Below are 230686 nucleotides of genomic sequence, written 5' to 3'. Positions count from 1 at the left end.
GTGGACGCCGCGTACGCGCAGCACGGCGAAGGTGCCCACGGCTGCCTCGGCGCGCGGGTCAACGGCCGGCTGGCGCCGCTGAGCACCGTCCTGCGGGACGGCGACACGGTCCAGCTGCTGCTGGACCGGGACGCGGCCTCGGGACCCGCGCCCGAGTGGCTCGACCACGCCCGTACCCCCGCCGCGCGGATCGCGATCACCGGCTGGCTCGCGGCGCACCCCGGGACCGAGGGGCTGCCCGCCGCCGCGCCCCGTACGCCCCAGCCCGTCAGCTCCGACCGGCGGGGCGGCGCCAACGCCGTGGTGGACCTGCCGGGCGCGACCGTACGGCTGGCAGGCTGCTGCACCCCCGTACCGCCCGACGCGGTCACCGGCTTCTCGGTGCGCGGCGGCGTGGTCACCGTCCACCGGCGCGAGTGCCGCGCGGTGGAGCGGATGCGCGCCCTCGACCGGACCCCGGTCGCGGTGAGCTGGGGGGACGAGCCGGAGTGCCGGGTCACGCTCTACGCCGAGTCCTTCGGCCGGCCCAGGCTGCTCGCCGACCTCACCGAGGCCATCGCGACGGCCGGCGCCGCGATCGTCGCGGCCAACGTCGAACCGCCGAGCGAGCAGCGCGTACGCCACACCTACACGCTGGAACTCCCCGACGCCGCCGGTCTGCCCGGTCTGATGCGGGCGATGCGCGACGTACCGGGGGTGTACGACGTGAGCCGCGCCCAGCAACCGGCGACGGCCTGAACTACCACGACGGCCGGAACGACCGGGGACGGTCCTGAACGCCCGGCCCCGGGACCGGCCTCAGGACCGTCCCCCGGGGCCGGGCGCCGCGCACGTCAACATCGCGCATCTCGGCATCCGGCGGTCGGCCGCCCCCTGACCTGCCCCTTTCGGGTGTGCGCGGCGCGCGCCGTCGCCATGCGCCCGGCGGGCGCTGGTAGCGATGGCGCATGCTGCTCACCTCTCGCCGACTGCGCGCCGCCCTGCTGGCCGCTGCCTCGGCCACGCTCGTCGCCGCCACCCTGCCCGCGCCCGAACCGCTCGGCATCGGCGATCCGCTCTTCCCCTATCTGGGCAATCCCGGATACGACGTGCTGACGTACGACCTCGCCTTCACCTACAGCGGCGACAACACCAAGCCGCTGGACGCCGTCACCAAGATCGACGCACGGGCGACCGAGCCCCTGGACCGCGTCAACCTCGACTTCACCCACGGCACCGTCCGCTCGGTCGAGATCAACGGCGCCGAGGCACAGTTCGCCACGGCCGGCGAGGACCTGGTGCTCACGCCGCCGAAACCCGTCAAGGCCGGCGCGCGCCTGCGGATCACCGTCAACCACACCAGCGATCCCAACGGCCGGGGCGGCGGCTGGCTGCGCACCTCCGACGGACTGGCCATGGCCAATCAGGCGGACGCCGCCCACCGCGTCTTCCCCGGCAACGACCACCCCGCCGACAAGGCGTACTTCACCTTCCGCGTCACCGCCCCCGAACAGCTCACCGTGGTCGCCAACGGTCTTCCCGAAGGGAAGACCCGGCGCGGCCCGAACACCACCTGGACCTACCGTACCCAGCACCCCATGGCCACGGAGCTGGCACAGATCTCCATCGGCACCTCGGCCGTCGTGCACCGCGCCGGGCCGCGCGGACTGCCCGTACGGGACGTGGTGCCCGCGGCGGACCGCGAGAAGCTGGAGCCCTGGCTCAGGAAGACCCCCGAGCAGCTGACCTGGATGGAACGGCAGGTCGGGCCGTACCCCTTCGAGACGTACGGCGTGCTGATCGCCGGCGCCGACACCGGCTTCGAGCTGGAGACCCAGACGCTCTCGCTCTTCGAGCGCTCCCTGTTCACCCGCCCCGAGTACCCCGAGTGGTACGTCGACTCGGTCATGGTCCACGAGCTGGCCCACCAATGGTTCGGCAACAGCGTCTCGCCGCACCGGTGGTCCGACCTGTGGCTCAACGAGGGGCACGCCACCTGGTACGAGGCCCGCTACGCGGAGGAACAGACCCCGAAGGCGACGTCCGAACCGGCCCAGAAGTCCCTGGAGGAGCGGATGCGCGCCGCGTACACGCGGTCCGACGGCTGGCGCGCGGCCGGCGGCCCCCCGGCCGCCCCCGAGCCCCCGACGGCGGGGCAGCAGATCAGCCTGTTCCGGCCGGTGGTGTACGACGGCAGCGCCCTGATCCTCTACGCCCTGCGTCAGGAGATCGGCGCCGACGCCTTCCAGCACGTGGAGCGCGACTGGGTGAGCGGCCACCGGGACGGGACCGCGACCACGGCGGACTTCGTCGCCCTCGCCTCCCGGGTCGCCGGACGTGACCTCACCGGCTTCTTCACCCCGTGGCTGTACGGCAGGAAGACCCCGCCCATGCCCGGCCACCCGGACTGGCGCAGCGACGCACCCGCCGCCAAGCACGGGGCACGGGAACCACTGCCGAAACCGGAGTGACGGCGGGGCCGAACCGTGCCACCATCGACGAGTCGGCGACGCGGCCGGGAATCATTCCCGATCGTCACGCGTTGTGACGGGTGTAACGGACTTCTCTCTTTCGACGTAAGGATCCAATGACCTCCTCTTCATCCCCTTCCCAGGCCGCGCAGAACTCCGCGGACCCCCGCACGGACAGCCTTCGGGCCGATGCCCTGATGGAAGAGGACGTCGCCTGGAGCCACGAGATCGACGGAGAGCGGGACGGCGATCAGCTCGACCGCTCCGAGCGCGCCGCGCTGCGCCGGGTGGCCGGTCTCTCCACGGAGCTGGAGGACGTCACCGAGGTCGAGTACCGCCAGCTGCGCCTGGAGCGCGTGGTGCTGGTCGGCGTATGGACCTCGGGCACGGTAAGGGACGCGGAGAACTCGCTGGCGGAGCTGGCCGCGCTCGCCGAGACCGCCGGTGCCGTGGTGCTCGACGGTGTGGTGCAGCGTCGCGACAAGCCCGACCCGGCCACGTACATCGGCTCGGGCAAGGCCCAGGAGCTGGCTGAGCTGGTGCTGGAGAGCGGCGCCGACACCGTCGTCTGCGACGGTGAGCTGAGCCCCGGCCAGCTGATCCACCTCGAGGACGTCGTCAAGGTGAAGGTCGTCGACCGTACGGCGCTGATCCTGGACATCTTCGCCCAGCACGCCAAGTCCCGTGAGGGCAAGGCGCAGGTCGCCCTGGCCCAGATGCAGTACATGCTGCCGAGGCTGCGCGGCTGGGGCCAGTCGCTCTCCCGGCAGATGGGTGGCGGCGGCGGTGGAGGTATGGCCACCCGCGGTCCCGGTGAGACCAAGATCGAGACGGACCGTCGGCGGATCCGCGAGAAGATGGCGAAGATGCGCCGGGAGATCGCGGAGATGAAGACCGGCCGCGAGCTGAAGCGACAGGAGCGGCGGCGCAACAAGGTGCCGTCCGTCGCGATCGCCGGATACACCAACGCCGGCAAGTCGTCCCTGCTCAACCGCCTCACCGGCGCGGGCGTCCTGGTGGAGAACTCGCTGTTCGCCACCCTGGACCCGACCGTGCGCCGGGCCGAGACACCGAGCGGGCGCCTCTACACCCTGGCCGACACGGTCGGCTTCGTCCGGCACCTGCCGCACCACCTCGTCGAGGCGTTCCGTTCCACGATGGAGGAGGTCGGCGACTCCGACCTCATCGTGCATGTGGTGGACGGATCGCATCCCGCGCCGGAGGAGCAGCTGGCCGCCGTGCGCGAGGTCATCCGTGACGTGGGCGCCCTCGACGTACGCGAGATCGTGGTGATCAACAAGGCGGACGCCGCGGATCCGCTGGTGCTCCAGCGGCTGCTGCGCGCCGAGCGATACGCGATCGCGGTCTCGGCGCGTACGGGGCAGGGAATCGCCGAGCTGCTGGCGCTGATCGACGAGGAGCTGCCGCGCCCGGAGGTCGAGGTCGAGGTGCTCCTGCCGTACACGCACGGCGCCCTGGTCTCCCGGACGCACGCCGAGGGCGAGGTGCTCTCGGAGGAACACACCTCGGAGGGCACGGTGCTCAAGGCACGGGTCCACGAGGAACTGGCGGCGGCGCTGGCCCCGTACGTACCGGTGGCCGGCTGATCCGACCGACCGGGGCCGGGGCTCGTTCCCCGTTCGCACGGTCCGTAGGAGCGGTTCGCACGCGGGCCCGCCCCCTCATCACGAGGGGGCGGGCCCGCGATTTCACTGGTCGGCGAACTTCTTGCTGACGCCGTTGTAGACGCCCTTGGCCACATCGCCCAGTCGCGGTCCGGCCAGCCAGCCCGCCGTGACCGGGCCGATGGACGTGTTGGAGACCAGGGCGGGCTTGCCGTCCTGACCGGCCGCGACCCAGCCGCCGCCGGACGAACCGCCGGTCATGGTGCAGCCGATGCGGTACATCGTCGGGTCATCGGCGTTCAACGACAGCCGGCCCGGACTGTCCTGGCACTGGAAGAGCTTCTGCCCGTCGAACGGCGGGGCCGCCGGATAGCCGGTCGCCTTCACGTCCGGGATCTGCGCGGTGGCCGGAGCGTTGAAATCGACCGGCAGAGCCGAACCGACCGTCTCTTCGAGGGACTTGCCCGTGGCGCCCTTCTCCGGGGTGACGTGGATCACCGCGAAGTCGTACGGGGCTCCCTGACCGCCCGTCGAGGAGCCCTGGGAGATCCACTGCTCGGAGGTCTGCGCCCAGTCCGCCCACCACACACCGTGCGGGGCGATCTGCTCCTTGGACGCCTTCTCCAGATCCGCCGTGGACAGCGCCCGGTCGTTGTACGCGGGTACGAAGGCCAGGTTGCGGTACCAGCCCCCGCTCTTGCCGGCGTGGACGCAGTGACCGGCCGTCCACACCATGTTGGACTTCCCGGGGTGGGCCGGGTCCTCGACGACTGTCGCCGAGCAGACCATCGAGCCGTCGGGACCGTCGAAGAACAACTTGCCGGACTGGGCCGCGCTCTCCCCGTACGGCGCGCTCACCGGCTGTGCGCCGACCGGCTTCGGCTCCGGGTCGGTGACTCCCTCGTCACCCGAGATGTCCTGGTCGCCCACCGGGTTCTCCGGCGGCTTCTCCGCGTCCCGCATCCGGTCGGAGTCCCAGAGCCCCTCGATGATGGGGTTGACGTAATCCCTGGCCTCGCGCAGCCACTTGTCGCGGTCCCAGTTCTTCCACTCACCGCCCCGCCACTTGTCCATGTCGATCCCGTGCTCCTTGAGCCGGTCCTTGAGATCGTCGGGGATGGTGATCGCGCCGTTGGCCGCGTCGGTCGCCGACGCCGTCGGCTGCTTCGCGGCGTCGTCCTCGTCGGGACCGCAGCCCGTCGCCGTGAGCACGAGGGCCGCGGCTATCGAGACACCCGCGAGAACGGGGGAGGTTCTGCGCCGTGCGCTCCTTCCGCGGCGTGCGGCGAGTGTCGGGCGAATGGGTCGCATGGCGTAATCCCCCTGGGACTTCGGAACATTTCGGAACAACGAAACAGACGGCGCATGCCGGTCGCGGTGGCCGCGGCCGGCATGCGGCCCCCACTATGCCGGTGCCGATGGGGACGGTGCGCGGCAGGGCGGCGGTTCCGTACCCCGGGCATCTCCCGAGGGGTGGACAACTCCCGGCCTTCCGGACGCCTCGCACTTCCCGGACCTCGTACACCTTCCGGACGCCTCGTATCTTCCGGACGCCGGACGTCTTCCGGTGCCGCGCGCCCGGTGCCGCACGGCCGGGTGCCAAGGATCTGCCGACGGGCCGTGATCACCGGCCCGCCCGGTCGTTGGTAGGTGCGGGGACGGGGCGGCGTACCCGCGTCGAACATCGGACGGGCGGGCGCCGTACTGACGGGGGACCGCACTGTGACAACGGGAGGACCGACAGCCGTGACCGTGACCGAACCGCCTCCGGCAGCACCGACCGTTACGCACGAGGGCATTCTCCGGCGTCAGTCCCTGCGCGAATCGGCCGCCCGTACCTACGCGAGATCGCTCCCCATCGTCCCGGTGCGCGCCCGGGGGGTGACGATCGAGGGCGCCGACGGCCGCCGGTATCTGGACTGCCTCTCCGGCGCGGGGACGCTGGCGCTGGGGCACAACCACCCGGTGGTCCTGGAGGCGATCAGAAGGGTCCTCGACTCGGGCGCGCCGCTGCATGCCCTCGACCTCGCCACCCCGGTCAAGGACGCCTTCACCACCGAGCTGTTCGCCACGCTGCCGCCGCGGTTCGCCCGCCATGCCCGCGTGCGGTTCTGCGGACCCGCCGGCACCGACGCGGTCGAGGCCGCCCTGCGACTCGTCCGCACCGCCACCGGCCGCACCGGCCTCCTCTCCTTCACCGGGGCGCACCACGGGACGGCCGCCGGAGCGCTCGCCGACTCCGGCGGCGGAGAGGACGCGGGGGTGACCCGGCTGCCGTACCCGTACGACTACCGCTGTCCCTTCGGCACCGGCGGGGAACGCGGGGCCGAACTCGCCGCGCGCTGGACCGAGAGCCTGCTGGACGACCCCGGAAGCGGACTGCCCGCCCCCGCGGGGATGATCCTCGAACCGGTGCAGGGCGAGGGCGGGGTGATCCCCGCTCCCGACGCCTGGCTGCGCAGAATGCGCGAGATCACCGCGGACCGCTCCATCCCGCTCATCGCCGACGAGGTGGAGACAGGAGTGGGACGGACCGGTACCTTCTGGGCTGTGGAGCACAGCGGGATCACCCCTGATGTGATGGTGATGTCCAAGGCGATCGGCGGCTCGCTCCCGCTGGCCGTGATCGTCTACCACGAGGACCTGGACAGCCGGCGGCCCGGCGCCCACCCGGGCACCTTCCAGGGCAATCAGCTCGCGATGGCGGCGGGCGCGGCCACCCTCGCGTACGTACGGGAGAACCGGCTCGCCGACCGCGCCGCCGCGCTCGGCGCGCGCATGCTCGGCCGGCTCCGGGGCCTCGCCGCCGACCACCCCTGTGTCGGAGACGTGCGCGGACGTGGTCTCATGATCGGTGTGGAACTCGTCGCCCCGGCGGCAGGTGACCCTGCCCCGCCGGACCCCGCGCTCGCGGCAGCTGTCCAGCAGGAGTGCCTGAGCCGTGGCCTCATCGTCGAACTCGGCGGCCGTGAGACGGCCGTTGTGCGACTCCTTCCCCCTCTCACTCTCACCGACGAGCAGTCCGTCGCCGTCCTCGACCGGTTCGCCGACGCGCTGGCCGCCGCCGAGCGCACCGCGCTCCGCCGGAAAGACTCCGGCCCGTCCAACTGACCCCGGACACCTCACAAGGAAGCCCTCTTCGTGAACCCCACACCCTCACCCGATGTGCCCGAGTCCGACGGCCGCTCCACCGCCGAGGCGGCGACGGTGCCACGGCAACCGGCGGGTGGCTTCGACGAACAACCCCTTCCCGTCGCGGACTTGGACAGCGCCGCCCAGGCGCCCGACCAGCTCGACCACGCCGACCCGCAGAAGGCGGCCGACGCGGCGGCCGTCGAGAACCTGCTGCGCTGCTGGGTACGCGAGAACAACCTGCCCCGGCCGCAGGGCACGGTGCTGCGGATCCCCCTCGACATCAGCGGCACCGCTCTCCTCGTCCCCGTCCGCCACTGGTCGGCCACGGGCTGGCACCGCTTCGGCATGCCCTTCCTGGAGAACGCCCCCCAGGACGCCCCCGCGGCGGAAGCGGTCACCGTCGCGGCCCTCCTCGGCCGCGAGTCGGGCCGCTACCAGGGCGCCGACCTGGTGGGCCGCGTCGCCAACTCCCTGGTGCACACCGCCGACTTCATCGCCGACCGCCGGGACGATCCCGCCGCGCCCGAGGACACGGACCTTTTCCTCACGGCGGAGCAGTCCCTGCTCCTCGGCCACCCCCTGCACCCCACGCCCAAGAGCCGGGAGGGCCTCTCCGAGGCCGAAGTGCGCTGTTACTCACCCGAGTTGCGCGGCTCCTTCCCGCTCCACTGGATGGCCGTCGACCGGTCCGTACTCGCCACCGACTCGGCGTGGACCGAGCAAGGGCGGGTGCTGCCCGCCGAACAGCTCACGGCCCGGTTCCTCGGGGACGTACCCCTTCCCGAGAACACCGTCGCGCTTCCTCTCCACCCCTGGCAGGCACGCGATGTGACGCACCGTCCGGCCGTCCGCCGGCTTCTCGACGCCGGACTTCTCCACGACCTGGGTCCCCACGGGGCCTCCTGGCACCCGACCTCTTCCATCCGTACGGTGCACCGGCCCGGCGCCGCCGCCATGCTGAAGCTCTCGCTCGGCGTCCGCATCACCAACTCCCGCCGCGAGAACCTCCGCAAGGAACTGCACCGGGGCGTCGAGGTCCACCGGCTGCTGCGCAGCGGGCTCGCCAAGGAGTGGCAGGCCGCCCACCCCGGCTTCGACATCGTGCGCGACCCCGCCTGGCTGGCCGTCGACACTCCCGACGGGGAACCGGTGACCGGCCTCGACGTGATGCTGCGGCACAACCCCTTCTCCCGGGACGACGACGCGGTCTGCATCGCCGGGCTGACCGCGCCCCGTCCCGCTCCCGGCCGCGCCGGAATGTCCACGCGCCTGACCGAGGCCGTGTCCGCGCTCGCCGCCCGCACCGGCCGCTCCGTCGCAGCCGTGTCCGCCGAGTGGTTCCTGCGCTATCTCGACCACGTCGTACGTCCGGTGCTCTGGCTGGACGGCGCGGCGGGGATCGCCCTGGAGGCCCACCAGCAGAACACCCTGGTCATCCTGGACGCCGAAGGCTGGCCCGTCGGCGGCCGCTACCGCGACAACCAGGGCTACTACTTCCGTGAGTCCCACCGCCCTTCACTGGAGCGCCGGCTGCCCGGCATCGGCTCGGTCAGCGACACCTTCGTCCCGGACGACGTCACCGACGAGCGCTTCGCCTACTACCTCGGCATCAACAACGTCCTCGGACTGATCGGAGCGTTCGGCGCCCAGGGGCTCGCCGACGAACGCGTCCTCCTCGCCGCCTTCCGGCAGTTCCTCACCGGCGCCACCGGACTCGGATCGCCGCTGCCGGGCCAGCTCCTGGAGAGCCCCACCCTGCGCTGCAAGGCCAATCTGCTCACCCGGCTCCACGGCCTCGACGAACTCGTCGGCCCCGTCGACACCCAGTCCGTCTATGTCACCATCACCAACCCCCTTCACGACTGATCGCGCCCGCCCGACCGAACCGCCGAGAGGAGAGCGCACCGTGCCCCCCAGCGACGCGCGCACCGGTACCAGCACCAACACCGGCATCGGTTCCGGTCCTGGTCCTGGTCCCGGTCCCGGTTCCACACCGCCGTCCGGCGGCGCCGCTGAGGACACTCTCGACCTGCGGCTGTCCGAAGAACTCGTCGCGATGTTCGGAGGGAGTGACGCCGTGACCGCGACCCCGCCCGGCGCCGGTACCCCGCCCGGCGCCGGCATCCCGGCCGGTGACCTGCTCGACACCCCCGCCGGCTGGGGCCCGGTCACCACCCCGGCCGGCGTCTTCCAGCTCGTCCCCGTACGGATCGAGCGTGATCTGGAGCTGATCACCCGCTGGATGAACGATCCGGCCGTGGCCGCCTTCTGGGAGCTGGCGGGGACGGAAGACGTGACCGCCGCCCATCTGCGCCTCCAGCTCGACGGCGACGGGCGCAGCGTCCCGTTCCTCGGTGTCCTGGGCGGGACCCCGATGAGCTACTGGGAGCTGTACCGCGCTGACCTGGACCCTCTCGCCCGCCACTACCCGGCCCGCCCGCACGACACCGGCATCCATCTGCTCCTCGGAGGCGTCGCCGATCGAGGGCGTGGCGTGGGGACCACTCTGCTGCGAGCGGTCGCCGACCTCGTCCTCGACCACCGCCCCCGCTGCGGACGCGTGATCGCCGAACCGGATCTGCGCAACACCCCCTCCGTCTCGGCCTTCCTCAGCGCCGGCTTCCGCTACACCGCCGAAGTCGACCTTCCCGACAAACGAGCCGCGCTCATGGTGCGCGAACGCGCCTTCCGTGACCTGATGTGACCGGTCGCGCTCCCGCTCCCACCGCACTCGTCCGCACCGCACTCGTCCGCACCGCACTCGTCACCCGCACCGCTCGACCCCGTATCGATTCCCACCCGAGGAGTCCTCGTGTCAACGTCCCCTGCCACTCATGACTCCGCCGGTCCCACCGGCCCCATATCCGCCGATCCCGCGGTGGATCCGTCCGTTCTGTTCTCCCCACCCGAGCTGAACGCCCATGCCTGGAGCCGGGCAAGCGGTCCACTTCTCGCCAAAATGATTGGGGAGTTCGCGTACGAGGAATTGGTTGATCCCGCCCCCGATCCCGGGACCGCCGAGGACCACTACTCCCTGACGCTCGACGGCGGTGAGACGCTCACCTTCCGCGCCGCACGCGGCTCCTACGGCAGCTGGCGCGTCGACTCCGACTCCCTCGCGTGCGACGGCCGGGCCTTCACCGACCCCCTGCGCTTCCTGCTGCTCTCCCGCCGGCTGCTCGGCCTCGACGGCGCGACCCTGGGCCACCTCGTACGGGAACTGACCACCACCCTCGCCGCCGATGCCAAGCTCGCCCACACCGCGCTCACCGCCGCGAAGCTCGCGGACCTGGACTACGCGGAACTCGAAGGACACCAGACCGGTCACCCCTGGATCGTCCTCAACAAGGGCAGGGTGGGCTTCTCCGCCACCGACACGGACCGCTGGGCACCCGAGGCCCGCACCCCGGCCAGGATCCCGTGGATCGCCGCCAGCACCTCTCTCGCCGCCTACCGGGGCGTCCCCGCACTCGACGTCCCCGACCGGCTGTACGCCGTCGAACTCGACGATCATGTGCGCGAGCGTTTCGACTCCGTGCTGCGCGACCGGGGCCTGGACCCGGCCGGGTACCTCTACCTGCCGGTGCATCCCTGGCAGTGGGACGAGGTCCTGGTCCAGCTCTACGCACCCGCGATAGCCGAGGGAGCGATCGTCCCGCTCCCCACCGACGGCGATCTGCGACTGCCGCAGCAGTCCATCCGTACGTTCCTCAACATCGAGCGGCCCGACCGGCACACGGTCAAACTGCCGCTGTCGATCCTCAACACCCTCGTCTGGCGCGGACTGCCCACCGAACGCACCCTGGCGGCCCCCGCCGTCACCGCGTGGATGCACGGCATCCGCGACGCCGACCCCTTCCTGCGCGACGCGTGCCGGGTGATCCTGCTCGGCGAGGTCGCCTCCGTGACCGTGGAACACCCCCTCTACGACCGGCTTCCCGAAGTCCCGTACCAGTACAAGGAGCTGCTCGGCGCCATCTGGCGCGAGCCCCTCCACACCCGGCTCGCCCCGGGTGAGCGCGCCCGCACCCTCGCCTCCCTCATCCATACGGATCCGGCGGGCCGCGCGTTCACCGCCGAACTCGTCGAACGCTCCGGACTCGCCCCCGGCGAGTGGCTCCAGCGCCTCTTCGCCGCGCTCCTGCCGCCCCTGCTGCACTTCCTCTACCGCTACGGGACCGTCTTCTCCCCGCACGGTGAGAACGCCATCGTGGTCTTCGACGACCAGGACGTGCCGGTACGGCTGGCGATCAAGGACTTCGTCGACGACGTGAACATCAGTGCCAGGCCGCTGCCCGAGCACGACGACATGCCCGACGACGTGAAGGAGATCCTCCTTACAGAGGAGCCCGCCTTCCTCACCCAGTTCATCCATTCAGGGCTTTTCGTCGGCGTCTTCCGCTACCTGGCGCCGCTGTGCCAGGAGCAGCTGGGGGTCTCCGAGGACGACTTCTGGTCCCTCGTACGGGCGGAGATCCTCCACCACCAGGCCCGGTTCCCGGAGCTGAAGGAGCGCTTCGAGACATTCGACCTGCTCACGCCCCGTATCGAGCGGCTGTGCCTGAACCGGAACCGGCTGCATCTCGACGGCTACCGCGACCGCTCGGAGCGGCCGCACGCCGCCGTGCGGGGCACCGTTCCCAACCCGCTCGCCGTCCGGCTTTCGGGCGACTGACCACCGTTGTCAGCGGGGCCCCGTAGGGTGGTCGGGCTATGACGAAGCCATCACTCCCCGAGCTCCTCCACGCCGCCGTCAGCTCTGTCGGCGGCGTGGAACGGCCTGGCCAGGCCGCGATGGCCGAGGCCGTCGCCGAGGCCATCGACACCCCGTCCCATCTGCTCGTCCAGGCGGGCACCGGCACCGGTAAATCCCTGGGCTATCTGGTGCCCGCCCTGGCACACGGCGAGCGGGTCGTGGTGGCCACGGCGACCCTCGCCCTCCAGCGCCAGCTGGTGGAACGCGACCTTCCGCGCACGGTCGACGCGCTCCATCCACTGCTGCGCCGGCGGCCCGAGTTCGCCATGCTCAAGGGGCGCTCCAACTATCTCTGTCTGCACCGGTTGCACGAGGGCGTGCCGCAGGACGAGGACGACGGTCTCTTCGACCAGTTCGAGGCCGCCGCGCCCACCAGCAGGCTGGGCCAGGACCTGCTGCGGATGCGGGACTGGGCGGACGACACGGAGACGGGGGACCGCGACGATCTGACGCCGGGGGTCTCCGACCGTGCCTGGTCCCAGGTCTCCGTCTCGTCGCGGGAGTGCCTGGGGGCGACGAAGTGCGCCTACGGCGCCGAGTGCTTCGCCGAGCTGGCGCGCGAGCGCGCCAAGCTCGCCGAGGTCGTGGTCACCAACCACGCGCTCCTCGCGATCGACGCGATCGAGGGCGCTCCCGTGTTGCCGCAGCACGAGGTGCTGATCGTCGACGAGGCCCATGAGCTGGTCTCCCGGGTCACCGGCGTCGCCACCGGAGAGCTGACCCCGGGGCAGGTGCAGCGCGCCGTGCGCCGCTCGGCGAAGCTGGTGAACGAGAAGGCGGCGGACGCGCTCCAGACGGCGTCCGAGAGCTTCGAACGGGTTATGGAACTGGCCCTGCCGGGGCGGCTGGAGGAGATCCCCGAGGACCTCGGCTACGCGCTGATGGCGCTGCGTGACGCGGCCCGCACCGTCATCTCGGCGCTCGGCTCGACCCGGGACAAGTCCGTGCAGGACGAGGATGTCGTACGCAAGCAGGCGCTCGCCTCCGTCGAGTCCATCCACGGGGTGGCCGAGCGCATCGCCAACGGGTCCGAGTGGGACGTCGTCTGGTACGAGAGGCACGACCGGTTCGGCGCGTCGCTGCGGGTGGCGCCGCTGTCCGTGTCGGGGCTGCTCAGGGAGAAGCTGTTCACGGACCGTTCCGTGGTCCTGACCTCGGCCACGCTGAAGCTCGGCGGAGACTTCAACGGGGTGGGTGCCTCGCTCGGCCTGGCGCCGGAAGGCACCGAGGGCGATGACGTCCCTCAGTGGAAGGGTATCGATGTCGGCTCGCCCTTCGAGTACCGCAAGCAGGGGATCCTCTACGTCGCCCGCCATCTGGCCACGCCGGGCCGGGAGGGTTCGCGCGGCGACATGATGGACGAGCTGGCGGAGCTGGTGGAGGCTGCGGGCGGTCGTACGCTCGGTCTCTTCTCGTCCATGCGGGCCGCGCAGGCGGCCGCCGAGGAGCTGCGCGGGCGGCTGGACGCGCCGATCCTGCTCCAGGGCGAGGAGACGCTGGGCGAGCTGATCAAGGCGTTCGCCGCCGATCCGAAGACCTGCCTGTTCGGCACGCTCTCGCTGTGGCAGGGCGTCGATGTGCCGGGGCCGAGTTCGCAGCTGGTCGTGATGGACCGGATTCCCTTCCCGCGTCCCGACGATCCGCTGATGAGCGCGCGCCAGAAGGCGGTGGAGGAGGCGGGCGGCAATGGCTTCATGTCGGTGGCCGCGACCCATGCCGCGCTGCTGATGGCACAGGGCGCCGGACGGCTGGTACGGGCGAGCGGGGACCGGGGCGTCGTGGCCGTACTCGATCCGAGGCTGGCCAACGCCCGCTACGGGAGCTTCGTGCGGGCCTCGCTGCCCGACTTCTGGTACACCACGGACCGCAACACGGTACGGAGGTCGCTCGCCGCGATCGACGCCGCTGCCGTGGCCGACGGGCGGTAGCCCGGGAGCCGCGGGGGTGCCCGGAGAGCAGAGTTGCGGTACACGAGGGATCCGGCGTGTACCGCAACTGTGGGTCGAAGGGGTGTCGAAGAGAGGTCACACCCTCCGGAGGACCGCCACCACCTTGCCGAGGATGGTCGCGTCGTCACCGGGAATCGGCTGGTAGGCGGCGTTGTGCGGGAGCAGCCAGACATGGCCCTCCTCGCGCCGGAAGCGCTTGACGGTGGCTTCGCCGTCCAGCATGGCCGCGACGATGTCGCCGTTCTCCGCGACGGGCTGGCGGCGGACCGTCACCCAGTCGCCGTCACAGATCGCCGCTTCGATCATCGAGTCGCCGACGACCTTCAGTACGAACAGCTCTCCGTCGCCCACCAGTTGGCGGGGGAGGGGGAAGACATCCTCGACGGATTCCTCCGCGAGGATCGGCCCTCCGGCCGCGATCCGGCCGACGAGCGGCACGTACGAGGCGGCCGGCTTACCGGTCGTGTCCGTCTGCTGTGTGCTCGGCTGGTCCGACCCGCGCACTTCGTACGCCCTGGGCCGGTGCGGATCGCGGCGCAGGAAGCCCTTGCGCTCCAGGGCCATCAGCTGATGCGCCACCGATGAGGTGCTGGAGAGGCCCACGGCCTGGCCGATCTCCCGCATGGAGGGCGGGTAGCCCCGCCTCTGCACGGAGTCACGGATGACTTCGATGACCCTCCGCTGCCGGTCGGTGAGACCGGAGCTGTCCGCCCTGATTCCTGGAGGTCGGCCGGGCAGTGAGCGGGTGGGCTTGGAACCCTCCGGGTTCATGACTGCGTCATTCATGGCATGCACCGGCTCGAATCGGCTCTGGGAGCGGTCCTGGGCAGTGATGGTGGCACTGTCTGCGGTGGTGGTCACGTCGGCCCCTCTCGAAATGTTCTCCCTGGCTGGACAACGGTAGTAGCTTTCGAAAGGTTGCGCCAAACACACGTTCGAGTGAAAAATCGAAGAGTGCCTACTTTGAGTGGTCGGCCGGGTGTATAGGCGTGTCGTTCGGCACCTGCTGTGCCTCTGCCGTCACGGTACCGGTCGGGTGTGGCGCCGACGCGGCCCCGGACGCGTCCGCCAGTCTTCCACCGGGTGGCCCGGAAGCGGGGGCGCCGCGCCCTTCCCGTACTCTCGTGGCCGGTCCGCCGAGCCACGGCGAAACCCCGGCCCGCCCGCCCCGACGCGCGACACGCGCTGGGGCCTGGGGTGCAATAAAACCCCAGATCTAGTGGTTGGATTGTCATAGCCACCCAGAAGTTGTGGTGCCCCCGTCTTTTGGTGGGGACGGCATCACCTATGCTGGGGGTCGCTTCGAGGGGCTCGTTCCGGGCCCTGACGGGGCTATTCAGTCGCGCTGTGAAGGAGGGTTGGTAGCCATGCACTGTCCCTTCTGCAGGCACCCCGACAGCCGGGTCGTCGACAGTCGCACCACCGACGACGGGACGTCCATCCGGCGCCGCCGCCAGTGCCCCGACTGCTCCCGCCGTTTCACGACCGTCGAGACCGCTTCACTCATGGTGATCAAGCGCAGCGGCGTGACCGAACCCTTCAGCCGTACCAAGGTCATCTCCGGTGTGCGCAAGGCGTGCCAGGGGCGGCCGGTCACCGAGGACGCCCTCGCCAAGCTCGGCCAGCGGGTCGAGGAAGCCGTGCGCGCCACCGGGAGCGCCGAGCTGACCACCCACGACGTGGGACTGGCCATACTCGGCCCGTTGCAGGAACTCGACCTGGTCGCCTACCTGCGCTTCGCGTCCGTGTACCGGGCGTTCGACTCGCTCGAAGACTTCGAGGCCGCCGTCGCGGAACTGCGCGAGCGGCCCCCTTCAGAGGAATCCGGCGTCGACGGGGCCAGTGTGGTCCCCGTGCCCGCCACCCCCGCGGACTGACCGGCCGGCTCGATCCCGGCCGCTCCGCGGTGACGAAAAAGACCTGCCCCGGGTGTGCTCCGTGCGCGCCCCAGGCACCAGACAGCACCCTGTGTCATGGGAAGAACATGGCACTTCAGGGCGTTTTTGTACGTATATGGGAGGCGGCATGACAGAGACGGCGAGCGGCCCGGCGCGAGGTACCCGATCCAAGGGGGCCAAGGGCGGCAAGGGTCTGCGTATCGAGCGAATCCACACGACCCCCGGCGTGCATCCGTACGACGAGGTGGTCTGGGAGCGCCGTGACGTCGTCATGACCAATTGGCGCGACGGCTCGGTCAATTTCGAGCAGCGTGGCGTCGAGTTCCCCGACTTCTGGTCGCTGAACGCGGTCAACATCGTCACCAGCAAGTATTTCCGCGGGGCCGTCGGCACCCCGCAGCGGGAGACCGGGCTCAAGCAGCTCATCGACCGGATCGTGAAGACGTACCGCAAGGCCGGTGAGGAGCACCAGTACTTCACCTCGCCCGCCGACGCAGAGATCTTCGAGCACGAGCTGGCCTACGCCCTCCTGCACCAGGTCTTCAGCTTCAACTCGCCGGTCTGGTTCAACGTCGGCACGCCCCAGCCGCAGCAGGTGTCCGCCTGCTTCATCCTGTCGGTCGACGACTCCATGGACTCGATCCTCGACTGGTACAAGGAAGAGGGGATGATCTTCAAGGGAGGCTCGGGCGCCGGCCTGAACCTCTCCCGGATCCGTTCCTCCAAGGAACTCCTCTCCTCCGGTGGCAACGCCTCCGGCCCCGTCTCCTTCATGCGCGGTGCCGACGCCTCCGCCGGCACCATCAAGTCCGGCGGTGCCACCCGCCGCGCGGCCAAGATGGTCATCCTCGACGTCGACCACCCCGACATCGAGGACTTCATCGAGACCAAGGTGAAGGAGGAGGAGAAGATCCGCGCCCTGCGCGACGCGGGCTTCGACATGGACCTGGGCGGCGATGACATCACGTCCGTCCAGTACCAGAACGCCAACAACTCGGTCCGGGTCAACGACGAGTTCATGAAGGCCGTCGAGGCCGGCTCCAAGTTCGGGCTGCGCGCCCGGATGACCGGGGACGTCATCGAAGAGGTCGAGGCCAAGACCCTCTTCCGCAAGATGGCCGAGGCGGCGTGGGCCTGCGCCGACCCGGGCATCCAGTACGACGACACGATCAACCGCTGGCACACCTGCCCCGAGTCCGGCCGGATCAACGGCTCGAACCCGTGCAGCGAGTACATGCACCTGGACAACACCTCGTGCAACCTCGCCTCGCTGAACCTGATGAAGTTCCTCAAGGACGACGGCAAGGGCCACCAGTCCTTCGAGTCCGAGCGCTTCGCCAAGGTCGTCGAGCTGGTCATCACCGCGATGGACATCTCCATCTGCTTCGCGGACTTCCCGACGCAGAAGATCGGCGAGAACACCCGCGCCTTCCGCCAGCTCGGCATCGGCTACGCCAACCTCGGCGCCCTGCTGATGGCCACCGGCCACGCGTACGACTCCGACGGCGGCCGCAGCCTGGCCGGCGCCATCACCTCGCTGATGACGGGCACCTCCTACCGCCGCTCCGCCGAGCTGGCCGCGGTCGTCGGCCCGTACGAGGGCTACGCCCGTAACGCCGAGCCGCACAAGCGCGTCATGAAGCAGCACTCCGACGCCAACGGCACCGCGGCGCGCGTCGACGACCTCGACGGCCCCGTCTGGGCCGCCGCCACCGAGGCATGGCAGGACGTGCTGCGCCTCGGCGAGAAGAACGGCTTCCGCAACGCCCAGGCGTCGGTCATCGCGCCCACCGGCACCATCGGTCTCGCGATGTCCTGCGACACCACCGGTCTGGAGCCCGACCTCGCCCTGGTCAAGTTCAAGAAGCTGGTCGGCGGCGGCTCGATGCAGATCGTCAACGGCACCGTGCCGCAGGCGCTGCGCCGTCTCGGGTACCAGGCGGAGCAGATCGAGGCGATCGTCGCGCACATCGCCGAGAACGGTGTGGTGGTCGACGCGCCCGGTCTGAAGACCGAGCACTACGAGGTCTTCGACTGCGCCATGGGGGAGCGCTCCATCTCCGCCATGGGCCATGTCCGCATGATGGCGGCCATCCAGCCGTGGATCAGCGGCGCGCTGTCCAAGACGGTCAACCTCCCGGAGACCGCGACCGTCGAGGACGTCGAGGAGGTCTACTTCGAGGCGTGGAAGATGGGCGTCAAGGCGCTCGCGATCTACCGCGACAACTGCAAGGTCGGCCAGCCCCTCTCCGCGAAGAAGAAGGAAGAGGAGAAGGTCACCGAGAAGGCCGAGGAGACCATCCGCCAGGCGGTGGAGAAGGTCATCGAGTACCGCCCGGTCCGCAAGCGCCTGCCCAAGGGCCGCCCCGGTCTCACCACGTCCTTCACGGTCGGCGGTGCCGAGGGGTACATGACCGCCAACTCCTACCCCGACGACGGTCTCGGCGAGGTCTTCCTCAAGATGTCCAAGCAGGGTTCGACCCTCGCCGGGATGATGGACGCCTTCTCGATCGCCGTGTCGGTCGGCCTCCAGTACGGCGTTCCGCTGGAGACCTACGTCTCGAAGTTCACCAACATGCGCTTCGAGCCGGCCGGCATGACGGACGACCCGGACGTACGGATGGCGCAGTCGATCGTCGACTACATCTTCCGCCGTCTCGCGCTGGACTTCCTGCCCTTCGAGACCCGCTCGGCCCTCGGCATCCACTCGGCCGAGGAGCGCCAGCGCCACCTGGACACCGGTTCGTACGAGCCGTCCCTGGACGACGCCGGCCTCGACGTGGAGAGCCTGTCCCGTCCGGCTCCGCACATCAGCCCCGAGCCGGCCGCGCCGAAGCCCGCCGTCATCCCGGCGGCCAAGGAGGCGCACACCTCGGCCGAGCTGGTCGAGATGCAGCTGGGCATCAGCGCCGACGCGCCGCTCTGCTTCTCCTGCGGTACGAAGATGCAGCGGGCGGGATCCTGCTACATCTGCGAGGGCTGCGGTTCCACCAGCGGCTGCAGCTGATCCGGTCCGCCGCGGCCCGGTGCCGCGGCGGCCGGCAGGACCGAGGGGCGGTGGGCCGGACACGGCTCGCCGCCCCTCGGGGCGTGAACAAGGGGCGGAATGTCGAGCGTGCGGCGGATCGGTGCGGGTCAGATGCCCATCGGTTCGGGTCAGGAACCCATCAGGGTGCCGAACGACTGCGGGTCGGTGTCGAAACCGCGGACGGACGTACGGAACTCCCACGCGCCCGAGTCGGCACGGGTGAACTCGGCGACGGTGGCGGCGGTGGCCTCGGAGAGGCCGGTGAAGTCGTGCCGTGCCAGCTCCGTGTACTCCTCCATGACGCGGAGCACCGGATTGGCGATGTCGCCGAACGTCCGCCGCCCGTCGCGCTGCTGGATCGCCACCCCCACCACCACGCGGACGTAGTCGGAGCCCAGCCGGTCCAGCTCCAGCGTCATCTCCTCGTCGTCGCCGAAGCCCTGGCCGGTGCGGCTCTCGCGATCCAGCGTGATCGTGCCGTCGGGGGAGCGGCTGCCGAAGTGCACCAGATAGGCGGGCTCGACCGGTGCGTCGGACGTGAAGGTGGCCGCGACGATGTCGAGATCGTGCGGGGGCTCGCCTCTGGTGCTCGGGTCCCATTTGAGGACCACCTCGACCTTGGACACTCCCTTGTTGAGACTGCTCATCCGTTCCCCCTCTGTCCTGACCGGTCCCTGCCCAGCACCGGGCCGGCCGACGGAAACCCGGCCGCGATACGTACCATGGACACCAGGCTAGACCGGGGCAGTGACAACGCGCTTTGCAATGTGGCGAGTTGACGCCAGCGTGGCCAATACTCGCCAAGATTCGCCGGGTCCGTGTGCGGACATGGCCCACGGGGCATGCGTATCGCATCGGTATCGCCTGCCCGGCAGCGTGACCGGTGCCACGTCCCGCGCCGTACGATGGCGCCGTGCTGGTCAAGTGGACTCGCTGCACCGTGATCGACCGTCGAGGTTTCGAACGCGGGCAGCGGAAATGGGCGGGGTTGCTCGGTGAGCCGGGATTCCGGGGGCAGAGCGGGGGATGGAGCAGGGCCAAGCCCGGCGTGGTCCACGTGTTCGCGTTCTGGGAGAGCCGCGCCTTCTACGACTCGTTCATGGCGCGCTCGCACGACCGGCTGGCCGCCGCCCAGTCCGGAACGTTCAAGGACACCCAGGTCAAACTCTTCGACTACCGCTTCGATGTGAAGACGGGCTTCGAGCCGAGATTCACCGACGCCGACGTGGTCCGTGTCGCGCACTGCAAGGTGCACGAGGACCGGGTGGAGCACTTCGCCCTCATGCAGGAGAAGGTCTGGAACCCTGCGATGGCCGGATCGCCGGGCATGGTGCGCGGACTGTTCGGGGAGGCCCCCGGGAACGAATTCATCGTGCTCTCGATGTGGCAGTCGGCCGCCGAGCACGGAAAGTACCGGGTCGAACGCGTCGAGCGGCTCACCCTGCGCGCGCAGACCGCCTCCGACGTGGCGGCGCTGGCGGGGGACGTCATCGACCTGGAGGCGTCCTGGACGGTATGACCGGCGGCGCGATCGCGCCCGAACGGGCCCCCTGGGAGCCGGGCGGTCGCACGGCCCGGCGCGCGGCGCTCTAGGGTCGGGGCATGGCACGACCGCGACGCATCGTCCTTGTCCGGCACGGCGAGTCGGAGGGGAACGCGGACGACACCGTGTACGAACGCGAGCCCGACCACGCCCTGGGGCTCACCGAGACCGGCCGCGCCCAGGCCGAGGAGACCGGCGCGCGGCTGCGCGAGACGTTCGGCGACGAGCGGGTGGGCGTCTTCGTCTCCCCGTACCGCCGCACCCACCAGACCTTCCAGGCGTTCGGTCTCGACCCGGAACTGGTGCGCATAAGGGAGGAGCCCCGGCTGCGGGAGCAGGACTGGGGGAACTGGCAGGACCGGGAGGACGTACGCCTCCAGAAGGCGTACAGGGACGCCTACGGGCACTTCTTCTACCGCTTCGCGCAGGGCGAGTCCGGCGCCGACGTCTACGACCGGGTCAGCGCCTTCCTGGAGTCCCTCCACCGCAGCTTCGAGGCACCGGACGCGCCGCCGAACGTGCTCCTGGTGACCCACGGGCTGACCATGCGGCTGTTCTGCATGCGGTGGTTCCACTGGCCGGTGGCCGAATTCGAGTCGCTGACCAACCCCGGCAACGCGGAGACCAGGACCCTGCTGCTGGGCGAGGACGGCACCTACGCCCTGGACAGGCCCTTCGAGCGCTGGCGCGTCCCCGAGTCCTACGGCCCCACCGGATAGAATGACCGGGCGATGAACGCTGACTCCACCCGCGACCGGACGTCCGGCCCGCGCGCCGACCGCGCACTGGCCAGCCTGCGGGGCCTGGCCGTGGGAGACGCCCTGGGCTCCCAGTTCTTCGTGCCCCGCAACCACCCCCTGCTGAAACGCCGCGAGCTGCCTCCCGGCACCTGGCAGTGGACCGACGACACCGAGATGGGCGCGTCCGTCCTGGCGGTGCTCGCCGGACACGGCCGCATCGACCAGGACGCGCTCGCCCACTCCTTCGCACTCCACCACGACTTCGAACGCGGATACGGTCCCGCGGTCAACCGGATGCTGCGCCTCATCCGCGAAGGCGGCGACTGGCGCCAACTCGCCGCCGGCCTCTTCAACGGCCAGGGCTCCTGGGGCAACGGGGCCGCGATGCGGATCGCGCCGCTCGGTGCCTGGTACGCGGACGACCCCGAGCAGGCCACGCACCAGGCCGAGGTCTCCGCCTACACCACGCACCAGCACCGCGAGGCCGTGGTCGGCGCGATGGCGGTGGCCGCCGCCGCTGCCCTCGCTGCGGACCCGGCGGGACCGCCCTCGCCGGAGGCGCTCCTCGACGCCGTGGTCGCTCTGGTACCGCGCAGCGCGGTCGGAGCGGGGCTGCGCCGGGCCCGGGACATGCTGGACTACGGGGACCCGGGCACCGTAGCTGCGGTCCTCGGCTGCGGCCGCCGCACCAGCGCGCACGACACCGTGCCGTTCGCCCTCTGGTCGGCGGCGCGGGCCCTCGGCGACTACGAGCGCGGCTTCTGGACCACGGCCCAGGCGGGCGGCGACATCGACACGACGTGCGCCATCGCCGGCGGCGTGATCGCCTCGGCCCGGGCGGGCGCGCCACCGGACCACTGGCTGTCACGGACCGAGCCGCTGCCGCACTGGCTGCCGCTCGACTCCTCCATGGCACCGGGCGGCGGCCCCGGCTGACGGGGACAGCCCCTGCCGCGCGACCAGTTGGGCCGAGAACGCGGCGGGACGGCCCGTGCGAGGGCGGTCCGCCGGCCACTCTCCCGTCCCGCCCGCACCGGTTCGCGCGGAACGGTCGGTACCCGGTCTGTCGCGCGGCCCGGCGGCGGCGTAACCTGGCTACTGCCATGCCGTACGAACCACCCACGCACACCGTTGAGCGCTCGCTGCGCGCCACCACCGATGCCAAAATCATCGCGGGCGTCGACGAGGTCGGACGCGGCGCGTGGGCCGGGCCGGTCACCGTGTGCGCGGCCGTCACCGGCCTGCGCAGGCCCCCGGCCGGCCTCACCGACTCCAAACTGATCAGCCCCAAACGCCGTACGGAGCTGGCCGGTGAACTGGAGGCGTGGGTCACCTCGTACGCCCTCGGGCACGCCTCCCCGGAGGAGATCGACGCCCTCGGGATGACCGCCGCGCTCAGGCTCGCCGCCGTACGCGCCCTGGAGGCGCTGCCGGTACGGCCCGACGCGGTGATCCTCGACGGCAAGCACGACTATCTCGGAGGGCCCTGGAAGGTGCGTACGGTCATCAAGGGCGACCAGTCCTGCATCTCGGTCGCGGCGGCCTCGGTGCTCGCCAAGGTCCGCAGGGACGCCATGATGGCCGAACTCGGCGCCGGGTCCGAGGAGTACGCGCGCTTCGCCTTCGACGCCAACGCCGGCTATCCCTCGCCGGTGCACAAGGCGGCGCTGGCGCAGTGGGGTCCGACCGCACACCACCGGCTCTCCTGGTCCTATCTCGACGCGCTGCCACGATGGCGGCATCTCAAGAAGGTCCGGATCTCCGTGGAAGCCGCCGCCATGGAAAGCGGGGGCCAACTCGGCTTCGACTTCTGAACGTCCGGCATGCCGGGACATACGACCCGGCATGTTCGGTGCCCCTCCCGCCCACGCGCCTTTCCGGCAGTGGGCATGGGTACGAATGTGCCCGCCCCGCCGATGCTCGTCGCAGCGGCGTTCGACAGACATCCAGCCATGCCTCTCATCCCCCAGGAGCCTCAGATTCACGAGAGAGCACAGGGTCCCAGCGCCACGCCGGCCACCGGCCGCACCGCGCCGACCCCTCGTCCCGTACCCGGTCCGCGTCCCGTCCCAGGGCCGCGCTCCGCTACGACACCGCGGCCCGGACGTCCGGGCCCCGGTCCCGCGAGGCCCGCGCCGCCGGCGCAGCGCTCGCACAGCTCCGCCGGCGAGCCCAAGGCGCCCGGCACCGCTGCTCCCACCCCTCCTTCCGCACCGCGGATCCAGCTCGTCCCGGCCTCGGCCGACGGCGCGCTCGACGCCGCCGAGGAAGCGGTCGATCTGCTGCTCGACTCCGGCCGGGCACCGGGCGACATCCTGGTGCTCACCACCGGCGAACAGCACCCGTGGGCAGCCCACGAGCTGTCCTTCGGCGAAGCCGCGTACTGGGCACAGCACGACGCGGGGGAAGACGTGTTCTTCGCCGGCGCCGCCGCTGCCGACCGGGTACGGCCCCGGCCCGTCGTGGTCGTCGCGGTCAACGGCGGCGGTGACGACGCCGTCGTCCGGCTGCTTCCCCCGGCCCGTGAGCGGGCCACCGCGCTGCTCGTCGTGTGCGGTGACTCGGAGCGGATCAACGCCGTACTCGGCGCGGGCGTCTGAGCCGTACGGCATCCCGCGCGCTCCCGCCGAGGGGCGCGCGCCGTAAGGCCCGGTCGTGACCCGGCTGCCCGTTCAGGGGGCGGCCGGGCCGCCGAGCCCGCGGTCCGTGCGCGGCCTGTGCCGCTCCGGCCCGTGCCTCTCAGGCCCGTGCCGCGCGGTCAGCGGGCGGCCGTGCGGCGCAGTGCTTCCACGGCCCCACCGCCCCCGCCCAGGGGCGACGCGTCGGGATCGGCCGCCGTGTCCGAGAGCGCGGCGGGCGGGGAGTCGGAGTTCGGCCGCCGGCCGCCACGGCCCTCGCCCAGCACCTGCCAGCCACCGCGCGTCAGCGTGACGTACGCGCCGCACCGCAGGCCGTGCAGCGTGCAGGCGTCGCGCAGCCCCCACATCCAGGCCCCGTCCTCCTGCGTCCACCGCTCGTCGCCCTCCCGGCAGTAGAGCAGCACCGCGGTACGCACGGGGGTGCGCCGGCGCAGATCGTGCGGGAGGACCCGCCGCAGATGGGCCAGCAGCGCGTTGCGGAACTCCCAGCCGTCCACCGGCGCGGGACGCGGCACGAACGACGCGCTGGCGGCGAGCCGTTCCTCGTGGTCGAGCACGGCCACCACGGCCGTCCCCGGAGTGGGCCGGTGCCGGCTGTGCAGTCCGCTCACCACCTCACGCGGATCCCGCAGCAGGGGTATCCCCGCCGCCGCCCACTCGGCGGGTTCGAGCATCCTGGCGAGGCGGCTGACGGAAGCGGCCGGGGGGTTCACCGAACCGGCCGCGGACGAAGCGAATCCGAAGGTCATGTTCCTCCCTTCGCATACGCGCCCACACTGCGGGCAAGGTCGAGTGGGGACGCGCCGCGGCACAACCCTGGGGGACCGCGAACGGGCCGTGCGGGGGCAGTTCCAATTCTCACCGGCGCGGGGGCGCGCGGCAACGAGCAATTGGCGCCGTGGACCGGAATGCGCGGGTATGACGGTGATATCCCTGCCCCGATCCTTCGAGGTCGAAGCCTCGCGTCAGCTCTGAACGGCGAGGACCAGCGGGAACACCCCCGCCGCTCCGGCCCGGCGCAGCAACCGGGCGGCCACCGCGAGAGTCCAGCCGGTGTCCGAGAGATCGTCCACCAGCAGGACCGGGCCGCCCGCCGACGCCAAGGCGTCCGCCAGTTCGGAGGAGACGGCCAGGGTCTCGTGCAGCGCGCGCACCCGCTGGGCGCTGTTCGTACGGGACACCCGCGTCTGCGCCGCCCCCGGCGCGTACTCCACGGTGCCCAGCAGAGGCATCCGGCCCGCCTGCGCGATCCTGCTGCCGAGCGAGCCGACCAGCAGGGGCCTGCCGTGCGACGCCACGGTCACCACGCCGACCGGCCGGGGCAGCGCGTCCTGCGCGCCGGAGGCCCAACCGCCGGGCCCCCTGGCCCAGTCGGCGAGCACGCTCACCACCGCGCCCGCCACCTCGTCGGACACCGGGCCGTCCGCTGCCTGCGCCGCGAGCATCGGGCGGAGCCGGTTACCCCAGCCGATGTCGGACAGCCGCCCCAGCGCACGGCCCGGGAAGGACTGCTCGCCTACGGGGATACGGCCCTTGAGATCGACACCGACCGCCGCGAGGCCGGTCGGCCACATCTTGCGCGGCTCCACCTCCACACCCGGCCTGCCCAGCTCCCCGCGCGCGGCGTCCAGGGCGGCGCCGGTCACCTTGTCCTCGAACCGCGTCCCCGCGCAGTTGTCACACCGCCCGCAGGCCACGGCCTCCTCGTCGTCCAACTGCCGGCGCAGGAACTCCATCCGGCAGCCGGTGGTGGACGCGTAGTCCCGCATCGCCTGCTGTTCGCTCTGCCGCTGCCGCGACACCCAGGCGTACCGCTCGGTGTCGTACACCCACGGCTGCCCCGTGCCGGTCCAGCCGCCCTTCACGCGCCGCACCGCCCCGTCCACGTCGAGGACCTTCAGCATCGTCTCCAGACGCGTACGCCGCAGCTCCACCAGCGGTTCGAGCGCAGGCAGCGACAGCGGCCGGTCCGCCCGCCCCAGGACATCGAGAGTGCGGCGGACCAGCTCCTCCGGCGGGAAGGCGACCGAAGCGAAGTACTGCCAGATCGCCTCGTCCTCCTTGCCGGGCAGCAGCAGCACCTCCGCGTGCTCCACCCCTCGGCCCGCACGGCCCACCTGCTGGTAGTACGCGATCGGCGAGGAAGGAGAGCCGAGATGCACCACGAAACCGAGATCGGGCTTGTCGAACCCCATCCCCAGCGCGGAGGTGGCGACCAGGGCCTTGACCCGGTTGCCCAGCAGATCGTCCTCCGCCTGCTGACGCTCCGCGTTCTCCGTACGGCCCGTGTACGAGGCGACCGTGTGCCCGCACTGGCGCAGATAGGCGGTGACCTCCTCGGCCGCCGCGACCGTGAGGGTGTAGATGATCCCCGAGCCCGGCAGGTCGCCCAGATGGTCGGCCAGCCAGGCGAGCCGGTGCGCAGCGTCCGGCAGCCGCAGCACATGCAGGCTGAGACTCTCCCTGTCCAGCGGCCCGCGCAGCACCAGCGCGTCCGTCCCCGCGCCCGTGCCCAACTGCTCCGCCACATCAGCCGTCACCCGGGAGTTGGCCGTGGCCGTGGTGGCAAGGACCGGAACACCGGCGGGCAGCTCCGCGAGCATGGTGCGCAGCCGCCGGTAGTCGGGCCGGAAGTCATGGCCCCAGTCGGAGATGCAGTGCGCCTCGTCCACCACCAGCAGACCGGTGGCCGCGGCGAGCCGGGGCAGCACCTGGTCACGGAAGTCGGGATTGTTCAGTCGCTCCGGGCTGACCAGCAGAACATCGACCTCGCCGCCGGCCACCTCCGCCTGGATCGTGTCCCACTCCTCCGCGTTGGACGCATTGATCGTCCGCGCCCGGATCCCGGCCCGCGCGGCGGCCTCCACCTGATTGCGCATCAGCGCGAGCAGCGGGGAGACGATCACGGTCGGACCGGCGCCCGCCGCCCGCAACAGCGAGGTCGCCACGAAATACACCGCCGACTTCCCCCACCCCGTGCGCTGGACGACCAGGGCCCTGCGTTTGTCGGCGACGAGCGCCTCGATGGCCCGCCACTGGTCCTCACGCAGCCTGGCGGCGCCGGTGGCGTCACCCACGAGGCGGGCGAGGACGGAGTCGGCCGAGGCCCGGAGAGCTGCGCGGTCTGCGTTGGTCATGCGCCCATGCAACCCGATGGGTCCGACAAACCGCGAATGGGGCCGACACCCTGTGGATAAAGTTATCCACAGGGGTCGCGGGATTTCGCCCGACACGGGACCGTCGAGCCATGAACACGCACAAGCACCACGAATCGACCGGATCCGCCGACGAACAGCAGATCACCCTGCGCAGCCCCGCCGAACTCGCCGACGCGCTTCCCTACTTGCTCGGCTTCCACCCGAACGACTCCGTCGTCATGGTGGCCCTCCACGGCGACCGCGGCCGCTTCGGCGGGCGGCTCAGGCTCGGCATTCCGCGCTCGCCCCGGGAATGGGCGCCGGTGGCCGAGCAGCTCGCCGAGTGTCTGATCGAGGGCAGCGAACGGCGCGGCTCCCGGCCCCACGGCGTTGTCGCCTTCCTCTGCCAGGACCCGGCCCGGGGAGAGACGGGCCGGCAGGTGATGGAGCGGCTGCGCCCCTTCGCACAACGGCTGCGCACCGCCTGCGGAGGGCTCGACGTGCCCGTGCACGAGGTGCTCTGTATCTCCGACGGGCGTTTTTGGTCCTACTGCTGTCCCGATACGCGCTGCTGTCCTCCGGAAGGCACCGGACTGGCCCTGCCCGGTACGTCGGTGATGGCGGCCGCGGCCGCCTACGCCGGGGTGCGGGTGCGCGGGTCCCTGAGGGACATGGAGGCCCGTCTGGAGCCCTGGAGCACCCCGGCCACCGAGGAACAGGAGCGGGCGCTGGACAACGCGGGCGCGGCGCTCGTCCCCAGGATCCTGTCCGGAGGAAGCCGCGAACGGGTCGGCGAGGAGACGCTGAAACTGGCCCGGGGCCTCCTGAGGCGGCTGGAGCAAGCACCGGACAGTGGCAACGTCGCACAGGACACCGAGGACGACGGACTCATCACCCACGAGGAGGCGGCGGCCGTCATCCTCGGCCTCCAGGACCGGGAGACCCGGGACCGGGCGGCCGAGTGGATGGAAGGCGCCGAGGCGGCGTCCGCGCTCCGGCTCTGGCGCGCGCTGTCCCGGCGCTGCGTCGGCCCCTACGCCGAACACGCGACGGCCCCCCTGACCCTGGCCGGATGGGTCGCCTGGTCGACCGGCGACGAGCCCGCCGCCCGGGTCGCCCTCGGCCTGGCCCTGCGGCTCGACCCGAAGTACGTCTTCGCCCAACTGCTGCATCAGGCGTGCAACGAGGGACTGGACCCGGAGACGCTGCGCCGCTGTCTGCGGGCGGAGCGCGACGCACGCGCCGTGCCCGGCTCGTGCCGGCCCGCCGGGCCTTCGAGGCGAGAAGGCGCGGCCCGTCCGTCCTCGGGGTCGCGTCGGCCGAAGGCACCCAGGGTCCAGCCCCGTACGGGACCGCGAGCCGGTGCGCGGACGGCGCGCGACCGGGCGGGACGGCGCAGCGGCGAGCGCGGCAGCAGGAGCGGCCGGTGACGACGGCACACCGGACGGCGCGCGGCTGACGGGCATGAGGGGGGCCGCGGCGGGGCGGCCGGTGGCGCGCGGACCGGAGAGATCGGAGAGATGGCCAAGAAGTCCCCACCGAGGATGGCGGAAGGAGTGTTTATCGTCAGGCAGACGACTATGATCAACGCATGCCCCCCTACGACCCGTCGGCCTTTCCTGCGTTCGCTGTCACCGTCGATCTGGTCGTGCTCACCGTGCGCCGCCATGTGCTCTGCGCGCTGGTCGTGCGGCGCGGCGAGCCGCCCTTCCAGGGGCGGTGGGCGCTGCCCGGCGGCTTCGTGAGGGGTGATGAGGACCTCGCCGGCGCGGCGGCACGTGAACTCGTCGAGGAGACCGGCCTCTGCGCACACGATCCGCTGTCCCCCGCGCCCGGGAACGCGGCCCACCTCGAACAGCTCGCCACCTATGGAGATCCCGTACGGGACCCCCGGATGCGGGTGGTCAGCGTGGCCCATCTGGCACTGTCTCCCGACCTGCCGGCGCCCCGGGCCGGGGGAGACGCCAACAGTGCGCGCTGGGCCCCCGTGGAGGCCCTGCTCAAGGGGGAGGGGGAGTTCACCGGAGAGGACGAGCAGTCCGCCCGGCTCGCCTTCGATCACGCGCGGATCCTCGCGGACGGGGTGGAGCGGGCCCGCTCCAAGATCGAGTACTCCTCGCTGGCCACGGCGTTCTGCCCCTCCGAGTTCACCGTCGGCGAGCTGCGCAGGGTGTACGAGGCGGTGTGGGGCGTGGCGCTGGATCCCCGTAACTTCCACCGCAAGGTGACGGGCACCCCGGGCTTCCTGGTCCCGTCGGGCGGCACCACCACCCGGCAGGGCGGCCGCCCCGCCCAGCTGTTCCGGGCCGGCGGGGCGACCGTCCTCAACCCGCCCATGCTGCGCCCCGAGGTCTGAAGCGGGGCAGGGGAGGGGCCGGGCGAGAAGGAGGGCAGGCGGGAGGGGGAGGGAGGGGAGGGGGCGGGGCCCCCGATCGGACACCCGGGCGACGCCTTACCTCGCAAGTCGGATATATGGCGTTATCTTGCTGCGGTACCCGCTCCGCCGCCGAGCGGTCTCACCTCCCCGCGAGAGAAGCGATGCTCCAGGCCATCGGATTGACCAGCGCCCCCCGCCGCGACCTCCCCCCGGCCGTGGACGATCTGACCTTCGAGGCCCCGCCGGGCTGTGTCACCGCACTGCTCGGCGCCCCGGGCGCGGGGAAGACCACCGCGCTGCGGCTGATGCTCGAACTCGAACCGGGGCGTGGGGTCACCTGCTTCCGGGGCCGACCGCTCCACCGCATCGCCCACCCCGCACGCGAGATCGGGGTGCTCCTCGGCGATGTGCCCGGTCACCCCGCGCGCACCGTCCGGGGGCAGCTCCGGATGCTCTGCGCCGCCGCGGGCGTACCGGCCTCGCGCGCCGACGAACTCATCGAGGTCGTCGGCCTCGGCGCGCTGCGCGACGAGGGCCTCGGCTCCCTCTCGCTGGGCATGGACCGCAGGCTGGGCCTCGCCTCCGCTCTGCTGGGCGACCCGCACACCCTTGTGCTCGACGCTCCCTCTGCCGGTCTCTCACCCCGGGAGAACAGCTGGCTGTTCGGACTGCTGCGTGCCCACGCCGGGCACGGCGGCACCGTCCTCTACACCACCAGCGACTCCAAGGAGGCCGCCAGGACCGCCGACCGTGTCGTCACCATCGACCGGGGCCGGCTCGTCGCTGACCAGGACGCGGCGTCCTTCGCCCGCACCCGGCTGCGCCCCCGCGTCGCCGTCAGGACCCCGCACGCCGCCCGTCTCGCGGACGCGCTGAACCGGGAGGCACGCGCGGGCCGCCGTTCCGTCGAGGTGGTCACACGGGAGGACGCGGGCAGTCTGCTGACCGTGTACGGCAGCAGCTGCCCGGAGATCGGTGAGACCGCCTTCCGGCACGGCGTGCTGGTCCACCAGCTCGCTGACGAGATCGGCGACGCCGGACCCGCCGCGGCCGCCCCCGTCCCGGCCCCCGTCATCCCCGGCCTCGCCGTGACCGTCCCCGCCGCCGCGACCGCCCTCGCCACCGCCCCCGGCCCCGAAGTCGAGGAAGCCGCGCGTCACCCCGAAGCCGCTCCCGGCTCCGAAGTGGTTCGCGTGCCCGGGCCCGCGTCCGCCCCCGAGGCGGGGGCCGCCCGCGCCCCGCGCGGCGGCTCCGTCCCGCTGCCGCCGCCCCTGCCGTCGCGTCCCGTCCGCAGCCCGCTCCGGCCGGTGCGTTACGAGCTGCGCCGCATGTTCGGGGTGCGCAGCGCGCCGCTGATCGTGGCCGCCGTACTCGTCGCCTCCGTGGCCCTCGCCGTCCCCCTCGCCCGTACCGGCGCCACCCCGCTGCCCGGGCTGCTGGCGGCCTGGCCCGCGATCCTGCCGCTGCCGCCCGCGGCCCTCGGCGCCGGCCTGCTCGGCGCGCTCTCCTTCGGCGACGAGTACCGCTATCCGGCGCTCGCCGGCGCGCGCGGCACGGTCCCGCGCCGCCTCGGGCTGCTCCTCGCCAAGCTGGTCGTGACGGCGGGCGCCGCCCTGCTCCTCGCTTCCCTGTCGGTGCTGGCCGACGCCGGAGCGCTGCGCCTGGCGTACGGGGCGGCGGCCGCGCCCGTGCCGGACAACTGGATCGCGCTGAGCGCCGGTTGGGCCGGGCTGGCGGTCGGCTGCGCCTGGGCCGGGCTGCTGGGCGCCGGGGTCTTCCGGATCACGATCGCCGGAATGGCCGCCGTCGTCGCCGTACCGACCCTGGTCGGCCCCCTCGTACAGAAGGCGCTCGCCGGACCGTCCGTGCGTTCGTTCGTCGGACTCCCGGACAGGCTGCGCGAGCTGACCTGGCTGGAATGGCCCCGGCAGGCGGACCACTGGCTGATGGCCACGGTCGGGCTCGTCGCCCAGCCGGTGGCCGCGGCGCTCGCGTTGTCACTGTCGGTCCTGCTCTGCGCGTATCTGCTCACCGGCCTTCGCCGGAGGGCCCGTTGGTGACCACGGAACGACCGGACCGTGCCGCGGTGTCCGCAACTCCCCCGATAACGCCCGCTTCTTTCCGATAAGGCGTCAATCGAGGGGCGGGCGCCGATCACCCTTTCGTGTGCTTTTCACCAAAGACCTCAAGGGCGGTGGAATCAACGCCGACAAAGGATGCGTGAGTACCCTTGCGCACACCATGATGACCGCCGCCCGCTCCGTCGAGTCCGGCCTCGCCGACCCGGGTGGACTCGACCGTTACCCGTACGCGGAGGCGCCCAGCGCCGATCGCGTGCCCGCCCCCGTCTGGGACAGCGCCGATACCGATCTGGGCCGGGTGGGCCGCCGCACGACCGGCAGCCGCGGCCGCGGGCTGCACGGCCAACTCGTCCAGCAGCTCGGTCAGATGATCGTCTCCGGCGACCTGGGCGCCGACCGCCCGCTCGTTCCCGAGGAGATCGGCCAGCGCTTCGAGGTCTCCCGCACGGTGGTGCGGGAGTCGCTGCGCGTTCTCGAGGCCAAGGGGCTCGTGAGCGCCAGGCCCAATGTCGGTACCCGCGTCCGTCCGGTGAGCGACTGGAACCTGCTGGACCCCGACATCATCGAATGGCGCGCCTTCGGACCGCAGCGCGACGACCAGCGCCGTGAGCTGAGCGAGCTGCGCTGGACGATCGAGCCCCTCGCCGCGCGGCTGGCCTCCGGCCACGGCCGGACGGATGTCCAGCAGCGCCTTTCCGAGATGGTGGGGATCATGGGCCACGCGCTCGCCCAGGGTGACTCGATCACCTTCGCGCGCGCCGACGCCGAATATCACTCCCTGCTGATCCAGCTCGCGGGCAACCGGATGCTCGAACACCTCTCGGGCATCGTCTCGGCCGCCCTCCAGGTCTCGGGCGGCCCGATCACCGGATGCGACCGTCCGACCGAGATCTCGGTCGGTCATCACGCGCGGATCGTCGACGCGCTGGGTACCGGCGACGGCGCCGCAGCGGAGTCGGCCATGCGTCAGTTGCTGATGGTCCAGCCGGAGGTGGAGCGCGTCGTTCCGGCGCCGCGCGAGCACTGAGCACGTTTCCCGGGCCGGGGCGCACGGGGAGGTACGCGTCGTGTGTCGCCGGGCCCCGGGGTCCGGCGACGCGAGGGTGAGCCTTAAATCCCGCTTCTGGTCACTTGTCGCGATTGGGGTGTGACTCGGGCCACGTGGATTGGGCGTAACACTCCTGGAGACAGTGCGATGACCTAAGAGGTGACTGCCGAGGAAGGAATACGTACGCCACGCCGTGGCGCTGTATTCAGCTCCGAGGCGCAAGCCCGCGCCGTCGGCACATCCCCAGCCGACGGTCGTCGGCTCCGGCCCGATCGTGGGCGGGGCCGGAAGCCGTTTCCATCGTTCCGAGAGGTTGTTCGTGTCGGCCAGCACATCCCGTACGCTCCCGCCGGAGATCGCCGAGTCCGAGTCTGTGATGGCGCTCATCGAGCGGGGAAAGGCTGATGGGCAGATCGCCGGCGATGACGTGCGTCGCGCCTTCGAGGCCGACCAGATTCCGCCAACCCAGTGGAAGAACGTTCTGCGCAGCCTCAACCAGATCCTCGAGGAAGAGGGTGTGACGCTGATGGTCAGTGCCGCGGAGTCGCCGAAGCGCACCCGCAAGAGCGTCGCAGCGAAGAGCCCGGTCAAGCGCACCGCCACCAAGACCGTCGCGGCCAAGACGACCACGACGACCAGGACCGTCGCGGCCGCCGGCGCCGCCCCGGCGGCACAGAGCGCGGACGCGGGGGCCGACGAGTCCCTCGCCCCCGCCAAGAAGGCCGCCGCGAAGAAGACCGTCGCCAAGAAGGCCACGGTCAAGAAGACGGCCGCCAAGAAGACGACCGCGAAGAAGACCGCGGGCAAGAAGGACGCCGACGAGGTCGACGGCGAGGAGCCGACCGAGGAGATCCAGGCCGGCAAGGGCGAGGAGGAGGAGACCGAGGGCGAGAACAAGGGCTTCGTCCTCTCCGACGACGACGAGGACGACGCGCCCGCGCAGCAGGTCGCCGTCGCCGGTGCCACCGCCGACCCGGTCAAGGACTACCTCAAGCAGATCGGCAAGGTCCCGCTCCTCAACGCCGAGCAGGAGGTCGAACTCGCCAAGCGCATCGAGGCCGGTCTCTTCGCCGAGGACAAGCTCGCCAACTCCGACAAGCTGGCCCCCAAGCTCAAGCGCGAGCTGGAGATCATCGCCGAGGACGGCCGCCGCGCCAAGAACCACCTGCTGGAGGCCAACCTCCGACTGGTGGTCTCGCTGGCCAAGCGCTACACCGGCCGCGGCATGCTCTTCCTGGACCTGATCCAGGAGGGCAACCTCGGTCTGATCCGCGCGGTCGAGAAGTTCGACTACACCAAGGGCTACAAGTTCTCCACGTACGCCACCTGGTGGATCCGTCAGGCGATCACCCGCGCCATGGCCGACCAGGCCCGCACCATCCGTATCCCGGTGCACATGGTCGAGGTCATCAACAAGCTCGCGCGCGTGCAGCGCCAGATGCTCCAGGACCTGGGCCGCGAGCCCACCCCGGAGGAGCTGGCCAAGGAACTCGACATGACCCCCGAGAAGGTCATCGAGGTCCAGAAGTACGGCCGCGAGCCGATCTCGCTGCACACTCCGCTGGGCGAGGACGGCGACAGCGAGTTCGGAGACCTCATCGAGGACTCCGAGGCGGTCGTGCCCGCCGACGCGGTGAGCTTCACGCTCCTCCAGGAGCAGCTGCACTCGGTGCTCGACACCCTCTCCGAGCGTGAGGCGGGCGTGGTCTCCATGCGCTTCGGTCTCACCGACGGCCAGCCCAAGACGCTGGACGAGATCGGCAAGGTCTACGGCGTGACGCGTGAGCGCATCCGTCAGATCGAGTCCAAGACGATGTCGAAGCTGCGCCACCCGTCCCGTTCGCAGGTGCTGCGCGACTACCTCGACTAGGCGGTCGAGCCGCTCGGCTGACGCGCGCCCCCTCGCACCGGTCCGGCCGGTGCGAGGGGGCGCGCGCGAGCATTGACGAAGACCCGGATGCCTCCAGGCTCCGGGTCTTCGCGTTTGTGCGCCGCTGTGCGGGGCCGAACAGGTTGAATGACTCTGGGTAGGTCATTGTTCACCGGAGAGTCAGGATTCTGTATGCGTCGTTCCCTTGCCCGAGTGCTGTCCGGCGGGCTGGCCGTGATCGCGGCCGGCGCCGTGCTGCCGCTCGCGACGGCCGGTCCCGCTTCCGCCGACCGGGTGGTCATCGGCGGCCGGCCCGTGAAGTCGGCCGACAGCCCCTGGGTGGTCGCGCTGTCGAGCCGTGACCGGTTCGGCACGTCCCGGGCGGGCCAGTTCTGCGGGGGCGTGGTGGTGGCACCGAGAAAAGTGCTGACCGCGGCCCACTGCATGGGTGAGGACGCCCTCGGGGGACCCGCGAGCGAGGTGCGGGACCTGCGGGTCATCGTGGGCCGTGAGCGGCTGCGTGGCAGCGGCGGGCGGGAGGTGTCCGTACGGTCCGTACAGGTGGACCCGGGGTACGCGCCGAGCGGTGACGGTCCGGATCTGGCCGTACTCACCCTGGCGAACGCGCTGCCCGGGGGGTATGTGATCCAGCCGGCGGAGCCCGGCGACCCGGCCTCCGCGCCAGGTGCCGCGGCGGCGGTCTACGGCTGGGGCGACACGTCGGGCGACGGCCAGTACGCCATGGCGCTGCGCTCGGCGGCCGTGACGGTGCTGCCGGACCAGGACTGCTCCCGGGCCTACCCGGGGGGCTCCGGGGACCGCTACGAGGCCGCCACGATGCTCTGCGCGGGCGATCCGGCGGGCGGGCACGACGCGTGCCAGGGCGACAGCGGGGGGCCGCTGGTGGCCCAGGGGCGACTCATCGGCCTGGTCTCCTGGGGGAGCGGCTGCGGGCGCTCCGACAGCCCTGGGGTCTACACGCGGGTGACCACGGGGCTGCGCCTGGTCGCCGAGGCGTCCGGAGCGCGCGTGGGGAGCTGAGCCCCAGGCGGCATCGGCGCCTGCGGGCCGGATCCACAGTGACGAGAACGGGCGGCCACCCCGTGGTGCTGGGTTGGTCGCCCGTCGGCCGGTCGCGAGGACCGCCCCTTGGCTCGTCGTGGATGCGAGGTGTCTAGTGTTCCTCTTCACCGCCGCCGGCCGGTACGGCCGTCAGTCGGTCGGTCTCATCCTGTATTTCCGCGGCGATCTTCTTGAGTTCCGGCTCGAACTTGCGACCGTGGTGGGCGCAGAAGAGCAGTTCACCACCGCTGGACAGGAGGACGCGCAGATATGCCTGGGCGCCGCACCGGTCGCAGCGGTCAGCCGCGGTCAGCGGGCTCGCGGGGGTCAGAACAGTAGTCACGTCGCCTCTTCTCTAGCTCGACGAGCTGTCGTACCAGGGTCAACATCCAACCAGGCCGAAAACGTTCCCGCTCGCGGCTTTTCCTCGAAAGTTTCTTCCGTGGCGGCCGGGTGCCGACGGTTGGCGGCGAATGAGCCGTATTGCTTCGCTGGGCTTCGCTCTACGGGTTTCGCGTTTCTTGACGTCGCTTGCGTTGCTTGTCGGGGGTGCCCTCGCCCGGCTGGCTTGCCGGTTGTTGATGAGGACGTGCCCGGAGCCTAAATGGTTCATGCCTGGAAGGGAACGTGATGTGTGCTTCACTCCAACGAAGGATCGAACACCTATGCGACCTTGGACTAGCATGAGAAAAGGGCGAGGGTGGCGTGACAACGGCTCTACCAGGCATCTGTACCCTCTGACCGGTGACAGACGCCGGGCCTTTACCCCACGGGGCCACATCTCAAATTCAGCGAGGAGCGAACCGCGTGACCGCCGATACGTCCGTGCCGTCCACAGCGCTGCTGACAGCAGACCGTGACGGCTCCAACTACACCGCGCGGCACCTGCTCGTCCTTGAGGGGCTCGAAGCGGTCCGCAAGCGCCCCGGAATGTACATCGGCTCGACCGACAGCCGCGGTCTGATGCACTGCCTCTGGGAGATCATCGACAACTCCGTCGACGAGGCCCTGGGCGGCCACTGCGACCACATCGACGTGACCCTCCACGAGGACGGCTCGGTCGAGGTCAAGGACAACGGCCGGGGCATCCCCGTCGACGTCGAGCCCAAGACCGGCCTCTCGGGTGTCGAGGTCGTGATGACCAAGCTGCACGCCGGCGGAAAGTTCGGCGGCGGCTCGTACGCCGCTTCGGGCGGTCTGCACGGCGTGGGCGCCTCCGTCGTCAACGCGCTCTCCGCCCGGCTGGACGTCGAGGTGGACCGCAACAGCTCCACCCACGCGATCAGCTTCCGGCGCGGTGTCCCCGGAATGTTCACCGAGCAGGGCCCCGACAGCCCCTTCGACCCGGCGAACGGACTGCGCAAGGCCAAGCGGGTGCCGAAGACCCGCACCGGCACCCGGGTGCGCTACTGGGCCGACCGGCAGATCTTCCTCAAGGACGCCAGGCTCTCCCTGGAGACGCTCCACCAGCGCGCCCGCCAGACCGCCTTCCTGGTCCCCGGACTGACCATCGTCGTCCGGGACGAGCGGGCCGCCGCCGAGAACGAGGGCGGCCCGGCCCCGGAGACCTTCCGCTTCGACGGCGGCATCAGCGAGTTCTGCGAGTACCTGGCGCAGGACAAGGCGGTCTGCGACGTGCTGCGCCTCACCGGGCAGGGCACCTTCAAGGAGACCGTGCCGGTCCTCGACGACCGGGGCCACATGACTCCCACCGAGGTCACCCGCGAGCTGGGCGTCGATGTCGCCATGCGCTGGGGCACCGGGTACGACACGACGGTCAGGTCGTTCGTGAACATCATCGCCACCCCCAAGGGCGGCACGCATGTGAGCGGCTTCGAACGGTCCCTGACCAAGACGGTCAACGAGGTGCTGCGCTCGGCGAAGATGCTGCGCGTCGCCGAGGACGACGTCGTCAAGGACGACGCCCTGGAGGGCCTCACCGCCGTGGTCACGGTGCGGCTCGCCGAGCCGCAGTTCGAGGGCCAGACCAAGGAGGTCCTCGGCACCTCGGCGGCCAACCGGATCGTCGCCAATGTCATCGCCAAGGAACTCAAGGCGTTCCTGACATCGACGAAGCGCGACGCCAAGGCGCAGGCCCGCGCCGTGCTGGAGAAGGCCGTCGCCGCCGCCCGTACCCGGATCGCGGCCCGTCAGCACAAGGACGCCCAGCGCAGGAAGACGGCGCTGGAGTCCTCCTCGCTGCCCGCCAAGCTCGCCGACTGCCGCAGCGACGACGTGGAGCGCAGCGAGCTGTTCATCGTGGAGGGCGACTCCGCGCTCGGTACGGCCAAGCTCGCCCGCAACAGTGAGTTCCAGGCGCTGCTCCCGATCCGCGGCAAGATCCTCAACGTTCAGAAGGCATCCGTCTCGGACATGCTCAAGAACGCCGAGTGCGGCGCGATCATCCAGGTCATAGGGGCGGGCTCGGGCCGGACCTTCGACATCGACGCGGCCCGTTACGGCAAGATCGTGCTCCTGGTCGACGCCGATGTCGACGGTGCCCACATCCGCATCCTGCTGCTCACGCTCTTCCAGCGCTACATGCGGCCGATGGTGGAGGCGGGCCGGGTCTTCGCGGCCGTGCCGCCGCTGCACCGCATCGAGCTGGTCCAGCCCAAGAAGGGCCAGGACAAGTACGTGTACACGTACTCGGACAACGAGCTGCGCCGCACGCTGCTGGAGTACCAGCGCAAGAACATCCGCTTCAAGGACTCCATCCAGCGCTACAAGGGGCTCGGTGAGATGGACGCCGACCAGCTCGCGGAGACCACGATGGACCCGCGTTTCCGCACCCTGCGGCGCATCAACATCGGTGACCTGGAGTCGTCCGAGCAGATCTTCGACCTGCTGATGGGCAACGAGGTGGCGCCGCGCAAGGAGTTCATCACCAGCTCGGCGGCGACGCTCGACCGCTCGCGCATCGACGCCTGAGCACCCCCCGCGCGGCACCCCCAGCGCGGCACCTCTGTAGGAAGCGGCCTCCACCCACGGGTGGAGGCCGTTCTTCCACCCGCGTTCCACCCGCGCTCCGATGCCCCGGGCCGGGTCGTCTCCGTAACGTCGAAGTCGTTGTACTTCCCGTCCCCGGAGGCTCCCATGTCACTTGTCAACCTGTTGGCGATCGTCGCGGTCGTCGCCCTGGTCGTGGCCCGTCAGTTCAAGGCCCAGCAGATCAGGACCGGCGGGCGGAAGTGGCTGGTGGTGCCCGTCGTCCTGGCGGTCATGGCCCTGCGCGAGCCCCGGCTCCTCGACCCTGACCACGCGACGGTGGCGGCGCTGCTGATCGGCGTCGAACTGGTGGTGGGTGTGCTCATGGGCGTGGGCTGGGCCCTGACCAGCCGTATCCGGACCGGGCCGGACGGCACGGTGTGGTCCAAGGGCACCCGGGCGACCGCGGCGGTCTGGGGCGTGGGCATCGCGGCCCGGCTCGGGCTGATGGGCCTCGGCGTGCTGCTGGGCGTCCACCAGGGCACCGGGGCGCTGCTCCTCGCGCTCGCCGCCACCCTGCTGGTCCGCGGCGGTCTGCTGGCCCAGCGGGCCCGCGCGCTCCAGCCCTCGAACGGACCGGCCGCGTCGTACGGTGACCACATGGCCACCGCGCCGTGGAAGGACCGCGTGTGACGCCCCGGCCCTGGACCGCCTGGCCCGCACGGGAAGCCCTCGCCCGTGCGGGCCTGACCGATGCCAGAAGGCGGCTGGCCCGGCTGGTACGGCTGCTGGTGGGCGGCGCGCTGCTGTGGTCCACCTTCAGCCAGCGCCAGGTCTCCGGCTGGGGCGCGGTCGCGGCGATGGCCGGGATCCTCGCGGTCGGATTCTGTGCCTGGGGTTTCTACCGCGCCACCCTGGAGCACCGGCTGTGGCCCTCGGTGGGGCTGCTCGTCCTGCTGCTGAGCGCGGCCTTCGCGGCGGATCGGACCGGGTTCGGGGTCGCCGCCGTCGTGCTGTGGTGCGGCTGCGCCGTCACCTGCATCCAGCGGCTGCCGCTGGTCGCCGCGCTGCCCACCGCGCTCACCGCGTTCACCGGGTACACGATCCTGACCGGCGAAGGACTGTTCTCCACGCTGATCACCACGGGCGGGCTCTTCCTCGGCGGCTACGCCCTGCGGCTGGACGCCGAGGCGCGCGGTAACGCCCACCGGCTGCTGGTCCAGGAGCGCGCCGCCCGTGCGGCGGAGGCGGAGACGGCCGCCCTCGCCGAACGGGCCAGGATCGCCCGTGACATCCACGATGTGCTGGCGCACAGCCTCTCCGCGCAGCTCGTCCATCTGGAGGCGGCGCGGCTGCGGATCGAGCAGGAACCGCACGGACCCTTCCGCGACCAGATCCTGGAGCGCGTCGTCGCCGCGCGCTCCATGGCGCGCGAGGGGCTCGCCGAGACCCGTCAGGCGCTGTCGGCGCTGCGTGGCGAGATGGCGCCGCTGGGGGACTACCTCCGGGAGCTGGCCGCGACGGACGGCGCCGAGGTCGTGGTCGAGGGCGCCCCGAGGCCGCTGCGCGCGGAGGTGTCCCAGGCGGTGCGCAGGGTGGCGCAGGAGGCGCTCACCAACGTACGCAAACACGCCCCCGGCGCCCGGGTCTCGATCCTGTTCAGCTACGGCGCCGACGACGTGACCCTGGTCGTACGGGACTCCGGGGGCCGGCGGAAGGGCCCGGCCGGGCTGCCGGCGTCCGGCTCCGGGTACGGTCTGCTCGGGATGAGGGAGCGCGCCGAGCTGCTCGGCGGCACTCTGGAGACCGGTCCCGCCGGTCCCGTCGCTGCTGCCGATTCCGCCGACTCCGCCGGACCGCGTGGTTCCGGAGGGCCGTGCGCGCCCGGGGATACCGGCGCCCCGGCCCCTGACGAGAAGGGTTTCAGCGTGCGTCTGCGAGTGCCGGCATGACGGCCAGGGTGATCGTGGCCGACGACCAGTCCGTGGTGCGCGAGGGCATCGTGATGCTGCTCGGGCTGCTGCCGGACATCGAGGTGGTCGGCGCGGCCGGGGACGGCGAGGAAGCCGTCGCCCTGGTCGCCGAACTCGATCCCGATGTCGTCCTCATGGATCTGCGGATGCCGCGCTGCGACGGCGTGGAGGCCACCCGCCGGATCCGCCGCGACCACCCCGGTACACAGGTCGTGGTGCTCACCACGTACGCCGACGACGACTCGCTGTTCGCCGCGCTCCAGGCCGGAGCGCGCGGCTATCTCACCAAGGACGCGCGGGGCGAGGAGATCGTCCGGGCCGTCGAGGACGTCCTGGCCGGGCAGGCCGGTCTCGCCCCCTCCGTACAGCGCAGGCTGCTGGAGCGGGTCACCGCCCCGCCGCCCGCCGCGCCCGCGGCGGAGCTGCCCGACGGGCTCACCGCGCGGGAGGCCGAGGTGCTCGCCCTGGTCGCCGAGGGGCTGTCCAACAAGGAGATCGCCCAGCGGCTGCACATCGGGGCGGCCACCGTGAAGACCCACATCAACAACCTTTTCGCCAAGACCGGGGTGCGCGACCGGGCCCAGGCTGTCCGGTACGCCTATCAGCGCGGTCTGATCCAGCCTCCCGGGACACCCATCACCTGATGGGATGAAATCTGGGGCGAAAAGGAGCCAGTGGCGCGCCGCCTCCACCCATCCTTCTTGCTACGCGGCCGAAACGGTCCGCCGACAAGGAGAGTTGACCGGTGGAGAAGCAGGAAGGGCGGGCCGCCGAGGCGGTACGGCTCGACGACCCGTGGTACGACGCGCTGGCCTCGGACTGGGGCGATCCCGGCGGTACGGGCGGTTCGGACGGTACGGGCGGTACGGATGTGCCCCCGGCGGCTTCCGGCTCCGCTTCCCGGCCCGCCGGGGGCGCGGCGTGCGACATCTACCGGGAGGTGCAGCGCAGCGCCGCCTTCCAGGAGGTGCGCGGCCGTTACCGGAGGTTCGTCGTGCCCGCCTCGATCGCTTTCCTCGTCTGGTATTTGGCGTATGTCGTGGCGGCGACGACGGCGCCCGGGCTGATGGCCCGGCCGGTGGCGGGCGCGGTGAACGTGGCGATGGTGGCCGGTCTCGGCCAGTTCCTCTCGACCTTCCTGCTGACCTGGGCGTACGCGCGCCATGCCCGGCTGTACCGGGACCGCGCGGCGCTCGAACTGCGCTGGGTCGTGTTCGACCAGGAGCGCGTCCAGGAGCGTGTCCAGGAACAGGCCCACCAGCAGGCCCACCAGCAGGCCCATCAGCAGGCCGAGGGGGCCGCCCGATGAGCGGCGACCACCAGACGCTGGCGCTGGTCCTGTTCAGCGCGTTCGTCGCGGTCACGCTGGGCATCACCACCTGGGTGAGCCGTGGCCGGCGCGGTTCCGCCGAGGAGTTCTACGCGGGCGGCCGGCTGTTCTCCCCGATGGAGAACGGTTTCGCCATCGCCGGTGACTACATGTCCGCCGCCTCGTTCCTCGGGATCTCGGGCCTGATCGCCCTCTTCGGCTACGACGGGATGCTCTACTCGGTCGGCTTCCTCGTCGCCTGGCTGGTCGTGCTCCTCCTCGTCGCCGAACTCGTCCGCAACTGCGGCCGGTTCACCCTCGCCGACGTGGTCGCGGCCCGGATGCGCGAGCGGCCCGTCCGGATCGCCGCCGGGACCTCCTCGGTCACCGTCTCGGTGCTCTATCTGGTCGCGCAGATGGTCGGCGCGGGCAGCCTGGTCGCGCTGCTGCTCGGCTCCACGAGCGCGGCGGCGCGCACCTGGACCGTGATCGGCGTCGGCGCCCTCATGGTCGTCTATGTCTCGCTCGGCGGGATGCGCGCCACCACCTGGATCCAGATCGTCAAAGCCGTCCTGCTGATGGCCGGAGCGGTCACGCTGACCGTGCTCGTCCTGGTCCGCTTCCACGGCGACGTCAACGCCCTGCTCAACACCGCCGTCGCGCACAGCGGCCACGGCGAGGAGTTCCTCGCCCCCGGGCTGAAGTACGGCGGTGACTGGACCGCGCGCTTCGACTTCATCAGCCTCGGACTGGCCCTGGTCCTGGGCACGGCGGGGCTGCCGCACATCCTGTCGCGCTTCTACACCGTGCCGACCGCCCGTGCGGCCCGCCGCTCGGTCGTCTGGTCGATCGGGCTCATCGGCGGCTTCTACCTGATGACGATCGTGCTCGGGTTCGGCGCGGCGGCGCTGGTCGGCTCGGACGCGGTACGGGCGTCCAACCCGGCCGGGAACACCGCTGTGCCGCTGCTCGCCCTGGACCTCGGCGGCGGGGCCGGATCGACCGGCGGCACGGTGCTGTTCGCGGTGGTCGCCGCGATCGCCTTCGCCACCATCCTCGCCGTCGTCGCGGGCATCACGCTCGCCTCCTCCGCCTCCGTCGCCCACGATCTGTACGCCTCGCTGAGGCGGGCGCGCGGCGAGCCGCGCGGCGAGGTCGCCGTGGCGCGGACGGCGGCGGCCGGAATCGGCGCGGTGGCCATCGGGCTCAGCCTGCTGGCCCAGGAGCTGAACGTCGCCTTCCTGGTCGGCCTCGCCTTCGCGGTCGCCGCCTCCGCCAATCTCCCCGTCCTGCTCTACTCGCTGTTCTGGCGCGGCTTCACCACGCGCGGCGCGGTCTGGTCCGTGTACGGCGGGCTGGTCCCGGCGCTGTTGCTGGTGGTGGTCTCGCCCGTGGTCTCCGGGAGCCCCGAGGCGCTCTTTCCCGGGCTCGACTTCCATCTCTTCCCGCTCCAGAACCCAGGGCTGGTCTCCATTCCGCTCGGCTTCCTCGCGGGCTGGATCGGTACGGTCACCTCCCACGAGGAACCCGACGAGGCGAAGCACGCGCAGGCCGAGGTCAGGTCGCTGACCGGCGCGGGGGCGGTCTGAGCGGTCCGGCGGGCGCGGTCCGGCGGGCGCGCCCCGGCGGCTCAGCCGTTCGCCGGCCAGGTGTAGCGGTGTTCGGGACGCCCCGTTCCGCCGTACCGGAGCGTGAGCCGTATCCGTCCGGACCGCTCCAGCACCTTGAGATAGCGCTGCGCGGTCTGCCGGCTCATTCCGGCCCGCTCCGCGATCTCCTGCGCCGACAGCGGCCCGTCGGCGCTCCGCAGCGTCCGGCGGATCACCGCCGCCGTGGTGGGGGAGTGGCCTTTGGGGAGGGCAGGGGCGGTGGCGGCGGACAGCGCGCCGAACATCCGGTCCACCTCGGCCTGCTCCGCGTCGCCGCCGCGCTCGACCGTGCGCCGCAGCGTCGCGTACGCCTCCAGCTTGGCCCGCAGCCCGGCGAAGCCGAACGGTTTGACCAGGTACTGAAGGGCGCCCTGGCGCATCGCCGACTGGACGGTGGCGACGTCGCGCGCCGCCGTCACCATGATCACGTCGGTCTGGTGGCCGAGCTGCCGCAGCTCCCGCACCAGCGCGACGCCGTTCCTGTCGGGCAGGTAGTGGTCGAGGAGGATCAGGTCGACCGGGCACTGGGAGATCCGGGCGAGGGCCTCGGTGGCCGAGTGAGCCTGGGCCACGACGCGGAACCCCGCCACCTTCGCGACATAGGCGGTGTTGATCCGGGCCACCCGGAGGTCGTCGTCCACGATCAGTACGTCGATCACCGGGTCTCTCCCGCCGCGCTCGGCCCGTACGCGGGGAGGCGGGCCGGTTCGCCGGTGTCCGCGTCCGCTCGCGCGCCGGGTGCGGTGTCGTCCCCGTCCGGGGCCGGTTCGGTCAGTGCCTCCGGGAGTACGACGGTGAACTCGGCGCCCCCGAGCGGGGAGACGCCGGCCCGCGCGCTGCCGCCCTGCCGCTCGGCGAGCCGGCGCACCAGCGCGAGCCCGAGGCCGCGTCTGCCGTGGGCGGGCGGGTCCTTGGTCGACCAGCCCTCGGAGAAGACGAGTTCACGCCGGCCGGCCGGGATGCCGGGGCCGCTGTCCGAGACCACGAGGACGACCGTACGGTCCTCGGCGAGCAGCTCCACCTCGATGCGCGGGTCGTCGGAACCGGCCGCCGCGTCCAGGGCGTTGTCCACCAGATTGCCGACCACCGTCACCAGACCCTGCGGGTCGACCAGCCGGTCGGGCAGCAGCGTGTCGGGCGAGAGGCGCAGCCGGACGCCCCGCTCGGCGGCGACGGTGGCCTTCCCGACCAGCAGCGCGGCCGGCAGCGGGTCGTGGATCCGCTCGGTGACCTGTTCCGCGGTGGTCCGGTGCACGCCGACCACCTCGTTGACGAACTCCGCGGCCTCCTCGTGCATGTCCAGCTCCAGCAGCCCCAGCAGGGTGTGCATATGGTTCGCGTGCTCGTGGTCCTGGGCGCGCAGGGCGTCGATCAGGCCGCGTGTCGCGTCCAGCTCCCGGCCGAGCTGCTCCAGCTCCGTACGGTCCCGCAGCGTCACGACCGCGCCGCCGTCGTCGGTCGGCATCCGGTTGGCGACCAGGACACGGCTGCCCTGGACCGCGAGCAGATCCTCGCCCCGCACCCGTCCCGTCAGCACCTCCGTGGTGCGTCCCTCGCCGAGCGACTCCTCCAGCGGCCGGCCCGTGGCGTCGGGGCCGAGGCCCAGCAACCGCTGCGCCTCGTCGTTCATCAGCCGGATCCGGCCGGTGGAGTCCAGCGCGACCACCCCCTCGCGCAGGCTGTGCAGCATGGCCTCGCGTTCGGTCAGCAGCGCCGAGATGTCGGAGAACGCCAGGTCGTGGGTCTGGCGCTGGAGGCGCCGGGAGATCAGGTAGGCGGCGAGCGCCCCGGCGGCCAGTGCCCCGCCCGCGTACGCGAGGAGCCCGGGGATCGCGGCGAGGAGCCGGTTGTGGACGCTGTCGTACGCGATGCCGACCGAGACGGCGCCGACGATCCGCCCCGTACCGTCGCGCAGCGGCACCTTCCCGCGGGCGGAGCGGCCGAGCGTTCCGCTGTCGAGTTCCATGAGGTGGTCGCCCGCGAGCGCCCCGCTGGGGTCGGTGGAGACGACCCTGCCGATCTCCTTGAGGTCGGTGTGCGACCAGCGCACCCCGTCGCGGTCCATGACGACCACGTATTCGGCGCCGGTGGTCTTCCTGATCCGCTCCGCCTCGGCCTGTACGGGGCCGTCCGCGGTGGGCCGGGACGCCAGCAGGTCGGCGGCCGTCCGCGGCGACGCGGTGGTCTCCGCGATGACCAGGGCGCGGCGCATCGCCTGGTCGTCCAGCTCATGGCTGAAGGGCGCGAGAAAGAGCCCGGTGGCCAGCACGGTGACCCCGGCGGCGACGGCGAGCTGCATCAGCAGCACCTGGGAGAAGACCCGGCGCGGCCAGCCGAATCGCCGTCGTCCGGCCGTGGTGCTGGCCGTGGTGCTGGGTCCGGCGCTCATGCCTACGAACGGTAGAGGGCCGGGGACGCATTCCGAAATCTCCCCGGCGTCTCCCCGGCATCCTCCCGTCGTCTTCCCGGCGACGGACGCGCGTCGCGGCGGGAAGGCGACGGGGACCGGCCCGGACCCGGCCGGTTCGCTACGCTCTTTACGCTCGAATTGCGTCATGAAGCAAGTGGCTTGCAAAGCTTGCGATAGTCTTGCGTGTATGACGCGACGACTTGCTCAGGTGGCGAAGAAGGTTGGGGTCAGTGAGGCCACGGTCAGCCGGGTGCTCAACGGCAAGCCCGGTGTCTCGCAGGCCACCCGGCAGTCCGTGCTGACCGCGCTCGACGTCCTCGGCTACGAGCGCCCCACCCAGCTGCGCGGCGAGCGCGCCCGGCTCGTCGGCCTGGTCCTGCCGGAGTTGCAGAACCCCATCTTCCCCGCGTTCGCCGAGGTCATCGGGGGAGCGCTCGCCCAGCAGGGCCTCACCCCCGTCCTGTGCACCCAGACCAAGGGCGGCGTCTCCGAGGCGGATTACGTGGAACTGCTGCTTCAGCAGCAGGTGTCCGGAGTGGTCTTCGCGGGCGGTCTCTTCGCGCAGGCGGACGCCCCGCACGACCACTACCGGCTGCTCGCCGAGCGCCGGATCCCGGTCGTCCTGATCAACGCGCCGATCGAGAACCTCGACTTCCCCTGCATCTCCTGCGACGACGCCGTCGCGGTCGAGCAGGCGTGGCGCCATCTGGCCTCGCTCGGCCACGAGCGCATCGGGCTGGTGCTCGGCCCGGCCGACCACGTGCCGTCCCGGCGCAAGCTGGCCGCCGCGCGGGCGGCGGCGGTCGCGGCGGGGACGAGCCTGCACGACGAGCACATCGAGCGGACCATGTTCTCCCTGGAGGGCGGGCAGGCGGCGGCCACGCGGCTGCTCGACCGGGGCGTCACGGGCATCATCTGCGCCAGCGACCCGCTGGCCCTGGGGGCGGTACGGGCCGCGCGCCGGCGAGGTCTCGCGGTGCCCGGCGGGGTCTCGGTCGTCGGCTTCGACGACTCCGCGTTCATGAACTGCACCGAGCCTCCGCTGACGACGGTCCGTCAGCCCATCGAGGCGATGGGCCGGGCGGCCGTCGAGATGCTCACCGCGCAGATCCAGGGCAGTGCCGTGCCCCCCGGTGAGCTGCTGTTCGAACCGGAGCTGGTGGTACGGGGCTCCACGGGGCAGGCGCCGCGCGGCTGACCGCCGTACGCATCGGCGCGACCCCCGTCCACCGGCCCCGTCCACCGGCGCCTCGTCCACCGGCCCCGCATGCCCACGCGTGCGGGGCCGGTTTCGGTTTGACGGACGAGTTGCGCGTCCCTGAGTCGACACATGCGACCGACTGTCAAGTATTTGCGAAATTGGAGCGACATATTGCGGACACCTGTTGTTAGTGGTTGAGTGAGCGCCGCCACACAGCGAGCAGCTGTGGGGGTTTCCCGCGCTCCTGCCCAAGAGGGGTCCCACCGATGAGTAGCTCCGGGTTCCGCCGTACCCGCACCACTGCCATAGTCACCGCTCTCGCCCTGACCGGACTGGCCGCCTGCGGCTCGGACGGCGACAGCTCGGCCGGGGGCAGGACGCGCATCACCGTCAACTGCATGCCGCCCAAGAGCGCGAAGATCGACCGGCAGAGCTTCGAGGACGACATGAAGACGTTCGAGAAGGCGAACCCGGACATCGACGTCGTCGGCCGCGACGCCTTCCCCTGCCAGGACCCCAAGACCTTCGACGCGAAGCTCGCCGGCGGCCAGATGGAGGACGTCTTCTACACGTACTTCACCGACGCCAAACACGTCGTCGACATCAACCAGGCGGCCGACATCACGTCGTACGTGAAGGACATGAAGGGCTACGGCGACATCCAGCAGTCGCTGCGCGACGTCTACACCGTCGACGGCAAGGTCTACGGCGTCCCGCGCACCAACTACTCGATGGGCCTGCTCTACAACAAGAAGCTCTTCCAGCAGGCCGGCCTCGACCCCGACCGGCCCCCGGCCACCTGGGAAGAGGTCCGCGCCGCCGCCAAGAAGATCGCGGGCCTCGGCAGGGGCTACGTGGGCTACGCCGACTACAGCGCCCAGAACCAGGGCGGCTGGCACTTCACCGCCGAGATGTACTCCCAGGGCGGCGACATCGTCACGGAGGACGGCAAGAAGGCGAGCGTCGACAGCCCCGAGGGCAGGGCGGTCCTCCAGAACCTCGAGGACATGCGCTGGAGCGACGACTCCATGGGCAGCAAGCAGCTCCTCATCCTCAACGACGTCCAGCAGATGATGGGCGCCGGCAAGCTCGGCATGTACCTCTCCGCCCCGGACAACGTCCCGATCCTGGTCAAGGAGAAGGGCGGCAGCTACGAGGACCTCGGCCTCGCCCCGATGCCCGGCGGCAAGGGCACGCTCCTCGGCGGCGACGGCTACATGTTCAGCAAGAAGGCGTCCCCCGCCCAGATCAGGGCCGGTCTGAAGTGGCTGGAGTTCCAGACCAACACCCCGGGCTCCGGGCTCAACGACTGGAAGCGCGCCGCCGACCTGAAGGCCCCCGTCGGCCTCCCCGAGCCCCGGCTGTGGACCGGCGCCACCGACGCCGAGGACCAGAAGCTGAGGAAGCTCCACGCCAACGTCCCGGTGGAGAACTACCAGGCGTTCCTGGACGGAAGCGGGCAGCTCGCGGCGAAGCTGGAGCCGCCGAAGGCCCAGCAGATCTACTCCGTCCTCGACGGCGCCGTGTCTGCGGTCCTCACCAGGAAGGACGCCGACATCGACAAGCTCCTCAAGGATGCCGGGACGAAGATCGACGGAATCCTGGCGCGGGGCTGACACACCCATGACGACTGCCCAGGCTCCCCGGCGGCCCGCCGCCGCGCCGCCTCCCGCTCCCGGGCCCCGGCCGGCCGGGAGCGGGACCTCCGGTTCCGCGCGCCGCGCGCTCTCGCACCAGCTGCGCGCCTACGGCTTCCTGGCCGGCGGCCTGATCTGCTTCGCGCTGTTCTCCTGGTACCCGGCGATCCGCGCGGTGATCATCGCGTTCCAGAAGTACACCCCCGGATCGGCCCCGGAGTGGGTGGGCACGGCCAACTTCACCCAGGTCCTGCACGACCCGGAGTTCGGCGCGGCCTGGCGCAACACGCTCACCTTCACCGTGATCGCCCTGCTCATCGGCTTCGCCGTACCGTTCCTGATGGCGCTCGTCCTCAACGAACTGCGCCACGCGAAGTCCTTCTTCCGAGTGGTCGTCTACCTCCCGGTGATGATCCCGCCGGTCGTCAGCGCCCTGCTGTGGAAGTGGTTCTACGATCCGGGCGCCGGCCTCGCCAACGAGTCGCTGCGCTTCCTCCATCTCCCCACGTCGAACTGGACCAACGGCGCCGACACCGCGCTCCTCTCCCTGGTCATCGTCGCGACCTGGGCGAACATGGGCGGCACGGTCCTCATCTACCTCGCCGCGCTCCAGGGGATCCCGGGCGAGCTGTACGAGGCGGCCGAGCTGGACGGCGCCAACATCTGGCAGCGGGTGCGCCATGTGACCGTCCCGCAGACCCGCTTCATCATCCTGATGCTGATGCTGCTCCAGATCATCGCCACCATGCAGGTGTTCACCGAACCCTTCGTGATCACCGGCGGCGGTCCCGAGAACTCCACCGTCACCGTCCTCTACCTCATCTACAAATACGCCTTCCTCTACAACGACTTCGGCGGCGCGTGCGCTCTGAGCGTGATGCTGCTGATCGTGCTCAGCCTCTTCTCCGCCCTCTACCTGCGGCTCACCCGCACCGACGACTGAGAGGAGCCGAGCCACCATGACCCGATCCACCGCGACCCGATCCGTCACGACCCGGGGCGCCACGACCCGAGCCGAACGCGGCCAGGGCACACGTACCCTCGTCTCCCCGCTGGCCCTCGCCACCCCCCGGGGGAAGGCGCTCTACTGGACCGTCTTCGGCGGAGTCGTCCTCGCCTTCGCGCTGGCCTTCCTCTTCCCGGTGTACTGGATGGCCTCCGGCGCCATGAAGTCCCCCGACGAACTGGTGCGCACCCCGCCGACGTTGGTCCCCGGCAGCTGGCACATCGGCGCGTACACCGACGCCTGGGATCTGATGCGGCTCCCCACGCACCTGTGGAACACGGTGGTGCAGGCCGCGGGCGCCTGGATCCTCCAGCTCGTCTTCTGCACGGCGGCGGCCTACGCCCTGTCGAAGCTGAGGCCGGCGTTCGGCAAGGTTATCATGGGCGGCATCCTCGCCACGCTGATGGTCCCCGCCCAGGCACTGCTCGTCCCGAAGTACCTGACCATCGCCGATCTGCCGCTGATCCACACCAGCCTGCTCAACGACCCGCTGGGCATCTGGCTGCCCGCCGTCGCCAACGCCTTCAACCTCTATCTGCTCAAACGATTCTTCGACCGGATCCCGCGCGATGTGCTGGAGGCCGCCGAGATCGACGGGGCGGGCCGGCTCCGCACCCTCTGGTCCATCCTGCTGCCGATGTCCCGGCCGGTGCTCGGGGTCGTGTCGATCTTCGCGCTGGTCGCCGTCTGGCAGGACTTCCTCTGGCCGCTGATGGTCTTCTCGGACACCGACAAGCAGCCCATCAGCGTGGCGCTCGTCCAGCTCTCCCAGAACATCCCCCTCTCGGTGCTGATCGCCGCCATGGTGATCGCCAGTATCCCGATGGTGCTGATGTTCCTGGTGTTCCAGCGGCACATCATCGCCGGGATCAGCGCCGGCAGCACCAAGGGCTGACCAGTACCCCACACCCCCTCGAAAGGAACGCCGTATGGAAGGCAGCCCGCTGAAGCCCGACTCCCTCTGGTGGCGGGACGCCGCCATCTACCAGATCTACGTCCGCAGCTTCGCCGACGGGGACGGCGACGGCACCGGGGACCTCGCGGGCGTACGGGCCAAGCTGCCGTATCTCGTGGAACTGGGCGTCGACGCCCTCTGGTTCACCCCCTGGTACCTCTCGCCGCTCGCCGACGGCGGCTACGACGTGGCGGACTACCGCACCATCGACCCGGCCTTCGGCACGCTCGCCGAGGCCGAGAAACTCATCGCCGAGGCGCGTGAGCTGTCCATCCGTACGATCATCGATGTCGTACCGAACCATGTCTCCGACCGGCACGTCTGGTTCAGGGCCGCGCTGGAGGCCGGCCCCGGCAGCCCGGAGCGCGAACTGTTCCACTTCAGGACCGGACGCGGCGAGCACGGCGAGATCCCGCCCAACGACTGGGTCTCCGAGTTCGGGGGCACGCCCTGGACACGGCTGGCCGACGGCGAGTGGTACCTGCATCTCTTCGCCCCCGAACAGCCCGACCTCAACTGGGCCCACCCCGCCGTGCGCAGGGAACACGAGGACGTGCTGCGCTTCTGGTTCGAACGGGGGGTCGCTGGCGTACGGATCGACTCGGCCGCGCTGCTCGCCAAGGACCCGGCCCTGCCGGACTTCACGGCGGGCCGCGACCCGCATCCCTATGTCGACCTCGACGAACTGCACGAGATCTACCGCTCCTGGCGCGCCATCGCCGACGCGTACGACGCCGTCTTCGTCGGCGAGGTGTGGCTCCCCGACACCGAGCGCTTCGTACGGTATCTGCGCCCCGACGAACTGCACACCGCGTTCAACTTCAACTTCCTGGCGTGCCCCTGGGACGCCGGCCGGCTGCGGACCGCCATCGAGGAGACCCTCGCGGAACACGCGCCGGTCGGCGCGCCCGCCACCTGGGTGCTCTGCAACCACGACGTGACCCGTACGGTCACCCGGTACGGGCGCGAGGAGACCGGATTCGACTTCGCGGCGAAGGAGTTCGGCACCCCGACCGACCTCGGTCTCGGCACCCGCAGGGCGCGCGCCGCCGCACTCCTGTCGCTGGCCCTGCCCGGCGCGGTCTACCTCTACCAGGGCGAGGAGCTGGGCCTGCCGGAGGCCGACGTTCCGCTGGACCGCATCCAGGACCCGATGCACCGGCGCTCCGGCGGAAAGGACCCGGGGCGCGACGGCTGCCGGGTGCCGCTGCCGTGGACGGCGCGGGAGCCGTACGCGGGGTTCGGCTCACAGACGCAGACGCAGACGCAGCCCCAGGCGCAGCCGTGGCTGCCGCAGCCGGAGTCGTGGTCCTCGTACGCCGCCGACCTCCAGGCGGCCGATCCCGGTTCCATGCTCACGCTCTACCGCGAGGCCCTGCGACTGCGGCGCACCGGGCCGGGGTTCGGGGACGGGACGATGCGCTGGCTGGAGTCGGCTCCCGGAGTGCTGGCGTTCGCCCGCGACGGCGGGACGGCGGAGGGCGGCGGCTCCGTGAGCGCCCTGATCTGCGTGGTCAACCTCTCGGCGGAGCCCGCGCCGCTGCCCGCGCACACGGACGTGCTGCTCGCCAGCGGCCCACTGGCGGACGGGCGGCTCCCGCGGGACACGGCCGTCTGGCTGCGCGGCTGATTGCGCCGCGGGCCCCGGCCGCTCAGGGCGGATCCCTGGGCGGCCGGGGCCCGTTGTACTGCCCGCTGGGACGCATCCGCAGCGGCTTCTCCCCGTACTCCTCCAGGGCGTGCGCGATCCACCCCGCCGTGCGGGCCACGGCGAAGACCGTCTCGCCCGCCTCCGCCGGCATTCCGGCGGTCACGGACAGCACCGCGAGCGCCAGATCGACATTGGCGTGCAGCTTCACATGGCGGGCGGTGGTCGCCTCCACCTCACGCGCCGCCGTCAGCACGGGACCCGCGCCCGGCAGCCCGCTCAACGCGCCGAACAGCGCTTCGGCGCGCGGGTCCCGGCCCGGGTAGAGGCGGTGGCCGAGCCCCGGCACCGGGCGCCCCGCGCGCAGATGGTCCGCCACCACGGCCGCGGCGCTGCCCCGCTCCAGGACCTCGGTGAGCATCCGGTGGGCCAGCCCGCTGGCCGCGCCGTGCAGCGGGCCGTCCAGCGCGCCGAGGCCGGCGGAGACCACGGCGTACGGATGGGCGCGGGCGCTCGCCGCGACCCGTACGGCGAGGGTCGAGGCCGCCAGATCGTGGTCGATGAGCAGGGAGAGCGCCATGTCCAGGGCGCGTACGCCCGCTTCACCTGCGGGCTGTTCGGTCAGCCTCGGCCACAGCCGCCCGGCCAGCCGGGCGTCGCCGCCCCGGGGACGTCCCAGCGCGGGGAGCGCGTCGACCAGCGTGGGGATGAGCGTACGGGCCGTGGCCAGCACCGCGTCCGCGGAGAGGTCGAAGCGCAGCGGATCGGCGACCGCCGCCGCGATCGCGGCCACCCGCAGCCGGTCCGTCGAGCCGCTGTACGGGGGCAGCGCCGCGACCGCCTGCCGGGCGGCGGCGAGCGCCTCGGCGGGGGCGGTGAACCGGATCCCGGGCCGCAGGGTGCCCGTCCAGAGCCAGTCGGCGATCTCCTCGTAACGCAGCCGGCGCGCCAGTTCCGTGGCGTCGACTCCCCGGTAGTAGTACCGGTCGGTGTCGATCAGCGTGATGCCGGTCCTGATGCGCTGGAGGAGTCCCTCGCCGCCCGCCGAGGGCTCACGCCCGTTCCTGCGGACCAGCGCGTCGACCTCCGAGGCGTCGAAGGTGCTGCCGCGTCCGGCCGGATCACGGCGGCTGGCGAGCTGCCCCCGGCTGACATACGCGTACACCGTCTCCGGCTTCACCCCGAGCCGCTCCGCCACCTGCCGGGTGGTGAGCCGCTGTCCGTCGTCCATGTCCTCACCGTACATGTATTGATTCAATCAACGTTGACACTGATCGAGTCAAGCATGGACAGTCGAATCAAGTTCAAGGAGGAAAACATGCCGACCAACGGGACCACCGCACGCTCGTCCACCCCGCCCCCGTCCGCCCCGCACCCCCTCGACGTGCCGCGCGGTCTCGCGGGCGTCGTCGTCACGGACACCGCGCTCGGGGACGTCCGGGGCCGCGAAGGCTTCTACCACTACCGTCAGTACTCCGCCGTCGAGCTGGCGGACAGCCGCGGATTCGAGGACGTCTGGCACCTGATGTTCCACGGAGAGCTGCCGGACGCCGCCGGCCTCGCCGCGTTCACGGCGCGGACCGCGGCCCTGCGCCGGCTGCCCGGGGACGTCGCCGCCGCACTGCCCGCCATCGCCCGCGCCTGCGCGGGATCCGGCCCGCTCGCCGGACTGCGGACCGCGCTCTCCCTGATCGGCGCCTCGGCGGGACTGCGCCCGCTGTACGACATCGACGCCGACCAGCGCCGTACGGACGCGCTCGCCGCCTGCGCCGTCGTACCGACGCTGCTGACCGCGCTGTACCGGCTCGGCCGGGGGCTGGAGCCGGTCGAACCGCGCGACGACCTGCCGTACGCCGCCAACTACCTCTACATGCTCACCGGCGAGGAGCCGGACCCCGCGCGGGCGCGGGCCGTCGAGCGCTATCTCGTCTCCACCGTCGACCACGGCTTCAACGCCTCCACCTTCACGGCCCGGGTGATCGCCTCCACCGGCGCCGACCTCGCCGCCTGTCTCGTCGGCGCGGTCGGGGCGCTCTCCGGGCCGCTGCACGGCGGAGCGCCGAGCCGGGCCCTCGACACCCTCGACGCCATCGGGACCGTCGACCGCATCGACCCGTGGATCCGGGAACGCGTCCTGGCCGGCGACCGGATCATGGGGTTCGGGCACCCCGTCTACCGCACCGAGGACCCGCGCTCCCGCATGCTGCGCGGCATCGCCGAGGAGTTCGGCGGCCCGCTGGTCGACTTCGCCGTCCAGGTCGAGGCACGGGTCGAGGCGATCCTCGCCGAGCTGAAGCCCGGCCGCGAGCTGCACACCAACGTCGAGTTCTACGCCGGAGTGGTCATGGAGCTGTGCGGACTGCCCCGGGCGATGTTCACCCCGACCTTCGCCGCCGCCCGGGTGGTCGGCTGGAGCGCCAATATCCTGGAGCAGGCGGAGGACTCCAAGATCATCCGCCCGGCGGCCCGCTACGCGGGACCGCCCCCGCCCCAGCCGGTGCCCGCCCGCTGAGCGCGGGACCGATACGGACCGACGCGGCACGGAGGCGGCACTCTTGAGCAGGAAACGGATCCCGGTGGTTGTCCTGACGGGATTTCTGGGATCGGGCAAGACGACGCTGCTCAACCATCTGCTGCGCCGCCGCGCCGGCAACCGGATCGCCGTGGTCGTCAATGACTTCGGCGCCATCGAGATCGACGCCATGACGGTCGCCGGGCAGGTCGGATCGACGGTCTCGCTCGGCAACGGCTGTCTGTGCTGCGCGGTCGACGCGAGCGAACTCGACGGCTATCTGGAGCGGCTCACCCGGCCGTCGGCGCGGATCGACATCATCGTCATCGAGGCGAGCGGACTGGCCGAGCCCCAGGAACTCGTCAGGATGATCCTCAACGGGGACAATCCGTACACCGTGTACGGCGGGCTGATCCAGGTGGTCGACGCGGCCGAGTTCGGCGCCACCCGGGAGCGTCATCCCGAGACGGACCGGCATCTGGCCCTCGCCGACCTCGTGGTCCTCAACAAGACCGACCGGGTCGGGGAGCCCGAGCACCGGCGCGTCCTCGCCGCCGTCGAGGAGCTGAGCCCGGGGACCCCGGTGGTCTCCGCCTCGTTCGGACGGGTCGACCCGGAGTTCCTGTTCGACGCCGCCGTCCGGCCGGACGAGGACGGGAAGGCACGCCAGCTCTCCTTCGAGGACCTGTACGCCGATCTGTACGACGACGGTCATGGCGCCACCGGTGACCACGAGGGGCACGGGGGGCATGAGGACCACGAGGAGTACGGGGGCCATGAGGAGCATGGGGGCCACGGGAGGCATCTCCACGCGGCCTACGACACCGTCTCGTTCACCGCGCGCGCCCCGATGAACCCGCGCCGGCTCATGGCCTTCCTCGACTCCCGGCCCCCGGGCCTCTACCGCATCAAGGGATTTGTCGACTTCGGCGCCGCCGACCCGGACAACCGCTACGCGCTGCACGCCGTCGGCCGTTCGCTGCGCTTCCATCCGGAGCCCTGGCCGCGCGGCGAGGAGCGGCTCACCCGGCTGGTGCTGATCGGCTCGGGTCTCGACGGTTCTCAGCGGCCGGGCGATGTCCTGCTCAAGGAGCTGACGGCCTGCGAGGACACCGCGCCGGGGCCCGCCGATCCGGACGGCCGCGGCATGTGGGGCGTCCTGCGCTACGTACCCGACGACCTGCCCGAGGCGGACACCGAGGACGACCTGCCCACCGAGACCGACGGCCGGCCCGACGCAACGGCGTCCGGGCCCGGACCCGAAGGCCCGGACCCGGACGGGCGGTGACCGAGCCGGCCGCATCGGTCGAGGCGGCCGGCTCGCTTCCGCGGTGATTCCGCCGTGATTCCGCCGGTCAGAGCATCGGACCGGCCAGAACATCGACCTCCGGCGCGAACGGCGTACCCGAGCCGTCCCGCCGGGGGTCGGGCTCCGGCAGCTCCACCGGGGTGCCGTTCTTCTGCGCGGCGCGGGCCGGGCTCGCCCCCGCCCAGGCCAGGACCAGCATGTCCTCGCCCTTCAGGAACCGCTGACAGCGCACTCCGCCGGTCGCCCGGCCCTTGCGCGGATACTGGTCGAACGGGGTGAGCTTCGCCGTACGTACGGAGTCGTCCAGCGTGCCGTGCGAACCGGTGACCGTGAAGACCACCGCCTCCGCCGCCGGATCCACGGCGGTGAAGGAGATCACCGAGGCCCCCTCGGTCAGTTTGATGCCCGTCATGCCGCCGGCGGCACGGCCCTGCGGCCGCACCTGCGCGGCCTGGTAGCGCAGCAACTGGGCGTCGGAGGTGATGAAGACGAGGTCCTCCTCGCCCGTCCGCAACTCGACGCCGCCGACGATCCGGTCACCCTCCTTGAGGGAGATGACCTCCAACTCTTCCTTGTTCGTCGGGTAGTCCGGCACCACCCGTTTGACGACGCCCTGGAGCGTGCCCAGGGCGAGCCCCGGCGACGACTCGTCCAGCGTGGTCAGACAGATCAGCTCCTCGTCGCCCTCCAGCGCGAGGAACTCGGTGACCGCGGCCCCGCCCGAGAGGTTGGGCGCCGACGCTGTGCCCGGCAGCTGGGGCAGATCGATCACGGAGATCCGCAGCAGACGCCCCGTCGAGGTCACCGCGCCGACATCGCCGCGCGCCGTCGCCGGCACGGCGGACACGATCACATCGTGCTTGGTGCGCCTGCCGTCCCCGCCCTCCAGCGCCTCGCCGTTGGCCGTACGGGCCAGCAGACCGGTGGAGGAGAGGAGTACCCGGCACGGATCGTCCGCGACCTCCAGCGGCACCGCCGCCACCGCGGAGCCCGCGGACTCCAGCAGGACGGTGCGCCGGGGGGTGCTGAACTTCTTCGACACGGAGGCCAGTTCGGACGAGACCAGCTTGCGCAGCTCGGTGTCCGAATCCAGGATCCCGGTCAGCTCGTCGATCTCGCCGTTGAGCCGGTCGCGCTCGCTCTCCAGCTCGATCCGGTCGAACCGGGTGAGCCGGCGCAGCGGCGTGTCCAGGATGTACTGCGTCTGGATGTCGCTCAGCGAGAAGTGCTCGACGAGCCGCTCCTTGGCCTGCGCCGAGTTGTCGCTGGAGCGGATCAGCCGGATGACCTCGTCGATGTCGATGAGCGCGACGAGCAGCCCCTCGACGAGATGCAGCCGGTCGCGCCGCTTGGTCCTGCGGAACTCGCTGCGCCGGCGCACCACGTCGAAGCGGTGGTCGAGATAGACCTCCAGCAGCTCCTTGAGGCCCAGCGTGAGCGGCTGACCGTCCACCAGCGCCACATTGTTGATGCCGAAGGTCTCCTCCATCGGCGTCAGCTTGTAGAGCTGTTCGAGAACGGCCTCGGGCACGAAGCCGTTCTTGATCTCGATGACGAGCCGCAGACCGTGCGAGCGGTCCGTGAGGTCCTTGACGTCCGCGATGCCCTGGAGCTTCTTGGCGGAGACCAGGTCCTTGATCTTGGCGATCACCTTCTCGGGGCCGACCGAGAACGGCAGCTCCGTGACGACCAGGCCCTTGCGGCGCGCGGAGACGTCCTCCACGGTCGCCGTGGCCCGGATCTTGAAGGTGCCCCGGCCCTTCTCGTAGGCGTCCTTGATGCCGGTCAGCCCGACGATCCGGCCGCCGGTCGGCAGATCGGGCCCCGGCACGAAACGCATCAGCGTCTCCAGGTCGGCGGCCGGGTGCTTGATCAGATGGCGAGCGGCCGCCACGACCTCACCGAGGTTGTGCGGCGGCATGTTCGTCGCCATGCCGACGGCGATCCCGGAGGCGCCGTTGACGAGCAGGTTGGGATAGGCGGCGGGAAGCGTGACCGGTTCCCGCTCCTGGCCGTCGTAATTCGGCTGGAAATCGACGGTGTCTTCATCGATCGACTCGGTCATCAGTGACGTGGCGTCAGCCATCCGGCACTCGGTGTACCGCATCGCGGCCGGCGGGTCGTCATTGCCGAGCGAGCCGAAGTTGCCATGGCCGTCGACGAGCGGCAGTCGCATGGAGAACGGCTGTGCCATCCGGACCAGGGCGTCATAGATCGACGCGTCCCCGTGCGGGTGAAGTTTGCCCATCACCTCGCCGACGACGCGGGCGCACTTCACATAGCCCCGGTCGGGGCGCAGGCCCATCTCGTTCATCTGGTACACGATGCGGCGGTGTACCGGCTTCATACCGTCCCGGGCGTCGGGCAGGGCCCGGGAGTAGATCACCGAGTAGGCGTATTCGAGGAAGGAGCCCTGCATTTCATCGACCACGTCGATGTCGAGAATCTTCTCCTCGAAGTCCTCCGGCGGCGGGGTCTTCGTGCTGCGGCGGGCCATCGCGGCTGCGGCTCCTTCACAGGTTCTGTACGGCAACTTCTGGAACTGACGCGGACCATTGTGGACCGCGCCACTGACAACGCCGACGTCGACCCGTCGTTCGCCCGGGTGTCGGGGGTGTGCGACAGGGGAACTTCGCCAGGTGTCGGCACGCTTGCATACAGTGGCAGGACTTCCTCCATATCGCGATCGAAGGGACGTACATGCCCATGGGTCACACGGCCACAGCGCAGGCCGGTTCCGGCGGCCTGACAGCGACTGAGCACCGCCTGGCCAACGGCTTGCGCGTGGTGCTCTCCGAGGACCACCTGACCCCGGTCGCCGCGGTCTGCCTCTGGTACGACGTCGGCTCGCGCCACGAAGTCAAGGGGCGTACGGGCCTCGCCCACCTCTTCGAGCACCTGATGTTCCAGGGCTCGGCGCAGGTGGCGGGGAACGGTCACTTCGAGCTGGTGCAGGGAGCCGGCGGCTCCCTCAACGGCACCACCAGCTTCGAGCGCACCAACTATTTCGAGACCATGCCGACCCACCAGCTGGAGCTGGCGCTCTGGCTGGAAGCCGACCGGATGGGCTCGCTGCTCGCCGCGCTCGACGAAGAGTCCATGGAGAACCAGCGGGACGTCGTCAAGAACGAGCGCCGCCAGCGGTACGACAATGTGCCATACGGTACGGCCTTCGAACGGCTGACCGCACTCTCGTACCCCGAGGGCCACCCGTACCACCACACCCCGATCGGTTCCATGGCCGATCTGGACGCGGCGACGCTGGACGACGCCCGCGCGTTCTTCCGTACCAACTACGCGCCGAACAACGCGGTGCTGTCGGTCGTCGGCGACATCGACCCCGAGCGGACACTCGCCTGGATCGAGAAGTACTTCGGCTCGATCCCGTCCCACGACGGCAAGCGGCCGCCGCGCGACGGCTCGCTGCCCGACGTCATCGGCGAGCAGTTGCGGGAGGAGATCCACGAGGAGGTCCCGGCGCGCGCGCTGATGGCCGCCTACCGGCTGCCGCACGACGGCACCCGCGAGTGCGACGCCGCCGACCTGGCGCTCACCGTGCTCGGCGGCGGGGAGTCCTCGCGGCTCCACAACCGGCTGGTACGGCGCGACCGGACCGCGGTCGCCGCGGGCTTCGGACTGCTCCGGCTGGCGGGTGCCCCCTCGCTCGGCTGGCTGGACGTGAAGACGTCCGGCGGCGTCGAGGTCCCGCAGATCGAGGCCGCGGTCGACGAGGAGCTGGCCCGGCTCGCCGCCGAGGGCCCGACCGCCGAGGAGATGGAGCGCGCCCAGGCCCAGTTGGAGCGCGAGTGGCTGGACCGGCTCGGCACGGTCGCCGGCCGCGCCGACGAACTGTGCAGGTTCGCGGTCCTGTTCGGCGATCCGCAGCTGGCCCTGTCCGCCGTCGACCGGGTGCTGGACATCACGGCGGCCGAGGTCCGGGCCGTGGCCGCCGCGCGGCTGCGCCCCGACAACAGGGCGGTACTGGTGTACGAGCCGCTCACCGCCGAGGACACCGCCGAAGCGGCCGACCAGGACGAGACCGACGACCAGGAGGGGGCGGACCAGTGACCGACGCTGCCGTGACCATGGATTTCCATCCGCAGCCGACGGCCGGCGAGGCCAGGCCCTGGGCCTTCCCCGCCCCCGGGCGCGCCACGCTCGGCAACGGGCTGACGGTCCTGCGCTGCGACCGCCCCGGCCAGCAGGTGGTGGCCGTCGAGATCAACCTCGACGCCCCGCTGGACGCCGAGCCCGCCGGGCTCGACGGCGTCGCCACGATCATGGCGCGGGCGCTCTCCGAGGGCACCGACAAGCACAGCGCCGAGGAGTTCGCCGCCGAGCTGGAGCGCTGCGGCGCCACGCTCGACTCGTACGCCGACCACCCCGGGGTGCGGGTCTCCCTGGAGGTCCCCGTCTCCCGGCTGCCCAAGGCGCTCGGCCTGCTCGCCGAGGCACTGCGGGCCCCCGCCTTCTCGGACAGCGAGGTGGAGCGGCTCGTCCGCAACCGGCTGGACGAGATCCCGCACGAGAGCGCCAACCCGGGGCGCCGCGCCGCCAAGCAGCTCTCCAAGGAGCTGTTCCCGGCCTCCCTGCGCATGTCGCGGCCGCGCCAGGGCACCGAGGAGACGGTGGAGCGCATCGACGCGGCGGGCGTACGCGCCTTCTACGAGGCGCACGTACGCCCCGCCACGGCCACCGCGGTGATCGTCGGTGACCTCACCGGCGTCGATCTGGACGGGATCCTCGCCGAAACCCTCGGCGACTGGACCGGCGACACCGCCGCGCCCCGGCCCGCCCCGCCCATCACCGCGGACGACACCGGCCGGGTGGTCATCGTCGACCGCCCCGGCGCCGTCCAGACCCAGTTGCTGATCGGCCGCATCGGCGCCGACCGGCACGACCGCGTCTGGGCCGCCCAGGTGCTGGGCACCTACTGCCTGGGCGGCACGCTCACCTCCCGGCTCGACCGGGTGCTGCGCGAGGAGAAGGGCTACACCTACGGTGTACGGGCCTACGGCCAGGTGATCCGCTCCTCGGCGCCCGACGCGCCGGGCGGGGCGACCGGCGCCGCGATGCTCGCCATCAGCGGTTCCGTCGACACCGCTTCGACGGGTCCCGCGCTGGAGGACCTCTGGAAGGTGCTGCGCACGCTCGCGGCCGAGGGGCTCACCGACGCCGAGCGCGATGTCGCCGTGCAGAACCTGGTGGGGGTGGCCCCGCTCAAGTACGAGACGGCCGCCTCCGTCGCCGCCACGCTCGCCGACCAGGTCGAGCAGTTCCTCCCGGACGACTTCCAGGCCCAGCTGTACGCGCGGCTGGCGACCACCGGCACCGTCGAGGCGACGGCCGCGGTCGTCAACGCCTTCCCGGTGGACCGGCTCGTCACCGTGCTGGTCGGGGACGCCGCGCAGATCAAGGAGCCTGTCGAGGCTCTCGGCATCGGCGAAGTGACGGTTGTCACCGGCTGATCCGGCCCTTTTCGGGAACCCCGGCGACCTCGGTCGCCGGGGTTCCCCCTTTTATGTCAACTTCCCGGACTATGTCCGCTTCCTCAGTGAAAGGCGCAGTCTGTTCTGTGGTGTATGCGACAAAACTGCCTATCTGTTTGGCGATTGAAAGATGAGCCGCTTAGCGTCGGTCCGGCTGTTCGCCCGTTGCGCCGCACCCGTGGCATCGGACAGCCATCGCCGAGTCCCCGTCAGGCGCGAGCCTGGGGAGCCGGGGACCCACTCGTGTCCCTGGGGTGAATCGGACCGCCTTCGCGGGGCTCTGCCCGCGTGGAGGGGCCCGTAGGAGACCTTCCTGCTCCGAACCCGTCAGCTGACCCGGTAGGCGAGAGGGAAGGAAAGGACCAGCCACTTCATGGCGTTCACCCGTGCCACCGGGAAGCACCGTGCCCGCAACGGTAGGAGCCGCAGGGGCGCGAGCGCCGCGGGCGCCGCGACACTCACCGCGACAGGGGTCATCGGAACCCTCGCCGCCTCCCCGGCGCTCGCCGCCGACGCGCGCGTCGAGGCCGCATCGCAGACCGGTCTGGCCCACGCCATCGCCCTCGGCGACTCCCTCCCCGGCGTGATCGACGACCAGGCGGACGCCCAGCGCCACGCCGCCGACCGGGTCGCCAGGATCAAGGCCGAGGCCGTCGCGAAGGCGGAGGCCAGGCGCATGGCGGACGCCCGCGCCAAGGAGATCCGCGCCGAGCGGCAGCGCGCGGCGCGCGCCGCGGAACGCGAGCGCCTCAACACCTTCCAGCTCCCCGTCGCGGGCTCGTACATCACCACCGGGTACCGCACCGGCGGCTCGCTGTGGTCCTCCGGCAGCCACTCGGGCGTCGACTTCCGCGCCGCCACGGGCACTTCGGTCGTCGCCGTCGGCGCGGCCACCGTGGTCGAGGCCGGCTGGGGCGGCTCGTACGGCAACAACATCGTGCTGCGGATGAGCGACGGCACCTACACCCAGTACGGCCACCTCTCGTCCATCGCCGTCTCCGTCGGACAGAGCGTCGCCGCCGGACAGCGGATCGGGCTCTCGGGCGCCACCGGCAACGCCACCGGACCGCATCTGCACTTCGAGGCGAGGACCGGCCAGGAGTACGGCACCGACATGGACCCCGCCGCGTATCTGCGGGCGCACGGCGTCACCGTCTGACGACGCGCGCCGGGCCCCGCCCGGCCGCACCGTCCCGATCCGCCTCCGTTGGCCAAAAGATATCCATGGATTTCGGGCACCCTTCGGAAATTCGCGTTGATTGCAATAGAGTCACGGAACAGGCGTCAATCGGCTGCGTTTCGCGCGGATTAAGGCGGAGGTTCGGACATGCGCATTCCCGCGCACTCGGTATGCACGGCCATTCGCGACGACATCGTCTCCGGCCTGTTCGAGCGGGGCGGCAGACTCACCGAGGAACACCTGGCGCGGCGCTACGGCGTCTCCCGCGTCCCGGTGCGTGAGGCCCTTCGCACGCTGGAGTCGGAGGGCTTCGTGACCACCCGCCGCCATGTCGGCGCGTGTGTGGCCGAGCCCACGGAGCAGGAGGCGGCGGACCTCCTGGAGGTGCGGCTGCTGCTGGAGCCGCTCGGCGCCGCACGGGCCGCCCAGCGCCGTACGGAGGCCCACCTCAAGGTCCTGCGCGGCCTGGTCAGACTGGGGCAGGAGCGGGCCAGGCGCGGCCAGGGCGAGGACCTGCGCTCCCTCGGTGCCTGGTTCCACGAGACGCTCGCCCAGGCATCCGGCAGCCCGGCGCTCACCGCGCTGCTCACCCAGCTGCGGCACAAGATCGCCTGGATGTACCTGGTCGAGCAGCCCGCCCACCCCGTGGAGTCCTGGGCCGAGCACGGCGCGATCGTGGACGCGGTGGCGCGCGGCGACGCCGAGCGGGCGCGGGCCCTCACGGCGCTGCACGCCGAGCGGACCACCGCGGCGCACCGGCTGCGCCGTCCGGAGCGCGGCCGGGAAAAGGTGAGGGCTTCGCAACATGCCGTAAACATCGCGAGCGCTCCGCATTAACAATCACGCCGTATACAAAGACATGAATTGGGCGGGGGATCTTTCTTTGCTGCCCGCGTGAATAAAAGGGAGCCGTGGTCCACTGAATTCCGTGGACCACGGCTCGGTCACGCTGTCACGCTGTTATGAAACGTCCCGCCGTTACGAGATGAGCCGCAGCAGCAGGTTGGGCGAGCCCGTACCGACGCTGGAGAGCGCGCCGGAGGTGGCCCCGCCGGTCAGGGCGCTGAGCACCGCGGCCGGGGTGGCGCTGGTGTGGCCCGCCAGGTAGACCGCTGCCGCGCCCGCCACGTGCGGGGTGGCCATGGAGGTGCCGGAGAGCGTGGCGGTGGCCGTGTCGCTGGTGTTGTAGCCCGCGACGATGGACGAGCCGGGCGCGAAGATGTTCACGGCCGAGCCGTAGTTGGAGTAGCTGGCCTTGGCGTCCGTGCTGGTGGTGGCGCCCACGGTGATGGCGGTGGCGACCCGGGCCGGGGAGTACGAGGACGCCAGGGCGCCGTCGTTGCCCGCCGCGACCGCGTAGGTCACACCGGAGGCGATGGAGTTGGAGACCGCCGTGTCGAGCGTGGTGCTGGCGCCGCCGCCGAGGGACAGGTTGGCGACGGCCGGCTTGACGGCGTTGTTGGTGACCCAGTTGATGCCCGCGATCACCCCGGCGGTGGTGCCCGAACCGCTGCTGTCGAGCACCTTGACCGCCACGACCTTGGCCGACTTGGCCACGCCGTAGGTGGAGCCCGCGATCGTGGTGGCGACGTGGGTGCCGTGGCCCTGGTCGTCGTTGGCCGAGGTGGAGCCGGTGATCGCGTTGTAGCCGTACGAGGCCCGGCCGCTGATCTGCGTGTGCGTGATGCGGACGCCGGTGTCGATGACGTACGCGGTCACCCCGGAGCCCGCCGTGTCCGGGTAGGTGTACGTGCCGTTCAGCGGCAGGGCGGCCTGGTCGATCCGGTCCAGGCCCCAGGGGGCGCTGGTCTGGGTGGCGTCGACCTGGACCTTCTGGTCCTGCTCGACGAGCGCGACGGCCGGGTCGGCGGCGAGACGCTTGGCCTGCGTCTCGCTGAGCTTCGCCGCGTAGCCGTTGAGCGCGCCGTCGAACGTGCGGGCGACCTTGCCGCCGTACTCGGAGACGAGACCCTTGCCCGTCGCCGAGGCCGCGGAGAAGCCGGCCGCTTCCTTGAGCGTGACGATGTAGCTGCCCTCGACCGCGGTGGGGGACCCGGCGTGGAGGATCTTGCCTTCGGCGGGTGCGGCGTGGGCGGGGAGCGCCGCGCCGGTGCCGAGCAGGGCGACAGCGGCTGCCGCGGCGATCGCGGTCGCGAATCTGCGCCGGCTGGAGAGGCTGTTGTCACGTATCACTGTCATCGCGAGGGGTTCCTCCTCGGTGAATTGGCGCGCGGCAAGGTGGGGTGCGCGCCGATGGGGGAAGTGCACGTGTTCGCAGATGTAAACCGGAGGTGAATTTTCCACCTACCGGCGGGTTAAAGATTGCAGCAACTACCCGTGTAGAACAAGAGAGTTGGCGTCTTGTCATATCCCTGTCATGAAGAAGAAATGGATCCTGCGCATATCAGCGCCGGCAGGGCGCGCGGAGGCCCGGAGGAATCGCCGTCACAGGGGCGAAGCGGGCGTCAGGTCGGGCGGAGGCCGCGCGTCGGGCGGAGGCCGCACGAACGACACCGCTCCCGTACTCGCCCGGACAGGGCGGATACGGGAGCGGTGGTGGTGGGCGGGTTGGGACCCCGGAGGTCTCAGACCGTCTCGGGCAGCTCGTCGAGCCCCTCGGCGACCAGCTTCGCCAGCCGGTCGAGAGCCGCCTCGGCGCCCTCGGCCTCGGAGGTGAGCACGATCTCCTCGCCGCCCTGCGCGCCCAGACCGAGCACCGCGAGCATCGAAGCGGCGTTGACCGGGTTGCCCTCGGCCTTCGCGATCGTCACGGGCACGCCGGCGGCCGTGGCGGCGCGGACGAAGATGGAAGCGGGACGGGCGTGCAGGCCCTCGGCCCAGCCGACATTGACGCGGCGCTCAGCCATGGTGTTGCCCTTCAAGTCTAAAAAGTCGTAAAAACGGTGTCTGATCCAGACTCTCATGTGCGAAGGGGTGCGCTTTCCTCGACCCCGCCCGAGCCGTCCCGAACGGCCTCCGGGGGCCGCGCTCCGGCGGCCGGTCGCCGTAGGATCGGTTCATGGAGCCGCCGCCGGACCACGCGTACCCCGCCCACTGGGAAGCGGACGTGGTGCTGCGCGACGGAGGCACCGCCCGGATCAGGCCGATCACCACCGGTGACGCGGGGCGGCTGGTCAGCTTCTACGAGCAGGTCTCCGACGAGTCGAAGTACTACCGCTTCTTCGCCCCCTACCCGCGCCTCTCCGACAAGGACGTGCACCGCTTCACCCACCACGACTACGTGGACCGGGTGGGGCTCGCGGTGACGGCGGGCGACGAGTTCATCGCGACCGTACGGTACGACCGCATCGACGCGCGCGGCATGCCCGCCTCCGCGCCGGCCGACGAGGCGGAGGTCGCGTTCCTCGTGCAGGACGCGCACCAGGGACGCGGGGTCGCCTCCGCCCTGCTGGAACACATCGCGGCGGTCGCCCGCGAACGCGGCATCCGGCGCTTCGCGGCCGAGGTGCTGCCCGCCAACGGCAAGATGATCAAGGTGTTCCGGGACGCCGGCTACACCCAGAAGCGCAGCTTCGAGGACGGCTCCGTACGGCTGACCCTCGACCTCGAACCCACCGCCGAGTCCCTGGCCGTCCAGCGTGGCCGGGAGCAGCGGGCGGAGGCGCGCTCCGTGCAGCGCCTGCTCACCCCCGGATCCGTCGCCGTCGTCGGCACCGGCCGCGCGCCGGGCGGGGTCGGCCGCACCGTGCTCGGCAACCTGACCGGCGCGGGCTTCACGGGCAGCGTGTACGCGGTCAACCGGGCATTCCCCGAGGACCGGCACGAGATCGACGGGGTCCCCGCCTTCCGCTCGGTCGCCGCGATCGGCGAACCCGTCGACCTCGCGATCGTCGCCGTCCCCGCCGAGCGGGTACCGGAGGCGGTCGACGACTGCGGGCGGCACGGAGTCAGGGGAGTGGTGGTCATCTCCGCCGGTTACGCGGAGAGCGGCGCCGAGGGCCGGGCCCGCCAGCGCGAACTGGTGCGCAGGGCCCGCTCGTACGGGATGCGCATCATCGGCCCCAACGCGTTCGGGATCATCAACACGGCAGCCGCCGTCCGGCTCAACGCCTCCCTCGCGCCCCGGCCGCCCGACCGCGGCCGGATCGGGCTGTTCACCCAGTCGGGCGCGATCGGCATCGCCCTGCTCGCCGGATTGCACCGGCGCGGCGCGGGGCTGTCCTCGTTCATCTCCGCGGGCAACCGCGCGGACGTCTCGGGCAACGACATCCTCCAGTACTGGTACGAGGACCCGGACACCGATGTCGCCCTGCTCTACCTCGAATCCATCGGCAATCCGCGCAAGTTCACCCGGCTGGCCCGGCGCACGGCGGCCGTCAAGCCGGTCGTCGTCGTCAAGGGCGCCCGCCACAGCGGCAGCGAGCCGCCGGGCCACGCGGTCCCGGCCACCCGTATCCCGGACGCCACGGTCTCGGCGCTGCTCCGGCAGGCGGGCGTGATCCGGGTGGACACGGTCACCGAGATGGTCGACGCGGGCCTCCTGCTCGCCTACCAGCCGCCTCCGGCCGGGCCGCGCGTCGCCATCCTCGGCAACTCCGAGTCCCTCGGCCTCCTCACCTACGACGCCTGCCTCACGGAGGGCCTGCGCCCCCTGCCGCCCCGCGACCTGACCACTGCCGCGACCCCCGCCGACTTCCGCACGGCCCTGGCCGAGGCGCTCCACGACCGGGCGTGCGACGCGGTGGTCGTCACGGCCATCCCCCATGTCGGGGAGACCGGCGCCACGACCCCCGCGGACGGCGAGGCCCTCGCCGCAGCCCTGCGCGAGGCGGCGGCCGGCGCCCCGGCGAAGCCGGTCGCCGTGGTGCACCTGGAGATCGGCGGCCTGGCCGAGGCACTGTCGGCGCCGCCGCGGGCCGCGCGCGCGGAAGCGGAAGGGGAGGAGAAAGCGACGGAGGACCGGGCCGCTCGCGCGGAGGAAGCGGAAGACGAAGAGGAGAAGACCGAGGACAGCGCCCCCGCCACCGGCCGCGTTCCCGCGTACCCCGCCGCCGAGCGGGCCGTCAGAGCCCTCGCCGAGGCCGTCGGATACGCGCAGTGGCGGCGGCAGGCGGCCGAGCCGGGCAAGGTGCCGGAGTTCCTCGACGAGGCCATCGACGAGAACGCCGCCGCCGCGCTCATCGACCGGCTGCTGGGCCGGGCGCCCGACCCGCACGGAGTGCCGCTGGCGCCCGGCGACGCGCGGGAACTACTGGCCCTCTACGGCATTCCGGTACGGCCCGCCCGGCCCGCGCCGACGCCCGACGAGGCCGTGGCCGCCGCCGCGCGCCTCGGCTACCCCGTCGCGCTCAAGACGACCGCGCCGCATCTGCGCCACCGCTCGGACCTCGGCGGCGTACGGCTCGACCTCGCCGACGAGGCCCAACTGCGCCTCGCCTACCGCGAACTGACCGGGGCCCTCGGCACCCCGGCCGAGCTGCGCCCCGTGGTGCAGGCGATGGCGCCGCGCGGGGTGGACACCGTCGTACGGGCCGCCATCGACGCGGCGGCGGGCGCCGTGATCTCGTTCGGGCTCGCGGGGGCGCCGTCCGAGCTGCTCGGCGACCTCTCCCACCGGCTCGTGCCCGTCACCGACCGCGATGCAGCCGAGCTGATCAGATCGATCAGGACCGCCCCGCTGCTGTTCGGCTGGCGCGGCTCCGCGCCCGTCGACACCCCCGCCCTGGAGGAGCTGCTGCTGCGCGTCTCCAGGCTGGTGGACGACCACCCCGAGATCGTCTCCGTCACCCTGGAGCCCGTCGTCGTCGCGGCGTACGGCCTGTCGGTGCTGGGCGCGAGCGTCCGCCTCGCGCCGCCGCCCGCCCGCGACGACCTCGGCCCGCGCCGTCTGCCCAGCTACTGAGGCGCCGCGAGGCGGGGGAGCGGGCGGAAGGAGTAAGGGGCGCGGCCCCACGGGGACCGCGCGACCTCCCGCACGGGCGTCTCCGGCAGCCATCCGGCCACCGTAGGATGGCTCCCATGGCGAAGACCGGTACGACGACCCAGGGGCTGCGCACGGCGATCGAGCGCAGCGGCTACTACCCGGCTCTCGTGGCCGAGGCGGTGGAGGCCGCAGTCGGCGGCGAGCCGATCACGTCGTACGTGGTGCACCAGGAGACCACTTTCGACGCCAACGAGGTACGCCGGCACGTCACCGTCCTCGTGCTGACGGCCCACCGCTTCATCGTCAGCCACACCGACGAGCAGGCCGCCGACTCCAGCTCCCCGACCCCGTACGCCACCACCTCCACCGAATCGGTCAAGATCGACCGCATCTCGTCGGTCGTGGTCAGCCGCGTCGTCGCCAACCCCGAGGCGTACAAGCCCGGCTCGCTGCCGCGCGAGGTCGTGCTCACCATCGGCTGGGGCGCCGTCTCCCGGATCGACCTGGAGCCCGCCGCCTGCGGCGACCCCAACTGCGAGGCCGACCACGGCTACACGGGCAGCTCCACCGCCGACGATCTGAGCCTGCGCGTGAGCGAGGCCGGCGACGGCCCCGACACCGTCCGCCAGGCGCTCGCCTTCGCCCAGGCGCTGTCCGAGGCCACCGCCGCCACCGCGGCGGCCGGCCGCTGATGGCCGCCCAGCCCCTCTGGCAGGACCCCGTCCCGCTCGACCTCGCCACCGCGCCGCTGCCCGAGTACGGCAGCGGCTCGCTCGCCGATCTGCTGCCCACCCTCGCCGCCGGTCAGGGCGTACCGGAGCTGACCGCCGCCATCCCCGAACTGACCCCGGCCGACCGGAACTGCGTCTTCCTGATAGACGGCCTCGGCTGGGAACAGATCAAGGCCCACCCGGACGAAGCGCCGTATCTGACCTCGCTGCTGGGCACGTCGCGCGGCAACACCGGCCGTCCTCTCACCGCCGGTTTCCCGGCCACCACCGCGACCTCGCTCGCCTCGGTCGGCACGGGGCTGCCGCCCGCCGCGCACGGACTGCCCGGCTACACCGTCCGCGACCCCGCGACCGGCGCGCTGATGAACCAGCTCCGCTGGAAGCCCTGGACGGACCCGCACGTCTGGCAGCCGTACCCGACCGTCTTCCAGCTGGCCGACGCGGCGGGCGTCCACACCGCCCAGGTGTCGGCGCCCGCCTTCCAGCACACCCCGCTCACCAGGATCGCGCTGAGCGGCGGCACCTTCTTCGGCCGGCTCTCCGGCGAGGAGCGGATGGACCTGGCCGCCGAGCAGCTCGCCGCGGGGGACCGGTCGCTGGTCTACACGTACTACAGCGAGGTCGACGGCAAGGGCCACCGCTTCGGCATGGACTCCGACGCCTGGCGCGGCCAGCTCATGTACGTCGACCGGCTCGTGCAGCGCCTCGCCGAGCAGCTGCCGCCCCGCGCCGCGCTCTATGTGACCGCCGACCACGGGATGATCGACATCCCCTTCGACGAGCAGTCGCGCATCGACTTCGACGAGGACTGGGAGCTGAGCGCCGGGGTCACCCTGCTGGGCGGCGAGGGCCGGGCCCGGCACGTCTACGCCGTACCCGGCGCGGCGGCCGATGTCCTCACCGTCTGGCGCGAGGTGCTCGGCGAGCAGTTCTGGGTGGCGAGCCGGGACGAGGCGATCGCGGCGGGCTGGTTCGGCCCGCCCGGCGCGATGGACGAGCGGGTGTACGGACGGATCGGCGATGTCGTCGCCGCCGCCCACGACGACGTGGTCGTCACCGCCTCCCGGCTGGAGCCGCACGAGTCGGCGATGGTCGGCATGCACGGCTCGATGACCCCCGTGGAACAACTCGTCCCGCTCCTCGAAGTACGCTCGTAGCCCGCCGCACCGGATCCCGCCACCGTGCGGCCCGCCGCGTCCCCGGCGGCGCAGCCACCCACCCGAAAGGCCGTCACCCCCTCATGCCAGAGCTGGTGTTCTTCTCCGGAACGATGGACTGCGGAAAGAGCACCCTCGCTCTGCAGATCGAGCACAACCGCTCCGCGCGCGGACTCCAGGGCATGATCTTCACCCGGGACGACCGGGCGGGCGCGGGCAAGCTCTCCTCCCGGCTCGGCCTGGTCACCGACGCCGTCGAGGCAGCCGACGGCTTCGACTTCTACGCGTATCTGGTGGACCGGCTCTCCCAGGGCGGCCGGTGCGACTACGTCATCGCGGACGAGGCGCAGTTCCTCGCCCCCGAACAGGTCGACCAGCTCGCCCGTGTCGTGGACGACCTGGATCTCGACGTCTTCGCCTTCGGCATCACCACCGACTTCCGCTCCAAGCTCTTCCCCGGCTCGCAGCGGCTCGTGGAGCTGGCCGACCGGGTCGAGGTGCTCCAGGTCGAGGCGCTGTGCTGGTGCGGCGCGCGCGCCACGCACAACGCCCGTACGGTCGGCGGCGCCATGGTGGTCGAAGGGGCGCAGGTCGTCGTGGGGGACGTCCACCAGAACGGCGCCGAGGTCGGCTACGAGGTGCTGTGCCGGCGCCACCACCGGCGCCGGACGACGGCGGCCACCGCCCGCGCCGCCACGCTCTCGCCGGACGTGCTGCCCGTCTGACCCCGGCCGGCCCGGCTCCGGACCGCCCCGGACAGCGGCGTCAGACGACCGGGTCCGACTGGACTATCGTGAACACCGCGCCCTCCGGGTCGGCGACCGTCGCGTGCCGCCCCGTCAGCCCCTCGCGCGGCGGCTGGATCACATGGCCGCCCAGCTCGGTCACCAGCAGCGCGGCGGCGTCGGTGTCGTCCACCTCGAAGTACGTCATCCAGTGCGAGCCGAGATCGCGGTTGAGGGCCCGGCCCATCCCGTGCAGCGAGGCGACGGGCCGTCCCTCCAGGCGCAGCGTCAGAAAGTCGAAGTCGGCGGAGACGGTCGCCTCCACGTCGTAGCCGAACAGCGCCTCGTAGAACTTGCCGACGTTGGAGGTCTCGCGGGTGATCAGCTCGTTCCAGACCGGGGTGCCGTGCGCCCCGGCCACCGCCGTCCCGGTGTGCGCCGCCGCCTGCCAGATCCCGAAGACCGAGCCCGCCGGGTCCGAGGCTATGGCCATCCGGCCGGCCTCGGCCGCGTCGAGGGGGCCGACGCCGACCGTACCGCCGCAGCTCCTGATCGTCTCGGCCGTCAGGTCCGCGTTGTCCGTCGCCAGATAGGTCGTCCACGCGATCGGCAGATGACGGTCGGGCGGCAACTGGCCGATGCCCGCGATCTCCTTGCCGTCGAGCAGTCCGCGGACGTACGGTCCGAGTTGCTGCGGTCCGGGGACGAACTCCCAGCCGAACAGCGCGTGGTAGAACTCCTCGGTCGCGGCAAGGCCGTGCACCATCAGACTCACCCAGCAGGGCGTGCCGGGTTTACGCCGGATCGCAGCCTCGGTCATCGTCACTCTCTCCTCGGACCTTCGTGCCTTCGTGGTGGCCGTGCGGGGGCCGGGCGCCAGGGCGGCCAACGGCCGTGCCCGCCCGAGCAGATGCTCGCACCCACCGGCTTCCGCCGCTCCGCGGCCGCGCCGCTTTTGGCGGGATCTCGATCCGCTGTTTACCGTCCGTTTCTCCGCCGTTACGGGCGGGGCGGGCCACCGGGCCGGTCCGCGGAGTCCCGCCCGGCCGACGGCGCCCGGCACGCACCCGCGCGGTGCTGTCCACCCCGTGATCGCGGGAACCACTCGGCCGGGCATGCTTTACGGGCGTAAGGCGCCGCTTCACGGACCCGTCCCGGGAGAGGATGGCGTCCATGACAGCCATCATCACCGCAGCCGAACTCTCCGGCGAGTCGGCCGGTCAGCGCCCGCCGGTCCTGCTCGACGTCCGCTGGCGACTGGGCGGGCCGCCCGGCCGCCCGGAGTACGAGGCGGGCCATCTGCCGGGCGCCGTCTACGTCGACCTCGACACGGAGCTGGCGGGCCCGCCGGGCGCGGGCGGCCGGCATCCGCTGCCCGACGTGGCCGCCTTCGGCGCGGTGATGCGCCGCGCCGGGGTCCGCGCGGACGGGCCGGTCGTGGTGTACGACGGCGGTCAGGGCTGGGCGGCGGCCCGCGCCTGGTGGCTGCTGCGCTGGACCGGCCACCCCGACGTCCGTGTCCTGGACGGCGGTCTCGCCGCCTGGACCGGCCCGCTCACCACCGACCGCCCCGCCCCGGCCGAGGGCGACTTCAGCCCGGTCCCCGGCGCGCTGCCCCTGCTGGACGCGGACGGCGCTGCGGCCCTGGCCCGTGAGGGGCTGCTGCTGGACGCGCGGGCGGCCGAGCGCTACCGGGGCGACGTCGAGCCGATCGACCGCGTGGGCGGCCATGTGCCCGGCGCCCTGTCGGCCCCCACGACGGAGAACGTGGCCGAAAACGGCAAGTTCCTCCCGTCAGGGGCCCTCGCGGCCCGGTTCGAGGCGCTGGGCGCCACCGCCGTCACCGATGGCGGCGTGGGCGTCTACTGCGGCTCCGGCGTCTCCGGCGCCCACGAGGTGCTGGCCCTGGAGATCGCGGGCGTCCCGGCGGCGCTCTACGCGGGCTCCTGGTCGCAGTGGTCGGCCGACGCGTCCCGCCCGGTCGCCAAGGGCCCCGACCCCGGCTGACCGTCCCGGCCCGGACACCCCGGGACGCCGCGAGGGGCCCGTACCACCGTCCGGTGAGTACGGGCCCCTCGGTTTACGTACGTAAGGACGTGCCACCTCCGAGGAAGCGCGTCCGCGAGCCTCGCGTTTGGCACCGGACCCCGCTCGCTGATGCGGCCAGAACCAGAGGAAAGGCCCTAGTCCTGTTTCTTGCGGCGCGTCCCGAACACGATCTCGTCCCAGCTGGGCACCGCGGCCCGGCGGCCCGGACGCACGCCGTCCGCTTCCGCCTGGCGGTCCGTCGTGCCCGTGAGCCGGTCGCGGTGACCGGCCACCGAGCGCGGCATGAGCACATCCGCGTACGCCGACCCGGCACCGGCCGAGGCGGCGGGCGCCACCGGCTCCTCGTCGGCCTCCGGGTCCTCGTCCTCGTCGGTGTCCTGGGGCTCGGCGGGCGCCGGGCGTTCCGGTACGACCATGTCGCCGCGGAAGCTCGGTACCGCCTCCAGCAGGCTGGTCAGCGAGTCGCGTTCGCTCGTCTCGTCCGGGTCGGGTGCGGCGGGCCGCTCCATCGGTCGGTCGAGGGAACGATCCAGCGGACGGTCGCGCGGCAGCCGCGCGATCCTCGGCACGAACGGGAAACTCGGCTCCTTCGAGGTGACCGTGTCATCCGTGTCGCCGATCAGCGCGCGCGCCTCGTCGTCGACGGCCTGGACGAGCCGCCGGGGCGGGTCGTACGTCCAGCTCGCCGAGTGCGGCTCGCCCGCGACCAGGTAGACGAGCAGGACTTCCCAGGTGCCGTCGTCGCGGCGCCAGGAGTCCCACTGGACGGTCTCCCGGTCGGCGCCGCGCAGCGTCAGCCGCTCCTGGACCGCCTCGCCCAGCTGGGGGCCGGTGTTCTCGCCGGGCCGACGCACGGCGGTCTTCCTGGCCCGCTCCGCCATGAAGGCGCGCTCGGCGAGGACAGGACCCTCGAAGCGGCGGACCCGGTCCACCGGGATACCGGCGTGCTGGGCCACCTCCTCGGCGGAGGCACCTGCTCGTATCCGCGCCTGGATGTCGCGGGGCCGGAGGTGGCTCTCCACCTCGATCTCGATCTGACCGAGCCTGGCCCGGTCATTGCGCACGGCGGCGCGCAGCCGCTCGTCGATCGGAAGTGTGTATTCCGTACTGTCGGCAGCTTTGAGCACCAGTCGTGTGCCGTCGTTGGAGACGGCCACGACACGCAGTTCGGGCATGGGGACCTCCCGGGTGGTGCCTGCCGACGTCACGTGCGTCGCTGCTTCCGCTAGTCGAGTGTGACCTGCCCGGGTGCAGCCTGCCACAACCTTTCCGTGCTGCCCGGCGTGTCGGGCATGTGCCCTGGATCGCCGATGGCACGGTTACCTATTTTGCGACGCAGGGTGACGATACCCGTCACTCCGTGCAGCAGGCGACCGCGGGTGCCACAGCTCCACCGGATCGAGTGCCACGTTCGGCCCCCTTCCCGTAGGTCCCGGATCCCGTGAGGGAGTCCGGCCCCAGGGCTCGCCACAGTACTCCATTCGGGCCACGGGGGTGGACCGCCGCGCCGTCCAAGTTCTCTCCGGGCAGGGGAGTTGACGTGCCCGGCCGGGGCTCCCGGGGTGTCCTGCTTCACAGAATCAACCGAAACGGAACTATCCGTTTCGCCCAGGTGTCTCTTCCTGGTGCAAGGTGGGACAGATGGGCAAGCAGGGGCAGTGAATGGATCAGAGGCCGGACAGCGGTACGCGCGTGGGAGCGGGGGAGAGCGGAGCGGGTGCGGTACGGGAGACGGGCAAGGAGCGGCGGTTCGAACTGAGCGTGCCGCAGGTGGCGGGCAGCGCGCTCGCCGCGGTCGCAGCGGCGGTGCTCGCCTCGCAGCTCGGCGTGTACGGCACGATCATCGGCGCGGGCGTGGTGAGCGTCGTCGCCACCTGCGGCGGTTCGGTCTTCCAGCACCTGTTCCGGCGCACCGGTGAGCAGATACGGGTCGTCACCGTCCAGGCGCGGCCGGGCGGCCGCCAGGTGCCCCTGCCGCCCCAACCCCCCGAACCCCCCGTCCCCCTCGAAACGCCTGGAATCGCGCGGGCGGACGACGCGGAAGCCGCCGGCGCCCCCGAGGAGTTCGGCGTGCCCACCACGCACGGCACCCGGGCCCGCGGCTGGAAGCGCCCGGTCCTCGCCGCAGCGGTCGTCTTCCTGGTCGCGATGGCCGGTATCACCGGATACGAACTGATCGCCGGTCAGGACCTGAACGGCAACAAGGGCACCTCCGTCGGATACGTCGTCAGCGGCGGCGCCCGCTCCACGCCGTCGAGCACCCCCTCGGACTCACCGGAGCCCGGTCAGGGACAGTCGTCGGCCGACTCGACACCGGGCGGCGCCGGTACGGACGCCACCGCCTCGCCCGACGCCGGGCAGAGCACCGGCACCGGGCAGGACGACGGCACCGGTTCGTCGGCCGAGCCGTCCACCGGCCCGTCGGGGACCGGCGACACCAGCGGTTCCGGATCGTCCGGCACGGCCCCGGCGCCGACCCCCTCCGGCAGCGCCGGCTCGGCGACGAACGACACCGGAAGCGGCTCCGCCAACGGCGGCGCCACCGGTCAGGACAGCGGCGTCACCGGCCAGGACACCGGCTCCGGCACATCCGGTACGGACGGCACGTCCGCCCACTGACCGCGGCGCCGGGCGCGCCCGCCGTCAGTCTCCGAGGACGCGCCGCAGATAGTCGTTCCCGAACCGCCGGTCCGGGTCCAGCCGGTCCCGTACCGCGGTGAACTCGCCGAAGCGCGGATAGACCCGGGACAGATACGCCGCGTCCCGGGTGTGGATCTTCCCCCAGTGCGGCCGGCCGCCGTGCGCGGTCATGATGCGCTCCACGGCGGTGAAGTAGGCGCGGTGCGGCGTCCCTCGGTACAGATGCGCCGCTATGTACACGGTCCGGCGGCCCGAGGCGGTCGAGAGCGTGATGTCGTCGGCGGGCGCCGTGCGTATCTCCAGCGGAAAGCTGATCTTCAGCGGGGAGCGCTCGATCATCGCCTTGACCTCGCGCAGCGCCCCCACGGCGGCCTCCTCGGGCAGGGCGTACTCCATCTCCAGAAAGCGCACCCGGCGCGGAGAGGTGAAGACCTTGTAAGGGATGTCCGTATAGGTACGGGCGGAGAGCGCCCGGCTGGAGATTCCGGCGAGCGCGGGGATGGTCGCGGGTATCGCGCGCCCCAGCGAACAGGCCAGCTGGAAGGCGCCGTTGGAGAGCAGCTCGTCGTCGATCCAGCCGGCGACCCGGCCGGGCGGGGCGGCGGGACCGGCGCTGCGGTTGTTGCGCTTGGTGTTGCAGTTGCCGGTGTGGGGGAACCAGTAGAACTCGAAGTGCTCGTTCTCGATGACGTGCTGGTCGAATTCGGCCGTGACCCGGTCGAAGGTCATCGGCTCCTCACGGGCCGACAGCAGGAAGACCGGCTCCACCGCGAAGGTGATCGCGGTCACCACCCCCAGCGCGCCGAGACCGACCCGCGCGGCGGCGAAGACATCCGGATTCTCGTCGGCGGAGCAGCGCAGCACGGTGCCGTCGGCGGTGACGAGTTCCAGGGCGCGGATCTGGGCGGCGGTCGAGGCCGAGTCGCGGCCGGTGCCGTGGGTGCCGGTCGAGGTCGCGCCCGCGACGGTCTGCTCCATGATGTCGCCCATGTTGGTGAGCGACAGGCCCTCGGCGGCCAGTGCCAGGTTCAGCCGCTTGAGCGGGGTGCCGGCCGCCACGGTGACCGTCCCGGCCGCGCGGTCGATCCCGCGGATGCCGGTCAGCAGATCGGGCCGTATCAGCACCCCGTCGGTCGCGGCGGCGGCGGTGAAGGAGTGGCCCGTACCGACGGCCTTCACCCGCAGCCCGTCCTCGGCCGCCGCGCGCACCACCGCCGTCACTTCCGCCACGGAGGCCGGGGAGAGCGCGCGCGCCGGGCGCGCGCCGACGTTCCCCGCCCAGTTACGCCACGCGTTCCCCGGTTTCGTCCGTGTCGTTCCGCTCGCGCCCCTCGGATTCCCGGTCGTCATCCGCCCCGTGCCCTCCTCGCGTCGGTACCGGCCCGCGCAGCCGGCGATACCCGAGGAACGCCACCACGGCCGCGACCGCGCCCGCCGCGACGGGCACCGCGTACCCCGCCTGCGCCCCGGCGGCGTCCACCACCCACCCGGCGGCCGACGAGCCCAGCGCCACGCCCACCGCGAGCCCGGTACTGGTCCAGGTCATGCCCTCGGTCAGCTTGGTGCGCGGTACGTGCGCTTCGACGAGGGCCATCGTGGTCACCATCGTGGGTGCGATCGACAGGCCCGCGACAAAGAGCGCCACGGCCAAGAACGGCAGGTTCCCGGCCAGTTGGAGGGGGATCATACTCACGGCCATCGCGCAGACCCCCACCAGCCACCGCCGCGAGGCGGGCCCGGTCAGATGCAGCAGCCCGAACACCACGCCCGCCAGACAGGACCCCAGCGCGTAGACGGCCAGGACCAGGCTCGCCGCCGCCTTGTGCCCCCGCTCCTCCGCGAACGCGACCGTCACCACGTCGACCGCCCCGAAGATCCCGCCGGTCGCCACGAAGGTGGCCACCAGCACCCGCAGACCGGGGGAGCGCAGCGCCGAACCCCCGGTGTGCTGCTCCTTGGGCTGCGGTACGGGCTCCGTGGCCCGCTGCGCCGTCAGCCACACCACCCCGGCCAGCAGGAACACGGCGGCCAGCAGCGGGCCCGCCTCCGGGAACCAGGCCGTCGAGAGCCCGATGGAGATGATCGGGCCGAAGATGAAGCACAGTTCGTCGACGATCGACTCCCACGCGTACGCGGTGTGCAACTCGCGCGGGGAGCCCCGGTAGATCGCCGCCCAGCGCGCCCGCACCATCGAGCCCACGCTCGGCACGCACCCCGAGCCCGCCGCGAAGACGAACAGGGTCCAGTCGGGGGCGCCCCGCTGGGCACAGATCAGCAGCCCCGCGACGGCAGCGACCGCGACCAGGGTCGCCGGGCGCAGCACCCGTGCCTGGCCGTGCCGGTCGACCAGCCGGGAGATCTGCGGGCCGAGCGCCGCGGCCGACAGCGCGAGCGTCGCGGAGAGCGCTCCGGCCAGCCCGTAACGGCCGGTGAGCTGGGAGACCATCGTGACGATGCCGATGCCCATCATGGCCAGCGGCATCCGTCCGAGCAGGCCGGCGGCGCTGAATCCCCTGGTACCGGGAGCGGCGAAAATCGCTTGATAGGAACTGGGCAACGGGACGCTCCGGTAAGGATCGAATCTGGCCGGTACAGATTACGGTCACCCGCCGACGGCGCGCGCCCGCTTTTCCGGCCGCCGTTCCGGCCACGCCGGGCAGGGGCTGCTGTCCGGCGGGGCGGGGCTGATGGCAGGATCGAAACATGCCCGAACAGCACGCGAATCCCCCCTACGACGCCCTGCTCCTGCTGTCCTTCGGCGGCCCCGAGGGGCCGGACGACGTGGTTCCGTTCCTCCGGAACGTGACCCGGGGCCGGGGCATCCCCGAGGAGCGGCTCAAGGAAGTGGGGCAGCACTACTTCCTGTTCGGCGGCGTCAGCCCGATCAACGACCAGAACCGCGCCCTGCTGGCCGCGCTGCGCGAGGACTTCGCCGAGCACGGCGTGGAGCTGCCGGTCTACTGGGGCAACCGCAACTGGGCGCCGTATCTGACCGACACCCTGCGCGAGATGGCCGCCGACGGCCGGCGCCGGATCGTCACCCTCGCCACCAGCGCGTACGCCTCGTACTCCGGCTGCCGCCAGTACCGCGAGGACCTGGCGGGCGCGCTCGCCACCCTGGCGACGGAGGGCGTCGAACCGCCCCGGGTGGACAAGCTGCGCCACTACTTCAACCACCCCGGCTTCGTCCGGCCCATGGCCGAGGGCGTGCTCGCCTCCCTCGCCGATCTGCCCGAGGACGCACGGGCGGGAGCGCACCTCGCCTTCACCACCCACTCCATCCCGGACGCGGCGGCCGACACCTCGGGCCCGGCCGAGGAGCACGGCGGGGGCGGCGCCTATGTGGCCCAGCATCTCGACGTGGCCCGGCTGATCGTGGACATCGTCCGCGAGGAGACCGGCATCGCGTACCCCTGGCGCCTCGTCTACCAGTCGCGCAGCGGCGCCCCGCACATCCCGTGGCTGGAGCCGGACATCTGCGACCACCTGGAGGCGCTGCACGGCGAGGGCGTCCCCGCCGTCGTGATGGCCCCCATCGGCTTCGTCTCCGACCACATGGAGGTCCTCTACGACCTCGACACGGAGGCCACCGCCAAGGCCGCCGAACTGGGACTGCCCGTGCGCCGTTCGGCGACCGTGGGCGCGGATCCGCGCTTCGCCGCGGCCGTACGGGATCTCGTCCTGGAGCGCGCCGCCACCGAGCGGGGCGAACCTGCGCGGCGCTGCGCCCTGGGCGCGCTCGGCCCGAGCCACGACCTGTGCCCGGTCGGCTGCTGCCCCGCCCGCGCGCCCAAGCCCGCCGCCGCGGGCGCCGACAGCCCGTACGCCTGAAGGAGCCCGCCGTGACCGACGCACCGCCCGACCCGGCCCTCACCGGGGAACTGCTCGACCTCGCCCTGGAGGCGGCGCGCCGGGCCGGCGCCCTGCTGCGCGACGGCCGGCCCGACGATCTGGCCGTGGCCGCCACGAAGTCCAGCCCCATCGACGTCGTCACCGAGATGGACATCGCCGCCGAGAAACTGATCACCGGCTATCTCGCCGAGCGCCGCCCCGACGACGGCTTCCTCGGCGAGGAGGGCGCCAGTTCGGCGGGCAGCAGCGGCATCCGCTGGGTCATCGACCCCCTGGACGGCACGGTCAACTACCTCTACGGGCTGCCGACCTGGGCCGTCTCCATCGCCGCCGAGCGGGACGGCGAGACCCTGGTCGGCGTCGTCGAGGCGCCGATGCGCGGCGAGACGTTCCGCGCCGTGCTCGGCGGCGGCGCCTTCCTCGGCGACCGCCGGCTCGCGACCCGCCCGGCGCCTCCACTGGAGCACGCGCTCGTGTCCACCGGCTTCAACTACGTCACCACCGTCCGCACCCATCAGGCGGACATCGCCCAGCGGCTGATTCCGCGGCTCAGGGACATCCGGCGCGGCGGATCCGCCGCCGTCGACCTGTGCGACGTGGCGGCCGGCCGGCTGGACGGCTACTACGAGCGCGGGCTGCACCCCTGGGACCTGGCGGCCGGGGCCCTGATCGCCCGCGAGGCGGGCGCGCGCACCGGTGGACGGCCAGGGACGCCTCCCGGCTTCGATCTGACCGTGGCGGCCCCTCCAGGGGTCTTCGAGCCCCTGCTGGAGCTGCTGGAGGAGTACGGCGCCTGGCACGACTGAGCCACGACGCCCCCCGGCATACGAAAGGGGCCCCGGCGCCATCCCCTCGGCGCCGGGGCCCCTTCTCCGTATCGGATATTCGTACGTTCGTCCGTACTGATATCTGTCTCAGGTATCGACTGCGGCTCGTGCTGTGCTGGTCCTGCCGTACTCGCCGTCCGGCCGCTCTCGCCGGCGCGGGCGCGGTGTGCCGGATCAGGCGCCGCTGGCGGCGCCGACCTCCACCCCGTGCTCGGCGGCGAGCCGGCGCAGGTCTTCCAGCTCCTCCTGTTCGACATCCGCGAGGAAGTCGTCGCCCGTCTCCCGGGCATGGGTCAGATCGGTCTCCGTGGCCTTTATGCGCTGAAGAAGCCCGGCGGTGAACGCGTCCATTGCGCCCCCTCGTCGTGGGTCAGTGGCACGGGGGTGTGCCGACGGCGGGAAGATCACAGGCCCTCTGTCTACTGGAGGACAGCCGTCCGGGGGCCGGACAAGGGTGTGGCAAGCCACAGACAGGGCGTGATCTCGGGTGTGAAGTCGTCTTCCCCGGTGTCTGCCTCCGAGAAACCTCAACGCAACAACGAATCCGCTCCATTCCCGGGTGCCGCAGGTCACCGGCATCGTCTTACCGCCGGTTTATGGCCGATACGGGCAGGATGGGGCCGCACATGCAGTGCTACAACCTGCCCTGATCACGGGTGACGGGCCCAGAGGAAGGAAAAACGACGTGCGCGTACTCGTCGTCGAGGACGAGCAGCTGCTCGCCGATGCGGTGGCCACCGGACTGCGCCGGGAGGCCATGGCCGTAGACGTCGTGTACGACGGAGGGGCCGCCCTGGAGCGGGTCGGCGTCAACGACTACGACGTGGTGGTGCTCGACCGCGACCTGCCCGTCGTCCACGGTGACGACGTCTGCCGCAGGATCGTCGAGCTGGGCATGCCCACCCGCGTCCTCATGCTCACGGCCTCCGGTGACGTCAGCGACCGGGTCGAGGGGCTCGAACTGGGCGCTGACGACTATCTCCCCAAACCCTTCGCCTTCAGCGAGCTGACCGCCCGCGTCCGGGCCCTCGGCCGGCGCACGACGGTGCCGCTGCCACCGGTACTGGAACGCTCCGGGATCAAGCTCGACCCCAACCGGCGGGAGGTGTTCCGGGACGGCAAGGAGATCCAGCTCGCCCCCAAGGAGTTCGCCGTCCTGGAGGTCCTGATGCGCAGCGAGGGCGCGGTCGTCTCCGCCGAACAGCTGCTGGAGAAGGCGTGGGACGAGAACACCGACCCGTTCACCAACGTCGTACGGGTGACGGTCATGACGCTGCGCCGTAAGCTCGGCGAGCCGCCCGTCATCGTCACCGTGCCCGGCTCCGGCTACCGGATCTGATGCCCGTGGCCACCACCCCGGCGCCGCCCACCGCGCCCCCGAAGCCCACCTGGGACCCCAGACGACCCGAGCAGAGCCTGCCGTGGGTGCGCCCGACCATCCGGATACGCCTCACGCTGCTCTACGGCGGGATGTTCCTGATCGCCGGCATCCTGCTGCTCTCGATCATCTATCTGCTGGCCGCCCAGGCCCTGCACGTGGGCAGCGAGCTGCCCTTCAAGATCGTGAGCGGCAAGGTCAGCAGCGACGTCTGCAACTTCCCCGACCAGGCGCCCCCCGAGCAGTTCAACGTCGCGATGAACACCTGCGTCAACCACCAGCGCCAGCAGGCGCTGGACGATCTGCTCAGCCGCTCGCTGTTCGCGCTGGTCGGACTGAGCGTCATCGCGTTCGCCTTCGGGTACGCGATGGCGGGCCGGGTGCTGTCGCCGCTGGGCCGCATCACCCGTACCGCGCGCCGGGTGGTCGGCTCCGACCTGGCGCGCCGGATCGAGCTGGACGGCCCGGACGACGAGCTGAAGGAGCTGGCCGACACCTTCGACGAGATGCTGGAGCGCCTGGAGCGGGCCTTCACCGCGCAGCAGCGGTTCGTGGCCAACGCCTCGCACGAGCTGCGCACCCCGCTGGCGATCAACCGCACCCTGCTGGAGGTCCACCTCTCCGATCCGGGGGCCCCGGTGGAGCTCCAGCAGCTCGGCAAGACCCTGCTGGCCACCAACGAGCGCAGCGAGCAGCTGGTGGAGGGCCTGCTGCTGCTGGCGCGCAGCGACAACCAGATCGTGGAGCGCAAACCGGTCGACCTCGCCGAGGTCGCCACGCGCGCGGTGGACCAGGCCCTCTCCGAGGCGGACGCGAAGGGGGTGGAGATCCGCGGGGAGCGTGTGCCCGCGGTCGTCCAGGGCAACGGCGTCCTGCTGGAGCGGATCGCCCTGAACCTGGTGCAGAACGCGGTCAGGTACAACATCCCCGAAGGGGGATGGGTGGAGGTCACCACCGAGTCCCAGCAGGGCCAGGCGGTCCTGGTGGTATCGAACACCGGTCCCGTCGTTCCCGCGTACGAGATCGACAATCTTTTCGAACCGTTCCGGCGGCTGCGCACGGAACGGACCGGGAGCGACAAGGGAGTGGGCCTCGGCCTGTCGATCGCCCGTTCCGTGGCCCGCGCGCACGGCGGTCGCATCTTCGCGGAACCCCGCGAAGGGGGAGGACTCATGATGCGGGTCACTCTCCCGGTCTGAGAGACTGCGGGCAGTGATAGGGACGGTGAATAGCTTTGTTCGCTTTACGCGGAATTTTCCGGACCGTTTCACAGTGTGGGCGTGTGTGATCGATCACAGGATCGAATTCCCGCCTCTCCACTCTGTGTGATCAAGCCTTCCGTGGAAGGCCGGTAAAGTCCGGGTTTCCGGGGGTCGGGATCACGGGAAGTACACGGGGTGGCGCCCGTGAGGTACGACAGGGGGACCGTGTACGGTCCCCCTCGCCACCCGAAGCCGATCACTCCTCGTGAGTGCGGCTGGGTGTCGATTGAGTAACAGACCTTGATGTGAGGCAAAATCTCCGCCTCAGGTCGGGCACAAGTCCGGCCTCTCACGCGTTACCCGCGCTGAGACACCACAGACACCCAGAGGGGGAGAGCGACATGGCAACGGATTACGACACCCCACGCAAGACCGATGACGACGTCGATCAGGACAGCCTTGAGGAACTGAAGGCCCGTCGGAACGACAAGTCGACTTCAGCGGTCGACGTCGACGAGTTCGAGCAGGCCGAGGGCCTGGAACTGCCCGGCGCGGATCTCTCCAACGAGGAGCTTTCCGTCCGGGTCCTGCCCCGCCAGGCCGACGAGTTCACCTGCATGAGCTGCTTCCTCGTGCACCACCGCTCCCAGCTGGCCAGGGAGAAGAACGGGCAGCCCATCTGCCGCGACTGCGACTGAGTCGGGACCTGCCGTGGCAGACGACTCACCGTCCCGGAAACGGCGCTTCCGGCGGAAGGATTCACCGGAGGCGTATCAGGGCGGCACAGGCCCGGCAGAAGGCGTCGAGCCCGCTGCCGAGCACTCCGCCGCCCTGCTGCCCCAGCACGGCACGCACGAGGACGAGCGGGGCCTGCCGGCCTCGCTCGAAGCCGGCCAGGACGACCACGACGGCCCCACGACCGGGGGCCGGCGGCTGGCCGGTGTACGACGGGGAGTACGCAGGGGGAGCGAGGGCGCCAAGGCGGCGCTCGGCCATCTCGCCGACCGGATCATCGAGAACGCGCCGCGCGTCCCGGTCCGCGATCTGGCCACCCTGAGGCGGCAGTTTCCGGGGCTGGGCCCCGAGGAGCTGGCCGACAAGCTGGTCGCGGGCGCCGCGAACAGCAGCTCCACCGTGGGCGCGGGCGTCGGTGCCGCGGCCATGATGCCCGTACCGCCCGCGATGCCGGCGGAGCTGGCCGCGGAGATCACCGCCGTCGCCGCGATCGAGCTGAAGCTCATCGCGGAGCTGCACGAGGTCTACGGACTGCGGCCGCCCGGCACGCTCAGGGAGCGCAGCGTCGGCTATCTGGTGTCCTGGACGCAGGAGCGCGGCGTCGACATCACCAAACCGTCCACCTTCAACGGCGCCCTCAGCGGCCCCATGAAGCGCGAGCTGCGCCACCAGATCACCAAGCGCATGGTCCGCACCCTGCCGAACCTGGTCCCGTTCATGATCGGCGCGGCCGTGGGCGCGATGATGAACCGGCGCGACACCAAGAAGGTCGCCGAGCACGTCCGCAAGGACCTGCGCAAGCGCCAGATCCCCTGGGACGCGCTGCCGTCCCTGCCGCCGCTCGAACGGCCCGAGGCGCTGCCTCCGTCGCCGCCCCGGGAGCTGGGCGGCTGACCCGCCCGCCCCGCGGCCCTCTCAGGCGTCCGGGGCGTTGTCCGCGCCGCTGGAAGCGGTGGAAGCGGCTGATCCGGCGGAGCTGATCCGTACCGCGTCCAGGGCTTCCCTCAGCGCCTGCGGGTCACGTGTCGAGAGATACAGGTACGGAGTCGGATCGTCCTGATCCGTGACCATCACACGCAGCGCCGTCGGCACATAGCCGCGCAGCAGCATGAAGGCGCGCGGGTCGGCCTTGTGCAGCCGCCACGCGATCGTCTCCTCGGGGTCCAGCACCTCGGCCTCGCCGAGCGCCGACACCGGGATCCGCGCGTCACCGGCGACCAGCGAGTCCGCCACCACCCTGATCCGCGCCGAGCCGTACGAACTGACCCCGGCCGCCGCCAGCCCGCCCGCCCCGATCAGCCCGCCGAGCAGCGGCAGCGCCCCCAGCGGCAGCAGCATCAGACCGCCCGCGAGGGAGATCAGGGCGGCGATGCCCCACCACGTGCGGGGCGCGGTCAGACGTTCGTCGTAGCGTGCGACGGAAGGCTCCATGGAGCCAAGCTTGGCACGGTGCGGTTGGCGGGCGACCGCGCGGGTAAGGTCTGCGCCTGTGAGTAACGTGCCAACCCCGGGAACCGCGTCCGGGCCCGACCCCACGCCGCCCCCGGCGGGACCGGGGCCGCTGACGCCGCCGTCCGACGCCGTACCGCCGGTGCGCCACCCCGACGCGCCTGCCCCGGGCGAGCCGCTCGGCCCGCACTACGAACACTGTTTCGGCTGCGGCGAGGCACAGCCGCACGGGCTCCAGCTGCGGACACGGGCCGGTGAGGGCGTGCGCATCACCGCCGAGTTCACCGTCAAGCCCGACCACCAGGGTGCCCCGGGCCTGGCGCACGGCGGCGTCCTGGCCACCGCGCTCGACGAGACGCTCGGCTCGCTGAACTGGCTGCTGCGGGTGATCGCGGTGACCGGCCGGCTCCAGACCGAGTTCGTCCGGCCCGTACCGGTCGGCACGGTGCTGTATCTGGACGCCGAGATCACCGCCGTGCACCGACGTAAGATCTACTGCACCGCCACCGGCAGGCTCGGCGGCCCCGAAGGGCCCGTCGCCGTCCGTGCCGACGCCCTTTTCATCGAGGTCAAGGTCGATCACTTCATCGACAACGGCCGCCAGGAGGAGATCCGGGCCGCGATGGCCGACCCGGACCAGGTCAGGCGCGTGCGCGCCTTCGAGGTGAACCCATGAGCCCAGCCCCCACCGGCTCCGCCCCCGGCGGCCCCGGCCGCCCCGTCGACGTGCTGATCCGCCGTGTCGACCCGGAAGCACCGCTTCCGTCGTACGGGCACCCCGGCGACGCCGGCGCGGATCTGGTCACCACGGTCGCCGCCGAGCTGGCCCCCGGCGAACGGGCGGTGCTGCCCACCGGGATCTCCATCGCCCTGCCGGACGGCTACGCGGCCTTTGTGCACCCGCGCTCCGGGCTGGCCGCCCGCTGCGGCGTCGCCCTCGTGAATGCCCCCGGGACGGTGGATGCCGGGTACCGTGGAGAGATCAAAGTGATCGTGGTCAATCTGGACCCCCGCGAGAGCGTGCGGTTCGAGCGGTTCGACCGGATTGCCCAACTGGTCGTCCAGCAGGTCGAGAAGGTCCGCTTCCACGAGGTGGCGGAACTCCCCGGCTCGGCGCGGGGCGACGGGGGCTTCGGGTCCACCGGCGGCCATGCGGCCGCGGGTGGGGTACAGGGTGGGAATCGATACGCTTCGGTCGTATCAGACCGGGAAGGACAGTGACGTGTTCGGACGTCGCAAGAAGAGTGGTTCCGCCGAGGACGCGGCGGACGCAACGGGCGAGACCGAGCAGGTCGACGGCTCCGGTGACGAGAGTGCGGACGCCGCCGCGGAGGCGGGGGACGCGCCCCGCCGGATGAACCTTCCGCCGGCGCCGCGGCCCGACGGTCCCTGGGACATCGCGGAGGTCTCCAAGCCGGACGACGGCCGGGTCGACCTCGGGGGCGTCTTCGTCCCCGCGGTCGAGGGCATGGAGCTGCGCGTGGAGGTCGCCGGTGACGCGATCGTCGCCGCCACCGTCGTCGTGCGGGACAGCGCCGTACAGCTCCAGGCGTTCGCCGCGCCCAAGAAGGAGGGCATCTGGGGCGAGGTCCGCGAGGAGATCGCCACGGGCATCACCCAGCAGGGCGGCATCATCGACGAGGTCGAGGGCCCGCTCGGCTGGGAGCTGCGCGCCCAGGTCCCCGTCCAGCTGCCGGACGGCACCGGAGGCGTGCAGCTGGTGCGCTTCATCGGCGTCGACGGACCGCGCTGGTTCCTGCGCGGAGTGATCTCCGGGCAGGGCGCGGTGCAGCCCGAGGCCGCCGGACTGCTGGAGCAGATCTTCCGGGACACCGTCGTCGTACGCGGCGAGGGCCCGATGGCGCCCCGCGACCCGATCGTCCTCAAGCTGCCGGACGACGCGCAGATGGTCGCCGAGGGCGTCCAGCAGGAGGAGCAGGAGAGTTCCCGCTTCTCCGGCGGCATGGGCCAGCTCCAGCGCGGCCCGGAGATCACCGAGGTGCGCTGACCCGGCTCCGGCCTCATGGCCGTACGCCTCACCGGTGGGCCGCATCCCTTCCCAGGGATGCGGCCCACCGGTTTTTCCGCTGGTCAGGGCCGGATCCGTAGGGAACGCGTCAAGCGGACGCCCCGGTGAGTATGGGACCCGTCAAGGAAGCCGGAATCGCCCCTATCAGGGGCTTTTCTTGCCGAGGCAGGTTTTCCCCACTCATCTCAGGAGCAATCGATGGCCGATCTGGCCTTCGTCGTCACCACACTCGCGGTCTTCGCGCTGGTGGCCCTCATCGCCAGGGGGGTGACGAAGCTGTGACCGCCGAGAACATCGCCGGCCTCGTCGTGGCCGTCGCCCTGCTGGGCTATCTCGTCCTCGCGCTGCTCTTCCCCGAGAGGTTCTGAGTGATGAGTCCCGTCCTCGCGGGGGCGCTCCAGGTGCTCGCGCTGATCGTCGCGCTGGGCCTGGCGTACCGCCCGCTCGGCGACCACATGGCCCGGGTCTACAGCTCGCCCCGGCATCTGCGGGCCGAGAAGTGGATCTACCGGGCCATCGGCGCCCGCCCCGACACCGGGATGCGCTGGCCCGCCTACCTCCGCGGCGTGCTCGGCTTCTCCCTGGCCGGCGTCCTCTTCCTGTATCTGCTGCAACGCGTCCAGGGCGCGCTGCCGGGCTCGTCCGGCTTCTCCTCGATCGATCCGGACCAGGCGTTCAACACCGCCGCGTCCTTCGTCACCAACACCAACTGGCAGTCCTACTACGGCGAGCAGGCCATGGGGCAGGTCGTGCAGACCGGTGGGCTCGCCGTCCAGAACTTCCTGTCGGCCGCGGTCGGCATGGCCGTCGCCGTGGCGCTCGTACGGGGCTTCGCCCGCTCCGGCACCGGTGAGCTGGGCAACTTCTGGGTCGATCTGGTGCGCGGCACCGTACGGATCCTGCTGCCCCTCTCCCTCGTCGCCGCGCTGGTCCTGGTCGCCTGCGGCGCGATCCAGAACTTCGCCGGCGTCCACGAGGTCGGACAGTTCATGGGCGGTTCGCAGCGGTGGAACGGCGGCGCCGTCGCCTCCCAGGAGGCCATCAAGGAGCTGGGAACCAACGGCGGCGGCTACTTCAACGCCAACTCGGCCCACCCCTTCGAGAACCCCGGCGGCGTCTCGAACCTCTTCGAGATCTTCCTCATCCTGCTCATCCCCTTCGCGATGACCCGCGCCTTCGGCAGGATGACCGGCAGTGTCCGGCAGGGGTACGCGATCCTCGCCGCCATGGTGGTGATCTGGATCGGCTTCACCGCGCTGATGATGTGGACCGAGTTCCACCACGGCGGCCGGGCGTTCGACCTCGCCGGCGGCGCCATGGAGGGCAAGGATGTCCGCTTCGGGATCGGCGGCTCGTCGATCTTCGCGGTGGCCACCACACTCACCTCGACCGGCGCCGTCAACTCCTTCCTCTCCTCGTACACCGGGCTCGGCGGCGGCATCGCGATGCTGGGCATGCAACTCGGCGAGGTCGCGCCCGGCGGCGTCGGCTCCGGCCTCTACGGGATGCTGATCATGGCCGTCATCGCGGTGTTCCTGGCCGGACTGATGGTCGGACGCACCCCCGAGTACCTGGGCAGGAAGATCGGCACCCGCGAGATCAAGCTCGCCGCCTGCTACCTGCTGGTCACCCCGGCGCTGGTGCTCTGCTCCACCGCCGTCGCCGTCGCGCTGCCCACTCCCGGCCGCTCCGCGGCCAACCCGGGGCCGCACGGCTTCTCCGAGCTGCTCTACGCGTACACCTCCGCCGCCAACAACAACGGCTCGGCGTTCGCGGGGCTCGCCGCGGACACCCCGTGGTTCAACACCACCCTGGGGCTGGTGATGCTGCTGGGCCGCTTCGTCCCCATGGTGTTCGTCCTCGCGCTGGCAGGATCGCTCGCCGGACAGCGCCCCGTACCCGAGAGTCTGGGCACGTTGCGTACCGACAAACCGCTGTTCAGCGGGGTGCTCGTCGGTACGATCATGATCGTCGCCGGTCTCACCTACTTCCCCGCGCTCGCGCTGGGCCCCCTGGCCGAAGGGCTGGCGTCATGACCATGCGACCCACCGAGGCTCCCTTCGGAGCCCGCCGGCTGATCGGCTCCCTCCCCGGGGCGATCCGCAAACTCGACCCCCGCACGATGGCGAAGACCCCCGTGATGTTCGTGGTCCTCGTCGGATCCGTGCTCAGCACGGTCTTCGCCGCGCTCGACCCGGGCGACTGGTTCGGCTGGGCCGTCGCCGGCTGGCTCTGGCTGACCACGATCTTCGCCAATCTGGCGGAGGCCGTCGCCGAGGGACGCGGCAAGGCGCAGGCGGACACCCTGCGCCGGGCCAGGACCGACACCGTCGCCCGCCGGATCGTCCCCGGCGGCGAGGAACGGGTGCCGGGGACCGCACTCGGCATCGGCGATCTCGTCGTCTGCGAGACGGGCGACATCATCCCGGGCGACGGCGACGTGACCGAAGGCGTCGCCAGCGTGGACGAGTCGGCGATCACCGGTGAATCGTCCCCGGTCATCCGGGAGTCGGGCGGCGACCGCTCGGCCGTCACCGGCGGTACGAGGGTCCTCTCCGACCGGATCGTCGTCAGGATCACCACCCGGCCCGGCGAGACCTTCGTCGACCGGATGATCGCCCTGGTCGAGGGCGCGGCCCGGCAGAAGACCCCCAACGAGATCGCGCTGAACATCCTGCTCGCCTCGCTCACGGTCGTCTTCCTGCTCGCCGTCGTCACCCTCCAGCCCTTCGCCGCGCACGCCGGCGGACGGCAGCCGATGATCGTGCTGATCGCGCTGCTGGTCTGTCTCATCCCGACCACCATCGGCGCGCTGCTCTCCGCGATCGGCATCGCCGGCATGGACCGGCTGGTACGGCGCAATGTGCTCGCGCTGTCCGGGCGCGCGGTCGAGGCCGCGGGCGACGTCTCGACGCTGCTGCTCGACAAGACCGGCACCATCACCCACGGCAACCGGCAGGCCGCCGAGTTCGTCCCGGTCGGCGGCGTGCCGGCGGGTGACCTCGCCGCGGCCGCGCTGCTCTCCTCGCTGGCCGACGAGACCCCCGAGGGCCGCTCCGTCGTCGTACTCGCCACCGGGCGGTACGGGGTGCCCGAGCGCCACCGGAGCGAGCTGACCGGCGCCGAGTGGGTCGGGTTCACCGCGCGGACCCGGATGTCGGGCGTCGGCATCCCCGAGGACGGCGGCGGGCGGCGCGAGATACGCAAGGGGGCGGCCGGATCGGTCGCCGCCTGGGTCGAGAAGCGCGGCGGCCGGGTCCCCGACGACGCCCTGGACCTCACCGGCACCATCGCGCGGGCCGGCGGCACCCCTCTGCTGGTGGCCCAGGAGGACGGCGCCGGGGCCAGGGTCCTCGGCGTGATCCATCTCAAGGACGTGGTCAAGGACGGGATGCGGGAGCGCTTCGAGGAGCTGCGCCGGATGGGGATCAGGACCGTCATGATCACCGGGGACAACGCGCTGACCGCCCGCGCGATCGCGGCCGAGGCCGGGGTGGACGACTTCCTCGCCGAGGCCACCCCGGAGGACAAGATGGCGCTCATCCGGCGCGAACAGGCGGGCGGGCAGCTGGTGGCGATGACCGGCGACGGCACGAACGACGCCCCGGCGCTGGCACAGGCGGACGTCGGGGTCGCCATGAACACCGGCACCTCCGCCGCCAAGGAGGCCGGGAACATGGTCGACCTGGACTCCGATCCGACCAAGCTCATCGAGATCGTCGGCATCGGCAAGCAACTGCTCATCACCCGGGGCGCGCTGACCGCCTTCTCCCTCGCCAATGACGTCGCGAAGTACTTCGCGATCATCCCCGCGATGTTCGTGGCCCTCCATCCGGGGCTCGACAGGCTCAACATCATGGACCTGTCCTCGCCCCGGTCCGCGATCCTCGCCGCGGTCGTCTTCAACGCGCTGATCATCGTCGCGCTGGTGCCCCTCGCCCTGCGCGGCGTGCGTTACCGGCCGATGAGCGCCGACCGGCTGCTCAGAAGGAATCTGGGGATCTACGCCCTCGGCGGCCTGATCGCCCCCTTCATCGGCATCAAGATCATCGACCTGCTCCTCTCCCTCATCCCCGGCATCGGGTGAACGGCATGACCCCCATGAACAGCTCCCTGCGCAACGCCGCACGCCTCCTCGGGGCCGGATCGCGCGCGCTCCTCGTCCTGACCGTCCTGTGCGGGGTGCTCTACCCGCTGGCCGTCACCGGCCTCGCCCAGGGCCTCTTCCCGCACCGGGCCAACGGCTCCGAGATCACGGAGGGCCGCTCGGGCCGGGTCGTCGGCTCGTCCCTGATCGGACAGCGCTACGACCTGCCGCCGCGCGAGGGCCGCGCCCCGGCCCCCGACCTCCGCTGGTTCCAGCCGCGCCCGTCCGACGGCCTCGGTACCAGCACCGACGGCCAGGGGCACGGGCTGCTCCTGTCCGGGGCGACCAACCTGGCGGGCGACAACCCGAAGCTGATCCGGTCGGTGGAGGCGGCCAGGGCCGCCGTCGTCGAGGACAACTCCACCCCGGGCCATCCGGTCCGCCCCTCGGAGATCCCCGCCGACGCGGTCACCTCGTCGGGCTCGGGGCTCGACCCGGACATCTCACCCGGGTACGCCCGGCTCCAGGCCCGCCGCGTCGCGGAACGCAACCAGCTGCCCCTACGGCATGTGGAGCGGCTGGTCGACCAGCACACCCGGGGGCGCGTCCTCGGCTTCGTGGGGGAGCCCCGGGTGAACGTCCTCGCGCTCAACACCGCGCTGCGGGAGCTGGTGGCGGGCCGCTGACGCGCTGACCGGCACCGGTCACGCACCACCCATCAGAATCGTGTCAAGACCGACTCGGAAGTCCGCCGCCGTCCCATTTGTCGCTGTTCCCGGCTGTAGTTTCAGGACAGCCGGGCGCGTCGGACGCGATGGCTCATCTGGAAGACAATGGGGCCATGGGACGCGGCAGACTTCGGATCTACCTGGGCGCGGCACCGGGCGTCGGCAAGACGTACGCGATGCTCTCCGAGGCACAGCGCCGCGTGGAGCGCGGCACCGACTGCGTGGTGGGCTTCGTCGAACACCACGACCGGCCGCGTACGGAAACGATGCTGCACGGCCTGGAACAGGTCGCCCGCCGTGAGCTGGAGTACCGGGGGGCCCGCCTCACCGAGATGGACGTCGACGCGGTGCTGGAGCGGCGGCCCGCCGTCGTCCTGGTCGACGAGCTGGCCCACACCAACGTGCCGGGCTCCCGCAACGCCAAGCGCTGGCAGGACGTCGAGGAACTGCTCAAGGCCGGCATCGAGGTCGTGTCGACCGTCAACATCCAGCACCTGGAGTCACTCGGCGATGTCGTCGAATCGATAACCGGGGTCCGGCAGCGCGAGACCGTCCCCGACGAGATGGTCCGGCGGGCCGACCAGATCGAGCTGGTCGACATGTCGCCCCAGGCACTGCGCCGCCGGATGGCGCACGGCAACGTCTACAAGCCCGACAAGGTCGACGCCGCGCTCTCGCACTACTTCCGCCCCGGCAACCTGACCGCGCTGCGCGAGCTGGCGCTGCTCTGGGTCGCCGACCGGGTGGACGAGTACCTCCAGCAGTACCGCGGCGAGCACAACATCCGCACCACCTGGCAGGCCCGCGAACGCATCGTCGTCGGCCTCACCGGCGGCCCCGAGGGGCGTACGCTCCTGCGCCGCGCCGCCCGGATGGCGGCCAAGGGCTCCGGCAGCGAGATCCTCGCCGTCTACATAGCCAGGAGCGACGGCCTGACCGCCGCCTCGCCCAAGGAGATCGCCGTCCAGCGCAAGCTGGTCGAGGATCTGGGCGGCACCTTCCACCACGTCATCGGCGACGACATCCCCTCCGCGCTGCTCGCCTTCGCGCGGGGCGTCAACGCCACCCAGATCGTCCTCGGCTCCAGCCGCCGCAAGACCTGGCAGTACGTCTTCGGCCCCGGCGTCGGCACCACCGTCGCCCGCGAGTCGGGACCCGACCTGGACGTCCACATCGTCACCCACGAGGAGGCCGCCAAGGGCCGGGGGCTCCCGGTGGCGCGCGGAGCCCGGCTGGGGCGCTCCCGGATCGTCTCGGGGTGGCTGGCCGGGGTCGTCGCGCCCGTCCTGCTCTCGCTGCTGCTGGCGGAGCTGAGCAACACCCTCGGGCTCGCCAACGACGTCCTGCTCTTCCTCTTCCTGACCGTGCTCGCCGCCCTGCTCGGCGGGTTGCGGCCCGCGCTCGCCTCCGCCGCCGTCGGCTCGCTGCTGCTCAACTTCTACTTCACCCCGCCCGCCCACACCCTGACCGTCCAGGACCCCAAGAACCTCGTCGCCATCGTCATCTTCTTCGCGGTGGCCGTCTCCGTGGCCTCCGTGGTGGACCTGGCGGCCCGCCGTACCCACCAGGCGTCCCGGCTGCGCGCCGAGTCGGAGATCCTCTCCTTCCTCGCGGGCAGCGTGCTGCGCGGCGAGACCGCGCTCGACGCCCTGCTGGAGCGGGTGCGGGAGACCTTCTCCATGGAGTCCGTGGCGCTGCTGGAGCGCGAGAGCGACGTCGAGCCGTGGACCTGCGCGGGCAGCGTCGGACCGCAGCCCGTCGACCGCCCCGAGGCCGCCGACGTCGACATGCCGGTCGGCGACCACATGGCGCTGGCCCTCTCCGGCCGGGTGCTGCCCGCCGAGGACCGCCGGGTGCTGGCCGCCTTCGCCACCCAGGCCGCCGTCGTACTCGACCGGCAGCGGCTGGTAGGCGAGGCGGAGCAGGCCAGGGCGCTCGCCGAGGGCAACCGCATCCGTACCGCCCTGCTCGCCGCCGTCAGCCACGATCTGCGCACCCCGCTGGCCGGGATCAAGGCCGCCGTCACCTCGCTGCGCTCCGACGACGTCGACTGGTCCGAGGAGGACCGGGCGGAGCTGCTGGAGGGCATCGAGCACGGCTCCGACCGCCTCGACCACCTGGTCGGCAACCTGCTGGACATGTCCCGGCTCCAGACCGGCACCGTCACCCCGCTGATGCGCGAGATCGACCTCGACGAGGTGGTGCCGATGGCGCTCGGCGGCGTACCGGAGAACAGCGTGGAGCTGGACATCCCGGAGTCGCTGCCCATGGTGGCCGTCGACCCGGGGCTGCTGGAGCGCGCGGTCGCCAACATCGTGGAGAACGCCGTCAAGTACAGCCCCGACGGCCGGCCCGTCACCGTCGCGGCGAGCGCGCTCGGCGCCCGGGTGGAGGTACGGGTCGTGGACCGCGGCCCCGGCGTGCCCGACGAGGCCAAGGACCGCATCTTCGAGCCCTTCCAGCGCCACGGCGACGCCCCGCGCGGCGCCGGCGTCGGACTCGGGCTCGCGGTCGCCCGCGGCTTCGTGGACGCGATGGGCGGCACGCTGGCCGCCGAGGACACCCCCGGCGGCGGTCTGACCATGGTTCTCAACCTCGGAGCCGCGTCAGGACGCGCGCCCGCACGCACCGAATCACCCGCCCGGCTCATCACATGACCGGCGCAGCAGAAAGGCGGACCCTATGACCCGGGTGCTCGTGGTCGACGACGAGCCACAGATCGTACGCGCCCTCGTGATCAACCTGAGAGCGCGCAAGTACGACGTGGAGGCGGCCTCCGACGGCGCGAGCGCGCTGGAGCTGGCCGCCGCGCGCCACCCCGACGTCGTCGTGCTCGACCTCGGCCTGCCGGACATGGACGGCGTCGAGGTGATCAAGGGCCTGCGCGGCTGGACCCGGGTGCCGATCCTGGTGCTCTCCGCCCGCCACACCTCCGACGAGAAGGTCGAGGCCCTGGACGCCGGGGCCGACGACTACGTCACCAAGCCCTTCGGCATGGACGAACTGCTGGCCCGGCTGCGCGCCGCCGTCCGGCGGGCCGAGCCGGTCGGCGGGGACGGCGACGAGACGGCCGCGGTCGTCGAGACCGGCGGGTTCACCGTCGATCTGGCCGCCAAGAAGGTGCACCGGGGCGGCAGGGACGTACGGCTCACCCCGACCGAGTGGCACCTGCTGGAGGTGCTCGTACGCAACACCGGCCGGCTGGTCAGCCAGAAACAGCTCCTCCAGGAGGTCTGGGGGCCCTCCTACGGCACCGAGACGAACTATCTGCGGGTCTACATGGCACAGCTCAGACGGAAGCTGGAGGCGGATCCCTCGCACCCCAGGCACTTCGTCACCGAACCGGGCATGGGGTACCGCTTCGAGCGCTGACGCGACGGTCCGCCGCAACCGGCCGCCCCCGTACCCCGGTACGCTCTTGGGTATGAGTGCTGACAAGCCGACCGGCCGCTTCCGCCGGATGCTCGACCGGCTGTCCAGCTCCCAGGAGGATCTGGAGTCGGAGGAGCTGCGGGAGGACGCGCAGGCGTCGGGCTGCACCCGGATCTCCGAGTGCGACGACCGCCAGATCGTGCGGGTGACTGGTACGTTGCGGACGGTCACCCTGCGTCCGCGAGCCGGCGTGCCCGCGCTGGAGGCGGAGCTGTTCGACGGCACCGCGCCCCTGGACGTGGTGTGGCTGGGCCGGCGCTCCATCGTGGGCATAGAGCCGGGCCGCAAGCTGATCGCCTCCGGCCGGATCTCCCTGAGCCACGGCCGGCGGGTGCTGTTCAATCCCAAATACGAACTCCGACCGCTCGGACAGGAGTAGCCGGTGACGTCACCCGACGAGCCCGCAGCCTCGACCGTTTCCCCAGACCCCCGCCCCTCGACGGCGGCCGACCCGGAGGGCGACGCGAAAGCCGTCACCGAGGCGGCGCTCTTCGAGGCGTTCGGCGGAGTGCGCGGCATGGTGGAGACAGTCCTCCCCGGCCTGCTCTTCGTCACGATCTTCACGATCAACAAGGACCTGCACACCTCGGCGATCGCGGCCCTGGCCGTCTCGCTGCTGCTGGTGGTGGTCCGGCTGGTCCGCCGCGACACCGTCAAGCACGCCTTCAGCGGGGTCTTCGGCGTCGCCTTCGGCGTGGTCTTCGCGATGATGACCGGCAACGCCAAGGACTTCTACCTCCCCGGCATGCTCTACACGCTGGGGCTGTCGCTCGCCTACATCATCACCACGCTGGCGGGCGTGCCGCTGATGGGGCTGATCCTCGGCCCGGTCTTCAAGGAGAACCTCTCCTGGCGCACCCGTAACCCGGGCCGCAAGAAGGCGTACGCCAAGGCCAGTTGGGCCTGGGGGCTGATCCTGCTCGCCAAGTGCGCGATCCTCTTCCCGCTCTACTGGTGGGCCGACACCGCCCAGCTCGGCTGGGTGCTGATCGCGCTGAAGATCCCGCCCTTCCTGCTCTCCGTCTACCTGACCTGGGTCTTCCTCGCGAAGGCGCCGCCGCCTATCGACGTCTTCGCCGAGATGGAGGCGGAGGAGCAGGCCGAGAAGGAGCGCAAGGCGGCTGCCGCCGCGACGAGCGGGGACCGGCCGCCCGCCCGGCACCGCAGGTAGCACCCCGGGCCGTCCGGACTGGCCGGGCCGTCCCGGCCGTCCCGCCGGACGCACGCAGCACACGACATCGCCGTACGGGTACGAAGCCCGTACGGCGATGTCATGTGCTGCATGCGTGCGCGCGTGCCGCGTGCGTGCCGTCCGGCCGTCAGCCCGTCGTGTCCTCGTGACGTACCGACAGCAGGTCCTCCAGCTGCTCCTCGCGCGCCTGCGCCGCCACGAACAGCAGCTCGTCGCCCGCCTCCAGGGTCTCCTCCGGGTGCGGCGTCAGGACGCGCGTCCCGCGGATGATGGTGACCAGGGACGTGTCCTCCGGCCAGACCACCTCGCCGACCTGAGTGCCGGTCACCGCCGACTCCGGCGGCAGCGTCAGCTCCACCAGGTTGGCGTCCCCGTGGCTGAAGCGCAGCAGCCGTACGAGATCACCGACGCTCACCGCCTCCTCGACCAGCGCCGACATCAGCCGCGGCGTGGAGACAGCGACATCGACGCCCCACGCCTCGTTGAACAGCCACTCGTTCTTGGGGTTGTTGACCCGGGCGACCACCCGCGGCACGCCGTACTCCGTCTTGGCGAGCAGCGAGACGACCAGATTGACCTTGTCGTCGCCGGTCGCGGCGATCACGACATTGCAGCGCTGGAGCGCCGCCTCGTCCAGCGAGGTGATCTCGCAGGCGTCGGCCAGCAGCCACTCGGCGAGCGGCACCCGCTCGACCGAGATGGCGGTCGGCGCGTTGTCGATGAGCAGGATCTCGTGCCCGTTCTCCAGCAGCTCACCCGCGATGGAACGCCCCACCGCACCGGCTCCGGCAATCGCGACGCGCATCAGTTCACGCCTCCGTCCGGGCCCTCGGCGAACGCCGCCTCGACCTTCTCGATGTCGTCGGTACGCATCATCACGTGGACGAGGTCGCCCTCCTGAAGGACCGTCTGGGACGTCGGCAGCATCGCCTCGCCCAGCCGGGTGAGGAACGCGACGCGGACGCCCGTCTCCTCCTGAAGCGTGCTGATCTTGTGGCCGATCCAGCTGTCCGAGGTGTGCACCTCGGCGAGCTGTACGCCCCCGCTGGGGTCGCGCCACAGCGGCTCAGCGCCGGACGGCAGCAGCCGGCGCATCATCTGGTCGGCGGTCCAGCGGACCGTGGCCACCGTCGGGATACCCAGGCGCTGGTAGACCTCGGCGCGCTTCGGGTCGTAGATGCGGGCGGCGACGTTCTCTATGCCGAACATCTCGCGGGCCACCCGGGCGGCGATGATGTTGGAGTTGTCGCCGCTGCTCACCGCGGCGAACGCACCGGCGTCCTCGATCCCCGCCTCGCGCAGGGTGTCCTGGTCGAATCCGACCCCGCTGACGCGACGGCCGCCGAACCCCGAGCCGAGCCGGCGGAACGCGGTGGGGTCCTGGTCGATGACGGCGACGGTGTGCCCCTGCTGCTCCAGGTTCTGCGCGAGCGCGGCACCGACCCGGCCGCAGCCCATGATGACGATGTGCACGTCGCCCTACCCCGCAGTCCTGGTCGCCTCGATGACCTGCGAAAACACCCTGTTCACTCTTCTTTCTCGACCTGCCGGGTATCCGATGGGGCGCCGCGCAAGGCGGACCCTGACAACGAGCTTATGCGTCGGCGGTCGCGATGCCGTCATCCCCGTGGCCCCGCGGCGCGCAGAAGGGTGGGGTGGTGGCCGCACGGGCGACAGTTCGAACGCATACGATCCCTTCCGTGTCCAAACTGACCGACGTGCCCAAACGCATCCTGATCGGGCGGGCGCTGCGTAGCGACAGGCTCGGGGAGACCCTCCTCCCCAAACGCATCGCGCTGCCCGTCTTCGCCTCCGACCCGCTGTCCTCGGTGGCGTACGCCCCGGGAGAAGTCCTCCTGGTGCTGTCCATCGCGGGGGTGTCGGCGTACCACTTCAGCCCGTGGATCGCCCTGGCCGTCGTCGTCCTGATGTTCACGGTCGTCGCCTCCTACCGGCAGAACGTGCACGCCTACCCGAGCGGCGGCGGCGACTACGAGGTCGCCACCACCAACCTCGGTCCCCGCGCCGGACTCACCGTCGCCAGCGCGCTGCTGGTCGACTACGTACTGACCGTGGCCGTGTCGATCTCCTCCGGGGTGGAGAACCTCGGCTCCGCCATCCCGTTCGTCGTCGAGCACAAGGTCCTCGTCGCCATCGCGATAATCGTCGTGCTCACCCTGATGAACCTGCGCGGCGTACGGGAGTCGGGCAAGCTCTTCGCGATCCCCACGTACGTCTTCGTCGGCGGCGTGTTCATCATGATCGCCTGGGGCGCGTTCCGCGGGCTCGTGCTCGGCGACACCATGCACGCCCCGACGTCGGACTACCAGATCAAGCCCGAGCACCAGGGCCTGGCCGGGTTCGCGCTGATCTTCCTGCTGCTGCGCGCGTTCTCCTCCGGCTGCGCCGCGCTGACCGGCGTCGAGGCGATCAGCAACGGAGTCCCGGCCTTCCGCAAGCCCAAGAGCAGGAACGCGGCGACCACGCTCGCCCTGATGGGCGGCCTCGCCGTCACGATGTTCTGCGGCATCATCGGGCTGGCCATGGCCACCGACGTGAAGATGGCGGAGAACCCCGGCACGGATCTGGTGCACAACGGCGTCCCGGTCGGCTCGGACTATGTGCAGAACCCGGTGATCTCGCAGGTCGCGGCGGCCGTCTTCGGCAGCGGGACGTTCTTCTTCGTACTCCTCGCCGCCGCCACCGCGCTCGTGCTCTTCCTGGCCGCGAACACCGCGTACAACGGTTTCCCGCTGCTCGGCTCGATCCTCGCCCAGGACCGCTACCTGCCGCGCCAGCTGCACACGCGCGGCGACCGGCTGGCCTTCTCCAACGGCATCGTCCTGCTGGCCGGGGCCGCCGCCCTGCTGGTCGGGGTGTACGGGGCGGACTCCACGCGGCTGATCCAGCTCTACATCGTCGGCGTCTTCGTCTCCTTCACCCTCAGCCAGACCGGCATGGTCCGGCACTGGAACCGCCATCTGCGCACCGAACGCGACGTGGCCAAGCGCCGCCACATGGTGCGCTCGCGGGCGATCAACACCTTCGGCGCCTTCTTCACCGGGCTGGTGCTGATCGTCGTCCTCGCCACCAAGTTCACCCACGGCGCCTGGGTCGCGCTGCTCGGCATGGTGATCTTCTACGGCACGATGACCGCGATCCGCCGCCACTACGACCGGGTCGCCGCCGAGATCGCCGCGGCCGAGGCCCCGTCCGACGACGCCGTCCGGCCGTCCCGGGTGCACTCCATCGTCCTCGTCTCCAAGGTCCACAAGCCCACGCTGCGCGCGCTCGGCTACGCGAAACTGATGCGCTCGGACACCCTGGAGGCGCTCTCCATCAACGTCGACGCCGCGGAGACGAAGGCGCTCAGGGAGGAGTGGGAGCGGCGCGGGATCAATGTGCCGCTGAAGATCCTCGACTCCCCGTACCGCGAGATCACCCGGCCGGTGATCGAGTACGTACGGGGGCTGCGCAGCGAGAATCCGCGCGACGCGATCAGCGTGTACATCCCGGAGTACGTGGTCGGCCGCTGGTACGAGCACCTGCTGCACAACCAGAGCGCCCTGCGGCTGAAGGGCCGGCTGCTCTTCACGCCGGGGGTGATGGTGACCTCGGTGCCGTACCAGCTGGAGTCCTCCGAGCGGGCCAGGACGCGCCTCAAGAGGCGCGCGGTGTACAACGCGCCGGGGGCGGTACGGCGCGGGCCCGTGGACACCCGGCAGCCGGGCGCCACCCGGCCCAAGAAGTGAGTGGCGGGCGGCGGGGCGACACGCACGTAGACTCATGGGCTGTCGTCCGGCCGTACCGCTGACTTCCGGACCCCTGGACTTCGGTACCCCTCGACTTCCGTTTCCGTACCCGTGATTTCCGTACCCCTTGATTTTTGGAGCCACCCCCTCATGTCAACAGAACCGCAGGCTTCGCTGATCGGGGAGGAGTACGAGGTCGAGGTGGGCCCCGTCGCACACGGCGGCCACTGCATCGCCCGTACCGAGGAGGGCCGCGTGCTGTTCGTACGGCACGCGCTGCCCGGCGAGAGGATCGTCGCCCGGGTGACGGAGGGCGAGGAGGACGCGCGCTACCTCCGCGCCGACGCCGTGCGGATCCTCGACGCCTCCAAGGACCGCGTCGAGGCCCCGTGCCGCTTCGCGGGCCCCGGCCGGTGCGGCGGCTGCGACTGGCAGCACGCCAAGCCGGGCGCGCAGCGCCGCCTCAAGGGCGAGGTCATCACCGAGCAGCTCCAGCGCCTCGCCGGCCTCACCCCGGAGGAGGCCGGCTGGGACGGTACGGTCATGCCCGCCCCCGGCGACAAGCTGCCCCCGGGCGAGGTGCCCGCGTGGCGCTCGCGCGTGCAGTACGCGGTCGACGAGAACGGCCGCGCGGGGCTGCGCAAGCACCGCTCGCACGACATCGAGCCGGTCGACCACTGCATGATCGCGGCGACGGGCGTCAGCGAGCTGGGCGTCGAGCGGCGCGAGTGGCCGCAGATCGCCACGGTGGAGGCCATCGCGGCCTCGGGCTCCGGCGACCGCCAGGTGGTACTCACCCCGCGCGAGGGCGGCCGGCTCCCGCTCGTCGAACTCGACAAGCCCGTCTCCGTCCTGCGGGTCGAGGAGCACGACGGGGGAGTGCACCGCGTCCACGGCCGCGCCTTCGTCCGCGAACGCGCCGACGGCCGCACGTACCGCGTCGGCATGGGCGGCTTCTGGCAGATCCACCCGCAGGCTCCCCAGCTGCTGGTCGAAGCGGTGATGCAGGGCCTGATGCCGCGGAAGGGCGACACGGCGCTCGACCTGTACTGCGGGGTCGGCCTGTTCGCGGGCGCGATCGCGGAACGCGTCGGGGAGAGCGGCGCGGTGCTCGGCATCGAGTCCGGCAAGCGCGCGGTCGAGGACGCCCGCCACAACCTCCAGTCCCTGCCCCGGGTCCGTATCGAACAGGGCAAGGTCGACCAGGTCCTGCCCCGCACCCGCATCACCGAGACCGACCTGATCGTCCTGGACCCGCCCCGCGCGGGCGCCGGCAAGCAGACGGTCAAACACCTCACCACCCTGGGCGCCCGCCGCATCGCCTACGTGGCCTGCGACCCGGCGGCGCTCGCCCGGGACCTGGCCTACTTCCGGGAGGGGGGCTACAAGCCGCGGACGCTGAGGGCGTTCGACTTGTTCCCGATGACGCATCACGTGGAGTGCGTGGCGATTCTGGAGCCGGTGAAGAAGGACGCGTGAGCTGCGGTTTTGTGGCCCGGTTGGATCGCTCGACCTGTTTCCCTCCGTGAAACGGGTCGGTAGGGCGGATCGCCTTCGCAAGCTCCTTGACCTGCGAATACACGAGAGAGGCGCTGACGTCGGCGACGCCATCAAGGTCTCGCCCGGAAGCTTTTGACGCTCGGGTGACGCTCGCAGTGGAGGTCCTGAACCCACGGACCTCTCCGGCTGCGGGCCGCACGGACCGGACCATCCGCACGGGGTACGGGGACTCAGGCACGGGCATCCCGCTGTCCCTCCGCAGCGGCGGCGCGAGCTGCCGTGTACGGCCTGTCCGGGGCTTCAGAGCGTGGCTTCGTGTTCCATGATCTCGAGTGGCCGGGATCACCTCGCCGCACAGATACCAGCCTGGTATCATCGCTGTATGGCGATGACACTCCGACTCCCCGATGACCTTGACGCCAAGCTCACCGAGCGTGCTCGTCGGGAGCGCCGCAGCAAGCAGGAGCTTGCGATTGAGGCCATTCGTGACGCCCAGGACCGGGCCGAGCTGAAGCTCGATGACGTTCTGGCCCAGCTGATGGACAGCGATGCGGAGATCTTGGACTACCTGAAGTGACCGAGGTGCGCTACATCCAGATCGACGAGATCCTCGCCATTGCTCGTAAGGTCAACGGCACGGAGCACAGCGTGCGTGACATGGGCCTTCTGGTATCTGCGATCGAACGGCCCCGGACCAACGTGTTCGGGGCCGAGCTTTATCCCACACTGCACGAGAAGGCGGCGGCGCTGTTGCACTCCGTTGCCCGCAATCACGCGCTGATCGACGGCAACAAGCGCACCGCCTGGCTCGCCATGCGCGTCTTCCTGCGGTTCAACGGCGTCAGTGCCAGTACCGTTCCGCCGCACGTCTCCACGGCCGGCCCGTTCGTCGAGGACGTCGCGCAGGACAACATCGATGTGCCAGTCATTGCCAAGCGCCTGGCGGCTTGGTTCCCCGTTTCCTGACGTACGAGGACCCAGGTTCCGGGCGCTCGCGTACCTTGGGTCGCTCGCGTTGCGGCCTCGCTATGTATGCGGCCGCTATGGGGATGCAGGCTCCGCTGGTGCGGGTCGGTCGGCTTCGCGGACTCGGTGGGCGGAGTCGGATGAGGCACCTCGGAGTCAGAAGCCGGTGTGGGTTTTTGTCTGGTGGAAGGATCGCGCTGGCGGCATCGCCTTCACCCGCCGCTTCTGCTCTTTACCTCACCGTGACGATGATCACTATTGACAACTCTGTGCTAGAAGCCTTAACTCTCTGGAGTTGTGTGTTTTCTGTGGGGCGGAGATGGATTCGTGGGTTCGGTTCGGGGGAGGTGTGATGTCTCTGTGAAGAGGCGTCGCGCTGGTAGAGCGGTCGTTGCCGCTCTGGCGTGTGGTCTGGTGTCCGCGTTGGCGGTGGGGCTTGTTCCCGGGACTGCTCTGCCAGCCGTCGCGCAGCCGCCGGTGCGGGAGTCGAAGCCGGTTCAGGCGTCCGCGGATGAGGCGGGTCGGACTACGACGGCCGGTGCACTGGTTGAGGCGAAACGTTCCGGCAAGCCGGTTGAGGTCGGTTCGCTCCGGGGGGAGCACAGTGATGTGTACGCCCAGCCGGATGGTTCGCTGGAGGCGCGTGAGTATCTGCGTCCCGTGCGGGCCCGGGTGGATGGTGAGTGGCGGCCGATCGATACCGACCTGGCCAAGAGGGTGGACGGGACGGTCGCTCCCAAGGCGAGCACGGTGGGAATCCGGTTCTCCGGCGGTGGCAGTGGGCCGTTGGTGCGGATGGAGAAGGCGGGGCGTGAGGTCGCGCTGTCGTGGCCCGGTCCGCTTCCCGTACCGCAGTTGACCGATTCCACGGCTACGTACCGGGAGGTCCTTCCTGGGGTCGATCTGCGGATGGGGGCGCAGGAGGACGGGTTCACGCAGCTGCTGGTGGTGAAGTCGGCTGAGGCGGCGGCGAGTGAGAAGCTCGCCGCGTTGCGTCTGGACCTCGCCGCCGAGGGCGTGGACGTGAAGGAGACGGCGGAGGGCGGCCTGGAGGCCGTTGACCACGGGGCCAAGGGCGCGGTGTTCGAGGCACCCAAGCCGATGATGTGGGATTCCAGCATGCCGTCCGGGGAAGAGACCGCAGCGCCCGCTCGGTTGCGGACGGCCGCCGCGGGCGAAGCGACCGGTTCGGGCGACGGGGAGCCGGCAGCCGGGGAGTCGGGAAAGCTCGCTCCCGTAGGTGTGGAGTTGCCGGCGAGCGGTGACGCTCTGGTGCTGACGCCGGACGCGGATGTGCTGTCGGGCGACGACACGGTGTATCCGGTGTTCATCGACCCGATGTGGTACACGCCGCGCGCCTCTGCGTGGACGATGGCGTCGGAATACTGGGCGTCGTCGCCGCAGTGGAAGTTCAACGGTGCTTCGGATGCCGGGATGGGCTACTGCAACTGGTCCTACTGTCAGCCGAACGACACCAAGCGCCTTTTTTACCGGATTCCCACCTCGAAGTTCGCCGGCAAGACCATCCTGAGCGCCGAGTTCACCGTGCCCAATACCTGGTCGGCGTCCTGCGACGCGCGCAGCGTCGAGTTGTGGCGGACGAAGGACATCTCAGCCTCCACCACCTGGAATTCGCAGAAGGCCGCCGGTTTCTGGATCAAGCATCTGGCAACGAAGTCGTTCGCCTACGGATACACCGGCTGCGCAGCCAAGGACGCGGAGTTCGACATCAAGTCCGCTGTTCAGGAGGCCGCGAGCGGCAAGGCGGCGACGATGACGTTCGGTCTCCAGGCTGCCAGCGAAACGGACGCCAAGGCGTGGAAGCGCTTCTCGAACAAGGCGTCGCTGCGGGTTCGGTACAACCAGCCTCCGCCGCAGATCAAGATGTCGCAGTTGACGATGGAGTACGGCGGGACGTGCAAGAAGCCTGCGGACGCGGCCCGGGTGCGGACTTTGGGAAAGATCTCCGCGAACAAGGTGACGGACCCCGACGGAGATAATGTGGCGGTGCAGTTCAGGGCCGCATGGGACTCCGGTGACGGCAAGGGCGTGGTGGCCCGGTGGACTCCGTCGCTGACCACGTCGAAGAAGTCGGGCTCGAGCTTCTCGGTGAGTCTGCCCTCGTCGATTCCGCCCAACAAACGGGTGCATTGGTACGTGCGCTCCTACGACGGAGCCCAGTACTCGCCGTGGTCCACGGCGGGTACACCGACCGGCTGCTATTTCGTCTATGACACCAGTGTGCCGAAGGCGCCGACGGTTTCCTCGGGTGATTATCCGGCCTCCAACCCGGAGGATCCGGAGGACCCGTGGCTGGACGGGGTGGGCAAGTACGGAGCGTTCACGCTGAAGGCGTCCGACAATGACGTCGTCAAGTACTGGTACGGAATCAACCGCGATCCCTCGTCGAAGAACACTGTCTCCACCAGCGCGGGTGCGGCGAAGACTGTCCAGTTGCTGCCCTCCGAGCCGGGGGTGAACTTCGTTACGGCTCAGGCATTCGATACCGCCGGCAACGGCAGCGAGATCCGTACCTACCAGTACCGGGTGAAGGCGGGCCAGCCCGAGCGCGCGATGTGGCAACTGGACGAACCGGCCGGCGCCACGCGCGCGGAGGGCACCTCGGGCGCCCGCGTCGCCAGCCTGTACGGGGGCACAACGCTGGGCGCGGCCGGGAAGTCCGGCACGGCTCTGGGGTTGGACGGCACCAGCGGGTACGCGTCTGCGGATATCCCGACGGTCAACACGTCCAACGGTTTCAGTGTGTCGGTGTGGGTGAAGCTGGACCGTATTCCGGACGGGGCGGCGGTGATCGCGGCTCAGCCCGGCAACAACTCACCAGGTTTCGAGGTGTACTACTCCCAGGGCTACAACCGTTGGGTGTTCAACCAGTACACGTCCGACACACCTGGTGCGTCCATCGCACGGGCCATGGCGCCCACCGCCGGTGGTGTGAGTGTGGACAAGTGGACGCACCTGGTGGGGGTCTACTCCGGAGGCGCCAAGGAGCTTCAGCTCTACATCGACGGGAAACTGGTCGGCCAGACCCCGTACACCACGGCCTGGGACGCGCGTCGGGGACTGCGGATCGGAGCCACCGAGCTGAACGGTACGGTGAAGAATTTCTTCCCGGGAACCATCGATGATCTGCGGCTCTTCGACAAGCCTGTCTCCGCCGCCGAGGTCGGCAACCTCTTCCGGCAGGAGTCGATCGGCAACGGCCGAACCGCCCGTACGATCTTCCCGCTGGACGAGGAGGCCGGTGCTACGCAGGTGGTCGGGCACGCCGACGCACAGCCCCTCTCGCTGGTCGGGGATGCGAAGCTCGGCGCCCCGGGCGTGGCCGGCAACTCACTGACGCTGGGCGGCAGCGGCTATGCCCGTACGGCGGCGCCGCATGTGGACACGCAGCGCCCCTTCGCCGTCTCGGCCTGGGCCAAGCTGGACAGGATCCCCGGAGCGGCGGCGACGGTCGTCGCGCAGATGGGTGTCAACAGGCCGGGGTTCCAGCTGTATTACTCCAAGACGTTCAACCGGTGGGGCTTCATGCAGTACGCGGCGGACACCGCTGACTCCAGCCAGGTCCGGATACTGCAGGCCGACTCGGCGCCCGCTCCGCGAGCGGGGGACTGGGTGCATCTGGTCGGTGTGCACGACCCCACTGCCGACACCCTGACGCTCTACGTCAACGGTGCCAAGGTCGGCAGCGTCGCCCAGTCCAGCCCGTGGTACGCGGGCGGGCCGGTGCAGGCGGGCGCGCTGACGACCGGGAGCGGCAGTGTCAGCCAGTATCTGCCCGGGCAGATCGACGATATCCGTGTCTATGACCGGGTGATCGCCGACGACGAGGCGCAGCAGTTGTTCAAGCAGCGGGCGGTTCTCAAGGGCCGGTGGAACTTCGAATCGACGACCGGCACCACACCTGTCACCACGCCCGACCTCTCCGACCAGAAGAACGCCATGACGTTGTCCGGGGGCGCGCGGCTCGGCGCCGGCTGGGTCGACATGTCCGGTCTGGAACTCGACGGTGTCAACGGCTCGGCGGGCACGAGCGTCATGCCCATCGACACCAGCGTCAGCTTCACGGTCACGGCGTGGGCCCAGGGTGCGGCGACTCCGGATCACCCGGTTGCCCTCATGAGCGGTGAGGGGACGAGTCAGAGCGCGTTCAACATCCGCTTCGTACCGGATCCCAAGGAACCAGACGGCCTTGGCCGCTGGCAGCTCTCCATTCCGGACTCCGACGGCACGAGCACGGCTGTTCAGCAGGTCAGCAACACCGAGTTCTACGACGTGCGCGACTGGAACCACCTCGCGGTCGTCTACGACGGCTTCGCCAAGGAAGCCCGCCTGTACGTCAACGGCATGCTCCAGGAGATCGCGTGCGGTGACGGCGACGGCGATACGGATGACACGGCCTGCGAGGACCTCATCTCCTGGGCCGACAACGTCCTGACATTCAAGGCGAGCAAGTCCCTCCAGGTCGGGAGGGCCAAAACGGCCGGCAAGTGGGGCGAGTACTTCGCCGGATCGATCGACGACGCATGGGCCTTCCAGGGAGCGCTCGACGAAATCCAGGTCGGGAAGCTGGCCAACGCGATGTTCGACTTCCCCACTGAGGTCCCCAGCAGCAGCTGAGCCGTGTCGAGGGCTGCGCTGTGCACGTCCCATGTGCGCGCAGCCCAGTTCACGCCCGTTTTTCATGGTCCGCGCCGTGCCTGCCTGTGTGGGTACATGGCGCCCGGCAGCGATGGATGTATCTATGAGACCCCCCTCCGTACGCCTTTCGGGAGCACTGCTCCGGCGGACGTCCCTGATCTTGTCAGCAGTGTTGGTCGGCACGATCCTTCAGAGTGCCGCCGCGCCCGCGGTGGCGAAGAGTAACAATCTGCCTGGTCTGCCTGGGGCGGAGAAGCCTGTCGTGGGCGCGTACGGCGGCAAGTCCGTCCCTCGTACGATCTCCGAAGACACCAGCGGCCCGGTACGGACGCCCAGGGCGTCGTGGCCCGCTGCTGTCACGGGGAAACTGACTGCCCCGAACACTGAGGGCACCGGTGCGAAGCGGTTTGCCAAGGCCAAGGGCACACCGATCGGTATCGCCGGGGTGCCGACAAAGCGGGGCTGGAACGTGCCGCCCAGTGTTGAGACCCGAGTGCTCGACCGGAAACATGCCGCACGCGCCGGGGTGAACGGTCTGCTATTCACCCTTGAGGCGAAGAAGCCGGGGGTCGGAGCGGACGGCAGGAGCATGACCGCGACGGATGCCGGATCTGTCGCGCTCACCGTCGACTACGCGGACTTCGCCGACGCTTTCGGCGGCTCGTTCGGCTCCCGTATGGGCTTGGTCGAACTCCCCGCATGTGTCCTGACGACCCCTGCCAAGGACAGCTGTCGTACACCGGTTCCGGTGGCCACCACCAATGATGCGACTTCGCAGACTCTGACGGCGCAGTCGGTTGCGCTGCGGGCCGGGACGGCGACTGTGCTTGCCGTCGCCGCCGATGCTCAGAGTGACAAGGGCGACTACAAAGCCACTCCTCTGTCGGCTTCGGCCTCGTGGACGACGAACCTGAACACCGGTGACTTCGGCTGGTCCTACGACATGCCGGTCCCTGGAGTACCCGGGAGCCTCACTCCGAACGTCGGCCTCTCGTACTCGTCAGGCACGGTTGACGGCCGCACTGGCGGTACCAACAACCAGGCGTCGTGGGTCGGTGACGGCTTCGACATGTGGCCCGGCTCCATTGAGCGACGCTACAAGTCCTGTGCCGATGACGGCGAGAAGAACGCGGACGGCAGCAAGCCGGGCGACCAGTGCTGGGCCTATGACAATGCGTTCCTCAGTTTCAACGGCAAGGGTGGAGAGCTCGTACCTGTCAGTACGAACGAGTTCAAGCTCAAGCAGGACGACGGAACGAGGATCACGCGACTGAAGTCCACGGACCGGGGCAACGGTGACAATGACGGCGAGTACTGGCGCCTGATCACCCCGGGCGGTACCGAGTACTACTTCGGCTACAACCGACTCCCCGGCTGGGCGACGGGCAACGCGACGACCGACTCCACCTGGACCGTTCCCGTCTTCGGTAACAACACCGGTGAGCCGTGCAACGCGGCAGCCTTCAAGGATTCCTGGTGCCAGCAGGCATGGCGCTGGAACCTCGACTACGTGGTCGACCCACGCGGCAACGCCATCGCCTACCACTACACCAAGGAAACCAACAACTACGGCCGCAACCTCAAGGCCGATGACAACACCACCTACACACGCGGCGGCTATCTCAAGCGCATCGACTACGGCCTGAACAAGGCCCGGATGTACACGGACAAGCCGCTGGCCCAGGTCGTGTTCTCCAGCGCCGAGCGCTGCCTGCCCGTGACCGGGGTGACGTGCGCCGAGTCGACCATCGACGACAAGGCGCCCTACTGGTACGACACACCCTGGGACCTCAACTGCATGTCCGGCGCGAAGTGTGACAAGGGCCGGCTCTCGCCTTCCTTCTGGACGCGCAAACGCCTGACCGATGTCACCACCCAGACCCTCAAGACCGATGGAACCTATGCCAAGGTCGACAGCTGGAAGCTCGCCCACCGCTGGGGCAAGTCCGATGTCGACTACCAGCTGCTGCTCGACAGCGTCCAGCGCACCGGCGAGTCCGCCAGCCCGGCCATTACCCTCCCCAAGACAACTCTCGCCTACACGCAGCTCCAGAACCGGCTCGACAAGACAGGCGACGGCGTCGCGCCGTTCATCAAGGCGCGCCTGTCCACGATCGCCGACGAGTCGGGTGGTCAGGTCGACGTCAACTACTCCGCGCCGGAATGTGACTGGAGCGCCCTTCCCGCCCCGCAGACGAACACCTCGCGTTGTTTTCCGCAGTACATCGGTGGTGACAGTTCGAGTGACCCGGAACTGAACTGGTTCAACAAGTATGTTGTCACGTCCGTGACCACTACGGACCGCACCGGCGGCGCGCCCGACGCGGTCACCCGCTACCAGTACCTCGGCGGGGCCGCGTGGCACTTCGACGACGACGATGGTCTGACCAAGGAGAAGAGCAGAACCTGGTCCCAGTGGCGCGGTTATGGTCAGGTCCGCGTCCAGAGCGGTGGCCAGGGTGGCGCCGACGCCATGAAGTCCCAGCAGGACTCGTACTTCCTGCGCGGCATGGACGGTGACCGCAAGGCCGGCAGCGGCGGTACGAAGTCCGTGTCAGTCCCCCTCGGGGACGGTGAGGGCGACCCCATCACCGATCACGAGTCGGCGGTCGGCTTCGGGTACAAGTCGGTGACCTTCGACAAGCCCGGCGGCCTGGTCCTTGAAAAGTCGGCCAGCCGGCCCTGGTACCACGAGACGGCGAAGAAGGTACGTGACTGGGGCACGGTGACAGCCAACTTCACCGGCACCTCCAGCAGTAGGAGCTGGACCTCCCTCGATGACGGGGCTGGCGCCAAGTGGCGCTCGACCTCGACGGCCACCAAGTACGACACCGTGGCCGGCCGGGTTACTCAGGCCGACGATTTCGGCGACGACAGCACAGCCGCTGACAACCGCTGCACGCGCACCACCTACGCCTCCGACTCGGTCTTCCTGCTCGCCACGTCACGTGTCGAGACCATTGCGAAGTCCTGTGCCGCCGCCACGGTCGACCGTGCGAAAGACGTACTCTCCGATGTCCGTACCGCCTACGACGGCGGAGCTTATGGCGCCGCGCCCACCAAGGGCGACGTCACGGCGGAAGCGACCCTCAAGGAGCACACCGGTACCAAGGCCACGTATCTGGAGACGGGCACGACATATGACAGCTACGGCCGTGTTCTCACTGGTACGGACCTCACAGCCGATGTGACTGTGGACGGTGACAAGACGCCGGTACGTGTGGCCCGTCGTGACGGCCGTACCACCACGGCGACCTATACCCCCGCGACGGGGCTTCCCACTCAGGTCAAGACCGTCTCACCACCCGCCCAGGCCGGTGTGGCATCGACTGCGCAGACCGATACGCAGGACCTCGGCCCCCGTGGTCTCACACTCAAGGTGACCGACACAAACAGCAATGTCACCGAATACACGTATGACGCACTCGGCCGCGGAACGAAGGTCTGGCTCGCCGACCGGCGTAACACCCAGATACCCAACTACGAGTTTGCGTACCACATCGCGGACGGCAAGCCGACGGCCGTAGCGGCCAAGGTCCTGAACAACAGTGGTGCGCAGGCTACGTCATACGTGTTGTACGACGGTTTCCTGCGCGAGCGGCAGAGCCAGGATCCCGGCCCGGCCGGCGGCAGCATCCTGACCGATGTCTTCTACGACGAGCGCGGTCAGACCGCCAAGACCTTCGCTCCCTACTACACCACCGGAAAGCCGTCGAGCACGCTGTTCAAACCTGAGAACGCACTCTCGGTCGAGACGCAGACCCGCAACACGTTCGACGGCTTGGGCCGCCCGACCGAAACCCGTCAGATCGCTGGAAATGGTGATGGCGGAACCGTCCTCAACACCATCAAAACCCTGTACGGCGGCGATCGCAGCACCATCATCCCGCCGGTCGGTGGCGTCGCCACCACCAACGTCACCAACGCGCGGGGCCAGATCACCGCACTGCTTCAGCACCACCAGCGGAACGCGAACGCCCCGTACGACACCACGACCTACACGTACACGCCCCGCGGTGAACTGGACACCATAACGGATCAGGCCGGCAGCACCTGGAGCTACGCCTACGACCAACTCGGCCGTCAGACCAAGTCGATCGATCCGGACAAGGGCACCGTCGACAGTCACTACGACGACCGTGGACAGCTGACCGACACCAAGAACGACGAACACATCAGCCTCTTCAACACCTACGACAATCTCGGCCGCAAAACCCATCTGCGCGAAGGTTCGACAACAGGAACACTGCGCGCGAAATGGGAGTACGACACCGTCTCGGGTGCCAAGGGCCAGCTGGCGGCTTCCATCCGCTATGTGAACAACCAGGAATACGTCTCCAAGGTCACTGCTTACGACCGGCTCTACCGGGCCACCAGGACAAGCGTTGTTATCCCGGCTGCCGAAGGGAAACTCCAGGGCACCTACCAGACCAGCACTACGTACAAGCCCTCGGGTCTGGTAGCGGGAGCCAGCTACTCCGCTGCAGGGTCCCTCCCAGGCGATTCCGTCGTCTATGACTATGACGACGAGACCCTCCGGCCCACTGGAGTCTTCGCCCGGAACCTGAGCAGCAGTGTCAGCTACAGCCTCACCGGCAAGCCCCTGCAGTACGGAATGAGCCTGGCCAGCGGAGGAAAGAAGACGCAGGTCACGAACACCTATGAGTGGGGCACTCAGCGGCTCGCGACTTCCCGAGTCGACCGCGAAGACCAGAACGGCGTCGACCGTCATGTCACCTACCGCTACAACGAAGCCGGCGACATCCTCTCGATGGCCGATGTCTCCCGTACCGGCACCGACAACCAGTGCTTCGCCTACGACTACCTCGGCCGCCTGACCGAAGCCTGGACCCAGTCCACCCCCGCCTGCGCGAATACACCCCAGGCGGGGAGCAGCGCAGGCCCGGCGCCCTACTGGCAGAGCTTCACGTACGATCAGGCTGGCAACCGAGGCACCGAGACCCAGCACAGCCCAGCCGGGGACACCAGCAAGGACGTCAAGCGGACCTACACCTACCCCGCTGCAGGCAAGCCCTTCGCCCATTCGCTGACATCCGTCGCCACGACCAGCGCCTCCGACACCATCACGGACGCGTACGAATACGACGCCACCGGTAACACGATCACCCGCTCCGGCCAGAAACTCGCCTGGGACGCCGAAGGCCACCTTGCCAAGGTCACAGAGGGAACCAAGACCACCGAATACCTCTACGACACCGACGGCAATCGCCTCATCGGCCGCTCGGGCAGCGAGACGACTCTCTACCTGGGCCACACCGAAGTGGTGCTGGCCAGCGGAGCCGACAAGACCAAGGCCACCCGCTATGTCGACCTCGGCGGCGGCCAGAACGCCATCCAGAATGACAACGGTTCGTGGTCATTCACCATCGCCGACCACCATGGCACCGGTCAACTCGCCGTCAATGCGGCCGACCTCGCCATCACTCAACGCCGCACTCTTCCCTTCGGCGCCATACGCGGAGACACGCCAAAGACCTGGCCCGGCACCAAGGGCTTCGTCGGCGGCACCGACGACACCCAGAACACCGGTCTCACTCATCTCGGCGCCCGCGAATACGACCCCACCATCGGCCGTTTCCTCTCTGTCGACCCCCTTCTGAATCCCAGCGACCCAGAATCCCTGAACGGCTACAGCTACGCGCATAACTCTCCTCTCACCTACCGCGACCCAAGCGGCCTTATGGACCCCGGCGGCAGCCAGTGTGGTATCTCCTACCCCTGCACCGGTGGTGGCGACACATGGCAGAAGGGTAACGGGCCGAGCAAGGCAAATAAGAATAAGAACAACAAACCTAAGACGCCTGTCACGAGCAAAGGTGACTGGGAATTCGAGGGTGCAAATAATCGGGACTTCGACGGGGACGGATACATCAATGTGTATCCGGAGGTGAAAATACCTGTCGAGTGGGGACCGAAGATCACCAAGAAGTTCATCTCTTATTTCTATATGAGAGTCGAACAAGTGTGTCATGGGTTGGGTGGGCTGACCTGTATGGCGGGAGAAGAGGATTCGGGATCGTACACCAAGAGGCATCTCGCTGCGCAAGCTTGCCAAGCGTCGAAATGCCCTGGCTCCAAGGCGCTCCTTCTTGCCATGATCGACGCCGGAGCGTCGGAAATATTTGGATACGGCCCGGGCGCTGGGGCGGGCGCTCGAGAGGTAACGGGAGCCAAGGGGCGTTCCGGTAAGCGAGGATCCTCGGGTTGCACGCAGTGCTTCCTCGCCGGCACCGAGGTCCTCATGGCCGACGGGAAAACCAAGAAGATCGAAGACGTTCAACTGGGCGACGAGGTTTGGGCCACCGACCCGGAGACGGGGGAGTCCGGCCTCCGGAAGGTAACCCGCCTGATCGTCACTGAAGACGACAAGCACTTCAATACGCTGTCCATCGCTACCGAGGACGGCATCGAAGAACTTACGGCAACGTACGAGCACCCCTTCTGGTCCCCCTCGGAAGGCCGCTGGCTCGGAGCCAGTGAACTTCAGGCAGGGATGGCCCTGCTGGCCGACGACGGAACCGCCGTCATCGTGACCGGGAACCATGCCTTCACCAAGCGCGCCACAACCTACAACCTCACTGTCGACGACCTCCACACGTACTATGTGCTGGCGGGCGAGACGCCGGTACTCGTTCACAACAGCAACGGCTGTCCCACTGGGAGGTTGTCGGATCCCCTGCCCAGGGGGATGAACAACAAGATCGCTTCGGCCTACGACGACGTGAGGGCAGGGCGGATTCCTTCGCACGACACGTACGGGGGACGTGAACACCCGTGGTGGGCAGGTTCTAAGGAGTACCGCGTGCCGGGCAGGCCTGAAACTGACAGAATCCTGGAAAAGGAGCTGCCGAACGGCGTCAAGGTATACGGCTGGACGTCCACGCATTACACGAAGATTCAACGCTTCAGTGCACCCCATTTCCCTGACTCGGGGTGGAATTAGTAGCTCTATTGGTTAACTGGTGCAGCGACTTGATTGTCGCTGCACCAGTTCCGGTTTGGGGATTAGGTGTGGCTGGCGAACTGCCCGTAGTGGGCAAGGCGGATTTTCCGCTGTACGTGGTATCGGATGAAGAGTCCGGCGGGGTGCTTGTTGCCGCTGAAGGAGTAGAGGGGTTTTTTGTCGACCCGGAAGCAGAGTCGCCGGAAGTGGCCTTCCTGAGGGCCCATGAGGTCGAGAAGGGTAGGCGGAGGGTCGAAGATGCAGTGATGGCGGTCATGAATCGTCAACGGGAGAAGATTGGCGAGTACTTCATTGGGCGGGTTGTGCTCGGAGATACTGGCGTAGGGGAGCCAGGCGGAAATATTCCAAGAGTCGCTTTCCGGTTCTTTGGTAATCGTTGCGAGTATCCCGAAGCTGAGAGAATTTGGCCGCGTTGGGCATCAGGGGTCGCCCTGGAGAAGGGTGAATGGGTTCGGTGGCCGGCGAACTATCAGGGCGCATGGCTGCACGTTGTTCAGAATTCCTGGTTTGCTTCGAACCGTAGGGCTGCTCGCTATGGAGTGGAGGAGGTTGTCCACTTGGACGGTGGGCAAATTTCCACGAAGTCGGGGTTCTACTGCGCATTGGGCGAGGCGGTCAATGGCCCGGGCGGGTACTTTGGATCGAATCTTGACGCTCTCGCGGACTGTATTTCTTCGAGTTTCGGCGAGGGGCCCCCGGCGAGGATTATTTGGCGGAACTTTCAGGCGTCTCAAGAATCCCTCGATCACGCCTTCCTGGATTCGATTGTGGGACTAATGCGCGAATTCTGCATAGATCTCGCTACTTGCTGACTTTGGGGCGCGTGCGCGAGCAAATATGACGCCCCGCCAGATGGCATCTGGCGGGGCGTCTGGGCGGGGTGACGGCAGTAGTTGACGGCAACGTCAGCGGACGGCGGCTCCGACGAGGGGTGGTTCGTCGCCGTCGTCGGGCTTGCCGGTGATCTCGGCGGGGTTGCGGAGGGCGTGTCCGAGGAGGTCGATGGCGTCGCGTTGGAGGCGGAGCCGGACGTGGGCGTAGACGGTGGCGGTGACGCCGATGTGGGCGTGCCCCAACAGCTCCTTGATCAGAACGAGTTCCACTCCTTGTTCCAGGAGGAGGGTCGCGGTCGATTGGCGGAGGTCGTGGAACCGGATGCGGCGGAGCCTGGCCCGACGGAGCAAGGTGTTGAAGTGCCGGGTGAGGGTGGATCCTTCGATCGGGGCGCCATCGAGACGGGTAAAAACGTAGCCGCTGTCCTTCCAGCCCGTCCCCGCCGCTTCGCGTTCCTGGAGTTGCCGGTTGCGATGCTGTTCGAGGGAGCGCAGGCATGGTGTCGGCAGGGCGATGCGCCGTTCGGAACTCTTGGTCTTGGTCGGGAGGGCGGTCAGGCCGCCGGAGTTGGTGCGCTGGAGGGTGCGTCGGATGCTGGCGGTTCCGCCGGCGAGGTCGAGGTCTTCCCAGCGCAGTCCGAGGAGTTCGCCTTTGCGGAGGCCGGTGTGCAGAGCGAGTTCGAACAGAGCGTGCAGCCGGTGGCCCTGGGCGGCGGTGAGGAGCTGGCGGGCTTCGTCGGCGGTGAGGGGTTCGAAGCGGCGGGGGCGGGGTGTTCCGATGCGGACGTTGCGGGCGACGTTGCGTGGGATTTCCTCCTCGCGTACCGCGTGCTCCAGGGCGGACTTGAGGACGGAGTGCACGTAGGCCAGGGTCAGCGGTGAGAGCCGCCTTGCGCAGCATTTTCCGGCGGCGCAGCAGAGGGGCTCATCGCGGTCGGTGTCGAGGCCGCGGGTGCAGCACTGGCAGGTGGTGCGGAGCTGGTTGAGCCAGGTGCGGACGTCCTTGGCGGTGAGCTTGGCGAGCTTCTTCCGTCCGAGGCCGGGGATGAGGTAGAGCCGGGCGACGGCGGTGTAGCGAGTGTGGGTGTTCTCGCGGAGCTGGTGGACGGCGACGTTGTCCAGCCAGTACGTCAGGTACGCGGCCACGCTGCCCTGCGCGGACGGAATGGGAAGGCCGCGGTTACTGTTGGCGATCTTCTCGGTGAGCTTGGCCAGGGCTTCCTTGCGGGTGGTGCCGTAGACGCGGACGCGCCTGCGGGTGTTGCCGGGGGCGAGGACGTATCCGGCAGCTTCCCAGCGGTGGTCCTTGCGCTGGTAGACGGTGCCGTCTCCGTTGGCGCGTACGCGGCGGGAGGCGGGGGTGTCGCGGGGCGTGGTCATCAGGCGGCGTCCTGTTCGAGGCGGGTGCGGATGAAGTCGGTGAGGGCGTGGGTCGGGATGCGGCGGGCGCGGCCGAGGGTGATCGAGGCGAGCTGGCCGGTACGGAGCAGGTCGTAGACGGCGGAGCGGCCGAGCTGGAGGCAGGCCATGACCTGGGGCACTGTCAGCAGTTCCTGCGCCGGGCTCATCGCCGGGTGAAGGTCGGCGGTGGGTGGTGTGGTCATCAGCAGTCGCCTTCGGCCGCGAACTGCCGTTCCAGTTCCCTGCGATGCCAGACACCAGCGGCGAGGAGCGCGGCGCCGGGGCTGTAGCCCGAGCCGAGGTAGTCCCAGTGGCCGACGACGAGCGTGGTCGCCGGGGCGGACTCGGTCCGGCCGGCGCGGGCGCGGGCCTGTTCGGTGCGCCAGGCTCGGCGCGTCTCGCGGAGTGCGCCGAGGGTGGTGGAGTAGCTGCGGGACTTGGTGGAGAAGTGGCCCCGGAAGCCGAGCATGTGCGCCCACTTCCAGAGCTTCAGGTTGGCGAATTCCGGCAGCCTGCCGAGCTCCCAGCAGGTGCGGATCATCTGCCGTACGTGCCGGGCAACAGCCAGGCGGGGCAGCGGGCGGGCCTGCCCGGTGCCGTCGCACATGCTGCACGGCAGCGGCGTTCCGTGGGGCAGGAGGGTCGCGCCGCGTCCCTGGCAGGTGCGGCAGAACAGGGAGCGGTCGAGGGCGCCGGAGGCGTCGGCGGACTTGGTGGCGTACTTCGCCACGTACGCGGCGACCGCCTGGTCGGTCAGTTCGGCATCGGTGCCGAAGGCGGCGATCTCGCGTACGTCGAGCTGTTGCCCCCAGCCGAGTTCGCGTTCCCCGACCGCGTCCGAGACGACGGAGATAGGGGCGCGGGATGCGGCGGCCCGGATGGCGTCGGTGAGCACGCCGACGGTGGCGTAGGAGGGTGGAGGCTGGGTGCTGCCGTCGGGGCCGTCGAGCCGGATCACGGCATGGAAGTGGACCAGGCCACGCTTCTGGTACTCGGCGACCTTGGCGAAGGACACCCGCAGAACCGTGCGGGCGGCCTTCTGCGTGAGGCCGAGCCGGACGGCGAGCTCGCGGCGCAGGTAAGTGGTGAAGCGGGCCCACAAGGCTCCGGCGTGGGCGTTGAAGAGGACTGCACCCGCGTAGTCGTACGTCGCCGGATTGAGCGGTGTGCCGAGCACTGGGTCCGTGGGCTCGTGGCGGATTCCGCAGCGGCAGGGCCGGACGTCAGGGCGGTTGTGGACGGGGCCGAAGGAGGGGGCGGTGAGGGTGACGAAGACGCGGGGGTGGGTGCGGACGGTGTCGGGGACGTTCTTGCCGCCGGAGAGGCCGGCGCGGATGAGGTGGTAGGTGTCGGCGGCGTAGAGGCGGGAGCAGGCCGGGCAGCGTGGCGGGGCGGTTGCCGCACACTGTGAGCAGGCTGCCTGTGGGCGCGTCGGTTGTGGTGGAGGGATGCAGCGCCTCATCGGTTGCCGTGTCGACGGTGGCGGTGCGGCCGATCGGGCGGACTGGGTTGGTGCAGCCGCCGAGGTGTTCGATCTGCTGCTGTGCGCGGTCGAAGTCGGGCTGATTGACGAAGCTTCGAATCTTCTGGTGTGCAGGTAGAAAACTCAAGATGGTGGTTTTGACGGGGCCGTCACTCGTAGTCCGTGACGCTCGTTTGACCTTCCGGGTGCCTGACGGTCCTTCGGCTAAGTCGCGACACCATGCCTGAGCTGCGGTTTTAGGTGGTGGACGATGCGACCGGCACGATCATCCTCGACCGGGCTCATTCCGTTCTGGCCATCACGCCGGGTGCTGTTCGATGGCTGGAGCGGTTGCCCGTGGTGGCACCGGGCGGTGGCGTTCTTCCCGGGTTCGTCCATGCCCTCGCGGCACGGGTCGGAGACCATGGCCGGTCCGGTGCGCTCGCCGGTAAACCCGCGCGGTTGACGGTTCGCGTCTCCGACGGGACGTGGCTGGTGCTGAGCGCGAGCCTTTTCGCCGACTCCGCCGCTCTGGGCTCCGGCGCGGTCGCTTTCAGCGCTCAGCCCGGCAGCTCGACCGACATCTTCCCCCTGCTGGCGAGGGCGTACGGGCTGACATCCCGGGAGCGCGAGGTCACCGCGCTCATCGGCGACGGGATGACCAACCCGGAGGTCGTGAAGTCGCTGTCCATCGCGCGGTACACCGTCACCGACCCGTTGACGGGCTCACCGATCAACACCGAGCTGACAGTGACGACGATGACAAGCCCGAAGCCCGCCCACGCCAGACCGCTGGACACACCGGTCGCCTTGAGGGCAAGCAGGAGCGCTCCCAGTGCCGTGACAACTGACAGGATCGGCTTGCGAAGTTCCACGTCGGAGTCGAGAGCCCGCGGAACCGGGTGTGTCAGGCCGAGGTCGACGCGGTCCCCCGGCGAGACCGGATGGGCGGCGACGGGTTCCGCCGGCTCCCGGACCGTCCGGGGCCCGTAGCCGCTCCGGATCCCGGTTGCCGACCGGCGAGCCGATGTGGGAGACCTGGAGGAAACCAGTGATCAGGAGCCTGACGCTCCGGCTGGCGATGTACGAAAGGGCTGGACGCCATGGAAGACAGAGCCCCCCACGCCGTGGACGAAGGGGACAGAGCCGGCTCCGGGCCGGTCGGTGCGGCGAGCCCGCCGGTGGTCATGGGCGACGAGCCCGGCTCGTTCGCCCGGGGCGTTCTTGCCCACCGCCACCCTGCCCTCATCCAGCAGGTACGAGCCGCCTTCCCGTACGGCCGCCGGCAGCACGAGGCCCTCGACGCCCTGCTGGAGGAGATCACCCACGGCGTCGTCGAGCCGCTCGGCCCCGAGGACGGTGATCACGCGTACTGGGCGGACTCGGGACGCGGATACTTCGGGCGATCCTGGTACGACGCGCCCTTCCTGTGGGCGGAGAGCTACTTCTACCGCAGGCTCCTCGGCGCGGTCGGGTACTTCGGCACCGGCCCCTGGCGGGGAGTTGATCCGTTCGCGCCGTTCAAGCGGGCCGAATTGCGCGGCGACGCGGTGGAAGAGGAACTGCGGGCCCTCGACGCGCTCGCGGACGCACCGGCCGAGGAGCGGGCCACGGCCCTGCTCCACGCCTCGCTCTGGGGCAACCGCGCTGACCTCGGCTTCCGCGTCTCGGCCGGGGAGCCGGCGGTCGGTGACGCCGCCGTCTCCACGCTGGTCGCCGACGACAGCGCCTTGCTGTGGCAGCTCCTGCCCGCCGGAGCGTCCTCCACCGTCGCCGTGGTGGCGGACAACGCGGGACGCGAGCTCATCCCGGATCTGATCCTCGTCGACCACCTCCTCGAACACCGGCACGCCGAACGGGTCGTGCTTCACGTCAAGCCCTACCCGTACTACGTCTCCGACGCGATGACGGCGGACGTGGTCGACTGCCTGCGGCGCCTGATCGAGGCGCCCGGCGAAGCGGGCCGGATCGGCGGCAGGCTGTGGAAGGCCATGGCGGCTGGAAGCCTGGAGGTCCGTACCCACCCGTTCTTCTGCGCGCCTTTGCCGTACGAGGAGATGCCCGAGGACCTTCGCGGCGAGTTCGCGAGCGCCACGCTCACCCTCCTGAAGGGCGACCTCAACTACCGTCGCCTGGTGGGGGACCGGCTGTGGAACGCCACGGAGTCCTTCGCCACCCGTACCGCGTACTTCCCAGGAGCCGTCGCGGCCCTGCGCACACTGAAGTCCGACGTCATCGTCGGCCTGGGCCAGGGCGCCCTGGACGCTCTTGAGCGCTCCGGTGCCGCGTGGCGCACGAGTGGCACGCACGCGCTGATCCAGGTGCGCGGCTAGCCGCGGTGGAGGCGGGAGTACGGGCCGGGCGCCGCCGCCGGCTCGTCCCGGTGCGGGGCCGGGGCGGCCTGGCCCGCGTCCGTACCCTGCGCCGGGGCGTCTCGCAGTACGAGGAAGGTGACGGCCCAGGCGAGGAGGACGAAGGCCGCGGCGCACAGGAACGCCAGGCTGTATCCGTCGCGCAGCGCCTGCGCCTGCTCGGTGCCCGAGGAGAGCAACGAGTTGCCGCGCGTGGTGGCGACCGTCGCGAGGACCGCGAGACCGACCGCCGCACCGGCCTGTTGCGCCGTGTTGTTGAGCCCCGAGGCGAGCCCCGCGTCCGAGGGCCGCGCGGCCGACATGGCCCGCATGATGACCGACGGGACCGTCAGGCCCATGCCGAAGCCCTGGACGACGAGGGCCGGCGCGACATGCACCCAGTAGTCGCCGTCCGCGGGCGCCCTGCTCAGCAGCAGAAGCCCGGCGCCGAGGAACAGCAGACCGGTCAGCAGCACCCGGCGGGTGCCGTGGCGGCCGGTGAGCTTCGCCGTGAAGAACAGCGACATCGTGCCGATGACCACCGGTGCGGGCAGGAAGGCGAGACCGGTCCGCATCGAGTCGAAGCCGAGCACCCGCTGAAGGTAGAGGGCGTTGAGGAACTGGAAGCCGAAGCCCGCGGCGAAGACGAGGACCACCGCGATGTTGGCGCCGCTGATCTCCCGGCTCCGGAAGATGCGCAGTGCGAGCAGCGGGCGGGCGGCCTTGGCCTGGCGCAGCACGAACCCGGCGAGCAGCAGCACCGAGACGGCGCCGTACGTGCTCAGCTCGGCCGCGCCGAACTTCTCCTCGGGTACCCGCGAGATGGTGAACACACCGAGCGAGAGGCCCGCGGTGACCAGCACCGCGCCGATCGCGTCGGCGCCGGCGCGCAGCCCGAGCCCGGACTGGGCGCCCAGCATCCGCACCCCGGCGATCAGGGCGAGCACACCGATCGGCAGGTTGATCAGGAACACCCGGTGCCAGCCCAGCGTGTCGGTGATGACACCGCCCGCGATCAGGCCGAGGGAGGCACCGCCCGCCGAGACGAAGCTGTAGATGCCCATGGCCTTGGCCTGGCCCGCGGGCTCCGGGTAGAGGCCGACGATCATGCCGAGCACCACCGCGGAGGCGAGGGCCGCGCCCACACCCTGGAGGAAGCGTCCGGCGATCAGCAACTCCTGGCTGGTGACGACGCCGCACAGCAGGGGAGGCGACGGTGAAGGTGATCAGTCCGCTCAGGAACACCTTCTTGCTGCCGATGAGGTCACCGAGACGCCCCGAGAGCAGCAGCAGTCCGGCGAAGGCGGGCATCGGCATCCTGCTCGTCACCACGCAGGGCCCGGCGCGCTTCACGGAGCTGGAGCGCCAGGTGAAGGGCATCAGCCGGCGCATGCTGACGCTGACCCTCCGCAATCTCGAACGGGACGGCCTCCTGACGCGCACCGTCTATCCGACCGTGCCGCCGAAGGTGGAGTACACCGCGACCCCCATGGCGCGTGAGCTGTACGACTCGCTGCTGCTGCTCTCCGGCTGGGCGGAGCGCCATCTGGACGACATCGGCCGGGCGCGCGTCGAGTACGACGACGGCAAGGCCAGGGCCGAGGCGGAGGCGGAGGCCGATGCGGTACGCGTGCGGGCGCCGGCCGCCTGAGGGGTACGACACGTGCCGTACCCCTCAGACGTACGGCACGTGCCGTGTGCCGTCCCCCCTCCTGTCCACACGTCAGCGCCCGGCGGCCTGCCAGACCGTTTTCGTCTCCAGGAACGGCGTGATCCGGGTGAGGCCCGGCAGGCTCTCCCAGTCCGGGCGGGGTTCCGGGCGCAGGACGCGGGTGAGGGTGGCCGCCGCCGCCGTTTCCAGTTCCGTCGCGAGGTCGCCCGCCCCGGCCAGGTCGATGGCGTTGACATCGGCGTGTGCGGCGAGAGCCGGTGCCAGGTCCGCCGTGCGGCCGGTGAGGATGTTGACGACTCCGCCGGGCAGGTCGGAGGTGGCGAGTGCCTCGGCGAGGACGACGGCGGGCAGGGGGGCGCGTTCGCTCGCTACCACGACCGCGGTGTTGCCGGCGGCGATCACCGGGGCGAGGACCGCGACCAGGCCGAGCAGGGGCGCGTCGCCCGGGGCGAGGACGGCGACGACGCCGGTGGGTTCGGGGGCCGAGTTGTTGTCGTACGGTCCCGAGACCGGGTTCCCGGTGCCCAGCACCTGCGCGATCTTGTCGGTCCAGCCCGCGTAGTAGATCCAGCGGTCGATGGCGGCCGAGACGACCTCCTCCGCCCGGGACCGCGCGATGCCCCGCGCGTCCACGGTCGCCCGGACGAAGTGGTCACGGCGGCCCTCCATCATCTCGGCGATGCGGTAGAGGATCTGGCCCCGGTTGTACGCGGTACGGCCGGCCCACGGTCCGAACGCCGCGCGGGCCGCGACCACCGCGTCCCTGGCGTCCTTGCGGGAGGCCAGCGCGGCGTGGGCCAGGTGGGCGCCGTCGGCTGAGGTCACGGGGATGCTCCTGCCCGACTCGGAACGCGGGAAGGCGCCTCCCACGTAGAGCTTGTACGTCTTGTGCACCGGCAGCCGCGCGGGAGCGGGAGCGGTAACAGGAGAGGAAGCGGGGGCGGGAGCGGGTAGGTGATCGGGTACGGGAGGGAGCGCGGGCGCTCGGTCGGGGGTGGTGGCCGGTTCAGCCATTGAGGTAAGCCTCCAGTCCGTGCCGTCCGCCTTCGCGCCCGTAACCGGACTCGCGGTAGCCGCCGAAGGGGCTGGCGGGATCGAATTTGTTGAAGGTGTTGGACCAGATCACCCCGGCGCGCAGCCGGTTCGCGGTCCACAGCATCCGGCTGCCCTTCTCCGTCCAGATACCGGCGGACAGCCCGTACGGGGTGTTGTTCGCCTTCTCGACCGCCTCCTCGGGGGTGCGGAACGTCAGTACGGAGAGCACCGGGCCGAAGATCTCCTCGCGGGCGATCCGGTGTGCCTGGGTGACGCCGGTGAAGACCGTCGGCGCGAACCAGTAGCCGCGCGAAGGGAGTTCACAGGCCGGTGACCACTCCTCGCCGCCCTCGTCGCGTCCGGCCCTGGCGAGCTCCTGGATCCGGGCCAGCTGGGCGGCGGAGTTGATGGCGCCGATGTCGGTGTTCTTGTCCAGCGGATCGCCGAGCCGCAGCCGGGCCACCCGCTCCTTGAGCCGGTGGACGACCTCCTCGGCGACGGACTCCTGGACCAGCAGCCGGGAACCGGCGCAGCACACATGTCCCTGGTTGAAGAAGATCCCGGTGACGATGCCTTCCACCGCCTGGTCGAGCGCCGCGTCCGCGTAGACGATGTTGGCGCCCTTGCCGCCGAGTTCGAGGGTGACGCGCTTGGCGGTGCCCGCCACCGTACGGGCGATCTCCCGGCCGACGCCGGTGGAGCCGGTGAAGGCCACCTTGTCCACACCGGGGTGGGCGACCAGGGCGCGACCGGTGGGGCCCGCGCCGGTGACGATGTTGACGACGCCCGGCGGCAGTTCGGCCTCCTGGCAGATCTCCGCGAAGACCAGGGCGGTGAGCGGGGTGGTCTCGGCCGGCTTGAGGACCACCGTGTTCCCGGCCGCGAGGGCCGGGGCTATCTTCCAGGCCAGCATCAGCAGCGGGAAGTTCCACGGGATGACCTGGGCGGCCACGCCGAGCGGCCGGGGAGCGGGGGAGCCCGCCACGGCGAAGGGCAGTTTGTCGGCCCAGCCCGCGTAGTAGAAGAAGTGGGCGGCGGCCAGCGGGATGTCGACGTCCCGGGTCTCCTTGATGGGCTTGCCGTTGTCGAGGGACTCCAGGACGGCCAGTTCGCGGGCGCGGTCCTGGATGATCCGGCTGATCCGGTAGAGGTACTTGCCCCGCTCCGAGGGCGTGGTACGGGACCACACACCGTCGAAGGCGCGCCGGGCCGCCGCTACCGCGCGGTCCAGATCCGCCCCGGTGGCCGTGGTCACCTCGGCGAGTCCCTGCTCGTCGGCGGGGTTGACGCTGGTCAGGGTCTGTTCGCCGGGTTGAGTGAACTCGCCGTCGATGAAGAGCCCGTACGCGGACCTCAGCCGGACCGCCGCCCGTGACTCGGGCGCGGGCGCGTAGACGAGGGCGCCGGGGGAGGGGCCTGTGGTCTCTGACATGGGTGCCTGGTCCCTTTCAGTCCGCGGAGTAGTAGTCGGGACCGGGGTAGGTGCCGGTCGTCAGCTTCGTCCGCTGCATCAGCAGATCGTTGAGGAGGCTGGAGGCGCCGATACGGAACCAGCGCGGGTCGAGCCAGTCCGCCCCGGCGGTCTCGTTGACCAGCACGAGGTTGCGCAGGGCGTCCTTGGTGGTACGGATGCCCCCGGCCGGCTTGACGCCGACCTGCCGGCCGGTCGCGGCGCGGAAGTCCCGTACGGCCTGGAGCATGATCAGGGTGACGGCGGGCGTGGCGGCGGGGGAGACCTTGCCGGTGGAGGTCTTGATGAAGTCGGCCCCGGCGTGCATGGCGAGCCAGGAGGCACGGCGTACGTCGTCGTAGCCCGCGAGTTCGCCGGTTTCGAGGATGACCTTCAGATGGGCCGGCTCGCCGTCCGGGCGGGCGCAGACCTCCTTGACGGCGACGATCTCCTCGTACACCTTGCGGTAGTCACCGGCCAGGAACGCTCCCCGGTCGATCACCATGTCGATCTCGGTGGCCCCGTCGGCGACGGCGGCCCGGGTGTCGAGCAGCCGGGCCTCCAGCGGGGCGCGGCCCGCCGGGAAGGAGGTGGCCACGGAGGCGACGCCGACGGAGGTGCCCCGCAGGGCGCGTACGGCGACGGGTACGAGGTCGGGGTAGACGCAGACGGCGGCCACCGAGGGCACACTCCGGTCGGCGGGGTCGGGCGCCAGCGCCTTCGCGGCCAATGCCCGTACCTTGCCGGGGGTGTCGGCGCCCTCCAGGGTGGTCAGGTCGACCATCCGGATCGCGAGATCGATGGCGTGGGCCTTGGCGGTGGTCTTGACCGAGCGGGTGGCCAGGTCGGCGACGCGGGCGTGCACCCCGGCCTCGTCGACGCCGGGCAGACCGTACAGGAAGGCCCGCAGCGCGGTGTTGCTGGTGGCGATGCCGGCGGGGTCGGAGGGGACCGAGGTCGGCACAGTGTCGGTGTCAGGCACGGGAACCCCGCTTCTCGATCAGCATGTTGAGGATGAGCGCGACCACGAGGATCAGTCCCGTGACGACCATCTGGAAGAACGACCCGAGGCCCATCAGATTGCAGAGGTTGCGCAGGACCGACAGCAGCAGTACGGCCACGAACGTGCCCATCACCCCGCCGCGGCCGCCGAAGAGATTGGTGCCGCCGAGGACGACGGCGGCGATGGCGTCGAGTTCGAGACCGCTGAACGCGGTGGGCTGGCCGATGGTGAGCCGCGAGGTCAGCAGCACCCCGGCCAGCGCCGAGAGCGCCCCGGAGATCGCGAACACCGCCGTGATCACACCGCGCACCGGCAGACCGGAGAGGCGGGCCGCCTCCTTGTTGCTGCCGACGGCGTAGATGTACTCACCGAAGGTGGTGCCCCGCAGGAGCAGCCCGGCGCCGATGGCCACGGCCACGAAGATCAGGCCCACGATCGGTACGTAGCCGATGAACCCGCCGCCCAGCAGCTGGAAGGCGTGCGGGATGTCGCCGCCGGCCGGCTCGCCGTCGGTCAGCAGATAGGTCAGGCCGCGTATGGCGGTCAGCCCGGCGAGCGTCGTCATGAACGCGGGCAGCGACAGATAGGCGGACAGCCCGCCCATGACGGCGCCGAACAGGGCGCCCGCGGCGAGGCTGACGGCGATCGCCAGCAGGAAGTTGATGTCCTTGTCGATCAGCAGCGCGACGGTCATCCCGCCGAAGGCGGCCACACTGCCCACCGACAGATCGATCCCGGCGGTGAGGATGACCAGGGTCATGCCGACGGCGACGATCCCGGTCAGCGCCGACTGCTGGAGGAGGTTGGACATGTTGCGGGTGGTCAGGAACTCCGGCGCCAGCAGGCTCGCGACCACGCACAGCGCCAGGAAGACCAGCACCAGATTGAACTTGACGACGAGGTCGGCGCCGCGCCCGCGGGTGGTTCCGGTCCCCGGGGGCCGGTCGCCGGCGGCCGGTTTCGGCTCGGCCGCCGTGGTGGGTGTGCTCATGAGGGTGCTCCAGGGGGTGTCGCTCCGGTAGGTGTCGCGCCGGTCGGTGTCACTCCGGTGATGACGGTGTGCGCGATGGTGGTCTCGTCGGTGGTGCGGGGGTCGAAGCAGGCCACGTTGCGGCCCTCGTGCAGCACCCAGATCCGGTCGGCGTTGGCGGTCAGCTCGCCCAGTTCACTGCTGGCGAGCAGGACGGCCACGCCCTGATCGGCGAGGTGGCGCACCTGGCGGTAGAGATCGGCCTTGGCGCCCACGTCAAGACCGCGCGTGGGTTCGTCGAGCAGCAGGACCCGGATGGAGCCCTTGGTGATCCACTTGGCCAGGACGACCTTCTGCTGATTGCCGCCGGACAGCTTGCCGACGGGCTGGTCCGCCGAGGAGAACCGGACCCCGAGATCGGTGAGCACCGGCGCGGACAGCCGGCGGCCGAGCCGGCGGGGCGCCAGCCAGGGCGGCCGGCCGAGCGCGGTGACGGCGGCGTTGCGGCCGACCGACAGGCCCGGCATGAGCCCCTGTTCCTTGCGGCTCTCCGGTACGAGGGCCAGCCCGGCCCGTACGGCGGCGGCGGGGCTGCGCAGCCGTACGGCCGCGCCGTCCAGCGTGACCGAGACCGTCGCCCGGGTGTCTCCGAACAACGCCTTGAGGAGTGTGGTCCGGCCAGCGCCGCCGAGCCCGGCGAGTCCCACGATCTCCCCGGCGCGCACCTCGATCCCGGAGACGTCGATCAGCCCCGGACTGTGTACGGAACCGATCGCCAGCAGCGGCGGCCCCTGCGGACGCGGCCGTTCGGTGGTTCCGGTGAGTTTCCCGGTCGTACCGATCATGTCGCCGACCAGCTCGTCGGCCGTTGTGGCCGCCAGATCCCGCACGGCGACCGACCGGCCGTCGCGCATCACCGTGGCCCGGTCACCGATCTCCATGACCTCGTCCAGCCGGTGCGATATGTAGATGACGGAGCGGCCCTGCGCGGTGAGCGAGCGGATCACCTCGAACACCTTGCGCAGATCGCTCTCACCGAGGGTGGCCGAGGGCTCGTCCATCACGATGACGCGCGCGTCGGCCGTGAGCGCCTTGGCTATCGCGGTCAACTGCTGCGCCGCGATGGGCAGATCACGTACGAGGGTGTGCACGGAGAAGTCGCCGCCGACCCTGGCCACGGCGGCGCGGGCCAGCTCGGCGCGTTCCTTGCGGCGTACGAAAGGACCGTACGAGGGGGAGTGGCCGAGCAGCAGGTTCTGAGCGACCGTCATATCCGGTACGAGGTCCAGCTCCTGGTAGATCACGGCGATACCGGCGGCCATCCCCGCCTGCGGGCTGGTCAGTTCGACGGGCTCGCCGTCGAGCAGGATCTCGCCCTCGTCCGGCCGGTAGGAACCGGCGAGGATCTTCATCAGGGTGCTCTTGCCCGCGCCGTTCTCACCGAGCAGACAGTGGGTCTCCCCGGCGCGCACGATCAGTTCGGCGCCGTCGTTGGCGAGGGTGCCGGGGAAGCGCTTGACGATGCCGCGCATCGTCAGTCTCGGTGTCCCGCCGTCGGTGTCCCGAGGGCTCATGGCTCCTCCTTTCCGGATGTCCGGGCTCCGCGCTCTCATCGCTCCTCGCCCGGGGGCGGGTTGAGCAGATGGGACGCGGTGTGATGGTCGGTGACGAGGGTGTTGCACAGCCCGCTGGAGACGACCGCCGCGCAGACCGCGTGTTTCGCGGTGCCGGAGACGACGGCCACCGACACGGCGCTGTGCCGCAGATGGTCGAGGGGGAGGCCGAGGGTACGGTCGTCCAGGGCGCGGTCGACGATCGCGCCCCGCGCGTCGATGAACCGGCCGGCGACATCGCCGACGGCGCCGGCGGCGGCCAGTTTCGCCAGGTCCCGCGCCGTCAGATAGCCGGAGCCGACCAGGACGGAGTCGGCGCCGATGCCGCCGGGGCTGAACAGCACGGTGTCCGCCGTGGCGGCCTGGGTCAGGACGTCCGCGACCGCGCTGTCCTCTTCGAGGAGCCGCCGTGTGGTCTCCTGCTCCACGATGGACGGCACGGGCAGCACACTGAGGGTGCCCTGCGCGAGGTGTGCGATCCGGCCCGCCATGTCCTGCGCGGAGGTGGGGGTACGGGAGCGGCTGAGCCCGCCGTTGATCTGGACGACATGGACGCCGCTCGCCCAGCCCGGATGCAGCCGGGCCGCGAGCAGGTCCAGCGTACGGCCCCACGAGACGCCCAACTGCCGTGGCGCGGGCTGGAGCCGGGCCAGGTAGTCGGCCCCCGCCTCGGCGACCCGGGCACGCAGCCGCTCCTCGTCGTCGCCCCGGTCGGCGGCGACCACGACGGCGTCGCGCAGCCCGAAGACGTCCCGCAGCCGTTCCTCCAGGCCGCGCATCCGCGCCTTGGGGTGGACGACCTCGATCCGTACGATCCCGGCCTGCCGGGCGTCGGCCAGCAGCCGGCCGACCTTCCAGCGGGTGAAGTGCAGCTCCTCCCCGATCTGTTCCTGCGTCCTGTTCTGCTCGTAGTACAGGGAGGCGACCTGGTAGAGCAGGGCCTCGTCCTCGATGTTGGTCATCCGGACCTCCTTGTCCGTTGCCGTGGTCCGCCGCCGGTCCTTCGCCCGGATCAGCCGCCCGGATCAGTTGCCGGGATCAGCTCTGCCAGCGGTCCGGCGCGCTGAGCCGGTGGGCGATCGAGCGGGTGGCCTCGGTCGCGGCGCGGTAGTCCGCGTAACCGCGTTCGAGGGCGTCGCGGTGGGTGGGGTCGGGTTCCACGATCCGTACGCGTGGCGCGAAGCCCGCGGCGGCCTCGGCCAGCGAGGCTGCCTGGCCTGAGCCCGCCGCGGCGCTCACCGCGCAGGCGCGCAGGGTCAGATTGGCCTCGCCGACCAGCCGCAGCGGACGGCCCAGGACGTCGGCGGTGGTACGCAGCCAGAGCGGGTTGTGTCTGATGCCGCCCGAGACGAACACCTCGTCCACGGCGATCCCGCCCTCGACGAACGATTCGAGCACCTGCCGGGTGCCGTAGGCGACCCCCTCGACGGCGGCCCGGTAGACCTCCGCCGGCCTGCTGCCGAGGGTCAGCCCGAGGACGGCGCCGCGCAGCCGGGGGTCGCGCAGCGGGGTGCGGTTGCCCATGAAGTAGTCCAGGACCAGCAGCCCGTGGGCGCACGGCGGCAGCGCCGCCGCCTCCTCGATCAGCCCCGGCAACTCGGCCCGCGGTGTGCCGAGCAGCTGCTCACCGGCCCAGGTCAGCACGGACCCCGAGGTGACCTGGCCGCCCTCGACCAGCCACCGCCCGGTGTTGAGGGCGTCCGGATAGGGGCCCCAGACGGTCGGCGGGAAGACGGGTTCGTCGATCTCGGTGACGAAGGCGGTGGACGTGCCGGAGACGACCGACACCCGGCCCGGCCGTGCGCCCCCGACGGCGAGCAGCGACAGATGGGCGTCGATGCCCCCGGCGCAGACCACGGCCCCGCCGGTGATGCCGAGTTCCTCGCGTACCGCCGCCCGTACGGGGGCGACCGGGTCCCCCACCGGGACGATCCGGCCGGGGAGCTTGTCCCGCAGGTCGGGCACCCCGAACTCGGCGTAGAGATCGTCGGGCAGCCCGCCGCCGCGCGGGTCGTAGTTCCACTTGCAGACGGCGTTCATCCGCGAGCCGGTCCACTCGCCGGTCAGCCGCCAGACGAGATAGTCGACGGCGTCGGTGATGTGCTGCGCCGCGCGGTAGACGTCGGGCTCGTGGCGGGCCAGCCACATGGCCTTGGGCACGAGCCACTCGACCGCGTCGGAGCCGCCCGCGTACCGCAGGACCGGGTGCGCGGAGCGCCCCGTCAGCTCGGATTCGGCGCTGGCCCGGCTGTCCATCCACAGCAGCGCGGGGCGCAACGGCCGCCCCGCGCCGTCGAGTACGGCGACCGTCGAAGCGGTGGTGGCGACGGCGACCCCGGCCACCGGCGGCGAGCCCGCCTCGGCGAGCGCGGCACGGGTGGCGGTGACCACGGCGCGCCACCAGTCCTCGGGGTTCTGCTCGGCCCGGCCGGGATGCGGGAACGAGGTCGGATAGCCGCTCTGGCTGACCCCGAGCGCCTCGCCCCCGGCGCTGTAGACGGCGACGCGGGCGCTCTCGGTCCCCAGGTCGATGGCGAGAAGCGCGGTCATGGCCGGTCTCCGTTCGGCGGGGTGGTCACGGACGGTCTCCGTTCGGCAGGGTCCCGTTCGGCAGGAAGAGAACCTTGGAGCTGAACATGGAGCGCTCGCCGAGCCGGTGCAGGGTGGACGACACGTCGTCCAGGCCCAGTTCGTGAGTGATCATGAACTTCCAGCGGAGGCTGCCGTCGCCCATGGCGCGGGCGGCGGTGCGCCACTCGTCGCCGGGGAAGGGCGCCGAGAAGGAGTTCCAGGCGCCGTGCAGGGTGATCTCCCGGCGCAGGAAGTTGCTGAAGGTGGCCTTGGGCAGGACGACCGGGTCGTGCGGGATGCCGATGAAGACGGCCTGACCGTGCCGGGCGGCGAGCGTGACCGCCTGGTCGGCGGTGGCCGGCACCCCGGCGGACTCGATGATCACGTCGTACCCGTGGCCCGCGAGTTCGCCTGCGCGCTCCGGGGTGGCGGCGGTGTGGGTGGCGCCGGCCTCCAGGGCCATGGCCGCCTTCTGCTCGCTCACGTCGATGGAGAGCACCTCGCTCGCCCCGGCCAGCCGCGCCCACTGGATGGCGAACAGACCGATCGGTCCGGCGCCGACGACGGCGACCCGGTGGCCGGTGCGCAGTTTGGTGCGCCAGATGGCGTGCAGGGCGATGGCGGCCGGGTCGAGCATGGCGGCGGCGCGCGGGTCGAGGTCGGCGGGCAGGACCATCAGGTTGTCCTCGGGGACGGTGACGTACTCGGCGTAGGCGCCGGCGCGCCGGCTGCCGAAGTAGTCGTAGTCCTCGCAGAGGCTGAAGTGCCCCTGGGAGCAGGGGGTGCAGCGCCGGCAGGGGATCAGCGGCGGTACGGCGACGAGGTCGCCCTCCTTGACCGTGCCGGCCGCGGCGAGTTCGGCGCCGAGCGCCACGACATGGCCGGAGAACTCGTGGCCGCAGATCAGCGGGAGGTGGTAGGCGCCGCCCGGCCGCAGCATCCGGGGTATGTCCGAGCCGCAGACCCCGCAGGCGGCGACGCGGACGAGTGCTTCCCGGGGCGCGGGCTCCGGTACGGGAACCTCCTCGACGCGGATGTCGCCCGGGGCGTGCAGCAGGGCGGCTCGCATGGTCTGCGGCATGTTCGTATCGCTTTCTCGGACGGGGCCGGGCACACGGTCGGATCCGGCCCGTTGTGTGGGGTGCGGTGTCATTCCTTGCCCGCGAGGGCGAAGGTGGTGGCGCCGGTGTACGTGGCGGCGTTGGCGCGGTCGATCAGCCCGGTCCCGGCATCGACGGTGGCGGCGACCTTCTTGCCCGACTGGACGTCGAGCGCGGTGCTCACGGCGGTGGCGCCCAGGGAGATCGGGTCGTTGAGCGCGGTGGCGAGGTAGGGACCGTCGGCCGCGATGGACTTCACGGCCTCCATCAGACCGTCGACCCCGGCGACCCTGACGTCGGTGCGGTTGTTCTCCTTGAGCACCTGGAGCGCGCCGAGGGCCATGTCGTCGTTGTGCGCGTAGACGGCCTTGACGTCGGTGTTGGTCTGGAGGAGGTCCTGCATGGCGGTGACGGCCTTGGAGCGGATGTAGTCGCAGTAGGGGCCCGCCACGATCTTGATCTTCTTGTTGGCGGCCACCGCCTCGTGGAAGCCCGCGCTGCGGTCGCGGGCCACCGCGCCGCCCGCGTCGCCCTTGATCTCGATGACCTTGCCGCCCTGGGCGCCGAGCGCCTTGGCGACCTCGGCGCCGACGAGCCGGCCCATCTCCTTGTTGTCGCGGCCGACGTGGGCGGCCGCGCCCGAGGGCACCGGACGGTCGACGGTCACCACCGGGATGCCGGCGGCCGCGGCCGCGGCCAGGCCCGCCTTGACGCCCTTGGGGTCGACGGGGTTGATCAGCAGGACGTCGACGCCGCGGGTGATCAGGTCCTGGATGTCGTTGTTCTGCTTCGTCACGTCGTCACCGGCGTCGGCGAAGTTCAGCTTGGCCCCGGCCTTCTTGGCCGCCTGCTCGGCCCCGGTGCGCAGCTGCACGTAGAAGGGCGACTGCTGGGTCGCCTGGCTGAAGCCGATGGACAGGCCGCCCGCGGCCTTCTTGCCGCCGCTGCCGCTGTCCGTGCCACCGGGGGTGGTGGAGACGGAGCAGGCGGCCAGTGACGCAAGAGTGGATGTCGCGATAAAGATCCCGAAGATGCGCTTCATACGCATGTGGGCCTCCAGATGTGGTCCTGGCGAGGGACAGTAGGTCCGCGATTAACCTCCCGGCAACACATGCGTATTTTTTTGCTCTCATGAGCACGGACCCCCGCTGACCGGGAGCGATACACCGGACGCGCGGTGTGACGCGGGTCGTGTGACGGGTGGCGCGGCGGGTGGCGCGACGGGTGGAGTGGCGCGGGCGGCGCGATGCGGGCCGCCGGACCCGGCGACGAGGCGGGGCGGCAGGGCGGGGCGGGAGTGCCGGCCGGGCGCGGCGGGGTGCGTCGGTGCGGAGAACGCGAACAGGGCGCCCGCCTTTCCGGCGCGGCACGACGTTCCTGACGCCCTTTCAAAAAGCCGAACGCAGAATTGATGGCTCATCAGGACGGCTTATGATCTCGCTGATCTTTTCTTGGGCAAAGGGAAGTTGCCGCCAGAATTCTGTTGGTTGGCGGCGCGGGCCATCCTTGGCGATATGGGCGTTTTGGAGCTGTTGTCCCCGATGGCGATATGGGTGATATTCAGCATCTTGTTGTCTTCTGCGTGGTGTTGTGGGCGGGAAGATCCACTCGCTGCCGTGACATGCGTCACGTGGATGATCGTTCGGGGTGCGCGCGGTCTCGTTCACTTCGCTCACAGGAAAGGAGAGTTGAGGCGCCGCGAGGGTGAAAGTCATTTCTGATCTTCCCGGCTGCAATCTCCCCTCGTATTGCGGTGTGAATTCTGGACTTGTCTCTCCCGGGACTTCTCGCTTACGTTCTCGTCATTCCGGACAGAACGCCGAATCCTGCCGCTGCCCGGAAACCCACCTACTCACGTACGGCAGGAGCGGGGGACCCAGGTAAGTCGCCGGTTCAGAAGCTGGACCGGCTCGGGGTGAAGTCGCCGTCTGCGCGACCGGGCATCTCCTGCCCGAACCCGACAGCTCACCTCGCAGGCGACGGAGAGGAATGCGTCATGTCCGCAAAGGCCAAGCACCGTCGTCCCAGAACCGGCCCGCTCGCTCGTGGTGTCGTCGCCGTGAGCGCGGGGGGAGCCGTACTCGCGCTTCCGCTGCTGGCGGCGACCACCGCCCAGGCGGCGCCCTCGGCCGGATACGCCCCCGCCGGGACGGCGGCGGCCCCCGCCGGTGTCACGCGGCAGGCCCCCCTGACGTACTCCGTCGTCGCCGGTGACTCGCTGTCCAGGATCGCGAAGGCGCACTCCGTGACCGGCGGCTGGAAGAAGCTCTACGAGGACAACCGGAGCGCCATCGGAAGCAACCCGTCGCGCATCTTCCCCGGCCTCAAGCTGACCCTCGGTTCCACGGCGAAGGCCACCACGGCGAAGCCCTCCTCCGCGAAGGCCGCCACGACGAAGAGCGCCACGGCGAAGACCACCGACATCGCCACCCAGACCGTCGCCGACACCGCGCCGGCCGCGCTGAAGACGTACTCCAACAACCTCGACGGCTGGATCCGCGAGTCGCTGGACGTCATGGCCACGCACGGCATCCCCGGCTCGTACAACGGGATCTACCGCAACATCATGCGCGAGTCCTCGGGCAACCCGGCGGCCATCAACAACTGGGACTCCAACGCCGCCGCCGGCATCCCGTCCAAGGGGCTGCTCCAGGTCATCGATCCCACGTTCCAGGCGTACCACGTGCCCGGTACGTCGACGAACAGCTACGACCCGGTCGCCAACATCACCGCCGCGTGCAACTACGCAGCCGCCAGGTACGGCTCGATCGACAACGTGAACGGCCCCTACTGACGGTCCCCGCCGTGACGGCCGCCGCCCGGCCGCTCATGGACGCAGGCCCCTCATGGACGCCCGGCCCCTCATCGCTCCCCGGACAGGACGTCCCGCGCGGTCTCGTCCACGTCCAGGGTGAAGATGTCGGGCCGGGCGTAGTGCCCCGTCACATCCAGGTCGAACCGGCCCCGGGCGAGGTCGCCCAGGTCGAGTTCGGCGGTGAGGATGCCCTCCCCGTCCCGGAGCGGTCCCGCCAGGACCTCGCCCAGCGGCGAGACGATGGTGCTGCCGCCGCCGATCAGCACGGTGTCCGGCGCGTCGCCCTGTACGGGATGGACGTCGGCCGGCAGATCGGAGCGGCGCAGGTACTGGTTGGCGCTGAGCACGAAACAGCGCCCCTCCAGGGCCACATGGCACATGGTGGCCTGCCAGTTCTCCCGGTCGTCGACCGTCGGCGCGCACCAGATGTCGACGCCCTTGGCGTACATCGCCGCGCGGAACAGCGGCATGTAGTTCTCCCAGCAGATGGCCGCGCCCAGCCGGGCGCGGCCCGTCCGCACCACCGGCATCGTGGAGCCGTCGCCGGTGCCCCAGATCACCCGCTCGGCGGCGGTCGGCATCAGCTTGCGGTGCAGGCCGAGATACCCCTCCGGGCCGAAGAACAGGGCGACGCAGTGCAGCGTCGAACCGCGGCGCTCCACGGCGCCCACCACCGCGTGGACGCCCAGCTCGCCCGTGAGCGCGGCCAGCTCCGCCGTCTCGGGGCCGGGAACCCTGATGGCCGACTCGGCGTAGCGGCGGAACAGCTCCCGTCCCTCCGGGGTGCGGCTGCCGACGGTCACACCGAAGTCCAGCCCCTTCGGATAGCCGCCGAGGAACGCCTCGGGCAGCACGATGACCTCGGCTCCCCGGCCGGCCGCCTCGCGGATCAGCTCCCGGGCCCTGCCGAGATTCCCGGGTGTGTCGAAGAGCCGTGAGCCCGCCTGGACGACGGCTGCGGTCAGATGCGTCATACGGCGACGGTACGAAGCCCCTCGGCATCCGGCAAACTGATATCCACGATGATCGATATCTATGAAACCGAATTCAGGCGGGCGGATCTCAATCTGCTGATCGTGTTCGCGGCGCTGATGCGCGAGCGGAGCGTGACCCGCGCCGCCGCCGAGCTGCGGCTGAGCCAGGCGGCGGTCAGCGCCGCCCTCGGCAGGCTGCGACGCCTCTTCGGTGACGAGCTGTTCGTCCGGGTACGTACCGGTATGGAACCCACCCCGCGTGCCCATGAGATCGCCCGCACCACCGAACCGGCGCTGCGGATCCTGCACGGCGCCCTCACCGGCGCGGCACGGTTCGCCCCGGAGACCTCGGAGCGGACGTTCACTCTGGGCATGTCCGACGACATCGAGGCCCACCTCATGCCGCGACTGGTCGAGCGGGGGCGCGCCCACCCCGGTGTGCGGTTCGTGGCGCGCCAGGCCAACCGCACCGTGGTCGCCGACCTGCTCGACCGGGGCGAGATCGACCTCGCGGTCGCCGTCGCGCCGGCCCTCGGCTCCGTCCACCGCCAGGAGGAGCTGTTCACCTCCGGCTACGCCTGCCTCTTCGACGCCGGGCTGCTGGATCTCCCGGTACCGCTGACCCGCCGGGACTACCTCGCGCATCCGCACGTCCTGGTGTCGCACGACGGCCGCCGGGGCATCGTCGACGACCTGCTGGCCGCCCAGGGGCTGACCCGGCGGGTGGCCACAGCGACCACGCACTTCGCCGGAGCGGTGGTGATGCTGCGCTCCGTCCCCGCCCTCGCGACCGTCCCCCGGCACGCGGCGGAGGTCTTCGCCCGGATCGCGGGACTCACCGTCAGCCCGCCGCCGATCGCGATGCCGGAGTACGTCGTCTCCTCGGTGTGGCACGCCTCCCTGGCCGACGACCCCGCCCACACCTGGCTGCGGCGGACCGTACGGGAGTGTGCCGCGCCGTAGCCACGGCACACCGCCCCACACACCGTTCCGCCGCACACTCCGCTCCGCGGTCGCGGTACCCGCCGCGGTGTGAGGGCCCGTCACCCGGGCCCCGGCTCAGCGGACCAGCTCCTTCGTCACCCGCTCCAGCATGAACGCCGACGACTCCCGCGCCCGCTCCTCCCAGGCGAAGACGCACACCGTCGCGACTCCGTCGAACTCCAGCTCGCGCAGGGTGGAGAAGAAGGTGTTCCAGTCCACCTCGCCCTGCCCGATGTCCAGGTGCTGGTGGATACGGGCCGCCGTGCCGGGCGGGTTGAGGATGTAGCGCAGCCCCGAGGAACCCTTGTGGTTGAAGGTGTCGGCGATGTGCAGGTGCTGGAGCTTGTCGCCCGCGTACCGCAGCATCCTCCCGATGTCCGCGCCCGGGTCGGACCCGGACAGATGGAAGCTGTGCGGTGCGCAGTAAAGGTAGTTGACGTACGGCTTGTTGATGGCCCGTACGAGATCGACCGCCGGATCGTTCTCCTCGCAGAAGTCGTCCGGGTGCGCCTCCAGATTGAGCGCGATGCCCTCGCGCTCGAACTCCGGCAGCAGCTCCTCCATGGAGCGCCAGAAAGCGGCCTCGCTCTGCGCGGCGGCCTCCGGACGGCCGTTGAACTCCGAGTTCATCAGCGTGCAGCCGAGCTGCGCGGTGATCTCGATCATCCGCTTCCAGTAGCGGACGGCGGTCTGCCGCTCGGTCTCGTCCGGGCTGGACCACTTGTACAGCGGCAGCACACTCGACAGCCGCACGCCCGTCTCGTCCAGCGCGGACCTCAGCTCGGCCACCCGCTCGTCGTCGGCGCGCGGATGCAGGAAGAAGGGCATGAAGTCGTCGCGCGGGGACAGCTCGATGTACGAGTAGCCCAGATCGGCGACCGTGCGCACCATCTCCCTGATGGGCAGGGCACGCAGCATGTACGGGTCGAGGGCGATCTTCACCGGGCGTCCCCTCCGTAGAAGGCGGGGCGCTTCTCCAGCGCGTCGACCCGTACCGTCTCGCCGGACTCCAGGGATTCCACCAGGGCGTCCGTGATGACGGTCGCGGCGTAGCCGTCCCAGGCCGAGGGGCCGGTGGGCTCGGCGCCGCTCGCCACGGACCCGGCCCACTCGCGGAACTCGGTGTCGAAGGCGTCCCCGAACCGGCCCTTCCAGTCCTGGAGGACCGCGGTCGCGTTCCGGCCGCCGCCGCGGACCGCGACGGCCGCCGGGTCGGGCAGCCGGACCAGGCCCTCCTCGCCGACGGTCTCGCACTGGATGTCGTACCCGTACTGGCAGTTGACGAAGACCTCCAGGTCGATCCTGACCCCCTCGGCGGTCTCCATGAGCATGATCTGCGGGTCCTGGAGGTGCTCGTGGCGCTTGCGGGTCCTGCGCGGACGCAGCACCTGTACGGAGCGGATCTCGTCGTCCAGCAGCCAGCGCAGCACGTCGATCTCGTGGACGGCCGTGTCCTGCGCGGCCATCGCTGAGGTGTAGGAGGCGGGGACGGTCGGGTTGCGGTGGGCGCAGTGCACGATCAGCGGCTCGCCGATCCCGCCCGACTCGATGACCTTCTTCATCTCCCGGTAGCCCGAGTCGTACCGGCGCATGAAGCCGACCTGGACGAGCCGGGTGCCGTGGGCCGTCTCCGCCTCGATGATCCTGAGACAGTCCTCGGCCGTGGTGGCCAGCGGCTTCTCGCAGAAGACCGGCTTGCCCGCGGCGATGGCGGCGAGGACGTGTTCGGCGTGGGTCGGGCCCCAGGAGGTGACGACGACGGCGTCGACGTCCGCCGCGTCGATGACCTCGGCGCCGCTGGGCAGCGCGCGGGCACCGACCGACGCGGCGACCTCCTCGGCGCGGGCGGTGTCGATGTCGAACACCGCGGTGACCCGGGTGCCGGTGACGACGTGGGTCAGTCGGCGGATGTGGTCCTGGCCGATCATGCCGGTGCCGATCACACCAATACGGACAGTCATGAGGGATCTCCCTTTCGGAGCGGCTCAGTTGGAGGAGGGAACGGGGTCGGTGGAGCGGGTGTAGCGGGCCCGCAGCTCGTTCTGGAGTGTTTCGAGGGACCGGCCGCGGGTCTCGGGGACGTAGGTCCTGACGAAGAGGACCGCGCCGATGCCGAGGCAGGCGAAGACGAAGAACGTGGCGGAGATGCCGATGGAGTCGACCAGCACCGGGAAGGTCAGCCCGATCGCGAAGTTGACCATCCACAGCACCACCGCGCAGACCCCCATGCCGAATCCGCGCATCCTCATCGGGAAGATCTCCGCGAGCATCAGCCAGGTGACCGGCGAGATCGCGCCCTGCTGGAAGGCGAGGAAGGTGACGGTCATGGCGAGCACGGCGTACGCGCGCGGGGTGCCCTCCGGCAGTGCGATCGAGAACACACCGATCAGCAACAGGGCTGTCGTCGTGCCGAGTTGGCCGATCATCAGCATCGGCCTGCGGTCCACCCGGCCGAGCAGCCAGATCCCGAGGAAGGTGGCGAGCACCGAGATCACACCGTTGGCGATGTTCGCGGTGAGCGCGCTGTCGGAGGCGAATCCGGCGTCGGTGAGGATCTGGGTGCCGTAGTACATGATCGTGTTGACCCCGGTGACCTGCTGGCAGACGGCGATGCCGATACCGACCCAGACCAGCCGCTTGATCCACGGGGTGGCCTTCAGATCGGCCCAGCCGCCCGATTTGGCCCGCTCGTCGGCCACCGCGAGCCCGGTGACCTCCTTCAGCTCCGCCTCCGCGCGCCGCTCGGACCTGACCTGCTTCAGTACGGCGAGTGCCTCCGCGTACCGGGTCTGCGAGGCGAGCCATCGCGGGCTCTCCGGCATGACCAGCATGCCGAACCAGAGCACCACGGCCGGCAGTGTCGCGATCACCAGCATCCAGCGCCAGACCCCGCCGCTCTCGCCGCCGAACGAGGCGATGATCGCGTTGAAGGTGAAGGCGGCCAGCTGACCGCTCACGATCATCAGCTCGTTACGGGTGACCAGCCCGCCGCGCTTCTCGGCGGGGGAGATCTCCGCGAGGTAGACGGGCACGGTCACCGAAGCGCCGCCGACCGCGAGGCCGAGGACGAACCGGGCGACCACCATGACCTCGGTGTTCGGGGCGAGCGTGCAGCCCAGCGCGCCGAAGAAGAAGATCACCGCGAGCATCAGGATGTTCTTGCGCCGGCCGCGCTGGTCGGAGAGCCGTCCGCCGAAGAGGGCGCCGAGCGCCGCGCCGAACAGCAGTGAGCTGGTGACCAGGCCCTCGGTGAACGGGGTGAGGCCGAGGTCTTCCTTCATGTACGGCAGAGCGCCGTTGATCACTCCGGTGTCGTACCCGAAGAGCAGTCCGCCGAAGGTGGCGATGAGGGTGACCACCCGCAGCCGGCGTTTGACCGCGGGCGGAGGATCGTCGGTGAGTGTGGCGGGGGACGGCGCGGTGCCCGCGGCCGCGTCGTCCTTGACGTCCGTCATGGCAGCCTCCTGTTACCGGGTGAGTGGGCGTCGGGTACAGGTGAGGCCGCTCTCGGCCAGGACCGCGCGCGTACGCACGGCGACGGGAAGCGGGACTTCCGGCGCGCAGGGGTAGAGGTCCTGCTCGACGATCACGAAGAGTTCGGCGTCGAGCCGGGCGAGTTCGGCGATCAGGTCGGCCGGGTCGGGGACCCCGGCGGGCGGCGCGATACAGACGCCGCGCTTGACGGCCTCGCCGAAGGAGAGGTTCTCCTCGGTCACCTGGGCGAGCACGGCCGGGTCCATCTGCTTGATGTGGACATAGCCGACGCGCTCGCCGAACCGCCGGATCAGATCGAGGTTGTCGCCGCCGCCGTAGGCCACGTGTCCGGTGTCCAGGCAGAGGTTGGCGTACCGCGAGTCGGACTCGTTGAGGAAACGCTCGATCTCGGGCTGGGTCTGGATGTGGCTGTCCGCGTGCGGGTGCAGCACGAGGCGCACGTCGTACTCGTCCAGCAGGATCCTGCCCAGCCGGTCGGCGGCCCGGCCGAAGCCCGCCCACTGCGCGGCGGTCAGCTCCGGGCTCTCGGTGAACGCGCCGGTCTTCTCGTCCCGGTACATCGGCGGGATGAAGACCAGGTGGTGGGCCCCGGTCGCGGCGGTGAGCTTCGCGACCGGCAGCACCTCGGCGAGCATCGTGTCCCACTCCTCGGGCCGGTGCAGCGCGCCGAAGGTGGTGCCGCCGGAGACCTTGAGGCCACGGACGGACAGCTCCTCGGCGAGACGCTCGGGCTCGGTGGGCAGATAGCCGTACGGGCCCAGCTCCAGCCACTCGTAACCGGCCTGGACCAGCTCGTCGAGGAAGCGGGTGTAGGGGACCTGCCGGTCGTCCTCGGGGAACCAGACGCCCCACGAGTCGGGCGCGGAACCGAGGCAGAGGTTGCCCACGGCGGTTCGGGGGGAAGGTGACGTCTTTGTCATGGATGCGGCTCTTCTCGGCGGCGGAAGGAAAGGGAGAAGGGGAGAAGGGGAGAGGAGAGGGGAGGAGGAAGCGGAGGGGGCGCGGAGGGGCGGAGGCGGCTCAGTCCGAGGTCGGGAAGCTGAAACCGGCCGCGGTCTCCCGCTCCCGGTGCGGCCAGCGGGTGGTGACCACCTTGGCCCGGGTGTAGAAGCGGATCCCCTCGGGGCCGTGGACCGGACTGTCGCCGATGAGCGAGTCCTTCCAGCCGCCGAAGGAGTAGTACGACATCGGCACCGGCACCGGCACGTTGACGCCGATCATGCCGACCTTTACCTTGCGCTGGAAGTGGCGCGCGGTCCCGCCGTCGGAGGTGAAGACGGCGGTGCCGTTCCCGTACGGGTTGGCGTTGATCAGCGCGATCGCCTCGTCGACGGTGTCGACGCGTACCACCGCGAGCACCGGGCCGAAGATCTCCTCGCGGTAGGCGTCCATCTCGGTGGTGACGCGGTCCAGCAGGGACGGACCGACGAAGAAGCCGTTCTCGTGGCCCTCGACCTTGAGGCCGCGGCCGTCCACCACGACCGTGGCGCCCTGCGCGGCGCCCCCGGCGACGGCGCCCGTGACCCGGTCCCGCGCGGCTGCCGTGACCAGCGGACCCATGTCGCTCGTCGGGTCGTCGCCGGGGCCCACCGTGATCTCGCGGGCCTTGCGCTCCAGGATCTCCACCAGCGGGTCGGCGGCCGAGCCGACGGCGACGGCGACGGAGATCGCCATGCAGCGCTCGCCGGCCGAGCCGTAGGCGGCGGCGATCAGATGCTTCGCCGCGAAGTCGAGATCCGCGTCGGGCATCACGACACCGTGGTTCTTGGCACCGCCCAGCGCCTGTACGCGCTTGCCGCGCGCGGTGCCGCGCTCGTGCACGTACCGGGCGATGGGCGTCGAGCCGACGAAGGAGACCGCCGCGATCTCCGGGTGGTCGAGGAGGGCGTCGACCGCGGTCCTGTCGCCGTGCACGACATTGAACACACCGTCGGGCAGCCCGGCCTCGGCATAGAGCCTCGCGACGAAGTTCGCGGCCGACGGGTCGCGCTCGCTGGGCTTGAGGACGAAGGTGTTGCCGGTCGCGATGGCGATCGGGTGCATCCACAGCGGCACCATCGCCGGGAAGTTGAACGGGGTGATCCCCGCGCACACTCCCAGCGGCTGGCGGAAGTTGTGCACATCGACATCGGTGGACACCTGGTCGGAGAACGACCCCTTCAGGATGTCGCCCAGACCGCAGGCGTACTCCACGACCTCCCGGCCGCGCGCGATCTCGCCGCGCGCGTCGTCGATGACCTTGCCGTGCTCGGCGGAGATGATCCGGGCCAGCTCCTCCTCGTTCCGTACGAGCAGCTCACGGAAGGCGAACAGCACCTTGATCCGCTGCGAGAGGGACGTCTCGCTCCAGGACTCGAAGGCACGGGAGGCGGCGGCGACCGCCGTGTCCACGTCGGCGGCCCCGGCGAGGCGCACGCTCGTCCCCGAGACGCCGGTGGCGGGGTTGAAGACGGGGGCGGTACGGGAGGAAGCGCCGGCCGTGGCGGCGCCGTCGATCCAGTGCTCAATGGTGGTCATGTGAGGGTTCCTCAGGGGTGTGGCCGTGCAGGGGGGCGGGGTGTCGGAGGTGTCAGAGGTAGTGACGCTGGGACCGTTTGGCGGCGCGGTATGTCTCGTACGCCTCCCGGGTCGACTCCAGCGCGGAGACCTCGCTGACGGGGACGTCCCACCAGGCGCTGCCGGGCGGGTTCGGCCCGTACAGATCGGTCTCGACATGGACGACCGTCGTACGGTCGGACGCCCTGGCCTTCGCCAGCGCGCCGGTGAACTCCTCGACGGTGGAGGCGGGCAGGACATCCGCGCCGAGCGAGGCGGCGTTGGCGGCCAGGTCCACCGGGAGGACCTCGCCGTCGAGCTGGCCGCTCGCCGGGTCGCGGAAGCGGTAGCGGGTACCGAAGCGCTGCGAGCCGAGCGACTCCGAGAGCGCACCGATCGAGGCGAAGCCGTGGTTCTGGACCAGGACGATGATGACCTTGATCCCCTCGGAGACCATGGTCACGATCTCCTGCGACATCATCAGATACGAGCCGTCGCCGACCAGGACCACGACCTCGCGGCCCGGATCCGCCATCTTCACCCCGAGCCCGGCGGCCACCTCGTAGCCCATGCAGGAGTAGGCGTACTCGACGTGGTACGCCTTCGGGTCGCGCGAACGCCACAGCATCTGGAGGTCGCCCGGCAGGGACCCGGCCGCGTTGATCACCACGTCCCGGTCGTCCAGCGCGGCGCGCAGCGCGCCGAGGATCTCGGTCTGCGCGGGCAGCGGCCCGTGCCCGACGCCGAAACACTCGTCGGTGGTGCGCCGCCACTCGGCGGCCAGCTCCAGCACGCGCTGCCGGTAGGCGTCGTCGGTCTTCCAGCCGTCCAACTCCGCTTCCAGACCGGCGAGTCCGAGGCGGGCGTCGGCGACGAGCGGTTCGGCGGAGTGTTTCACCGCGTCGAGACGGGCGACGTTGAGGTTGATGAACCGCACGTCCGGGTTGCCGAAGACGGTGTGACTGGCGGTGGTGAAGTCGCTGTAGCGGGTGCCGACCCCGATGACGACGTCCGCCTCGGCGGCGAGCGCGTTGGCCGCCGCCGTGCCCGTGGAGCCGACGCCGCCGACCGCCGACGGATGGTCCCAGGCCAGCGCGCCCTTGCCCGCGTGGGTGTCGGCGACCGGGATGCCGGTGGCCTCGGCGAACGACCGCAGCTGGTTCCCGGCGCCCGAGTACACCACGCCGCCGCCCGCCACCAGCAGCGGCTTCTTCGCCGTACGCAGCAGATCGGCGGCCCGCTTCAGCGCGGCGGACTCCGGCACCGGACGGCCGATGTGCCACACCCGGCGCCGGAAGAACGCCACCGGCCAGTCGTACGCCTCGGCCTGGACGTCCTGCGGCAGGCAGAGGGTGACGGCGCCGGTCTCCACCGGGTCGGTCAGCACGCGCATCGCGGCGAGCGCGGCCGGGATCAGCTGCTCGGGCCTGCTGATCCGGTCGAAGTACTTCGACACCGGACGGAAGGCGTCGTTGACGGTGACGTCTCCGCCGCGGGTGTCCTCCAGCTGCTGGAGGACGGGGTCGGCGGCCCGGGTGGCGAACATGTCGCTGGGCAGCAGCAGCACCGGCAGCCGGTTGGTGGTGGCCAGCGCGGCGCCCGTGATCATGTTGGTGGAGCCGGGGCCCGTGGACGCCGTACAGGCGTGCGCGGCCAGCCGGTCGCGCGTCTTGGCGAAGGCCACGGCCGCGTGCACCATGCCCTGCTCGTTACGGGCCAGGTAGTACGGGAGGTCGGCCTCGCCGGTCCTGGCCGCCTGGAGCAGCGCCTGCCCGACCCCGGCCACATTGCCGTGCCCGAAGATGCCCCAGGCCCCGGGGACGAACCGCTGTTCCTGGCCGTCGCGCTCGCTGTACTGGTTCGCCAGGAACCGTACGAGGGCCTGCGCGGTGGTGAGCCGTACTGTCTCCATCACACGTCCTTCGTTGTGTTCCGGGCGCCGAAGGGCAGCCGGGGGTCGGTCTCCCGGCCCTCCCAGGTGGCGCGGACCCAGCCGTGTGCCGGGTCGTCGCAGATCAGCCAGGCCCGGTCCGGCCCGGGGCCCGCCATCACGTTGAGGTAGTAGAGGTCGTGGCCGGGGGCGGCGATGGACGGCCCGTGCCAGCCGTGCGGGATCAGCACGGTGTCGCCGGTGCGCACCTCGGCGAGGACGTCGACGGGGCGTTCCTCGGTCCCGTACACCCGCTGGTAGGCGAAGCCGGGACCGGCGGGTCCGTCGGCGATCTCGAAGTAGTAGATCTCTTCGAGTTCGCTCTCTACGGGGTTCCCGTCCGCGTCCGTGCGCGCCTCGTCGTGCTTGTGGGGCGGGTACGAGGACCAGTTGCCGCCCGGGGTGAGCACCTCGCACACCAGCAGCCGGTCGGCGTCGAACGTGTGCGGCAGGCAGTAGTTGTTGACCTGGCGCGAGCAGTTCCCGGTGCCGCGCGGCTCGGCGGGGACACCGTCGGCCGGGCCGTACCGGGCGGTCAGCCGCCGCTCGCAGCGCGCCGACGGGAGAGCGAACCGTCCGCCGCGCTCACTGCGGACCACGGCCTCGGCGTCGCGGGGTACGTAGGCGAAGTCGGTGACCGCGTCGAACACACCGTCGCGGCCCGCCAGCAGGAACGTCGTACCGTCGACCGCGACCGTGCAGGAACCGGCGAGCGGCAGCACCAGATACTCGCTGTCGCCGGTGGACAGTGTGAGGTGCTCGCCCGCCGCCAGCTCCACCACGCGCAGTCCGGAGAAACCCCACCGCGCGGACTCGGGAGTGACCACGGTGGTGTACGGCCCCTCGGCGGTGCTGCCGGCCGGCCGATGCGACGTGTCGTTGTGTGTGGTCACAGCAGACTCACCGCACGGTCCACGGCCCCGGCGACATCGCCGTCCGCGGGGTAGAGCAGCGACCGGCCGACGATCAGCCCCTGCACGGTCGGCAGCGAGAGCGCCTTGTGCCAGGCGTCGAACGCCGCCTGCGCGTCCTTCACCTCGCCGCCGAGCAGCAGCACCGGCAGTGTGGAGGAGGCGAGGACGCGCTCCATGTCGTCCACGACCGGCAGCTTCAGCCAGGTGTACGCGGAGCGCCGGCCGAGGCCCGAGGCGATGGTGATCGACTTGATCACGGCTTCGGGGGAGAGGTCGTTGCGGATCTTCCCGTCCACCCAGTAGGACAGGAACGGCTCGACCATCGCGATGAGCCGACGGTCGTTCAGCTCGTCCACGGCCCTGGCGGTCTGCTCCAGCACGGAGGGGGTGGCCGGGTCGTCCAGGCAGATCCGGGTCAGCGCCTTGCCGCCGTCGAAACCCATCGCGGCGATCGCCTCGGCGTCGTAGCCGGTGAACCGGTCGTCGATCTCGAACGCGGACCCGGCGAGCCCCGCGCGGTTCATCGAACCGAACACACTCTTGCCGTCGAGCACACCGAGCAGCAGCAGATCTTCGAGGATGTCCGCCGTGGCGAGGACACCCGTCACCCCCGGGCGCTCCAGCGCCACGCACATCCGGTCCAGCAGCGCGCGCCGGTCGGCCATCGCCGAGGGGTCGCCGCCCACGGTGTTGGCGCCGCGCGCGGGATGGTCGGCGGCGATGATCATCGCCCGGCCGTGTTCGCCCAGCGGCGAGACGGCCTTGACGCGTCGGGCGGCGGCCTCCGCGATGGCGCCGGGGTTGTTGACCCGGGCCCGCACGATCCGCTGGACCTTGTCAGACACCCTTGTCTCCTTGATCTTCGCTTCGACCAGCGCTTCGTCGGGCATGGCGTCCGAGCAGGCCAGCTCACCGGCGACGATCGCCCCGGCGGCGTTGGCGAAGCGCATGACACGCTCCAGCTCCCAGCCGGACAGCAGTCCGTGGCACAGGGCGCCGCCGAAGGCGTCCCCGGCGCCGAGGCCGTTCACCACGTCCACGGGCACCGGCGGCACCTCCACCGTGCCGCCCGTGCGGTCCATGGCGAGCACGCCCTTCGGGCCCTGCTTGACCACGGCGACCTCGACGCCCAGGCCGATCAGGGCGCGGGCGGCGGCGTACGGCTCGCTCTCGCCGGTCGCCACCTCGCACTCCTCACGGTTGCCGACGGCGACCGTGGCGTGGGCGAGGGCCTGCCGGTAGAGGGTGCGCGCCTGCGCCGGGTCCCCCCAGAACATCGGCCGCCAGTCCAGATCGAAGACCGTGGTCCCCGCCCCGGCCCGGTGCTCCAGCGCCGCGAGCGTCGCCGACCGGCTCGGCTCGGCACACAGGCCCGTCCCCGACATCCAGAAGATCCGCGCCGACGCGACGGCGTCGAGGTCCAGCTCGTCGGGGCGGATGTCCAGGTCGGGGGCGCTTGGCAGCCGGTAGAAGTAGAGCGGGAAATCGTCCGGCGGGAAGATCTCGCAGAAGGTCACCGGCGTCGGCGCGATGCCGGACACACCGACATGCGTGCTGTCGACCCGGTAGCCCGCGAGAGCCTGCCGCACGAACTGCCCGAACGGGTCGTCGCCCGTCTTCGTGATCACGGCGGCGCTTCTGCCGTAGCGTGCGGCGGCGACGGCGACATTGGTGGGGCTGCCGCCCAGGTACTTGCCGAACGAGGTGACATCCGCCAGGCCAACGCCCGACTGCAAGGGGTAGATGTCGACCCCGCTGCGTCCCATGGTCAGGACGTCCAGGACTGCCATGTGTGGGGACCTCCAACAACTGACGCGCTCTACTAGCGCGCTCTAGTTGCGAGTACGATCGTCCACGTCCATATGTCCTGTCAATACGTTGTTGCGGCTGAGTTTCCGGCAGTGGCACTAGGGTTCATGGACGAGTCACGGAAGGTGAGGGGGCCTCGGTGGAGGAGTCACCCAGCAAGCGGCGCCCGACGATGGCGGACGTCGCGCGGCGGGTCGGTGTGTCCCGCGCCCTCGTGTCCCTGGTGTTCCGCAATCAGCCCGGCGCCGGCGAGGAGACCAGGCGGCGCGTGCTGCGGGCCGCCGACGAACTGGGGTACCGCCCGGACAGCGCCGCCAGGCTGCTCGCCCGCGGCCGCAGCCGCACCATCGGTGTCATGCTGACGCTCCATCAGCCCTTCGAGGCCGACATCGTCGAGGCCGTCTATCCCGAGGCCGAACGCCTCGGCTACGACGTGCTGTTGTCGGCCAGCGCGCCGGGCCGCGACGAGCGCAAGGCGGTCGAGGCGCTGCTGAGCCACCGCTGCGAGGGGCTGATACTGCTGGGCTCGCAGGCGACCCTCGGACGGCTCGACGAACTCGGCCGCCGCAGCGCGGTCGTGGTCGTCGGCCGTACCGCGCGCGGAGCCAACGTGGACAGTGTGCACACCGCCGAGGGCAAGGGGGTGAGCCAGGTGGTCGGCCATCTGGTGGAGCTGGGACACCGCCGTATCGCGCACATCGACGGCGGCCGGGAGCCGGGGGCGGCGGAACGGCGGCGCGCCTACCGCGCGGCCATGCGCAGACACGGGCTTGCCGAGTCGATACGGGTCCTCCCGGGCTCGTACGACGAGGAGTCGGGCAGCGCGGCGGGCCGCCTCCTCCTCGCCGAGGAGCATCTGCCCAGCGCCGTGTTCGCGGGCAACGACCGCTGCGCGATGGGCCTGATGCACACGCTCGGCCGCGCCGGTGTCGACGTGCCCGGCGATGTGTCGGTGGTGGGCTACGACGACAACCACCTCTCGCACCTCTCGCACATCGACCTCTCCACCGTCCGCCAGGACGCGGGCCGGCTGGCCGAGCACGCGGTGCGGTTCGCGGTCGAGCGGCTGGACGACGCCTCACTCGCTCCGCGCGAGGCCGTCCTCGACCCCAAGCTGGTGGTGCGGGGCACGAGTTCGGCGCCGCCGGACGGGCGGCCGGCGCCCACGGGGGCGTACGGGCGCGGCGGCGGGCACTGAGTCCGGCGGGCGGCGGGGGGACACCGGACTTCGGCCGGGTCCGCCGCCCGCCGGCGGTGTGCGGGCCGGACCCGTCAGCCGACCGGCTGGACGGTGGCGGCCTGGGCGGCGGCCGGGCGGCGGGGCCCCTCGCGGTCGCAGTACGCGCGCACCCGGGCGAGCAGGGCCTCCGGTTCGGGGTCCGGCTGGAGGGCGTTGAGGTGGAGGAGCCAGAGGTCGTTGAGCCCCTCCTCGATATGGCTGCGGCCTTCCAGGGCGTCCGAGACCGTATGCAGTCCGAAGAAAGCGCACACCAGTCCGTACGCGGCCACGTCCGGTGGAACACCCGGTGCGAGCTGCCCCTCACGCCGGGCCTCGTCGAGCAATGCGGTAATCGTCTCCAGCCAGCCGACAAAGGGGCGGGGAAGGGTGGCGTCAATGGCGGCGCGCTCCGCCCAGAGCCTGGCTCCGGCCCGGGTGACGACATCGTCGCGGAAAGCCCGGGCCACATCGAAACTGAGTGCGACCATTTTCTCCAGCGCCGGAAGGTCGGCGGATCCGTACCGGCCGATCAGCTTCGGCCAGGTGGCGAAGTGCTCCTCGACAATGGCCAGGGCGAGATTCTCCTTGCTGGCGTAATGGAAGTAGATGGCTCCGCTGGTGCGTCCCGACCGTGCGCTGATATCGCTGATACTGGTGCCCGCATAGCCTCTTTCGTCGAACAGACGTGCCGCCGACTCCAGCAGAAACCTCCGCGTCGCCTTCGCTCGCATCTGCGCCGCTCGAACCTGCACGTGTACTCCGGATTGCCGTTCCGTTAACTGACAGCACGCAATGTAGCGCCTTTGGCCGCGCCGGGCTGGGGTGCGCAGTCGGGTGAATTGAGTTGTTCTTATCGTATGAACGCATCGGTGGATGGTGTAGCGGTCGGCGGCGCGTCCGTGAGTGGCACACCCGCGAGTGACGCGCCCGTGGACGGCGGCCCCGCGCGCGGCGCGCCGGCCCGTCCCCGCCCGCTGTCCTGGTCGCGCACCGTCCCGCGCGAGCTGGTCCACCGCGACTCCGTGGCCGAGGTGCTGCTGACCGACGTACGGCGCGCCCGGGGCGGCGGGTTCGAGGCCGCGGCGTCCTGGCCCAGGTCCCATCCGACGTTTCCGCGCGACGGCGCCGATCTGCACAGCCCGCTGATGATCGTCGAGACGCTGCGGCAGCTCGGCATCTACGTACCGCTGCGGTACTTCGGGGTCGCCCCGTCGGACCGGCTGGTCATCACCGATCTGTACTTCGAGACCGATCCGCGCGGCGAGCCCGTGGCGCGCTCCGGCGCCACGAAGGTCGACTGCCGTGTGCTGGTCGGCGGGGTGCGCCGGGGGCCGGGCGGCGAGGTCACCGGGCTGCGGCTCCAGGTCTCCTACCGCGCCGACGGGGTGGTCTTCGCTCGGGCCGGCGGTGGCTCGCGGTTCCTGAGCGCGGAGCGGTACGACGCCGTACGGGCCGGGGGCGCGGGGGCGCCCGAGCCGGCGCGCGGGTCACCGGGCGCGCCGGTGCTGACGGCCCGGCCGGTACGGCCCGCCGCCCACCGGCTCGGGGTGAACGGCGCGCACGACGTCATGATCGCGGTCGACCGCGCCACCCTCCTGGTGGAACCCGCGGATCCGAGACATCCCTACTTCTTCGATCACGCCACCGATCACCTTCCCGGCATGATCGTTCTGGAGGCGGCCCGGCAGGCGGCGGCGGTCGCGAGCGGGGGAAGACTGATGCGGCCTTCCGCCGGTCGGCTGAAAACCGCGCGGTTCATCGAATACGCGCCGGCTGCCCGAGTTCTGTGCGTGCCGCACCACACGACCTGCGTCTTCCGCTTTCTTCAGGGTGGCGAACAGAAGGCATTCGGCGTACTGAGCTACCAATAAACACATAGGGACACTAATGGCAATCGCTTGACTGCCCTGAGTGATGCTCCCTAGCGTAGCGATCGTTATGTTCTTCGGCGGTCGCCCGACAGGCTCTCCGTAGAGGCCGGTGCCCGCCTGGAATCCCACCCGCACGTCCGCGGGTGACCACAACGCGCCCGCGGTGTTTCGCACCGGTGCGGCGGCCCGTGCTGCCGCGATCAGGGCTTTCCCGAATGGAAAAAGCCGGATGACAGCTCAACGCATCCTTTCCTGGACCCCCGCCGCCATCGTCTTCGACTGTGACGGCACTCTCATGGACACCGAAATCCACTGGCAGGACGCCCGCATTCACGCGTTGCGGGAGTACGGATTCACCCCGGCCCCCGGTTTCGCCGAGCGGGCGAAGGGCCTGCACTACACGGAATGCGGCCTTCTCATGGCCGAGGAGGCCGGCCGGCCGGAACTCGGCGACGAGATGACCGGCAGACTGCTCGCGCACTTCCGCGCGCTGGTCGACGACAACCCGCTCACCATGCCGGGCGCCCGCGAACTCGTCGCGGAAGCAGCCCGGTTCGCCCCGCTGGCGGTCGCCAGCAACTGCCCGAGGGAGGTCGTCGAGTCCTGCCTCGGCACCGCCGGTCTGCTCGGCCACTTCGGCCATGTCGTGGTGCCGGACGGCACGATCAGGCCCAAACCCCACCCCGACGTCTACCTCACGGCCGCCCGGCTCTGCGGCGCCGACCCCGCCGACACCCTGGCGGTCGAGGACTCCCACGTCGGCATCCTGTCCGCCGAGCGCGCGGGGATGCGCATCATGGGCGTCGGCCCCTGGCCGGGCGACCGGACCGTGGCGCTGGTGGACCTGTGGGTCCGCTCGCTGGACGAGCCGGAGGTACGCGGCTGGGCCGGCACCCGGGTGCCCGCCCAGTTGTCGCGCGGAGGCGCGCCCGCGCAGGAAATCGGCCTACCATGAATCCCTGAGGGACATATCAGCCCCAATGCCGCCGCGCAGGGAGATGGCCACGGATGGATGAGGAACGCGCCGGCCGTCTCGTCTCGTCGCTGCGTGCCCGGGGTGTGATGGCGCACCTGGCCCATCTGGGCGTCTACCAGTGCGGGGTGCAGATCGTGCTCATCGGCGGCGGTGAGGCGATCTGGGACATCGACGCGGTGATGGGGCTGCGGGCGGAGGTCGTGCAGGACGGTGTACTGGTCGGATTCGTTCCGCATGTGAGCGGATCCGAGGACTTCAGCGAGGAGCGGCTCGTGGAGACCATCGCCACCGCCCGGTACGACAAGGAGGGGCTGCACCCTCCCGTCGACACCGGAACCGCTCCCGAGGGCACGGGCGGTGGTGACACGGGCCTGCCGTACCGGGGCGCGGGTCCCGCGCTCCCGTCGCGGGCGCGCCGCCGGGGGCTGAGACTTCCCCGCTGGCCCCGGCGACCGCGATAGCGCCCAAGGGACAGCACCCAAGGAGTAGCGCCCCGGGTGCCGGGACGGCACGTGGCGACCTCGGAGAGGGCTTCGATTTCACACGTGTGTACGAGTGTGGACCCAGGTCACGCGGTCGGCTGTTGTTTCCGCCGATTCACCCCGTGCGCCCCGTCCGCATGGGCATGCTGGTGGGATGGCTGAGCATGGTGAGAACGTGCCCGCGTACCGCACGATCCGGGTGGCAGGCCCGGACGGCCCGGTCGAGGCGGTGGCGGATGTCGCGGCGTGGCAGGCGCGCGAGGTGTATCCGGACATCCTTTCGGCGGGTGGCCCGCTCTTCGGTGTGGTGCGTGAGCGCGAGGCGGGCGGCTGGGAGCTGATCTCCTCGTTCTCGGGGCTGGCTCCGCAGGACGGCCGCGACAGCATGGGCGCGCAGTTCCGGATGCTGGCCCAGGAGTGCGAGCGCGCCGGTGACGAGCCCGCGCGCCAGGAGTGCCTGCGCGCGGCGGAACGGACCGAATGGGAGACGAACGACGAGATGACCGTGCTCGGCACGCGCTACCGGGTGGCGCGGGCGGAGTGTTACGTACGGTCGGGACCCGAGGGGCCCGAGCCCCCGCGTCCCACCGACCCCGACCCCATGGAGCCCGGCGAGTCGCACAGGGCCCCGGACCCCGCCGCCGGGTTCGTCTTCGATCCGGTCATCGCCACCGGCATGTCGGAGGGCATCCTGAAGGTCGAACTCCTCTCCCTGGTACCGAAGTCGGGCACGGTCCCGCCGGACGTGCGCGGTGACGCGCTGGCCGCCGCGCAGACGCATCCCGGCGGGGCGCTGCTGCCGGCCACCTTCATGACGACCGAGTGTGTCTCCGGGCGCTGGCGGCCGGAGTCCACCGCCACCTCCGTCACACCGCAGAACGCGCGGGACTCCCTGGCCGTGAAGCTGCGGGTGATGATCCCCTGGAAGCGCGGACTCGGCCCGGCCGAACGCGTGCCCTACTCGGCGGCGGCGGACCGGCTCGACGCGGAGCGCTGCGACGAACTGACCGTGGAGGGACGCCACTTCAGGGTCGCGCGGATCGAACGCCTGGTGCGCATCGGCCCCGACGGTCCGGAGGGCCCGCGCCTCTCCGACCACGACCCCCAGCCGCCGGTGATGGTGCAGCACCAGCAGCAGCTCGCACAGGGGCTGATCCCGGAGGACGGCGAGGAGACGGAAGAGCCCATCGAACTCGACGACAGGGCGCAGCGGTTGTCCGCGCTCTTCGACGAGGAGGAGAAGCGCCGCAAGGAGCTGCGGGCCGGGCGCGGCGAGCCGTCGGAGACGGACTCCTGAGCCGCGCCCGGGCCGGTCAGCAGCGCTCGTTCACATGGCCGGACCGTCCCGCGGGGACGAGATCACGGTCGCGCAGGACGATCGCCAGCCGCTCGCCCCACTCCCGGCACGCGGCCGTGAGATCCGCCTTGCGGTACTCGATGACCAGCACCTTGTCGCCGTAGGCGTCCGCGTAGGCCGCGCACTCGTCGTACCGCGCGCACTCCTCGGCGATCGCGAAGTCGAACCCCAGCTTGTGGATCAGCGGGGCCATGTCCGCGGCGTTCTTCTGGCCGATCGCCAGCCCGGCCCGGTGGGCCCGTTCCACCAGCAGCTCGGCGAAGGCCGCCGCCTGCTTCTGGTCGAGGAGCCCGTCCGAGCGCAGATACGAGTCCAGGTTGTCCGAGTCGAGCCCGTCGAACCCCTTCTCGGCGCAGCCGTCGAACCAGCCGCCGACGATATCCGCCAGCCGCTCGCGGTGGCCGGCGGTGGAGATGTCCAGCAGCGGTTCCCGCCAGTCCTCGTCGACGACCAGATCGCCGCCGGCGTCCCGCAGCAGCAGATCGGGATGGTTCTTCTGCCACCACTTCACGGCGTCCGGCTGTGTCTGGTACGCGTTGACGTAGCAGATGTTGTAGGCGCCGGGCTCCGGAGCGGCCGTACGGTCCCGGACGACCGTACGCACCCCCTCGGGCGGGGTGTAGGGACCGCCGAGCTGATAGTCGAAGGGCCGGTCGGCCGGCAGTTGCTCGACCTGGCGGCCGGTGGTGGCGGAGGCGTCGGGGGCGGCGGAATCACCGCTTCCGGTGGTGTCGCACCCCGACAGGACGAGCGAGAGAGCGAGCAGCAGGGGTGCCACCGATATGCGGGTGACGGAGGGGAACGGCACAGCGGCGCCTTGCGGTCGGAGGAGCGGCGGACGCGTCAAGTTTCCCATCGCGCCCGCCGCCCGCCCGACCGGCCCGGTCACTCCTTGACGGCCCCGGAGTTGGCCCCGTTCACGAAGTAGCGCTGGAAGCAGAAGAACAGCGCCGCGACCGGCAGGGTGGACAGCAGCGCGGCCGCCAGCTTCAGCGGATACTGGGTGCCGCCGCCGAGCCCGCCCGAGACGAAGCGGGCCAGCCCCGTGGTGAGCGTCTCGTACTGGCCGGACTGGGTGGCGACCAGGAAGTGCGTGAACTCGTTCCACGACCCCTGGAACGACAGGATCGTCAGGGTGATCAGCGCGGGCCTGGCCATCGGCAGGACCACCGACCAGAAGATCCGGAACACCCCGGCCCCGTCGACCCGGGCGGCCTCCTCGACCTCGCGCGGCACCGACTCGAAGAACTGCTTCATGATGAAGATCCCCGCCGCGTCCACCAGCAGCGGCACGATCATCGCGGTGTACGTGTCGAAGATCCCGAAGGTGTTGAGCACCAGGAACTTCGGGATGAGCAGCGCCACCCCGGGCACCGCCATCACCGCGAGCACGAAGCCGAACAGCACGGAACGGCCCCGGAAGCGCAGCCGCGCCAGCGCGTACCCGGCCATCGAGTCGAACAGCACCCGGCCCGCTGTCACGAGCACCGCCACGAACGCCGAGTTGGACAGCCAGCGCAGGAAGGGCACCCCCTGCGCCGACTCGCTCAGCCCGAACAGCCGCTGATAGGCGGCCGTCGTCGGCGTGGTGGGCAGCAGCGACAGCGGATTCGCCGCCGCGTCCGGGTCCGTCTTGAAGCCCGTGACCAGCTGGATCGCGAAGGGCATCAGATAGAGCAGCCCGACCCCCACCACCAGGGTGTATCCGAGCACCCTGGCCGGAGTGGGGAAGCGGGTCAGCACCGGACGGGACGCGGCGCGCGCAGCCTTGCGGCGGGCCCGTCCGGCCCGTCGGTCCTCGGTCGTACCGGTGGCGGTCATCGCTTCCTCCCGGTGCGCTCGCCGCGTTCCCGCAGCACCCAGCGCTGGAACGCGGTCAGGCAGAGGATCAGGGCGAGCAGGATGAACGCGATCGCCGAGCCCTGGCCGAAGTCCGCGTTGTCGAAGCCCGAGGAGTACGACAGGAACGCGGGCGTCAGCGTCGTATTGCCGGGAGCGCCCTGGCCCATCACGTACACCTGGTCGAAGACCTGCCAGGTGGAGATCAGCCCCAGGGTGAGGACCAGGAACAGCACGGGACGCAGCGCGGGCAGCGTCACGTACCGCAGCAGCTGGCGGCGGTTGACCCCTTCCAGGGCAGCCGCCTCCTCCAGCTCCCGGGGGATGTCCTGGAGCGCGGCGAGGAAGATCAGCATGAAGGTGCCCGAGGTGGTCCAGACGGCCAGCAGGATGATCGTGCACATCGCGACCGAGGGGCCCGAGAGCCACTCGAACCAGGACAGGCCCATGAAGGAGTGGTTCGCCAGCATCCCGGCCGGCTTCTCGGGATCGACGATGCCGAGATCACCCAGGACCAGCGAGAGGACACCGCGCGGGTCGGCGAACCAGTTCGGCCCCTTGACCCCGATCCAGGACAGCAGGGAGTTGACGGCCCCGCTGCCCTGGAAGAGGAAGAGGAACACCGTCGAGACGGCGATGGAGCTGGTGACCGAGGGGAAGAAGAACGTCGTGCGCAGGGCGCCCCTGGCCCGCAGCACCTTCTGGTTGACGATCAGCGCCAGACCCAGCGCGAGCAGGGTCTGGAGCGGCACCGTCAGCAGGACGTAGTACGCGTTGTTGCGCAGCGAGGTCGCGAAGAGCGTGCGGTCGAGACCGTCCTGGGTGAGCAGCGCCCGGTAGTTGTCCAGGCCCACGAAGTCGGCCTGGCCGCCGAACGGGTTGGACTGCCCGTCCCAGTGCAGCAGGCTCACCCAGAGCGCCATCAGGATGGGCAGGACCAGGAACAGACCGAGGATGATCACCATGGGGCTGACGAAGAGCCAGCCCCAGGCGCCTTCCCCCCGACGGCCCGCGCGCGGGGCACGGTTGCGGGCCGTCGGGGGCGTACCGGTCGCGCCGGGCGTGTCAGGTTCGCCCGGTGCGCCGGTCGATCGGGGTGTCGCGCTGCGCGCCGCATTGCGCGCGCGTGTGGTGCGGAGGGACATGGGGGCTCAGTTGCCCTTCGCGATCGCCTGTTCGCCGTTGCGCTGAAGGTCGGCGAGGATCTTCTTCGGGTCGGCGGTGCGCAGCGACTGAAGGTCGGTGTTGAACTGGCTGAGCACCTTGTCGAAGCCCGCGATGGTCACCGGGCCCTGCGCGTAGGCGCTGCCCTCGACCCACGCCTTGGCGGTGGGGTGCTGCTCCGCGTACGTCGTGAGCGCGCTGGCGCGCGAGGGCATCACACCGAACGCGTCGGCGAAGGCGTTCTGCTGCTTGGCCGAGGTGAGGTACTTCACCAGGTCGACGCCGGCCGCGCGGTGCTTGCTCTCACTGGCCACGCCCCAGCAGTTGCTGAAGGCGAGGGTGCCCTGGCCGGCCGGGCCGGCGGGCAGCGGGGCGATGGCGTACTTGACGTCCGGGTAGTCGAGCTTCATGCCGCCGTCGAGCCAGTTGCCCTCGATGGTCATGGCGGCCTTGCCCTTGCCGAGCGCCTCGCCGCCCCAGCTGGTGTCGACCTGCTTGGCGAACTTCATCGAGCCGGACTTCAGCAGGGACTGGACGAAGGTGAGCCCCTTCGCGTTGGCGGCCGCGTCGGCGGTCATCTTCTTCTGGTCCGCGTCGGTGATCCAGCCGCCCGCCTGCTTCATGAAGACCCCGAGCCGCTGGTACTCGTCGCTGGTGACCAGCCCGGTGACGCCGTCGCCGGTGAGCTTGCCGGCGACGGACTTCAGCTGGTCCCAGTCCTTCGGGTAGTCCTTCTCCGTCAGCCCGGCCTTCTTCCACAGGTCGGTGTTGATGGCGAGACCGAGGGTGGAGGTGTCCTTGGGCAGACACACCAGCTTGCCGTCGTACGAGAACGAGGTGCGCAGCTGCTCCGAGAAGTCGTCCGCGTCGGATATCTGGTCGCCGTACGGGTACAGCGAGCCGCCCTTGGCGTAGTTCGCGAACTGGTCGGAGTTGACGTAGAAGACGTCCGGCGGCTTGTGCCCGGCGAAGGACTGGGCCAGCTGCTGGTTCATGTCCTTCGCGATCTCGACGGTGACCGAGTTGCCGGACTCCTTGGCGTACGCGGCGGTCGCCGCCTTGACGGCCTGGGTCTCGGCGTCCCCCGAGGTGGCGATCAGTACCGTCAGTTTCTGCTGGGCGGCCTTGTCCTGGGCCGGCTCCTTGCCACTGTCGAAGCTGGACGAACAGCCGGTGGCGGTCAGCAGCGCCGCGCAGGTGGCGAGGGCGGCGACGGCCGTGCGGGTGACCATGTATTCCTCCATGAAAGATGAAAAATGCGGCTCAGTCGCCCCGGAAGGGGGCGTGATACGGGTCGCGCGGGTACGGGTTCAGCCGCCGGGCGGCGGTGCGCTGCCCCGTACGACGAGCGTGGGTTCGAGAAGTACGCGCCCGGGGGCGGCGTCGGGCTTCGCCATCCGGGCCAGCAGCAGCCGGACGCATTCGCGGCCCACGGCCTCCAGTGGCTGGGCGAGGGTGGTCAGTCCGGGGGAGAGCAGCGCGGCGGTGGGGGAGTCGTCGAAGCCGATGACGGCGACGTCCTCGCCCGGTACGGCGTCGCGCTCGCGCAGCGCCTGGTAGCAGCCCATGGCGAGCACGTCGCTGGCGGCGACCACGGCCGTGGCGCCCGCGTCGAGCAGCGGACCGGCGGCTTCCCGCGCCGAGGTGATGTCGTCGACGCTGTGCGCCCGCCGGCCGCGTACCGGCAGCCCGTGCCGGCGCATGGCCCGCCGCCAGCCCTCCGCGCGGTCGTCACCGACGCCGGAGCCGCGCGGCCAGCCGAGGAAGGCGATCCTGCGATGGCCGAGGCCCACCAGGTGCTCGACCGCCGCGTCGGTGCCCGAGGCGCCGTCCACATCGGCCCAGTCGCCGATCTGCCGGCCCGACCACATCCGGCCGAAGCCCACGAACGGCACCCCGCTCCTGGCCAGCCACGCCTGGCGCGGGTCGCCCCGGTCGGTGCCGCTCAGCACGAAACCGTCGACACTGTGCAGGTCGAGCAGCTCGTCGTGTCCGTCCAGGCTGGCGCTGCCGGGCGGCGAGGCGAACAGCAGGATCCGGTACCCGGCCTCGTCGGCGGCCTGGGACAGCGCGTGCAGGAAGCGGTCCATCACCGGGGCGGCGAGGCCGGCGGCGGTGGGGCGGATGCCGTAACCGATGAGCTTGCTGGAGCGGGTGCGCAGTGTCTGGGCGGCGCGGTGCGGGCGGTAGCCCATCTCGTCGATGGTGCGGCTGACCCGTTCCAGGGTCTCGGGGCGCAGCAGCCCGGGGGAGTTCAGGGCGTTCGAGACGGTTTGCGGGGACACCCCGGCCCGGCGCGCCACCATGGCCAGGGTCACAGGACCGGCTTTGGGCGCGGGGTTGTCGGCGGGGCGGGGCATGACTGTCTCCGGAACCGTTCGTGTGAAGCGATGAGTTGTTCATGTGAAGCGATGAGTTGATTGGAGCGTTCCAATGCCATTGTCAACGAGCTGAAGTCGTCGTTAGGGTTCTTGGAACGCTCCAATGACTGAGAGGTTCTGCTCTGTTGTCCACTACTGTCAAGACCCACGACGTTATGAACTCCGTCGCGGCGGCGGCCGGCCCCTCGACCGAGGGCCTCCAGCCCTTCCTGCACGACGCGTGTGTGACGCTGTACGCGCCGAGCTTCGCGATATCCCACGCGGACGGGCAGATCGCCGGGGGCGCCGACGGCTTCTACCACGGCGACAGCAGAGCGCTGGCCCAGCTGACCGTCGAGGCGGACGGCATCGCCGTCGCACCCGCCCGGGGCGGATTCGACGGCGCGGACCGGGCGTCCTTCCGCGCCGTGCTGCGCGGTCTGGGCGAGTCGACGCCCGACCCGGCGGTCACCCTGCACCGGCGACGACGGCTCACCTCCGGGCAGTTGGAGGAGACCCTCGAAGTGAACAACGCGGGCATCCGCGACATCACCGTCCGGATCGTCGTCACCGCCACCACCGACCTCGCCCCGATGGAGCGCGTCAAGCAGGGCGACGCGTGCGACCTCCTCCCCGCGGCCCCCAACGCCGCGGGCGACGGATTCGGCTGGACCCGGGACACCTTCTCCGCCGCCCTGACCAGCTCGCCCCGGCCGACCGCCCTCGACGCCGCGTCCGGACGCCTCGCGTACGACGTCGCGCTGGCGCCCGGCGGGACGTGGACCGCCGTACTGCGGTGTGACGCTTCTCATGCGGACGGCGACCAGTTCCCGGCGCCCCCGGCCGGCACCCTCCCCTGGAGCACCCCGGTCCTGCGCAGCGCCGACCGGCGCTTCGACCAGTGGCTCGGCCAGTCGGTCGCGGATCTGGACCGGCTCCGGCTGACCGACCCGACCACGCCCGCGCAGTCCGGCCCGGCCGACCAGTTCCTGGCCGCCGGCGCCCCCTGGTTCCTCACCCTCTTCGGCCGCGACTCGCTCTGGGCCGCCCGGATGCTGCTGCCCCTGGGCACCGGCCTCGCCGCCGGTACGCTGCGCACGCTCGCCCGCCGCCAGGGCACGGCGACCGACCCGGCCACCGAGGAGCAGCCCGGCAAGATCCTGCACGAAGTGCGCAGGGCCGCCCAGAACTTCGACGACAACTTCTCCCTGCCGCCCTGCTACTACGGCACGGTCGACGCCACCCCGCTGTGGATCACCCTGCTGCACGACTCCTGGCGCTGGGGCCTCGCCCCCGAGCAGGTCGAACAGCTGCTGCCGCACGCCGAATCGGCCCTGGGCTGGATGCGCGCCCAGAGCGACGCCGACCCCGACGGCTTCCTGAAGTACGTCGACCAGACCGGGCGCGGCCTAGCCAACCAGGGCTGGAAGGACTCCGGCGACTCCATCCGGCACCGCGACGGACGGCTCGCCGCCTCCCCGATCGCGCTGTGCGAGGTCCAGGCGTACGCGTACGAGGCGGCGCGTGGCGGCGCCGCCCTGCTGCGCGCCTTCGGACGGCCGGACGCCGACCGGTGGGAGGAGTGGGCCGAGCGGCTCGGCGACCGCTTCCGCGCCCGGTTCTGGGTGGAGGACGAGCGCGGCGCCTACCCGGCCGTCGCCCTCGACCGGGACGGGAAGCCGGTCGACTCGGTCACCTCGGGCTTCGGTCACCTGCTCGGTACGGGCCTGCTCAACCACGAGGAGAGCGCCCTGCTCGCCGCCCGGATCAGCGGGCCCGAACTGGACTCGGGGCACGGGCTGCGCACCCTGAGCAGCGACTCCGTGGGGTTCAACCCGTACGGCTACCACATCGGTTCCATCTGGCCGCACGACACCGCGATCGCGGTCCACGGGCTGTCCAGGGCCGGGTTCGCGGACGCCGCCGCGAGTCTCGCTGGGGGTCTGCTCACGGCCTCCGCGGGCTTCGACGCGCGGCTGCCCGAGCTGTTCGCCGGCCATGGCGCCGCGAGCGACCCGGTGCCCTCGCCGTACCCCGCTTCCTGCCGTCCGCAGGCGTGGGCGGCGGCCTCGTCGGTCGTGGTGCTCCAGTCCGCGCTGGGGCTCTCCGCCGACGTACCCGGCGGTACGCTGACCGTGGCGCCCGCGTTCGCGGAGGCCTACCGGCCGCTCAGGGCCGAGGGGTTCGAGGTCGCCGGCGGCCGGCTGGACATCTCGGTGGACGCCGACGGCACCGCGCACATCGAGGCGCCGGCCGGTCTGGAGGTACGGCGGGAGCACCCGGCCGCCCGCTGACGCATCGGCGGCCGGCCCGCCACCCGGCGACCGGCGCGGCCCAAGCCGATCGCCGGCCGGGCCGTGTCGCTGATGGGCCGAACGGGTGAGGGACGGGAGGATGTCCGGATGCAGACACAGTGTGCGGGCGAGGTGGTCCGGTGAGCAGGTACGACAGGTACGACGCCACCGACGAGCAGTGGGAGGGCCTGGCCCAGGTCGTCCCGCTGCGGGGCCGCGACGAATGGCCCTCGCGGGTCGACCACCGGACCGTCCCGCGGTACGCGGAGGAGAACCGCAGGTTCATCGTGTTGCGGGTGCAGGTGTTCGGCGACGCGCGGGAGGTCGCCGACCACCTGCTCGCCGAGATCCCCGTACTCCTGGACCTGACCTGCGCCGAGCCCGATGTGGCCAAGCGGATCCTGGACTTCAGCAGCGGAGTCGTCTTCGGCCTGGGCAGCGCCATGCACCGGGTCGACAAGAACGTCTTCCTGCTGGCGCCCGACGGTACGGAGGTGGAGGGGGCGCCCGAGGACACCCTGCCCTGAGCGACGCCTGATCCGTGCCGTACCCGTGCGGTATCCGTGCCGTACTCGTGCGGTACGCGCCGCCGTCGCGTCGCCGCGCGCCCCGTTGTTCCGGGCCCCGTCCCCCGAAGGTGGGAAGCGGGCCCAGCAGGAACGGTTCGGCGCTCGGGCGGCCGCATACGGTCCGGCCATGGAACCTTCCCGCACCCGTCCCGCCGTCACCGAGCTGCGGCTCTCCGCCTTCACCTCGCACCGCGGGGCGGCCTTCCCGCTGGGCCCGCTGACGCTCTTCACCGGGGCGAGCGGCAGCGGCAAGACCACGGCGCTGCGGGCGTACGAGTCGCTCGCCCGGCTCGGCGCTGGCGCGCCGCTGGGGGAGGCGTTCCCCGACGCGGCGGCCTGTGTCCCGGAGCGGGCCGCCGCCGACGCGCAGGGACGGCGCGGATTTCGGATCGGCTGCACCGTCGACGGACCCGCCGGTCCCGTCCGCCTCGACCTCGCGGTCCAGGCCGAGCCCGAACTCCGCATCGTGGGCGAGCGGCTGACCGGCGGGGATCAGACCCTGCTGGCCACGGCGCTGCGCGATCCCGGGCGCCGCACGGTCCAGGCGGCCTGGCACACGGCGGGCGCCGTCCCCGTCACCCGCGCGCCGCTGCCCGACGACCGGCTGGGCACGGCGCTGCTGCCGCTGCGGGTCGCTGGCCGGACGCAGGGACAGCTGCGGGTGCTCGCCGCCGCCGAGCAGGCGGTGCTCGCGCTGCGTTCCGTGCTGGTCTGCGACCCGCAGCCGCAGCTCATGCGGCGGCCGGTGGCCGCGGGGCGCGAGCGTCTCGGCCGCGGCTGCGAGAACCTTCCCGCCGTCCTCGACCGGCTCCTCGGCCGCGCCCTGGACCCGCACGGCGCCCTCCTCGCCCGGCTGGCCGCGGCCGCGCGGGCCGGCTGCGCGGGCCCGGTCACCGAGCTGGCCGTCGAGCGGCTCGCCGACGGTACGGTACGGGCGCTGCTCGCCCGCGACGATTCGGGCGTCCGGGCCGCGACCCCGCTGGAGCGGCTGGGCGAGGGCGAGTTGCGCTACCTGGCGCTCGCGCTGGTGCTGCTCACCGGCGTGAGCACTCCCGGTGTGGTCAGGCCGGCCGGACCCGGGGAGGTGGATCCGGCGCTGCGCTCCCTCACCGTGCTCGCCGACGGATTCGACCGCAGCCTGGACCGGCGGCAGGCGCGGGAGCTGCTCTCGCTGGCTGCCGGGGTCTGCGCCGAGGGCGGCCTCAGGCTGGTCGGGACGGTCGCCGATGCCTCGTGCGTGCGCGGGACCGCCGGGGCGACGGTGGTAGACCTGACCCCGTGACGGACATGGATATGGCGCGGTTGCAGGAGCGGTTGACCGAGTTCGCGGCGGCCCGCGACTGGGAGCGGTATCACACCCCCAAGAACCTGGCGGCGGCGCTGAGCGTCGAGGCGTCCGAACTGCTGGAGATCTTCCAGTGGCTGACGCCGGAGGAGTCCGCGCGGGTGATGGAGGACCCGGAGTCGGCCCACCGGGTGGCCGACGAGGTCGCGGACGTGCTCGCGTATCTCCTTCAGTTCTGCGCGGTGCTGGGGGTCGACCCGCTGACGGCGCTCGCCGCGAAGGTGGAGCGGAATGAGGTCCGCTTCCCGGCCGAGGGACCGGTGGAGCGCCCGGATTCCGGCTGATCGTCACTCTGCGGAGTGAGCGACTTATGCACAACGAGTCAGCTGTCCACAGATTTCCGCAATGCTCTGGCCTTTCTGTCGCCGTTCCCTCACTCTGGGTAGTGGGAGTTGGCGGGCAGGATTGTCGTACGAATGGGGGCAGCGGATGAATGCGGAACGGCTCATCGGGGTGAGCCGCCATGCCCTGGCGGGAAGCACGGAGGCGTTGGAGGTTCTCACGGAGGCGTGGCAGGCCCAGGCTCTCGCCCGGGCGATCGGCCACCATCTCGCGCTCGGCGGGCCGACGGAGTTGCGGGGCGAGGCGCGTGAGCTGTGCGAGGCGAGCGGGCGCGGCTGCGGAGTGCCGGACCAGCCGGGGCTCACCGAAGGGGGGATACGGGCGCGCAGGCTCTCGGGGGTGCCCGACGCGCGGGAGGCGCTGGCCGCGCTGGCCGTGCTGCTGGGCGAGGTGGGGATCGCGCTGGTCGCGGTGGCCTGCGACACGGACGAGGAGGGGCTCTACTGGCAGTGCATGGAGGCGATCGACGCCGCCGACGAGTCCGGCGACCGGGTGGGCGGGATGCTGCGCCGGCTCATGACCCGGGACCGTGACCGCGAGCGCGAGCGGGAACGACATCCGGATTGGGGCGGGGCTCTGGAACGGCGGTGGGTGCGGGAGCGGGAGCGGGACGGTACGGCCGACTCGCCGGTGGGGCCGTTGTGACATCGGCCGTGGTGGGAGGGGTGCGTGAGGCCGTGGGGCGAAGGTGCAGGATGGAGGCCATGGATCTCCGAATCTTCACCGAGCCCCAGCAAGGGGCGAGCTATGACACGTTGCTGACCGTGGCCAGGGCCACCGAGGACCTGGGCTTCGACGCCTTCTTCCGCTCCGACCACTACGTGAAGATGGGCTCCGTCGACGGTCTGCCGGGGCCGACGGACGCCTGGATCACCCTGGCCGGACTGGCGCGGGAGACCAAGCGGATCCGGCTCGGCACCCTGATGACCGCCGGGACGTTCCGGCTGCCGGGGGTGCTGGCCATCCAGGTCGCGCAGGTGGACCAGATGTCGGGCGGCCGGGTCGAGCTGGGGCTCGGCGCGGGGTGGTTCGAGGAGGAGCACAAGGCGTACGGGATCCCGTTCCCGAAGGAGAAGTTCGCCAGGCTGGAGGAGCAGCTGGCCATCGTGACCGGGCTGTGGGCCACGGAGGTCGGCGAGACCTTCAGCCACGACGGCACGCACTACCAGCTCACCGACTCGCCCGCGCTGCCCAAGCCCGCACAGCGCAAGGTGCCCGTCCTGATCGGCGGACACGGCGCGACGCGCACCCCGCGCCTCGCCGCTCAGTACGCCGACGAGTTCAACATCCCGTTCGCCTCGGTCGAGGACACCGAGCGGCAGTTCGGCCGGGTGCGGGCCGCCGCCGAGACGGCCGGGCGCGAGGCGGACGACCTCGTGTACTCGAACGCGCTGGTGGTCTGTGTGGGCAAGGACGACGCGGAGGTGGCCAGGCGCGCCGAGGTCCTGGGCCGGGAGGTGGCGGAGCTGAAGGCGAACGGGCTGGCGGGCTCGCCCGCCGAGGTGGTCGACAAGATCGGCCGCTACGCCGCCGTCGGTTCGTCGCGTATCTATCTCCAGGTGATGGACCTCGACGACCTCGACCAGCTGGAGCTGATCTCCGCGCAGGTCCAGTCCCAGCTGAGCTGACAGGGACGCCTGCGAGACTGAACACCGAAGTCTGAATTTCCCCGGTACCCCGGGCGCGGCAGCGGCCGGGGTACCGGGCACCGGAGTACTGGAGTAACCGTGAAGCCCGTCCGCACCCTCGCCGCAGCCCTCGCCGAGGAGACCGTCGTCCTCGACGGCGGTCTCTCCAACCAGCTCGTGGCCCAGGGCTGCGATCTGTCCGACACGCTCTGGTCGGCCCGGCTCCTGGTCGACAGCCCCGAGCAGATCGAGGCGGCCCACGCCGCGTACGTACGGGCGGGCGCGCGGGTGCTGATCACCTCCAGCTACCAGGCGACGTACGAGGGCTTCGCCCGGCGCGGCGTCGCCCGCGACGAGGCGACCGCGCTGCTGGCGCGCAGCGTGGAGCTGGCGCGCCGCGCGGCCGACGCGGGGGAGCGGGAGGTATGGGTGGCCGCCTCGGTCGGCCCGTACGGCGCGATGCTCGCGGACGGCAGCGAGTACCGGGGGCGGTACGGACTGCCGGTCGCGGAGCTGGAGCGGTTCCACCGGCCCAGGATCGAGGCCCTCGCCTCGGCGGGTCCCGACGTCCTCGCCCTGGAGACCGTGCCCGACGCGGACGAGGCCCGGGCCCTGCTGCGGGCCGCCGAGGGCTGCGGCGTTCCGGTGTGGCTCTCGTACTCGGTCGCGGGCGAGCAGACCCGCGCCGGTCAGCCGCTGACCGAGGCGTTCGCCCTGGCCGCCGGGAACGATCAGGTCATCGCCGTGGGCGTCAACTGCTGCGAGCCCGCCGACACGGACCGGGCCGTCGAGATCGCCGCCTCGGTGACGGGCAAGCCGGTCGTCGCCTATCCGAACAGCGGCGAGGAGTGGGACGCGGCGGCCAGGGGCTGGCGCGGGCAGGCCGCGTTCGACCCGTCCCGGGTGCGCTCCTGGGGCACGTCGGGCGCGCGACTGGTCGGCGGCTGCTGCCGGGTGGGGCCCGCCGAGATCGCGGAGCTGGCCGCGCTGACGGCCGGGGCCGCGTAGCCGGGGCCGATCGGCGCCCGCGCGGGCGCCGATCGGCGAAAACCCCTCGTCGCGGCGGGGCCGAAGGGCAATACTCGATCAGGTGTTCCTGACGATCAGTACCACCGGCACCCCGGAACGTCCCGCGACCGATCTCGGCTTTCTGCTGCACAAGCATCCCGATCGGGCCCAGACGTTCTCCACGGCACACGGCACGGCCCATGTGCTCTACCCCGAGGCGACCGCCGAGCGCTGCACGGCCGCGCTGCTGCTGGAGATCGATCCGGTGGCGCTGGTGCGGCGGGGCAAGGGCAAGGGCCGGGGCGGGGCGCCCGACGCGACGCTCGCGCAATACGTCAACGACCGTCCCTACGCGGCGTCCTCGCTGCTGGCGGTCGCGCTCACCACCGTCTTCAGGAGCGCGCTGCGTGGGGACTGCCGGGCGCTGCCCGAGCGGGCCGGGAGCCCGCTGCCGCTGCGGATCGAGATCCCGGCGGTGCCGGCGCGCGGCGGCGCCGAGCTGGTGCGGGCCCTCTTCGAGCCGCTCGGCTGGGCCTCGGTGGACGTACGGCCGGTGGCGCTGGACGAGCGGTTCCCGGAGTGGGGCGACTCCCGTTACGTGGGGCTCGTCCTGGAGGGCGAACTGAGACTGGCCGACGCGCTGCGCCAGTTGTACGTCCTGCTGCCGGTGCTCGACGACGCCAAGCACTACTGGGTGGCGCCCGACGAGGTGGACAAACTGCTGCGGGCGGGCGACGGCTGGCTGGCCGAGCACCCCGAGCAGAAGCTGATCACCAGCCGCTATCTGGCCCGCCGCTGGAGCCTGACCCGGGCCGCCATGGGCCGTCTTGAGCTGGTCCGGCTGGCCGAGGCCGACGACATCGCGGTCGAGGCGATCGACAACGCCGTGGAGGACGTTCCCGACACCGACACCGGCACCGACACCGAAACCAACGCGGACACCGGCACCGGCACGGGAGCCGAAGCCGGCGTTCCCGCCGCCGTTCCCGCCGTCGCGGAGGTACGCGCGGAGCCCTCGCTCGCCGAACAGCGGCGCGCGGCGATCCTGTCCGCCCTCCGGGACGCCGGCGCGAGCACCGTGCTCGACCTCGGCTGCGGACAGGGCCAGTTGATACAGGCGCTCCTCAAGGACGTCCGCATCACGCGCGTGCTGGGGGTGGACGTCTCCGTGAGGGCCCTGACCGTCGCCGCCCGCCGGCTCAAGCTGGACCGCATCGGCGAGCGGCAGGCCGCGCGCGTCACGCTGACGCAGGGCGCCCTCACCTACACCGACAAGCGGCTCAAGGGCTACGACGCCGCCGTACTCAGCGAGGTCGTCGAACACCTCGACCTGCCGAGGCTGCCCGCCCTGGAGTACGCGGTCTTCGGCTCCGCGCGCCCGGGGACGGTCATCGTCACCACCCCCAACGTCGAGTACAACGTGCGCTGGGAGACCCTGCCCGCCGGGCACGTGCGCCACGGCGACCACCGCTTCGAGTGGACCCGCGAGGAGTTCCGTACCTGGGCGGAGGCGGTGGGCCGGCGCCACGGCTACGACGTGGCATACGTCCCCGTCGGCCCGGACGACCCCGAAGTGGGCCCGCCCACACAGATGGCGGTCTTCAGCGTCACGGCGACAGCGCACCGCGACCGGAACAAGAACGAGAGCAAGAACGAGAGCAAGAACGAGAACGGGAACAAGAAGGAGGAGAAGGCCGCATGACCGACACCGACAGGAACAGCGGCACCGACAGGAACAGCGGCACCGACACCGACGCCGCCCCCGCCGTCCGCGGCCCGCGCACCCTCCCCGTCCCCGACCTCTCCCTCGTGGTGCTGATCGGCGCGAGCGGCTCCGGCAAATCGACCTTCGCCCGGCGCCACTTCCGGCCCACCGAGGTCATCTCCTCCGACTTCTGCCGGGGCCTGGTCGCCGACGACGAGAACGACCAGAGCGCCAGCGGCGACGCCTTCGACGTACTCCACTACATCGCGGGCAAGCGGCTCGCGGCCGGCCGGCTGACCGTCGTGGACGCGACCAACGTGCAGAGCGAGGCCCGGGGACAGCTCGTACGGCTGGCCCGGGAACACGACGTGCTGCCCGTCGCGATCGTCCTCGACGTACCGGAAGAGGTGTGCGCCGCCCGCAACACCGCGCGCCCCGACCGGGCCGACATGCCCCGCCATGTGATCAAGCGGCACCAGCGCGAACTGCGCCGCTCCCTGCGCGGCCTGGAGCGCGAGGGCTTCCGCAAGGTCCACATCCTGCGCGGCGAGGCGGAGGCCACCGACGCCCGGGTCACGCGCGAACGCCGCTACAACGACCTCAGACACCTCACCGGCCCCTTCGACATCATCGGAGACATCCACGGCTGCCGCTCCGAGCTGGAGACCCTGCTCGCCGAGCTCGGTTACGTGGACGGAGCCCACCCCGAGGGCCGTACGGCGGTCTTCGTCGGCGACCTCGTCGACCGCGGCCCCGACAGCCCCGGTGTGCTGCGCCGGGTGATGGACATGGTCGCCGCGGGCGACGCCCTGTGCGTGCCGGGCAACCACGAGAACAAGCTCGGCCGCTGGCTCAAGGGCGGCAAGGTCCAGCTCACGCACGGCCTCGCCGAGACCGTGGAGCAGCTGGGGCGGGAGGACGACGCGTTCCGCGCCCGGGTGGGCGAGTTCATCCGCGGCCTGGTCAGCCACTACGTCCTGGACGGCGGCAAGCTGGTCGTCTGCCACGCCGGGCTGCCGGAGAAGTACCACGGCCGCACCTCGGGCCGGGTCCGCTCGCACGCCCTGTACGGCGACACCACCGGCGAGACCGACGAGTTCGGCCTGCCCGTGCGCTACCCGTGGGCCGAGGACTACCGGGGCCGGGCGGCCGTGGTGTACGGCCACACTCCCGTCCCGAACACCTCCTGGATCAACAACACCATCTGCCTCGACACCGGCGCCGTCTTCGGCGGGAAGATGACCGCGCTGCGCTGGCCGGAGCGCGAGCTGGTCGACGTGCCGGCCGAGCGCGTCTGGTACGAGCCCGTCAAGCCGCTGGCCACCGAGGCGCCCGGCGGCAGGGAGGGCCGTCCGCTGGACCTCGCCGACGTGCGGGGCAGGCGGATCGTGGAGACCCGCCACATGGCACGCCTCGCCGTACGCGAGGAGAACGCGGCGGCGGCCCTGGAGGTCATGAGCCGCTTCGCGGTCGACCCGCGCCTGCTCGCCTACCTCCCGCCCACCATGGCCCCGACCGCCACCTCGGCGCTGGACGGCTATCTGGAGCACCCGGCCGAGGCGTTCGCGCAGTACCGCGCCGACGGCGTCGAGCGGGTCGTGTGCGAGGAGAAGCACATGGGGTCCCGCGCGGTGGCGCTGGTCTGCCGGGACGCGGCGGCGGCCGAGGAGCGCTTCGGCGTGGCCGGTCCGACCGGCGCGCTGCACACCCGTACCGGCAGGCCGTTCTTCGACGACCCCGCCGTCACCGAGGAGATCCTGGAGCGGCTGCGCGCCGCCGTCAGCGCCGCCGGGCTCTGGCAGGAGCTGGACACGGACTGGCTGCTGCTGGACGCCGAGCTGATGCCCTGGTCGCTGAAGGCCACCGGGCTGCTGCGCACCCAGTACGCGGCGGTGGGCGCCGCCGCCGGCGCCGCCTTCCCCGTGGTGACCAGGGCGCTGGAAGCCGCCGCCTCCCGGGGCGTCGAGGTCGCGGAGCTGCTGGCCGGGCAGCGCGAGCGCGCGGCCGACGCGGCGGCGTTCACCGAGGCGTACCGGCGCTACTGCTGGCCCACCGAGGGACTTGAGGGGGTACGGATCGCACCGTTCCAGCTGCTGGCGGCCCGGGGACGCAACCTCGCCACCGTCCCGCACGACCGGCAACTGGCCTGGCTGGACCGGCTGGTGGAGCACGACCCGACCGGTCTCCTCCAGATCACCCGGCGGCTGCTCGTCGACACCGGCGACGAGGGCTCGGTGCGCGGCGGTGTGGACTGGTGGCTGGAGATGACGGAGCGGGGCGGCGAGGGCATGGTCGTCAAGCCGCTCCAGGGGCTGGCGAAGGACGGCAAGGGCCGGCTCGTCCAGCCGGGCATCAAGGTGCGCGGCCGGGAGTATCTGCGGATCGTCTACGGACCCGAGTACACCCGGCCGGAGAACCTCCAGCGGCTGCGCGGCCGGTTCCTCGGCCACAAGCGGTCCCTGGCGCTGCGGGAGTACGCACTCGGCCTGGAGGCCCTGGACCGGCTCGCGGACGGCGAGCCGCTGTGGCGGGTCCACGAGGCGGTCTTCGCCGTACTCGCCCTGGAGTCGGAGCCGGTCGACCCCCGGCTCTGAAGGCGTCGGGCAGCGGCCAGGACGTGCGTCCGGCAGCGGCCGGGATGCGAATCCGGCCGCTGCCGGCCGCTGCCGCCCGGTGACGGTGGTGCTCGCGGGGTGATCGCGCCACGATGGGGTCATGGGATTCCAGGTGAACTCCGAGACCGGGCGGCTGCGCCGCGTCATACTGCACCGCCCCGATCTGGAGCTGAAGAGGCTCACCCCGGGCAACAAGGACGCGTTGCTCTTCGACGACGTGCTCTGGGTGCGCCGCGCGCAGGAGGAGCACGACGCCTTCGCCGCCGTCCTGCGCGACCGGGGGGTGCGGGTCCATCTCTTCGGTGATCTGCTCCGCGAGTCGCTGGAGCTGCCGGCCGCGCGCGGGCTCGTGCTGGACCGGGTCTTCCACGAGAAGGAGTACGGCCCGCTCGCCACCGGCCACCTCAGGGAGATCTTCGACGGGCTGCCCACGGACGAGCTGGTGGAGGCGCTGGTCGGCGGGATGACCAAACGGGACTTCCTGGAGCGGCACGCGGAGCCGATCTCGGTCCGTTTCCATGTGATGGATCTCGACGACTTCCTCCTGGACCCGCTGCCCAACCACCTCTTCACCCGGGACACCTCCGCCTGGATCTACGACGGGGTGTCCATCAACGCCATGCGCTGGCCGGCGCGGCAGCGCGAGACCGTGCACTTCGAGGCGATCTACAAGCACCATCCGCTCTTCGCGGGACCGCGCGCGGGCGGGTTCCACCACTGGTCGCAGGGGCAGGACGACTACCCCTCCACCATCGAGGGCGGCGATGTCCTGGTGATCGGCAGGGGAGCCGTACTGATCGGGATGAGCGAGCGCACCACCCCGCAGGCGGTCGAGATGCTGGCGCGCGGGCTCTTCGCGGCGGGCTCCGCCACCACGATCGTGGCGCTCGACATGCCCAAGCGGCGGGCGTTCATGCATCTCGACACGGTGATGACGATGGTCGACGACCACACCTTCACGCAGTACGCGGGGCTCGGCATGCTCCGCTCGTACACCATCGAACCGGGCGCCGACGGCCGGGAGCTGAAGGTCACCGACCATCCGCCCGAGCACATGCACCGGGCCATCGCGGCGGCGCTCGGGCTGGACTCGATCCGGGTGCTGACCGCCACGCAGGACGTGCACTCGGCGGCGCGCGAGCAGTGGGACGACGGCTGCAACGTGCTCGCCGTCGAGCCCGGGGTCGTCGTCGCGTACGAGCGCAATGTCACCACCAACACCCATCTGCGCGAGCAGGGCATCGAGGTGGTCGAGATCCCCGGCGGCGAGCTGGGCCGGGGGCGGGGCGGGCCCCGTTGCATGAGCTGCCCGGTGGAGCGGGACGCCGCGTAGCGAAGCCACCGCGGCCGGGGGTGCGTGGCGGGGGCTGTATAGCAATACGGGGCATCGTATATAGTTACGGTTCCAATTATTCGTCCGCCGCCCACCTCACGCGCTCCAGGGAGCAGCCATCATGGCGATACACCTCGAAGGCCGCCACTTCCTCAAGGAGCTGGACTTCACGGCCGAGGAGTTCCGCGGCCTGATCGATCTGGCCGCGGAACTCAAGGCCGCGAAGAAGGCGGGCACCGAGGTCCAGCGGCTGCGCGGGAAGAACATCGCGCTGATCTTCGAGAAGGCATCGACCCGGACGCGCTGCGCCTTCGAGGTGGCCGCCGCCGATCAGGGCGCCGCCACGACGTACATCGACCCGGCGGGCTCGCACATCGGGAAGAAGGAGTCGGCCAAGGACACCGCCCGGGTGCTCGGCCGGATGTTCGACGGCATCGAGTTCCGGGGGGACGCCCAGGCGACGGTCGAGGAGCTGGCCGCGTACGCCGGTGTGCCCGTCTTCAACGGCCTCACGGACGACTGGCACCCCACGCAGATGCTCGCCGACGTGCTCACCATGACCGAGCACACCGACAAGCCGCTGACGGAGATCGCTTTCGCCTATCTGGGCGACGCCCGCTTCAACATGGGCAACTCGTACCTGGTCACCGGCGCCCTGCTCGGCATGGACGTACGGATCGTCGCGCCGCGCGCCTACTGGCCGAGCGAGGAGATCCGCGCGCTGGCCGACGAGGCGGCGGCCGCCAGCGGCGCCCGGCTCACCCTCACCGAGGAGGTCGCGCAGGGCGTCGCGGGCGCGGACTTCGTCGCCACCGACGTCTGGGTGTCGATGGGGGAGCCCAAGGAGGTCTGGGACGAGCGGATCGCCGCCCTGGGACCGTACGCCGTGACCATGGACGTGCTGCGGGCCGCCGGCAACCCCGGGGTGAAGTTCCTGCACTGCCTGCCGGCCTTCCACGACCTGGGCACCGCGGTCGGCCGCGAGATCCACGAGCGGCACGGTCTGACGGAGCTGGAGGTCACGGACGAGGTGTTCGAGTCGGCGCACTCGGTCGTCTTCGACGAGGCCGAGAACCGGCTGCACACCATCAAGGCCGTACTGGTGGCCACGCTGGGCCGGGACTCCGCTGCGGAGTGACGGTCCGCGGAGCGACGGTCCCCGGCCCGACGTTCCGCGCCGCGGCGGTCCCCGGAGCAGCGCTCTCCGGAGCGGTGCTCAGCAAGCGGGCAGGGTGAACCAGACCGCCTTGCCCTGATCCGTGGCGCGGTGGCCGCAGGCCGAGCTGAGCGTGCTGATCAGCAGCAGGCCGCGGCCGTCCTCCTGCCAGGGGTCCGGCATGTCGCCGGGGTGCGAGAGATTGCCCGGCGGGGCCGGGTCACGGTCGTGCACCTCGACCTGGCAGCCGGTCGGGAGCAGCTCCACGACCAGCTCGATGGGGTGGTCCCCGTCGGTGTGCTGGATGGCGTTGGCGACGAGTTCCGCGGTGAGCAGTTCCGCCGTCTCGCTGTGGGTGCTCTCCTCCAGGTGCGCGAGCGCCGAACGGACCAGGGCGCGCGCGAGCGGCACGGCTTCGGTGCTGTGCGGAAGCGTGACTCGCCAGGGGGAGGAGCCTGCGGCTTCGGTCATGAGCGGGTGGTCCGATCGGGCGCAAGTATCAGGAGTGGGTAAGTCCTATTACGTTCAACTTTACGGAGCGTAAAGGGAGTGGCAAGAGGCGGCGGCCCGGCCGGGGACGGGACCTTCGGCCCCGTCGCGTGGGACTTTCGGCCCTTCGGGCGGCCGGCTATCGCGCACCCGTGACGATAGTCACACATGGGTGATACCTTCGGAAGGCAAACGGCACCGCGCACAGGCCACCGGCACCCCGCACACCGATCTACGGCACACGGCAACAGCATCCGCGGCACGCACGCGCTGAAGGAGGCCGCCTTCCATGAGCCCGTTCGGAGGTTCCGCGCCCCGCACCCGCGAGTGGCGGCATCTGCGGCTGGTACGGCAGGACGACGGCGTCGCGACCGTGACGCTCGCCCGCCCCGAGAAGCTCAACGCGCTCACCTTCGGCGCCTACGCCGATCTGCGCGATCTGCTGGCCGAGCTGTCCAGGGAGCGGTCGGTACGCGCCCTGGTACTGGCCGGGGAGGGGCGCGGCTTCTGCTCGGGCGGCGACGTGGACGAGATCATCGGCGCGACCCTCGCCATGGACACCGCCCAGCTCCTCGACTTCAACCGGATGACCGGCCAGGTCGTACGGGCGGTCCGCGAGTGCCCCTTCCCGGTGATCGCCGCCGTGCACGGAGTCGCGGCGGGCGCCGGCGCCGTCCTCGCGCTCGCCGCCGACTTCCGGATCGCCGACCCGTCCGCCCGCTTCGCCTTCCTCTTCACCCGGGTCGGCCTCTCCGGCGGTGACATGGGCGCCGCCTATCTGCTGCCCCGGGTCGTCGGGCTCGGGCACGCGACCCGGCTGCTGATGCTCGGCGAGCCGGTACGTGCCCCGGAGGCCGAGCGGATCGGTCTGATCAGCGAGCTGACCGAGGAGGGCCGGGCCGCCGAACGGGCCGCCGAACTGGCCGGGCGGCTCGCCTCGGGTCCCGCCCTGGCGTACGCGCGGACCAAGGCCCTGCTCACCGCCGAGCTGGACATGCCGCTCGCGGCGGCGGTCGAACTCGACGCCGCCACCCAGGCGTTGCTGATGAACGGCGAGGACTACGCGGAGTTCCACGCGGCCTTCACCGCGAAGCGGGCCCCTCGGTGGCAGGGCCGATGACCACCGCGGGTACGGGCCCCGGCACCAGCACCGGCGGCGCGCCGCGCGTCGCCGTCATCGGCGGCGGCCCCGGCGGCCTGTACGCGGCGGCCCTGCTCAAACGGCTCGACCCCGCCCGGGAGATCACCGTCTGGGAGCGCGGCGCCCCCGACGACACCTTCGGTTTCGGTGTCGTCCTCTCCGACGAGACCCTCGGCTCCATCGAGGACACCGACCCCGCCGTCCACCGGGCGCTGCGCGCGGCCTGCGTGCGCTGGGACGACATCGACATCGTCCACCGAGGCCGTACCCTCACCTCCGGCGGCCACGGCTTCGCCGCGCTCGCCCGGCGCCGACTGCTGGAGATCCTGGCCGAGCGCTGCGCGTCCCTCGGCGTACGGCTCCGCCTCCGTACGGAGGCACCGCCCGCCGCCGAACTGGCCGCGGCCCACGACCTGGTGATCGCCGCCGACGGTGTGCACAGCCTCACCCGCGCCGCCCACGCCGACGCCTTCGGCCCGTCCGTCACCACCCACCGCTGCCGCTACATCTGGCTCGCCGCCGACTTCGCCCTCGACGCGTTCCGCTTCGAGACCGCCGAGACCGAGCACGGCGTGATGCAGCTCCACGGCTACCCGTACTCCCCGGACGCGAGCACCGTCATCGTGGAGATGCGCGAGGAGGTGTGGCGGGCGGCCGGCTTCGACGCCCCGGACACCCGGGCGTCGGTGGACCGCTGCGCCGAGATCTTCGCCGGCGCCCTCGGCGGCCGGCCGCTGCGCTCCCGCGCCTCGTCGCGCTCGCCCGCCTCGTCCTGGACCGCGTTCCGCACGGTCGTCAACGACCGCTGGAGCCACGGCAGTACGGTGCTCATCGGCGACGCCGCCCACACCGCCCACTTCTCCATCGGCTCCGGCACCAAGCTCGCCGTCGAGGACGCCCTCGCACTCGCCGCCTGTATCCAGGAGCGGCCGACGGATCTGCCGGCCGCGCTGGCCGCGTACGAGAGCGAGCGCCGCCCCGTCGTCGAGTCCACCCAGCGCGCGGCCGCCGCCAGCCTGCGCTGGTTCGAGGAGCTGGCCCGCTACACCGGCCAGCCGCCGCACCGGTTCGCCTTCGGGCTGCTCACCCGCAGCCGCCGCGTCACCCACGGCAATCTGCGGCTGCGCGATCCCGGCTTCACCCGGGCCGTCGAGGAGGACTTCGGCTGCCCGCCCGGCACACCGCCGATGTTCACCCCGTTGCGGCTGCGCGGGCTGACCCTGCGCAACCGGGTCGTCGTCTCGCCCATGGACATGTACAGCGCGGTGGACGGCGTCCCCGGCGACTTCCACCTCGTCCATCTCGGCGCCCGCGCCCTGGGCGGCGCGGGTCTGGTCATGACCGAGATGGTGTGTGTGAGCCCCGTGGGCCGGATCACCCCCGGCTGCACCGGTCTCTACACCCGCGAGCAGAGCGAGGGCTGGCGCCGCGTCACCGACTTCGTCCATCGCCGCGCACCGGGCACGGCCATCGGCGTCCAGCTCGGACACTCGGGCGCCAAGGGCTCCACGCGGCTCATGTGGGACGGCATGGACGAGCCGCTGCCGGCCGCCAACTGGCCCCTGTACGCGGCCTCCCCGCTGCCGTACCGGCCCGGGGCCGGTCAGATCCCGCATCAGCTGGACCGGCGCCAACTCGACACCGTACGGGAGCAGTTCGCCTCCTCGGCGCGACGGGCCCAGCGCAGCGGCTTCGATCTGCTCGAACTGCACTGCGCACACGGCTACTTGCTCTCCGGCTTCCTCTCGCCGCTCACCAACCGGCGCACCGACGCCTACGGCGGCTCACTGGAGCGACGGCTGCGCTTCCCGCTCGAAGTCTTCGACGCCGTACGGGCCGACTGGCCGGCGGAGCGGCCCATGACGGTCCGTATCTCCGCCACCGACTGGGCGCCCGGCGGGACCACCCCGGAGGAGGCCGTCGAGATCGCCCGCGCCTTCACCGCGCACGGCGCCGACGCGATCGACGTCTCGACCGGACAGGTCGTCGCGGACGAACGGCCCGAGTTCGGCCGCTCGTACCAGACGCCGTTCGCCGACCTGATCCGTAACACCCTGTCCGTACCGGTCATCGCCGTCGGCGCCATCTCCTCCTGGGACGACGTCAACTCCCTCCTCCTGGCGGGCCGTACCGATCTGTGCGCCCTCGGCAGACCTCATCTGCACGACCCGAACTGGACGTTGCACGCCGCCGCGGCCCAGGGGTACGAAGGTCCCGCGGCGCCCTGGCCGCTGCCGTACCGCGCGGGCAGCCGCCCGCCACCGGCGGGCCGCACCGACGCCCCGAAGCCGCGCCTCACTCTTCGGTGAGGATCCCGAGGACGAACTCCCGTGCCGGATCGCGCAGTCGGGCGTGCAGCCGGGCGAAGACCCCGGCGGACCGCTCGCCCGGCCAGTCGGACGGCAGCAGTTCGGCGGGCAGACCGGGATCCGCGTACGGCAGCAGCCGCCAGGAGTCCAGCGCGAGCAGATAGTCGCGGTACGCGTCCCGCGGCGAGCCGTCCCGGCCGCCCTCCCAGCCGCGCAGCACCGGCTCGTGCACGGCGAGGAACTCCTCGTACCGCCCGGCGATCGCGGCCAGGTCCCACCAGCGGGCCACCGCGTCCGCCGTCGCCCCGAAGCCCAGATACTCGCCGCCGAACAGCTCCACGTACGGGTCGAGTTCGAGCCTGCGCAGCATATGGCCCGTCTCCTCGCGCAGCCGCGCCGGCGCGATCCACACCCCGGGCGCCGCCGTACCGAAACCGAGACGGGCCAGCCGGGAGCGCAGCAGATGGCGCTTGTGGCGCTCCGCCTCGGGGACGGTGAAGACGGCCAGCACCCAGCCGTCAGCGAGCCGGGGCGGGGCGGGCGTGTAGATCCGCCGGTCCCCGTCGTCGAGCAGCTGCCGCGCCTGCGCCGACAGCGCGTATCCGGCCGCGCCGCGCTCCGTACGCTCAGCGACCAGCAGCCCGCGCCGCTTGAGCCGGGAGACCGACGAGCGCACGGAAGGCGCGTCCACCCCGAGGGCGCCCAGCAGCCGGATCAGCTCGGCCACCGCGAGCGGCGCGCCGTCCGGGGCGCGCCCGTACGCGCCGTACAGGGTGACGATCAGGGATCGGGGGGAGTGCTGCTCGGCCACGTGATCACTCTAGGGCGTGCCACCACCCTGCTCCGGTTCCGCCTCCCGCAGCCGGAAGCGCTGGAGCTTGCCGGTCGGCGTCCGGGGGAGCGCGTCCAGGAAGACGATCGAGCGCGGGCACTTGTACGGCACGAGCCGCGACCGCACGAACTCCCGCAGCGCCGCCGCGGTCTCCTCGCCCGGCTCCACACCGCCGCGCAGCACCACGTACGCGGCGACGATCCGGCCGCGCACCTCGTCCGGGCGGCCGACGACCGCCGCCTCCACCACGTCCGGATGCGCCAGCAGCGCCTCCTCCACCTGCGGGCCAGGGACGTTGTACCCGGCCGAGATGATCATGTCGTCCGCGCGCGCCACGAAGCGGAAGTAGCCATCGGGCTCGCGCACATACGTGTCACCGGTCAGGTTCCAGCCGTCCCGTACGTACTCCCGCTGGCGTGGATCCGCCAGATACCGGCAGCCCACCGGTCCCCGGACGGCCAGCAGCCCCGGCTCCCCGTCCGGTACGGGCGCACCCGCGGCGTCCACGACCCGGGCCTGCCATCCCGGCACCGGCACCCCCGTCGTCCCCGGCCTGATCGCGTCGCCCGCCGCCGAGATGAAGATGTGCAGCAGCTCGGTCGCCCCGATGCCGTTGATGATCCGCAGCCCGGTCCGCTCCCGCCACGCCCGCCAGGTCGCGGCGGGCAGGTTCTCGCCCGCGGAGACGCACCGCCGCAGCGAGGAGAGGTCGCTGGGGCGCGCCGCCAGCTCGTCGAGCATCAGCCGGTACGCGGTCGGCGCGGTGAACAGCACCGACACCCGGTGCTCCTGGACCGCCGCCAGCAACTGCCGGGGACCGGCCTGTTCGAGCAGCAGCGCGCAGGCGCCCGCCCGCAACGGGAAGATCACCAGCCCGCCGAGACCGAAGGTGAAGCCCAGCGGCGAGCTGCCCGCGAAGAGATCGCCCGGCCCCGTCCGCAGCACGTGGCGGGCGAACGTGTCGGCCACCGCCAGCACGTCCCGGTGGAAGTGCATGCACCCCTTGGGCCGGCCGGTCGTCCCCGAGGTGAAGGCGATCAGCGCCACATCGTCGGCCGCCGTCGCCACCGCCTCGTACCGGCCCGGCTCGGGGCCCATCAGCCGCAGCAGATCGTCCGGCGCGGCGCCGTCCCCGTACGTGGTGATCCGCAGCCCCGGCACCCGGGCCGCGACCAGCTCGTCCACCGACCGGGCGTCGCACAGCGCGTGGCCGACCCGCGCGATCTCGCACATGACGGCCAGCTCGCCCGCGCGGTGCTGCGCCAGCACGGTCACGGCCACCGCGCCCGCCTTGAGCACCGCGAGCCAGCAGGCGGCGAGCCACGGGGTGGTGGGACCCCGCAGCAGCACCCGGTTGCCCGGTACCACGCCCAGATCGGTGGTGAGCACGTGGGCGATCCGGTCGACCCGGTCGCGCAGCTCCCCGTACGACCAGATGTCGCCCGGGGCCGTCGTACGGAAGGCGGGGCGGTCCGGGCCGAACCGTTCGACGGTGCGGTCCAGCAGCTCGACGGCGCAGTTGAGCCGGTCGGCGGCGGCCCCGGACGCGGTCCCGGTCGCCGGGGACCCGGGCGCGGATTCAGGCGGGGATACGGGCGGGATCGCGGGCGGGAGGGGGAGGAGCCGGGGCCACTGCTCCGCCGGCGGCAGATGGTCGCGCGTGAAGGTGTCGGTGTGGGCGGACGGTGTCAGCTCCATGGATCGCCCCCTGCTGTCTTGCCGGTCACGGCAGTACCTGTGGTGGGGTCGCGCATCGAGCGTATCGTGAAGATGACGACAGTCAACGGTTCGCGATAGACGCACGGGAAGTGGGGGCCGGATGCCCGTATTCTCGCTCGATCCGGAACAGACCGCGTGGTGCGCCGAACTGCGCGCCCTGGCCGCGCGGCGGCTGCGTCCGCTCGCCGAGCAGGGCGAACCGGGCCGGGTGAACCGGGAGCTGCTCGCCGTCCTCGGTGAACTCGGCCTGCTGGAAAGGCTGTTCACCTGCGGAGCGTTGGATCTGTGTCTGCTCAGGGAGTCCCTCGCCCAGGGCTGCACGGAGGCCGAGACCGCGCTCGCGCTCCAGGGGCTCGGTACGTACCCGCTCGTGCTGGCCGGTACGGAGGCGCAGCGCGCCCGCTGGCTGCCCGAGGTCGGCGCGGGCCGCGCCGTGGCCGCCTTCGCGCTGAGCGAGCCGGGCGCGGGATCGGACGCGGCCGCGCTCTCCCTGCGGGCCGTCCCGGACGGCCGCGGCGACGCGGGAGGCTGGCTGCTGACCGGCGAGAAGCGCTGGATCTCCAACGCGCCCGAGGCCGACTTCTACACCGTCTTCGCCCGGACGGGCGGCGGCGCCGGCGCCCGCGGTGTGACCGCCTTCCTGGTGCCCTCGGGACGGCCGGGGCTGACCGGCTCCGCGATCGAGATGCTCGCCCCGCACCCCGTCGGCGCCCTCGCCTTCGACGCCGTACCGGTCACCCGCGCCGATGTGCTCGGCGAGGTGGACCACGGCTTCCGGGTCGCCATGGACACCCTGAACCTCTTCCGCCCCAGCGTCGGCGCCTTCGCCGTCGGCATGGCGCAGACCGCGCTGGACGCGGCGGTCCGCCACACCGCGACCCGTACCGCGTTCGGCGGCCCGCTGAGCGGCCTCCAGGCGGTCTCCCACCAGGTCGCGGAGGTGGCGACCCGGATCGAGGCGGCCCGGCTGCTGGTGTACGCGGCGGCCTGCGCCTACGACACCGGCGCGCCCGATGTGCCCGCGCGCTCGGCGATGGCCAAGCTGTACGCCACCGAGACCGCCCAGTTCGCCGTCGACACCGCCGTCCAGCTGCACGGCGCCCGCGCCCTCCAGCGCGGCCATCCGCTGGAACACCTCTACCGGGAGGTCAGGGCGCCGCGCATCTACGAGGGCGCCAGCGAGGTCCAGCGCACCATCATCGCCAAGGAGTTGTACCGGTCGGCGGACAACTCCCCTCAGGAGGAGCGGTGATGGGCCTGGAACGGATCAACCCCGCCGCTCTCTCACCGGCCACCGGCTTCTCGCACGCCGTCACCGCCACCGGCGGCCGGCTGGTCCTGCTGGCGGGACAGACCGCACTCGACGGCGCGGGCGGCATCGTCGGCGGCACACTCCCCGCCCAGTTCGCCGCCGCGCTCGGCAATCTGCTCACCGCGCTCGCGGCGGCGGGCGGCGCGCCGGGCGATCTCGCCCGGGTCACCGTCTACACCACCGACGTCGCTGACTACCGGGCCCACGCGGCCGAACTCGGCCGGATCTGGCGGGAGTCGGCGGGCCGCGAGTACCCGGCCATGGCCGTGATCGGGGTCGTACGCCTCTGGGACGAACAGGCCCTGGTGGAGCTGGACGGGATCGCCGTACTGCCCTGAACGCGTGCCCGCGCGGGCCGCGCGCACGGCCGTACCCGGCTGTCCCCGGCCGCACGTGGCTCCGGCCCGCGGCGCCGTGCCCACGAGGGGGAGCAGCCGCGGGCCGGAGCCCGATCGGGGGTGCGTCGCTTCCGCGAGACGCTCTATACGGGGGTGGTCTGGGTGCAGTTCTTCCACTCGACCCAGGGACGGGAGCCACCCTTGTTCGGCCCGGTGGCGTAGGTCGGGTCGCCGGTGATCCGCTGGTTCTTCTCCTCGTGGGTGACGTCCAGGCCGAAGAGCTTGAAGCCCATCGTGACCTGCCCGGCCGAGACGCCGAAGCCGATGCCGAGCGAGGCGTTCCACCAGTCCGTGTTGGCGGTGTAGTCCAGGCGCGAGAGTTTGGCCTTGTCGTGGAGGAGTGTTTCGAGGGGGCCCGCGTCGTTGCCGAGGGGTTCGGCGGCGTCGGAGGGGCTCGGCAGGGCGTCGCTGGCGGGGAAGTCGCCGCGGCCGCGCAGCCAGTCCTCGACCAGGGTGCTGTCGCCGTCGTTGTCGAGCGGCAGCTCCGCCGACTCGGTGTGGATCGTCGACTGGATGTTGCCGGCGCCGCCACCGACGTCGATGGTCACCGGGAGGGGACCGGCGTTGACTCCGGCGCCGACCTTGATGCCCGTGCCCTCCCCGGCTTCCTGGCTGGTGGTGATGACCAGCTTCTCGGGGTGGTGGGGATCGCCGTTCTTGTCCTCCGCGTCGTAGGCGGCGGCGTCGTAGGTGACGGCGACCTGCTGCATCTTGCTGCCCTTGCCCTGGACTCCCTCGCCGCCCTGGCCGCCGACGGTGAAGGTGTAGACGAAGGTGATCTTCCCGGCGTCCGGCCCCGTCTTGGTCCGCATGACGACGACGTCCTCGGTCATCGACGCGGAGAGGAGGTCGGTGGAGATGGAGCCGAGGTCCTTCTTGTCGTCGCCCTTGCCCTTGGTGAAGGACTTGCCGAGGCTCAGCCCGCCGGACAGCTCGGTGGTCGACTTGGTGATGTCGACGTCCGGAGCCTTCTCGGGGTCGAGGTCGGGCCGCTTCTTGTTGGCGGAGTTGTCACAGATCATCCCCAGCTCCGTGCCCCAGGCGCGCGGGGGCGCGCTCTTGCACTTCGAGGAGGCCTTGAGGTACTCGGCGAACTGCTTGGCGTCCTTGAGGTTGGCCTCCAGGTCGGCCTGCGGGTCGTCGCTCTTGTTGCCGGAGAACAGCCACTGGCCGCCGCTGCCGCTGCCCTTGGAGTAGCTGCCGCTGAGGGAGGCGCTGCCGCCCCACTCCTTCAGCCCCGGGATGCCCGCCGAGATGCTGGCGGTGACACCGACACTGCTGTCGACGACACGCTCCAGGGTGACGGTGCCGTCCGACCACTGACTCACCTTCACCTGCTCGGATCCGCTGATCTTGATGAAGATGATCTGGACCGTGTAGGTGTCCTTGGTCTGGTCCTCGGCCAGCAGGCACTTGGCCGGCTGGAACGGGTCGTTCTCGGGCGGTTCGACCGGACCGTCGGGGTCGTCCGGGTCGCCCTCGGGGTTGTCGGGGTCGTCGAAGTCGCCGGTGGAGCACGCCTCGGAGGCGCTCGTCGGGTGCAGTACGCGGCAGACGGCGGCCTTGAGTCCGGTGGCCTCGTCCTGCGGGACGGAGAGTCCCACGATCGCGGCGATGATCATGGCGACGACCAGGATCATCGCCACGTACTCCGTACCCGCCACGCCCCGGTCCCGAGCGGTACGCGTACCGCTGCCGCCAGGTGCGTGCCAGGTGCGGAAAACCTTGGCCCGTCTCATTCGAACTCCTCGTTGCCAAAGCCGCCGACTCCCCCGAGCGACAGCAGCCTAGATATGGGCCCGGGCCCATCGGCAGGGCCCTGAGGCCCAGATGTGGGCCCACTGGGACGGATGTTCGCCCAGGTGACGGGTGTTGGGCCGGTGCCGGGTGGTCCGCAGGCGACGGAACGGCGCGAGGCGCCGGCGGTGTGGAAGCCGCCGGCGCCTCGGAACGTGAGCTGGGATCAGTGGGATCCGTGGGATCAGGTCGGAATGGGCTTGGTCCGGGTGCAGTTCTTCCACTCGACCCAGGGGCGTCCGCCGCCCTTCTGCGGCCCGGTGGCGTAGGTCGGGTCGCCGGTGATGGTCTGGTTCTTCTCCTCGTGGGTGATGTCGATGCCGAAGAGCTTGAAGCCCATGGTGACCTGACCCGCCGAGATGCCGAAGCCGATGCCGAGCGAGGCGTTCCACCAGTCGGTGTTGGCCTCGTAGTCGAGCCGGGAGAGCTTGGCCTTGTCGTGGAGGAGTGTTTCGAGGGGGCCCGCGTCGTCGGTGAGCGGCTTGGTCGCGTCGGAGGGGTTGGGCAGGGCGTCGCTGGCGGGGAAGTCGCCGCGGCCGCGCAGCCAGTCCTCGACCAGGGTGCTGTCGCCGTCGTTGTCGAGGGGCAGTTCGGCGGTCTCGGTGTGGATGGTCGAGTGGATGGTGCCACCGCCACCGCCGACGTCGATGGTGACCGGGCCTGCGTTGGCTCCCGCGCCCACCTTGATGCCGCCGCCGTCACCCACCTCCTCGCTGGTGGTGATGGTCATCTTCTGGGGGTGGTGGGGGTCGCCGTTCTTCTCCTCCTCGTCGAAGGCGGCGGCGTCGTAGGTGACGGCGACCTGCTGCATCTTGCTGCCCTTGCCCTGGACTCCCTCGCCGCCCTGGCCGCCGACGGAGAAGGTGTAGACGAAGGTGACCTTGCCCGCGTCCGAGCCGGTCTTGGTCCGCATGACGACGACGTCCTCGGTCATCGAGGCGGAGAGGAGGTCGGTGGAGATGGAGCCGAGGTCCTTCTTGTCGTCGCCCTTGCCCTTGGTGAAGGACTTGCCGAGGCTCAGCCCGCCGGACAGCTCGGTGGTGGTCTTGGTGATGTCGACGTCCGGGGCCCGGTCGGGGTCCAGGTCACCCTTCTTCTTGTTGGCGTGGTAGCCGCAGATCATCTGGAGTTCGGACCGCCCCGGCCGGTTGTTGCAGTCCTGGACGTCCTTGAGGAAGTCGGCGAACTTCTTGGCGTCCGCCAGGTTGGCCTCCAGGTCGGCCTGCGGGTCGTCGCTCTTGTTCTTGTCGAAGACCCACTGCCCGCCGCTGCCGCTGCCCTTCATGTAGCTGCCGCTGAGGGAGGCGCTGCCGCCCCAGTCCTTGAGCCCGGGGATACCCGCCGAGATGCTGGCGGTGACACCGCCACCGACTTCGGACATGCGCTCCATGGTGACGGTGCCGTCCGACCACTGCTGGATCTTGACCGTCTCGGACCCACTGATCTTGATGAAGAGGATCTGGACGACGACGGTGGTCTTCGTCTGGTCCTCGGACAGCAGGCACTTGGCCGGCTCGAAGGGATCGTTCTCGGGTACGTCCGGCACGTCCCTGGGGTTGTCGGGGTCGTACGGCTCGTCCGGATCCCGGTAGTCACCGTCGGCGCAGGCGTCGGCGCCGTCCAGGGGATGGATGACCCGGCAGACGGCGGCCTTGAGTCCGGTGGCCTCGTCCTGCGGGACGGAGAGTCCCACGAGCGCGGCGATGATCATGGCGACGACCAGGATCATCGCCGCGTACTCCGTACCCGCCACACCTCGGTCCCGGGAGATACGCGTACCGCCGGCCTGCCACCGAGCCGGGAGGCTTCTGGCTGCCCTCATATGCACTCCTCGTCCCGTCGTCGCAACTGCCTTCAGCTGCCGCAGCCTAGGTACGTGGCGGATGCATCAGGAGGGTCCACGGGCCCAGTTGTGGGCCCAAGTCACACGGTGCGCAAATTCGCTCGCCGTACGAGTGAACCGGTGGGGGCCCAACGCCGTCTTGCCGTCCGAAGTGGTCCTCGGTGATCGGTTTGGACGCCAACTGCGCCGGATGTGAGGCGGGTTGTCCATGCGGTCGATCCGGGTGGGGGTGTGCCCCGGTCTGTACCGGGTGTCGTGCATACTCGCCATGCACTTGCTTCGGGGGTTTGTTCGATTTGGTGCTTCAAGGGTTGGGGGAGATTTGCTCACTGACAGAAGAAGAGCCGGTGCGGCCATGGTCGCCGCGCTGCTCATAGCCGGGCTCACGTCCGGGGCCGCCTCGGGCGCCACATCCGCCGCCGCCGCGGACGGGACCGGATCCTTCCGGGCGTTCGCGGCGAAGACGCGTCAGGCGGAGAGCGCCACGTCCGTGGTCACGCTGATCACCGGCGATCAGGTACGGGTCGACGCCACGGGCCGGGTGACGCGGGTACAGCCCGCCAAGGGCCGCGAAGGCGTCCGGATGAAGGTGAACCGCGTCGCGGGCCAGGTGTACGTCCTGCCGGCCGACGCCGCGGAGCTGGTCGCCCAGGGGAAGCTGGACCGGCGGCTGTTCAATGTGACGGGCCTGCTCAAGGCCGAGTACGACGACGCGCACCGGGCGACGCTCCCGCTGATCGTGTCGTACGAGAAGGACACGGACCGCAAGGCGCGGGCGAAGACTGCCATCGCCGGCGCGGATGTCTCGGTGCGCCGCGTGCTGCCCGCCGTCCGGGGTGAGGCGCTCACGGCGCCCAAGGAGGACGCGGCGGACGTCTGGGAGGCGCTCACCGCGCCCGGCGACCCGCGGAGCGAGAGCCGCGAGGCCGCCCCCGGTATCGCCAGGGTGTGGCTGGACGGCAAGCGCCGGGCCGCGCTCGACAAGAGCGTGCCGCAGATCGGCGCGCCGACCGCCTGGCAGGCCGGGTACGACGGTACGGGCGTGAAGATCGCCGTGCTGGACACCGGGGTCGATCAGACGCATCCGGATCTCAAGGGCGTCGAGATCGCGCAGAAGGACTTCTCCGGCTCGGGCAACACCGTCGACCATGTCGGTCACGGCACGCACGTCGCGTCGATCGCGGCCGGTTCCGGCGCGAAGTCGGGCGGGAAGTACAAGGGAGTCGCGCCCGGCGCGAAGGTCCTCGACGGCAAGGTCCTCGACGACAACGGCTGGGGCGACGACTCCGGCATCATCGCGGGCATGCAGTGGGCCGCCGACCAGGGCGCGCGGATCGCCAACCTGAGCCTCGGCGGCCAGGACACCGCGGAGACCGATCCGCTGGAGGCGGCGGTCGACAAGCTCTCCGCCGAGAAGAACATCCTCTTCGTCATCGCCGCGGGCAACGAGGGGCCGGACGCGGGGACCATCGGTTCCCCCGGCAGCGCCGCCTCGGCCCTCACCGTGGGCGCGGTCGACAGCTCGGACCGGATCGCCGACTTCTCCAGCGTGGGCCCGACGGCCGACGGCTCGCTGAAGCCCGACATCACCGCGCCCGGCGTGGACATCGTCGCCGCGAAGGCCGCCAAGGGCGTCATCGGTGACCCGGCCGCCGACGGCTACGTGGCGATGTCCGGTACGTCGATGGCGACCCCGCACGTCGCGGGCGCCGCCGCGATCCTCGCCCAGGAGCACCCGGACTGGACCGGTGCGCGGATCAAGCAGGCGCTGACCTCCTCGGCCAAGTCCGGCTCGGGGCTGACCCCTTACCAGCAGGGCACCGGTCGCGTCGACCTGACGAAGGCGATCACCCAGACCGTCGTCAGCGAGCAGACCTCGGTGAACTTCGGCACCCAGCAGTGGCCGCACACCGACGACAAGCCGGTCACCGAGAAGATCACGTACAGCAACAGCGGTACGCGGGACGTCACCCTCGATCTGTCGCTGGAGACCACCGGCCCCAAGGGCAAGGCGGCCCCGGCCGGCTTCTTCACTCTCGGCGCGAACCAGGTCACCGTCCCCGCCGGCGGTACGGTGAGCGTCGACCTCACAGCGAACACCGGCGTGGGCAGCCAGGACGGCGCCTTCAGCGGCACGGTCGTCGCCCGGTCCGCCGCCGACGGCCAGGGCGTCCGTACGACCTTCGGCGCCGTCCGCGAGGTCGAGTCGTACGACCTCACGGTGAAGTTCATCGACGCCAAGGGCAAGCCCTCCCGGTCGGCCGCCACGCTCTACGGTCACAGCGCCGGCTCCTGGAAGGACGTGACCGCCACCAAGAGCGACGGTATCGCCAGGATCCGGGTCCCGAAGGGCTCGTACCTCGTCGAGGGACAGGTGCAGACCCCCAACGGGAAGGCCGACCCGGACTTCGCCTGGATGGTCCAGCCGAAGCTGGACGTGACCAAGAACGCCACGGTCGCTCTCGACGCCCGCAAGGCGAAGCCGGTCAGCATCACCGCGCCGGAATCCGCCAGGCTCCTCGACTCGTACGTGAACTTCGACCTCAACTCGTCGAACGGCGGTTACAGCAGCACCTGGCTGCTGGACTCCTTCAAGGGGTTCCGCGTCGGCCAGGTCGGCCCGTCGGTCCCGGCGAAGCTCTTCAGCGCGCAGGCCGGTGGCACCTGGCAGAAGGGCAGCACCAGCTACAACCTGCTCTACCACCGCACGGGTTCGTTCTACACCGGGTTCACCCACAAGGCCGCCAAGAGTGAACTCGCCCTGGTGAACCTCAAGATCGGCTCCTCCGCCAAGAACCGCAAGGCCGCTGTCAGCCCGTTCTGGGTCGCGCCGTCCAAGATGTTCGGGATCGGTACGCTGACCGACCCGTTCGCCCTGCCCGGTACGGCCAAGACCTACGTCTCCACGCCCAAGGGCTACACGTGGTCGTTCGACGTCGACCAGCTCGACAGCCGGGGAACGTCCAGCGAAGTCTCGCTGACGCAGCCGTCGTTGAAGACCTACACGGCGAAGAAGACGTACACGCAGACGTACAACGTCGGCGTGTTCAGCCCGAAGGTCGGCGGAGAGAGCGGTGTCCAGCGGCTCGGCAACGAAATGGTCGCCTGCATCGCCGGGTTCGCCGACGGCGCCGGTCACCTCGGCTTCTCGAAGGCGTCCAAGCAGCAGTCCGTGCTCACCGTCGGCGGCAAGAACGTCGTCAGCGAGAAGGGCCCGCTCTGCCTGTACACCGACGCCCTTCCCGCCAAGTCCGCGAAGTTCAAGGTCAGTACGGACGCGACCCGCTCCACCGCGGTCGCCGGTGTCACCACCCGCCTCGTCGCGGCCTGGACGTTCACGTCGAAGAAGCCCGCGGCTGACAAGATCGTGAACCTGCCCGTCTCGACGGTCCGCTTCGCCCCGAAGCTGAGCCAGGCGAGCACCGCCAAGCCGGGCAAGAAGCTCACGGTCCCGCTGACCGTCCAGGGCCCGGCGGCGAAGAACTTCAAGTCGCTCGCCGTGCAGGTCTCCTACGACGGCGGCAAGAAGTGGTCCAAGGCGCCCGTCACCACCAAGAAGGGCAAGCGGACGCTGTCCCTGAGCCACCCGAAGAAGGCCACGTCGGTCTCCCTCAAGGCGAAGCTCACGGACAAGAGCGGCAACACCTACGACGTCACCGTCGTCAAGGCGTACCTGCTCAAGTAGTCCACATCGCCCACCGGCACCAGCACCGGCTGTCACCGGGTCGGCCGCGCCCGGGGAACGTACACCACGTTCCCCGGGCGCGGCCGTGTGCGGTGACGCCGGGGGCGCGCACCGCCGTACCCGGCCCGCGCGCTCCCGTACCGATCAGTGCCGCGCGCCCTCGGTGCTCTCCCGCAGGACCAGACGGTGCGCCACGACGCGGTCCTGCGGTGACAGGGGCGCCGCCGCCGTCGCGTCCGCCCCGTCGCGCGGCCGGTTCACCTCGTCGATGCGGTGCCGCAGCAGATGCACGGCGGCCGTGGCCACCGCTCCCTTGTCGGGCGCCACGGTGCTCAGCGTCGGAACGCTGTACCGGCCGCCCTCCACATCGTCGAAGCCCATCACGGCGATGTCCTCGGGCACACGCACCCCGTGCTCGTGCAGCGCGCGCAACGCCCCCAGGGCCAGCTGGTCGTTGAGGCACAGCAGCGCGTCGGGGCGGGCGCCGCCGGTCAGCGCGCGGGCCGCCGCCGCGGCCCCGTCGGGCATCCGGAAGGCCGCCACGGGGAGCAGTGCCGCCGCGTCGTAGGCGATGCCCGCCGCCGACAGGGCCGCGCGGTATCCGCGGGTGCGCGCCTCCGCGGTGCCCAGCCCCGGCTCGTCCCGGCCCCCGATGACCAGGATGTCGCGGTGCCCGCGGGCGATCAGATGCTCGGTGGCCTCGCGCGCGGCGCGCTCGTTGTCGATCGCCACGTGGTCCGCCCCCTCCTCCAGCAGCTCGCCCAGCAGGACCGTCGGCGGCGACCCCGCGTGTTCGCGCAGATCGTCGGAGGTCAGGGCGAGCGGGCTGAGGATGACACCGTCGACGAAGTCGGAGCCGAACCCCGACAGCGCCGCCAGCTCGTGGAGGCGCTCCCCGCCGGACTGGTGGACCAGCACGGTCAGTGAGCACTGCTCGGCCGCGCGGATCACATGCCGGGCCAGCTCGGCGAAGTACGGGACGTCCAGCTCCGGTACGACCAGGGCGATGACCCCGCTGCGCCCGGTGCGCAGATGGCGGCCGGCCAGGTTCACCCGGTAGCCGAGATGGTCGATGGCCTCACGGACCACGCGCCGGGTCCGGTCGGAGACATGGACGTAGTCGTTGATCACGTTCGAGACGGTCTTCTCCGACACGCCCGCATGCCGTGCGACGTCCTTGATCCTGGGTCGTGCCACCACCGTGTCCCCCTGCTCCCGTGCACCGCCGAGTCTATGCCGTACCCGGACCGGGGGGCCGCGCGGACGCGGGCCGGGCCCGGCGACGGACCGGCCGTGCCGCCGTACAACAGACCTTGCCACACCTCTTTACAGCCGATGTACATCGTTGTAAAAACATGGCACCGCGCCGGTCGCCGGAGCGGTGCCCATCACTCTCGGTGATGGGCCGCCACCGGTCGTCCGTGCCGGTGGCCGCCGTCAACCGGCAGAGTCGACCGGCCGTCGAAAGGTCCGTGATGAGTTCTTCTCCACCCGCTCCGGGGCCGCGGCCCGCGTCCACGCCCCCGCCGGCCGCGGGGGTCAGCCGCCGCGGGCTGCTGCGCTACGGCATGGCCGGGGCCGGCGCGGCGCTGCTCGCCTCCGGTCCGCTGACCGGCTGCGCCTCGCCCGCCGCGTCGTCGTCGGACGCCTCCGCCCTCCGCGTCTGGGACCTCTTCCAGGGCGGCGACGGCATCCTGATGAACGACATGATCAAGGCCGTCTCCACCGCCCGCGACGGCTTCACCGTCGACCGCACCATTCTGGACTGGGGCCCGTCCTACTACACCAAGCTCGCCATGTCGGCCGCCGGCGGCCGGGCGTCCGATGTGGCCGTCCTCCACCTCTCCCGGCTGGCCGGATACGCCCCCGGCGGGCTGCTGGACCCCTTCGACCTGGACGTGCTCGCCGAATTCGGCTGCGGCGAGGCCGACTTCACCCCCGCGGTCTGGAAGCGGACGCAGTACGAGGGAACCGTCTACGCGATCCCGCTGGACGTCCACCCCTTCATCGTCTTCTACGACCGTGACGCCGCGGACAAGGCCGGACTCCTCGACCCCTCCGGCGAACTCGCCCCGATGGGTTCCCCCGAGGCCCTGCTGGGCGCCGGAAAGGCCCTCGCGGATGCCACCGGCGGCTCGGGCATCCTCTTCGGCCATGTCACCGACACCGCCCAGAGCTGGCGGCAGTTCGCCGCCCTCTACGCCCAGACCGGCGCCGCCTTCACCCTGCCCGAGGGCGGTCCCGCCGAGATCGACACCGACGCCGCCGTCCGGGTCGTGTCGTTCATGCAGCGGCTCTTCGACGGCAGGACCAACCCCAACAACCTCGACTACAACGGCGCGATGGCCGCGTTCATGGGCGGCCGCGGCGGTATGGCCATGCTCGGCGAGTGGGAGCTGCCCGCCCTGCGGAAGTCGGGCATCAGCCTGGGCGCCGCCCCCTTCCCGCAGGTCTTCGACCGTCCCGCCGTCTACACCGACTCCCACAGCTTCGTCCTGCCGCATCAGTCCGATCCCGACCCGGCACGCCGGCGCGAGGCGCACCGGTACGTCGCGCAGATGATCAAACAGAGCCTGACCTGGGCGAGTGCCGGGCACATCCCCGCGTACCAGCCCGTCCTGGCCCGTCCCGCGTACGCGGCGCTCGACCCCCAGTCGTCCTACGCCGACGCGGGCAAGGTGGCGGTGCTCGATCCGCCGAACTGGTTCGCCGGAGCCGCCTCGAACTTCCAGAACCGCATGTGCCAGCCGCTCCAGTCGGCGCTGCTCGGCAACACCTCGGCCGAGAAGGCGGTGCGGCAGATGGTCCGTGAGGCGGACACGCTGCTGCGGCAGCCCAACCCGGTGGCCTGACCGGAGCACAAGGAGCTACTCACGTGACAACCACCGCACCCACCGGTGCCGGCGCGCCCACCAGCGCGTCGCCGCCGTCCACCTCCCTCCCGGACAGGCCGCCCCTCCGGGACCGGCTCCCCTTCCGCGACAAGAGCGCCGCCGGCCGGAGCAACGGCCTGCTCTTCGTCCTGCCCTTCCTGGTGCTCTTCGGCCTCTTCCTGGTGTGGCCCGTCTTCCACGGCCTGTGGATGAGCCTCACCGACAGCTCGCTCGCCCTGCGCGACACGTCCTTCGTCGGCTTCGCCAACTACGCCGAGGCGTTCGGTGACCCCGACGTCTGGCGCAGCCTGGGCAACACGGTCTTCTTCACCCTCATCTCGTGCGTCCCTCTGGTGCTGGGCTCACTGGCGATGGCGCTGCTGGTGCACAGCGGACTGGCCGGCCAGTGGGTGTGGCGCCTGGCGTTCTTCGCGCCCTATCTGCTGCCCGTCACCGTGGTGACCGCCATATGGCTGTGGCTCTACCAGCCGGACGTCGGCTTCGGCAACCAACTGCTCGGCGCGCTCGGCATGGAGCCCGTCGGCTGGCTGTCCGACGAGTCGGTCGCCATGTGGTCCGTCGCCGCCCTGACCGTCTGGTGGACGGTCGGCTTCAACTTCCTGCTCTACCTGGCCGCCCTCCAGTCCCTGCCGGAGGCCCTCGACGAGGCCGCCGCGATCGACGGCGCGGGCGCCTGGCGGCGGCTGTGGTCCATCACCCTGCCCCAACTGCGCAGGACGACGGTGATGGTGGCCATGCTCCAGGTCCTGGCCTCGCTCAAGGTCTTCGACCAGATCTACATCCTCACCAAGGGCGGCCCGAACGGCTCGACCCGTCCCATCCTGGAGTACGTCTACGACGTCGGGTTCAGCGGCTACCGGCTGGGCTACGCCTCGGCCGTCTCCTACGTCTTCTTCGCGCTGGTGATCGTCATATCCGTCGCGCAGCTGCGCTTCTTCCGCCAGGAGGACTGACCGTGTCCGCTACCACAACTCCCGTGCGCCCGAGGCGCCGCGCACCCCGCGCGCCCGGCGGCGCGCCGATGCTCCTCGGCCCGGGGCGACTGCCCCGCGCACTGGCCGGGACCGCGCTGGTCGTGCTGGCGGCCGCCTGGCTGCTGCCGCTCGTCTGGGCGGTCGTCACCTCGCTCCAGAGCGAGCGGAACGTGGCGAAGCCCGGCCTGTCCCCGTTCAAGGGCGCCTTCACCCTGGAGTCCTACCGGCAGATCCTGGACCGGGGGAACGTACTGACCTGGGCCGTCAACAGCTTTCTCGTGGCCGGGCTGGTCACACTGATCACCGTGGCACTGTCCACGCTCGCCGCCTACGGGTTCGCGCGCGGTACGTTCCGGGGCCGCAAGGCGCTGCTGGCCGTCACCGTCGCCGCCATCATGGTGCCGCCGCAGCTGCTCATCGTGCCCCTCTTCGAGCAGATGCTCCTGTTCAACCTGGTGGACACGTACGCGGCGGTCATCCTGCCCCAAGTGGTGGCGCCGATGATGGTGTTCATCCTCAAGCGGTTCTTCGAGGCCCTGCCCCGCGAGCTGGAGGACGCGGCCCGGATCGACGGCGCGTCCGAGGCGCGGGTCTTCCTGTCGGTCGTGCTGCCGCTGTCCCGGCCCATCGTGGCCGCCGTCGCCATCTTCGTGTTCATCGGTGCCTGGAACAACTTCATGTGGCCGTTCATCGTCACCAACGATCCCGGCCTCATGACACTCCCGGTGGGTCTCGCCACCGTCAAGGACAATTTCGGCATCCAGTACGCCCAGTCCATGGCCGCCGCGCTGCTCGCGTCGCTGCCGCTGATCGTGATGTTCCTCCTCTTCCAGCGGCGCATCGTCAAATCGGTGGCCACCACGGGCTTCGGCGGCTCCTGACCCCGTCCGTTCCCGGCCCCCGGGCCGGAAGGACGGGCCTTCGGGGACCCGCTCCCACCGTCGCGCCCCCGCCCGCTCCGACCGCGTCGAGGACCACTCCACGACGCATTTACATCGATGTACATTATGGGCCCGGTGACCGCACCGCCCGCCTCACACCGACTGGAGTACGTGTGCCCACTCCCTCCGTACCGCGTCCCGAGTACCCGCGACCGCAGTTCGTCCGCGACGACTGGCTCAACCTCAACGGCGCCTGGCAGTTCGAGACCGACCGAGGGGACAGCGGTCTGGAACGGGGTCTCCCTGACCGCGCCCTGACCGGCACGATCCTCGTCCCCTTCCCGCCGGAATCGGAGCTGTCCGGCATCGGCGACACCGACTTCCTGGAGGCCGTGTGGTACCGACGGGTGGTCACACTGCCCGCCGCGTGGGCCGGACGCCGTGTGCTGCTGCACTTCGGCGCCGTCGACTACGACACCACCGTGTGGGCCGACGGCGTCGAAGTGGCCCGCCATCGCGGCGGGTTCACCCCGTTCACCGCCGATCTCGGTGACATCGCCGGCGCCGGCGACGAGGTCACGCTCACCGTCCGCGCCCGCGACCCGAGGTCGGGCCCGCAGGCCAGGGGCAAACAGGCCGTCCAGTACGCCAACCACGACTGCAACTACACCCGGGTCACCGGAATTTGGCAGACCGTGTGGCTGGAGCCCGTCCCCGAGCTGCACCTGCGGCGTCCCCGGATCACGCCCGACCTGGCGGGATCGGCGTTCCACCTGGAGCTGCCCCTCTCCGGCAACCGCCCCGGCCACCGGGTCCGCGCCGTTCTCACGGACGCCGACGGCGAGGTGTGGAGCGCCGAGGTCCGCGCCGATCTCGATCTCGCACCGCGCCTGTACCTCCCGGTGCCCGAGGACCGGCGGCGCGAGTGGTGCCCCGGCGATCCGCATCTGTACGGTCTGCGCATCGAACTCCTCGACGCGGCGGGCGAGGTGACCGACAGCGCGGACAGTTACGCCGGTCTCCGGGCCGTCGGAATCCGGGGCAAGGCCGTCACCCTCAACGGGCGGCCCCTCTTCCAGCGGCTGGTGCTCGACCAGGGCTGGTACCCGGACGGCCTGATGACCGCGCCGACCGACGAGGCCCTGGTCCACGACATCGAGATCGCCCTCGCGGCGGGCTTCAACGGGGCAAGGCTGCACCAGAAGGTCTTCGAGGAGCGCTTCCTCTACCACGCGGACCGCCTCGGCTACCTGGTCTGGGGGGAGTTCGGCGACTGGGGCTGCGAGACCGGCGGTTCGTCGGGCGACAACCAGCGGCCGGACGCCTCCTACACCGGCCAGTGGCTCGAAGCGCTGGAACGCGACTACTCGCACCCCTCGATCATCGGCTGGTGCCCGCTGAACGAGACGTACCAGAAGCTGCACGACCGCGTCACCCAACTCGACTCCGTGACCAGGGCGATGTTCCTGGCCACCAAGGCGATGGACACGACCAGGCCGGTCATCGACGCGTCCGGCTACGCCCACCGGGTCACCGAGACCGACATCTACGACTCCCACAGCTACGAGCAGGACCCGGCCGCCTTCCAGCGGCTGATGTCCGGCCTGGCCAAGGACGAGCCGTTCGTCAACGCCTACGAGAACGGCGCCGCCTACTCCCTGCCGTACCGGGGCCAGCCCTACTTCGTCAGCGAGTTCGGCGGCATCTGGTGGGACCCGGCCGTCGCTGCCGCCGCACTGTCCGGCGAGGACCGCACGGAGTCCTGGGGTTACGGCGAACGGGTGCGCGACGAGGAGGAGTTCCACGTACGGTTCGCGGGCCTCACCGGCGTCCTGCTCGACGACCCCGCCATGTTCGGCTACTGCTACACGCAGCTGACCGACGTGTTCCAGGAGCGCAACGGCGTCTACCGGTTCGACCGCGGCAGCAAGCTGGACATCGAACGGATCCGCGCCGCGCAGCTGCGTCCGGCCGCCATCGAGCGGGAGGGGCAGGAGCAGGGGCACGAGCAGGGACAGGAGCAGGACCCCGCGTAGGGGGAAGCCTCCCCGGCACCCGCCGACGCCTCCCCGGCGGGTGCCGGGGAGGCGTCGGCGCGGTACGGCGGGGTCCGTCAGACCCGTCGCAACTGCCAGAGCTGGGGCTGGAGGCCGTTGCACGTCCACTGCTGTACGTTGCCGCCCGGCTGCCGCGAGCCCTCGGCCACGTCCAGACACTGGCCGCTGGACCGGGCGACCAGCCGGTAGTAGCCGCGGCCGACGTTCTCCAGCCGCCAGTCCTGCGCGGCCAGGGCGTTGCAGTACCACTGCCGGACGTTGGCGCCCGGTGTCTGCGAACCGTCCCGCACGTCCAGGCAGTGTCCGCTGTCGCGGCCGGTGAGGGTGAAGGTGTTGGCGCCGTGGGCCCGCAGGTACCAGTCCTGCGGGGTCAGGCCGTTGCACGTCCACTGCTGTACGTTGCCGCCCGGCTCCCGGGAGTCCCCGGCCACGTCGAGGCAGTGTCCGCTGTTGGCGTTCACCAGCCGGTACAGGGCGCCGTCGACCACACCGGCCGCGTCGCCGCTGCCGGTGATCCCGCCCGTGGCGTAGTACGGCTTGCAGACGCTGCCGTCCCAGTCGGTGGCGATCTGGAGGACCTGCCGTCCGTCGGCCGAGGGCAGCAGTGGGGAACTGTAGTTCTGGCAGTAGTTCGCACTGGGTGACGTGACCCGTACCGGCGACTCGATCTCGTACCAGGGGCCGGTGCCGTTCTCCGTGTTGGCGAGGACCGTGCGCCCGCTCTCCGCCGCCGGGGTGCCGTCCCGGTTGAGCAGCATCTGCCCGATCAGCAGCAGCCGGCCGTTGGGGCCGCCGTCCGGCGCCGGCGCCCAGGCGACGGTGGGCGCGGCCCTGAAGTACTTGCCGTCGACCGTCTCCGGGCGGAACCCGAGCGAGGCCGGATCGCCCCAGTCCCAGCCGTTCGCCGAGGTGCGGTAGTGCACCACACACTGGTACTGGCCGCCCGGGTTGCAGATCTCGTAGCTCATGAAGTACGAGCCGTTCGGCAGCTTGCGCACCACCGGCATCCCCGGCCGGTCGGGCGCCCAGCCGCTCGCCACCGTGTCCCGGCGGTCCTGCCAGTGCACACCGTCGTAACTGCGGGAGGCGGACAGCTTCTGACTGTGTGCCGGATCGGTCTCGTCGGCGTAGTGGCAGACGAGCGCCCCGTCGGACGCCACGGAGAACTCCGGTTCCCACAGCCCGCCCGTCCCGCTCGCGGTGGCGCAGGAGGACAGATAGGACCAGGTGCGGCCCACATCGTTGCTGCGCCAGACGCGCAGCGCCATCCGCCGGTCCGGCTCGTCCTGCCCGGCGGACGCCGCCCACAGCAGGGTGCCGGCCGGCAACGCGCCCACCTGACGGGGCAGTTCGAACAGGGTGCCGCAGCACTGGCCCTGCCCGGCGGACGATTCGGGATCGACGATCCGGCCGACCTCCCGGAAGACCGAGCCGTTGTCCGTGCTCTCGTGAATGGCGCCCACCCCGTTGTCGCCGTCGAAGGTGGTCACACTCGCCAGCACGCGCCCGTTGGCGGCGCCGTTGTACGCCAGCCGGATGGCCCGGGGATAGAGCCCCGTCCCGTTCCGCAGCGCGGTACCCGTGGCCAGGGGGGCGGCATCCGTCACGGTGGTGTCCGCCGCGGGGGCGGAGGTGGCGGGGACGGCCAGGGTGAGGCTCAACGCCCCGGCCAGCCCCAGCAACAGGCCCCGGGCCGCCCGCCGGTGAAGGCGGCCGGCGGTGCCGGAGCGGGCCGGGGGAGCGGACGCGGGCAGCGGGCCGGGCGAGGGGGGCCGGCGGAGTGTGAGGAAGTGTGGTCGACAGAGACGGAACACGGAGCTCCTTCCTGAGCGCACTGGTGCGTACGGCGGTTGCGAGCGCCACAGTAGAGCCGCTTGTACATCGATGTACATGGACGGGTGTCAACTATTTACATCGATGTACAGACCCTGCCGCGCGCGCACCGGAACCGAGGCCGGGGCCACGGATGACGTGCTCTGTTCCCGGATGGAATGATGACCGGCGACAGGGCCGGGACGCGCTTCTCCCCGAAAGACAGAGAAAAACAGAGGGGGACTCACACGATCGCCCCCGTGACGAACCACCGGGGCGGATCTCCCCGGAGAGGAAGGATGCGGCATGCCCGCGAGACCGGCTGAAAGGGCGTCGGACAACCCGGCGGACGCGCGCGCGAACATACCCGGCCGGGCGCCGTGCCGGGTCGTCGTGTGCCGGGACTGCTGCTGCGGCACTCCCAAGGTGACCGGCGTCGATCACGCGGCCCAGACCGCCCGCCTGCGCGCGGAGACCCCCGTACGCGTCTCCGCCTGCCTGGACGTGTGCGACCAGGCCAACGTCATCGTCGTACAGCCCTCCGCCGCCGGCCGGGCCGCCGGCGGACGTCCGGTCTGGCTGGGGCTGGTCAACGACCCGGAAGCGACCGAGGACATCGTCGCCTGGGTCCGGGCCGGCGGCCCCGGACTCGCCCCCTGCCCGGAGATCCTCGACCTGTACGCCTTCAAACCACCACGCCGCAGCGCCGCCCCCTGACCGGCCCGCCATCATGACGGAGACGGAGAGGTCCTCGGGGGCGGAGGAACATCCGTGGCCGATCGCCCGCCGGGAGGTGCGCCTCCAGGAGAAGACGGCGCTCTGGCGGATGCTCCACGGGACCGCCGGGTGCTCGGCGGAGATCCCGGGCGTGGAGCACACCGCCGTACGCGGCCCCGGGACGGGCTGGGATCTGGACCGTCGCGGTACTAACGTCTTCCGGCGCGGTCGTCGTACTCCTCGCGGGCGGTGAGGACGTCCTCGATGTGCCGCACCGACCACTCCGTGAGTGCGTTCACCCTGGCCGAGCTGGCCGCGGGGATCTCGGCCGCGACCGGGAAGCGGATCGAGTACACCGATCTCACGGCCGACGGGTTCGCCCGGGTGCTGGCCGACGCCGGCGTCCCCGCCGAGCAGGCGCACGTCCTCGCCGACGCCGACCTCGCCATGGGCCGCGGCGAGCTGTTCACCGACTCCGGCGACCTGCGGCGCCTGATCGGACGGCCGACCGCGACCCCGGCCGAGGCGATCGCCGCCGCACTCGACTGACCCAGCGGCTCGGGGAGTTGAAAGAAGTACCTGACGAGCACGTCGAGTTGATGTGGTGGCGCCCGAACGGCGACAGCCGGGCGGCGGTGGTCGCGGTCCGTTCCCCGGAGGCGCGCGGCCCGCTCCCGGCCTGCCCGGATGGGCCGGTACTTCGCTGTACGTGGGGCGGGCCCGGGGCGAGCGGACCGGGGCCGGCCGGAGGGGCTACCGGGACACCGATGTCATCCGGGCGCGAGGGAGGCGTGCCAGGACGGCGGAGTCGATCTGGAGGGTGCGGTCGGCGGATCCGGCACCGCAGTAGACGGGCCGAGCCGGTTCGGCCACCGCGGTGTCGATCAGGCACGGCACTCCGGGCCGGTGGCTGACCGGCGGGATGCCGCCCGGTACCAGGCCCTCCGCGGCGAGCGGACCGGCGTCCGCCGGGCGCAGCCGGGAGCGGCTGGTGCCGGTGGCGGACGCGAGGCGAGCGAAGTCCACCCTGTCCTGCGCCCGCAGCGCCACGAGCAGGAGCGGGGTGTCCGGCGTGGTGAAGGCGAGCGTCTTGATGGCCTGCGTCCAGGGGAAGGGCAGCGCCTGGCGCTCGGCGACGCTGTGCGCGGCGGCGTGCGCGTGGACGGTGTACGCGCAGCCGTCCGCGTCCAGCACGGCTCGCCAGGATGCTTCGGGCGTACTCATCGAGGACCTGCGGCTTTCGGCTCGGCGAGGAAATGGTGACCTGCGGGAATCCGGGTGCGGGGAATCCGGGTGCGGTCTGCCCTTGAGCCTGGTCGAGACCGCGAGGTCCGATCAACTGATTGTGGAATCCTGCAATCGTGATCACGATGCGCTTCACCGAGACGGCCGAGGAGGACATCGCCTTCTCCGTCTCACCGCTGCTCGAAGCCGTCCACTCCTGGCATGTGCTGACCGACCCCGGACACCACGCCCTGCACGTGCCGTGGGTACGGCGGTGCCGCCGGCTGCCCGCGGCCCTGCGCCGGAAGATGCGCGAACACGGCTTCGTCGTGGCCGACTACATCCCGGCCCTCTTCGAAAGCCGGGCGGGCGATCACGACGCCGACTTCGAGGACCAACTCGCCGCCGTACGGGCCCTGTCGCCCGACCTGGTGGCCGCCGAACTCGCCCAGACTCTCATCGACACCGTCCACCGCACCGGATACGGCATCGTCGAAGACACCACCGCCCGCGACGCGGTCCTCGCCGAGCTCCAGCGGTCCGACGCGGACCGGGCGGCACGGCTGAGCCGCGTCCTCGACGACCCTTGCTCCGTCCTGGAGAGCGCGCTCACGGTCCTGGAGGACTACTGGAGCGCCGCCTTCGCCGACGAGTGGGAGCGCGTCGAGCCCTCCCTGTACGAGTCGATCGCACGGGCGGGATCCAGGATCGCCCACCAGGGCCTGTTCCCGATGCTCCGTACCCTGGTCCCCCAGATCCGCATCGACCCCGCCCTGCGGACACTCCGGCTCGACCGCCCGCACCACCACGACATCGCCGTCACTCGCGACCGCCCCGTCACGTTCACCGCCGGCCACTACGTCTGGCCGCACGTCCGCGTCACCTGCGACACCCCATGGCCCCTGCGGGTCACCTACCCGGCCCTGCCCCTCGCCCCCGCCTCGGCTGCCCGCCCCACCAGCCAGGAAGACACCCTCACCGCCCTGCGGGCCCTGGCCGCCGCCCCACGTCTCCAGCTCATCACCCACCTCGCCGCCCAGAGCCGCAGCACCCAGGAACTCGCCGCCCTCCTCGGCCTGTCCCCGTCCGTGATCTCCCGTCACCTCCACCAGCTCACCCGGGCAGGACTCACCACCACTCGCCGCGAGGGCTACTACGTCCTCTACTCCCTCGACCCCGCCCGCCTCGACCAGATCGCCGCAGCCCTCACCACTCTCAGCCCGGGCCCGAAGCCCGGGGCGTAGCCGCGAACCCCCGGGGGACCGTCACCGCGTCCGCGTGCGTGGCGCGCAGTGCGACACCGATGCCGTGAGGCGAACTGGGCGGAAAACCAGGGCGCGGAGGGATCCCTGCCATGTGATGATCCTCCCGGCGCGCCGGGTCTGCCGGTGCGTCACCACACCCTTGGGGGGTAGCAATGAGACTGTTCTCCGCTGGACGCCCGGTACGTCTCAGATCCGGCGCCGCCGTGGCGGTGGCGGCCGGTCTGCTGACCGCCGGCCTCGCCGCACCCGCGTTCGCCGACGATGACGACGACTCGCCGCAGACCGACCAGTTGTGGATCCACCAGCCGTACGAGCGAACGCTGCCGACGGGCACCGACGGCGGCCGGCCGCCGTCCCGCACCCTCGGCGTCGGCCTCTACCACGACAACGACAACTTCACGGTGACCGACGGCAGGCTCACCATCGACGTCTCCGACCTCGCCGGGGTCGCCGAGGTGACCTGGCCCGACAACTGCGCGCCGAGCGGCGCGAGCGCGGTGTGCGACATCCCCGTGGTGCCCGTGATCGGGAGCGACTACAAGGACCAGGTGTTCCTGACGGTGCGCGCGGCCGACGGCGCCGAAGCCGGCGCGCGGGGCAGGATCACCTTCGAGGCGACCGCCACCGGCGGGCCCGACGGCACGCTCACCGCGCCGCACGAGAGCTTCGACACCACGCTCACCGTCGGCGCCGGACCCGACCTCGCCGTCGAGCCCCCCGCCGACATCAAGGACGGCCGGCCTGGCCAGGAGCGGCCCGTCCCGTTCAAGATCACCAACCACGGCAACGAGAGCGCGAACGGGTTCACCGTCAAGCTGAACGCCTCGTACGGTCTGACGGATCCGACCCGGTACGACGCCTGCGCCTACACCACGACGGACGGCACCAACTACGCACCGTCGAGCAACGTGGTCTGCACGTTCGACCAGGTGCTGGCGCCGGGCGACTCCTTCGAGCTGCCCGAGCCGCTGGCGGTACGCCTCGCCCCGCACGCGCTGAACGAGCGGCTGGACATCGGCGTCGAGACGGGCGACGGCGCCCAGGACATCGATCCGCGGAACGACTACGCGATCGTCCAGATCGGCGCGGAGAACACCGCGGACTTCTCCGTCACCGGTGATGCCATCTCCGGCGCGGCGGGCGAGACGGCCACGGCCGAGCTCACGTTCAAGAACAACGGTCCGGGCTGGCTCGGCAACCTCGGCTCCGGCGACCCGGTCGCCAAGGTCCGGCTGATCGTGCCCGAGGGCACCACGGTCACCGGCGTGCCGTCCGGCTGCTCCGCGCGCACCCTCGACGGCGGCTACTACCCGACGCAGACGGGCGCCCCGCGCTACGACTGCAACCTGCGGTACTGGGTCCTGGAGAACACGCAGCGCACGTTCGCGTTCTCCGTGCGCGTCGACACCGTGGTGCCCGGCGCGACCGGTGCCGTGAGCATCCACCCCGCGTACGGTGAGTTCGGCGCGTACCCCTTCGACTTCGACCCGGACCTCACGAACAACACGGCGGTCCTGGCCGTCAACTGACCAGCCGGGGGCGGAGCCGGGCGATCCGACCCGTCCCCCGGTCCCGGAGACCGAAGTCCCATACGCGTCGCCGCCCCGCCCTCTCCTGAACCGGCGTTGCACCTGTTCAGGAGGGGGCGGCGGCATTCGCCGATCACATGCTCGTGCCGGTTGATGAAGCCGGAAGTCCCAGAAAAGTCCCAGGATGTCGGCAAATGTCGAACGCTCGGCTCCTGTGACGTGCGCGGCGCAGTCAAGGACGAAGCGCTAACTAAGGGGAAAGGCGGGCGATTTGCCCGGTTCGGTTGCACGTTCTTGGCGATGGGAGCGCCTCCATCGTCAAGTCTTGACTAGGACCTGTCAATATTTGGGCGCGACGAGACCATTTACTACTCCACCCCCACGCGCTACAACAGATGGGAGCGCTCCCATTGCCCTCGTTAACCCCCCACCATCCACGCCAGACCCTCTTGCAGGTCGATCGCCGGGCCCGAACGGTCGGCTCCCGCAGCATGGGGCGACGCCCGCGACAGGTCCCGGCCGATCGGTCGGTGCTCGAAAGAGAACCTTCACGAAGGAGACCAACTCATGGCCATCAACTCGGTCCGTGCCCGGCGCACGCTGGCCCTAGCCGGGGCCGCGGGCGTTGCCGCAGCGGTGCTCTCCGTGCCGTCCCCGGCATCGGCGCACGGCGTCAGCATCATGCCCGGCTCGCGGACCAACCTGTGCTACAAGGACCTGCTCCAGAACGGCTCGACCCAGATGCCGTCCAACCCCGCCTGCGCCGACGCGGTCCGGCAGGCCGGTACCACCCCGCTGTACAACTGGTTCGCCGTTCTGGACTCCAACGCCGGTGGCAGGGGCGCGGGTTACGTCCCGGACGGGAAGCTGTGCAGTGCAGGCGACCGCAGCCCGTACAACTTCTCCGCGTACAACGCGGTCCGCACCGACTGGCCGAAGACGCACCTGACCTCGGGGTCGAACATCCAGCTCAAGTACAGCAACTGGGCGGCCCATCCAGGCAAGTTCGAGGTCTACCTCACCAAGAGCGGGTGGAGCCCGGCCAAGGCCCTCGCGTGGGGCGACCTGGACCACCTGCAGACGGTGACCAACCCGCCGCAGAACGGTGGTGTGGGTACGAACGAAGGCCACTACTACTGGAACCTCCAGTTACCGCAACGGAGCGGTCAGCACATGCTCTTCGTCCAGTGGATCCGCTCCGACAGTCAGGAGAACTTCTTCTCCTGCTCCGACGTCGTCTTCGACGGCGGCAGCGGTGAGGTCACCGGTCTGGCGGGCGGCGAGCGGTCGGCCGCCGAGGTCGAGGCGCTCGGGGCGGACGTCGAGAACACCAAGGCCGACCCGATCCACGCCGCCGGACACACCGAACACGCCGCGGCCGGCGAGAAGCTGGCAGCCTCCAGCAACGAGTCGGCCGTCGCCGTGCCCGCGGTAGTGGGGGGCCTGGGGGCAGTCGTCTTCGCCAGTGGCGCGATGGTCTTCAACCGGATCCGCCGGGCCAGGCAGCACGGCTGACGGCCGAGGACCCCGGCGCCGCCGCCGGGGTCCTCTCACCGTTCACGCCGTTCACGTCGCACCGCACTGCCGCAGCATCATCTGTTTGTCCGGGGCCGTCATCGGCATGTCGTGGTGAGAGCGAAGGCCGGGGGCGGCAGTTGCTGTCGGACGCGAGGTGGATCTTCGTGGTCTTGTGTCCTGAACGTGAAAGGGAGTTGGTTGTAGGACCGCTTCTGGAAATGGTGCTGTGCGAAAGATGAAGGTATGGCCCTTCAGAGTCGCCCTGCGGGGGGAGGCCCTAAACCGCCTCATGCTGCGTTGGCTGAAGACCGTCGTGGTGAGCGATGAGGAAAAGGCGTCGTAAGAGGCGTCAGGTGGGGATCGGAAAGGCGAACGCAATTGAATCGCTGCTGACGTGTCGAAAAAGATCAAGACGGCATCGAAACCGGGGTGTGACCACTATCCCGGGACGAGCCTGGCGGGTGCCCGTTTATTGGCCAGGTGGTGTCCGGCATGTAGGCGACGCGAGGCCGGTCTGCTGCTTTCGTACGGAACAGGAGAAGGCAGGTCCCGATACTGCCCGATGGGTGGTGGGCGAGAGGGAGTACCCCGAGCAGCAGAAACTGTGAGGGGCAGAGTACCGACGAGGGGCCTGCTGGCGGACCGGTCCGTAGTAGTGATGAAGCCTCTGTAACGGAGGTGGAGCGAAGGGACCGGGTTGTTCGGGACTGAGTTGATCGCATCAACCGGAAGGTTTCCGGCAGGAGTTCGGTGAGCCAGTCGAACTCTCAGATCAAGCCGTTTGATATTCCTAAGTGGGAAGTCAAGGAGGCGTGGGAGGAAGTCAGGGCGAACAGAGGCGCGCCCGGCGTGGACGGCCAGAGTGTCGACGCGTTCGAGAGAGACCTGAAGGGCAATCTGTACAAGGTCTGGAACCGGATGTCATCGGGCTCCTGCTTCCCGCCTCCGGTGCGTGCGGTTGCTATTCCCAAGTCGCACGGAAATGGAACGAGGATGCTCGGCATTCCCGCCGTCTCCGACCGTGTGGCTCAGACCGTTGTGGCACGGCGTCTGATGCGGAGGGTGGAGCCTGTTTTCCATCCAGACAGCTATGGATATCGGCCAGGCCGGTCCGCCTTGGACGCGGTAGAAGTGCCGGGAGCGCTGCTGGAAGCGGGACTGGGTGGTGGAGTCCGACATCACCAAGTTCTTCGACAGCGTGCCCTGGGATCTGCTGGTCAAGGCGGTGGAGGCGTATACCAACGCCGTTTGGGTGAACTTATATGTCCGGCGGTGGCTCAAGGCCCCGCTGGCCATGCCCGACGGCTCACCGCTGCAACGGGAACGCGGAACCCCGCAAGGGGCCCCGGTTTCCCCTGTGTTGGCGAACCTGTTCCTCCACTATGCGTTCGACACCTGGATGGCTCGGGAGTTCCCGAACATCCGGTTCGAGCGGTATGCGGACGACGCGGTCTTGCACTGCGTCACCGAGCGCCAAGCTCGGACGGTGCTGGCCGCGCTCGTGGACAGGATGGCTGAGGTCGGGCTGCAACTACACCCGGACAAGACCCGGATTGTGTATTGCAGGGATGGTAAACGCCAAGGCTCATTCGAGCACACGGCGTTCACCTTCCTGGGATACACATTCCGAGCCAGGCAGAACCAGGATCGATACGGCAAGTCTTTCCAGTCGTTCGACCCCGCTGTCAGCAAGGACGCCCTGACGAAGATGGGCCGGGCAGTGCGCTCTTGGCGCTTGCACACCCGGTCCGATCTGTCCTTCCGAGAGCTTGCCCGCAGGATCAACCCTGTCGTGGCCGGCTGGATCAACTACTACGGGCGGTTCAGACCGTGGGAGCTGAATCCCTTCTTGATGCGTGTCAACGCCTACCTGGTGCGCTGGATCCGCCAGAAGTACAAACGGCTTACGGCTGAACGGAAAGCCATCGCGAAGATGATGGAGATCGCTCAGCGATATCCCCGCATGTTTGCACAGTGGCGCTACACGGTCGCAGCCGTGATGACCTGATGATCAGAACGGCAAGAGCCGTGTAACGGGAGACTGTTACGCACGGTTCTGTGAGAGCCGGGAGGTGAGATCCCTCCCGGCTACTCGGCAGCCCGCCGCGGGAACGGCCGATCGCGTGCCCGGCGGGCCCTCGGTGGGCGTCGAGGCCCTGCCCTCGGGCTGCGGCCCGGCACTTCTCGGGGCGGCGGGTGTTGGTGGCGTGCTGGTGGGCCCGGGTGGTGGTGGAGTCCACCGCCACCCGCCACCCGCCACCCGCCACCCGCCAGTCGCCAGTCGATCAGCCCATCATCGTCTGCGCGGGCGAGCAGCGCGCCGAGCACACGGTCCCAGGTCCCGTCGGCCGCCCAGCGGCGGTGGCGGGCCCACACGGTCTTCCAGGATCCGAACCCGGCTGGGAGGTCTCGCCAAGGAACACCGGTGCGGTACCGGGTAGACGATCGCCTCCACAATGCGACGGTGATCGGCCCACGGCCTACCGCGACGACCGGAACTGGAGGGCAGCAGAGGCCGGATGCGTTCCCACTGCCGTTCGGTCAAACGCGCGTGACGAGGCACCAGGACCAGACCGCAGAGGTGCCGTGCACCCGGGCCAGCAGCCCGGCCGGGCTCAGCCAATCGTCTTGATCACCCGGGCGGGCACTCCCGCGACCACGGCGCCTGCAGGAACATCACGAGTGACCACCGCACCGGCAGCGACCACCGCACCGGCGCCGATGGTCACCCCCTGCGTGATCAAGGCAGCTGCCCCGATCCAGACATCGTCCTCGATGACAATCGGGGCGAAGGAGAGGTACTCACGGCGCTCGGCCAGGGGCAGTGGATGGCCTCCCGTGATGAGGCTGACCTTCGGGGCGATCATGACGCCGTTGCCGATACGGATGCCTCCCTTGTCCATGAAGGTGCATCCCTGGTTGACGAAGACGTTCTCCCCGAACGTCGTGTTCAGCCCGCACTCGGTAAAGAACGGTGGGTAGATCACCACCGACTCCGACAGCGGGCCGCCGAACACAACGGAAAGTAGTTCCGAACGGCGTTCGCCGTCGCTGAACGGAAGGACGTTCAGCTGAGACGTCGCATCGGTCACCTCCACGATCCGCTCAGCATGACGCGCGAACTCAGGCGTCTGGACATACATGACCTGCTCTGTGCGGGTAGACATGCGCTGATCCCACCACCGCGCAGAGCACTCGATCAAACAACCCTGCGCCACTCCAGACACAACCAATGGTTGTGGAAGTAGGGTGAAAGCGTGGATGTTGAAGCACTGCGGACGTTCGTGACCATCGCCCAGACCGGGCAGTTCCAGGCTGCGGCCGACGACCTGGGGATCAGCCAGCAGGCGGTCTCCAAGCGGATCGCGGCCCTGGAGAGGCACCTCGAGGTCACGCTCCTGGCGCGGACCTCCCGAGGCTCCCGCCTGAGCCTGGACGGGCAGGTCTTCCTGCCGCACGCCAAGAAGGTGGTGGCGGCCATCGAACAGGCCGAGCAGGCCGTGCGCCCCGGAAGCCGCCCCTTGCGCGTCGACGTCCTCAATCGGCGCATCTTCCCGGCCCAGGCCGTCTACCGGTTTTACCGCTCACACCCCGAGACGGACCTGGACGCGGTCACGCTGAGCACAGAGAACGCCGCCCAGGCCGCCCAGGCGGTGCTCGAAGGGACCGTCGACGCGTCCTTCCGCGCCCTGCCGGCAGACCAGGTCCCGGCCGGGATCAGCGTCGAACGACTCCTGGACGCACCCCTGGAGCTGCTGGTCGGGCCAGGCCACCCGCTGGCTGACACGCCCTGGGTCAGTCCTGCGGATCTGGCCGGTCACCGCATCTGGATCCCCGGGATCAGGCCGGGCACGGAGTGGGCGGCGTTTTATCAGGCGCTGTCCGGGGCCTTCGGCCTGAGCATCGACGCGCTCGGCCCCAACTTCGGTGACGAGGCCCTGATGGACGCGTTGGCCGACTCGGCCTCGCTGGCCACCCTCGTCGGCAGCGGGGACCGGTACCTGTGGCCCCAGACCCACGACCTACGGCGCATTCCGTTGCACGACCCGACCCCGGTCTACCCGCACGTGCTGCTGTTCCGCAGCGGAGACCAGCATCCCGTACTGACCGCCCTACGCGACTATCTGCGCACCGCAGGCCCGCGAACCCCGCACGACGTGTGGGCGCCGGACTGGGTGGGCCGCTGACGACCGTGTCGTCAGTCATTCAAGATCATCTTGCACGTGCGTTGCGTGAGTATTCACAGGTCAGATGGCATGGTGTGGTGTTGTGCCCCTTGTGCCCAAGGGGCACAACACCCCGCCCGTCAGATGTCCCGGAAGAGACCAGCGAACGCGTTGACCTGCCGCAATGAGTGGCTGATGGCGGCTGACCTGCGCGAATGCCCTTTCAGCTGTTTCACGTTCGTGCCGGTTGATGGGGCCGGAAGTCCCAGGAAAGTCCCAGAGGGCTCCCACTCTTGATGGACGCCCTTTCGGCTTTGTTCAGGGTGGGGCAGCGTGGTGTGGCCTGGATCGTGGAACACGGATGTCGAGTCACTGGGGCTCAGCCGATGCTTTGCGGGATCGTGGGCTCCTGATGATCGACGATGACTCTGCGACTGGCGGCAGCGAGCCGACTGTGCCCTCGGAGCCTGGGACGTCGTACAGCGAGCGGGCGAGGGCGCTGGAGCTGGTCGAGCGGTCGTCGCCGAGGGGCGCGTTCGGATCGCTGCTTCCGGTGACGACGAGGTCGCCGAGTGGCGGCGTGTCCTCAACTACGCGAAGCGGCACGGCCTGGAGCCGGAGGGCAACGCATCGAGAAGGTGCCGTACGGCGGGCCGGGGATGGAGTTGTTCCTTGCGGAGGGCCTCATCCCGATGCGCGGAGTCAACGGCGGAAAGAGGGCGGGGGCTTGGTTCCCGTCCCCGCACGACTGGGGAACCTGCATCCTCTCGTGGCCGCGCTCAAAGATGACGAGTGCCGACTGGACAAGCCGTCTGCCCTGCGCCGCAGGTCGCTCCTGCTGCTACAGGGGTTGGCGGCTGAGGCGGTACGGCGCAGGTACGAGGTGCGGAAGGACCACTCGTCCTTCTACCCACGCGAGGGCGGAGTGGACATTGCTGTCGACGGCTTCGCCTATACCGTCACCGTCAGGCAGGAGTTCCCGAAGTCAGCGGATCCCGACCGCTCCGGGCGCCTCGTCGTGGAGCTCGCCCATGGCCTGACCAGACGGCCGGCCGCTGGCGGGATCCGAAGACCCGGACGCTCGAAGAGGCCCTCGGTGTGATTCTTGGTGAGATCGAGGCACGAGCGGCAGAGGATGTTCGGCGAAGGCAGGACGGGCAGCGGGCCGGCGCGGAACGCCGAAGCTCGCTGGCGAGCGGCCGTGGAGGTGGCGAAGGAACAGGCTGTTCGCGAACAGCTTGCCCAGGCGCTGCGCGATTCGCGTCACGCTTCGGTGGGAAGGGGACGAACACTCTCCGCCTGCGGGCCGCGGTCGCCCTGGGTGATCCGGAGCTGGACGCGCTGACCGACCTCCAGCCCGCGGAAGCCGGTCATCTGGATGGCGGAGTAGTGGACGAAGACATCACGGCCGTCGTCGACGGCGATGAATCCGTAGCCCTTGTCGTTGTTGAACCATTTGACGGTGCCTTCGAGCGGCGGTGCGAAAGCGGGGTTGCGCAGGAGGGGGCCCCGGGAATCGGTGCTGGCGTCGTCAAAGGTCTGAACACCGATGACAAGCCTGCGGTCGCGGATGCGAGCAGTCAGGTCCCTAAGGCTGATGAACTCCGGCGCTTTGGGGATTCCTTCGGTGAGCACGGTGGCGAACTCGTTTGTGAGCGTCAACCGCGACCGCTTGGGGCTCTGGGGTGCGGTGATCAGGGACCAGTGCCCATGGATGGATCGGGAGTTCAGCAACGACCGTATTCTGTCCGCGTCGGCAAAGTAGGCGTCGATGATGAGGACCTTGAACCGGGCGGGGCTGTCCTCCATCAGCGAGACCAGACGCCGGAGGGACAGGGCGGTGAGATCGGGCCGGTCGCGATGGGAATAGGAAAAGGCGAGAAAGACGCCGCGGGATGTTTCCAGCACATGCCCTGTGAAGTGGACGAGAAGCGTGTGCTCGGCCTGTTGGGAGAGGTCCTCCAGCGAACCGACGAGAGGCTCGGGGAAGTGCTCGTTCCAGAAGAGTGACACGTTGGCATCGTCGAATGGACCGGACTCCTGAGTCCGTCCCAACGCGCGCGCCAACGCGATGGCCTGCTCCGCGGAGTTGGGCCGGTCTGGGAACTGCTCGTATCTGTCGGCTCCGATCAGCACGGCGCGTGAACGCGCTGGATCGAGCACGACGCGGCTCGAAACGGACTCCGGGGTCCGGGAGGCCGTCTGCGACGAAGGCAGGATCCTTGTGGCGTGGAGCCGGTTCTCCCTGTCACCTGTGCTTCGGTACACCATGCCGATCACAGCGCCTTGCAGGTCGACGACTGTTGCCCCGGACATGGGCACGGGGTCGGCCGCCGCCGACTCCAGTACGAAGTTGTCGCCCCGTACGGATGCGACCCGGTAGCGGGCCAGAGCCGGAGGCGTGGATCCAGGAGTGCGGTCCCGCGTGAATCCCACGACCAGGACCCAGTCCCCCCGTGTCGGTGAGGGAGCGGAGGGCAGGGGTGGCTCCTGCGGGGGGCGCCCGGGTCCCACGTTCGTCAGCACGGCCAGCGGCGAATGCGCCGTCGCAGCCGTCAGTTGGGCATGCCACGTGCGCGGGTCCTCCCAGGGGCGCCCTTCGAGGCGTAGGAGGGGGGCGAGAGTACCCGCTGGGAACAGAGCGGCCGGCATTACTACCTGCCCGCCTGCAAGAAGGATTCCCGAGCCCAGCTCCTCACGGTTCAGGCTGATCCTCACCAGCCGTTCGTCGGCGGCTCGGGCCAGGCTACGGATTTGGGGGGAGCGCGTGTCGTCGTGGAATGCCGCTGCGTTCCGGAGGAGCCGGGACACCTCGCGCAGACCTCGCTCCCGAGCGGTCTGGGTCAGGACGTCAAGTGAGTTCGTGTGGGCGAATCGGGCCAGTACCGGCCAGAGTTCGTCGGGTGGGGAGAAGTCCGGGCGGTCCCGTCGGTCGGCCCACTCCACGAAGTCGTCGAGCACGTAGTCATCCCCTCCGCGCGACGCCGTGGCCATCACCGACCGGCCTTCGGGCACCGCTGCGCAGGCGTATCCCAGCGCTGCCGAAAGCCAGTTGTGCGGAGCGGTGTCCCAGCTGGAGCCGGAGGACCGATAAATCAGTGCCGCCGCCTCCAGCAGTTGGCGCGACATCGCGGCCGTGTGTCCCAGGCGCCGGATGTCCAGCGCCGCCAGGAGCAGTGTTTTGGCGAAGGACGGAGCGTTGTGGACGCGCGCGAGGGTTTCCGACTCCGCGGTCAGCGAATACACCCGTATCAAATCGAGCCGGCCTAGGGCAAATCGAAAGGACTCGGCTTCCTCCGAGTGGTCCGTTCGCAACGCATGGAAGTCCTCGGGTCTGAGTTCGCTCAGCACCAGCACGGGGCTCAGCGCGGACATCAGATTGATGAGCTCGCTGGTTGTCGAGGGCGACCGACGGTCGGAGGCCAGCAGGAAGGAGCGGAGGTCGGGCACGACCACAGCCGTCCGAGGGTGCAGCCGTTCTCTCGCACCGACCAGTTCGTCCGGTGACTGCGGGGTCCACAGTGTCCAGTCGTCCGGCAGGGCGGTCACCGCGCGGGCGATGGCCGTCGTCTTCCCCGACCCCGCATCGCCCAGCAGCACCGTGAACGAGCTGAGCCCCCGCTGCGCCCGAGCCAGTACTTGTTGCAACTGTTCGTCCACGTAGCGGTCGACGAGTTCGGGTATAGGCTGGAGCCCTGGCAGGGGATCCGAGACCCAGCTTCCCGCACCCTCCCGCGCCGCGAACGGCATCGCCTCCGGTACGAGTCCCCGTTCACCGGTGCTGTCTCCACCCCTGCGCCCGGCGAGGAAGTCGCCGCCACTGGCCGCGCCGTACTCGCTGATCCCCGTGCCCATCTCGCGCCGCACCAGTTGCTGCACGGAGGTGATGGCGTCCCGGCGCTGGCCGCCCAGTAGTGCTTCCCGGACCCCGGGGCGGAAGTCGAAGGGGATGCGGTCGGGGCCGGCCGCTGCCTCCTGGCCCCAGGGGGCGAAGAGGCCACCGAGAGCGACCTCCGCCAGGTGGCCGTGCTCCGCCTCGGGGAGCATCGTCTGGCGGACGAGGTTCATGACCGGGAGGCTTAAGGGCACGGCGGACAGATATCCGGCCAGTCGTTGGGCAAGGGGGGACGCACCTGCCCTGAAGCGGCGCAGTACGTCGGTGACCTCCTCCCGGGCGGGAGCCAGGGGCTCGGCCCGCAGCGGCGCTGGCGACGACGGCGTGCGGGGGAGCGCCAGGCACGGCACCCGCGTCCACTGGCCGCTGCCCGCCACCAGCTTCGCCAGGAGCAGCACGGACGCCGGTTCGGCCTCCACCACCGGGATCGCGAGGACCTGAGGGGTGGGCCGCAGCCGTACGCTCCTGCGGCGGCTCCGTGCCGGCGCGCCCACCCGCCACGACGTGTTGGGCGAGGCCGGACTCACCGAACGCAACGGCAGGGACCGCGGACGCACCGCGCCACGGTCCCAGAGCCGGCGCGGCAGGATGTTGAGGAGCGCCACCGGGCCGTGGGAGGCCCACTGCCGCAGCATGCGCGCGACGTCCGCCTCGGCCCAGCCGCTCGCCACTGTGTCCGTGACGACGATGACCAGACGGTGCCCCGACGGGTCGGACACCTCTTGTACGCTGCGCCGCTCACCGTCAGGTGTACGGGCCACGGACAGCGGCTCGGCGGCGTCCGGGTCGGTGCCGAGCAGGTGCCAGGTGCGTACGTCGCGGAAGATGCCCGTCTGCACGAACACCCGCCGCAGTTCGCCGACCAGGCCGTGCCAGAGCAGCATCGAGTGGTGGGCGTCCACCACGAGGGCCAGGTCCAGCCAGCGTCCCCTGCGCGGCCGCAGCACCGGAGTCGGAAGGCGCTGCTCGATGGTCCTGCGGACCGTCAGCTCCTCGTCGAGTTCGCAATCGGCCGGGTTCCCGCCCGAGGTGTCCTTCGAACGGCCCAGGGGGCGCAGCGCCCGCATCACCGCCAGCGCATCCCGGACGGACGAAGCTCGGCGGACGCGGACCAGTTCGACGCCTTGCCGCGCCGGGCCGGGCGCGTCCGTGACGTCGCCCGCGGTGTAGAACTCCTCCTCCGGCGCCCGGTCTGCTTCCTCGGGGCCCTCGGCCGGGTACTCGGTCAGCGGCGTGGCCTCGGACTCGTCGAGGACGTCCTGAGCGGACCCCGCGTCCGGACCCGTGGCGCCACCGACGCGCGCCGCCAGCCAGAGGATGTCCGCCAGCTCCTCGGGTCCGGCGTTCGCGCCGGACTCCTCCAGTGCCCGCAGCAGCCGCTCGATCACGCCAACGGGCCCGTCAGCCGTTGCAGTACGGCGTCCAGGAAGTCCTTGCGCTCGCCCGCGCCCGACCACGCGCCGCTCAGCCGCAGCTGGACGGCGTTGAGCAGCTGGTCCGTCGCCAGGTCGCCCTCCGTACGGCGCTCGATGAAGTCGGTGATGAGGTCCTGGTAGCGGTCTTCCCGGGTCGTGTCGTCGAGCCTCAGCCGCTGCCGGACGATCTGCTTCAGCTTCTTCTCGTGCGGCGGCTCGACGTGGAGGCGGATGCAGCGGCGCAGGAAGGGCGGCGGGAAGTCGCGCTCGCCGTTGCTGGTCAGCACGACGACGGGGAACGCGCTGCACTGGACGCGCCCGCGGTCGATCCCGGCACGTAGCTCGGGATCATCCTGCGTGCCCACCCTGACCCGTGGCTGGCGGGCGGCGATCCGTGCCAGTTCCGGGATCTCGAAGGAACCCTCCTCGAACACGGTGAGCAGGTCGCTGGGCAGGTCGATGTCGCTCTTGTCGATCTCGTCGACAAGCAACACCCGGGGGCGCTCCTGTGGCAGCAGCGCCGTGCCGAGCGGGCCGAGACGCAGGTACGACGCGATGGCGCTGCCCGAGGAGGGGCGCCCGCCCGGCTGCCGCCGGGGCGGCGCGCCTCGGCCGGCCTTCAGATGGCGCAGGTTCGCATCGTGCAGACGCCCGATCGCGTCGTACTGGTAGAGCGCGTCCCGCAGGGAACTGCGGCTGGTCACCGGCCAGTGCAGGACCGGTCCGAGTTTCAGATCGGCCGCGATGCTGTGCGCCAGCGTCGACTTGCCGACTCCGGGCTTGCCGGTGACGAGGAGCGGGCGGCGCAGGTACAGGGCCGTGTTCACGGCGTCAATCTCCGCGTCGTCCGGTACGTATCCGTCGCCGCGTACCCAGGTGTCGGTCCAGGCCGGTCCGGCGGTGCCGGGCGGGGCGTACTCCGGGTCGGGGGCACCCTTGAACTTCCGCCACGGCGGCCGGTTCTCGTCGAGCCGGGCGCGCTTCTCCGCGACCGAGCCAGTGCCCCGGTAGATCCACCAGTCCTTGACAGTGTTCATCGGACTTCCTCTCCTAGACGACGGTTCACGAGGACAGCGACCGCCTCAAGGGCACCCGATCGGGGTTGTCGTAGAGCAGCGCGAGCGGGTGCTGGTCCACCCGGGCTCGCCTGAGTCCGGTGGGCAGCGATGCCACGTCGAGTGCGTGCGGAGGGTCGGCGTCGAGCGCTGTACGTATGGCCGCGCCGGCTGCCGGGGAGGGGCGACGCCAAACGGCGATCGGTATCCCGCCGTCCACCACGGCTTCCAAGACGTCCATGACCAGATCCTCGGTCACCTCGGCCAGCACGCAGACCGGTGACGCGTTCAGTTGTAGCTTGTCGGCCAGGTCGCCGGACACATCGCAGTCCGCGATGTCCCGCACGGCGTCCGGATGCAGGCCGCCATGTGTCTCGTACCACTGCCACTTGGCCAGCCAGAGTTCGAGATCCTCGCGTTCCTCGGGGCAGCGCAGCACTACCTCGTAGCGGCAGCCGAGCTGGACGGCCCGCTCACCGCGGCCTCTGCGCGCGGGGCGCGACACCGTCCAGGTCTCGAACGGCACCTCCAACAGGTCGAACGGAACGTGGAACTCGATCCGCGCCGGCTTCGCCGGTTCCGTCAGGAGGTGAAGGGTGAGCGCCTTCCGCACGCCTTCCAGGTCCATGGGGTCCGGAAAGTCGCCCACGTAGTCCCAGCGCTCCTGGAACGACCAGAGTTGCAGTCGGTAGGAGTCCTCGTCGTCCTCGGTCAACCGCACGTGCAGCGCGGGGGACTCGACCGGACGAGAGGGCGGCACCGGGACGGGGTCCGCGCTGAGGCGTTCACGCGTACGCTCCACCCATCCGTTCGCCGCCACGACCCAGGGAGAGGGCGCGGCACGGGATGCCAGGTGCTTGACGAACGGCAGAGCGAGCGGAACGGCACGGCTGGTGCCCTGCCGGTCGTCCAGATCACGCACGATCTCCACCAAGTCCGACGACGGCAACTTGTGGTCCATCGGCGGAACGCAGCCCGTCACCTCGAAGGCCCAGCGGTACGCCGCATAGGTGTCACGGGGCAACTCCGTGCTCTCGGAAATCAGTTGCCCCAGCTCCGTCCAGGCGACCTGGTCGAGGACGAGACCACCAGTCGGCCTGCTCGTCGTACCACCGTCCGCCCAGGTGTCCCCGTGGAGAGAAGAACCGTCCCAGCCCAGGGCGATGTCGAACTGCGGATGCTGCCAGGCCGTGCCGTTCGCTCGCATCACGGTGAAGTCGGCCTGCACGTCCCGGGCGATGTCGGGTAGGCCGAGTGTCGCCTGTTCGAGCGTTCGGCCCTCCAGACGTCTGAGAAGGGTATCCGTGAACTGGCCCGCCTGGACGGTGTTCTTCGCAGTCTCACCGGGCCGGGACGCGTAGAGCGTGAACTGCATGCGCCTGGTGGGGGCGCCCACCGGGTAGTTCACCTGGGGGAACTTCCCTTTAAGTCGTGCGATGTCCAGCCGACAGGAATCGCCCACGGTGACGGTACGGCGGAAGCGGCCACCAGCGATCTCGTCGGACTTCCACCGGCGCAGAGCCGAGCTGAGATTGAGGTGAGCGAAGAGACCGGCCGTGGCGTCGGCGTACGGCAGCAGCAGATCGTGGCGACGGTCCAGGAAGCCGTGTCCGGCCCAGTAGATCCACAGCAGGTCACCGTCGCACTGGGCGAGGTCCGTGAAGAGCGCTTCCTCGACGTTCTTCTGGGTCGCGGGTTTGGCCTCCCCCTCGACCCAGGTGCCGGCCAGGGGCGACAACAGCAGACGTACGTTGCTCTTCGGTACACCAGCGGTGCCGGTGAGCCAGTCGGCGAAGCGGACGGCGTCGCCGGCCGGGCCGGAGAGGTTCAGCCGGGTGTCGATCTCGTAGGACTCGACACCCACCACGAGCGCGAAGGTCCGTTCCGGTGTGATCTGCGGCTCGGCGGCTGGGGAGCCGTCCGTCACCGCAGTGCCTCGGCGATCCGCTCGAAGACCGGAGGGAGCTTCCAGTAGGCGCTGTGCGAGACGGGGAACGGCATTCCGCTGCGCACCTCATGGTCGACAACCCGGCCGTCGCCCGGGAAGACCGGTTCGGCGAGGTAGGAGAGGACATCCCGACGGTCGTAGATGTTGAGCCACTGAGGGAAGTCGGAGGGCAGCCGGTCACCAGGCTCCAGTCCGGCCAGGGCACCGAGTTCGTGCAGGAAGGGTGCCTGGGAGCCGACCGTCACCAACAGGCGCACAGACAAGGGAGGTTGGCGTCGGGCAGCCAGAGCGAGGGTGTCCACGAGGGCGATGCCGCCGAGGCTGTGGCCGATGACGACCGGAGGCTCCGGGCTGTCGCCGATCACCCGCTCCAGATGGGCGCGCAGATGCTCACCGCGTGCCTGGTAGCGCAGGATGTCACCGATCTCGGATGCCTTCTCGGAGGTGACCTCACCCCGCTTACGGTCCAGAAAGGACTGGGTGGCCACGCGCTGTGCCAATCGGGACAGGACGCCCGCCGTGCGCGTCACCACGCCCCGGGCAGTCCCGCCTAGCCGCTCGCTCAGAAGGTCGACGAGCCGGTCCCGTTCCGCGTCGGTGCACAGGGCGGTGTCGCGGGCCTCGGCGAGCATCACGGCCACCAGAGCCCGGCCCGCGTGGACCCTGAGTTCGGCGGCGGTCGCGTCGTCCTCGGCGACGAGGCACGCGGCGTGGAACTCGTCGGAGCGCTCCACCGTCCACAGGGCGTTCCGGTAGCCGCCGGCCAGACCGGTCTCCCGCAGTAGTACGGCGAGTTCGTCGTCCGGTGCCAGGACGGCGGGCAGGGCGCGCAGGGCATCGCCCACGTTCTCGCCGGGCGACTGCGTTCCCAGCAGCGCGAATCCGTCGTCTTCGGCCTCGGTGCCGAGTTCGGCCAGAACCCTCAGCTCGCACAGCGGATCGGCGAGGAGCAGCAGCCACTCTGCGGTCTCGGGATCCTCCTCCGGCCCTGGCGCGGGCCTCATGCCGGGAACCGACGCGCCACCCGCGCTGAGTTCCGCACCGAACTCCGCTCCCCAGTAGCAGCGTTCGACCTCGGCCTTCGGGAATTCCTTCAGCAGCCCGGCCTCGACCAGCGCGAACAGTTCCTCGAACCGTTCCCGGCGGACACCGGTCCCATGGACAAAGACGAACCTCATGCGCCCCCCGACCCCCGACGTGCCTGTGCCACAGTGAGAATAGACCGTCGGCGCAGTCGGGGGGAGGCGGTGTGACGAACCCGCCTGACTGCGTGTCACGTTCAGACGGTTATTCCCAAGGTGAAGCTCAGAAGGCAGTCAGCGGAAGCAGGCACGAAGGTCGGCGGGGACGACGACACCTCTCCATCCTGCCCCGGCCCGCCTCCGTCCGAGAGCAGAGACCGGGAAGGCCGATAGCCCCTGGTCTTCATGGGGAAGACAAGGGGTCACCTGCCATGACAGCGGCGGTCCCCCGCGTGTGCGTTCTACGGCTGTGGAAAGCCGCTCAGCCAGACGGCTCGCCGTCTGCTGGGAAAGCCGGACCCGCTTGACGCACAGGTCGCCGCGCGGGCCGTACTCCGCGGTCGTGCCCGGGCCAAGTCCGACGACGGCCTGCTATCGGATGCTTCTCTTGACTTCGGTGACGATGGTCCCAGGGTTGCATTGTCCTTGTGCCGTGCGGCCGGCGCTCTGGCTGAACTCTCTCCAGACACGTGGATGCTCGGCGGTCACAGGCTGCCGTTCACCGGTCATGCCCTGGACCAGGCAGTGGCCGCTGCGCTCGAGGTGGTGCTCGAGCCACTCCTTGGACGCGAGGAGACTGAAGGCCCTGCCGCTCTGGCGGTCCCATGTCAGGTACTGCACCTGCAGTTGCCCGTCGGTGTCGTACCAGAAGGGGCGGTCCGGGTCGCGCCGCAGCCTGCTGGCTCTCAGGAGTGGGTCACTGGGCAGCGTCACGGAGACGGATGCGTCGAGGGAGCAGTCCAGGCTCTGACCACTCCAGTTGTAGGTCTGGTCGGTCGGAATAGCGGTGACGGGTTCCCCATCGGGGTCTGTGGCGAACACCATGCGGCCCTGCGGCTGTGCGGCGAGGGTGCGCTCCAGCCAGTGGTCCTCGTCATCTTCCGTCGGACCGTCCGCCCACTGCTCTGCGAGCTCCAGGAGCAGCTCTTCCCGGTGCTTCTCCCTGCGCTCCCGCCAGATGGCGATGGCGGCGCTCTCCTCCGATGCCGGTGGTCCAGGGGCTGGCTCCGGAGAGGAGAGATCGTCGTCCCCTGGGGCAGGGGAGTCGTTCTCACCGTGATCGGGTTCGTCGTACTGAAAGGTACTCACATGCCAGGAGTCGGGTTCCGGATCGGTCCAGGGACTGGGGACGGTGGGGAAGTCGGCCAGGAGAAGGCTGTGGCGGTCGGGCCCTTCGGGCATCAGCCGGTTTGTGAACGAACGTCCCTTAAGCCATGAGAGCAGGCTGGTGAGTTGGGGGGCGGGCACGAGCCAGCTGTGGATGCGGTGCCACTGCTCTGCCTGGCCGCGGGTGACGTTCCATCCTCGGCCGTCGTGGTCGTCCATGGCCTGTTCGTAAAGGACGATCCACTGCCTGCCGTCGCTGTCGGCGCGGATGCCCAGTTCGTCGAGGTCGGGCAGGTTGTCCGGACGGCTGATCCATTCGTCGACGCCCTCGTCGTCGGGCAGGTCGGGGACAGGTGGTGCCAGCGGGTGTGTGGGGTCTGCGGTCGGGAAGGTGGCGTGGTCGGCTTCGTCTGGACTGTTGTCGTCGTCGGTGTAGGAGAAGGGGTGTCGGGCCGGAGGAAGGGAGGGGTCGATGTCGAGCAGCGACAGTTGTGCCGCTCCGGGGTGTTCGGCGGCGTCGTGCTCGGTCTGCCGGTGGGGGTGCCGGTGGTTTGCCAGGCGTTCCACGAGCTCGTGGAGGGCCATCCACTGGTACTTTTTGCCGATCCGTTCGCCCTTGTGTGACTGGCGGGAGCCAGAGTGGCGGGAACGCATGTTGTCGAATTCGGCGAACAGTTTCGGTGTCCAGCCCAGGTTGGCGACGCGGGCGAGGATCCAGCGTGCGGCCCACTCGGCGTCGACGTGGGCAGCGGCGAGGCGTTCGTCGTTGGGCGGGGGCACTCGGCAGGCCCGCAGCAGCGCGTACTGGTCCGGGTCGAGGACGTCCCTTGCCTTCCTCCCGGTGAGGAGTTGTTCAATGGCAGCCAGTGTGCTCAAGGCGGGCCGGACGGACTTCGGAAGGCTTTGCGCGAAGGCCGGGATACGGGCGGGGTCGACGACGACAGGATCGTCGGCGCGCTGCCACGCCGGCCGACGGGGATAGTCGGTCGACAGCGGCAGCAAACTGAAGTGACGCACGGCCGGCCTGACCTGGTAGTCCGCAAAGTCTCCCAGGGGTGAAAGGGACGAGCGGAGCGATCCCCACAGCGACTTGTTCTGGTCCCGCCAGGGGAAGAGCACGTCGAGGTCCTCCTCCGCAGGAGCCTGCCCGATCGGAGCGCAGGCGTGTGGATGCCTGACCGCGTTTGCTTCCTCGCCGGTGACGGCTCCAGCCCGGTGCGCCAGGGTGACAATTCGGGTAGCCGCTTCGCATAGCAGCCCGTTCCGTGAGGCGTGCGCGGGCGAATCAATGGCGCCGTAGGAGTACGTGAGGAGCCGCCGGGCGACGGTGCCGAGGAGGTCGTGCTGGCTGGCGTCCTCGCCGTGACGGGCCAGGACTCCGTAGGTGACCCATACCAGACGCTCGAAGAGGTAGGGATCGTCGATCTTCTCCGCGTCCTCGTGGAGGAATCTGTCCAGGAGTGAGACGAGAACGTCTCGGTGTCCCAGGAGCAACTGCACGAGGGCTTTGGTGGCCCGGTCGCGCAGGAACCGGTTGGAGGACGTGAGGGTCCACACCAGTGTCGTGGCGGCCAGCCGGACGCCTTCCTCGTGGCCGGCTCCGGCCGTCTGCACCGGCCGGCGGGACCGGTCCCCGAGGCGAAGTCGGGCCGTGAGGGATGCAGGGTGGAGATGGCGCGGGGTGGGGTACTGCTCGGCCCAGCGCAGCAGCCGGTGCAGTGCGGTGACCTCCCACAGCAAGGAGTAGGTCTCTACGCCCCACCACGCGTCGCGCTCGGGCCGCGGTTTTCGCAGCAGCACCCGGTGGAGACGGTCGGCGTTCAGCAGGTGCCCCGGCTCTGCGGTGAACGCTACCGCGGCCTCCAGCACGTCGGAATTGCGTCCGTGACGTGCGGCGGTCTCGTTGAGGAGTTCGATGGTGCGTTCGTTGACGCTGCGTGTGCTGCGCAGCGGAAGCGTTTCCAGAAAGCTGCGGGCCAGCCGGTAGCCTCGAACGTCCGCGCGACTGCCGGGTTCAGCTGTGGCCTCTGCAGATGTGGGAGAGAGGGCCAGAAGGTCGATGAGTTCCGTCCCGGTTTGCTCGGGCAGGAGAATCGATGCCGCTTCCTGATAGTTCGGGGCAGCCTGCCCCAGCCAGTTCTGCAGCGCGGAATCCGCGGCCAGGGGGCGTCGTTCGCGTAGCGCGTCGATCTCGTCCTGGTGGGCAGCGAAGACCGACCGTACAACGCGGTCGTCGCCGAACGCCTGGTAGGGGAAACCGATACCGGTTGCATGGTCGGCCTTGTAGGTTCGCTCGTTGGATACCAGGCCCTGGGCGAGGAGCTGCCCGAGCATCGTGTCCGGCCACGCTGTGGCTGCCGAAGCGTACACGTCGACAAGAGCGCGGGCTTCCTCACGCGGTAGCACGGGACGCCGGGCGGCGGCCATGCGCGATGCCAGGGCGTCCACTGCACGGTGCACGGGCCGCTCCAGAGGATCGAGTCCGAGCCGGGAGCAGATGGTCTCTGCACGGTGGTCGACATAGGCGTCGAACACCGCGCTCCGGTCACGCGGATGGCCGCCCGAGCCGCCACGCTTCAGGCTCTTGCTCAGGCTGTCCGCGTACAGCTTTACGAACAAGGGGTTGGTGAAGACCGAGGCCAGCAGGGGAGTGTTGGGAAGAACCGCCGCCACATCCCGCAGGTAGCTCTCCAGCCCCTCCATCTCCAGTCCTGCAAAGCCGGAGTGCACGGAGGCTGGCACATCGAAGCGATCAGGCACGACGATCGACTTGAAGGTCGAGCGGCAGGACACCAACAAAGCGATGTGCTGGTACCCGGCCAGACGCACCTGCAGCGCGAGCAGTTCGCTCTTCCAGTTCCCGGCGTCGTCGGAGTCATTGAGCGCATCGATGATCAACAGGAAGCGGCAACCGCTTGCCGCGCCGGCGGCGTCCATCGCCTGGAGGAAGTCCCGCTCGGCAAGCGGCCCCAGGCCACGCTTCTGCGCGACCTCACTCAGCGTGTTGTGCCCGGTGAGCTCCTGCCCGAACATCACCAGCGCCGGACGGCCCTCGTCTACGGCCCGCCGCGCGGCGTCGACCAGCAAGTGCGTCTTGCCCTGCCCTGCCTCCCCCAGGAGCAGCCAGGTCTTCTTCTCCGCTGTCTGGGCAGCGGGACTCCGCAACAAGCCGTCCAGGCGCTCGCAGGCGTCGAAGGCACGAGCCAGAGCGCGCTCGCACAACCATTGCACGCTCTGCACCGCGGTCACCGGAGCGTTTGCGCCCCGTCCGGCCGCAGGTATGGCGTCGTCGCTTTCACGCTCTTCCTCGGCGAACCGGTCAGCCAGGTCCTTGAACTCATCCAGCCGTTCCAGCATGTCCTCCGCCACAGCAGAGCTCTGCTCGGCGGGGAAACCGGACGTTGCGGATGCAGCGGACAGGTCGTGGACCAAGGTGTGGGCGCCTTCCCGCAACGCGGGCGTCCACGCGTGCACCCACCGCGCCAGCGCCTGATGGTCGGGGCTGCTGGCCGGCGCGGGATAGCTGTCGTACCAGCGTGTCATCTCGGAAAGGAGGGTCACCACAGCGGCCTGCAGATCCCGGGATCGCTGGACGCCCTGCCTCAAGAACTCCTGCGGCAGGGCGCACGCATCCGCCACGTGCGCAAGGGGCAACGTCACATGATGCTCGGGTGTGTACCGCGCCTCGGCCAGACGCTCAGCGAGCGTGACCTGTTCCCTGAACCACTCGCTGCCCAGCGCCCGCCGTTCGAAGAAGAACCACTGACGCCCCTCATTTCCAGGCCGGGTCAGCCGCTCCAGCAGCTCACCGCCACCGACGTAGCGAATGTCCACGTCGGCAAGACCGGGCAAGTCCTTCTTCCACCGGGCGACGTTGCTGTTCCACCGCTCTCTCGCACCGGTACGCGCCTTCCCGCGCGGGGTGACAGGGGTGGGGTCGGAGAGGTCGAAGGGGGTGAGGAATTCAAGCCGGACGATCTTCCGGTTCGCGATGTTCTCACCGACTGTTTTGGCGCTCTTCTTCGCCTGAGGGATGAGATCGTCGATGTTGTGGACGAACTTGACCTGGTATCCGTGCGCAGCACTGCCGTCGGGCGCCTGGTCATACCATTCGACGCCGCCGTCCGGAGCAGCAGTCTTGATCGTCTCCCAGCCCGGAGGCGCCGACGTCCGGAGCTGGAAACAGAGTTCCTCGAACGCGCGATGCTGGCTGCCGTCCCATTCCCGGATGCTGTGCCAGTTGTGTGCCCTGCTGTCGTTCGATGCCACTGCCGTCCTCTGACCGTCCCGCCGCCCCACTGTGCGCGTGTCGGATCCCAGCGTAGAGGGCTGCGCTGACACACCAAGTTCCTGGGTCGATGGACCGGATCAGGCGTAGGAATTCCGTTGCAGCCGGTGCTGACCCGAGCGCTGCCGGCCATGAAATATCGGTCAGGAGTGGACGGTAGTCAACGCCTTGTCAGCGCGCTCAGTCATGGTGAGCATCGGTTCGGTCGAAGTCATCCGGCAGTGATCGAGTCATGCCGCTGTACCGGGATCGATGGGACGGTTGTGCAGTGCCGTCCCAGGCGGAGGTCTGACTCATGAGATCTATGACCGAAGTGTCCAGTCACAGACCTGTCGACTGTCGTCGCGGGATGCTGCCTGCCACCGAGCCACAGGGCGTGTCCCATTTGGGAAATGCTGAGCTGTTCCGCACCTGCGCGACGCTCAGCCCACCCGATGATGAGGGAGACGAGGACATGGTGGCCCAGGCCACCCACATGACGTTACGCATGCTCGCCGAGCGCATCGAACAGCTCACCGGGCAGATCAATGAGTTGAACCAGCGCCTGACCCGGCTCGTCGAACGTCACGCCCCACAGCTGCTCGTACCGGTGGGCATCGGTCCGGACAGCGCCGTCACTCTCCTGATCACCATGGGGGACAACCCCGAGCGGCTGAGCACCGAGACGTCCTTTGCTGCCCTTTGCGGAGTCAGGTCCCATCGAGTACTCCTCTGGCCGTCGGAGCACGCGCCGGCTCAACTACGGCGGCGACCGCCGTAGCAAACGCGGCCCTGCACCGCATCGTGTTCACTCGCTTGCGCCACGACCTGCGCACCCAGGCGTACTACGAACGCCGCACCCAGGAGGGCAAGACCCGACGTGAGATCATCCGATGCCTCAAGCGATACGCAGCCCGCGAGGTATTCAACCTGGTCAGACCGGTTTCAAGCACCCCCGCGTTATAGGGACGTCTGTGAGAGGAAACGCTCCTAACCTCGGGTTTTCACTTGGGGTCCGTCCGAATCATGGGCGGTAACGCGAAAGTGCCTTCTGCGCTGGGACGATGAACCTTGTCGAGGGGTTCTGTCGGTCCAGGTGGAAGGCACTTTCTGCGTGCAGGGTATCGGTTCTCGTCCCAGGCTTCATGTCTCGGCGGACGGCGCCGGGATGGTCGGGCATGCCGGGGCACGGTTGCTGGCTGATCTCGCCGATGTCACCGGACTGACCAGCGCGTACTCCACCGCGCTGAGACCGCTCCGGCCACGAGGCACCGGTCATGACCCGGGCCGGATCGCCACCGACCTCGCCGTGACAGTGGCTGACGGCGGTCAGACCATCACGGATCTGGCCGTGCTGCGCGACCAGGGCGAGGTGTTCGGCCCGGTCGCCTCGACACCGACTGCCTGGCGGCTGCTGGCCGCCGTCGACGAACACGTACTGGACCGCCTGCGCTCGGCACGCGCCCAGGCCCGGGAAGTGGCCTGGCTGCAAACATCCGAGACCCGCGGCGGCATACCGGCGGCGACAGCCGGCGGACGGGAACTGCCCGGCCTGGTCCTGGACATCGACGCCACGCTGATCACCTGCCACTCGGACAAGGACCAGGCCGCACCCACCTACAAAGGCGGCTTCGGGTTCCACCCTCTGCTGTGTTTCCTGGCCAACACCGGCGAGGCGATGTCCGGGCGCCTTCGGCCCGGGAACGCCGGAGCCAACACCGCCGCAGACCACATCGCGGTCCTGAACGACGCTCTCGCACAGATCCCCGACGCCCACCGGCACGGCACCGACATCCTCGTCCGCACCGACAGCGCCGGATCCGCAAAGTCCTTCCTCACTCACGTTCGCAACCTGCGAACACGCGGAATCCGCACCTTCTTCTCGGTCGGATACGCCGTTGCCGAGCCGGTCCGCCGCGCGATCCGATCCCTGCCCGACCATGTCTGGCACCCCGCTCTGAACCAGGACGGCACCCTCCGCGAGTCCGCCGAGGTCGCCGAACTGACCGGCATGACCGACCTGAACGGTTATCCGGCCGGCACCCGCATCATCGTCCGCCGCGAACGCCCCCACCCCGGAGCCCAGCTCTCACTCTTCGACCAGGACGAGGGCATGCGGCATCAGGTCTTCCTCACCGATACCCCATTCGCCTCCGGCTCGGCCCAGTTCCTGGAGGTCCGTCACCGAGGACACGCCACCGTCGAGGATCACATCCGGTGCGGCAAGACCACCGGTTTCGGCCGCTTCCCCTCCCGCCGCTTCGGCGTCAACGCCGCCTGGCTCGAACTCAGCCTCGCGGCGATCGACCTCCTCGCCTGGACCCGCGTCCTCCTGCTGGACGGCGAACTCGCGACTGCCGAACCCAAGAAACTCCGCTACCGGATCCTGCACGTCGCCGCCCGGATCACCCGGGGCGGCCGCCGCCTCCGCCTACGGATATCGGCAACCTGGCCCTGGCGACATGAACTCGCGGCCGCATTCCACCGACTGGCCGCACTACCCCGCCCCGCCAGCTGACTCGCCGTCCCCGCCCACCCTCGACTCAAAGGACCTTGGAGAACCCGACCCCGCATCGGGCCCTCACCATGCCCACCGGCCGACACGGGCTCAAACAACCTCGCTCAGCAGCTCAGCAGCCCCAACTGAAACGGCGAGGCTAGTGTCCGGTCATGACGTTTCGCTCCCGGCGCCTGGAAGCACTGTTCGGCGGCCGACTTGACCAGTTGACCTACGAACAGATGGCTGGGCTGGCTGGTGTAGAAGCCGCTGCTGAGGCGGAGGACCTGGAGTACAAGAGGGAGGTTGCCGCTGCGGATCCGAAGGGCAAGGAAGAGCTGGCCAAGGACATCTGCGCCTTGGCCAACCACATCGGCGGCGCCTTGGTCATCGGCCTGACCGACGTCAGGGGTGTCCCCACGAAGGTTGTGGACATCGACCTAGCGGACGCCCATCTGCGACACCTGGAACAGGTCATCGGCAGCAGTACCGCACCGCAGGTCCGCTACGAGACCTACCCCATCCGCAACCCGGACGATCCCGGCCGGGGTCTCCTCATTCTCGCGGTGCCGCGCAGCCCCTACGGGCCCCACGCCGTGACTACACCGCCGGTCAAGGCGACGGAGAAAGCACTGCGCTACCCCCGGCGCACCGGATCCCTGACCGCCTGGCTGACCGAGACGGACGTCGCCACCGCCTATCACCACCGGTTCACTACCACTGCAGACCGTGCCAAGCGCTTGCTCGACATCGAACGCGAAGCCTTGATGGCGCTCCCGCCCAACAACCAACCGCAGCTCATGGTCAGCGTCACGCCGGAGGTCCCCGGCAACATGCCGATCACACAGGAGACCTTCAATCGCCACCGACGCAATCTGCTGGTCACGTCGCCCTACCTGGGCGAGGAGGACCTTCCCTTCTCACAGGTCCGGGTCGGGTCCCGCCGCCTCACCGCGACCATGGGCGAGCCCCACGGACACGGTTACCGGCATTGCGAACTGCACCGTGACGGCTCCGGGGTGTGGCTCTCCGGCATCCACTCCGGTACGTCAACGGTGGACCTCAAAGAGTTCAACTTCGCCGACCTGGACACGGTCGTCTACGAGCTGCTGTCGATGCTGTACTTCCTGGGCGCCCACGCCCGGGATCGGGCCGGCGTCTCCGGCACCGTCCTGGTCAAGGCAGCACTGATCGAAGCCCCGCACACGCACCCTCACGGCCCGCCCCGCCCGCAGATGGCACCGCTGCTGCCCTTCCGGATCGATCAGACGGACGAATACCGCGGACGCCGAATGCCTCTGAGTACCCACACATGCGCCTACGCGGACGCCGAAGCCGTTGCCCTGGTCGACGATCTCGCCGATGCTGGCACCGCTCTGGTTCAGACAGCCGCGTACATCGCCGACGAACTCATCCAGGCGTTCGGGATAGCCGAAGCCACCCCGATCACGCGGGACGGAAGCATCAACCTGGCACACTGGACTCCCTACAACAAGGTCCGAATTGAGCGGTGGGCACAGACCAGACAGGTCAGGCTGGCTCCCTGACCCACGCCCTACTGCCCACCCATGCGGCCGCCAACAGATCGGCGCACGCGGGCGGTCCAGACGAGCGTTTCTCGGGCAGGCACCGTCCGACAGCGACGGCCATGAGGGCGCCGGCTTGCTCCGCCCGGAACGAGGTTTCGGAGCGGCGAGACGAACAGCCCGCCTATGCTGGGTTGATGGCCAGCTCATGGACTCGTATCCACCAAGAACTCAGCCTGTCGCCAGGCCGGTTGACGTTCGGGATGATCGAACGAGCCGCGAAGGAGATCGACGGAGAGCGAGACGATCTCGACTGGAAGCGCATCCTTCCGAAGAAGCCTGAAGCTGGTCTTTGGTCGGAATTCGCCAAGGATGTCGCTGCTATGGCCAACGCCCGCGGCGGCCTTCTCGTCTACGGCGTTCGCAACGACCGAGTCATCGAGGGGGTGGATCCCCAGGATGCACCTACAGAGCACCTGTACAAGTGGCTACGTGCCCACACCCAGCCCTTCGTCGGCGGGGTCGACATATTCCCCCTGCAGTGCCCAGACACAACAAAAACAGTCCTTGTCGTCGATGTCCCGGCCAGCACAATGGCCCCGCACTTCGTGTTGGGAACCTCGTCCCGCGACAAGGAACAGCAGGCGTTCGCCGTGCCTGCCCGCTTCACCGATCACACCACCTGGCTCTCGGAACACGAGGTAGAACGCGCCTACCGAGACCGCTTCGCACGCCAGGAAGACGCTGGCAAGGCGCTGGAGCGGCACGTGACTGAAACGAGCGCGGCAGTTCTCGGCGAAGGAGACCACACCGCAGCATGGCTGATCGTGGTGTCCCGCCCCTCCCGCCCACTTCCGCTCCTGGTACCCGACCCACAGCGCCACGAAGCATCCGCAGCCATGAGCGCAGCGCTGTCCACGGCGGCCAAGATCCGGGGTGACTTCGCAGGACCCAGCCCCATGCGCGATGCGTTGACCGGCGGTCCGCGAGTCGGTCTGCGGCGTTGGGTCGACGGGAACTTCCTTACCCCCGCAGGAGGACCACACCGGGGGCGCCTCGCCATGGTGGAACTCCACCACGACGGCACCGTCGTATACGCCGTAGACGTCTCACGCCTCGTACATAGGCAGAAGGTGGATGTCGGCCCGAAGGTCCCCGTCGAGGTGCAGGTCGTACAGAACGGAGTTTGTGACGCCATCGCCCTGATCCACGAAGTGGCGCGTGCTCAACATCTGAGCTCATCGTCCGATCTCCTAAGCACCATCGTCTGTGACAACGACCTGCACAAAGTGGGGACCGCTGGCAGATTCCCCGGATTCGTTGCGGTCCTAGAGCAGCATCGAGGATTCCTCGACGTCCCTAAGGACTGCCGATGCCCCGTCACAATCCGACAGGTCCCGTACGAGCTGGCCCCCCTCGCCGGCATTGTGGATCTACAAGCTGCTGCGCAATCCCTTGCGTCAGGTCTTATCAACCAGTTCGGAATTGAGACCCATTTGACCTGACCTGCAGCAGCGTGAAGACCCACCTAGCCGTTCCCGCTTCAGCATGGACGGTGTGGTGGTGCGCACCGTCGATGTCGGGTGGCCGCTCCACTGAGTGGAGTCCACCGGCCGGGAGCGGACTCCATCGAGGGGCGCGGGGTCGCGCCTCCACCCGGTGCGTTTCTCCTTGACCTCGGCTCAGGGCTCAGGTCAAGGAGAAACGCACCGCCTCATAGCCTCCATTGACCGCATCACCGAGTGGTGCGGTCAGTGGTGACCACCGGGTGCGGAGTGCGTCGCGTGCGTGAGCACCAGGTGCTTGTTGTGCATGGCCTTCAGGGTGGCGTGGGTGTCTCCGTGGTGGCCGGGGATGACGTTCTCGACGAAGCGGATGATGCTGCGGGCAATGCCGTCTGCGTTCTCCCTGCCGACGCGGGGGTGATCCGGTCTGCGAGGCGGTACCGACATGGCACGCAGGTACGCGGAGATGTACTGCGACAGGAGCGTATTGGCGCTCAGACGCCGAGTAGAGCTTCGCAGAATAGGCCAGGTGCTTAGAAGACACCTGCTCTGTTCCGGTGCTTCCACTCGTTCAGGGCTGACTATTCGACAGGCTGACCTTTGTGATTCCGGCGCCAGCATGGTGGTTCGCCGATGGCAGACACATTGGCCCGGGCAAAGACTGGAATCGTGCGCTGAAGCAAGCGAACCTAGATCAGCTGCGGAAGAGTGTGCGAGAGCGGCGCAAGGTAGCACGGGATCGCCGGTTACCCAAACCGGCGATTCTTCGGAGTATTGATGGTGTTCGGTCGCCGTGCGATTCGCCTGGGATGGCCGGACTGCCGTGTCTATCCAAGCCTCACCCTCAAGGAGTTCTGCCATGACCGCAGTCGTCAATGAACAAACGTCTTATCTGTCCGATCGGCAGTGCTTCGCGATCCTGGACCGGGCCAGCGAAGATTTGCAGAACGGCCTCGCCTTGCGAGCCTTCCTGGCTTCCATCGCTCTCGCCGCTCTGCGTCCGGAGGAGGCCCGGGTGCTGCGCGTGCGAGACGTGGAACTCGCGGACGATGGCACCGGTTGGCTCGTGGTCCACCCTCAGGCACAAGAGCGCCGCGAGGAGGATTCGGACAGCGCCGGCGCCATACGGCGTGTTCCCGTCTGCCGCGAGTTGGCGGCGATCATGCAGGCGGAGACCACCCGGCGCGATCTCGGCCCCGATGACGCGATATTTCTCCTCGACAACGGACGACCGCTGACCGCCCAGGTCTACCGAAAGGTTTGGCAGCAGGCGCGAGCAGCAGCCCTGCAAGCACATGAACTGCACTCGCCGCTCGGTAGGCATGTCTCGGCTCTCCGTGACGCGCGCATCGCGGCGTGGCTGAGGAACGGCGACCAGACTGCGGGCCACATCCTTGCGGTGGCCGAATGCGCCGGAATGAGCGCTCCTCGCCTCGCCGAACGCTTCGCGAACTGCCTTCGCAAGCCGACCCGGGATGAAATCCCTTGGAATCGACTCGAAGCCGCCTTGGCCCTTCCTGAGCTGAGCCAGTCGACTTCGACCGCACGGCGTCCGTAGCGGCACACCGGGTCGCGGCTTGTCCGCGATTCGTGCCTGCCTCACGACAGGCAACGGCTGGGCGGACCAATGGTTTCCGCCCAGCCAGGTTCGCCTCTCCCGTCCCTCACAGAGAACCTCCAGATGCCTGCACGACCCTTGCCTGCCCCCACTGCTTCCTCCACGGCGGTACGCGCGGCGTTCCTGACCGTGAAGGACGCCGCCGATTACCTCGGCCTCTCACCCCACACCCTCTACGTCTGGCGCCACCGCCGTCAGGGACCGCCGAGCTTCCGCATGGGCCCCCGCGGTCGTGTCATGTACCGAGTGGAAGCCCTCGACGCCTGGGTCCGCGAACAGGAGCAGGCCGACTCCCGCTCCAATCCCGCCCTCAACCCGCTCAGCGTCCGGCCGCAGGGGCGTTCCGCCCGCTTTACCACCGCCTGACACGGCTTCCTGCGCCGTAGAACGCCGCCGTCACCCTCATCACAAAGGAGTTCCACCTGGCCGGCTACATAGAAGACCGATGGCTGAAGAAGCGCCCGAACCCGAGAACCGGCAAACGCGACCGCACCGCCATGTACGGCAAGTGCACCCGCTACCGGGTCAAGGGCATCCCCGGCGTCAAGGACCGTTCCTTCGACGCCCTCCAGGACGCCAAGACCTGGCTCGCCCAGGCCCAGACCGATGCACGCCGAGGCGAGTTCGTCGATCCCCGCGACGGGGCCATCTCCCTCAAGGACTACATCGCGACCCACTGGTGGCCCACCCAGAGCGGTGATCCGTCCACGATCGAGCGGATCGAGCAGAGGGTACGCCGCCACATAGTTCCCCACCTGGGTGCTCAGCCGCTCAACGCCATCGGCACGGAAGTCCTGCGGCACTGGAAGAAGCGGCTGGAGAAGGACCTCGGTCCGACCTCGATCCGACTGGTCTGGGCGACGCTCTCCAGCGTCCTTCAGGCCGCGGTCGAGGACCGTCGCCTCGGACGCAACCCATGCCGGTCCAGCACGGTCGGGCCTCCGCCCGCGGCCCCTGGCAGGGTTGAGGCGTGGCCGCCCGAACGGGTCCTGGCGGTTCGGGCGGCCCTGCCGGACCGCTACCGGATACTCCTCGTGATCGGAGCAGGTCTCGGGCTCCGTCAGGGGGAAGCGCTCGGTCTCTCCGCGGACGATATCGACTTCGAGAAGGAAGTCGTCCACGTCCGGCGGCAGATCAAGATGGTGCGAGCGAAACTGTGCTTCGCGCTTCCGAAAGGCCGCAAGGTCCGGGACGTGCCGCTGCCGGCCAGCGTGGCCCGGACCATCCGGCAGCACATGGAGCAGTTCGCGCCGGTGCCGGTCACGCTGCCATGGGACGACCCGACTCCGGCCAAGACGCCGCTGGAGGCCAAGCACCGACGGCCGAGGACCTACACCCTCCTGGTGACAGGACGAGAGCGGAAGGCT

175 protein-coding genes, 3 pseudogenes and 2 riboswitches (2 of these 180 only partly in view) are annotated in these 230686 nt (G+C 70.6%); of the genes and pseudogenes, 111 read left to right on the top strand and 67 right to left on the bottom strand.

The window, feature by feature from the left end; genetic code table 11:
• The 3 genes from OG627_RS07525 to hflX form a co-directional block, all read left to right on the top strand.
• On the top strand, positions 1 to 738 hold the end of the coding sequence (locus OG627_RS07525; RefSeq protein ID WP_329062707.1) for a RelA/SpoT family protein. Its footprint begins 1374 nt before the window's first position; 738 of the gene's 2112 nt are visible here — the last part of the coding sequence; its start codon lies off the left edge, out of view; the stop codon is at positions 736 to 738.
• Between the two features lie 209 nt (positions 739 to 947).
• Positions 948 to 2450, top strand: coding sequence for a M1 family metallopeptidase (locus OG627_RS07520; RefSeq protein WP_329062705.1), 1503 nt, complete (start codon positions 948 to 950; stop codon positions 2448 to 2450).
• A gap of 116 nt (positions 2451 to 2566) precedes the next feature.
• On the top strand, positions 2567 to 4057 hold the full coding sequence (gene hflX / locus OG627_RS07515) for a GTPase HflX (protein ID WP_329062703.1): 1491 nt from the start codon (positions 2567 to 2569) through the stop codon (positions 4055 to 4057).
• A gap of 102 nt (positions 4058 to 4159) precedes the next feature.
• On the opposite strand, the gene OG627_RS07510 is transcribed toward hflX, so the two are convergent.
• Positions 4160 to 5386 (bottom strand): trypsin-like serine peptidase, encoded by a 1227-nt coding sequence (locus tag OG627_RS07510; protein ID WP_329062701.1) that lies wholly within the window; start codon positions 5384 to 5386, stop codon positions 4160 to 4162.
• A gap of 435 nt (positions 5387 to 5821) precedes the next feature.
• Here OG627_RS07510 and OG627_RS07505 point away from each other — a divergent pair, with 435 nt between their 5' ends.
• The 5 genes from OG627_RS07505 to OG627_RS07485 all read left to right on the top strand — a co-directional run bounded on the left by OG627_RS07505 (position 5822) and on the right by OG627_RS07485 (position 13894).
• Positions 5822 to 7186, top strand: coding sequence for a diaminobutyrate--2-oxoglutarate transaminase family protein (locus tag OG627_RS07505; protein WP_329062699.1), 1365 nt, complete (start codon positions 5822 to 5824; stop codon positions 7184 to 7186).
• 30 nt (positions 7187 to 7216) lie between these two features.
• On the top strand, positions 7217 to 9076 hold the full coding sequence (locus OG627_RS07500; RefSeq protein WP_329062697.1) for an IucA/IucC family protein: 1860 nt from the start codon (positions 7217 to 7219) through the stop codon (positions 9074 to 9076).
• Between the two features lie 40 nt (positions 9077 to 9116).
• Complete coding sequence (locus OG627_RS07495) at positions 9117 to 9914, top strand: GNAT family N-acetyltransferase (RefSeq protein ID WP_443073429.1); 798 nt, start codon at positions 9117 to 9119, stop codon at positions 9912 to 9914.
• Positions 9915 to 10169: 255 nt separating this feature from the next.
• Entirely contained in the window at positions 10170 to 11885 is a 1716-nt protein-coding gene (locus tag OG627_RS07490; protein ID WP_443073428.1) for an IucA/IucC family protein, read from the top strand.
• Between the two features lie 38 nt (positions 11886 to 11923).
• Positions 11924 to 13894: an ATP-dependent DNA helicase gene (locus OG627_RS07485; RefSeq protein WP_329062695.1), complete on the top strand. Its 1971-nt coding sequence runs from the start codon at positions 11924 to 11926 to the stop codon at positions 13892 to 13894.
• A gap of 96 nt (positions 13895 to 13990) precedes the next feature.
• Here OG627_RS07485 and lexA read toward each other — a convergent pair whose 3' ends face one another.
• Positions 13991 to 14776, bottom strand: coding sequence for a transcriptional repressor LexA (gene lexA / locus OG627_RS07480; RefSeq protein WP_114625277.1), 786 nt, complete (start codon positions 14774 to 14776; stop codon positions 13991 to 13993).
• A gap of 506 nt (positions 14777 to 15282) precedes the next feature.
• Between lexA and nrdR the strand changes: the two genes are divergently transcribed.
• Positions 15283 to 15792 carry a transcriptional regulator NrdR gene (nrdR, locus tag OG627_RS07475; protein ID WP_329062689.1) on the top strand — a complete coding sequence of 170 codons (510 nt, stop codon included), beginning with the start codon at positions 15283 to 15285 and terminating at the stop codon, positions 15790 to 15792.
• Positions 15793 to 15940: 148 nt separating this feature from the next.
• Positions 15941 to 18820, top strand: coding sequence for a vitamin B12-dependent ribonucleotide reductase (locus tag OG627_RS07470; protein WP_329062688.1), 2880 nt, complete (start codon positions 15941 to 15943; stop codon positions 18818 to 18820).
• Between the two features lie 149 nt (positions 18821 to 18969).
• Here OG627_RS07470 and OG627_RS07465 read toward each other — a convergent pair whose 3' ends face one another.
• A complete protein-coding gene (locus OG627_RS07465; RefSeq protein ID WP_329062686.1) occupies positions 18970 to 19488 on the bottom strand; it encodes a TerD family protein in 519 nt (172 codons plus the stop codon).
• A gap of 266 nt (positions 19489 to 19754) precedes the next feature.
• Between OG627_RS07465 and OG627_RS07460 the strand changes: the two genes are divergently transcribed.
• From OG627_RS07460 to OG627_RS07440, 5 genes are all read left to right on the top strand, one after another.
• On the top strand, positions 19755 to 20360 hold the full coding sequence (locus OG627_RS07460; protein WP_329062684.1) for a YdbC family protein: 606 nt from the start codon (positions 19755 to 19757) through the stop codon (positions 20358 to 20360).
• A gap of 83 nt (positions 20361 to 20443) precedes the next feature.
• Entirely contained in the window at positions 20444 to 21103 is a 660-nt protein-coding gene (locus OG627_RS07455) for a histidine phosphatase family protein (protein ID WP_329062680.1), read from the top strand.
• 12 nt (positions 21104 to 21115) lie between these two features.
• The gene (locus OG627_RS07450) at positions 21116 to 22060 is read left to right on the top strand and encodes an ADP-ribosylglycohydrolase family protein (protein ID WP_329062678.1); all 945 of its coding nucleotides are present in this window, start codon (positions 21116 to 21118) and stop codon (positions 22058 to 22060) included.
• A 167-nt stretch (positions 22061 to 22227) separates the two neighbouring features.
• The gene (locus OG627_RS07445; RefSeq protein ID WP_329062677.1) at positions 22228 to 22938 is read left to right on the top strand and encodes a ribonuclease HII; all 711 of its coding nucleotides are present in this window, start codon (positions 22228 to 22230) and stop codon (positions 22936 to 22938) included.
• A gap of 138 nt (positions 22939 to 23076) precedes the next feature.
• The gene (locus tag OG627_RS07440; protein ID WP_329062675.1) at positions 23077 to 23724 is read left to right on the top strand and encodes a hypothetical protein; all 648 of its coding nucleotides are present in this window, start codon (positions 23077 to 23079) and stop codon (positions 23722 to 23724) included.
• A 158-nt stretch (positions 23725 to 23882) separates the two neighbouring features.
• On the opposite strand, the gene OG627_RS07435 is transcribed toward OG627_RS07440, so the two are convergent.
• Both OG627_RS07435 and OG627_RS07430 read right to left on the bottom strand, forming a co-directional pair.
• Positions 23883 to 24512, bottom strand: a complete 630-nt coding sequence (locus OG627_RS07435; protein ID WP_329062673.1) for a hypothetical protein — start codon at positions 24510 to 24512, stop codon at positions 23883 to 23885.
• Positions 24513 to 24728: 216 nt separating this feature from the next.
• A complete protein-coding gene (locus tag OG627_RS07430; RefSeq protein ID WP_329062671.1) occupies positions 24729 to 26900 on the bottom strand; it encodes a RecQ family ATP-dependent DNA helicase in 2172 nt (723 codons plus the stop codon).
• 110 nt (positions 26901 to 27010) lie between these two features.
• Here OG627_RS07430 and OG627_RS07425 point away from each other — a divergent pair, with 110 nt between their 5' ends.
• The 6 genes from OG627_RS07425 (at position 27011) to OG627_RS07400 (ending at position 35317) form a co-directional block, all read left to right on the top strand.
• A complete protein-coding gene (locus OG627_RS07425) occupies positions 27011 to 28330 on the top strand; it encodes a DUF4192 domain-containing protein (protein WP_329062669.1) in 1320 nt (439 codons plus the stop codon).
• 161 nt (positions 28331 to 28491) lie between these two features.
• Complete coding sequence (locus OG627_RS07420) at positions 28492 to 29256, top strand: NUDIX hydrolase (protein WP_329062667.1); 765 nt, start codon at positions 28492 to 28494, stop codon at positions 29254 to 29256.
• Between the two features lie 182 nt (positions 29257 to 29438).
• The gene (locus OG627_RS07415) at positions 29439 to 31337 is read left to right on the top strand and encodes an ATP-binding cassette domain-containing protein (RefSeq protein WP_329062665.1); all 1899 of its coding nucleotides are present in this window, start codon (positions 29439 to 29441) and stop codon (positions 31335 to 31337) included.
• A 160-nt stretch (positions 31338 to 31497) separates the two neighbouring features.
• The gene (locus OG627_RS07410) at positions 31498 to 32385 is read left to right on the top strand and encodes a FadR/GntR family transcriptional regulator (RefSeq protein WP_329062663.1); all 888 of its coding nucleotides are present in this window, start codon (positions 31498 to 31500) and stop codon (positions 32383 to 32385) included.
• A gap of 340 nt (positions 32386 to 32725) precedes the next feature.
• Positions 32726 to 34276, top strand: a complete 1551-nt coding sequence (locus OG627_RS07405) for an RNA polymerase sigma factor (protein ID WP_329062661.1) — start codon at positions 32726 to 32728, stop codon at positions 34274 to 34276.
• A 192-nt stretch (positions 34277 to 34468) separates the two neighbouring features.
• On the top strand, positions 34469 to 35317 hold the full coding sequence (locus OG627_RS07400; RefSeq protein WP_329062659.1) for a S1 family peptidase: 849 nt from the start codon (positions 34469 to 34471) through the stop codon (positions 35315 to 35317).
• A gap of 133 nt (positions 35318 to 35450) precedes the next feature.
• On the opposite strand, the gene OG627_RS07395 is transcribed toward OG627_RS07400, so the two are convergent.
• Positions 35451 to 35681 (bottom strand): DUF7455 domain-containing protein, encoded by a 231-nt coding sequence (locus tag OG627_RS07395; RefSeq protein ID WP_030350144.1) that lies wholly within the window; start codon positions 35679 to 35681, stop codon positions 35451 to 35453.
• Positions 35682 to 36145: 464 nt separating this feature from the next.
• Here OG627_RS07395 and OG627_RS07390 point away from each other — a divergent pair, with 464 nt between their 5' ends.
• The 6 genes from OG627_RS07390 to OG627_RS07365 all read left to right on the top strand — a co-directional run bounded on the left by OG627_RS07390 (position 36146) and on the right by OG627_RS07365 (position 43137).
• Positions 36146 to 38269: a DNA gyrase/topoisomerase IV subunit B gene (locus OG627_RS07390; protein ID WP_329062657.1), complete on the top strand. Its 2124-nt coding sequence runs from the start codon at positions 36146 to 36148 to the stop codon at positions 38267 to 38269.
• Positions 38270 to 38434: 165 nt separating this feature from the next.
• Positions 38435 to 38959, top strand: coding sequence for a DUF1453 domain-containing protein (locus tag OG627_RS07385; RefSeq protein WP_329062655.1), 525 nt, complete (start codon positions 38435 to 38437; stop codon positions 38957 to 38959).
• Complete coding sequence (locus OG627_RS07380) at positions 38956 to 40218, top strand: sensor histidine kinase (RefSeq protein ID WP_329062653.1); 1263 nt, start codon at positions 38956 to 38958, stop codon at positions 40216 to 40218. The genes OG627_RS07385 and OG627_RS07380 overlap by 4 nt, the downstream gene beginning before the upstream one ends.
• Positions 40215 to 40883: a response regulator transcription factor gene (locus OG627_RS07375; RefSeq protein ID WP_329062652.1), complete on the top strand. Its 669-nt coding sequence runs from the start codon at positions 40215 to 40217 to the stop codon at positions 40881 to 40883. Before OG627_RS07380 ends, OG627_RS07375 begins: the two co-directional genes overlap by 4 nt.
• A gap of 101 nt (positions 40884 to 40984) precedes the next feature.
• Positions 40985 to 41548 (top strand): DUF485 domain-containing protein, encoded by a 564-nt coding sequence (locus OG627_RS07370; RefSeq protein WP_329062650.1) that lies wholly within the window; start codon positions 40985 to 40987, stop codon positions 41546 to 41548.
• Positions 41545 to 43137 (top strand): solute symporter family protein, encoded by a 1593-nt coding sequence (locus OG627_RS07365; RefSeq protein ID WP_329062648.1) that lies wholly within the window; start codon positions 41545 to 41547, stop codon positions 43135 to 43137. The genes OG627_RS07370 and OG627_RS07365 overlap by 4 nt, the downstream gene beginning before the upstream one ends.
• A gap of 41 nt (positions 43138 to 43178) precedes the next feature.
• Here OG627_RS07365 and OG627_RS07360 read toward each other — a convergent pair whose 3' ends face one another.
• Both OG627_RS07360 and OG627_RS07355 read right to left on the bottom strand, forming a co-directional pair.
• Positions 43179 to 43856: a response regulator gene (locus OG627_RS07360; RefSeq protein WP_329062646.1), complete on the bottom strand. Its 678-nt coding sequence runs from the start codon at positions 43854 to 43856 to the stop codon at positions 43179 to 43181.
• Positions 43853 to 45586, bottom strand: coding sequence for a sensor histidine kinase (locus tag OG627_RS07355; RefSeq protein ID WP_329062644.1), 1734 nt, complete (start codon positions 45584 to 45586; stop codon positions 43853 to 43855). Before OG627_RS07355 ends, OG627_RS07360 begins: the two co-directional genes overlap by 4 nt.
• 208 nt (positions 45587 to 45794) lie before the next feature.
• On the opposite strand from OG627_RS07355, the gene OG627_RS07350 reads away from it, so the two are divergent.
• From OG627_RS07350 to OG627_RS07330, 5 genes are all read left to right on the top strand, one after another.
• Positions 45795 to 46805: a LacI family DNA-binding transcriptional regulator gene (locus OG627_RS07350; RefSeq protein WP_329062643.1), complete on the top strand. Its 1011-nt coding sequence runs from the start codon at positions 45795 to 45797 to the stop codon at positions 46803 to 46805.
• Between the two features lie 269 nt (positions 46806 to 47074).
• Positions 47075 to 48424, top strand: coding sequence for an ABC transporter substrate-binding protein (locus OG627_RS07345; RefSeq protein ID WP_329062641.1), 1350 nt, complete (start codon positions 47075 to 47077; stop codon positions 48422 to 48424).
• A gap of 7 nt (positions 48425 to 48431) precedes the next feature.
• Positions 48432 to 49388: a carbohydrate ABC transporter permease gene (locus tag OG627_RS07340; RefSeq protein ID WP_329062639.1), complete on the top strand. Its 957-nt coding sequence runs from the start codon at positions 48432 to 48434 to the stop codon at positions 49386 to 49388.
• Positions 49389 to 49404: 16 nt separating this feature from the next.
• Positions 49405 to 50346: a carbohydrate ABC transporter permease gene (locus OG627_RS07335; protein ID WP_329062637.1), complete on the top strand. Its 942-nt coding sequence runs from the start codon at positions 49405 to 49407 to the stop codon at positions 50344 to 50346.
• Between the two features lie 34 nt (positions 50347 to 50380).
• Complete coding sequence (locus OG627_RS07330; protein ID WP_329062635.1) at positions 50381 to 52036, top strand: glycoside hydrolase family 13 protein; 1656 nt, start codon at positions 50381 to 50383, stop codon at positions 52034 to 52036.
• Positions 52037 to 52058: 22 nt separating this feature from the next.
• Here the strand turns inward: OG627_RS07330 and OG627_RS07325 are convergent, their stop codons facing one another.
• Positions 52059 to 53285 carry a citrate synthase gene (locus tag OG627_RS07325; protein WP_329062633.1) on the bottom strand — a complete coding sequence of 409 codons (1227 nt, stop codon included), beginning with the start codon at positions 53283 to 53285 and terminating at the stop codon, positions 52059 to 52061.
• Between the two features lie 87 nt (positions 53286 to 53372).
• On the opposite strand from OG627_RS07325, the gene OG627_RS07320 reads away from it, so the two are divergent.
• Both OG627_RS07320 and OG627_RS07315 read left to right on the top strand, forming a co-directional pair.
• A complete protein-coding gene (locus OG627_RS07320; RefSeq protein ID WP_329062631.1) occupies positions 53373 to 54566 on the top strand; it encodes a citrate synthase/methylcitrate synthase in 1194 nt (397 codons plus the stop codon).
• Positions 54567 to 54630: 64 nt separating this feature from the next.
• Positions 54631 to 55854 carry a CobW family GTP-binding protein gene (locus OG627_RS07315; RefSeq protein ID WP_443073427.1) on the top strand — a complete coding sequence of 408 codons (1224 nt, stop codon included), beginning with the start codon at positions 54631 to 54633 and terminating at the stop codon, positions 55852 to 55854.
• Between the two features lie 67 nt (positions 55855 to 55921).
• Here OG627_RS07315 and OG627_RS07310 read toward each other — a convergent pair whose 3' ends face one another.
• Entirely contained in the window at positions 55922 to 58372 is a 2451-nt protein-coding gene (locus OG627_RS07310; protein ID WP_329062629.1) for a DNA gyrase/topoisomerase IV subunit A, read from the bottom strand.
• A gap of 209 nt (positions 58373 to 58581) precedes the next feature.
• On the opposite strand from OG627_RS07310, the gene OG627_RS07305 reads away from it, so the two are divergent.
• The 4 genes from OG627_RS07305 (at position 58582) to OG627_RS07290 (ending at position 63381) form a co-directional block, all read left to right on the top strand.
• Entirely contained in the window at positions 58582 to 59943 is a 1362-nt protein-coding gene (locus tag OG627_RS07305; protein WP_329072457.1) for a M16 family metallopeptidase, read from the top strand.
• A gap of 17 nt (positions 59944 to 59960) precedes the next feature.
• The gene (locus OG627_RS07300; RefSeq protein WP_329072455.1) at positions 59961 to 61343 is read left to right on the top strand and encodes a M16 family metallopeptidase; all 1383 of its coding nucleotides are present in this window, start codon (positions 59961 to 59963) and stop codon (positions 61341 to 61343) included.
• A 207-nt stretch (positions 61344 to 61550) separates the two neighbouring features.
• Positions 61551 to 61725, top strand: a riboswitch (cyclic di-AMP (ydaO/yuaA leader).
• Between the two features lie 12 nt (positions 61726 to 61737).
• Entirely contained in the window at positions 61738 to 62523 is a 786-nt protein-coding gene (locus OG627_RS07295; RefSeq protein ID WP_329062627.1) for a M23 family metallopeptidase, read from the top strand.
• Between the two features lie 168 nt (positions 62524 to 62691).
• The gene (locus tag OG627_RS07290) at positions 62692 to 63381 is read left to right on the top strand and encodes a GntR family transcriptional regulator (RefSeq protein WP_329062625.1); all 690 of its coding nucleotides are present in this window, start codon (positions 62692 to 62694) and stop codon (positions 63379 to 63381) included.
• 141 nt (positions 63382 to 63522) lie between these two features.
• On the opposite strand, the gene OG627_RS07285 is transcribed toward OG627_RS07290, so the two are convergent.
• Positions 63523 to 64743, bottom strand: a complete 1221-nt coding sequence (locus tag OG627_RS07285) for a S8 family peptidase (RefSeq protein ID WP_329062623.1) — start codon at positions 64741 to 64743, stop codon at positions 63523 to 63525.
• Positions 64744 to 65129: 386 nt separating this feature from the next.
• Positions 65130 to 65411 (bottom strand): HPr family phosphocarrier protein, encoded by a 282-nt coding sequence (locus OG627_RS07280; protein WP_329062621.1) that lies wholly within the window; start codon positions 65409 to 65411, stop codon positions 65130 to 65132.
• Positions 65412 to 65563: 152 nt separating this feature from the next.
• Here OG627_RS07280 and OG627_RS07275 point away from each other — a divergent pair, with 152 nt between their 5' ends.
• The 4 genes from OG627_RS07275 (at position 65564) to OG627_RS07260 (ending at position 71041) form a co-directional block, all read left to right on the top strand.
• Entirely contained in the window at positions 65564 to 68407 is a 2844-nt protein-coding gene (locus OG627_RS07275; RefSeq protein ID WP_329062619.1) for a bifunctional acetate--CoA ligase family protein/GNAT family N-acetyltransferase, read from the top strand.
• Positions 68408 to 68523: 116 nt separating this feature from the next.
• On the top strand, positions 68524 to 69120 hold the full coding sequence (locus OG627_RS07270; RefSeq protein ID WP_329062617.1) for a DUF5998 family protein: 597 nt from the start codon (positions 68524 to 68526) through the stop codon (positions 69118 to 69120).
• Complete coding sequence (locus OG627_RS07265; RefSeq protein WP_329062615.1) at positions 69120 to 70316, top strand: alkaline phosphatase family protein; 1197 nt, start codon at positions 69120 to 69122, stop codon at positions 70314 to 70316. Before OG627_RS07270 ends, OG627_RS07265 begins: the two co-directional genes overlap by 1 nt.
• Before the next feature lie 83 nt (positions 70317 to 70399).
• A complete protein-coding gene (locus OG627_RS07260; RefSeq protein WP_329062613.1) occupies positions 70400 to 71041 on the top strand; it encodes a thymidine kinase in 642 nt (213 codons plus the stop codon).
• 40 nt (positions 71042 to 71081) lie between these two features.
• Here the strand turns inward: OG627_RS07260 and OG627_RS07255 are convergent, their stop codons facing one another.
• Entirely contained in the window at positions 71082 to 71861 is a 780-nt protein-coding gene (locus OG627_RS07255) for a VOC family protein (RefSeq protein ID WP_329062611.1), read from the bottom strand.
• A 353-nt stretch (positions 71862 to 72214) separates the two neighbouring features.
• Between OG627_RS07255 and OG627_RS07250 the strand changes: the two genes are divergently transcribed.
• Positions 72215 to 73048: a sulfurtransferase gene (locus tag OG627_RS07250; RefSeq protein WP_329062609.1), complete on the top strand. Its 834-nt coding sequence runs from the start codon at positions 72215 to 72217 to the stop codon at positions 73046 to 73048.
• Between the two features lie 176 nt (positions 73049 to 73224).
• On the opposite strand, the gene sepH is transcribed toward OG627_RS07250, so the two are convergent.
• Positions 73225 to 74265, bottom strand: a complete 1041-nt coding sequence (sepH, locus tag OG627_RS07245) for a septation protein SepH (RefSeq protein WP_329062607.1) — start codon at positions 74263 to 74265, stop codon at positions 73225 to 73227.
• A gap of 487 nt (positions 74266 to 74752) precedes the next feature.
• Here sepH and OG627_RS07240 point away from each other — a divergent pair, with 487 nt between their 5' ends.
• The gene (locus OG627_RS07240; protein ID WP_329062605.1) at positions 74753 to 75709 is read left to right on the top strand and encodes a hypothetical protein; all 957 of its coding nucleotides are present in this window, start codon (positions 74753 to 74755) and stop codon (positions 75707 to 75709) included.
• Between the two features lie 24 nt (positions 75710 to 75733).
• On the opposite strand, the gene OG627_RS07235 is transcribed toward OG627_RS07240, so the two are convergent.
• Entirely contained in the window at positions 75734 to 77080 is a 1347-nt protein-coding gene (locus OG627_RS07235) for a D-arabinono-1,4-lactone oxidase (RefSeq protein ID WP_329062602.1), read from the bottom strand.
• The gene (locus OG627_RS07230; RefSeq protein ID WP_329062600.1) at positions 77013 to 78287 is read right to left on the bottom strand and encodes an MFS transporter; all 1275 of its coding nucleotides are present in this window, start codon (positions 78285 to 78287) and stop codon (positions 77013 to 77015) included. Before OG627_RS07230 ends, OG627_RS07235 begins: the two co-directional genes overlap by 68 nt.
• 146 nt (positions 78288 to 78433) lie before the next feature.
• On the opposite strand from OG627_RS07230, the gene OG627_RS07225 reads away from it, so the two are divergent.
• The gene (locus OG627_RS07225; RefSeq protein WP_329062599.1) at positions 78434 to 79561 is read left to right on the top strand and encodes a ferrochelatase; all 1128 of its coding nucleotides are present in this window, start codon (positions 78434 to 78436) and stop codon (positions 79559 to 79561) included.
• A gap of 11 nt (positions 79562 to 79572) precedes the next feature.
• Positions 79573 to 80388: an inositol monophosphatase family protein gene (locus tag OG627_RS07220; RefSeq protein ID WP_329062597.1), complete on the top strand. Its 816-nt coding sequence runs from the start codon at positions 79573 to 79575 to the stop codon at positions 80386 to 80388.
• Between the two features lie 195 nt (positions 80389 to 80583).
• Here the strand turns inward: OG627_RS07220 and OG627_RS07215 are convergent, their stop codons facing one another.
• The gene (locus tag OG627_RS07215; RefSeq protein ID WP_199566112.1) at positions 80584 to 80760 is read right to left on the bottom strand and encodes a hypothetical protein; all 177 of its coding nucleotides are present in this window, start codon (positions 80758 to 80760) and stop codon (positions 80584 to 80586) included.
• Between the two features lie 334 nt (positions 80761 to 81094).
• On the opposite strand from OG627_RS07215, the gene OG627_RS07210 reads away from it, so the two are divergent.
• From OG627_RS07210 to OG627_RS07195, 4 genes are all read left to right on the top strand, one after another.
• A complete protein-coding gene (locus OG627_RS07210; RefSeq protein WP_114621654.1) occupies positions 81095 to 81748 on the top strand; it encodes a response regulator transcription factor in 654 nt (217 codons plus the stop codon).
• Between the two features lie 5 nt (positions 81749 to 81753).
• Positions 81754 to 82986 carry a sensor histidine kinase gene (locus OG627_RS07205; RefSeq protein WP_329062590.1) on the top strand — a complete coding sequence of 411 codons (1233 nt, stop codon included), beginning with the start codon at positions 81754 to 81756 and terminating at the stop codon, positions 82984 to 82986.
• A gap of 404 nt (positions 82987 to 83390) precedes the next feature.
• Complete coding sequence (locus tag OG627_RS07200; RefSeq protein WP_030350183.1) at positions 83391 to 83687, top strand: DUF4193 domain-containing protein; 297 nt, start codon at positions 83391 to 83393, stop codon at positions 83685 to 83687.
• A 13-nt stretch (positions 83688 to 83700) separates the two neighbouring features.
• A complete protein-coding gene (locus OG627_RS07195) occupies positions 83701 to 84618 on the top strand; it encodes a hypothetical protein (RefSeq protein WP_329062583.1) in 918 nt (305 codons plus the stop codon).
• A gap of 21 nt (positions 84619 to 84639) precedes the next feature.
• Here the strand turns inward: OG627_RS07195 and OG627_RS07190 are convergent, their stop codons facing one another.
• Complete coding sequence (locus tag OG627_RS07190) at positions 84640 to 85155, bottom strand: DUF3093 domain-containing protein (RefSeq protein ID WP_329062581.1); 516 nt, start codon at positions 85153 to 85155, stop codon at positions 84640 to 84642.
• A 58-nt stretch (positions 85156 to 85213) separates the two neighbouring features.
• Here OG627_RS07190 and OG627_RS07185 point away from each other — a divergent pair, with 58 nt between their 5' ends.
• The 11 genes from OG627_RS07185 to OG627_RS07135 all read left to right on the top strand — a co-directional run bounded on the left by OG627_RS07185 (position 85214) and on the right by OG627_RS07135 (position 96620).
• On the top strand, positions 85214 to 85849 hold the full coding sequence (locus tag OG627_RS07185; protein WP_443073426.1) for a PaaI family thioesterase: 636 nt from the start codon (positions 85214 to 85216) through the stop codon (positions 85847 to 85849).
• The gene (dut, locus tag OG627_RS07180) at positions 85846 to 86394 is read left to right on the top strand and encodes a dUTP diphosphatase (RefSeq protein ID WP_329062579.1); all 549 of its coding nucleotides are present in this window, start codon (positions 85846 to 85848) and stop codon (positions 86392 to 86394) included. Before OG627_RS07185 ends, dut begins: the two co-directional genes overlap by 4 nt.
• Position 86395: 1 nt before the next feature.
• Positions 86396 to 87181: a DUF3710 domain-containing protein gene (locus OG627_RS07175; protein WP_329062577.1), complete on the top strand. Its 786-nt coding sequence runs from the start codon at positions 86396 to 86398 to the stop codon at positions 87179 to 87181.
• Between the two features lie 299 nt (positions 87182 to 87480).
• Positions 87481 to 87570, top strand: coding sequence for a K(+)-transporting ATPase subunit F (kdpF, locus tag OG627_RS07170; RefSeq protein WP_167025832.1), 90 nt, complete (start codon positions 87481 to 87483; stop codon positions 87568 to 87570).
• 3 nt (positions 87571 to 87573) lie between these two features.
• Positions 87574 to 89238, top strand: coding sequence for a potassium-transporting ATPase subunit KdpA (gene kdpA / locus OG627_RS07165; protein WP_329062568.1), 1665 nt, complete (start codon positions 87574 to 87576; stop codon positions 89236 to 89238).
• The gene (kdpB, locus tag OG627_RS07160; RefSeq protein WP_329062567.1) at positions 89235 to 91289 is read left to right on the top strand and encodes a potassium-transporting ATPase subunit KdpB; all 2055 of its coding nucleotides are present in this window, start codon (positions 89235 to 89237) and stop codon (positions 91287 to 91289) included. Before kdpA ends, kdpB begins: the two co-directional genes overlap by 4 nt.
• 14 nt (positions 91290 to 91303) lie before the next feature.
• Complete coding sequence (locus tag OG627_RS07155) at positions 91304 to 91975, top strand: potassium-transporting ATPase subunit C (protein ID WP_329072451.1); 672 nt, start codon at positions 91304 to 91306, stop codon at positions 91973 to 91975.
• Positions 91976 to 92130: 155 nt separating this feature from the next.
• Positions 92131 to 94674 carry a sensor histidine kinase KdpD gene (locus tag OG627_RS07150; protein WP_329062564.1) on the top strand — a complete coding sequence of 848 codons (2544 nt, stop codon included), beginning with the start codon at positions 92131 to 92133 and terminating at the stop codon, positions 94672 to 94674.
• 25 nt (positions 94675 to 94699) lie between these two features.
• Positions 94700 to 95389, top strand: a complete 690-nt coding sequence (locus OG627_RS07145) for a response regulator (RefSeq protein ID WP_329062562.1) — start codon at positions 94700 to 94702, stop codon at positions 95387 to 95389.
• Positions 95390 to 95477: 88 nt separating this feature from the next.
• Positions 95478 to 95828, top strand: a complete 351-nt coding sequence (locus OG627_RS07140) for an OB-fold nucleic acid binding domain-containing protein (protein ID WP_443073611.1) — start codon at positions 95478 to 95480, stop codon at positions 95826 to 95828.
• Positions 95829 to 95831: 3 nt separating this feature from the next.
• Positions 95832 to 96620, top strand: coding sequence for a DUF3159 domain-containing protein (locus OG627_RS07135; RefSeq protein ID WP_329062559.1), 789 nt, complete (start codon positions 95832 to 95834; stop codon positions 96618 to 96620).
• A gap of 148 nt (positions 96621 to 96768) precedes the next feature.
• Here OG627_RS07135 and OG627_RS07130 read toward each other — a convergent pair whose 3' ends face one another.
• Together OG627_RS07130 and OG627_RS07125 are read right to left on the bottom strand one after the other, a co-directional pair.
• Positions 96769 to 97446 (bottom strand): potassium channel family protein, encoded by a 678-nt coding sequence (locus tag OG627_RS07130; protein ID WP_329062557.1) that lies wholly within the window; start codon positions 97444 to 97446, stop codon positions 96769 to 96771.
• On the bottom strand, positions 97446 to 98114 hold the full coding sequence (locus OG627_RS07125; protein WP_329062555.1) for a potassium channel family protein: 669 nt from the start codon (positions 98112 to 98114) through the stop codon (positions 97446 to 97448). The genes OG627_RS07130 and OG627_RS07125 overlap by 1 nt, the downstream gene beginning before the upstream one ends.
• Before the next feature lie 227 nt (positions 98115 to 98341).
• Here OG627_RS07125 and OG627_RS07120 point away from each other — a divergent pair, with 227 nt between their 5' ends.
• From OG627_RS07120 to OG627_RS07090, 7 genes are all read left to right on the top strand, one after another.
• Positions 98342 to 100393 carry an APC family permease gene (locus tag OG627_RS07120; RefSeq protein WP_329062553.1) on the top strand — a complete coding sequence of 684 codons (2052 nt, stop codon included), beginning with the start codon at positions 98342 to 98344 and terminating at the stop codon, positions 100391 to 100393.
• A 150-nt stretch (positions 100394 to 100543) separates the two neighbouring features.
• Positions 100544 to 101872: a class I SAM-dependent RNA methyltransferase gene (locus OG627_RS07115; RefSeq protein ID WP_329062550.1), complete on the top strand. Its 1329-nt coding sequence runs from the start codon at positions 100544 to 100546 to the stop codon at positions 101870 to 101872.
• Positions 101873 to 102275: 403 nt separating this feature from the next.
• A complete protein-coding gene (locus OG627_RS07110) occupies positions 102276 to 102470 on the top strand; it encodes a ribbon-helix-helix protein, CopG family (RefSeq protein ID WP_329062548.1) in 195 nt (64 codons plus the stop codon).
• Complete coding sequence (locus tag OG627_RS07105) at positions 102467 to 102859, top strand: type II toxin-antitoxin system death-on-curing family toxin (protein WP_329062546.1); 393 nt, start codon at positions 102467 to 102469, stop codon at positions 102857 to 102859. Before OG627_RS07110 ends, OG627_RS07105 begins: the two co-directional genes overlap by 4 nt.
• 414 nt (positions 102860 to 103273) lie before the next feature.
• Entirely contained in the window at positions 103274 to 107497 is a 4224-nt protein-coding gene (locus tag OG627_RS07100) for a LamG-like jellyroll fold domain-containing protein (RefSeq protein ID WP_329062544.1), read from the top strand.
• A 124-nt stretch (positions 107498 to 107621) separates the two neighbouring features.
• On the top strand, positions 107622 to 114482 hold the full coding sequence (locus OG627_RS07095; RefSeq protein WP_329062542.1) for a polymorphic toxin-type HINT domain-containing protein: 6861 nt from the start codon (positions 107622 to 107624) through the stop codon (positions 114480 to 114482).
• 68 nt (positions 114483 to 114550) lie between these two features.
• On the top strand, positions 114551 to 115315 hold the full coding sequence (locus tag OG627_RS07090) for a barstar family protein (protein ID WP_329062540.1): 765 nt from the start codon (positions 114551 to 114553) through the stop codon (positions 115313 to 115315).
• A 93-nt stretch (positions 115316 to 115408) separates the two neighbouring features.
• On the opposite strand, the gene OG627_RS07085 is transcribed toward OG627_RS07090, so the two are convergent.
• The 4 genes and pseudogenes from OG627_RS07085 to OG627_RS07070 all read right to left on the bottom strand — a co-directional run bounded on the left by OG627_RS07085 (position 115409) and on the right by OG627_RS07070 (position 119074).
• Positions 115409 to 116716, bottom strand: a complete 1308-nt coding sequence (locus OG627_RS07085) for a tyrosine-type recombinase/integrase (RefSeq protein ID WP_329062538.1) — start codon at positions 116714 to 116716, stop codon at positions 115409 to 115411.
• Positions 116716 to 116904 (bottom strand): helix-turn-helix domain-containing protein, encoded by a 189-nt coding sequence (locus tag OG627_RS07080; protein WP_329072449.1) that lies wholly within the window; start codon positions 116902 to 116904, stop codon positions 116716 to 116718. Before OG627_RS07080 ends, OG627_RS07085 begins: the two co-directional genes overlap by 1 nt.
• 35 nt (positions 116905 to 116939) lie before the next feature.
• Positions 116940 to 118272 (bottom strand): annotated as a pseudogene (locus tag OG627_RS07075) (replication initiator).
• Positions 118273 to 118759: 487 nt separating this feature from the next.
• The gene (locus OG627_RS07070) at positions 118760 to 119074 is read right to left on the bottom strand and encodes a hypothetical protein (RefSeq protein ID WP_329062537.1); all 315 of its coding nucleotides are present in this window, start codon (positions 119072 to 119074) and stop codon (positions 118760 to 118762) included.
• 312 nt (positions 119075 to 119386) lie between these two features.
• Here OG627_RS07070 and OG627_RS07065 point away from each other — a divergent pair, with 312 nt between their 5' ends.
• Positions 119387 to 120532, top strand: coding sequence for a damage-control phosphatase ARMT1 family protein (locus OG627_RS07065; protein ID WP_329072446.1), 1146 nt, complete (start codon positions 119387 to 119389; stop codon positions 120530 to 120532).
• Here the strand turns inward: OG627_RS07065 and OG627_RS07060 are convergent.
• A complete protein-coding gene (locus OG627_RS07060) occupies positions 120529 to 121725 on the bottom strand; it encodes an MFS transporter (RefSeq protein ID WP_329062535.1) in 1197 nt (398 codons plus the stop codon). The two genes, OG627_RS07065 and OG627_RS07060, sit on opposite strands and share 4 nt — an antisense overlap.
• A gap of 83 nt (positions 121726 to 121808) precedes the next feature.
• Here OG627_RS07060 and OG627_RS07055 point away from each other — a divergent pair, with 83 nt between their 5' ends.
• Entirely contained in the window at positions 121809 to 122201 is a 393-nt protein-coding gene (locus OG627_RS07055; protein ID WP_329062533.1) for a winged helix-turn-helix transcriptional regulator, read from the top strand.
• 72 nt (positions 122202 to 122273) lie between these two features.
• On the opposite strand, the gene OG627_RS07050 is transcribed toward OG627_RS07055, so the two are convergent.
• The 10 genes from OG627_RS07050 to OG627_RS07005 form a co-directional block, all read right to left on the bottom strand.
• The gene (locus OG627_RS07050; RefSeq protein WP_329062531.1) at positions 122274 to 123236 is read right to left on the bottom strand and encodes an aldehyde dehydrogenase family protein; all 963 of its coding nucleotides are present in this window, start codon (positions 123234 to 123236) and stop codon (positions 122274 to 122276) included.
• Positions 123229 to 124689 carry an aldehyde dehydrogenase family protein gene (locus tag OG627_RS07045; protein WP_329062529.1) on the bottom strand — a complete coding sequence of 487 codons (1461 nt, stop codon included), beginning with the start codon at positions 124687 to 124689 and terminating at the stop codon, positions 123229 to 123231. The genes OG627_RS07050 and OG627_RS07045 overlap by 8 nt, the downstream gene beginning before the upstream one ends.
• Positions 124690 to 124705: 16 nt before the next feature.
• On the bottom strand, positions 124706 to 125671 hold the full coding sequence (deoC, locus tag OG627_RS07040) for a deoxyribose-phosphate aldolase (RefSeq protein WP_329072444.1): 966 nt from the start codon (positions 125669 to 125671) through the stop codon (positions 124706 to 124708).
• A 10-nt stretch (positions 125672 to 125681) separates the two neighbouring features.
• Positions 125682 to 126701 carry an ABC transporter permease gene (locus OG627_RS07035; protein WP_329062527.1) on the bottom strand — a complete coding sequence of 340 codons (1020 nt, stop codon included), beginning with the start codon at positions 126699 to 126701 and terminating at the stop codon, positions 125682 to 125684.
• A complete protein-coding gene (locus OG627_RS07030; protein ID WP_329062525.1) occupies positions 126698 to 128254 on the bottom strand; it encodes a sugar ABC transporter ATP-binding protein in 1557 nt (518 codons plus the stop codon). The genes OG627_RS07035 and OG627_RS07030 overlap by 4 nt, the downstream gene beginning before the upstream one ends.
• A gap of 35 nt (positions 128255 to 128289) precedes the next feature.
• Positions 128290 to 129255 (bottom strand): sugar-binding transcriptional regulator, encoded by a 966-nt coding sequence (locus tag OG627_RS07025; RefSeq protein ID WP_329062523.1) that lies wholly within the window; start codon positions 129253 to 129255, stop codon positions 128290 to 128292.
• Positions 129256 to 129331: 76 nt separating this feature from the next.
• Positions 129332 to 130843: an FGGY-family carbohydrate kinase gene (locus tag OG627_RS07020; RefSeq protein WP_329062520.1), complete on the bottom strand. Its 1512-nt coding sequence runs from the start codon at positions 130841 to 130843 to the stop codon at positions 129332 to 129334.
• Positions 130844 to 130868: 25 nt separating this feature from the next.
• Entirely contained in the window at positions 130869 to 131945 is a 1077-nt protein-coding gene (locus OG627_RS07015) for a galactitol-1-phosphate 5-dehydrogenase (protein ID WP_329062518.1), read from the bottom strand.
• A 68-nt stretch (positions 131946 to 132013) separates the two neighbouring features.
• Positions 132014 to 133012: a substrate-binding domain-containing protein gene (locus OG627_RS07010; protein WP_329062516.1), complete on the bottom strand. Its 999-nt coding sequence runs from the start codon at positions 133010 to 133012 to the stop codon at positions 132014 to 132016.
• Positions 133013 to 133352: 340 nt separating this feature from the next.
• On the bottom strand, positions 133353 to 133679 hold the full coding sequence (locus OG627_RS07005; RefSeq protein ID WP_329062514.1) for a hypothetical protein: 327 nt from the start codon (positions 133677 to 133679) through the stop codon (positions 133353 to 133355).
• Between the two features lie 92 nt (positions 133680 to 133771).
• Positions 133772 to 133956: riboswitch (cyclic di-AMP (ydaO/yuaA leader) on the top strand.
• Positions 133957 to 133960: 4 nt separating this feature from the next.
• Between OG627_RS07005 and OG627_RS07000 the strand changes: the two genes are divergently transcribed.
• Positions 133961 to 134758: a LysM peptidoglycan-binding domain-containing protein gene (locus OG627_RS07000; RefSeq protein ID WP_329062512.1), complete on the top strand. Its 798-nt coding sequence runs from the start codon at positions 133961 to 133963 to the stop codon at positions 134756 to 134758.
• Between the two features lie 68 nt (positions 134759 to 134826).
• Here OG627_RS07000 and OG627_RS06995 read toward each other — a convergent pair whose 3' ends face one another.
• The gene (locus OG627_RS06995; RefSeq protein WP_329062510.1) at positions 134827 to 135753 is read right to left on the bottom strand and encodes a nitrilase-related carbon-nitrogen hydrolase; all 927 of its coding nucleotides are present in this window, start codon (positions 135751 to 135753) and stop codon (positions 134827 to 134829) included.
• Positions 135754 to 135801: 48 nt separating this feature from the next.
• On the opposite strand from OG627_RS06995, the gene OG627_RS06990 reads away from it, so the two are divergent.
• On the top strand, positions 135802 to 136716 hold the full coding sequence (locus OG627_RS06990) for a LysR family transcriptional regulator (RefSeq protein WP_329062508.1): 915 nt from the start codon (positions 135802 to 135804) through the stop codon (positions 136714 to 136716).
• Between the two features lie 96 nt (positions 136717 to 136812).
• Here OG627_RS06990 and OG627_RS06985 read toward each other — a convergent pair whose 3' ends face one another.
• The 9 genes and pseudogenes from OG627_RS06985 to iolC form a co-directional block, all read right to left on the bottom strand.
• Positions 136813 to 137679 carry a sugar phosphate isomerase/epimerase family protein gene (locus tag OG627_RS06985; RefSeq protein WP_329062507.1) on the bottom strand — a complete coding sequence of 289 codons (867 nt, stop codon included), beginning with the start codon at positions 137677 to 137679 and terminating at the stop codon, positions 136813 to 136815.
• On the bottom strand, positions 137676 to 138698 hold the full coding sequence (locus OG627_RS06980; protein ID WP_329062505.1) for a Gfo/Idh/MocA family protein: 1023 nt from the start codon (positions 138696 to 138698) through the stop codon (positions 137676 to 137678). Before OG627_RS06980 ends, OG627_RS06985 begins: the two co-directional genes overlap by 4 nt.
• Positions 138699 to 138722: 24 nt before the next feature.
• The gene (locus OG627_RS06975; protein ID WP_329062503.1) at positions 138723 to 140192 is read right to left on the bottom strand and encodes a sugar porter family MFS transporter; all 1470 of its coding nucleotides are present in this window, start codon (positions 140190 to 140192) and stop codon (positions 138723 to 138725) included.
• A 12-nt stretch (positions 140193 to 140204) separates the two neighbouring features.
• Positions 140205 to 141152 (bottom strand): TIM barrel protein, encoded by a 948-nt coding sequence (locus tag OG627_RS06970; RefSeq protein ID WP_329062502.1) that lies wholly within the window; start codon positions 141150 to 141152, stop codon positions 140205 to 140207.
• A 100-nt stretch (positions 141153 to 141252) separates the two neighbouring features.
• On the bottom strand, positions 141253 to 142749 hold the full coding sequence (locus tag OG627_RS06965; protein ID WP_329062499.1) for a CoA-acylating methylmalonate-semialdehyde dehydrogenase: 1497 nt from the start codon (positions 142747 to 142749) through the stop codon (positions 141253 to 141255).
• A gap of 52 nt (positions 142750 to 142801) precedes the next feature.
• Positions 142802 to 144679, bottom strand: coding sequence for a 3D-(3,5/4)-trihydroxycyclohexane-1,2-dione acylhydrolase (decyclizing) (iolD, locus tag OG627_RS06960; RefSeq protein ID WP_329062497.1), 1878 nt, complete (start codon positions 144677 to 144679; stop codon positions 142802 to 142804).
• A complete protein-coding gene (gene iolB, locus OG627_RS06955) occupies positions 144679 to 145590 on the bottom strand; it encodes a 5-deoxy-glucuronate isomerase (RefSeq protein ID WP_329062495.1) in 912 nt (303 codons plus the stop codon). The genes iolD and iolB overlap by 1 nt, the downstream gene beginning before the upstream one ends.
• Entirely contained in the window at positions 145587 to 146456 is an 870-nt protein-coding gene (locus tag OG627_RS06950) for a Cgl0159 family (beta/alpha)8-fold protein (RefSeq protein ID WP_329072442.1), read from the bottom strand. Before OG627_RS06950 ends, iolB begins: the two co-directional genes overlap by 4 nt.
• 6 nt (positions 146457 to 146462) lie before the next feature.
• Positions 146463 to 147401: pseudogene (gene iolC, locus OG627_RS06945) on the bottom strand (5-dehydro-2-deoxygluconokinase); the annotation flags it as partial.
• Between the two features lie 191 nt (positions 147402 to 147592).
• Between iolC and OG627_RS06940 the strand changes: the two are divergent.
• Complete coding sequence (locus tag OG627_RS06940; RefSeq protein WP_329072440.1) at positions 147593 to 148618, top strand: LacI family DNA-binding transcriptional regulator; 1026 nt, start codon at positions 147593 to 147595, stop codon at positions 148616 to 148618.
• Positions 148619 to 148692: 74 nt separating this feature from the next.
• Here the strand turns inward: OG627_RS06940 and OG627_RS06935 are convergent, their stop codons facing one another.
• Entirely contained in the window at positions 148693 to 149370 is a 678-nt protein-coding gene (locus OG627_RS06935; RefSeq protein WP_329072437.1) for a ScbR family autoregulator-binding transcription factor, read from the bottom strand.
• A gap of 168 nt (positions 149371 to 149538) precedes the next feature.
• Between OG627_RS06935 and OG627_RS06930 the strand changes: the two genes are divergently transcribed.
• The 4 genes from OG627_RS06930 to OG627_RS06915 all read left to right on the top strand — a co-directional run bounded on the left by OG627_RS06930 (position 149539) and on the right by OG627_RS06915 (position 153265).
• Positions 149539 to 150510: a ScbA/BarX family gamma-butyrolactone biosynthesis protein gene (locus OG627_RS06930; RefSeq protein ID WP_329062493.1), complete on the top strand. Its 972-nt coding sequence runs from the start codon at positions 149539 to 149541 to the stop codon at positions 150508 to 150510.
• A 229-nt stretch (positions 150511 to 150739) separates the two neighbouring features.
• Positions 150740 to 151465: an HAD family hydrolase gene (locus tag OG627_RS06925; RefSeq protein WP_329062491.1), complete on the top strand. Its 726-nt coding sequence runs from the start codon at positions 150740 to 150742 to the stop codon at positions 151463 to 151465.
• A gap of 53 nt (positions 151466 to 151518) precedes the next feature.
• Entirely contained in the window at positions 151519 to 151947 is a 429-nt protein-coding gene (locus OG627_RS06920) for a hypothetical protein (RefSeq protein ID WP_329062488.1), read from the top strand.
• A 175-nt stretch (positions 151948 to 152122) separates the two neighbouring features.
• Complete coding sequence (locus OG627_RS06915) at positions 152123 to 153265, top strand: DUF5954 family protein (RefSeq protein ID WP_329062486.1); 1143 nt, start codon at positions 152123 to 152125, stop codon at positions 153263 to 153265.
• A gap of 16 nt (positions 153266 to 153281) precedes the next feature.
• Here the strand turns inward: OG627_RS06915 and OG627_RS06910 are convergent, their stop codons facing one another.
• The 5 genes from OG627_RS06910 to OG627_RS06890 form a co-directional block, all read right to left on the bottom strand.
• Complete coding sequence (locus tag OG627_RS06910) at positions 153282 to 154133, bottom strand: endo alpha-1,4 polygalactosaminidase (protein WP_329062485.1); 852 nt, start codon at positions 154131 to 154133, stop codon at positions 153282 to 153284.
• A 77-nt stretch (positions 154134 to 154210) separates the two neighbouring features.
• Entirely contained in the window at positions 154211 to 155146 is a 936-nt protein-coding gene (locus tag OG627_RS06905) for a carbohydrate ABC transporter permease (RefSeq protein ID WP_329062483.1), read from the bottom strand.
• Complete coding sequence (locus OG627_RS06900) at positions 155143 to 156129, bottom strand: carbohydrate ABC transporter permease (protein WP_329062481.1); 987 nt, start codon at positions 156127 to 156129, stop codon at positions 155143 to 155145. The genes OG627_RS06905 and OG627_RS06900 overlap by 4 nt, the downstream gene beginning before the upstream one ends.
• A gap of 186 nt (positions 156130 to 156315) precedes the next feature.
• A complete protein-coding gene (locus tag OG627_RS06895) occupies positions 156316 to 157560 on the bottom strand; it encodes a sugar ABC transporter substrate-binding protein (protein ID WP_329062479.1) in 1245 nt (414 codons plus the stop codon).
• 78 nt (positions 157561 to 157638) lie between these two features.
• Positions 157639 to 158688, bottom strand: a complete 1050-nt coding sequence (locus tag OG627_RS06890) for a LacI family DNA-binding transcriptional regulator (RefSeq protein WP_329062477.1) — start codon at positions 158686 to 158688, stop codon at positions 157639 to 157641.
• A gap of 176 nt (positions 158689 to 158864) precedes the next feature.
• On the opposite strand from OG627_RS06890, the gene OG627_RS06885 reads away from it, so the two are divergent.
• The 11 genes from OG627_RS06885 to argF all read left to right on the top strand — a co-directional run bounded on the left by OG627_RS06885 (position 158865) and on the right by argF (position 172665).
• Complete coding sequence (locus tag OG627_RS06885) at positions 158865 to 160982, top strand: glycogen debranching N-terminal domain-containing protein (RefSeq protein WP_329062475.1); 2118 nt, start codon at positions 158865 to 158867, stop codon at positions 160980 to 160982.
• Positions 160983 to 161122: 140 nt separating this feature from the next.
• Entirely contained in the window at positions 161123 to 161509 is a 387-nt protein-coding gene (locus OG627_RS06880; protein ID WP_329062473.1) for a cell division protein SepF, read from the top strand.
• 169 nt (positions 161510 to 161678) lie between these two features.
• Complete coding sequence (locus tag OG627_RS06875) at positions 161679 to 162833, top strand: ATP-binding protein (RefSeq protein WP_329062471.1); 1155 nt, start codon at positions 161679 to 161681, stop codon at positions 162831 to 162833.
• A 5-nt stretch (positions 162834 to 162838) separates the two neighbouring features.
• The gene (locus OG627_RS06870) at positions 162839 to 163180 is read left to right on the top strand and encodes a nucleotide pyrophosphohydrolase (protein ID WP_443073610.1); all 342 of its coding nucleotides are present in this window, start codon (positions 162839 to 162841) and stop codon (positions 163178 to 163180) included.
• A gap of 145 nt (positions 163181 to 163325) precedes the next feature.
• The gene (locus OG627_RS06865; RefSeq protein WP_329062467.1) at positions 163326 to 163883 is read left to right on the top strand and encodes a DUF6099 family protein; all 558 of its coding nucleotides are present in this window, start codon (positions 163326 to 163328) and stop codon (positions 163881 to 163883) included.
• A 59-nt stretch (positions 163884 to 163942) separates the two neighbouring features.
• A complete protein-coding gene (locus OG627_RS06860; RefSeq protein ID WP_329062465.1) occupies positions 163943 to 164866 on the top strand; it encodes an LLM class F420-dependent oxidoreductase in 924 nt (307 codons plus the stop codon).
• Between the two features lie 99 nt (positions 164867 to 164965).
• On the top strand, positions 164966 to 165874 hold the full coding sequence (gene mmuM, locus OG627_RS06855) for a homocysteine S-methyltransferase (RefSeq protein WP_329062463.1): 909 nt from the start codon (positions 164966 to 164968) through the stop codon (positions 165872 to 165874).
• Between the two features lie 82 nt (positions 165875 to 165956).
• Positions 165957 to 167576, top strand: a complete 1620-nt coding sequence (locus OG627_RS06850) for a 3' terminal RNA ribose 2'-O-methyltransferase Hen1 (protein WP_329062461.1) — start codon at positions 165957 to 165959, stop codon at positions 167574 to 167576.
• Positions 167573 to 170173, top strand: a complete 2601-nt coding sequence (locus OG627_RS06845) for a polynucleotide kinase-phosphatase (protein WP_329062459.1) — start codon at positions 167573 to 167575, stop codon at positions 170171 to 170173. Before OG627_RS06850 ends, OG627_RS06845 begins: the two co-directional genes overlap by 4 nt.
• A gap of 121 nt (positions 170174 to 170294) precedes the next feature.
• A complete protein-coding gene (locus OG627_RS06840; protein ID WP_329062457.1) occupies positions 170295 to 171527 on the top strand; it encodes an arginine deiminase in 1233 nt (410 codons plus the stop codon).
• A gap of 121 nt (positions 171528 to 171648) precedes the next feature.
• Positions 171649 to 172665 (top strand): ornithine carbamoyltransferase, encoded by a 1017-nt coding sequence (argF, locus tag OG627_RS06835; RefSeq protein WP_329062455.1) that lies wholly within the window; start codon positions 171649 to 171651, stop codon positions 172663 to 172665.
• A 78-nt stretch (positions 172666 to 172743) separates the two neighbouring features.
• Here argF and OG627_RS06830 read toward each other — a convergent pair whose 3' ends face one another.
• Positions 172744 to 173154, bottom strand: a complete 411-nt coding sequence (locus OG627_RS06830) for an ATP-binding protein (RefSeq protein ID WP_329062453.1) — start codon at positions 173152 to 173154, stop codon at positions 172744 to 172746.
• Between the two features lie 307 nt (positions 173155 to 173461).
• Between OG627_RS06830 and OG627_RS06825 the strand changes: the two genes are divergently transcribed.
• Positions 173462 to 174292 (top strand): enoyl-CoA hydratase family protein, encoded by an 831-nt coding sequence (locus tag OG627_RS06825; protein WP_329062451.1) that lies wholly within the window; start codon positions 173462 to 173464, stop codon positions 174290 to 174292.
• Positions 174289 to 176622, top strand: a complete 2334-nt coding sequence (locus OG627_RS06820) for a bifunctional salicylyl-CoA 5-hydroxylase/oxidoreductase (protein ID WP_329062450.1) — start codon at positions 174289 to 174291, stop codon at positions 176620 to 176622. Before OG627_RS06825 ends, OG627_RS06820 begins: the two co-directional genes overlap by 4 nt.
• On the opposite strand, the gene OG627_RS06815 is transcribed toward OG627_RS06820, so the two are convergent.
• Both OG627_RS06815 and OG627_RS06810 read right to left on the bottom strand, forming a co-directional pair.
• Positions 176609 to 177433: a PaaX family transcriptional regulator gene (locus tag OG627_RS06815; RefSeq protein WP_329062448.1), complete on the bottom strand. Its 825-nt coding sequence runs from the start codon at positions 177431 to 177433 to the stop codon at positions 176609 to 176611. The two genes, OG627_RS06820 and OG627_RS06815, sit on opposite strands and share 14 nt — an antisense overlap.
• A gap of 9 nt (positions 177434 to 177442) precedes the next feature.
• A complete protein-coding gene (locus OG627_RS06810) occupies positions 177443 to 179152 on the bottom strand; it encodes an AMP-binding protein (protein WP_329062446.1) in 1710 nt (569 codons plus the stop codon).
• Between the two features lie 121 nt (positions 179153 to 179273).
• Between OG627_RS06810 and OG627_RS06805 the strand changes: the two genes are divergently transcribed.
• On the top strand, positions 179274 to 180425 hold the full coding sequence (locus OG627_RS06805; protein ID WP_329062444.1) for an acyl-CoA dehydrogenase family protein: 1152 nt from the start codon (positions 179274 to 179276) through the stop codon (positions 180423 to 180425).
• Entirely contained in the window at positions 180425 to 180823 is a 399-nt protein-coding gene (locus OG627_RS06800; protein ID WP_329062442.1) for a RidA family protein, read from the top strand. Before OG627_RS06805 ends, OG627_RS06800 begins: the two co-directional genes overlap by 1 nt.
• Before the next feature lie 143 nt (positions 180824 to 180966).
• Here OG627_RS06800 and OG627_RS06795 read toward each other — a convergent pair whose 3' ends face one another.
• On the bottom strand, positions 180967 to 182622 hold the full coding sequence (locus OG627_RS06795) for a hypothetical protein (protein WP_329062440.1): 1656 nt from the start codon (positions 182620 to 182622) through the stop codon (positions 180967 to 180969).
• A 242-nt stretch (positions 182623 to 182864) separates the two neighbouring features.
• Complete coding sequence (locus OG627_RS06790) at positions 182865 to 184502, bottom strand: hypothetical protein (RefSeq protein WP_329062438.1); 1638 nt, start codon at positions 184500 to 184502, stop codon at positions 182865 to 182867.
• A gap of 343 nt (positions 184503 to 184845) precedes the next feature.
• Here OG627_RS06790 and OG627_RS06785 point away from each other — a divergent pair, with 343 nt between their 5' ends.
• Entirely contained in the window at positions 184846 to 188208 is a 3363-nt protein-coding gene (locus OG627_RS06785; protein WP_329062436.1) for a S8 family peptidase, read from the top strand.
• A 144-nt stretch (positions 188209 to 188352) separates the two neighbouring features.
• Here OG627_RS06785 and OG627_RS06780 read toward each other — a convergent pair whose 3' ends face one another.
• Complete coding sequence (locus tag OG627_RS06780; protein WP_329062434.1) at positions 188353 to 189405, bottom strand: LacI family DNA-binding transcriptional regulator; 1053 nt, start codon at positions 189403 to 189405, stop codon at positions 188353 to 188355.
• A 278-nt stretch (positions 189406 to 189683) separates the two neighbouring features.
• On the opposite strand from OG627_RS06780, the gene OG627_RS06775 reads away from it, so the two are divergent.
• From OG627_RS06775 to OG627_RS06760, 4 genes are all read left to right on the top strand, one after another.
• Positions 189684 to 191060: an extracellular solute-binding protein gene (locus tag OG627_RS06775; RefSeq protein ID WP_329062432.1), complete on the top strand. Its 1377-nt coding sequence runs from the start codon at positions 189684 to 189686 to the stop codon at positions 191058 to 191060.
• 23 nt (positions 191061 to 191083) lie between these two features.
• Complete coding sequence (locus tag OG627_RS06770; protein ID WP_329062430.1) at positions 191084 to 192055, top strand: carbohydrate ABC transporter permease; 972 nt, start codon at positions 191084 to 191086, stop codon at positions 192053 to 192055.
• Positions 192056 to 192057: 2 nt separating this feature from the next.
• Positions 192058 to 192957: a carbohydrate ABC transporter permease gene (locus OG627_RS06765; protein WP_329062428.1), complete on the top strand. Its 900-nt coding sequence runs from the start codon at positions 192058 to 192060 to the stop codon at positions 192955 to 192957.
• A 173-nt stretch (positions 192958 to 193130) separates the two neighbouring features.
• Positions 193131 to 194993 carry a glycoside hydrolase family 2 protein gene (locus OG627_RS06760; RefSeq protein ID WP_329062426.1) on the top strand — a complete coding sequence of 621 codons (1863 nt, stop codon included), beginning with the start codon at positions 193131 to 193133 and terminating at the stop codon, positions 194991 to 194993.
• Positions 194994 to 195070: 77 nt separating this feature from the next.
• Here OG627_RS06760 and OG627_RS06755 read toward each other — a convergent pair whose 3' ends face one another.
• Entirely contained in the window at positions 195071 to 196828 is a 1758-nt protein-coding gene (locus OG627_RS06755) for an RICIN domain-containing protein (RefSeq protein ID WP_443073425.1), read from the bottom strand.
• A gap of 304 nt (positions 196829 to 197132) precedes the next feature.
• Here OG627_RS06755 and OG627_RS06750 point away from each other — a divergent pair, with 304 nt between their 5' ends.
• The gene (locus OG627_RS06750) at positions 197133 to 197543 is read left to right on the top strand and encodes a (2Fe-2S) ferredoxin domain-containing protein (RefSeq protein WP_329062424.1); all 411 of its coding nucleotides are present in this window, start codon (positions 197133 to 197135) and stop codon (positions 197541 to 197543) included.
• Positions 197544 to 197828: 285 nt separating this feature from the next.
• Positions 197829 to 198092 carry a hypothetical protein gene (locus OG627_RS06745; RefSeq protein WP_329062422.1) on the top strand — a complete coding sequence of 88 codons (264 nt, stop codon included), beginning with the start codon at positions 197829 to 197831 and terminating at the stop codon, positions 198090 to 198092.
• 204 nt (positions 198093 to 198296) lie between these two features.
• On the opposite strand, the gene OG627_RS06740 is transcribed toward OG627_RS06745, so the two are convergent.
• A complete protein-coding gene (locus OG627_RS06740) occupies positions 198297 to 198767 on the bottom strand; it encodes a YbaK/EbsC family protein (RefSeq protein ID WP_329062420.1) in 471 nt (156 codons plus the stop codon).
• Positions 198768 to 198913: 146 nt separating this feature from the next.
• On the opposite strand from OG627_RS06740, the gene OG627_RS06735 reads away from it, so the two are divergent.
• The 4 genes from OG627_RS06735 to OG627_RS06720 all read left to right on the top strand — a co-directional run bounded on the left by OG627_RS06735 (position 198914) and on the right by OG627_RS06720 (position 205087).
• A complete protein-coding gene (locus OG627_RS06735; protein ID WP_329072433.1) occupies positions 198914 to 200011 on the top strand; it encodes an ArsR/SmtB family transcription factor in 1098 nt (365 codons plus the stop codon).
• Positions 200012 to 200184: 173 nt separating this feature from the next.
• Positions 200185 to 201561 (top strand): hypothetical protein, encoded by a 1377-nt coding sequence (locus tag OG627_RS06730; protein WP_329062418.1) that lies wholly within the window; start codon positions 200185 to 200187, stop codon positions 201559 to 201561.
• Between the two features lie 567 nt (positions 201562 to 202128).
• Entirely contained in the window at positions 202129 to 203076 is a 948-nt protein-coding gene (locus OG627_RS06725) for a lytic polysaccharide monooxygenase auxiliary activity family 9 protein (protein ID WP_329062416.1), read from the top strand.
• Positions 203077 to 204244: 1168 nt separating this feature from the next.
• A complete protein-coding gene (locus OG627_RS06720) occupies positions 204245 to 205087 on the top strand; it encodes a reverse transcriptase domain-containing protein (protein WP_329062414.1) in 843 nt (280 codons plus the stop codon).
• A gap of 316 nt (positions 205088 to 205403) precedes the next feature.
• Here the strand turns inward: OG627_RS06720 and OG627_RS35450 are convergent.
• Both OG627_RS35450 and OG627_RS06710 read right to left on the bottom strand, forming a co-directional pair.
• Positions 205404 to 205642: pseudogene (locus OG627_RS35450) on the bottom strand (transposase); the annotation flags it as partial.
• A 52-nt stretch (positions 205643 to 205694) separates the two neighbouring features.
• Positions 205695 to 206222: a DapH/DapD/GlmU-related protein gene (locus tag OG627_RS06710; protein ID WP_329062412.1), complete on the bottom strand. Its 528-nt coding sequence runs from the start codon at positions 206220 to 206222 to the stop codon at positions 205695 to 205697.
• Positions 206223 to 206336: 114 nt separating this feature from the next.
• On the opposite strand from OG627_RS06710, the gene OG627_RS06705 reads away from it, so the two are divergent.
• The gene (locus OG627_RS06705; RefSeq protein ID WP_329062411.1) at positions 206337 to 207266 is read left to right on the top strand and encodes a LysR family transcriptional regulator; all 930 of its coding nucleotides are present in this window, start codon (positions 206337 to 206339) and stop codon (positions 207264 to 207266) included.
• Positions 207267 to 208508: 1242 nt separating this feature from the next.
• Here OG627_RS06705 and OG627_RS06700 read toward each other — a convergent pair.
• The 5 genes from OG627_RS06700 to OG627_RS06680 form a co-directional block, all read right to left on the bottom strand.
• Complete coding sequence (locus OG627_RS06700) at positions 208509 to 212528, bottom strand: SAV_2336 N-terminal domain-related protein (protein ID WP_329062409.1); 4020 nt, start codon at positions 212526 to 212528, stop codon at positions 208509 to 208511.
• Complete coding sequence (locus tag OG627_RS06695) at positions 212525 to 213592, bottom strand: AAA family ATPase (RefSeq protein ID WP_329062407.1); 1068 nt, start codon at positions 213590 to 213592, stop codon at positions 212525 to 212527. Before OG627_RS06695 ends, OG627_RS06700 begins: the two co-directional genes overlap by 4 nt.
• A gap of 25 nt (positions 213593 to 213617) precedes the next feature.
• Complete coding sequence (locus OG627_RS06690; RefSeq protein WP_329062405.1) at positions 213618 to 215537, bottom strand: VMAP-C domain-containing protein; 1920 nt, start codon at positions 215535 to 215537, stop codon at positions 213618 to 213620.
• Complete coding sequence (locus OG627_RS06685) at positions 215534 to 216736, bottom strand: hypothetical protein (RefSeq protein WP_329062403.1); 1203 nt, start codon at positions 216734 to 216736, stop codon at positions 215534 to 215536. The genes OG627_RS06690 and OG627_RS06685 overlap by 4 nt, the downstream gene beginning before the upstream one ends.
• 435 nt (positions 216737 to 217171) lie before the next feature.
• A complete protein-coding gene (locus tag OG627_RS06680) occupies positions 217172 to 222175 on the bottom strand; it encodes a hypothetical protein (protein WP_329062401.1) in 5004 nt (1667 codons plus the stop codon).
• Between the two features lie 368 nt (positions 222176 to 222543).
• On the opposite strand from OG627_RS06680, the gene OG627_RS06675 reads away from it, so the two are divergent.
• The 4 genes from OG627_RS06675 (at position 222544) to OG627_RS06660 (ending at position 227701) form a co-directional block, all read left to right on the top strand.
• Positions 222544 to 222954: a hypothetical protein gene (locus OG627_RS06675; RefSeq protein ID WP_329062399.1), complete on the top strand. Its 411-nt coding sequence runs from the start codon at positions 222544 to 222546 to the stop codon at positions 222952 to 222954.
• A 315-nt stretch (positions 222955 to 223269) separates the two neighbouring features.
• A complete protein-coding gene (locus tag OG627_RS06670) occupies positions 223270 to 224691 on the top strand; it encodes an IS1380 family transposase (protein WP_443073424.1) in 1422 nt (473 codons plus the stop codon).
• Between the two features lie 152 nt (positions 224692 to 224843).
• Complete coding sequence (locus OG627_RS06665) at positions 224844 to 226217, top strand: AlbA family DNA-binding domain-containing protein (RefSeq protein ID WP_329062395.1); 1374 nt, start codon at positions 224844 to 224846, stop codon at positions 226215 to 226217.
• 176 nt (positions 226218 to 226393) lie between these two features.
• On the top strand, positions 226394 to 227701 hold the full coding sequence (locus tag OG627_RS06660; protein WP_329062393.1) for an AlbA family DNA-binding domain-containing protein: 1308 nt from the start codon (positions 226394 to 226396) through the stop codon (positions 227699 to 227701).
• Positions 227702 to 227947: 246 nt separating this feature from the next.
• Here OG627_RS06660 and OG627_RS06655 read toward each other — a convergent pair whose 3' ends face one another.
• Positions 227948 to 228148 (bottom strand): hypothetical protein, encoded by a 201-nt coding sequence (locus OG627_RS06655; protein WP_329062391.1) that lies wholly within the window; start codon positions 228146 to 228148, stop codon positions 227948 to 227950.
• A 412-nt stretch (positions 228149 to 228560) separates the two neighbouring features.
• On the opposite strand from OG627_RS06655, the gene OG627_RS06650 reads away from it, so the two are divergent.
• The 3 genes from OG627_RS06650 to OG627_RS06640 form a co-directional block, all read left to right on the top strand.
• Complete coding sequence (locus OG627_RS06650; protein WP_329062389.1) at positions 228561 to 229259, top strand: tyrosine-type recombinase/integrase; 699 nt, start codon at positions 228561 to 228563, stop codon at positions 229257 to 229259.
• A 123-nt stretch (positions 229260 to 229382) separates the two neighbouring features.
• Positions 229383 to 229685 (top strand): helix-turn-helix transcriptional regulator, encoded by a 303-nt coding sequence (locus OG627_RS06645; RefSeq protein WP_329062387.1) that lies wholly within the window; start codon positions 229383 to 229385, stop codon positions 229683 to 229685.
• Between the two features lie 131 nt (positions 229686 to 229816).
• A protein-coding gene (locus OG627_RS06640) for a tyrosine-type recombinase/integrase (protein ID WP_329062385.1) crosses the window boundary here: on the top strand, positions 229817 to 230686 show its 5' portion. 303 nt of this gene lie beyond the right edge of the window; only the first 870 of its 1173 coding nucleotides appear in the window; it begins with the start codon at positions 229817 to 229819; its stop codon lies off the right edge, out of view.

The organism is Streptomyces sp. NBC_01429 (genome assembly GCF_036231945.1).
GTDB lineage: Bacteria > Actinomycetota > Actinomycetes > Streptomycetales > Streptomycetaceae > Streptomyces.
This window is presented reverse-complemented; position numbering and strand designations above follow the sequence as displayed.

Excerpts from the sequence above, each read along its gene's own strand:
- OG627_RS07520 (WP_329062705.1), top strand. The coding sequence starts at position 948 with ATGCTGCTCACCTCTCGCCGACTGCGCGCCGCCCTGCTGGCCGCTGCC.
- hflX (WP_329062703.1), top strand. The coding sequence starts at position 2,567 with ATGACCTCCTCTTCATCCCCTTCCCAGGCCGCGCAGAACTCCGCGGAC.
- OG627_RS07510 (WP_329062701.1), bottom strand. The coding sequence starts at position 5,386 with ATGCGACCCATTCGCCCGACACTCGCCGCACGCCGCGGAAGGAGCGCA.
- OG627_RS07490 (WP_443073428.1), top strand. The coding sequence starts at position 10,170 with ATGATTGGGGAGTTCGCGTACGAGGAATTGGTTGATCCCGCCCCCGAT.
- OG627_RS07485 (WP_329062695.1), top strand. The coding sequence starts at position 11,924 with ATGACGAAGCCATCACTCCCCGAGCTCCTCCACGCCGCCGTCAGCTCT.
- nrdR (WP_329062689.1), top strand. The coding sequence starts at position 15,283 with ATGCACTGTCCCTTCTGCAGGCACCCCGACAGCCGGGTCGTCGACAGT.
- OG627_RS07470 (WP_329062688.1), top strand. The coding sequence starts at position 15,941 with ATGACAGAGACGGCGAGCGGCCCGGCGCGAGGTACCCGATCCAAGGGG.
- OG627_RS07465 (WP_329062686.1), bottom strand. The coding sequence starts at position 19,488 with ATGAGCAGTCTCAACAAGGGAGTGTCCAAGGTCGAGGTGGTCCTCAAA.
- OG627_RS07455 (WP_329062680.1), top strand. The coding sequence starts at position 20,444 with ATGGCACGACCGCGACGCATCGTCCTTGTCCGGCACGGCGAGTCGGAG.
- OG627_RS07450 (WP_329062678.1), top strand. The coding sequence starts at position 21,116 with ATGAACGCTGACTCCACCCGCGACCGGACGTCCGGCCCGCGCGCCGAC.
- OG627_RS07445 (WP_329062677.1), top strand. The coding sequence starts at position 22,228 with ATGCCGTACGAACCACCCACGCACACCGTTGAGCGCTCGCTGCGCGCC.
- OG627_RS07440 (WP_329062675.1), top strand. The coding sequence starts at position 23,077 with ATGCCTCTCATCCCCCAGGAGCCTCAGATTCACGAGAGAGCACAGGGT.
- OG627_RS07435 (WP_329062673.1), bottom strand. The coding sequence starts at position 24,512 with ATGACCTTCGGATTCGCTTCGTCCGCGGCCGGTTCGGTGAACCCCCCG.
- OG627_RS07430 (WP_329062671.1), bottom strand. The coding sequence starts at position 26,900 with ATGACCAACGCAGACCGCGCAGCTCTCCGGGCCTCGGCCGACTCCGTC.
- OG627_RS07425 (WP_329062669.1), top strand. The coding sequence starts at position 27,011 with ATGAACACGCACAAGCACCACGAATCGACCGGATCCGCCGACGAACAG.
- OG627_RS07420 (WP_329062667.1), top strand. The coding sequence starts at position 28,492 with ATGCCCCCCTACGACCCGTCGGCCTTTCCTGCGTTCGCTGTCACCGTC.
- OG627_RS07415 (WP_329062665.1), top strand. The coding sequence starts at position 29,439 with ATGCTCCAGGCCATCGGATTGACCAGCGCCCCCCGCCGCGACCTCCCC.
- OG627_RS07400 (WP_329062659.1), top strand. The coding sequence starts at position 34,469 with ATGCGTCGTTCCCTTGCCCGAGTGCTGTCCGGCGGGCTGGCCGTGATC.
- OG627_RS07385 (WP_329062655.1), top strand. The coding sequence starts at position 38,435 with ATGTCACTTGTCAACCTGTTGGCGATCGTCGCGGTCGTCGCCCTGGTC.
- OG627_RS07375 (WP_329062652.1), top strand. The coding sequence starts at position 40,215 with ATGACGGCCAGGGTGATCGTGGCCGACGACCAGTCCGTGGTGCGCGAG.
- OG627_RS07365 (WP_329062648.1), top strand. The coding sequence starts at position 41,545 with ATGAGCGGCGACCACCAGACGCTGGCGCTGGTCCTGTTCAGCGCGTTC.
- OG627_RS07355 (WP_329062644.1), bottom strand. The coding sequence starts at position 45,586 with ATGAGCGCCGGACCCAGCACCACGGCCAGCACCACGGCCGGACGACGG.
- OG627_RS07350 (WP_329062643.1), top strand. The coding sequence starts at position 45,795 with ATGACGCGACGACTTGCTCAGGTGGCGAAGAAGGTTGGGGTCAGTGAG.
- OG627_RS07345 (WP_329062641.1), top strand. The coding sequence starts at position 47,075 with ATGAGTAGCTCCGGGTTCCGCCGTACCCGCACCACTGCCATAGTCACC.
- OG627_RS07340 (WP_329062639.1), top strand. The coding sequence starts at position 48,432 with ATGACGACTGCCCAGGCTCCCCGGCGGCCCGCCGCCGCGCCGCCTCCC.
- OG627_RS07335 (WP_329062637.1), top strand. The coding sequence starts at position 49,405 with ATGACCCGATCCACCGCGACCCGATCCGTCACGACCCGGGGCGCCACG.
- OG627_RS07330 (WP_329062635.1), top strand. The coding sequence starts at position 50,381 with ATGGAAGGCAGCCCGCTGAAGCCCGACTCCCTCTGGTGGCGGGACGCC.
- OG627_RS07325 (WP_329062633.1), bottom strand. The coding sequence starts at position 53,285 with ATGGACGACGGACAGCGGCTCACCACCCGGCAGGTGGCGGAGCGGCTC.
- OG627_RS07320 (WP_329062631.1), top strand. The coding sequence starts at position 53,373 with ATGCCGACCAACGGGACCACCGCACGCTCGTCCACCCCGCCCCCGTCC.
- OG627_RS07310 (WP_329062629.1), bottom strand. The coding sequence starts at position 58,372 with ATGGCCCGCCGCAGCACGAAGACCCCGCCGCCGGAGGACTTCGAGGAG.
- OG627_RS07305 (WP_329072457.1), top strand. The coding sequence starts at position 58,582 with ATGGGTCACACGGCCACAGCGCAGGCCGGTTCCGGCGGCCTGACAGCG.
- OG627_RS07300 (WP_329072455.1), top strand. The coding sequence starts at position 59,961 with ATGGATTTCCATCCGCAGCCGACGGCCGGCGAGGCCAGGCCCTGGGCC.
- OG627_RS07295 (WP_329062627.1), top strand. The coding sequence starts at position 61,738 with ATGGCGTTCACCCGTGCCACCGGGAAGCACCGTGCCCGCAACGGTAGG.
- OG627_RS07290 (WP_329062625.1), top strand. The coding sequence starts at position 62,692 with ATGCGCATTCCCGCGCACTCGGTATGCACGGCCATTCGCGACGACATC.
- OG627_RS07285 (WP_329062623.1), bottom strand. The coding sequence starts at position 64,743 with ATGACAGTGATACGTGACAACAGCCTCTCCAGCCGGCGCAGATTCGCG.
- OG627_RS07280 (WP_329062621.1), bottom strand. The coding sequence starts at position 65,411 with ATGGCTGAGCGCCGCGTCAATGTCGGCTGGGCCGAGGGCCTGCACGCC.
- OG627_RS07275 (WP_329062619.1), top strand. The coding sequence starts at position 65,564 with ATGGAGCCGCCGCCGGACCACGCGTACCCCGCCCACTGGGAAGCGGAC.
- OG627_RS07270 (WP_329062617.1), top strand. The coding sequence starts at position 68,524 with ATGGCGAAGACCGGTACGACGACCCAGGGGCTGCGCACGGCGATCGAG.
- OG627_RS07265 (WP_329062615.1), top strand. The coding sequence starts at position 69,120 with ATGGCCGCCCAGCCCCTCTGGCAGGACCCCGTCCCGCTCGACCTCGCC.
- OG627_RS07260 (WP_329062613.1), top strand. The coding sequence starts at position 70,400 with ATGCCAGAGCTGGTGTTCTTCTCCGGAACGATGGACTGCGGAAAGAGC.
- OG627_RS07255 (WP_329062611.1), bottom strand. The coding sequence starts at position 71,861 with ATGACCGAGGCTGCGATCCGGCGTAAACCCGGCACGCCCTGCTGGGTG.
- OG627_RS07250 (WP_329062609.1), top strand. The coding sequence starts at position 72,215 with ATGACAGCCATCATCACCGCAGCCGAACTCTCCGGCGAGTCGGCCGGT.
- sepH (WP_329062607.1), bottom strand. The coding sequence starts at position 74,265 with ATGCCCGAACTGCGTGTCGTGGCCGTCTCCAACGACGGCACACGACTG.
- OG627_RS07240 (WP_329062605.1), top strand. The coding sequence starts at position 74,753 with ATGGATCAGAGGCCGGACAGCGGTACGCGCGTGGGAGCGGGGGAGAGC.
- OG627_RS07235 (WP_329062602.1), bottom strand. The coding sequence starts at position 77,080 with ATGACGACCGGGAATCCGAGGGGCGCGAGCGGAACGACACGGACGAAA.
- OG627_RS07225 (WP_329062599.1), top strand. The coding sequence starts at position 78,434 with ATGCCCGAACAGCACGCGAATCCCCCCTACGACGCCCTGCTCCTGCTG.
- OG627_RS07215 (WP_199566112.1), bottom strand. The coding sequence starts at position 80,760 with ATGGACGCGTTCACCGCCGGGCTTCTTCAGCGCATAAAGGCCACGGAG.
- OG627_RS07200 (WP_030350183.1), top strand. The coding sequence starts at position 83,391 with ATGGCAACGGATTACGACACCCCACGCAAGACCGATGACGACGTCGAT.
- OG627_RS07190 (WP_329062581.1), bottom strand. The coding sequence starts at position 85,155 with ATGGAGCCTTCCGTCGCACGCTACGACGAACGTCTGACCGCGCCCCGC.
- dut (WP_329062579.1), top strand. The coding sequence starts at position 85,846 with ATGAGCCCAGCCCCCACCGGCTCCGCCCCCGGCGGCCCCGGCCGCCCC.
- kdpA (WP_329062568.1), top strand. The coding sequence starts at position 87,574 with ATGAGTCCCGTCCTCGCGGGGGCGCTCCAGGTGCTCGCGCTGATCGTC.
- kdpB (WP_329062567.1), top strand. The coding sequence starts at position 89,235 with ATGACCATGCGACCCACCGAGGCTCCCTTCGGAGCCCGCCGGCTGATC.
- OG627_RS07155 (WP_329072451.1), top strand. The coding sequence starts at position 91,304 with ATGAACAGCTCCCTGCGCAACGCCGCACGCCTCCTCGGGGCCGGATCG.
- OG627_RS07150 (WP_329062564.1), top strand. The coding sequence starts at position 92,131 with ATGGGACGCGGCAGACTTCGGATCTACCTGGGCGCGGCACCGGGCGTC.
- OG627_RS07145 (WP_329062562.1), top strand. The coding sequence starts at position 94,700 with ATGACCCGGGTGCTCGTGGTCGACGACGAGCCACAGATCGTACGCGCC.
- OG627_RS07140 (WP_443073611.1), top strand. The coding sequence starts at position 95,478 with ATGCTCGACCGGCTGTCCAGCTCCCAGGAGGATCTGGAGTCGGAGGAG.
- OG627_RS07130 (WP_329062557.1), bottom strand. The coding sequence starts at position 97,446 with ATGCGCGTCGCGATTGCCGGAGCCGGTGCGGTGGGGCGTTCCATCGCG.
- OG627_RS07115 (WP_329062550.1), top strand. The coding sequence starts at position 100,544 with ATGTCAACAGAACCGCAGGCTTCGCTGATCGGGGAGGAGTACGAGGTC.
- OG627_RS07110 (WP_329062548.1), top strand. The coding sequence starts at position 102,276 with ATGGCGATGACACTCCGACTCCCCGATGACCTTGACGCCAAGCTCACC.
- OG627_RS07095 (WP_329062542.1), top strand. The coding sequence starts at position 107,622 with ATGAGACCCCCCTCCGTACGCCTTTCGGGAGCACTGCTCCGGCGGACG.
- OG627_RS07085 (WP_329062538.1), bottom strand. The coding sequence starts at position 116,716 with ATGACCACGCCCCGCGACACCCCCGCCTCCCGCCGCGTACGCGCCAAC.
- OG627_RS07080 (WP_329072449.1), bottom strand. The coding sequence starts at position 116,904 with ATGAGCCCGGCGCAGGAACTGCTGACAGTGCCCCAGGTCATGGCCTGC.
- OG627_RS07065 (WP_329072446.1), top strand. The coding sequence starts at position 119,387 with ATGGGCGACGAGCCCGGCTCGTTCGCCCGGGGCGTTCTTGCCCACCGC.
- OG627_RS07055 (WP_329062533.1), top strand. The coding sequence starts at position 121,809 with ATGAGGTCACCGAGACGCCCCGAGAGCAGCAGCAGTCCGGCGAAGGCG.
- OG627_RS07050 (WP_329062531.1), bottom strand. The coding sequence starts at position 123,236 with ATGGCTGAACCGGCCACCACCCCCGACCGAGCGCCCGCGCTCCCTCCC.
- OG627_RS07045 (WP_329062529.1), bottom strand. The coding sequence starts at position 124,689 with ATGTCAGAGACCACAGGCCCCTCCCCCGGCGCCCTCGTCTACGCGCCC.
- OG627_RS07035 (WP_329062527.1), bottom strand. The coding sequence starts at position 126,701 with ATGAGCACACCCACCACGGCGGCCGAGCCGAAACCGGCCGCCGGCGAC.
- OG627_RS07030 (WP_329062525.1), bottom strand. The coding sequence starts at position 128,254 with ATGAGCCCTCGGGACACCGACGGCGGGACACCGAGACTGACGATGCGC.
- OG627_RS07025 (WP_329062523.1), bottom strand. The coding sequence starts at position 129,255 with ATGACCAACATCGAGGACGAGGCCCTGCTCTACCAGGTCGCCTCCCTG.
- OG627_RS07020 (WP_329062520.1), bottom strand. The coding sequence starts at position 130,843 with ATGACCGCGCTTCTCGCCATCGACCTGGGGACCGAGAGCGCCCGCGTC.
- OG627_RS07015 (WP_329062518.1), bottom strand. The coding sequence starts at position 131,945 with ATGCCGCAGACCATGCGAGCCGCCCTGCTGCACGCCCCGGGCGACATC.
- OG627_RS07010 (WP_329062516.1), bottom strand. The coding sequence starts at position 133,012 with ATGCGTATGAAGCGCATCTTCGGGATCTTTATCGCGACATCCACTCTT.
- OG627_RS07005 (WP_329062514.1), bottom strand. The coding sequence starts at position 133,679 with ATGACTTTCACCCTCGCGGCGCCTCAACTCTCCTTTCCTGTGAGCGAA.
- OG627_RS07000 (WP_329062512.1), top strand. The coding sequence starts at position 133,961 with ATGTCCGCAAAGGCCAAGCACCGTCGTCCCAGAACCGGCCCGCTCGCT.
- OG627_RS06995 (WP_329062510.1), bottom strand. The coding sequence starts at position 135,753 with ATGACGCATCTGACCGCAGCCGTCGTCCAGGCGGGCTCACGGCTCTTC.
- OG627_RS06990 (WP_329062508.1), top strand. The coding sequence starts at position 135,802 with ATGATCGATATCTATGAAACCGAATTCAGGCGGGCGGATCTCAATCTG.
- OG627_RS06980 (WP_329062505.1), bottom strand. The coding sequence starts at position 138,698 with ATGACTGTCCGTATTGGTGTGATCGGCACCGGCATGATCGGCCAGGAC.
- OG627_RS06975 (WP_329062503.1), bottom strand. The coding sequence starts at position 140,192 with ATGACGGACGTCAAGGACGACGCGGCCGCGGGCACCGCGCCGTCCCCC.
- OG627_RS06970 (WP_329062502.1), bottom strand. The coding sequence starts at position 141,152 with ATGACAAAGACGTCACCTTCCCCCCGAACCGCCGTGGGCAACCTCTGC.
- OG627_RS06965 (WP_329062499.1), bottom strand. The coding sequence starts at position 142,749 with ATGACCACCATTGAGCACTGGATCGACGGCGCCGCCACGGCCGGCGCT.
- iolD (WP_329062497.1), bottom strand. The coding sequence starts at position 144,679 with ATGGAGACAGTACGGCTCACCACCGCGCAGGCCCTCGTACGGTTCCTG.
- OG627_RS06940 (WP_329072440.1), top strand. The coding sequence starts at position 147,593 with ATGGCGGACGTCGCGCGGCGGGTCGGTGTGTCCCGCGCCCTCGTGTCC.
- OG627_RS06935 (WP_329072437.1), bottom strand. The coding sequence starts at position 149,370 with ATGCGAGCGAAGGCGACGCGGAGGTTTCTGCTGGAGTCGGCGGCACGT.
- OG627_RS06925 (WP_329062491.1), top strand. The coding sequence starts at position 150,740 with ATGACAGCTCAACGCATCCTTTCCTGGACCCCCGCCGCCATCGTCTTC.
- OG627_RS06920 (WP_329062488.1), top strand. The coding sequence starts at position 151,519 with ATGGATGAGGAACGCGCCGGCCGTCTCGTCTCGTCGCTGCGTGCCCGG.
- OG627_RS06915 (WP_329062486.1), top strand. The coding sequence starts at position 152,123 with ATGGCTGAGCATGGTGAGAACGTGCCCGCGTACCGCACGATCCGGGTG.
- OG627_RS06905 (WP_329062483.1), bottom strand. The coding sequence starts at position 155,146 with ATGACCGCCACCGGTACGACCGAGGACCGACGGGCCGGACGGGCCCGC.
- OG627_RS06900 (WP_329062481.1), bottom strand. The coding sequence starts at position 156,129 with ATGGTGATCATCCTCGGTCTGTTCCTGGTCCTGCCCATCCTGATGGCG.
- OG627_RS06895 (WP_329062479.1), bottom strand. The coding sequence starts at position 157,560 with ATGGTCACCCGCACGGCCGTCGCCGCCCTCGCCACCTGCGCGGCGCTG.
- OG627_RS06890 (WP_329062477.1), bottom strand. The coding sequence starts at position 158,688 with ATGCCCCGCCCCGCCGACAACCCCGCGCCCAAAGCCGGTCCTGTGACC.
- OG627_RS06885 (WP_329062475.1), top strand. The coding sequence starts at position 158,865 with ATGAACTCCGTCGCGGCGGCGGCCGGCCCCTCGACCGAGGGCCTCCAG.
- OG627_RS06875 (WP_329062471.1), top strand. The coding sequence starts at position 161,679 with ATGGAACCTTCCCGCACCCGTCCCGCCGTCACCGAGCTGCGGCTCTCC.
- OG627_RS06870 (WP_443073610.1), top strand. The coding sequence starts at position 162,839 with ATGGATATGGCGCGGTTGCAGGAGCGGTTGACCGAGTTCGCGGCGGCC.
- OG627_RS06865 (WP_329062467.1), top strand. The coding sequence starts at position 163,326 with ATGAATGCGGAACGGCTCATCGGGGTGAGCCGCCATGCCCTGGCGGGA.
- OG627_RS06860 (WP_329062465.1), top strand. The coding sequence starts at position 163,943 with ATGGATCTCCGAATCTTCACCGAGCCCCAGCAAGGGGCGAGCTATGAC.
- OG627_RS06845 (WP_329062459.1), top strand. The coding sequence starts at position 167,573 with ATGACCGACACCGACAGGAACAGCGGCACCGACAGGAACAGCGGCACC.
- OG627_RS06840 (WP_329062457.1), top strand. The coding sequence starts at position 170,295 with ATGGGATTCCAGGTGAACTCCGAGACCGGGCGGCTGCGCCGCGTCATA.
- argF (WP_329062455.1), top strand. The coding sequence starts at position 171,649 with ATGGCGATACACCTCGAAGGCCGCCACTTCCTCAAGGAGCTGGACTTC.
- OG627_RS06830 (WP_329062453.1), bottom strand. The coding sequence starts at position 173,154 with ATGACCGAAGCCGCAGGCTCCTCCCCCTGGCGAGTCACGCTTCCGCAC.
- OG627_RS06825 (WP_329062451.1), top strand. The coding sequence starts at position 173,462 with ATGAGCCCGTTCGGAGGTTCCGCGCCCCGCACCCGCGAGTGGCGGCAT.
- OG627_RS06820 (WP_329062450.1), top strand. The coding sequence starts at position 174,289 with ATGACCACCGCGGGTACGGGCCCCGGCACCAGCACCGGCGGCGCGCCG.
- OG627_RS06810 (WP_329062446.1), bottom strand. The coding sequence starts at position 179,152 with ATGGAGCTGACACCGTCCGCCCACACCGACACCTTCACGCGCGACCAT.
- OG627_RS06805 (WP_329062444.1), top strand. The coding sequence starts at position 179,274 with ATGCCCGTATTCTCGCTCGATCCGGAACAGACCGCGTGGTGCGCCGAA.
- OG627_RS06800 (WP_329062442.1), top strand. The coding sequence starts at position 180,425 with ATGGGCCTGGAACGGATCAACCCCGCCGCTCTCTCACCGGCCACCGGC.
- OG627_RS06795 (WP_329062440.1), bottom strand. The coding sequence starts at position 182,622 with ATGAGACGGGCCAAGGTTTTCCGCACCTGGCACGCACCTGGCGGCAGC.
- OG627_RS06790 (WP_329062438.1), bottom strand. The coding sequence starts at position 184,502 with ATGAGGGCAGCCAGAAGCCTCCCGGCTCGGTGGCAGGCCGGCGGTACG.
- OG627_RS06775 (WP_329062432.1), top strand. The coding sequence starts at position 189,684 with ATGAGTTCTTCTCCACCCGCTCCGGGGCCGCGGCCCGCGTCCACGCCC.
- OG627_RS06750 (WP_329062424.1), top strand. The coding sequence starts at position 197,133 with ATGCCCGCGAGACCGGCTGAAAGGGCGTCGGACAACCCGGCGGACGCG.
- OG627_RS06740 (WP_329062420.1), bottom strand. The coding sequence starts at position 198,767 with ATGAGTACGCCCGAAGCATCCTGGCGAGCCGTGCTGGACGCGGACGGC.
- OG627_RS06735 (WP_329072433.1), top strand. The coding sequence starts at position 198,914 with ATGCGCTTCACCGAGACGGCCGAGGAGGACATCGCCTTCTCCGTCTCA.
- OG627_RS06730 (WP_329062418.1), top strand. The coding sequence starts at position 200,185 with ATGAGACTGTTCTCCGCTGGACGCCCGGTACGTCTCAGATCCGGCGCC.
- OG627_RS06725 (WP_329062416.1), top strand. The coding sequence starts at position 202,129 with ATGGCCATCAACTCGGTCCGTGCCCGGCGCACGCTGGCCCTAGCCGGG.
- OG627_RS06710 (WP_329062412.1), bottom strand. The coding sequence starts at position 206,222 with ATGTATGTCCAGACGCCTGAGTTCGCGCGTCATGCTGAGCGGATCGTG.
- OG627_RS06695 (WP_329062407.1), bottom strand. The coding sequence starts at position 213,592 with ATGAACACTGTCAAGGACTGGTGGATCTACCGGGGCACTGGCTCGGTC.
- OG627_RS06685 (WP_329062403.1), bottom strand. The coding sequence starts at position 216,736 with ATGAGGTTCGTCTTTGTCCATGGGACCGGTGTCCGCCGGGAACGGTTC.
- OG627_RS06675 (WP_329062399.1), top strand. The coding sequence starts at position 222,544 with ATGCTGCCTGCCACCGAGCCACAGGGCGTGTCCCATTTGGGAAATGCT.
- OG627_RS06665 (WP_329062395.1), top strand. The coding sequence starts at position 224,844 with ATGACGTTTCGCTCCCGGCGCCTGGAAGCACTGTTCGGCGGCCGACTT.
- OG627_RS06660 (WP_329062393.1), top strand. The coding sequence starts at position 226,394 with ATGGCCAGCTCATGGACTCGTATCCACCAAGAACTCAGCCTGTCGCCA.
- OG627_RS06655 (WP_329062391.1), bottom strand. The coding sequence starts at position 228,148 with ATGTCGGTACCGCCTCGCAGACCGGATCACCCCCGCGTCGGCAGGGAG.
- OG627_RS06650 (WP_329062389.1), top strand. The coding sequence starts at position 228,561 with ATGACCGCAGTCGTCAATGAACAAACGTCTTATCTGTCCGATCGGCAG.
- OG627_RS06645 (WP_329062387.1), top strand. The coding sequence starts at position 229,383 with ATGCCTGCACGACCCTTGCCTGCCCCCACTGCTTCCTCCACGGCGGTA.